The organism is Shewanella sp. AS16 (assembly GCF_021412365.1).
GTDB lineage: Bacteria > Pseudomonadota > Gammaproteobacteria > Enterobacterales > Shewanellaceae > Shewanella > Shewanella salipaludis.
The window spans coordinates 865,073-1,083,658 of sequence record NZ_JAKCLK010000001.1; the positions used below are offsets into that span (position 1 = coordinate 865,073).

The 218,586-nt window shown below is 55.5% G+C and carries 201 protein-coding genes, 1 other RNA gene, 1 pseudogene and 1 riboswitch (1 of these 204 running past the window's edge); of the genes and pseudogenes, 98 read left to right on the forward strand and 105 right to left on the reverse strand.

Features of this window, described 5'->3' with window-relative positions:
- Positions 1–595, reverse strand: the 5' portion of a protein-coding gene (gene tyrS, locus LZP73_RS03855) for a tyrosine--tRNA ligase (protein WP_234233127.1). Its footprint begins 602 nt before the window's first position; 595 of the gene's 1,197 nt are visible here — the first part of the coding sequence; its start codon is at positions 593–595; the stop codon falls past the left edge of the window.
- Between the two features lie 125 nt (positions 596–720).
- Between tyrS and LZP73_RS03860 the strand changes: the two genes are divergently transcribed.
- The 5 genes from LZP73_RS03860 to ettA all read left to right on the forward strand — a co-directional run bounded on the left by LZP73_RS03860 (position 721) and on the right by ettA (position 6,301).
- Positions 721–2,178 carry a peptidoglycan DD-metalloendopeptidase family protein gene (locus LZP73_RS03860; protein WP_234233128.1) on the forward strand — a complete coding sequence of 486 codons (1,458 nt, stop codon included), beginning with the start codon at positions 721–723 and terminating at the stop codon, positions 2,176–2,178.
- Positions 2,175–3,284, forward strand: a complete 1,110-nt coding sequence (locus LZP73_RS03865; protein ID WP_234233129.1) for an anhydro-N-acetylmuramic acid kinase — start codon at positions 2,175–2,177, stop codon at positions 3,282–3,284. The genes LZP73_RS03860 and LZP73_RS03865 overlap by 4 nt, the downstream gene beginning before the upstream one ends.
- Before the next feature lie 214 nt (positions 3,285–3,498).
- A complete protein-coding gene (locus LZP73_RS03870) occupies positions 3,499–3,879 on the forward strand; it encodes a DUF2750 domain-containing protein (protein ID WP_169563499.1) in 381 nt (126 codons plus the stop codon).
- Between the two features lie 62 nt (positions 3,880–3,941).
- Positions 3,942–4,382 carry a hypothetical protein gene (locus tag LZP73_RS03875; protein ID WP_234233337.1) on the forward strand — a complete coding sequence of 147 codons (441 nt, stop codon included), beginning with the start codon at positions 3,942–3,944 and terminating at the stop codon, positions 4,380–4,382.
- Positions 4,383–4,633: 251 nt separating this feature from the next.
- A complete protein-coding gene (gene ettA / locus LZP73_RS03880) occupies positions 4,634–6,301 on the forward strand; it encodes an energy-dependent translational throttle protein EttA (protein ID WP_169563500.1) in 1,668 nt (555 codons plus the stop codon).
- A gap of 63 nt (positions 6,302–6,364) precedes the next feature.
- Here the strand turns inward: ettA and LZP73_RS03885 are convergent, their stop codons facing one another.
- Complete coding sequence (locus LZP73_RS03885; RefSeq protein ID WP_234233130.1) at positions 6,365–7,246, reverse strand: LysR family transcriptional regulator; 882 nt, start codon at positions 7,244–7,246, stop codon at positions 6,365–6,367.
- A gap of 138 nt (positions 7,247–7,384) precedes the next feature.
- On the opposite strand from LZP73_RS03885, the gene LZP73_RS03890 reads away from it, so the two are divergent.
- From LZP73_RS03890 to LZP73_RS03910, 5 genes are all read left to right on the forward strand, one after another.
- On the forward strand, positions 7,385–8,308 hold the full coding sequence (locus LZP73_RS03890) for an MBL fold metallo-hydrolase (protein ID WP_234233131.1): 924 nt from the start codon (positions 7,385–7,387) through the stop codon (positions 8,306–8,308).
- A gap of 70 nt (positions 8,309–8,378) precedes the next feature.
- Positions 8,379–9,032, forward strand: coding sequence for a DsbA family protein (locus tag LZP73_RS03895; RefSeq protein ID WP_234233132.1), 654 nt, complete (start codon positions 8,379–8,381; stop codon positions 9,030–9,032).
- 642 nt (positions 9,033–9,674) lie between these two features.
- Positions 9,675–11,141: a methyl-accepting chemotaxis protein gene (locus LZP73_RS03900; protein ID WP_234233133.1), complete on the forward strand. Its 1,467-nt coding sequence runs from the start codon at positions 9,675–9,677 to the stop codon at positions 11,139–11,141.
- Between the two features lie 73 nt (positions 11,142–11,214).
- On the forward strand, positions 11,215–12,417 hold the full coding sequence (locus tag LZP73_RS03905) for a hypothetical protein (protein ID WP_234233134.1): 1,203 nt from the start codon (positions 11,215–11,217) through the stop codon (positions 12,415–12,417).
- Positions 12,418–12,431: 14 nt separating this feature from the next.
- Positions 12,432–12,842 carry a phosphate ABC transporter substrate-binding protein gene (locus LZP73_RS03910; protein WP_169563505.1) on the forward strand — a complete coding sequence of 137 codons (411 nt, stop codon included), beginning with the start codon at positions 12,432–12,434 and terminating at the stop codon, positions 12,840–12,842.
- Between the two features lie 93 nt (positions 12,843–12,935).
- Here LZP73_RS03910 and LZP73_RS03915 read toward each other — a convergent pair whose 3' ends face one another.
- On the reverse strand, positions 12,936–13,841 hold the full coding sequence (locus LZP73_RS03915; protein ID WP_234233135.1) for a DMT family transporter: 906 nt from the start codon (positions 13,839–13,841) through the stop codon (positions 12,936–12,938).
- Positions 13,842–14,003: 162 nt separating this feature from the next.
- On the opposite strand from LZP73_RS03915, the gene LZP73_RS03920 reads away from it, so the two are divergent.
- Positions 14,004–14,870 carry a helix-turn-helix domain-containing protein gene (locus LZP73_RS03920; protein ID WP_234233136.1) on the forward strand — a complete coding sequence of 289 codons (867 nt, stop codon included), beginning with the start codon at positions 14,004–14,006 and terminating at the stop codon, positions 14,868–14,870.
- A 148-nt stretch (positions 14,871–15,018) separates the two neighbouring features.
- Positions 15,019–15,357: a PBPRA1643 family SWIM/SEC-C metal-binding motif protein gene (locus LZP73_RS03925; RefSeq protein WP_234233137.1), complete on the forward strand. Its 339-nt coding sequence runs from the start codon at positions 15,019–15,021 to the stop codon at positions 15,355–15,357.
- Between the two features lie 13 nt (positions 15,358–15,370).
- On the opposite strand, the gene LZP73_RS03930 is transcribed toward LZP73_RS03925, so the two are convergent.
- Complete coding sequence (locus LZP73_RS03930) at positions 15,371–16,360, reverse strand: hypothetical protein (protein ID WP_234233138.1); 990 nt, start codon at positions 16,358–16,360, stop codon at positions 15,371–15,373.
- 127 nt (positions 16,361–16,487) lie between these two features.
- Positions 16,488–17,198 carry a pseudouridine synthase gene (locus LZP73_RS03935; protein ID WP_234233139.1) on the reverse strand — a complete coding sequence of 237 codons (711 nt, stop codon included), beginning with the start codon at positions 17,196–17,198 and terminating at the stop codon, positions 16,488–16,490.
- 224 nt (positions 17,199–17,422) lie between these two features.
- On the opposite strand from LZP73_RS03935, the gene LZP73_RS03940 reads away from it, so the two are divergent.
- Complete coding sequence (locus tag LZP73_RS03940; RefSeq protein WP_234233140.1) at positions 17,423–18,289, forward strand: TPR end-of-group domain-containing protein; 867 nt, start codon at positions 17,423–17,425, stop codon at positions 18,287–18,289.
- Between the two features lie 94 nt (positions 18,290–18,383).
- Here the strand turns inward: LZP73_RS03940 and LZP73_RS03945 are convergent, their stop codons facing one another.
- On the reverse strand, positions 18,384–19,007 hold the full coding sequence (locus LZP73_RS03945) for a helix-turn-helix transcriptional regulator (protein ID WP_234233141.1): 624 nt from the start codon (positions 19,005–19,007) through the stop codon (positions 18,384–18,386).
- A 128-nt stretch (positions 19,008–19,135) separates the two neighbouring features.
- Between LZP73_RS03945 and LZP73_RS03950 the strand changes: the two genes are divergently transcribed.
- A complete protein-coding gene (locus tag LZP73_RS03950) occupies positions 19,136–19,732 on the forward strand; it encodes an NADPH-dependent FMN reductase (RefSeq protein WP_234233142.1) in 597 nt (198 codons plus the stop codon).
- 38 nt (positions 19,733–19,770) lie between these two features.
- A complete protein-coding gene (locus LZP73_RS03955) occupies positions 19,771–20,187 on the forward strand; it encodes a VOC family protein (RefSeq protein WP_234233143.1) in 417 nt (138 codons plus the stop codon).
- 69 nt (positions 20,188–20,256) lie between these two features.
- Here LZP73_RS03955 and LZP73_RS03960 read toward each other — a convergent pair whose 3' ends face one another.
- The 16 genes from LZP73_RS03960 to LZP73_RS04035 form a co-directional block, all read right to left on the reverse strand.
- A complete protein-coding gene (locus tag LZP73_RS03960) occupies positions 20,257–21,276 on the reverse strand; it encodes a tetratricopeptide repeat protein (protein WP_234233144.1) in 1,020 nt (339 codons plus the stop codon).
- Positions 21,277–21,336: 60 nt separating this feature from the next.
- On the reverse strand, positions 21,337–22,305 hold the full coding sequence (locus LZP73_RS03965; protein ID WP_234233145.1) for a type II secretion system F family protein: 969 nt from the start codon (positions 22,303–22,305) through the stop codon (positions 21,337–21,339).
- Position 22,306: 1 nt separating this feature from the next.
- Complete coding sequence (locus tag LZP73_RS03970) at positions 22,307–23,284, reverse strand: type II secretion system F family protein (RefSeq protein WP_234233146.1); 978 nt, start codon at positions 23,282–23,284, stop codon at positions 22,307–22,309.
- Positions 23,285–23,295: 11 nt separating this feature from the next.
- Positions 23,296–24,624 carry a CpaF family protein gene (locus LZP73_RS03975; protein ID WP_234233147.1) on the reverse strand — a complete coding sequence of 443 codons (1,329 nt, stop codon included), beginning with the start codon at positions 24,622–24,624 and terminating at the stop codon, positions 23,296–23,298.
- A 3-nt stretch (positions 24,625–24,627) separates the two neighbouring features.
- Positions 24,628–25,872, reverse strand: a complete 1,245-nt coding sequence (locus LZP73_RS03980; protein ID WP_234233148.1) for an AAA family ATPase — start codon at positions 25,870–25,872, stop codon at positions 24,628–24,630.
- A gap of 71 nt (positions 25,873–25,943) precedes the next feature.
- Positions 25,944–26,387, reverse strand: a complete 444-nt coding sequence (locus tag LZP73_RS03985; RefSeq protein ID WP_234233149.1) for a TadE/TadG family type IV pilus assembly protein — start codon at positions 26,385–26,387, stop codon at positions 25,944–25,946.
- The gene (locus tag LZP73_RS03990) at positions 26,384–26,857 is read right to left on the reverse strand and encodes a TadE/TadG family type IV pilus assembly protein (RefSeq protein WP_234233150.1); all 474 of its coding nucleotides are present in this window, start codon (positions 26,855–26,857) and stop codon (positions 26,384–26,386) included. Before LZP73_RS03990 ends, LZP73_RS03985 begins: the two co-directional genes overlap by 4 nt.
- A gap of 9 nt (positions 26,858–26,866) precedes the next feature.
- The gene (locus tag LZP73_RS03995; protein WP_234233151.1) at positions 26,867–28,096 is read right to left on the reverse strand and encodes a pilus assembly protein TadG-related protein; all 1,230 of its coding nucleotides are present in this window, start codon (positions 28,094–28,096) and stop codon (positions 26,867–26,869) included.
- A gap of 66 nt (positions 28,097–28,162) precedes the next feature.
- Positions 28,163–28,450: a hypothetical protein gene (locus LZP73_RS04000; protein WP_234233152.1), complete on the reverse strand. Its 288-nt coding sequence runs from the start codon at positions 28,448–28,450 to the stop codon at positions 28,163–28,165.
- A 16-nt stretch (positions 28,451–28,466) separates the two neighbouring features.
- Entirely contained in the window at positions 28,467–29,897 is a 1,431-nt protein-coding gene (locus LZP73_RS04005; protein ID WP_442800714.1) for a type II and III secretion system protein family protein, read from the reverse strand.
- 72 nt (positions 29,898–29,969) lie between these two features.
- Positions 29,970–30,782 carry a Flp pilus assembly protein CpaB gene (gene cpaB / locus LZP73_RS04010; protein ID WP_234233154.1) on the reverse strand — a complete coding sequence of 271 codons (813 nt, stop codon included), beginning with the start codon at positions 30,780–30,782 and terminating at the stop codon, positions 29,970–29,972.
- 45 nt (positions 30,783–30,827) lie between these two features.
- The gene (locus tag LZP73_RS04015; protein WP_234233155.1) at positions 30,828–32,027 is read right to left on the reverse strand and encodes an AAA family ATPase; all 1,200 of its coding nucleotides are present in this window, start codon (positions 32,025–32,027) and stop codon (positions 30,828–30,830) included.
- 139 nt (positions 32,028–32,166) lie between these two features.
- Positions 32,167–32,742, reverse strand: coding sequence for an A24 family peptidase (locus LZP73_RS04020; protein WP_234233156.1), 576 nt, complete (start codon positions 32,740–32,742; stop codon positions 32,167–32,169).
- Between the two features lie 91 nt (positions 32,743–32,833).
- Positions 32,834–33,028, reverse strand: coding sequence for a Flp family type IVb pilin (locus LZP73_RS04025; RefSeq protein WP_169563523.1), 195 nt, complete (start codon positions 33,026–33,028; stop codon positions 32,834–32,836).
- A gap of 894 nt (positions 33,029–33,922) precedes the next feature.
- On the reverse strand, positions 33,923–34,324 hold the full coding sequence (locus LZP73_RS04030; protein ID WP_234233157.1) for a helix-turn-helix domain-containing protein: 402 nt from the start codon (positions 34,322–34,324) through the stop codon (positions 33,923–33,925).
- Between the two features lie 4 nt (positions 34,325–34,328).
- Positions 34,329–35,897, reverse strand: coding sequence for a L,D-transpeptidase family protein (locus LZP73_RS04035; protein WP_234233158.1), 1,569 nt, complete (start codon positions 35,895–35,897; stop codon positions 34,329–34,331).
- Between the two features lie 296 nt (positions 35,898–36,193).
- Between LZP73_RS04035 and LZP73_RS04040 the strand changes: the two genes are divergently transcribed.
- From LZP73_RS04040 to LZP73_RS04075, 8 genes are all read left to right on the forward strand, one after another.
- Positions 36,194–36,472 carry a hypothetical protein gene (locus LZP73_RS04040; protein ID WP_234233159.1) on the forward strand — a complete coding sequence of 93 codons (279 nt, stop codon included), beginning with the start codon at positions 36,194–36,196 and terminating at the stop codon, positions 36,470–36,472.
- Positions 36,473–36,566: 94 nt separating this feature from the next.
- The gene (locus LZP73_RS04045) at positions 36,567–38,696 is read left to right on the forward strand and encodes a sulfatase-like hydrolase/transferase (RefSeq protein ID WP_234233160.1); all 2,130 of its coding nucleotides are present in this window, start codon (positions 36,567–36,569) and stop codon (positions 38,694–38,696) included.
- A gap of 112 nt (positions 38,697–38,808) precedes the next feature.
- On the forward strand, positions 38,809–40,626 hold the full coding sequence (locus LZP73_RS04050) for a glycosyltransferase family 39 protein (RefSeq protein ID WP_234233161.1): 1,818 nt from the start codon (positions 38,809–38,811) through the stop codon (positions 40,624–40,626).
- 62 nt (positions 40,627–40,688) lie between these two features.
- Positions 40,689–41,792, forward strand: a complete 1,104-nt coding sequence (locus tag LZP73_RS04055) for a glycosyltransferase family 2 protein (protein ID WP_234233162.1) — start codon at positions 40,689–40,691, stop codon at positions 41,790–41,792.
- 21 nt (positions 41,793–41,813) lie between these two features.
- Positions 41,814–43,082, forward strand: a complete 1,269-nt coding sequence (locus tag LZP73_RS04060) for a glycosyltransferase family 4 protein (RefSeq protein WP_234233163.1) — start codon at positions 41,814–41,816, stop codon at positions 43,080–43,082.
- Positions 43,083–43,194: 112 nt separating this feature from the next.
- The gene (locus tag LZP73_RS04065) at positions 43,195–43,908 is read left to right on the forward strand and encodes a class I SAM-dependent methyltransferase (protein ID WP_234233164.1); all 714 of its coding nucleotides are present in this window, start codon (positions 43,195–43,197) and stop codon (positions 43,906–43,908) included.
- 13 nt (positions 43,909–43,921) lie between these two features.
- On the forward strand, positions 43,922–44,869 hold the full coding sequence (locus LZP73_RS04070; RefSeq protein WP_234233165.1) for a lysylphosphatidylglycerol synthase transmembrane domain-containing protein: 948 nt from the start codon (positions 43,922–43,924) through the stop codon (positions 44,867–44,869).
- A gap of 166 nt (positions 44,870–45,035) precedes the next feature.
- The gene (locus LZP73_RS04075) at positions 45,036–45,293 is read left to right on the forward strand and encodes a hypothetical protein (RefSeq protein ID WP_234233166.1); all 258 of its coding nucleotides are present in this window, start codon (positions 45,036–45,038) and stop codon (positions 45,291–45,293) included.
- Between the two features lie 199 nt (positions 45,294–45,492).
- Here the strand turns inward: LZP73_RS04075 and LZP73_RS04080 are convergent, their stop codons facing one another.
- The 3 genes from LZP73_RS04080 to LZP73_RS04090 all read right to left on the reverse strand — a co-directional run bounded on the left by LZP73_RS04080 (position 45,493) and on the right by LZP73_RS04090 (position 50,207).
- Positions 45,493–46,614 carry an ACP S-malonyltransferase gene (locus tag LZP73_RS04080; protein WP_234233167.1) on the reverse strand — a complete coding sequence of 374 codons (1,122 nt, stop codon included), beginning with the start codon at positions 46,612–46,614 and terminating at the stop codon, positions 45,493–45,495.
- A 1-nt stretch (position 46,615) separates the two neighbouring features.
- Positions 46,616–48,886, reverse strand: coding sequence for a thiamine pyrophosphate-dependent enzyme (locus LZP73_RS04085; protein WP_234233338.1), 2,271 nt, complete (start codon positions 48,884–48,886; stop codon positions 46,616–46,618).
- A 145-nt stretch (positions 48,887–49,031) separates the two neighbouring features.
- The gene (locus LZP73_RS04090; protein WP_169563535.1) at positions 49,032–50,207 is read right to left on the reverse strand and encodes an acyl-CoA dehydrogenase; all 1,176 of its coding nucleotides are present in this window, start codon (positions 50,205–50,207) and stop codon (positions 49,032–49,034) included.
- A 243-nt stretch (positions 50,208–50,450) separates the two neighbouring features.
- Here LZP73_RS04090 and LZP73_RS04095 point away from each other — a divergent pair, with 243 nt between their 5' ends.
- From LZP73_RS04095 to LZP73_RS04115, 5 genes are all read left to right on the forward strand, one after another.
- A complete protein-coding gene (locus LZP73_RS04095) occupies positions 50,451–51,287 on the forward strand; it encodes a LysR family transcriptional regulator (RefSeq protein ID WP_169563536.1) in 837 nt (278 codons plus the stop codon).
- Positions 51,288–51,402: 115 nt separating this feature from the next.
- Positions 51,403–52,275: a MipA/OmpV family protein gene (locus LZP73_RS04100; RefSeq protein WP_234233168.1), complete on the forward strand. Its 873-nt coding sequence runs from the start codon at positions 51,403–51,405 to the stop codon at positions 52,273–52,275.
- A 5-nt stretch (positions 52,276–52,280) separates the two neighbouring features.
- Positions 52,281–52,700: a DUF3019 domain-containing protein gene (locus LZP73_RS04105; RefSeq protein ID WP_234233169.1), complete on the forward strand. Its 420-nt coding sequence runs from the start codon at positions 52,281–52,283 to the stop codon at positions 52,698–52,700.
- A complete protein-coding gene (locus LZP73_RS04110; RefSeq protein ID WP_234233170.1) occupies positions 52,700–53,413 on the forward strand; it encodes a response regulator in 714 nt (237 codons plus the stop codon). The genes LZP73_RS04105 and LZP73_RS04110 overlap by 1 nt, the downstream gene beginning before the upstream one ends.
- A gap of 19 nt (positions 53,414–53,432) precedes the next feature.
- Positions 53,433–54,689: an ATP-binding protein gene (locus LZP73_RS04115; RefSeq protein WP_234233171.1), complete on the forward strand. Its 1,257-nt coding sequence runs from the start codon at positions 53,433–53,435 to the stop codon at positions 54,687–54,689.
- A 9-nt stretch (positions 54,690–54,698) separates the two neighbouring features.
- Here the strand turns inward: LZP73_RS04115 and LZP73_RS04120 are convergent, their stop codons facing one another.
- On the reverse strand, positions 54,699–55,004 hold the full coding sequence (locus LZP73_RS04120) for a DUF1289 domain-containing protein (protein ID WP_234233172.1): 306 nt from the start codon (positions 55,002–55,004) through the stop codon (positions 54,699–54,701).
- Positions 55,005–55,136: 132 nt separating this feature from the next.
- Here LZP73_RS04120 and LZP73_RS04125 point away from each other — a divergent pair, with 132 nt between their 5' ends.
- On the forward strand, positions 55,137–55,688 hold the full coding sequence (locus LZP73_RS04125) for a DUF4136 domain-containing protein (protein WP_234233173.1): 552 nt from the start codon (positions 55,137–55,139) through the stop codon (positions 55,686–55,688).
- A gap of 124 nt (positions 55,689–55,812) precedes the next feature.
- On the forward strand, positions 55,813–56,994 hold the full coding sequence (purT, locus tag LZP73_RS04130) for a formate-dependent phosphoribosylglycinamide formyltransferase (protein WP_234233339.1): 1,182 nt from the start codon (positions 55,813–55,815) through the stop codon (positions 56,992–56,994).
- Between the two features lie 34 nt (positions 56,995–57,028).
- On the opposite strand, the gene LZP73_RS04135 is transcribed toward purT, so the two are convergent.
- From LZP73_RS04135 to LZP73_RS04150, 4 genes are all read right to left on the reverse strand, one after another.
- Positions 57,029–58,000, reverse strand: a complete 972-nt coding sequence (locus LZP73_RS04135; RefSeq protein ID WP_234233340.1) for a D-2-hydroxyacid dehydrogenase — start codon at positions 57,998–58,000, stop codon at positions 57,029–57,031.
- 82 nt (positions 58,001–58,082) lie between these two features.
- The gene (gene djlA, locus LZP73_RS04140; protein ID WP_234233174.1) at positions 58,083–58,856 is read right to left on the reverse strand and encodes a co-chaperone DjlA; all 774 of its coding nucleotides are present in this window, start codon (positions 58,854–58,856) and stop codon (positions 58,083–58,085) included.
- Between the two features lie 68 nt (positions 58,857–58,924).
- A complete protein-coding gene (murU, locus tag LZP73_RS04145; RefSeq protein ID WP_234233175.1) occupies positions 58,925–59,626 on the reverse strand; it encodes an N-acetylmuramate alpha-1-phosphate uridylyltransferase MurU in 702 nt (233 codons plus the stop codon).
- Entirely contained in the window at positions 59,623–60,627 is a 1,005-nt protein-coding gene (locus LZP73_RS04150; protein WP_234233176.1) for an aminoglycoside phosphotransferase family protein, read from the reverse strand. The genes murU and LZP73_RS04150 overlap by 4 nt, the downstream gene beginning before the upstream one ends.
- 157 nt (positions 60,628–60,784) lie before the next feature.
- Here LZP73_RS04150 and lptD point away from each other — a divergent pair, with 157 nt between their 5' ends.
- The 7 genes from lptD to LZP73_RS04185 all read left to right on the forward strand — a co-directional run bounded on the left by lptD (position 60,785) and on the right by LZP73_RS04185 (position 69,689).
- Positions 60,785–63,073: an LPS assembly protein LptD gene (lptD, locus tag LZP73_RS04155; RefSeq protein ID WP_234233177.1), complete on the forward strand. Its 2,289-nt coding sequence runs from the start codon at positions 60,785–60,787 to the stop codon at positions 63,071–63,073.
- A gap of 124 nt (positions 63,074–63,197) precedes the next feature.
- Entirely contained in the window at positions 63,198–64,502 is a 1,305-nt protein-coding gene (gene surA, locus LZP73_RS04160) for a peptidylprolyl isomerase SurA (protein WP_234233178.1), read from the forward strand.
- A gap of 6 nt (positions 64,503–64,508) precedes the next feature.
- Positions 64,509–65,495: a 4-hydroxythreonine-4-phosphate dehydrogenase PdxA gene (gene pdxA, locus LZP73_RS04165; protein ID WP_234233179.1), complete on the forward strand. Its 987-nt coding sequence runs from the start codon at positions 64,509–64,511 to the stop codon at positions 65,493–65,495.
- 15 nt (positions 65,496–65,510) lie between these two features.
- Complete coding sequence (rsmA, locus tag LZP73_RS04170) at positions 65,511–66,320, forward strand: 16S rRNA (adenine(1518)-N(6)/adenine(1519)-N(6))-dimethyltransferase RsmA (protein ID WP_169563547.1); 810 nt, start codon at positions 65,511–65,513, stop codon at positions 66,318–66,320.
- A 20-nt stretch (positions 66,321–66,340) separates the two neighbouring features.
- Positions 66,341–66,721, forward strand: a complete 381-nt coding sequence (gene apaG, locus LZP73_RS04175) for a Co2+/Mg2+ efflux protein ApaG (protein WP_234233180.1) — start codon at positions 66,341–66,343, stop codon at positions 66,719–66,721.
- A 19-nt stretch (positions 66,722–66,740) separates the two neighbouring features.
- Complete coding sequence (locus tag LZP73_RS04180) at positions 66,741–67,565, forward strand: symmetrical bis(5'-nucleosyl)-tetraphosphatase (RefSeq protein ID WP_234233181.1); 825 nt, start codon at positions 66,741–66,743, stop codon at positions 67,563–67,565.
- A gap of 102 nt (positions 67,566–67,667) precedes the next feature.
- Positions 67,668–69,689, forward strand: a complete 2,022-nt coding sequence (locus LZP73_RS04185; protein ID WP_234233182.1) for a methyl-accepting chemotaxis protein — start codon at positions 67,668–67,670, stop codon at positions 69,687–69,689.
- 177 nt (positions 69,690–69,866) lie between these two features.
- Here the strand turns inward: LZP73_RS04185 and LZP73_RS04190 are convergent, their stop codons facing one another.
- The 5 genes from LZP73_RS04190 to rplU all read right to left on the reverse strand — a co-directional run bounded on the left by LZP73_RS04190 (position 69,867) and on the right by rplU (position 73,113).
- On the reverse strand, positions 69,867–70,274 hold the full coding sequence (locus LZP73_RS04190) for a DUF3718 domain-containing protein (protein WP_234233183.1): 408 nt from the start codon (positions 70,272–70,274) through the stop codon (positions 69,867–69,869).
- A 93-nt stretch (positions 70,275–70,367) separates the two neighbouring features.
- Positions 70,368–70,850, reverse strand: coding sequence for a type 3 dihydrofolate reductase (folA, locus tag LZP73_RS04195; RefSeq protein WP_234233184.1), 483 nt, complete (start codon positions 70,848–70,850; stop codon positions 70,368–70,370).
- 312 nt (positions 70,851–71,162) lie between these two features.
- The gene (gene cgtA, locus LZP73_RS04200) at positions 71,163–72,329 is read right to left on the reverse strand and encodes an Obg family GTPase CgtA (protein ID WP_234233185.1); all 1,167 of its coding nucleotides are present in this window, start codon (positions 72,327–72,329) and stop codon (positions 71,163–71,165) included.
- A 203-nt stretch (positions 72,330–72,532) separates the two neighbouring features.
- Positions 72,533–72,787: a 50S ribosomal protein L27 gene (gene rpmA, locus LZP73_RS04205; protein WP_007650346.1), complete on the reverse strand. Its 255-nt coding sequence runs from the start codon at positions 72,785–72,787 to the stop codon at positions 72,533–72,535.
- Positions 72,788–72,801: 14 nt separating this feature from the next.
- Complete coding sequence (gene rplU, locus LZP73_RS04210; protein WP_169563554.1) at positions 72,802–73,113, reverse strand: 50S ribosomal protein L21; 312 nt, start codon at positions 73,111–73,113, stop codon at positions 72,802–72,804.
- Positions 73,114–73,389: 276 nt separating this feature from the next.
- On the opposite strand from rplU, the gene ispB reads away from it, so the two are divergent.
- Entirely contained in the window at positions 73,390–74,361 is a 972-nt protein-coding gene (ispB, locus tag LZP73_RS04215) for an octaprenyl diphosphate synthase (protein WP_234233186.1), read from the forward strand.
- A gap of 149 nt (positions 74,362–74,510) precedes the next feature.
- On the opposite strand, the gene ung is transcribed toward ispB, so the two are convergent.
- The 3 genes from ung to LZP73_RS04230 form a co-directional block, all read right to left on the reverse strand.
- Positions 74,511–75,179: a uracil-DNA glycosylase gene (gene ung / locus LZP73_RS04220; protein WP_234233187.1), complete on the reverse strand. Its 669-nt coding sequence runs from the start codon at positions 75,177–75,179 to the stop codon at positions 74,511–74,513.
- Between the two features lie 216 nt (positions 75,180–75,395).
- On the reverse strand, positions 75,396–76,010 hold the full coding sequence (locus LZP73_RS04225; RefSeq protein WP_234233188.1) for a LysE family translocator: 615 nt from the start codon (positions 76,008–76,010) through the stop codon (positions 75,396–75,398).
- Between the two features lie 331 nt (positions 76,011–76,341).
- On the reverse strand, positions 76,342–78,873 hold the full coding sequence (locus LZP73_RS04230; protein ID WP_234233341.1) for a TonB-dependent receptor plug domain-containing protein: 2,532 nt from the start codon (positions 78,871–78,873) through the stop codon (positions 76,342–76,344).
- Here LZP73_RS04230 and LZP73_RS04235 point away from each other — a divergent pair.
- The 4 genes from LZP73_RS04235 (at position 78,758) to LZP73_RS04250 (ending at position 84,195) form a co-directional block, all read left to right on the forward strand.
- The gene (locus LZP73_RS04235; protein ID WP_234233353.1) at positions 78,758–79,000 is read left to right on the forward strand and encodes a hypothetical protein; all 243 of its coding nucleotides are present in this window, start codon (positions 78,758–78,760) and stop codon (positions 78,998–79,000) included. The two genes, LZP73_RS04230 and LZP73_RS04235, sit on opposite strands and share 116 nt — an antisense overlap.
- A gap of 290 nt (positions 79,001–79,290) precedes the next feature.
- Positions 79,291–80,751, forward strand: a complete 1,461-nt coding sequence (locus tag LZP73_RS04240; protein WP_234233189.1) for a sigma-54 interaction domain-containing protein — start codon at positions 79,291–79,293, stop codon at positions 80,749–80,751.
- A 155-nt stretch (positions 80,752–80,906) separates the two neighbouring features.
- On the forward strand, positions 80,907–82,331 hold the full coding sequence (gene ccoG, locus LZP73_RS04245) for a cytochrome c oxidase accessory protein CcoG (RefSeq protein ID WP_234233190.1): 1,425 nt from the start codon (positions 80,907–80,909) through the stop codon (positions 82,329–82,331).
- Positions 82,332–82,599: 268 nt separating this feature from the next.
- A complete protein-coding gene (locus LZP73_RS04250) occupies positions 82,600–84,195 on the forward strand; it encodes an AMP-binding protein (RefSeq protein WP_234233191.1) in 1,596 nt (531 codons plus the stop codon).
- A gap of 148 nt (positions 84,196–84,343) precedes the next feature.
- Here LZP73_RS04250 and LZP73_RS04255 read toward each other — a convergent pair whose 3' ends face one another.
- Both LZP73_RS04255 and LZP73_RS04260 read right to left on the reverse strand, forming a co-directional pair.
- Positions 84,344–85,495: a DUF3103 family protein gene (locus tag LZP73_RS04255; RefSeq protein ID WP_234233192.1), complete on the reverse strand. Its 1,152-nt coding sequence runs from the start codon at positions 85,493–85,495 to the stop codon at positions 84,344–84,346.
- 533 nt (positions 85,496–86,028) lie between these two features.
- Positions 86,029–87,774, reverse strand: a complete 1,746-nt coding sequence (locus tag LZP73_RS04260) for an ABC transporter transmembrane domain-containing protein (protein ID WP_234233342.1) — start codon at positions 87,772–87,774, stop codon at positions 86,029–86,031.
- Positions 87,775–88,102: 328 nt separating this feature from the next.
- Between LZP73_RS04260 and LZP73_RS04265 the strand changes: the two genes are divergently transcribed.
- Complete coding sequence (locus tag LZP73_RS04265; protein ID WP_234233193.1) at positions 88,103–88,435, forward strand: DUF2956 domain-containing protein; 333 nt, start codon at positions 88,103–88,105, stop codon at positions 88,433–88,435.
- Between the two features lie 180 nt (positions 88,436–88,615).
- Complete coding sequence (locus LZP73_RS04270; RefSeq protein WP_234233194.1) at positions 88,616–88,852, forward strand: hypothetical protein; 237 nt, start codon at positions 88,616–88,618, stop codon at positions 88,850–88,852.
- 125 nt (positions 88,853–88,977) lie between these two features.
- On the opposite strand, the gene LZP73_RS04275 is transcribed toward LZP73_RS04270, so the two are convergent.
- Complete coding sequence (locus tag LZP73_RS04275) at positions 88,978–89,280, reverse strand: winged helix-turn-helix domain-containing protein (RefSeq protein ID WP_234233195.1); 303 nt, start codon at positions 89,278–89,280, stop codon at positions 88,978–88,980.
- Between the two features lie 185 nt (positions 89,281–89,465).
- On the opposite strand from LZP73_RS04275, the gene LZP73_RS04280 reads away from it, so the two are divergent.
- Complete coding sequence (locus LZP73_RS04280) at positions 89,466–90,017, forward strand: DUF924 family protein (RefSeq protein ID WP_234233196.1); 552 nt, start codon at positions 89,466–89,468, stop codon at positions 90,015–90,017.
- An 18-nt stretch (positions 90,018–90,035) separates the two neighbouring features.
- On the opposite strand, the gene LZP73_RS04285 is transcribed toward LZP73_RS04280, so the two are convergent.
- Positions 90,036–90,467, reverse strand: coding sequence for a universal stress protein (locus tag LZP73_RS04285; protein ID WP_234233197.1), 432 nt, complete (start codon positions 90,465–90,467; stop codon positions 90,036–90,038).
- Positions 90,468–90,527: 60 nt separating this feature from the next.
- Positions 90,528–90,911, reverse strand: a complete 384-nt coding sequence (locus tag LZP73_RS04290; protein WP_234233343.1) for an STAS/SEC14 domain-containing protein — start codon at positions 90,909–90,911, stop codon at positions 90,528–90,530.
- A 170-nt stretch (positions 90,912–91,081) separates the two neighbouring features.
- On the opposite strand from LZP73_RS04290, the gene LZP73_RS04295 reads away from it, so the two are divergent.
- A complete protein-coding gene (locus tag LZP73_RS04295; RefSeq protein ID WP_234233198.1) occupies positions 91,082–92,506 on the forward strand; it encodes a coniferyl aldehyde dehydrogenase in 1,425 nt (474 codons plus the stop codon).
- Positions 92,503–93,132 (forward strand): TetR/AcrR family transcriptional regulator, encoded by a 630-nt coding sequence (locus tag LZP73_RS04300; RefSeq protein WP_234233199.1) that lies wholly within the window; start codon positions 92,503–92,505, stop codon positions 93,130–93,132. Before LZP73_RS04295 ends, LZP73_RS04300 begins: the two co-directional genes overlap by 4 nt.
- Positions 93,133–93,140: 8 nt before the next feature.
- On the opposite strand, the gene LZP73_RS04305 is transcribed toward LZP73_RS04300, so the two are convergent.
- The 9 genes and pseudogenes from LZP73_RS04305 to LZP73_RS04345 all read right to left on the reverse strand — a co-directional run.
- The gene (locus tag LZP73_RS04305; RefSeq protein ID WP_234233344.1) at positions 93,141–94,409 is read right to left on the reverse strand and encodes a sensor histidine kinase; all 1,269 of its coding nucleotides are present in this window, start codon (positions 94,407–94,409) and stop codon (positions 93,141–93,143) included.
- A gap of 74 nt (positions 94,410–94,483) precedes the next feature.
- Positions 94,484–95,884, reverse strand: coding sequence for a sigma-54-dependent transcriptional regulator (locus LZP73_RS04310; RefSeq protein WP_234233200.1), 1,401 nt, complete (start codon positions 95,882–95,884; stop codon positions 94,484–94,486).
- Positions 95,885–95,982: 98 nt separating this feature from the next.
- The gene (locus LZP73_RS04315) at positions 95,983–97,179 is read right to left on the reverse strand and encodes an FtsX-like permease family protein (protein WP_234233201.1); all 1,197 of its coding nucleotides are present in this window, start codon (positions 97,177–97,179) and stop codon (positions 95,983–95,985) included.
- Between the two features lie 10 nt (positions 97,180–97,189).
- The gene (locus LZP73_RS04320; RefSeq protein ID WP_234233202.1) at positions 97,190–98,500 is read right to left on the reverse strand and encodes an ABC transporter permease; all 1,311 of its coding nucleotides are present in this window, start codon (positions 98,498–98,500) and stop codon (positions 97,190–97,192) included.
- A gap of 10 nt (positions 98,501–98,510) precedes the next feature.
- Positions 98,511–99,281: an ABC transporter ATP-binding protein gene (locus tag LZP73_RS04325; protein WP_234233203.1), complete on the reverse strand. Its 771-nt coding sequence runs from the start codon at positions 99,279–99,281 to the stop codon at positions 98,511–98,513.
- A gap of 18 nt (positions 99,282–99,299) precedes the next feature.
- On the reverse strand, positions 99,300–99,590 hold the full coding sequence (locus LZP73_RS04330; RefSeq protein WP_234233204.1) for a hypothetical protein: 291 nt from the start codon (positions 99,588–99,590) through the stop codon (positions 99,300–99,302).
- On the reverse strand, positions 99,590–100,852 hold the full coding sequence (locus tag LZP73_RS04335) for an efflux RND transporter periplasmic adaptor subunit (protein WP_234233205.1): 1,263 nt from the start codon (positions 100,850–100,852) through the stop codon (positions 99,590–99,592). Before LZP73_RS04335 ends, LZP73_RS04330 begins: the two co-directional genes overlap by 1 nt.
- A 388-nt stretch (positions 100,853–101,240) precedes the next feature.
- Complete coding sequence (locus LZP73_RS04340; protein ID WP_234233206.1) at positions 101,241–101,624, reverse strand: MAPEG family protein; 384 nt, start codon at positions 101,622–101,624, stop codon at positions 101,241–101,243.
- A gap of 167 nt (positions 101,625–101,791) precedes the next feature.
- Positions 101,792–102,502 (reverse strand): annotated as a pseudogene (locus tag LZP73_RS04345) (cobalamin-binding protein); the annotation flags it as partial.
- 390 nt (positions 102,503–102,892) lie between these two features.
- Here LZP73_RS04345 and LZP73_RS04350 point away from each other — a divergent pair.
- The gene (locus LZP73_RS04350; RefSeq protein ID WP_234233207.1) at positions 102,893–104,950 is read left to right on the forward strand and encodes a M13 family metallopeptidase; all 2,058 of its coding nucleotides are present in this window, start codon (positions 102,893–102,895) and stop codon (positions 104,948–104,950) included.
- A 750-nt stretch (positions 104,951–105,700) separates the two neighbouring features.
- Here the strand turns inward: LZP73_RS04350 and LZP73_RS04355 are convergent.
- From LZP73_RS04355 to LZP73_RS04370, 3 genes are all read right to left on the reverse strand, one after another.
- Positions 105,701–106,255 (reverse strand): CbrC family protein, encoded by a 555-nt coding sequence (locus LZP73_RS04355; RefSeq protein WP_234233208.1) that lies wholly within the window; start codon positions 106,253–106,255, stop codon positions 105,701–105,703.
- A 128-nt stretch (positions 106,256–106,383) separates the two neighbouring features.
- Positions 106,384–107,001 carry a hypothetical protein gene (locus LZP73_RS04365; RefSeq protein ID WP_234233209.1) on the reverse strand — a complete coding sequence of 206 codons (618 nt, stop codon included), beginning with the start codon at positions 106,999–107,001 and terminating at the stop codon, positions 106,384–106,386.
- 595 nt (positions 107,002–107,596) lie between these two features.
- Positions 107,597–110,107 (reverse strand): TonB-dependent receptor plug domain-containing protein, encoded by a 2,511-nt coding sequence (locus tag LZP73_RS04370; protein WP_234233210.1) that lies wholly within the window; start codon positions 110,105–110,107, stop codon positions 107,597–107,599.
- Between the two features lie 486 nt (positions 110,108–110,593).
- Here LZP73_RS04370 and LZP73_RS04375 point away from each other — a divergent pair, with 486 nt between their 5' ends.
- On the forward strand, positions 110,594–112,015 hold the full coding sequence (locus tag LZP73_RS04375; protein ID WP_234233211.1) for an MFS transporter: 1,422 nt from the start codon (positions 110,594–110,596) through the stop codon (positions 112,013–112,015).
- Between the two features lie 89 nt (positions 112,016–112,104).
- On the opposite strand, the gene pyrC is transcribed toward LZP73_RS04375, so the two are convergent.
- The 9 genes from pyrC to LZP73_RS04420 form a co-directional block, all read right to left on the reverse strand.
- Entirely contained in the window at positions 112,105–113,142 is a 1,038-nt protein-coding gene (pyrC, locus tag LZP73_RS04380; protein ID WP_234233212.1) for a dihydroorotase, read from the reverse strand.
- A gap of 202 nt (positions 113,143–113,344) precedes the next feature.
- Positions 113,345–113,980: a cob(I)yrinic acid a,c-diamide adenosyltransferase gene (gene cobO / locus LZP73_RS04385; RefSeq protein ID WP_234233213.1), complete on the reverse strand. Its 636-nt coding sequence runs from the start codon at positions 113,978–113,980 to the stop codon at positions 113,345–113,347.
- Positions 113,977–115,581, reverse strand: a complete 1,605-nt coding sequence (locus LZP73_RS04390; protein WP_234233346.1) for a cobyric acid synthase — start codon at positions 115,579–115,581, stop codon at positions 113,977–113,979. The genes cobO and LZP73_RS04390 overlap by 4 nt, the downstream gene beginning before the upstream one ends.
- 110 nt (positions 115,582–115,691) lie before the next feature.
- Entirely contained in the window at positions 115,692–116,228 is a 537-nt protein-coding gene (gene cobU, locus LZP73_RS04395) for a bifunctional adenosylcobinamide kinase/adenosylcobinamide-phosphate guanylyltransferase (RefSeq protein WP_234233214.1), read from the reverse strand.
- Positions 116,225–117,013 (reverse strand): adenosylcobinamide-GDP ribazoletransferase, encoded by a 789-nt coding sequence (locus tag LZP73_RS04400; protein ID WP_234233215.1) that lies wholly within the window; start codon positions 117,011–117,013, stop codon positions 116,225–116,227. The genes cobU and LZP73_RS04400 overlap by 4 nt, the downstream gene beginning before the upstream one ends.
- Positions 117,014–117,097: 84 nt before the next feature.
- Positions 117,098–118,156, reverse strand: coding sequence for a nicotinate-nucleotide--dimethylbenzimidazole phosphoribosyltransferase (gene cobT, locus LZP73_RS04405; RefSeq protein ID WP_234233216.1), 1,059 nt, complete (start codon positions 118,154–118,156; stop codon positions 117,098–117,100).
- 63 nt (positions 118,157–118,219) lie between these two features.
- Complete coding sequence (locus LZP73_RS04410; RefSeq protein WP_234233217.1) at positions 118,220–119,383, reverse strand: FecCD family ABC transporter permease; 1,164 nt, start codon at positions 119,381–119,383, stop codon at positions 118,220–118,222.
- Positions 119,370–120,206: an ABC transporter ATP-binding protein gene (locus tag LZP73_RS04415; protein ID WP_234233218.1), complete on the reverse strand. Its 837-nt coding sequence runs from the start codon at positions 120,204–120,206 to the stop codon at positions 119,370–119,372. The genes LZP73_RS04410 and LZP73_RS04415 overlap by 14 nt, the downstream gene beginning before the upstream one ends.
- A gap of 119 nt (positions 120,207–120,325) precedes the next feature.
- A riboswitch (cobalamin riboswitch) is annotated at positions 120,326–120,508 on the reverse strand.
- A 57-nt stretch (positions 120,509–120,565) separates the two neighbouring features.
- Positions 120,566–121,261, reverse strand: a complete 696-nt coding sequence (locus tag LZP73_RS04420; RefSeq protein ID WP_234233219.1) for a histidine phosphatase family protein — start codon at positions 121,259–121,261, stop codon at positions 120,566–120,568.
- A gap of 262 nt (positions 121,262–121,523) precedes the next feature.
- On the opposite strand from LZP73_RS04420, the gene metH reads away from it, so the two are divergent.
- Positions 121,524–125,294: a methionine synthase gene (gene metH / locus LZP73_RS04425; RefSeq protein ID WP_234233220.1), complete on the forward strand. Its 3,771-nt coding sequence runs from the start codon at positions 121,524–121,526 to the stop codon at positions 125,292–125,294.
- Between the two features lie 693 nt (positions 125,295–125,987).
- Here the strand turns inward: metH and LZP73_RS04430 are convergent.
- On the reverse strand, positions 125,988–126,962 hold the full coding sequence (locus LZP73_RS04430) for a hypothetical protein (RefSeq protein WP_234233221.1): 975 nt from the start codon (positions 126,960–126,962) through the stop codon (positions 125,988–125,990).
- Between the two features lie 11 nt (positions 126,963–126,973).
- Positions 126,974–128,593: a DUF3696 domain-containing protein gene (locus tag LZP73_RS04435; protein WP_234233222.1), complete on the reverse strand. Its 1,620-nt coding sequence runs from the start codon at positions 128,591–128,593 to the stop codon at positions 126,974–126,976.
- A 1,160-nt stretch (positions 128,594–129,753) separates the two neighbouring features.
- On the opposite strand from LZP73_RS04435, the gene phbB reads away from it, so the two are divergent.
- The 3 genes from phbB to phaC all read left to right on the forward strand — a co-directional run bounded on the left by phbB (position 129,754) and on the right by phaC (position 132,955).
- On the forward strand, positions 129,754–130,488 hold the full coding sequence (gene phbB / locus LZP73_RS04440) for an acetoacetyl-CoA reductase (protein WP_234233223.1): 735 nt from the start codon (positions 129,754–129,756) through the stop codon (positions 130,486–130,488).
- A 54-nt stretch (positions 130,489–130,542) separates the two neighbouring features.
- Positions 130,543–130,911 (forward strand): phasin family protein, encoded by a 369-nt coding sequence (locus LZP73_RS04445; RefSeq protein ID WP_234233224.1) that lies wholly within the window; start codon positions 130,543–130,545, stop codon positions 130,909–130,911.
- A gap of 289 nt (positions 130,912–131,200) precedes the next feature.
- Positions 131,201–132,955 carry a class I poly(R)-hydroxyalkanoic acid synthase gene (gene phaC / locus LZP73_RS04450; protein WP_234233225.1) on the forward strand — a complete coding sequence of 585 codons (1,755 nt, stop codon included), beginning with the start codon at positions 131,201–131,203 and terminating at the stop codon, positions 132,953–132,955.
- Positions 132,956–133,046: 91 nt separating this feature from the next.
- On the opposite strand, the gene LZP73_RS04455 is transcribed toward phaC, so the two are convergent.
- Both LZP73_RS04455 and LZP73_RS04460 read right to left on the reverse strand, forming a co-directional pair.
- The gene (locus tag LZP73_RS04455) at positions 133,047–133,805 is read right to left on the reverse strand and encodes a class I SAM-dependent DNA methyltransferase (protein WP_234233347.1); all 759 of its coding nucleotides are present in this window, start codon (positions 133,803–133,805) and stop codon (positions 133,047–133,049) included.
- Between the two features lie 142 nt (positions 133,806–133,947).
- Positions 133,948–134,244, reverse strand: a complete 297-nt coding sequence (locus LZP73_RS04460) for an antibiotic biosynthesis monooxygenase family protein (RefSeq protein WP_234233226.1) — start codon at positions 134,242–134,244, stop codon at positions 133,948–133,950.
- 298 nt (positions 134,245–134,542) lie between these two features.
- On the opposite strand from LZP73_RS04460, the gene LZP73_RS04465 reads away from it, so the two are divergent.
- Positions 134,543–134,980 (forward strand): MarR family winged helix-turn-helix transcriptional regulator, encoded by a 438-nt coding sequence (locus LZP73_RS04465; RefSeq protein WP_234233227.1) that lies wholly within the window; start codon positions 134,543–134,545, stop codon positions 134,978–134,980.
- Positions 134,981–135,094: 114 nt separating this feature from the next.
- Complete coding sequence (locus LZP73_RS04470) at positions 135,095–135,343, forward strand: DUF2999 family protein (protein WP_234233228.1); 249 nt, start codon at positions 135,095–135,097, stop codon at positions 135,341–135,343.
- Positions 135,344–135,554: 211 nt separating this feature from the next.
- On the opposite strand, the gene LZP73_RS04475 is transcribed toward LZP73_RS04470, so the two are convergent.
- Positions 135,555–135,887: a hypothetical protein gene (locus LZP73_RS04475; RefSeq protein ID WP_234233229.1), complete on the reverse strand. Its 333-nt coding sequence runs from the start codon at positions 135,885–135,887 to the stop codon at positions 135,555–135,557.
- Between the two features lie 302 nt (positions 135,888–136,189).
- On the opposite strand from LZP73_RS04475, the gene LZP73_RS04480 reads away from it, so the two are divergent.
- Positions 136,190–138,121, forward strand: a complete 1,932-nt coding sequence (locus LZP73_RS04480) for a peptidase U32 family protein (protein WP_234233348.1) — start codon at positions 136,190–136,192, stop codon at positions 138,119–138,121.
- Positions 138,122–138,553: 432 nt separating this feature from the next.
- A complete protein-coding gene (locus LZP73_RS04485; protein ID WP_234233230.1) occupies positions 138,554–139,075 on the forward strand; it encodes a hypothetical protein in 522 nt (173 codons plus the stop codon).
- 298 nt (positions 139,076–139,373) lie between these two features.
- Here LZP73_RS04485 and LZP73_RS04490 read toward each other — a convergent pair whose 3' ends face one another.
- The 4 genes from LZP73_RS04490 to pbpG form a co-directional block, all read right to left on the reverse strand.
- Positions 139,374–139,886, reverse strand: coding sequence for a DUF1993 domain-containing protein (locus LZP73_RS04490; RefSeq protein WP_169563605.1), 513 nt, complete (start codon positions 139,884–139,886; stop codon positions 139,374–139,376).
- Positions 139,887–140,075: 189 nt separating this feature from the next.
- The gene (locus tag LZP73_RS04495) at positions 140,076–140,354 is read right to left on the reverse strand and encodes a hypothetical protein (protein ID WP_169563606.1); all 279 of its coding nucleotides are present in this window, start codon (positions 140,352–140,354) and stop codon (positions 140,076–140,078) included.
- A 33-nt stretch (positions 140,355–140,387) separates the two neighbouring features.
- Positions 140,388–141,050: a hypothetical protein gene (locus LZP73_RS04500; RefSeq protein ID WP_234233232.1), complete on the reverse strand. Its 663-nt coding sequence runs from the start codon at positions 141,048–141,050 to the stop codon at positions 140,388–140,390.
- Positions 141,051–141,224: 174 nt separating this feature from the next.
- A complete protein-coding gene (gene pbpG, locus LZP73_RS04505) occupies positions 141,225–142,187 on the reverse strand; it encodes a D-alanyl-D-alanine endopeptidase (protein ID WP_234233233.1) in 963 nt (320 codons plus the stop codon).
- A 164-nt stretch (positions 142,188–142,351) separates the two neighbouring features.
- On the opposite strand from pbpG, the gene LZP73_RS04510 reads away from it, so the two are divergent.
- The gene (locus LZP73_RS04510) at positions 142,352–142,990 is read left to right on the forward strand and encodes a pseudouridine synthase (protein WP_442800709.1); all 639 of its coding nucleotides are present in this window, start codon (positions 142,352–142,354) and stop codon (positions 142,988–142,990) included.
- Positions 142,991–142,997: 7 nt separating this feature from the next.
- On the opposite strand, the gene LZP73_RS04515 is transcribed toward LZP73_RS04510, so the two are convergent.
- Complete coding sequence (locus LZP73_RS04515; protein WP_234233234.1) at positions 142,998–143,885, reverse strand: hypothetical protein; 888 nt, start codon at positions 143,883–143,885, stop codon at positions 142,998–143,000.
- Positions 143,886–144,233: 348 nt separating this feature from the next.
- On the opposite strand from LZP73_RS04515, the gene LZP73_RS04520 reads away from it, so the two are divergent.
- The 5 genes from LZP73_RS04520 (at position 144,234) to LZP73_RS04540 (ending at position 149,520) form a co-directional block, all read left to right on the forward strand.
- Positions 144,234–145,649, forward strand: coding sequence for a pepsin-like aspartic protease (locus LZP73_RS04520; RefSeq protein WP_234233235.1), 1,416 nt, complete (start codon positions 144,234–144,236; stop codon positions 145,647–145,649).
- Positions 145,643–146,293, forward strand: coding sequence for a GNAT family N-acetyltransferase (locus LZP73_RS04525; protein WP_234233236.1), 651 nt, complete (start codon positions 145,643–145,645; stop codon positions 146,291–146,293). Before LZP73_RS04520 ends, LZP73_RS04525 begins: the two co-directional genes overlap by 7 nt.
- An 87-nt stretch (positions 146,294–146,380) precedes the next feature.
- Positions 146,381–147,229, forward strand: coding sequence for an SAM-dependent methyltransferase (locus LZP73_RS04530; RefSeq protein WP_234233237.1), 849 nt, complete (start codon positions 146,381–146,383; stop codon positions 147,227–147,229).
- Between the two features lie 107 nt (positions 147,230–147,336).
- Positions 147,337–147,603, forward strand: a complete 267-nt coding sequence (locus LZP73_RS04535) for a hypothetical protein (protein ID WP_234233238.1) — start codon at positions 147,337–147,339, stop codon at positions 147,601–147,603.
- A 57-nt stretch (positions 147,604–147,660) separates the two neighbouring features.
- Complete coding sequence (locus LZP73_RS04540; protein WP_234233239.1) at positions 147,661–149,520, forward strand: sensor domain-containing diguanylate cyclase; 1,860 nt, start codon at positions 147,661–147,663, stop codon at positions 149,518–149,520.
- Between the two features lie 135 nt (positions 149,521–149,655).
- On the opposite strand, the gene LZP73_RS04545 is transcribed toward LZP73_RS04540, so the two are convergent.
- Positions 149,656–150,192: an SRPBCC family protein gene (locus tag LZP73_RS04545; RefSeq protein WP_234233240.1), complete on the reverse strand. Its 537-nt coding sequence runs from the start codon at positions 150,190–150,192 to the stop codon at positions 149,656–149,658.
- Positions 150,193–150,452: 260 nt separating this feature from the next.
- On the opposite strand from LZP73_RS04545, the gene LZP73_RS04550 reads away from it, so the two are divergent.
- From LZP73_RS04550 to LZP73_RS04570, 5 genes are all read left to right on the forward strand, one after another.
- Positions 150,453–151,202: an SDR family NAD(P)-dependent oxidoreductase gene (locus LZP73_RS04550; RefSeq protein ID WP_234233241.1), complete on the forward strand. Its 750-nt coding sequence runs from the start codon at positions 150,453–150,455 to the stop codon at positions 151,200–151,202.
- Between the two features lie 153 nt (positions 151,203–151,355).
- Positions 151,356–152,213 carry a substrate-binding periplasmic protein gene (locus LZP73_RS04555; protein WP_234233242.1) on the forward strand — a complete coding sequence of 286 codons (858 nt, stop codon included), beginning with the start codon at positions 151,356–151,358 and terminating at the stop codon, positions 152,211–152,213.
- A 151-nt stretch (positions 152,214–152,364) separates the two neighbouring features.
- Complete coding sequence (locus tag LZP73_RS04560) at positions 152,365–153,234, forward strand: AraC family transcriptional regulator (RefSeq protein WP_234233243.1); 870 nt, start codon at positions 152,365–152,367, stop codon at positions 153,232–153,234.
- A 96-nt stretch (positions 153,235–153,330) separates the two neighbouring features.
- Positions 153,331–154,185 (forward strand): nuclear transport factor 2 family protein, encoded by an 855-nt coding sequence (locus LZP73_RS04565; RefSeq protein ID WP_234233244.1) that lies wholly within the window; start codon positions 153,331–153,333, stop codon positions 154,183–154,185.
- Positions 154,186–154,317: 132 nt separating this feature from the next.
- Positions 154,318–155,115, forward strand: a complete 798-nt coding sequence (locus LZP73_RS04570; RefSeq protein ID WP_234233245.1) for a DODA-type extradiol aromatic ring-opening family dioxygenase — start codon at positions 154,318–154,320, stop codon at positions 155,113–155,115.
- Positions 155,116–155,130: 15 nt separating this feature from the next.
- Here the strand turns inward: LZP73_RS04570 and LZP73_RS04575 are convergent, their stop codons facing one another.
- Positions 155,131–155,532 (reverse strand): ribosome recycling factor family protein, encoded by a 402-nt coding sequence (locus tag LZP73_RS04575; RefSeq protein ID WP_234233246.1) that lies wholly within the window; start codon positions 155,530–155,532, stop codon positions 155,131–155,133.
- A 267-nt stretch (positions 155,533–155,799) separates the two neighbouring features.
- Here LZP73_RS04575 and LZP73_RS04580 point away from each other — a divergent pair, with 267 nt between their 5' ends.
- On the forward strand, positions 155,800–156,045 hold the full coding sequence (locus LZP73_RS04580; RefSeq protein ID WP_234233247.1) for a DUF3297 family protein: 246 nt from the start codon (positions 155,800–155,802) through the stop codon (positions 156,043–156,045).
- 356 nt (positions 156,046–156,401) lie between these two features.
- Here LZP73_RS04580 and LZP73_RS04585 read toward each other — a convergent pair whose 3' ends face one another.
- Positions 156,402–157,283 (reverse strand): LysR substrate-binding domain-containing protein, encoded by an 882-nt coding sequence (locus tag LZP73_RS04585; protein WP_234233248.1) that lies wholly within the window; start codon positions 157,281–157,283, stop codon positions 156,402–156,404.
- 190 nt (positions 157,284–157,473) lie between these two features.
- Here LZP73_RS04585 and LZP73_RS04590 point away from each other — a divergent pair, with 190 nt between their 5' ends.
- The 4 genes from LZP73_RS04590 to LZP73_RS04605 all read left to right on the forward strand — a co-directional run bounded on the left by LZP73_RS04590 (position 157,474) and on the right by LZP73_RS04605 (position 162,894).
- On the forward strand, positions 157,474–158,670 hold the full coding sequence (locus tag LZP73_RS04590) for an MFS transporter (RefSeq protein ID WP_234233249.1): 1,197 nt from the start codon (positions 157,474–157,476) through the stop codon (positions 158,668–158,670).
- 266 nt (positions 158,671–158,936) lie between these two features.
- A complete protein-coding gene (locus LZP73_RS04595) occupies positions 158,937–159,548 on the forward strand; it encodes a DUF2726 domain-containing protein (RefSeq protein ID WP_234233250.1) in 612 nt (203 codons plus the stop codon).
- 267 nt (positions 159,549–159,815) lie between these two features.
- Complete coding sequence (locus LZP73_RS04600; protein WP_234233251.1) at positions 159,816–160,718, forward strand: nuclease-related domain-containing protein; 903 nt, start codon at positions 159,816–159,818, stop codon at positions 160,716–160,718.
- A 97-nt stretch (positions 160,719–160,815) separates the two neighbouring features.
- Complete coding sequence (locus LZP73_RS04605) at positions 160,816–162,894, forward strand: ATP-binding protein (protein WP_234233252.1); 2,079 nt, start codon at positions 160,816–160,818, stop codon at positions 162,892–162,894.
- Positions 162,895–163,361: 467 nt separating this feature from the next.
- On the opposite strand, the gene LZP73_RS04610 is transcribed toward LZP73_RS04605, so the two are convergent.
- Complete coding sequence (locus LZP73_RS04610; protein WP_234233253.1) at positions 163,362–163,985, reverse strand: hypothetical protein; 624 nt, start codon at positions 163,983–163,985, stop codon at positions 163,362–163,364.
- Between the two features lie 115 nt (positions 163,986–164,100).
- Here LZP73_RS04610 and LZP73_RS04615 point away from each other — a divergent pair, with 115 nt between their 5' ends.
- Positions 164,101–164,292, forward strand: coding sequence for a hypothetical protein (locus tag LZP73_RS04615; RefSeq protein WP_234233254.1), 192 nt, complete (start codon positions 164,101–164,103; stop codon positions 164,290–164,292).
- Between the two features lie 154 nt (positions 164,293–164,446).
- Here the strand turns inward: LZP73_RS04615 and gcvP are convergent, their stop codons facing one another.
- From gcvP to LZP73_RS04645, 6 genes are all read right to left on the reverse strand, one after another.
- The gene (gcvP, locus tag LZP73_RS04620) at positions 164,447–167,335 is read right to left on the reverse strand and encodes an aminomethyl-transferring glycine dehydrogenase (RefSeq protein ID WP_234233255.1); all 2,889 of its coding nucleotides are present in this window, start codon (positions 167,333–167,335) and stop codon (positions 164,447–164,449) included.
- Positions 167,336–167,462: 127 nt separating this feature from the next.
- Positions 167,463–167,852 carry a glycine cleavage system protein GcvH gene (gcvH, locus tag LZP73_RS04625; RefSeq protein WP_169564159.1) on the reverse strand — a complete coding sequence of 130 codons (390 nt, stop codon included), beginning with the start codon at positions 167,850–167,852 and terminating at the stop codon, positions 167,463–167,465.
- Between the two features lie 26 nt (positions 167,853–167,878).
- Positions 167,879–168,973, reverse strand: coding sequence for a glycine cleavage system aminomethyltransferase GcvT (gene gcvT, locus LZP73_RS04630; protein ID WP_234233256.1), 1,095 nt, complete (start codon positions 168,971–168,973; stop codon positions 167,879–167,881).
- Between the two features lie 256 nt (positions 168,974–169,229).
- Positions 169,230–170,447, reverse strand: a complete 1,218-nt coding sequence (locus tag LZP73_RS04635) for an FAD-dependent oxidoreductase (RefSeq protein WP_234233257.1) — start codon at positions 170,445–170,447, stop codon at positions 169,230–169,232.
- 54 nt (positions 170,448–170,501) lie between these two features.
- Entirely contained in the window at positions 170,502–171,725 is a 1,224-nt protein-coding gene (gene ubiH / locus LZP73_RS04640) for a 2-octaprenyl-6-methoxyphenyl hydroxylase (protein WP_234233258.1), read from the reverse strand.
- A gap of 56 nt (positions 171,726–171,781) precedes the next feature.
- Positions 171,782–172,357 carry a UPF0149 family protein gene (locus LZP73_RS04645; RefSeq protein ID WP_234233259.1) on the reverse strand — a complete coding sequence of 192 codons (576 nt, stop codon included), beginning with the start codon at positions 172,355–172,357 and terminating at the stop codon, positions 171,782–171,784.
- A 379-nt stretch (positions 172,358–172,736) separates the two neighbouring features.
- On the opposite strand from LZP73_RS04645, the gene LZP73_RS04650 reads away from it, so the two are divergent.
- The 3 genes from LZP73_RS04650 to LZP73_RS04660 all read left to right on the forward strand — a co-directional run bounded on the left by LZP73_RS04650 (position 172,737) and on the right by LZP73_RS04660 (position 174,010).
- Entirely contained in the window at positions 172,737–173,045 is a 309-nt protein-coding gene (locus LZP73_RS04650) for a cell division protein ZapA (protein ID WP_234233260.1), read from the forward strand.
- Between the two features lie 96 nt (positions 173,046–173,141).
- Positions 173,142–173,322: non-coding RNA, 6S RNA (gene ssrS / locus LZP73_RS04655), on the forward strand.
- A gap of 49 nt (positions 173,323–173,371) precedes the next feature.
- Entirely contained in the window at positions 173,372–174,010 is a 639-nt protein-coding gene (locus tag LZP73_RS04660) for a 5-formyltetrahydrofolate cyclo-ligase (RefSeq protein WP_234233350.1), read from the forward strand.
- 23 nt (positions 174,011–174,033) lie between these two features.
- Here LZP73_RS04660 and folM read toward each other — a convergent pair whose 3' ends face one another.
- Entirely contained in the window at positions 174,034–174,753 is a 720-nt protein-coding gene (folM, locus tag LZP73_RS04665) for a dihydromonapterin reductase (protein ID WP_234233261.1), read from the reverse strand.
- 179 nt (positions 174,754–174,932) lie between these two features.
- Positions 174,933–175,868 carry a malate dehydrogenase gene (mdh, locus tag LZP73_RS04670; RefSeq protein ID WP_234233262.1) on the reverse strand — a complete coding sequence of 312 codons (936 nt, stop codon included), beginning with the start codon at positions 175,866–175,868 and terminating at the stop codon, positions 174,933–174,935.
- A 305-nt stretch (positions 175,869–176,173) separates the two neighbouring features.
- Between mdh and argR the strand changes: the two genes are divergently transcribed.
- Positions 176,174–176,638 carry a transcriptional regulator ArgR gene (gene argR, locus LZP73_RS04675; RefSeq protein WP_169564150.1) on the forward strand — a complete coding sequence of 155 codons (465 nt, stop codon included), beginning with the start codon at positions 176,174–176,176 and terminating at the stop codon, positions 176,636–176,638.
- Positions 176,639–176,711: 73 nt separating this feature from the next.
- Here argR and LZP73_RS04680 read toward each other — a convergent pair whose 3' ends face one another.
- Entirely contained in the window at positions 176,712–177,347 is a 636-nt protein-coding gene (locus LZP73_RS04680; protein ID WP_234233263.1) for an NAD(P)-dependent oxidoreductase, read from the reverse strand.
- Positions 177,348–177,471: 124 nt separating this feature from the next.
- Between LZP73_RS04680 and LZP73_RS04685 the strand changes: the two genes are divergently transcribed.
- Complete coding sequence (locus LZP73_RS04685; protein WP_234233264.1) at positions 177,472–178,371, forward strand: LysR family transcriptional regulator; 900 nt, start codon at positions 177,472–177,474, stop codon at positions 178,369–178,371.
- Between the two features lie 27 nt (positions 178,372–178,398).
- On the opposite strand, the gene LZP73_RS04690 is transcribed toward LZP73_RS04685, so the two are convergent.
- The gene (locus tag LZP73_RS04690; RefSeq protein ID WP_234233265.1) at positions 178,399–179,334 is read right to left on the reverse strand and encodes a Dyp-type peroxidase; all 936 of its coding nucleotides are present in this window, start codon (positions 179,332–179,334) and stop codon (positions 178,399–178,401) included.
- A gap of 218 nt (positions 179,335–179,552) precedes the next feature.
- On the opposite strand from LZP73_RS04690, the gene LZP73_RS04695 reads away from it, so the two are divergent.
- Positions 179,553–179,972, forward strand: a complete 420-nt coding sequence (locus LZP73_RS04695; protein WP_234233266.1) for a hypothetical protein — start codon at positions 179,553–179,555, stop codon at positions 179,970–179,972.
- Here LZP73_RS04695 and LZP73_RS04700 read toward each other — a convergent pair.
- From LZP73_RS04700 to LZP73_RS04710, 3 genes are all read right to left on the reverse strand, one after another.
- A complete protein-coding gene (locus tag LZP73_RS04700; protein ID WP_234233267.1) occupies positions 179,948–180,550 on the reverse strand; it encodes a glutathione S-transferase in 603 nt (200 codons plus the stop codon). The two genes, LZP73_RS04695 and LZP73_RS04700, sit on opposite strands and share 25 nt — an antisense overlap.
- Positions 180,551–180,605: 55 nt before the next feature.
- Positions 180,606–181,355, reverse strand: coding sequence for a ferredoxin--NADP reductase (locus LZP73_RS04705; RefSeq protein WP_234233268.1), 750 nt, complete (start codon positions 181,353–181,355; stop codon positions 180,606–180,608).
- Between the two features lie 113 nt (positions 181,356–181,468).
- On the reverse strand, positions 181,469–182,149 hold the full coding sequence (locus LZP73_RS04710; protein WP_234233269.1) for a DUF5610 domain-containing protein: 681 nt from the start codon (positions 182,147–182,149) through the stop codon (positions 181,469–181,471).
- A gap of 139 nt (positions 182,150–182,288) precedes the next feature.
- On the opposite strand from LZP73_RS04710, the gene LZP73_RS04715 reads away from it, so the two are divergent.
- Together LZP73_RS04715 and LZP73_RS04720 are read left to right on the forward strand one after the other, a co-directional pair.
- Complete coding sequence (locus tag LZP73_RS04715) at positions 182,289–182,888, forward strand: histidine phosphatase family protein (protein ID WP_234233270.1); 600 nt, start codon at positions 182,289–182,291, stop codon at positions 182,886–182,888.
- A gap of 12 nt (positions 182,889–182,900) precedes the next feature.
- Complete coding sequence (locus LZP73_RS04720; protein WP_234233271.1) at positions 182,901–184,391, forward strand: FMN-binding glutamate synthase family protein; 1,491 nt, start codon at positions 182,901–182,903, stop codon at positions 184,389–184,391.
- Between the two features lie 90 nt (positions 184,392–184,481).
- Here the strand turns inward: LZP73_RS04720 and LZP73_RS04725 are convergent, their stop codons facing one another.
- Both LZP73_RS04725 and LZP73_RS04730 read right to left on the reverse strand, forming a co-directional pair.
- Positions 184,482–184,736 carry a hypothetical protein gene (locus LZP73_RS04725; protein WP_442800710.1) on the reverse strand — a complete coding sequence of 85 codons (255 nt, stop codon included), beginning with the start codon at positions 184,734–184,736 and terminating at the stop codon, positions 184,482–184,484.
- Positions 184,737–185,078: 342 nt separating this feature from the next.
- Positions 185,079–186,869 carry an ABCB family ABC transporter ATP-binding protein/permease gene (locus LZP73_RS04730; protein WP_234233272.1) on the reverse strand — a complete coding sequence of 597 codons (1,791 nt, stop codon included), beginning with the start codon at positions 186,867–186,869 and terminating at the stop codon, positions 185,079–185,081.
- Positions 186,870–187,240: 371 nt separating this feature from the next.
- Between LZP73_RS04730 and LZP73_RS04735 the strand changes: the two genes are divergently transcribed.
- Positions 187,241–187,411, forward strand: coding sequence for a hypothetical protein (locus LZP73_RS04735; RefSeq protein ID WP_169564140.1), 171 nt, complete (start codon positions 187,241–187,243; stop codon positions 187,409–187,411).
- Positions 187,412–187,491: 80 nt separating this feature from the next.
- Here LZP73_RS04735 and aroG read toward each other — a convergent pair whose 3' ends face one another.
- Entirely contained in the window at positions 187,492–188,547 is a 1,056-nt protein-coding gene (gene aroG / locus LZP73_RS04740; protein ID WP_234233273.1) for a 3-deoxy-7-phosphoheptulonate synthase AroG, read from the reverse strand.
- Between the two features lie 399 nt (positions 188,548–188,946).
- Here aroG and LZP73_RS04745 point away from each other — a divergent pair, with 399 nt between their 5' ends.
- The 3 genes from LZP73_RS04745 to LZP73_RS04755 all read left to right on the forward strand — a co-directional run bounded on the left by LZP73_RS04745 (position 188,947) and on the right by LZP73_RS04755 (position 192,159).
- Positions 188,947–189,678 (forward strand): substrate-binding periplasmic protein, encoded by a 732-nt coding sequence (locus LZP73_RS04745; RefSeq protein WP_234233274.1) that lies wholly within the window; start codon positions 188,947–188,949, stop codon positions 189,676–189,678.
- Between the two features lie 312 nt (positions 189,679–189,990).
- The gene (locus LZP73_RS04750; RefSeq protein ID WP_234233275.1) at positions 189,991–190,848 is read left to right on the forward strand and encodes a hypothetical protein; all 858 of its coding nucleotides are present in this window, start codon (positions 189,991–189,993) and stop codon (positions 190,846–190,848) included.
- A gap of 9 nt (positions 190,849–190,857) precedes the next feature.
- Positions 190,858–192,159: a DUF4785 domain-containing protein gene (locus LZP73_RS04755; RefSeq protein ID WP_234233276.1), complete on the forward strand. Its 1,302-nt coding sequence runs from the start codon at positions 190,858–190,860 to the stop codon at positions 192,157–192,159.
- A 55-nt stretch (positions 192,160–192,214) separates the two neighbouring features.
- On the opposite strand, the gene LZP73_RS04760 is transcribed toward LZP73_RS04755, so the two are convergent.
- The 4 genes from LZP73_RS04760 to LZP73_RS04775 form a co-directional block, all read right to left on the reverse strand.
- Positions 192,215–193,387 (reverse strand): tetratricopeptide repeat protein, encoded by a 1,173-nt coding sequence (locus LZP73_RS04760; protein WP_442800711.1) that lies wholly within the window; start codon positions 193,385–193,387, stop codon positions 192,215–192,217.
- Positions 193,388–193,486: 99 nt separating this feature from the next.
- Entirely contained in the window at positions 193,487–193,780 is a 294-nt protein-coding gene (locus LZP73_RS04765; protein ID WP_234233277.1) for a hypothetical protein, read from the reverse strand.
- Between the two features lie 486 nt (positions 193,781–194,266).
- Positions 194,267–195,517 carry an ammonium transporter gene (locus LZP73_RS04770; RefSeq protein ID WP_234233278.1) on the reverse strand — a complete coding sequence of 417 codons (1,251 nt, stop codon included), beginning with the start codon at positions 195,515–195,517 and terminating at the stop codon, positions 194,267–194,269.
- A gap of 9 nt (positions 195,518–195,526) precedes the next feature.
- Complete coding sequence (locus LZP73_RS04775; protein ID WP_169564134.1) at positions 195,527–195,865, reverse strand: P-II family nitrogen regulator; 339 nt, start codon at positions 195,863–195,865, stop codon at positions 195,527–195,529.
- A 339-nt stretch (positions 195,866–196,204) separates the two neighbouring features.
- On the opposite strand from LZP73_RS04775, the gene LZP73_RS04780 reads away from it, so the two are divergent.
- Positions 196,205–196,747 (forward strand): hydrolase, encoded by a 543-nt coding sequence (locus LZP73_RS04780; protein ID WP_234233279.1) that lies wholly within the window; start codon positions 196,205–196,207, stop codon positions 196,745–196,747.
- 160 nt (positions 196,748–196,907) lie between these two features.
- Here the strand turns inward: LZP73_RS04780 and LZP73_RS04785 are convergent, their stop codons facing one another.
- Together LZP73_RS04785 and LZP73_RS04790 are read right to left on the reverse strand one after the other, a co-directional pair.
- The gene (locus LZP73_RS04785) at positions 196,908–197,663 is read right to left on the reverse strand and encodes a putative porin (RefSeq protein ID WP_234233280.1); all 756 of its coding nucleotides are present in this window, start codon (positions 197,661–197,663) and stop codon (positions 196,908–196,910) included.
- Between the two features lie 414 nt (positions 197,664–198,077).
- Positions 198,078–198,455 (reverse strand): YacL family protein, encoded by a 378-nt coding sequence (locus LZP73_RS04790; RefSeq protein WP_234233281.1) that lies wholly within the window; start codon positions 198,453–198,455, stop codon positions 198,078–198,080.
- Positions 198,456–198,634: 179 nt separating this feature from the next.
- Between LZP73_RS04790 and LZP73_RS04795 the strand changes: the two genes are divergently transcribed.
- Complete coding sequence (locus LZP73_RS04795; protein ID WP_234233282.1) at positions 198,635–199,600, forward strand: zinc transporter ZntB; 966 nt, start codon at positions 198,635–198,637, stop codon at positions 199,598–199,600.
- A gap of 64 nt (positions 199,601–199,664) precedes the next feature.
- Here the strand turns inward: LZP73_RS04795 and fkpA are convergent, their stop codons facing one another.
- Positions 199,665–200,429, reverse strand: coding sequence for an FKBP-type peptidyl-prolyl cis-trans isomerase (gene fkpA / locus LZP73_RS04800; protein ID WP_234233283.1), 765 nt, complete (start codon positions 200,427–200,429; stop codon positions 199,665–199,667).
- A 438-nt stretch (positions 200,430–200,867) separates the two neighbouring features.
- Here fkpA and LZP73_RS04805 point away from each other — a divergent pair, with 438 nt between their 5' ends.
- On the forward strand, positions 200,868–201,485 hold the full coding sequence (locus tag LZP73_RS04805) for an aspartyl/asparaginyl beta-hydroxylase domain-containing protein (protein WP_234233284.1): 618 nt from the start codon (positions 200,868–200,870) through the stop codon (positions 201,483–201,485).
- Positions 201,486–201,500: 15 nt separating this feature from the next.
- Here LZP73_RS04805 and LZP73_RS04810 read toward each other — a convergent pair whose 3' ends face one another.
- The 3 genes from LZP73_RS04810 to LZP73_RS04820 all read right to left on the reverse strand — a co-directional run bounded on the left by LZP73_RS04810 (position 201,501) and on the right by LZP73_RS04820 (position 203,637).
- Positions 201,501–202,106, reverse strand: a complete 606-nt coding sequence (locus LZP73_RS04810; protein ID WP_234233285.1) for a hypothetical protein — start codon at positions 202,104–202,106, stop codon at positions 201,501–201,503.
- Positions 202,107–202,133: 27 nt separating this feature from the next.
- Positions 202,134–202,646 (reverse strand): hypothetical protein, encoded by a 513-nt coding sequence (locus tag LZP73_RS04815; protein ID WP_234233286.1) that lies wholly within the window; start codon positions 202,644–202,646, stop codon positions 202,134–202,136.
- Between the two features lie 73 nt (positions 202,647–202,719).
- Positions 202,720–203,637 carry a phytanoyl-CoA dioxygenase family protein gene (locus tag LZP73_RS04820; protein ID WP_234233287.1) on the reverse strand — a complete coding sequence of 306 codons (918 nt, stop codon included), beginning with the start codon at positions 203,635–203,637 and terminating at the stop codon, positions 202,720–202,722.
- Positions 203,638–203,766: 129 nt separating this feature from the next.
- Here LZP73_RS04820 and LZP73_RS04825 point away from each other — a divergent pair, with 129 nt between their 5' ends.
- A complete protein-coding gene (locus tag LZP73_RS04825; RefSeq protein WP_234233288.1) occupies positions 203,767–204,837 on the forward strand; it encodes a phytanoyl-CoA dioxygenase family protein in 1,071 nt (356 codons plus the stop codon).
- 110 nt (positions 204,838–204,947) lie between these two features.
- On the opposite strand, the gene LZP73_RS04830 is transcribed toward LZP73_RS04825, so the two are convergent.
- A complete protein-coding gene (locus LZP73_RS04830) occupies positions 204,948–205,694 on the reverse strand; it encodes a hypothetical protein (RefSeq protein WP_234233289.1) in 747 nt (248 codons plus the stop codon).
- A 105-nt stretch (positions 205,695–205,799) separates the two neighbouring features.
- Here LZP73_RS04830 and LZP73_RS04835 point away from each other — a divergent pair, with 105 nt between their 5' ends.
- From LZP73_RS04835 to LZP73_RS04870, 8 genes are all read left to right on the forward strand, one after another.
- A complete protein-coding gene (locus LZP73_RS04835) occupies positions 205,800–206,312 on the forward strand; it encodes a GNAT family N-acetyltransferase (protein ID WP_234233290.1) in 513 nt (170 codons plus the stop codon).
- Positions 206,313–206,522: 210 nt separating this feature from the next.
- The gene (locus LZP73_RS04840) at positions 206,523–206,819 is read left to right on the forward strand and encodes a DUF6916 family protein (RefSeq protein ID WP_234233291.1); all 297 of its coding nucleotides are present in this window, start codon (positions 206,523–206,525) and stop codon (positions 206,817–206,819) included.
- 56 nt (positions 206,820–206,875) lie between these two features.
- Positions 206,876–207,424 carry a phage tail protein gene (locus tag LZP73_RS04845; protein ID WP_234233292.1) on the forward strand — a complete coding sequence of 183 codons (549 nt, stop codon included), beginning with the start codon at positions 206,876–206,878 and terminating at the stop codon, positions 207,422–207,424.
- Positions 207,425–207,435: 11 nt separating this feature from the next.
- On the forward strand, positions 207,436–207,957 hold the full coding sequence (locus tag LZP73_RS04850) for a phage tail protein (protein WP_234233293.1): 522 nt from the start codon (positions 207,436–207,438) through the stop codon (positions 207,955–207,957).
- An 11-nt stretch (positions 207,958–207,968) separates the two neighbouring features.
- Entirely contained in the window at positions 207,969–208,505 is a 537-nt protein-coding gene (locus LZP73_RS04855) for a phage tail protein (protein ID WP_234233294.1), read from the forward strand.
- Between the two features lie 99 nt (positions 208,506–208,604).
- Positions 208,605–209,870 carry a S8 family peptidase gene (locus LZP73_RS04860; protein WP_234233295.1) on the forward strand — a complete coding sequence of 422 codons (1,266 nt, stop codon included), beginning with the start codon at positions 208,605–208,607 and terminating at the stop codon, positions 209,868–209,870.
- Positions 209,871–209,946: 76 nt separating this feature from the next.
- Positions 209,947–211,227, forward strand: a complete 1,281-nt coding sequence (locus LZP73_RS04865) for a TIGR03032 family protein (protein ID WP_234233296.1) — start codon at positions 209,947–209,949, stop codon at positions 211,225–211,227.
- Positions 211,224–218,586 (forward strand): Ig-like domain-containing protein (locus tag LZP73_RS04870; protein WP_234233297.1); only part of this gene is annotated, 7,363 nt, incomplete at its 3' end. The genes LZP73_RS04865 and LZP73_RS04870, both read left to right, overlap by 4 nt.

Consider the following 218,586-nt stretch of genomic DNA (forward strand, 5'->3'; position numbering starts at 1 on the left):
GGCCCATCAGCAGGTTGAACTTCTGATCCGTGCCGCCCAGCTCGACGTCGGCTTCGAGGGCAACAGAATCATAGCCCTGCAGCAGAGGATACATAAATTCGTGAATGGCGATCGACTGGCCGGAAGCATAACGCTTCTTGAAATCGTCCCTTTCCATCATACGGGCAACCGTCTGCTTCGACGCCAGGCGTATCATGCCGGCGGCGCCGAGCGGCTCCAGCCAGCTGGAATTGAATTCGATGCGGGTCTTGGCCGGATCCAGGATCTTATACACCTGTTCCTTGTAGGTCTCGGCATTGGCCAGCACTTGCTCACGGGTCAGGGGCGGACGCGTGCTGTTCTTGCCGCTCGGGTCGCCCACCATGCCGGTGAAATCACCTATGAGAAAGATGACCTCATGGCCCAGCTCCTGGAATGCTCTGAGTTTATTCAGAATAACCGTGTGTCCCAGGTGAATATCCGGTGCCGTGGGATCGGCACCCAACTTGATCCTTAAGGGGCGGCCTTCCTTGAGTTTTTCCAACAGATCCGCTTCGAGCAAGATCTCGTCGGTACCACGTTTAATTTCTGCTAATACTTGGTCTAAATCAGCCATCTGGGCAGCGACTCCTGGGCCATACGCATAAAATAATGGCGCTTATGTTACTTGTTAGCCAGTCTAAATGAAAGTGTGTACACTAAGGGGATAATAAAGAGCTCAGGAAATTGGTACAGTCGTCGATGGGAAAGGTCATTAGGGTATTCAAATTACTGCCGAAAAAGCATCAAATACTGCTCAGCATCCTCATGGTTATCCTGACCGTCACAGTATTGCTGCCCGCCGAAGATGCCGAAGCGTCCAAGCAAACCCGGGACCAGGCGATCGAGATCAATACCCGTTACCCAGTCCCCTTGGCATTTCGCACCCCGACACCGCCTTCGGCCACCGAGGCCAAGGCCGCGGCAGACACCTCGGCCCTGTCCCAGCCCTTGTTACAGTCCCAATCCCAATCTCAATTACAATCACAGTCACAGCCCGAAGCAGATTCGGCTCAGACTATCCCGGACACGGCAGAGGCAATCGAGCTTGCCAGGCATGCAGACGTTGAGCATTTTGAAGTCAAAGCGGGCGACACCCTGGCGGCGCTGTTCAATCGCGCCGGCCTGAGTGCCAGAGAAGTCTATGACATCACCCAGTTGCCACTGGCGAAGAAAAATCTGTTGAAAATCATGCCAGGGGAAGAAATTGTCATCGCCAAAGATGCCAAGGGTGAACTGACAGAGGTCAGTTACCGGGTCGATGCCATCACGACCTTGCTGATCAGCAAGCAAAACCAGCAATACCAGGAGCGCATGTCGGTCAAGAAGGTCGAGGTACGCACCCAGTTTGCCAGTGCCAATATCAAGAGTAACTTCTGGAATGCCGCCATAGATGCCGGCATGACCCCAAACCAGGTGATGCAACTGGCGACTGTCTTCGGCTGGGACATAGACTTTGCCTTGGATCTCAGGAAAGGCGACAACTTTGCCCTCCTCTATGAACAGGAATATGCCGACGGTGAGTTCTTGCGCAACGGCAACATACTGGCAGCCGAATTCATCAATCAGGGTGAGCGCTATACCGCGGTGCGCTACAGCGATGGCAATTATTATTCGGAAAGCGGCAACAGCATGCGCAAGGCCTTCCTGCGCTCACCGGTCGACTTCAAATACGTCAGCTCCAACTTCAACCCCAAGCGCCTGCACCCGGTAACGGGTCAGGTCAGGGCCCATAGAGGCGTGGACTATGTCGCCGCCATAGGCACGCCCATCAAGGCGGCCGGTCGCGGCAAGGTAATAGCGTCAAGCTACAATCAGTACAACGGCAACTATGTGTTCATCAAGCACAATGACACTTATACCACCAAATACCTGCACCTGAGCAAACGCCTGGTCAAGCGGGGTCAAACCGTCAAGCAGGGGCAGATCATCGGCAAGCTGGGCAAGACAGGCCGGGTCACGGGCGCCCACTTGCACTATGAATTTATCGTCAACGGGGTACACCGCAACCCCCGCACCATCAGCCTGCCCAAGGCCGAAGCCATAGATAAGCGCGAAAAACAGCAGTTTACCGCCCTCAGCCAACAACTCATGGCGACACTTCAACATGACAAGCAAGTACAAGTTGCCATGCAATCAGCCAGCGGACCCGAATCATGAAAACCGCCTATTACATTGGACTCATGTCAGGCACCAGCATGGATGGTGTCGATGCCGTACTGGTGGACTTCGCCGATACCCAGCCCAGGCTCATCGCCAGCCATAGCGAAATGATCCCGGCGCACTTGCTCAAGGGACTGCAGCGCCTATGCCAGCCAGGCAGCGATGAAATCAATCGCCTGGGCAGGCTGGACCGCAGTGTGGGGCAACTCTTCGGCACGACAGTCAATCGCCTCATAGAGATGAGCGGTGTCGCCAGGGAAGACATAATAGCCATAGGCAGCCATGGACAGACTGTCAGGCATATGCCCAATCTCGAAATGGGCTTCACCCTGCAGATAGGCGATCCCAACACTATTTCAGTCGAGACAGGCATAGACGTGATCGCCGACTTTCGCCGCAAGGATATCGCCCTCGGCGGTCAGGGCGCCCCCCTGGTGCCGGCCTTCCATCAGCAGATCTTCGCCGCCGCCGGCCGGCAGCGGGTGATACTCAACATAGGCGGCATAGCCAATGTGACTTACCTACCCGGCGACAGCGACCAGGTGCTGGGCTTCGACACAGGCCCAGGCAATACCCTGATCGACGGCTGGATCCAACAGGTCAAGAACGAACCCTTCGACTTCGATGGCCAATGGGCCGAGTCGGGCAAGACAGATGACGGCCTGCTGCAGCACCTCTTGTCTCATCCCTATTTCGCCCTGGATTATCCCAAGAGTACGGGACGGGAACTGTTCAACCAAGCCTGGCTGGAGCAACAGATGGCGCCCTATGCCAATCTGGACGAGGAAGACATACAGTCGACCCTGCTGGATTTGACTTGCCACAGCATAGCCAATGACATCAACAAGCTCTCCCCCCAGGGTGAACTCTTCGTCTGCGGCGGCGGCGCCCTCAACAAGACGCTGATGCAGAGGCTGACCGCCCTGCTGCCGGGTTACCAGGTGCAAACCACCTCTGTGCTGGGCATAGACGCCAAGTGGGTCGAGGCCATCGCCTTCGCCTGGCTCGCCATGCGCCATCATCTGGGGCTGCCGGCAAACTTGCCTGCGGTCACGGGCGCCTCGCGTCCGGCGGTGCTCGGCGGTCGCTTCAGCGCCAAGTAGCGGCCATTGACTGAGTCCGGGCCAGGCGACTGGCACCACCAACAGTGGCAAATGCGGACTTAGCCGGCTCTTCTCTTTTTCAATCCCACCGCAGATGATACCATGCCCACATCTGGCTTTTTTGCTGCGTCGCCCCCGGGCCACCCATCAAGCTCGCCGCAGCAGTTACAACCTATTTATCACAGACAATCCAAGCACGAGAGATACCTATACCATGAGCGACACTGCAAAAAAACTGGCCGAGATCACCGCCATGACTCCGGAAGCACGTTACGATTATATGGTCGAGCAAATCAAGGCAGACAAGACCCTCTGGACACTGCAAGATCAAGACGGCTGTGTCATGCTGACCACGGAAGAAGAAGACTGCATTCCCATGTGGCCAAACGAAGAGAGTGCCGCACTCTGGGCGGTCGACGAATGGAAAGACTGCCAACCTCTGGCGATCCCACTCAATGAATGGCAGGAAAGATGGGTTTCCGGCATGGAAGACGATGATCTGTTCGTCGCCGTATTCCCAGTGCAGGACGATCTCGGTGTGGTGATCCCGCCTTATGAGCTGGACCAAAGACTCACCCCAAAGACACGTCACTGAGCCGGGTCGTGAAGGAGGAAGCCGCCTTGAGCGAGAAAGCAGCCCTGAGCCAAGAAACAGACTTGAGCGAGGAAAAAGCCGCTGTCGCGAGCGAGTCGAGCCCCAAGGCGAAGCTCCCCAAGCGCCTAGTCGCGCTGATGCTGCTCTATGTGGCGGCCTCCGTCAGCGGCCTGCTGGCCAAGCAAGGCGTACTCTTGTGCGTGCTGACGCTGTTCATGGTAGTGGCTGTGCTGGGGCGACAGAAAACGGCGCTGTATCTGCTCAGGGGCTACACCTTGGTGCAGTTGCTCCTGCTGAGTCTGCTGCCGCTGGTCCTGTATGACCCGGACAACCTGGTGGCCGGCCCAACCACGGTCCACCTGGGCGAGTGGCAAGCCAAGCTGCCCGACTATGTGATCTTCATCGCCCTGCTGTTGTTGGCCCTGCTGCAAGTCTGGATAGCCTTCAACGCCGAGGTGAAGGCCTGGTTCAAACCCAGGATCAATCTCAACATCATGAGTTGAGCCGCTCAATGAGCCCGCAGACTTCCCTCTGCGGGCTTTTTACAAGAGCACAGACGGAACCTAAGCTCACAGTCCATACCTGGTAAGCCAAAAGGGTCTGCCCGCCGGCAATTCAGTCCCCAACAGAACGCACATACAGGCCACAAGTTCCCGGCTGCTTTCATCCCTGCTTCTTTCATTCCGGCATCTGGCAGCCGAGGCCGCTATTTAGTAAACTGCCAGGCATCATAGGTCACTTAAGATGAAGATAAATGGCTCAGTTTGTATACAGCATGCTGCGGGTGGGCAAGATAGTCCCGCCCAAGAAGCAGATCCTCAAAGATATTTCCTTAAGCTTTTTCCCCGGCGCCAAGATAGGTGTGCTGGGTCTCAACGGTTCGGGTAAGTCGACCCTGCTGCGCATCATGGCCGGCATAGACACGGAAATCGAGGGTGAAGCCCGCCCCATGCCTGGACTGAAGATAGGCTATCTGCCCCAGGAGCCCAGGCTCAATCCCAACCAGACGGTGCGCGAAGCCATAGAAGAGGCGGTGTTCGAGGCCAAGAATGCCCTGACCCGCCTGGACGAGGTCTACGCCGCCTATGCCGAGCCGGATGCGGATTTCGACGCCTTGGCCAAGGAGCAGGGTGAGCTGGAAGCCATCATCCAGTCCCAGGATGCCCACAACCTGGATCACATACTCGAGCGCGCCGCCAACGCCCTGCGCCTGCCGGACTGGGACGAGAAGATCGAAGTCCTGTCCGGTGGTGAACGCCGCCGGGTCGCCATCTGTCGCCTGCTGCTGGAAAAACCCGAGATGCTGCTGCTCGACGAGCCGACCAACCACTTGGATGCCGAATCCGTCGCCTGGCTGGAGCACTTCCTGCAGGAATACGCCGGCACTGTGGTGGCCATCACCCACGATCGCTACTTCCTCGACAACGCCGCCGGCTGGATCCTGGAACTGGACCGTGGCGAAGGCATTCCCTGGGAAGGCAACTACTCTTCCTGGCTGGAACAGAAAGACGCCCGTCTGCAGCAGGAATCTGCCACAGAGAGCGCCCGCCAGAAGACCATAGCCAAGGAATTGGAGTGGGTGCGTCAGGGAGCCAAGGGGCGTCAGTCCAAGGGCAAGGCCCGTCTGGCCCGCTTCGAGGAACTGAACACCAATGACTATCAGAAGCGCAACGAGACCAACGAGCTCTTCATTCCGCCAGGCCCGCGCCTCGGCGACAAGGTCATTGAAATCAACAATCTGACTAAGTCATACGGCGATCGCGTGTTGATCGACAACCTGTCCTTTACCGTGCCCAAGGGTGCCATAGTCGGCATCATAGGCGCCAACGGTGCCGGTAAGTCGACCCTGTTCCGCATGTTGTCCGGCGCCGAACAGCCCGACAGCGGCACCATAGACATAGGGGATACTGTGCAGCTGGCGTCGGTGGAACAGTTCCGCGATTCCATGAACGACAAGAATACCGTCTGGCAGGAGATCTCCGGCGGCCTGGATATAATGCGCATCAACAACACGGAAATCCCCAGCCGCGCCTATGTCGGCCGCTTCAACTTCCGCGGCGGCGATCAGCAGAAGATCATAGGCACACTGTCGGGCGGTGAGCGCAACCGGGTGCACCTGGCCAAGCTGCTGCAGGCCGGCGGCAACGTGTTGCTGCTCGACGAACCGACCAACGATCTGGACGTCGAAACCCTGCGCGCGCTGGAAGAAGCCCTGCTGGAATTCCCCGGCTGCGCCATGGTGATCTCGCATGACCGTTGGTTCCTCGACCGCATCGCGACCCATATCCTGGACTACCGCGATGAAGGCCAGGTCAACTTCTACGAGGGCAACTACACTGAGTACACAGCCTGGTTGAAGAATACCTATGGCGCCGATGTAGTCGAGCCCCATAAGCTGAAGTACAAGCGCATGAGCAAGTAAGGCGGCGAAGACAAGAACGGAGACCCTGGGTCTCCGTTTTTTTTTCTGCTGTGCACTCAAGCTTCACTGGGCGGCGAAATGTGCCACCAGGCTGTCCAGCATCAGCCTGAGCGCCGGCGGCAGGTGTTTGCGGGATTGATAGACACCATAGATACCCAAGGACTGGGGCCGATAATCGGGCAGCAGCAACTGCAATTGCCCCGAGTCCAAATAGGGCTGCGCCGCCAGCACAGGCTGCATGGCAACCCCCTCGCCGGCTAAGGCCGCTTCCAACACCACCATGGAATCGTTGGCGCTGAAATTACCCCGCACCGGCACCTTGAAGCTCCGCCCTTCACGCTCGAATTGCCACAGCGCATCGCCAAAATAGGAATAACTCAGGCAGTTATGCAAGGTTAAATCTTCCGGCGAGTTCAGACTGGGTCGCGATGCCAAATAGGCAGGCGCGGCGCAGATGACAGAATCACAGCGCCCCAAGCGTCTGGCGATCAGACCGGGATCCAATTCATTGGTGATCCGAATGGTGAGATCTATGCGCTCGGCGATCAGATCCACCGTCTGGCTGCTCACGTGCAAATTCACACTCGCCTCCGGATAGCTCGCCAGATACTGCCGCACCACGGGGGCGAGTATCTGATGCGCGACAAACTGGGAGCAGCCGATGCGCAGCAAGCCCCTTGGCATGGCCATGCCATGATCCACGGCCGGCACTTCGCTGGCCAGCTCCAGCAATCTATGGCAATGACTCAGTACCTGCTCGCCGGCCGGGGTCAGGCTTAGGCTGCGGGTCGAACGGTGCAACAAGCGCGACCCCGACCAGTCCTCCATTTCCGCTAAATAGCGGGTCACCATGGAGCGGGACATCGCCAGCGCGTTCGCTGCCGCGACCAGGCTGCCACGCTCTACTATGGTCACAAATACGTTCGCCGCCGTGAGTCTATCCATTATTCGCTCGATTCATGCAACAAAGATGGTCAAATACTAGCGTTTATCCGATGATTTTTGCAACCTATACTGAGCTCACTCCTGCAGCAGCGCCCAGCGACCGCCGGCAGATTATTATTCGAGACGATAAGCGAGCCCATGATGCACATATTACCCCTTAGCCTTTCCACCCGCCTTGCAACCTCAGTATTGGGCTCTGCCTTGCTGCTGACAGTTTTGAGTCCCGGGGTCGATGCCGCCCCGCTGCAAGTGACGCATTTCAATCCCGGCGCCGGCAGCATCTTTCCCGTGACGTCCAGTTTCATCAGCGGCGAACACGAACTGGTCCTGGTCGATGCCCAGTTCCAAGCTAACGATGCCCAGACCTTGGTGGATACCATCAAGGCCAGTGGCAAGCGCCTGACCAAGGTGTTCATCAGTCACGGCGACCCGGATTTTTACTTCGGCCTGGCCCTAATCAAGGCCAACTTCCCCAAAGCGGAAATCCTCGCCACCCCAAGCACCCGTGCCCATATCCAGTCCTCCATGGCGAGTAAACTGGCCTACTGGGGACCGATACTGAAAGACAATGCCCCCAAGGAGCTAGTCCTGCCCGAGGCGATCACCGGCGATAGCTTCAGCGTCGATGGTGAAACCGTCAAAATAGTTGGCTACCTGGGCCAAGATCCCGAGCATAGCTTCCTCTGGGTACCTTCGGCCAAGACCATCACAGGCGGGGTCGAAGTGTTCGACGGTATGCATATGTGGATGGCGGACACCCAAACAAAGGCTGCACGCCAGAACTGGTTGCAGCATCTGGATGCCATGTTGGCCTTGCAGCCAGAGACGGTGATCCCCGGCCATTACCTGCTGAATCCTGAGCAGGGCAAAGCCTCCCTGGATAAGGGTGCCATAACCGCCACCCGCGACTATGTACAGACATTCGAACAAGCGGCGAGCCAGGCAGACAACGCGGCCCAACTGATACATAAGATGCAGCTGAGCTACCCAGAATACCGCGGCGCCGGCCTGCTCGACATCAGTGCCAAGGTGATCATGGGCGAGATGGCCTGGCCACAATAAGCCGCCGGCTCAACTTATCTGAAGACCAAGGCCGGGTGGTTACCCGGCCCTATACCCAAGAGAATACTCCATGACACAGACAGCCAAACTCCACGCCATCATAGATCCCCTCTGCGGCTGGTGTTATGCCGCGGCGCCACTCTTGGCTGCGGCCGCAACGGCGGGCTTTACCATAACACTGCACGCCGGCGGTATGCTGACAGGCACCAGGCGCAGACAGATAGATGCCGCATGGCGCGACTATGTGATCCCCCAGGACTTACGCATCGCCGAGCTCAGCGGCCAGCCCTTCGGCGCCGCCTACTTCGACGGCCTGTTGCGCGACACCTCAATCCTGCTGGACTCGGCCCCGCCCAGCATCGCCATGCTGGCGGTAGCCGCCATGGGCGGCGACAGCCTGGCATTCTTGCACCGAGTGCAACTGGCCCACTATCGCGACGGACACAGCGCCAGCGACAAGGCCGGCTTAACGGCACTGGCACAGGCGCAGGGATTGGCAAGTGACAGCTTCTTGGCTCACTATGCCCTGAGTGCCGCCGGGCTGACATCACATCTGGAGGCTTCGCGGGCACTGCTCCGGCACCTGGGGGCCCAGGGATTTCCGACCATAGCCATGGAACAGGCGAACGGCGACCTACAGCAGCTGAACATCAACCGCTTCTACGGCCAGGCCGATGCCTGGGTCGCCTACCTGCAAAGCCGGTACGCCACTATGCACCCCTGAGGCACTCTTGAGATGCTCAAAGCAGCACTCGCCCAAGACCCAAAAACGAATACCTGCCGCTGAGGCAGGTATTAATCAATTAATCAATATTTAAGCACTGATGCAGCTGATTTAAAGCCGGAACGGCTTAACGCGCCGACAAACAGGTTAGCCATCTCAAACTTCGTCAAATTAATATCCAAAGTCAATTTAATGACACAATTTTTAATTATTAAAACCCATTTTAAACAGGATATTTTTCACTCAAGGCCAGTACATAAATAAGCCAAAACAACCCATTCCAGCTTATTTTATCGACATGAGAAATAAGAGTAATCCCTTGTAAAACAAAAATCTTGCCACAGGAAAAACCAATAAAACAGGACTGAACAGCATATAACCAATTCCTGGGATACACGGAACATTGGCTCTAACCGTATGACTTACTAATAAGAATATTTTCATGTTATTATTTGGCTACGATTTTATCGATTGATCATCCAGGGTTTGCCAATGAAGTTAAACAGCCTGAAAATAAGACATAGAATTGTCTTACTCACCTTTGTGGCCATAGTCTCATTCGTTGTTTCTTTAATAATCAACAATCAGAGTGTGCAACAAAATGCTGAGCGCTTAAATGGACTTCAAACTCAGCTCTACCCTGTGCTTAATTTAGCCACTGTCAATCAAGGTTTGCTCATTCAGCTGGAACAGCACATACAGACGGCTGTGACCACAGGGGAAGAAGACAGCTTGACCACGGCCAACAGCATGGTGGAGCAAATATTCAGCAACCTAAACCAAATCAAAACCTTGATGCCGACAGAAACGCCCGATGCGGCCAGGTTACAGGCTGAACTGACCTTGTACCATACCAACGCCAAGGCCTTGGTGACCGAATTTTTGAAGGACGATGTCGACTTCAACAACATCAAACGTCAGGCGGCCGATAATGCCAAGCGTTATGAAGACTTGGTAGCACAATTTAACGGCAAACAAGCCGCCTTTGACGAGCTATTCCAGAAGAGCATCCAAACGACCCTAGCCAGTTCGAACAGTGCCGTAAAATCTATGTTATCAATAGGTTTGTTGGCTTCTGTCATCTTGATAGTGGTGGGCTACCTGGTCAACCGCTCGATTATCGTCACCCTGGAGAATGTGACGGACTCGCTGCGAAATATCTCTGAAGGCGAAGGAGATCTGCGGGCACGCATAAGCTATGAAGGCAAGGATGAAATTGCCACCCTGGTCCATTGGTTCAATCAATTTGTCGCCAAGCTGCAGGTTTCGATCGCCGATACCCAGCAGACCAGCGACAGCCTGAGTTCAGTGTCCAGCAGTTTATTGGCCAGCAGCACCAACAGTGAACTGACGGTAAAACAACAAAATGCTGCCATAGAAGAGATCTCACACGCCATGCGGGAGATGTTCATCAGCGTAGGGCAGATAGCCGAATATGCCACCAATGCCGCATCCGAGGCCGACAACGCCAACCTGGAAGCACAGGAAGGCCAGCAAGTGGTCGCCAATGCCGTCAAGACCATAGAGCAACTCGCAGCTGAAGTGCAGACCACGGCCGTCATAGTCAATCAATTGGAAGCCTTTACCAGCAATGTGAATGACATTCTGGATACCATCAGGGGCATTGCCGATCAGACCAACCTGCTCGCCCTCAATGCCGCCATAGAAGCCGCCAGAGCCGGCGAGCAAGGACGGGGCTTCGCCGTGGTGGCCGATGAAGTCAGGACCCTGGCTTCACGCACCCAGGCATCGACCCAGGAAATTCAGCAGGTACTGCAGGAATTGCGCTCGACATCCAAGCAGGCCGTCGATGCCATGCAGCGTGGCATAGAAACGGCCGCCGAAGGGGTCAAATCGACCTCGCTGGCGGGAGATGCCTTAACCAGCATCACGGCCAAAGTCAGCGCCATCACGGTGGTCAACGATCAAATTGCCGCCGCCACAGAAGAGCAACACAATACCTCTGAGCAGATCCAGGACTATGTGGCCGACATAGAGAAGTACTCGCTAAACGTTAAAACAACGACAGATGAAATGGGTAATATCAGTGCCGACATTCAGAATATCAGTCGGCGTCTGCAATCTATTACGGGTCAATTTAAAGTTTAACGGGATAATTAACCAGCCCGACTGGATAAATATAAGAAGTCCTAATGGACAATATAATAACTGGAGTAACACTATGAAGTTTAACTTGAAAGCGCTGACTGCAGCGGTTTCGTGCGCTTTATTGCCGACGATGGCCATGGCGGCACAAACCACAGATGAGAAACTGGCACAGCTTGAACAGCAAATTAAAACCTTGCAGACTCAACAAACGGCCAGCTTAACCGAAAAATTTAATTTCAACGGTTTCATCAGTGGCGCCTATATAAGTTCAGACAATGATGCCGGCTATGATTATGCGGGCAGCAGTGCCAATTTCGACCAAGACAGTAAGTTTGGTTTGCAAGGTGCGTTTCAGGTCAACGACAGCACTCAAGCCGTCATGCAATTAATGATGCGTGGCGAAGACAATTGGGATCCTGAATTGGAATGGGCTTACCTCTCACACAGTTTCGCCAATGGCATCCAGGTCCGCGGCGGTAAATTACGTTTACCCCTGTTCATGTACTCAGATTATCTGGATGTAGGTTATGCCCAGCCTTGGGCCAGGCCACCGGAAGAAGTCTATAACGGTGTGCCGGTATCTGCCTACACAGGGTTGGATATCAGCTATGATCTCGAGCTTGCGGACTCGACCCTGACCTTCCAGGGTTTCGGCGGCTCTTCCAGGGTCAATGCCAATGCAGATCTGAAAAATAGCCTGGGCGGCAACCTGAACTGGACAGATGAAACCTGGACCCTGAGGGCGACCTATGCCCAGGGGACATTGGAAGGCAAGGTCACCACCCAGGTTAACCTGTCTCCCGATCCGAGCGTGCCTGTCTATGCCGACTACACCCTGATAGCCTTCGATGACGACAAGGCGACCTTCACGGGGGTCGGCGCCAGTTATGATAACGGCAACTACCTGGTGGTTGCCGAATGGACCCGCTCCGAAATCGATGGTCTCTACCCGGATACGGATTCTGGCTACCTGACCCTGGGCTACCGGATTAACGACTTCACCCCCTACGCCACCCTGGCCTATTTAGCCACCCAGGATGACGCGCAGCGCACAATAGTAGATCAGCAATCGGCCGTTTTAGCCGCCGCCTTCAACGCCGAGCGCACCTCATACAGCCTGGGGCTGCGTTGGGATGTCTTGGCCAATATCGCACTCAAGTTTGATGCCACCTATGCCCATAAGTTTGGTGACACTTCCGGTCGTTTGCCTGGCAATCTTGGCAGGAGTTTCGATGACACCTTAGTGTACACAGTCAAATTCGACGCAGTATTTTAATAGGGAGCGATGAAATGAAGAAGTTACTTGCTGTTTTAGCGCTCGGTTTGAGTTGTATAAGCTATGCCAATGCTGCGGTAGTCGTCATAGGCAATAATGCGGGTCCAGGCGATATGTCCAAGGCCGATGCCAAGAAATTATTCCTGGGCAAAGGGGCATTATCCAATGGGGCTGCGGCACTGGTATTTGAATTGGACGAAGGCAACCCGCTGCGCAGCCAATTTCATGAACTGGTCACAGGCAAATCGGATGCGCAATTAAAAGCCTTCTGGTCGAAACAAGTCTTTACCGGCAAAGGCAATCCACCGGCGACAGTTGCCAGCGCCGCCGCCATGAAAACGGCCGTCGCCTCGGCGCCCAATGCCATAGGTTATCTGGATGAAGCCGATGTCGATGCCAGCGTCAAGGTGATCTTGAAACCCTGACACTCGCACGCCATATTGAGCCTGTCTCAATATCTGTGTTGTATTTCTGCAGCCGGGGCCATCATAGCCCCGGCTCTTTTCATTCAGCTCAAGTCACCCCTCCAGCATAGCGCTCGGGCTCCTGCGGAACAGGGCCTGCTTCCTCTGAGTCAGCAAATTCCCCATCAGCACCAGCATGAGCCCAAGACTCGAGTACCAGGTCCAGCGGTAGCCCTCGAATAGGCTGGACACCAGCAAGGCGATCACCGGGGTTATCAGCAGCAGGTAGGCGGCATTGTTGGCGCCCATGCGATCGACCAGCATCAGGTAAACGGTGAAGCCTATGACGGATGCCGGGATGGCCAGATACAGGAGGCTGGCGACATACTGCGGCTGCCAGGCCAGCTCCAGGCTCAGGCCCTTGGCGGCTATGATGAGCAACAAGGCCAGACAACCATAGGCCATGGCATAACTTGTGGCCGTGAAGGGTTGGATGCTGTTGCGGCTGTTGCGCATGCTGATCATATTCCCCATGGAGAAAAACCAGGTACCCGCCAGTGAGAAGCCCAGCCCCAGCAACACCTGGCTCGACCAGTGGGTAACGGCCAAGTCGGCGCCGAACAGCAGACCTATGCCTGTCAGCCCGATGAACATGCCCGGCCAAAAGTTGGCACTGACGTCGATGCGATAAAACAGCTTGCCATGCACCGCATTGAAGATGGGGGCGCTCGCCATCACCACGGCCGTCAGGCCACTGGCTATGTAGTGGGTGGCGTTGTAGAAGGCCAGAAAATTGCAGCAAAACAGACATAGCCCCTGCAGGGCGAAGAAGGCCTGTTGCTGCAGGGTGGTTTTTTGCAACTTATTGAAGAGTTTGCCTATGATGAACATCAGCATGGCCGCTATGGCGAAACGGTACAGAATAGAGACTTCGGTCGGCACCTCGCCCTGCTGCCATTTTATCGCTATCCAGGAGAAACCCCACACCCCTATCATCAAGCCATACATGAGTGCTGTCATCTTTGTCGCCCGCCAAGCTGTTCGATTGCCTTATGTTGTCAGCGGATTATCAACCCTGGGGCAGGCTTTGTCTGTCACTATCTTGAGCCTGATAACACTATCTTGCGGTTTTATTTAACCCTCTGGATTGAGCGGCAAAAAGCCAGCAGATATGATGCTCTCATGAGCGCAAAACCCAAAATCGTCAGCTTCGAACAATCATCCAAAGTCTGCTTCCGCCACCAATCTCTGACGGAGGCCTTGTCCTGGGCCCATTACCAGAATGCCGACGATCGCCTCTATTACCAGAACGATCGCCAGCATACCCTGAGCATGTATCTCGCCGGCGGTTATCAGACCCATAGAACCGATGTTCGCGCCGACTATGGTGCGCCCGGACGCTTCTGCCTCATGCCACTCGGCAGCCAAAGCCATTGGCAGTTGGGCACGCCGCAGCAGTTTATGCACTTGTACTTCGACGATGCCCACCTCAAACAGCTGGCCATTCGGGTGTTCGACATGGATCCCCGCACAGTGCAGCTGCCCGAGCAGACCTTCATCAGCAACCCTGGGCTCGAGGCCCTGTATCGCCACAACATGGCGCCTCTGGATTGGTCGGCCGGCGAGAACAAGCTGCTGCTGACGCAGATCACAGATACCATACTGGTGACCATGTTGCAGAGCATGGGGCTAACCAAGCCGCTGGGACGGCTCAAGGGGGGGCTGTCACCCGTCATCGCCGGGCGGGTAAAGGATTTCATCCAGGCCAACTTTGCGCGGCAGCTCTACCTGCAGGAGCTCGCCGCCATCGCCCAGCTGAGCGAATACCACTTCTGCCGCATGTTCAAGACGAGTTTCGCCGTCACGCCGCAGGAATACCTGATGCAGATCAGAGTCGAGCGGGTCAAGCAGCGGTTGATACAAGGCGATGCAAGCTTGAGCGACATAGCCCTGAGCTGCGGCTTCTCCAACCAGAGTCATATGGGGCGCTACTTCAAGAAATGGGTCGGGATCACCCCGGGCGAGTTCCAAAAACTGCAGCGCCCATGAGGCCAAGGGCGGCTCTATGCACACCGACTCGCCACTTTTGTGGCTCTTTTGCCACTCTTTTGCCTAAGAATGGCGGCGGGGATGTATCGGCAGCGATTTTTATAGTATAAGCATCGTCAATTTCGTCTTCTCACTAGAGGCTCCCCGGATGTCTGATAAATTTTTCTTCAAAGGCCGTAAAACCCCCAAGCCAAAACACGAAAGTTTCGGCTATAACACCAAACGCGCCGCCAAACTCGGCACCCAAGCCTTTCCCCTGACCCTGACAGTGACCAGTGAGGCCCGCAGGCTCGAAGTCCAGGCGCTGCTCGACACCCATGGGCTGTTTGCCAAGCTGGAGCTCGATGCCAAGGGTCAGGAAGATCTGCTCGAGCTGGATGCCTGGTTGAACAAACCCAAGACCACCAGCTTCGAGAGGAAACCCAACCGTAACGAGGCCTGTCCCTGTGGCAGCGGCAACAAATACAAGAAGTGCTGCGGCCAGTAAGCCGGCCTGTGGCTCAGACCCGCTTCTTTTTCAAAATTTTCTTGGCTGCCTTGGTTAGGTTGCCGTCATCGCTGATGCTGAGAGCCTGGTTCGCCCAGGTCTTGGCCTGGCTCAACTCACCTTTGGTCAGCAGCAACTGCGCCATACGCAGTTGTGCCCAGCCCTGATACTTGTCCCATTGCACACTATCGCCACCTGTCATCAGGCGCTGCAGACTGATTATGCCCAGCTCTGTCTGGCTGCCCGACTTGGCGCAATATTTCCCCAATTGGTAGTACACATCTGCCAGCAGCCCGGTTTGTTCTTCCGTGGCGGCAGGGTAATCTTTGGCCCGGGAGAGGATGGCGATGGCCCGCTCGGGCTTGTCCTCGAACTGGCGAGCCTCTATCAGGGCGAGACTCAAATCCTGTGGAAACGCTTGCTTGGTCTCCAGCAACAAGGCATCGAATGCCTCTCGCTTGTCCTCTTTGGCATAGTATTGCAGCAGCGCCAAGGCCCCCTCGCGCGGGGCTGGGTCCCGCAAGGCTTGAGCGACGGCCAAGGCCTTGTCGGCATCGCCGCCGGCCATGCCAGGGGCATACAAATAGAAGGAGAATAAGGCATCGGCAATCTGCGGCGTTGCAGGCGCCAGTCGGTAGGCTTGCTCATAATTGTGGCGCGCCTGCTTGGCGTAGCCCAAGGCGGAAAAAATACTGGCATGTTGCGCCATGCCGGCATAGACGTCTCCGGCCATTTTCAGTACCTGCGGCTCCTCCGCCCTCTTCGACAGATATTGCTGCGTCAGTTGCTCGGCGTCATCCAGCTCATCTTGTTCCACCAGGGCCATCAGCTTAACGGCGTAGAGCTCAATACTCGCCTGGGCATCTATCTGGCTTACCAGCTCGGAATAGTGTTTCTTGCTGAAGAGGTTATTGGCTTCTTTCTGTGTGAGTCCGAAACCCGGAGCCGACAGCATGGCCAGGGAAAGTGTCAATGCCGGCAACATCAGGCGAATCCTTTGCATATTACGTCCTTTTTTGTGGGTACAGTAGGCCCGAGGCGAGCCTAATGTTTAATATTAGCTTTGGGGTTGGAGCACTAAGCCAGAGAAAAGTTCAATAAATTCAGTCTAGTTACCAGATGAAGGAACCCTATCTGTAGATGGCGCCGATTTCAGTTGCCGTCAGTTCACGACTCTCGCCGGGTGCCAGTCCGGGATCCAGGCTGATATCGCCGATGGACAGCCTATGCAGCGCCAGCACAGGATTGCGGAAGCGGCCGAACATGCGCTTTATCTGATGGTACTTGCCCTCACTCAGGGTCACCCGGGCAAGATGCTCACCGAGGATCTCCAGCTTGGCCGGCGCCGTGGTGATGTCTTCGAAGCCAAAATACATGCCCTCGGCGAAGGCCGCCACATAGTCGCAGGTCAAAGGTTTTTCCAGGGTAACAAGATAGACTTTGTCGACCTTATGCTCGGGAGATGTCAGCGCCGCCGACCAGCGGCCATCGTTGGTGATAAGCAGCAAGCCTGAGGAGTTAAGATCCAGCCGGCCGGCGATATGCATATGGGTTTTATCTATCCCGCAGAGCAGGTCCAGCGCCGTCTTGTGTTGCTCATCCCGGGTGGCGCTCACCACGCCGACGGGTTTATGCAGCATCAAATAGCTGGGCGTATTGGCCTGCAGCAGCCGGGAGTCGACACTGATCCGGGAGAACTCATCGACCAGCCTGTCCATCTGGGTGACTATGACAGAATCCACCTCGACCCTGCCCGCCAGCAACAGCAGGCGGACCTCTTTACGACTGATTTGCAGCTTGGTGCAGATGAAGCGGTCCAACCGCCCACGTTTGGATTGCATGCAGAATTTTTACTGGCTGTGATTTTAGCGGCCAGTTTACCAGCAGGGACCGCAATTCGATAGCCGGGCCCGCAGCCGAAACCTAAGCCAGTTGCCGCGTTAATCGGCTGAATAGGCAATCCGATGAGACTCATCCCGAGGTAATTTGTTAGGCTGGGAGGCCAGGCACACGCAAATGTGCACAGACGATGCAGGATCTTCACCGAAAATAGGAATGAATCACTATGACCCGCACTCTCATCTTGGCCTTAAGTCTCGCCCTGCTGGGGCTTTCCACCGTCGCTTGGGCGACGGACTCAGCCGCGGTTCAACCTCAGTCCCAGGGCGGCATCTTCGACAAACCACTCATGGAAAGGTATGTGCTCGATGAGCTCAAGTCACTGCGTCACGATCAACAAGATCTGGAGCGCAAATTGACGGTCGACATTACCGACAGGGAATTATCCGTCGCCGACAAATCCCTCAACTACGCCAATGTGACTGTGACTTACTTCTTCTACATCATAGCCGGCGTCGCCTCCCTGGTGGCTTTCATTGGCTGGCAATCCTTGCGGGAAATCAAGACCAACACGGCCAAGCTCGCCGCCAATCAGCTGCAAAACATAGCCGAACAATATGAAGAAAAATTTAAACTGCTGGAACAGGATCTGAAGCGCAAGAGCCGCATCATCACCGAAAACAACCGTGAAATTGAAATCATCAACGAAGTCCATACCCTGTGGTTGCATGCCCAGGGGGCACAAACCCCGGAACAGAAAATTGATGTCTACGATGAGATCTTGAGCATACGCCCGGGCGACTTGGAAGCACTCACCTACAAAGCCGATGCCGCCATGGAAATGCGGGAATTCAACTGGGCCCTGAGTCTATGCAACAGGGTACTGGAAGTGGACACCACCAATGCCCACGCCCTGTATCAAAGAGCCTGTGCGTTCGCCTGTCTCGGCCGGGAAGACAGAGCCATCTCAGATCTGGAGCGCGCCATCAACTACAGCGCTTCTTTCAGAGAAGTGGCCGCCGAGGAAGCCGATTTTGCCCCGCTGAAAGAAAATCCCAAATATGAGGCCCTGGTCAAGGCTCCCGAGTCCTAGTTGGGAATGAAGCAGGCGATACTTCTGCTCATGGCGCCGGGATCTAATCCGGCGCTGGGTGCCGAGCCGACATAGTATGCAGCCAGCCGTGCCGTCACTGGGCCAAGGGCACCAGTTTATAGGCACAGCGGCGGGCCCCTTCGATGATGTGCTCCTCCCGCGTCACACAGGCTAACCCCGCAAAGAGCGTCTGAAACAGCTGCAGTTCGGAGCGGCAGAAGTTCTGGCAACTGCTGGCGGCTGCGCAAATGGGGCAATGATTTTCCAGCAGCCAGTACACCCCTTGCTGCACCTCGACACAGGCCATGTAGCCTTCGTCGCTGCGCAATTTTGCCAAGACGCCGAGCTTAGCCTCTATGTCATCGACCCGCATCAATGCCTGTCCATAAGAGGTCAAGGATGCCTGCTCTCTATGGGCGATCAATTGCTCCAAACCCTGCTCACCGAAGACGGTTTTAACCGAGGTAATGAGTTGCACTGTGAGCTCATCATGACGGTCGACAAAATGACTGTTGCTGTTCTGGGTCAAGGCCCAATAGCGCGCCGGCCGGCCACGGCCTTCGGCCCTGTCTTCGAATGTCACATCGCCATCATCTTCCAGAGCCTGTAAATGCTGGCGCACCCCCATGGTGGTCAATGCCAGCTCCGCCGCCAGACTCTTGGCCGTCATAGGGCCCTGGAGCTTCAACAGCTGTATGATCTTATCTGTAGTCTTCATTCCTACCTCCGTCCCTCATTATTGCCGATCGACAGATTAAGTAAACTTTTTTATTTACTTTAGCTTTACTTTATTAAGTAAAGCCATTACCTTATAAATAAATTAATAAACAAAAAGGTTTACTTAAAATGAATCTACTCGTCGTCAGCAGCAGTCAAAGATTGCCATCGGAAAGTGCCAAAGTCGCAGAATATATAGTGAAAACCAGTCAGGGGTACGATGAGATATTCCACCTGGAGCTCTGCCGCTACCAGCTTCCTTTCTGGAATGGTGAGCCCTTGGCCAAGGGAGAGGATTGGGATGAGATAGAGCTAAGGCTATCCAAGGCCGATGCCTTAGTCCTGGTCACTCCCGAGTGGGGAGGCGTGGCATCGCCGCTGCTGAAGAATTTCTTGCTCATGTGTGACCGCCAGACAACGGCCCATAAGCCTGCTCTGCTGGTATCTGTGAGCAGCGGCATCAATGGCGCTTACCCTATCGCCGAATTGCGGATGAATTCTTTTAAAAACAATAAGCTCGTCGCCATCCCGGATCATCTCATCATCAGGGATGTCAACAACATGCTGGGTGAACTCTGCAGTGGTGAGCATGACATAAACCTCAGGTCCAGAGTGGCCTATAGCCTGCATATGCTAAAGCAATACAGTCAGGCGTTGAGCCAGATACGCATGGCCCATGCGGCTCAGGCCTATCCCATGGAACAAGAGTACGCTTACGGCATGTAAGCAACTGAAAAACCAATATAACAGCCAAGGAGTGCATCATGATACATCTGGAACATCTCAACCTGGTCGTTGCCGATATCCCTTCAACATTGAACTTCTATCGGGCCGCCCTGCCCCACTGGCGCATTCGCGGTGGCGATAAGGGCTCCTGGTATGGCAAGCCCCGCAACTGGGTCCACTTCGGTGATGATTACCAATACCTGACCTTCAACGACTCGGGTGAAGGCCAGAATCGGGAGCTCAGCGGTCATCAAGTCGGACTGGCACACTTCGCCTTCGTCACCAGCAATCTCGATGCGCTGATAGCCAGGCTCACCCAAGCGGGCTTTCCCATCGCCAAGGATGGGGTAGAAGATCCCTACCGCAAGAACGTGTATTTCGTCGATCCCTCGGGCTATGAGGTCGAGTTTGTCGAATACTTGAGTGACTTGCCTTCGCAGCGCAATAGCTACTGAGATCCAAACAGGCTGTCCGCCAGACATAGCGACAGCCTGTTTGCGCCGACCCGGAAGGAGTTGATGATGCTAATTTTTAGCTTGCTCAATTTCCTGGCGTTGCTCCGCCAAGGCATTTTTCAGGTTTTTCTGTGCCCGCTCGAAATAGCTCGGCGAGCTGTCTATCGCCTTCTGAAACAATTCTATCGCCTTGTCGTATTGACCTTCCAGCATCAGAAAATAGCCGAGATCATTCAAGGCATCGGCCGGACTCATGGTCTGCTCCAAGGTAGAGAGCGCCTTGGCATACCAACCTTTCCTGATATAAATCAGCCCCAAATTAGTTCTGGCTCGCTTAAACCCGGGATCCTCACTGATGGCGCGTTTGAGGTAGTGCTCGGCGGTGATGAACTCCCCGGTCAAATAATATGAATAGCCAAGATTGGTGGCTATCATTGCCGATTGCGGCTGAAAGTCGAGCACCAGCCTGAAATAGTCTCTCGCCACTTCATGCTTATTCTCCAGATCATCCAGGATCGCCAGCGCGTTATAGACCCTCAATGGCGAGTCTTGATCTAAAGGAAAGTGTGACTGGAGCTGAGTGCTGTTCTGCAGCGCCTCCAACCTATGCTGATCCAGGCCGACGGCCTTTTCCAGGTGCAGGCGTGCCTGATGATATTGCCTCTGCTCCATCTCTATCACCCCCAACTCGGCATGAGCCAGCATATGCTCAGGATTGAGCACCAGGGCTTCCTGGTAGGCCCTATAGGCTATGGGATCATTGCCCCTGACAGACTGAACATTGGCAATATGGTACAGAGTGTCGGCGTTGGACTCATTGAAATCCAATGCCTGTATATAGGAATATAAGGCCTTATCCAAATGACCGGCGCGCTCTTCTGCCACTGCCCTATCCAGGGCTTCCTGCTCTGTCATGGGTGGGGCATCCGGGCTCGCCGTCGGCACCGATTGACCACCGAAGAGATCCTGCCTTTGGGGCGGCTTAACGGCCCCGACTTCTGACTGTGTCGACGCACATCCCGCGATACTGAGCACACCGCAGAGCAGCAAGAATCTCATCAATGCCTGGCTCTTTATCTTATTTATCAATAGAGTCTCCATACCTACTCCAAGTACTATCCCCGAAATCCCGGTCCTTCGATGCATTGGCTAGAATGCCTGCCCCCATACCTTCATGACTTTCAACACCGCGGGTCCGACAGCGACGATGAAGAAGGAGGGCCAGATGCAAAACATCATGGGAAATATCATTTTCACCGCCAATTTTGCCGCCTGCTCTTCCGCCTGTTGCAGCCGCTTATTCCGGTACTCATCGGAGAATACCCGCAAGGTTTCCGCTATCCCTGTGCCTAATCTGATGCTCTGGGAAATGGCCGAATTAAGCCCCCTGATATCTTCCAAGCCGGTGCGGTCAGTAAACTCCTGCAATGCCACCTTGATGGTGAGCCCTGCCCTCACCTTGGCGCAAACCAACTCGAGTTCGCTCGCCAGATTGGGATGACTTATGGATAACTCCCTGGCGACACGTTGCAAGGCGGCCAACAGGCCCAGGCCAGCCTCACAACACACGACCAAGAGGTCGAGAGCATCCGGAAATCCCACTCTCAGGGAGCGCATCCGTCGTTTGGCGAGCATCTGCAACACGAGTGAAGGGGTTAAGAAAGCCCCGCCCAGGATGAGGCACACTATATAAGCACTCATTAACCCTGAGACTTCGGGAAACAACCCCAGGACAACCACAGACGCCACGGCGCCTATGAGCAATAACAACAGCCTGATGGCGCTGAAGACCGCCAGGGCCCCCTCGGAATGTAGCCCTGCGTGTATCAGTAAGCGACGGGTTTCGTCATTGGAAAGATTCAAGTAGGGCTGTTTGGCAAGTTTGCCTATGCCATGCTCCAGCGTCTTGCTGACATCTTGACTTTCCTGAACCTGTGATGGCGAATTTTTATTCAGCACCTGCATCCGCTTGCGGATCGGGGAATATACGCCACTGATAAGGTATGAGAGAGACACGGCCAGGGTCACTCCGGCAATGGCGGCGACGGCATAGATAGCCCATTCCACATGTTGGGGATCATCGAATGTGGCGCTGAAAAGTCCAATTAAGTAGTCCATATCACATATCTATCCTAATCAGTTTACTAATCCATAGACCACCGGCAGTCATACCTATGGCCCCCCACATCAATAACCTGTTGCCATCCTCTGTGCCCGTCAACTCGGCAACATAACCCGGGGTTTGCAGGTAAATAACGGCAAACAGCACGAAGGGTAGCAAAATCAATATCCAGGCAGATAAACGCCCTTCTGCGGACAGGGTCCTGACACGGCGCCTGAAGGTAAATCTCTGTCGTATCACCCTGGATAAGTTATCGATATTCTCGGCGAGGTTACCGCCGGTTTCTTTCTGCACCATGACGGCACTGGCGAAGGCCATCGCCGACACACTGGGGATCCGCTCGATGAAGGCTAAAATCGCGCGTTTGGTATCTTTGCTGTAGTTAATGTTGGCAAACATCAGGCTGAACTCTTTCGCCAGGGGGCCCTCCATTTCTTCGGTGACCAATTTCACCGCATCGGAGAAAGAATAACCTGCCTGTAATGCCCGCCTCAAGACATCGAGCGCGTCGGGGAAGCTGCCCTCGATGGTATCCATTCGCTTAGTCGTATCCCTGCTCAATTTGAAATGAAACAGCATGATGGTGATCCACACCACGAAAGCACTGAGAAGCGGTTCCCTGAAATAAAACCAGCTCGCAATCCCCAACACCGCAGCGCAAAAGAGTGCCAGAGCCAAGAACTGATGCCCCAACATCTTATAATCGGCCAGCTCGAGGCGATAACTCAGGTTCTCAATAAATTCAATGCCCTCCAAACCCCGGCCAACGGGGCCCAGCTTACTCAAACGGCTCTTTCGCAGCAGTGATGTTTCAAAATTGCCATCACCCGAATCTTGCGACAGTTTTTTCAGGCGCTTGCGCACCAAGGCCGCATTGGCTCTCTGGGGACTGTAGACAGGCAAAAAGAGTGCCTGGGATAGAAAGATAACGGCGACGAAAATGAGCCCGAGAAAGATAACCTCATTGGAAAACATCAGAATTTCTCCTAAAAATTCGCAAAGGGATCACCACAGTTAAACAAGTGATAAGGTAGATCTATACCGTGTTGTTTCAGCTTGGTATGGAAGCCAGGGATCACCCCAGTGGCAGCAAACTTGCCCTTAATATTACCGTTTTCATCTATCCCCTCACGGTTAAAGCGGAAGATTTCAGACATAGTAATAATATCGCCTTCCATACCATTGATTTCCTGAATGCTGGTGACCCGCCGACGACCATCCTCCTGGCGTTCCAACTGCACTACTATGTCTATTGCCGAGGCTATTTGCGTGCGAATATTACTGACGGGCATCTCAAATCCCGCCATGCACACCATGTACTCAAGGCGGCCTAAGGCGTCCCTGGGGCTATTGGCATGCAAGGTGGTGAGCGAGCCTTCATGGCCAGTATTCATCGCAGTCAACATGTCCAGCGCCTCGCCACCACGCACCTCACCTATCACTATCCTGTCGGGTCGCATCCGCAAACAGTTCTTCACCAGATCTCTCTGGGTCACTTCCCCGCGTCCCTCGATGTTCTGTGGGCGAGTCTCCAGTCTCACAACATGGGGTTGTTGTAATTGCAACTCGGCAGAATCCTCTATGGTCACTATGCGCTCATCGCTCGGGATATATCCGGATAACATGTTGAGCAAGGTGGTTTTACCGCTGCCTGTCCCGCCTGAGACCAGGACATTGAGTTTGCCCTTCACTGCGCCATGCAGCAGTTCAACCATGGATTCTGTAATTGAGCCATAATCGATCAATTCCTTGGCGGTGAGTTTATCGACGGCAAACCTGCGTATCGACAGAGAAGGTCCGTCCAGGGCCAATGGCGGTATGATGGCGTTGACCCGGGAACCATCTGCGAGTCTGGCATCCACCATGGGCGAGGATTCATCGATGCGACGCCCAACACTGGACACTATGCGATCTATGATATTGAGCAAATGGGCATTGCTGTGGAATTTAATGTTAACGGCTTCGAGTTTCCCCTTGCGTTCAACATAGACCCTGTCGAAGGAGTTGACCAAGATGTCCGATATTGTCGGATCTGCCAATAAGGTCTCCAGGGGCCCCAGGCCTAACACCTCATCGATAACAAGCTTTATCAATCTTTTACGTAGAGATAGGTTAATAGGTAAATGCAGATCATTGATAAGCTGTTCGCTGATGTCACTGATCTGCTGACGCGCCTGTTCTTTGGAGATAGTTTCAATCAAAGACAGGTCCATCACGCTTAGCAGTCGATCGTACAGCTGTATCTTGATCTCCTGCTCTTCGGCACTCAGAGGTTGATACTGTACTGCCGGAGCCATAGATGCTCGATTTTCCATAATTTACTTCCCTAAGATGCGCGCCCAAAACCCAGTTGTTTTTTTGCTGGAATCTTTTGCCGGTAAAAAACGCTCTGTGATGAGCTTCAGGTCCTGCAGCATGCGCTGGCGTTTAGCTACCTTGGTGATAGGTTTTCCCAGATCGGCACACTCGCTCGCGAGTTTGTAGTCATTGGCGATCACAAATATCGACTCGATACCCACGGCATTCTGTATATCTATGAGTTTTATCGCCGTATTGGACTTGTCATAGCGATTAACCACCAAATGAATTTTATCTTTCGCTATGCCCATGTTCGTCATCAATTGCTGCACCAGGGCCTTAGTCTCACGCACTATCATTAAATTCTGCTGCGTCACTATGAGAATATCGGCATTGCGGAGCAGTTCACCGTTCCAGTTTTCCGGCCCTCTGGACAGATCTACTATGACCTGGTTATAGTGTTGCCGGCATTTCCATAGCAAGTCGTAGATATTGCCTAGCTTGATATCCTCATAGGAATTGAGCATGGAGAAAGGGGCCGCCGCCAGCAGATGTAATTTCCCCCGGCTCGTCATGGCGCTTTTTAAGGCGACTTCATCCATATCCCCCAGTGCCTGCAAGGCGTCAGAAATGAAGTAGGTAGGTTCGAATCCCAAGATGTGTGCCAATGAACCATAGTGTAAATCTGTGTCCAACAAGGCCACGTCTTTGTCATCCCGATCTGCGGCAATGACGGCCAAGCTGGAAGCGATGAAACTGGCACCCGAGCCCCCTTTACCGTTGACCACCACCAACACTGAAGCCAATTCGGTTTTCTCGCTCAGCTGAAGCGCTATTTTCTTCAAGGCTTGGAATAGCTCGATATCCGGCGCATCCAATGGAATGAAATCACTCACACCATGTTGAAATGCCAGTCTTAACACGGATTGGGGAGTATCCTGGCCCAGGATGATAATATCGGCACCATAACTGGAAGCACACTTGAGGGCTTGCTGAGCAAGCTGGTCATCATGGGGGATGACCAGGAGGATCAAATTGAAGGGTTTGCCCGATGATTTACTCGTCTTAATACCACTTAAATCCGAGGTTTTTTCCCAATTCAAGTTGATACAGCGGGTCAGGTTGGCCTCGAGTTGAGGTAAAAACTCTTTCTGAGCATCTATGAGGAGCGCATTGATGGGGAAAGGCATGGCAAAAACAACATGCTCCTCTGACTGGGGCGCATCCTGGGTATCTGACATCAATAATTCCAGCGGCTTATCCATGGTCTACCCCTTCCTTGCACGTAAAAACCTTATGTTTACTATAGTATTCATTTCCTGCTTGATGATTTTATTTAGCTGCATGTCGTGGTCCCCCCGCGGAAGACACCCAGGCTCTCTCTGGGCAAGGTGGTAAAAAAGGTTGGAGAATTGAGTGTCCTATATAGACCCGGTACCAAAAACTGGTGTTGATAATTGCGTATCTCTGCCCGCACCAAATAAATATCTGACCCATCGGGTGCCGAGGCATCATTGCCATTCTTGTCTAAGTAGCGGATAACCAGGTTACTCGGGCCGAGATTGGGGACCAGCTCAGCGCCATTGAACAGTGCCAGATTGTCTATGTCTGTACTGGGATGGCACACGACGGCGAGTCTGGCCGCACGTCTGGAGGCTTCCTGCAACACACTGTAGGTGTAGAGTAGGCGTCCCACTTCGATGGCGCCGAACAGGAGCAGGAAAAACACCCCGGCGACGATGGAAAATTCAACCATGTAGATACCTTTATGCTGTTTCATAGTGCTGTCACCGCGTAACTGGTATTTAAGTTAAAACTCAGATCCAGGGCATCACCCAGCCCGAAGGTATTGAAGCTATCGCCAAACAACGGCTGCCAATTGTAGCTGACTGACACTACCAGCCGCCGGCTGCCCGCTGGGGACTCGAGGATAGTCACATCGGCCGTGGATAAACCATTCAGCAAGGGAGTCCCACCTGAAGCCATATTGCCGTACACCAGGAGGTTTTTGGTTTCGGTAATGCAGTTACCACACCCAGAATCCGTCAAGGGGTTAGGTAAATTGCCTGTCTGTCGGGTATCTGCGGTACCAGCCAGGTACCTGGCGGCATCCCGCACCATGAGGGTCAGGGTACTGTATTGATACATGGCCCGGCCAAATTCGGCGGTAGCGAATACGATGAGGAGTAATAGAGGCAGCAAGATAGTTAACTCAACCGCCGCGACTCCCTTTTGTCGCAAGAAATGCATCTCGGCCTCCTAAGAGTCTGGACTATCGGGATCTCGGTACAGGACAATGGTGTAGTTATTGCTGACGAAGTTGGGATCGATCGAGGCATTGCCGGTACCGGCACACTCCTCGACAAACTCGCCGACGATGAATGACTCCTGCCCGCCTTGATCCATATCCTGTACCAGGAAGAAACACCCGATACTGAGCACATCGATATCGTTGCGACCGTTGGCCAAGCCATCGCACAAGCCTATGACCACAGGCATTTCCCGCCTGCCGTTCACTTCTATGGTCGTATCTATGCAGCTGTCGATATCGTCATCGTTCAGATACTGCTCATGGCTATAGAAAGCCGCAGTCGGGTTGGCTATGTTGCCATCGGCATCGAGCGTGACTCGCTCGCCCTGACATATATTCCTGTCTCTGGGATGATCGACCGAGTTCAGGCCACCGCCCTGCCACTGACCGAAACGGGTATTGATCCCCTGAGAGACAGGGCCAACGTTGTTGCCCGGCTCGGTTGGCACTGTGTCACCGGCGCCGACACAGGCATCGGGCGAATATTCCCCCGCCAGGGATTCGCGCACTACGTTACCGCCAGTGCCCGACAGCGCCAGCAGCTGGAAATTCCCCGGGCCTATGGTGGAACTGTCCTGCGCCGAGCCGGACTTCATCGCATACAGCTTTTCGGTTTCAATGCCATAGGGCCCATTGGGATCATCCGGATCCTCACTGGCGGCACAGACGAGCAGGGGGACAATTTTATGGTTGCACATGATGTCCGTGCTGCGACCCGCGACGGCAGAAGCCCTGAGACGCTTATTGAAACTCATTATTTGCGCGAGGAAATTACCCTGGGCAATATTTTCCACCCTCACCCGCACATACTCGCTGCCTTCAGTCAGGGTAGGAATAAAGGGATCCGGTAACGCGGAAAACTCGACAGAGATATTGCTTGTGACTTGAGTGATGCTGTAATTCGGCGCGCTGAAACTGACATGGGTTTCCAGCGCATTGTTTTCGGCGTACGCCAGATTTTGTGCCAGCATGGCAACGGCTGCCTGACGCGCCTCGGCGAGCGTAGCGCCATCATCCAGGGCTTTTGCCGCATGCAAGGCCGACGCATCGACCGCATTCTGTATCCGCCCCTTGTTGAGCAGCATGTCACCGCCATCCAGGGCCAGGGCAGCAACGGCAATGATCGCAAACAGCCCTATGGTGAACATCACCAGGATGGCGCCAGCTTGTCGCTGCATACCCCCATCAATAGCTACTGCCGGCCTAGGTTGCATGGTATTCATATCCCCCTCCAAAGACGGATATCAATTCGAAGAAATAATCGACTTACCCATATCCTTGGCGGTGGCGGGAGCCACATTGCTTTCCCTATAGGTCACCATGACCCTGCGACCATAATTACCCTCCAGGCTGAGTACAATACCGTCGTTGCGCTCTGCCGCGCCGGGATCAAGGGTCTGCACTTGCCTGACCTGGTTGTAACTCTCATCCATGGGAAAGTCATAAAGCTGGGCACAAGCAGATAGCAACAACAGCCCAACCACTGACACACAACGACAGATCACAGTCATACTCTTAAAGAAAATAGCCATTTAACCAACCTCCACACTAGAGTGAATGCCCGTATTTTTGCTGGGTCCCACTGTCTTCCGCTGTTGTGCCAGCCTCGACAGGCTCGTATGGCATATCGCCCCGCGCCTGATGGCGCTCTTTATGCGATAACTTGCCTAACAAGTAAAACTCGACATCAGACGGAGCAACGAAACCATCCGTTGGCAGTGAAATATCTTTCTTGTTGAAAGGACGAACCAGACGAGGTGTCACCAAGATCACCAACTCACTCTGGCCACTACGGAAATTCTTGCTCGAGAACAATTGCCCCAATACGGGCACATCTCCCAAGCCGGGGATCTTATCGACATTCTCCCTCAGGGAGTCGCTTATCAAGCCACTGATGGCAATGGTCTGGCCATCGGCCAATTCGACCGTAGTCGCAGTGCTGCGTTTAACCAGAGAAGGGACAATCAGCACGGATGATGTCGAGTTGGCAGCAACAGAGACGGAATTGGCATTACTCAGCTCACTCACCACCACATTCAAGTTCAGGTTTATCTGCCCCGAATCCAATACCGTAGGCACAAATTTAACCCCTACACCGAAGTCCCGATATTGTATGGTGGTGCTGCCATTCTTATCAGGCACAGGGATAGGGAACTCACCACCGGATAGAAACTCTGCCGGTTGACCGCTGAGTGCCGTGACATTGGGTTCAGCCAATACCTTGGCCAGGCCATTCTGTTTCGCCACATCCAAGGCGAAATTCATCAAGAGATCCTTATTGATGTACTGAGCGAAGAAACCCTTGCTGGTCACCCCGCCTATGTTGGAATTAAAACCACCATCTCCGCCGACTATGCCTCCCGACAGATGCGAGCCCTGATTGAATATCAAGAATTTGGAATCGAACTGCCGGGCGACCTCACGTTGCACCTCTGCGACGACCACTTCAAGCATCACCTGATGACCACCTCCTATGGTCATCATGTTAAGCACATTGCTCTTGGATTTGCCTACTGTGGCGGCATCCACGTACCCCTGCGCCAGTTCCACAGCAGTATTCATTTTCTGTAAATTAGAGGCTTGTCCGCTGAGCAACAACTGGCCCTGAGAGGTCTGCACCCCCAGTTTTTCACTCGGCAAAAACTCATGTAGACGTGACTTAAGACCATTGAGGTCATGGGTGACCTCTATGTCTATCACGTTGTTCAGCACCTCATTTTCATCCCAAACCATCACATTGGTACTGCCCAACTGCTTACCCAAGAGATACAGCTCGTTGTTGGGCAAGAGTTTGATATCTGCTATGTCGGGATTGCCGACCGATACCCTGTGAACTTGCTTGGGTAGCTTGAGAACCCGGGATTTGAAGATAGGAATGAGCTTGATGTCATTCCGCCCCCCCATGGGCCCGCCCGCAAAGACAGTACCGTGAAATAGCATCGAGCATAAAGCCAGTAAACAACATCCCAGCTTCATCATATTGTGAGTTGAACGCGGCATGGTGCACTCCTTTTTAAACTCTCTTGTTGTCGCCCATAAACCCTGAAATGATCAGTTTTCCACTTTAACCTCTTGCTCCCGTACCCCTCTCAGCAAGTAGACCTTCTCTCTCCCCTTGGGCGCCGGAACATAGACCACTCTTTCCACGGGTTTAGGAGCTGTTACTTTTGCTGTAACCGGCTCCGGCTGCGGATTCATGTCGGCCAAACTCACCTCGGTTTCATCGTTGGGATTTCTCAGCGCGAGCTGCAAAGACCCACGCCCCTCGGCGACCATCAGGATTTCAGCCTGTTTCAGATTCAATTCCAAGGTGACGGCCCGTACCAGTACAGGCTTATTCTCATCATTCGAAGCACGCTGATCTATGGCGAGGATTTTGACATTCGACAGCACCACGTCGGTCTTAAAGCCGTCATTCTTATATAGGTTAATGACGTCGACACGATTACCAGGTAACAGAAAACCTGCTACCCCGACCACATCATTGACCCTAATGGTTACCGCACGCATTTGTGGTTTAATCAGGCTGGCCAGGGTACTGCCCTCACCTTTCTTGGTCAGCCTTTCTTCCCGCAATACTTCGCCCTGATACAGCTTCTGATTGACCACCTTGCCTTCGGCATCCTCAAGCTTTCTCACCGAACCCAGGGGCACCAGAGACTCGGGCACAGGTGTCACGGCGAGGTGTTTTCTTTCTATTATGGTGCCCATGGGAACCATAGTCGCCATGGTGATGACGTTACTCGTCTGTTCTGTGGTTGCGCTATTGCCGCTGTTTGACTTCAACCAGTTTTGTGCCAGATAAACGGCAAACACGCCAAAGACCAGCGACAAGAGAACAAATAAGATGGTTTTGTTGTTCATAATGAGCTCCTTTCGTTTAACGACTGAATGCAGCCATCAATAACGCTAAACAAAATATATTGACCATGCCGAATCGATCAGGGATTGAGTCACCACGGGTTCATATCTCATGAAATGAATTTGGTCTGACATAATTCCCAACAAATCCCTTGGATAACACGGGATCAGCGGCCGTTCATGACGCTTGTGATATTCAAGGAGTAAATATTGAAACACTTCTTCACTGCAACTCAGGCCCAAATCCTCACAAACCTGAAACCAAATCTGTCGATATAAATCTTGATCTAAGGCATCGAAATGAATTTTGTAGCCCAAGCGTCGCAGGAACGCCTCATCCACTAATTCCTTGGGATCAAGGTTAGTAGAGAAAAGCAAGATAAGCTCAAATGGAATTTCAAAATGTTCACCCGACTGCAGGCTTAAAAAATCCCTGCGCTCTTCCATAGGAATGATCCAGCGATTAAATAGCTGTTTGGCGCTGATACGCTGCCGTCCCAGGTCATCGAGTAATAAGATGCCATTGTTCGCTTTTAATTGCAGGGGGGCCATGTAAGTGCGGCTGTGAGTATCGAATTGCACCTCAAGCATTTCAGATGTCAATTCCCCCCCCGTTATCCGAAGCGGCCTATGGCACCGGATCCACCTGGGATCATGTCCTTTGGCCAAGTCCAGGGGGTTCAATTTTCTCGCATCTTTAACACTATGATGCAGCTCAGGATCGAATACCTGAATGATCTCGTTGCCTATTGCCAAAGCATAGGGGATCAGCACATCGTCGCCGATGGTGAGGTTGAGGTGCCGGCATAGATAACTCTTCCCGGTTCCCGGTGGGCCATAGATGAGCACCGGACGACTCGAATTCATCGCCGGACCTATCTTGTAGAGCAGCTCCTTGGGCAGTACCAGGGCCTTCAGCCCTTGAGCCAACATCTCATAGGTGATGGGGTTGGCCCTGCTCGATTGCAGCTTACAGACAGGAATATATTGCTTCAGCGGTATTGGGGCTAATCCCAGATACCCATTGCGGGCAAAGGCTTGTTTGGCATGGATTTCACCCGCAAGGCTCAAGGCGTAACGCATCTGGCCATCCGCTGTGGTTTGACGGTTTTCAACCCAACCAAGTTTCTTGGCGGTATCCAATAACGCTTGCAGTATCCCACCTGTGACGCCGATTTTGGCAACCATTTGCTCTTTGGTCAGCACACCCGAGGTGAATATATGTTTAGCCACCAGATCCAGTAACAAAGACTCGGACAGTCCGGTATCGGCCAGGGTTGTCGGCCGGGGCGCCAACTGAGTCGCATCCAGGGACGGCTGTGACTGAGGGTTTATTTGATAGAGAGGTGTTTTTTCTGAATTTGTTCCCGGGCTGGATTGCAACATATCATGCCCCCAAAGTACCAAAGTATTGATTCAATTCAACATAGAGACCTATCACCTGATTATCCAGGGAGCAGGCCCAAATCCAGCCTAGCGCGAGGGCCGGTGCATAAGGCACTTTCTGCCCAGCCGCTTCCCCGGGTTCGGGTCGAAAATAAGTTCGGCAATAGACACAATACCAATAACGCTTGAGTGTCTTGACCAGGCCGGAAAAACCCGTCTTCCACATGATCAACATCAGACTGGTAATAGCGCCGGCTGCCACGCCGTATGCCAGACTCCAGAGTAATAACTGGGGCCCCATCAGGGCGCCTATCCCCATCATGAGTTTCACGTCTCCCGCCCCCAGGATGCGTATTGCGAAAACAGGGAACAAGACCACAAATGCCAGCGCAAAACCCAAACTGGCCAACAAGACACCCTGCAGCTGGGCAAAGTAGCCATTGATGGCAAAACCACAGAAGATAGCCCACAGGCATAAGGCATTTGGAATTTTCTCTCTGGAAAGATCGAAGCCTATGGCCAGGATGAAGAATAGGCCCGAGAGCAATAGCTGTAGTGTTAATTGGGGATCACTCATGACAGTTTATATCCCTATTCCTGCTTCAGTCATCTGACTGAGATAACACCCAGACTGAGGACCAGTCCGGGTATTATGGGAGGCTATCTAACTAAGGTGCACAATTAGTGCTGACACCATTTACGGCAGAAGCTAAACATTCGATTTTTGCTGTTGCATTTTCACCCAAGAGATTAAATGCAGCGATCATTCCTCCGACAACCAGCCCCCCCGCAATCGCGTATTCCACTGCGGTCAAACCGCTTTCGTCTTCAACAAATTCTGTCAGTAAATTTTTAAGATTCATAACCGTTATCTCCTAACGACAAGATGCAGCACGTACCGAGATAACCGAGTAACACTCTTATTTGAATGACGCTCTTATAGGGCTCATTCATATGCTACTCAATACTCTTTTCCGTGTAGTCCAAATTAGTCAACATGCATAACATCATCTTCCATCGTTCCATCGACCTCACCTTCCATCGGCTAGCCTGCCAACCCAACAACACCTTAACTGCCCATTCGATATGAACGCTAAAGCTGTACTTAAAGGTAGCAAAGCCAATCAACTTACTTTGCATTGATTAAATTAGTGACCTGCCTGTTGGCAGGTGGAAAATGCCGGCCGGCGATACGATTTACAGCGCAACCCCTTATATTCAGGTGAAAATCTATATTGTTGTGGTCGATAAAGCCGCGAAACAGGGCATGTAATTCCAGCCGACTGCAAATGCGATCAGAGAATATATTATTGATATAGCATTAAAAAAAACATCAAAACTCAATCAAGCCAGCTCAAGCCTCTTCAAGTTAAAAATTTGTAAACAGAATCAAAATCAGGCCACTTAATTAATCAATAGCTCATGCTGAACAAAAGCATCCCAAGATTAATCCCTTGTTTCCTAATATTAATTCTCATTCAGAAACTATGGCCTGATGTTGGTTAACCAGAATGGGCTTGCAAGCCTATTCCCAAAAAGAAATAAGGAGACAAGGGAACAAGGGAGATAAAAAGGAGGCGAGCCGAGCTTAAATACGCCCAGGCCTTAGGTAAAATGGGATGACAGCGGCCTGGCCATAGAGCCAATAGAGCCAATAGGGCTTAAGCCTTAAGTGAACGGCATGAATTGGGTCGGATTAAGCTCCGACATCAAAATAAGCCGGCAAAAAAACCGTCGGCAGGCGCAACAACCCAGATTCAAGACAAGCCCAGGCGGCTTAAAATACGGTAGACGCTCGATATTTCATAGTCGATACCGAATGCAGATGAAATGTATGCTTTGATTTCGGGCCCACTGATCTTGTCTTTATCCATTTTCTTCAATCTTTTGGTCACATAAACAGACAACTGCGACTCTTGTTCCGGCGTCAGGAAGGGAGGCCGCCCCGAATGCTTCTTATCCTTTAGCCCTTTCAAACCATGGGACAGATAACTGCTGATCCATTTATTGACACTGGTGCGACTGACTTTTAAATAAGCGGCTATCTGATAGCGGGACTTGCCATCATGAAAATGCAGCAAGGCTAACAGTTTCAACCGCATTCGGGCGTTCTTCTCTTTGCGAATGAGTTGCGTGAGCTCCTTGGCCTGAACTTCCATAGCCTCATCCTTTATGATCTAAATGATAGATATCGGGGCGGAGCTGCAGCACTCCGGCATCATCGACCCAAGTCGTATGATAGGTGATATACACTGGCATAGGCTTGGGCAGGTTAAAGTCACTTGGATGAGGCTGGGCCGCCAAATTATCGATAGTGGCCGCATTCAATGCGGTATTTTTCCGCAGCAAATACTTTAACAGGGCCTGTGGTTGTTCGAGACGGATACAGCCATGGCTCAGGGCGCGGTTGCGCTTGCGAAATAACGACTTCACCGGCGTATCATGCAGATAAATGGCATTGGTATTGGGGATGGAAAATCTCAGCTTGCCGAGCGCATTTCTCGTGCCCGGCGCCTGAACCAGTTGGTATTCCGACAAATGCCCGGCTATCTGACTGGCCGACATATCGGCAAGCTGGAGCACCTGAGCCTCATAGGCTCTTGGCTTGCGCAACTCGAACCCCTGACTCGATAAATACCCTGGCTCCCGGCTATTTTTGGGTATCAGTTCACCATAGATGATGCTGGCCGGCGGGGTCCAGGTCGGATTGAGGGTAAAGCGGGTCAAATGCGTCGCAAACTGAGGGGTTGGGGTAGAAGACTTGCCCACTATCACCTTCATGCTCATCACCTCTACGGCGCTGTCGATGACATCCAACCTGAACGCCGGGAGATTGATCCACAGATAGTCCCCGGGCAAGGCGGGGAGTTCAAGCCAACGCCAGAGATTGGCTTGCATCTGTGAGATACGTGCCGCAGGAGGGGTATTCAATGCCTGCAGCGTGGCGCCGTCGAGCTCGCCATTTATCGCCAACCCATGTCTTAGCTGGAAATGTTTTATCGCCGAGGCCAGAGTTGGATCATAGACAGCCTCCCGATACGCATCCGCCTCTGCCGCGGCCAGATCTCCCAGCTGGCGTAACATCCACCTGAGCTTAGCAATCTGTGGCGATCTCTGTCCCAACTTGAACTCCAGCTGTTCCAGCGAAGGCCAAACATAGCGGGTCATGCCCCGATAGCGCCTGATCATTTGCCGCAGCCGGGTCACTTCCCCCCGCTGTGGCAACATTTGCCTGATGAAGGACGACAGCTGTCCCTGGTTGGCTTTGAGCCTCAGCGCCTGGGGCGTGAGTGACGCATCCAGACCGCGCTCCCTGGCGACGCTATTAAGCAGGGCCAGAAACAGTCGAGTGTAACTGGCATCCAATTCGGCCGTGGCAGCGGCGCCAAAACCTGGCCTGATTTCCGGTGACGGTGACGGTGACGATATCGAGCCCAGATCTTCGGCCCAAGACAAGAGCTCAGAGGTCAAGGCCTTGGGGCTATTGCCATCGAACCAGAGCAAGCTCTGCGCTGCGTGAGTTTCCTGTGCCGATGACACTGAGTTGACGGCCTGGTTTGCCGCCAACGCAGCGTCATGACCAAGAAGGCAAGCGAGAGCGAGCCCAAGAGCTAAACATCGCCGCCTCACGGCCTTGGCGTGACTGAGCGCCAACGGCGTGGGACGCAGCGCCTGCTGCTTGGAAGAAAGAGTGCCGGGTATGTCTGTCACTGAGCTGGTTTTTGTATCCATAATTCCCGTCTGCTCAAACAAATAACCGAATAAAACGGCGAGCCCAATAGCTCAAAAGACGCATAGCAACCCAAATTCAGGGGCGAGTCATGGGCAAGGCTCGTGTAGCAAGCTTGTATAAAGCTCTAGTACAAAACCAGGCTAACGACAACTCGGGCGAGCGGCTCTGCCCCTTGGCCACGGCGATATTTTTTAGTCCAGGGAAAATTCATGACTATACTTTTTAAGTGTTGCCATTCGATGGTTTAGCTTATCCACCACAGGATTGGCGTTAGACGAAGGGAGTTGTGCGTGACATGAAGCTAAGCAAAACACATTCAGCACAAATCATTCTGACACTCATCATCTTGCTCTTGTTTGCCGTCATACTCTTCCCCGCCTGGAGCGTTGCAAACGCCCGCTTCGCGGTGCAATCGGAACGGGAATCCGGGGCCACATTGGCGGAGCGTTATCTCATTCTGGGCGACTGGCCATCGGGTCAGGGGGAGGATGCATTGCGCCACTACGACGACTTCCAGGTGCATGACGACACCCAACCCCATGACCCCATGGCAACCGAGAATAATGGTGACTAAGAGTCATGGCAGCTAAAAATATGACCTGGACCCAAGGTATGGACCACAGAGGCACACAGAGTACAGGAAGAGCAGCAAGCGCAGGAATGAAGGGATGAGTCGGGGGACATCAAACATGCCGGAAACCCAGAGCCAAACAGCACAGATCTCACTGATGCGTACCTACCTGAGAACGCTGGCATTCATGCTGTTTCTACTAGTGATTCTGTTCAATTACAAACACTTGATACAATACTACTCCGCCTTTTCGCTCGCCAATGCCATGACACGCCTGGACTCGGAGCAACTGCTGAGCGAGGGGCTCATCCTGGATATCGGCTATTTCCTCGGGGTCGTCATAGTGCTGCATGCCTGTTGGGCCGCCGTCATCACCCTGTCCTGTCGCCCCTGGTTCAAGCTGAGCCGCAATGAGAGCATCAAGACCCAGATCTGGCTGGTCCTGCTCCTGCTGCACCTGATACTGGCATTGGCGGCAAACTCCTACTTTTACCCAACCTCCCTGTTAGGCATCTTCCGCGGCACCCCTCTGGCCAGCGCGCCGTTCATCGGCTTGCTGGCGAGTCTGCTGGCGGCCAATTTCCTCTATGGCCTCATCGGCAGCCTCTACGCCTCATTGGGCATAACCAGAGTGAACACACTGCTCGCATCCGTGCTGCTGCTCACGGCCCTGATCTCTATCAATAGCCCCATGAGTGGTAACAGCACCGCCAGTCAGAAGCCGAATATCTTCATCATAGGCATAGATGCCTTGCGTCCGGATCATCTGGCCTATCGGGGAGGTGATAGCAAACTGGCCCCCAATCTCAATGCCTTGCTCGCCAAGGCCACAGTGTATAACAAGGCATATACCCCCCAGGGGCGTACCTATGTCGCCTGGATGAGCATCTTGTCCGGCCAATATCCGACCACCAACGGCGCCAGATTCAACCTGGCACCGCCCGAGTTGGTAGAGCACAAGTTCCCGCTGTTGAGCGAATTATCGGCGCTTGGCTATCAGACCAGCTATGCCATGGATGAGCGGCGCTTCAATCAAATAGATGAAGACTATGGCTTCGATACCAGCATAGGCCCCAAAATCGGCGCCGCCGATGCCATCATCACCAGCCTCGCCGATCTGCCGCTGGTCAATCTGCTGAGCAACACCCCGGGATCCCGCTACCTATTCCCTTATCTGTTTATCAACAGGGCCTATGGCAAGGCCTATGATCCCGGGGTTTTCAACCATGAGGTTTTATCCGGGCTCGCCATGGACAGGCCCAATTTCCTGGCGATCCATTTCTGCCAACTGCATTGGCCCTTCACCTCGAAAGATTTTGTCGAACTCGAACCCGCCCGCTGGGATGGCAACTACAACCACTATATGTATCAACAAATGGTCAAGAAGGTCGACAGACAAGTGGCTGACTTCCTCCAGGGGCTGGCGCGGCTTGGGCTGCTGGACAATGCCCTAGTGTATCTGCTGTCGGATCATGGCGAGGGCTTCATGCTGCCGCAGGATAGACTCATGGCCGTTACCGCGGCGGACAAGGCGTCGGCGTCCCAGAGTCACGGGAAGCTCGAAGTTGCCGCCTGGGGTCATGGCACCAATCTCCTGGCTCAGGAGCAATCGGATGTGCTGTTGGCCCGGCTGAGATACCGCAACGGCCGGGTCGTGAGTGCTCCACAGCGAGTGGATGGCCTCTTCTCCCTGGTCGATCTGGCGCCCAGCATATTCAAGGAGCTCGGCCTGGGCGCAAAGTCCAAGGCGGCCAGGTTCGACGGCGAGCCGCTGCCCAGGCCATGGATGCCCAAGGACTTGGAGCGCAAAATCTATGTCGAGTCCTCTATTCCCGTGCGTTCAGTCAATGCCAGTTTCATAGATGAGAAGCGGGTTCTGTCGGAGACGGCTTCATACTATGAAGTCAGGGCTAATGGCAGGGCCGTGATGAAACCCGAGGATTACAAACTCAGCATAGCCCTGAAACAGAGGGCGGTTTACTACCGCCAGTGGCAACTGACCCTGCTCCCCAAGGAAGACAGGCTCATACTGGTCGATACCCAAGCCAAGCATTGGCAGAACCTGGCCGATTACCGGGGAGCGGCCCCCTGGCGCGAGATGCTGGCCGCCCTGTGTGCTCACTATGCCAAGGACCCAGGCTTTTCCGGGCCGAGGCAATGTGTCGACAAGTATCTGGCGAGCAACCTGGGCGGCGCGGCGCGGCAAGCACCCGGCTCTCCGCCTTAACGCCCAGAGCCTTAGCACCCAAGGTTTTAACACCCAGCGCCTTAATATAAGCGCCTTAACATGAGCGCCTTAACATGAGCGGCCACCCGACAGACACACCAGGAAGCCAGACATGGACACATTCGAAAGCGGCGCCAGGCTCCCGGCATGCGAGCCGACGGCAAGCAGTGCGCTCCGGGTCGAGCGCCGGGAGCATATTCAGATCAGGCTGTTGCTCGGCTTGCTCGGACTGGCCTTCGGCGCCCGCTTATTTGTCGCCTTTCGCTATGAAATAAACTGGGATGAGTTTTACTTCTTGTCGCTCATCTACCGATATCTGGATGGTGAGCTGTCCAGCGGCTTGCAGACATTTCATGTGCGACTCTTCACTTGGATACGCTGGTTAGGCGGCGATGAAATAGAGCAGATAATACTGCTCAGGCTATTGATGCTGGGGCTGCAACTGCTGACCTGCGGCTTCATCTACCGTATCTGTCGCCGCTACACAGGCCCTGCCGCCGCCCTGTTCGCCGTGCTGGCCTACGCCTCTGTGTCCTACAATATCAGGATGGGCGCGAGTTTCAGGGCAGATCCCCTGGTGACTTGCTGCCTGATGGCGAGCCTGGATTGGCTGCTCGCCAAAAAATCCGGGCTCCTGGCCTACCTGCTGGCCGGCGCCGCAACCGCACTGGCGCTGCTGCTGACGCTCAAGTCGGCCCTGTATCTGCCGACGCTCGGCATCATAATGCTGGTCCAAATACTGGCCTCGGCCAGGCCCAAAACCGCCTTTTTCAGGCTCCTGGCCTTTGGTCTGGCGGGCCTGGCCGTCTTCTGGCTGCTCTATCTTTATCACAGGACAGGCGTCAATGTCATAGACGCAGACAAAGATGTTTCCATGCTGGCCAACAGCTTCGACAAGACGGTCAAACACCCAGGTCTGCTCCCCAGAAAACGCTACCTCTTCCGGAGTTTCATCCTGGATATGGCCTATTGGTTGACCCTGCTCTACGGCGTCAGGCATGTCTTGGCCGCCATGGTTAACGGACCAAAGGCGGCCCGGCTCAGGGGCTGCATACTGCTGACCTTGCTCTTGCCATTGGCCTCGGTGCTGTTTTATCGCAATGCCTTCCCCTATTTTTATGCCTTCATCCTGGCACCGGCCAGCCTGCTATGCGCCATCGCCTGGGATAACCTGGGAAAACAAGCAGACAGGCGCGCGGCGCCAAATGTGCCAAATGTGCCAAATGTGCCAAATATAAGAGAAGCGAGAGAGGCAAATATCATTAAGGGCCTGGTGCTGCTCGGCCTAGGCATCAGCCTGGCAGGCAATGGCCTGGTGCTGCCGCAAACCCGGAATCTGGATAGCCAACGGCAACTCCTGACCCTGATCCACAGGGCATTTCCTGCTCCGACAGCCTATTTGGATCGCTGCGCCATGGTCGCCTCCTACCCCAACGCGGGATTCTTCATGAGCACCTGGGGAATGGACAAGTATCGCCGGCAAAACCGCCCCCTGCTGGCACAGGCCATAGAGGAGCGGAAGCCCAAATTTTTCATCGCCAACCTGGGCTCGCTCGATGTCGAGCACAAGACCAACCTGAAAAGCGTGGCGGCATACCGCCTTCTGGATCCGGATCAACGGGCGCTGAGTGACAATTACATACATCATTGGGGGGAGCTCTATGTCGCGGGTAAACGCTTTACCCTGGAGAACGGCGCCAGCGAGGTACGCTTTCCCATCATCATAGACGGCCGCTACACACTCGAGAGCGAAGCCAAGGTCTCGATAGACGATATTCAGCTGGCCCCTGGAGAGACCCTGTGGCTCGGGGCCGGCAGCCACACTATCCAAGGGGCAGCGGCCCCGGGACGCTATACGCTGAGATGGGGGGAGCACTTGTATCGCCCGAGCGAGCCGGCGCCGAACACAGATATTTTCACCGGGTTCTAAAGCCTGCAATCAATACGGATAGCTAATACGGATAGCTAATACGGACAGTCGAGGTATGGAAGATGAAACTGATAGTGCAAATTCCCTGCTACAACGAAGCCGCCAACCTCACCTCAGTCATCGAGGCGATCCCAAGGCGCATTCCCGGCATAGACAGCATAGAAACCCTGGTCATAGATGATGGCTCCACGGATGGCACCGCCGAGGTCGCCAGAAAGGCCGGGGTGCAGCACATCATAGTCAATACCGGCAATAAGGGGCTGGCACGCAGCTTCCATACCGGCATAGAGACCTGCCTGCACCTGGGGGCCGACATCATAGTCAACACAGACGGTGACAATCAATATTGCGGCGAAGACATAGCGCGCCTGGTGCAACCCGTCCTGGCCGGTCAGGCGGATATCGTCGTCGGCGACAGGGGCGGTTATCGCAATCCGCACTTTTCGTTTTTCAAACGCAGCCTGCAGGTGTTCGGCAGTTTCATCATCAGAAAAGCCCTGGCGCTGGACATAGCAGATGCCGTCAGCGGTTTCAGGGCGATTTCCCGCACCGCCGCCCAGCAGCTCAACATAGTCTCGGACTTCAGCTACACAATAGAGATGCTGGTGCAGGCGAGCGCCAAGCGCCTGAGCGTGCAATCTGTCCCGATACGCACCAACAGTAAGCTGCGTGCCTCGCGCTTATTTCGCAACATCCCCCAGTTCCTCTACCTCTCCAGCAGCACTTTGGTGCGCATCTATACCATGTACCGGCCGCTGCGAGTGTTTTTCAGCCTGGGGCTGCTGGCGGTCATCATAGGCGGCGTGCCTATCATGCGCTTCCTCTACTTCTATATTCAGGGCATGGGGGATGGCCATGTGCAATCCTTGATCCTCGGCGGCACCCTGTTGGTGCTGGGCTTCATCATACTGCTGATCGGCCTGGTGGCAGATCTCATCAACTTCAACCGCAAGCTGATGGAAAAAATGCTCTATCGCATGGAGAAACTGGAGCAAATGCTGGCCGACACCCGGGCGGACGGCTATGTTTTAATTAGCGGCAGCAATGAGATTAACAACAAGAGCAGCAAAGACTTAGACCTCCTTAAGCAGCAGGGGCCGCCGGAGTGCCGGGTCGCAGCCACGGGCACGAATACAGACACGCAGACGGAAGCCAATCTCAGATGATGGGCCGACCGGGGAGCAGAGATGACACAGGCACGAGCCGGCGGACATGGGGGACATAACAAGAGACGTGTCCTCTGCGTCACCTCCAACTACCCCAGATGGGAAGGCGACAGCACCACGCCCTTCGTACAGCACCTGGCCCAGGATCTCCTGGCCTTGGGCTGGGAGGTGGATGTACTGGCCCCCCACGCGCCGAGCGCGGCGAGCCGGGAACAACTCAATGGCATCTGTGTCGACCGCTTTCGCTATCTCTGGCCCGAACGCCTGGAGACAGTCTGTTATCAGGGAGGCGCCTTGCTGAATTTGCAAAAGAACAAGTTGAATTACCTCAAGTTACCCGCGTTGGTGTTTTTTCAATGGGCGGCAATAGTCAAACGCCTGCTGTCGGGTCACTATGATCTGCTGCACTCCCACTGGATACTGCCCCAGGGGTTCACAGGTGTCCTCGCCGCCAAACCCTTTAACCTGCCCCATGTGGTAACGGTACACGGCAGCGATGCCTTCGCACTCAAGGGCGAGCTGCTGAGCAAGTTTAAGGCCTTCTCTCTGATGGGCGCAGATGCTGTGACAGTCAACAGCTCGGCGACCCGGCAACAGGTGCTTGCCATCGCCCCCGAATTGACCGCACTCAGCCTGATCCCCATGGGGATAGCCCTCAACCAGCCCAACCCGGACAGGGTCGCCCAGTTGCGCCTGAAGTTCCGCGGCGCCCAGGGGCCGCTGTTGATCTATGTCGGGCGTCTGGTCGAGCAAAAGGGCATAGGCGACTTGCTCAGGGCCGTGGCGCTGCTGAGCCAAACGCTCACGGATTGTCGCTTGCTCATTCTGGGGGAAGGCCCCTGGCGTGATGCCTTGGTGAGCCTAGCGGACCGCCTGGGCATAAGCCAAAGAGTGAGCTTCATTGGCTGGGTTGAGCCCTCGGACGTCCCCAATTACCTCGCCGCCGCCGACATCTTCGTCGGCCCTTCGAGGCAGATGCCCGACGGCAGCACAGAAGCCCAGGGGCTGAGCTTCATCGAAGCCATGCAGGCCGGCACCCCCGTGATAGCCACGGATGTCGGCGGCATAGGGGATACGGTAAAACACGAGGAAACCGGGCTCCTGGTGCCCCAAGACGATCCCGGGGCCATCGCCGGCAGCGTGTTGCGCCTGCTGTCCGAGCCCCAGCTGGCAGACAAGTTAATCTTCCAGGCGAAACAAGCGACCAAGCATTACACCAGGGAGGCCACAGCGGTGCAATTTGCCCAGCTTTTCGACGCCATGCTCCACCACAAATCACATGGGAGTTAAGGCTTGGCGCAAGCCGAGGCTACAGGGGCAAGCAGAGCGCATCCGGTTTTGCATTGAGTCTTACGGCACCCGGTTGGCTTAACAACAAGGAGTTATGAAAAGGAGCAATGAAATGACAGAACGACTCGATCTCCGGCAACGTCAAGGGCTGCACGGTGCCGACTATGTCGCCCGCTATCGCCGGAAATCACCGCAGCGATTATGCCGTCTGGTTGATCTGATGACGGTCAGCAGGAGACAAGGGTTACAAGATGCGGATGTTGTCGATTTCGGCTGCGGTGATGCTGTAATTATCGATTACATCAGAGATAAGGTAAGCACTTATAAAGGAGTCGACTTCTCGGCAGAGTTTATCCAGGTAGCCAATCAAAGAAAGGCCGCGCTGAAGGCCTGCAATGTGGATTTCACCTGTGATTCCATAACCCATTTCGGCCGGCAACATAGGGATTGTTTCGACATTGGGTTTTCTTTCGACTTAAGTGAACATGTCTATGATGATGAATGGCAAGAGATTGTAAATTCAATGTATTCCTGCCTACGTCCAGGCGGGCGCCTGTATCTGCATACACCCAACGCCGATTTCTTATTGGAAATAATGAAAAAACACAATTTTCTACTGAAACAATTCCCGGAACACATAGCGGTAAGAAACGCCCTGGACAATTGTCACTTCCTGGCTGAGGCTGGGTTTGAGGATATCAACGCGCATGTCATTCCACACTATAATATTGCGCGCATAGTACACCCATTATCACTGCTGCCTTGGGTAGGAAAATACTTCCAGGCGCGCCTTTTTATTACGGCCAAGAAGCCAATGACGGTCTGACTGAGGAGGACAGTTGAACACCCTAGTGCGCTGCTGCGGCCTACTCCTGGTCCTGTTAACCAGTCTATTCTTTGTCAAATACGCACTGGACAACTGGTCTCTCATCGCCGGCAGCCTGATCTATGCCGATACCTTGCCCAGCGTCTTGGCCGGGCTCTTCTGCTATCTCAATGCCTTCCTGATAAGCGCCATTGCCTGGCACCTCTTGCTGCGTGCCGTCGGCGCCAGCCCCAGGTTGCCAGAGGTATTGACTGCGCTGCTGCTCTCCCAATTTGCCAAGTACCTGCCGGGCAATGTTGGCCAGCATATCAGCCGGGCGGTATTGGCCCACAAGATGGGCCTGACCAATGCCAGTATCGCGGTGACCATGGTGCTGGAGATCCTGCTGGTCATACTGGCAGCCGGCGGCACCGGCCTGCTCGCCCTCTGGCTGAATAACAGCCTCCTGCTCTCCAACCTGCCTCAGCTGGCGACGCCCGGCAAGATCGCCCTCCTTTGTCTGCTGGCGCTGGCGCTGCCGGCCGGCCTCTGGTTGGCCAAGTCTTTCGGCCTGAAGAGACTGGCCGCCAGGTTCGGGATAACGAGTGTCAGCCTGCCGAGGCCCCCCTGCCTACTGGCCTGCTATCTGCTCTACAGTGTCAACTTCCTGATCATGGGGCTGATCCTATATTTGCTGATGGCGGCATTCGGCGGTGGGCCGGAGACGGATTTCTGGTTGTTGACCGGGGTCTTCTCCCTCGCCTGGATTGCCGGCTTCATCACCCCGGGCGCACCCGCCGGCATAGGGCTGCGCGAGGCAGTGCTGGTCGCCACCCTGGATCCCCTCTATGGCTCGGCTATGGCCTTGTCGCTGGCCATGGCACTGCGCCTCATCACCACCTTGGGTGACGGCCTGGGTTTCCTCATCGGCATGGCGTTGCGGCAGTGGCTTAAACGCAACCCCAGGCGGGTCATCAACTAGCAAACGGGCATGCCATGACGGCAAAAAAATATCACCGAAATTGGCAGTCTTTCTCAATATCTTTATGAAGTTAGCGGTGCTAGATTGCTGGTGTAAATGGCACTGAATTCGAGCGGTTCGCATCATGGCCATTGGTTGTGGTATTCAAATAACAAAAGGAAAAATCATGAAAATTTTATCCAGCCTGCCCTTCAATGCCAAGATCCTTATCGCCTCGGCATTGGTGAGCTTTGCGTCATTCGCAGCAGAAGAAGAGACCCTGCCCATGGCAACGGATGCGGATATCGCCGAACTCACGGCAGCTTGTCAGCAGATGGCGGCCGAAGATCAGGTGGAGGACGCAGATCTGCCCCAATACCTGCTAGATTGTGTCAACGATCAGCTCACGGAAATGGGCTATCAGACACTCACTGAACTCAAGTAAGCACTCAAATAAGCACTCAAATAAGCACTCAAGTGAGCACTCAAGTGAGCACTGGCCCGGTAATCTGACTCAAGAAGCCTGATTCAACCAGCTTGGCTCAGATAAGCGAATAACCAAAACAAGAGAGGGGCATCGAATCTATGCCCCTCTTTCATTCAGGCAAGAGCCTAATCCATGGCCGGCAATGGCAGCAGCTCGGCTAAACCACAAGTTGCCGCTGTTCCTCGTTGCCCATGGCCAGCATCACGGGATCTTGTTGCTGGCGCGCCGTGAAATCCCCCTTGGCATGCCAGTCGAACCAACCTATGCCAATCAGACTCTGGGCCACAGGGCCACCCAAGGTATTGCCAGGCCCGAGTATGATGACCTTGTCCGGGGCAAACTCTTTCACCGCCACCTGCAACGCCAGGGTGAAATCATAGGGCTCCACCACCTGATGCCCCAAGGTGTAGGCCCGCAACTTGTCGACATCCGCCCCATAACTGGTCCAGATGCCACCGCTGCCGTCTATCAGTGGCAGCTGTGGCCGCTTGAAGAGTTCGGGCCCAAGGAGAGCCAAACCTTTGGCCGAGACCCCCTGCAACAGCGGCGAGTGAAAGGCGCCATGGTTGTAGAGCCGCAGCGGATAGCGTTCATCCAGCGGCGGCAACCGCGCCTCGGCCAGCTTGAGTCCGGCCTCGTTACCCGCCAGCACCCGATAGCCACCCAGATAGATGGAGGTGAAGATCTCGGCGCCATCCTCGGCGTTGATGTCCCTGATGCAGGCATCTATGAGTGCCGTCTTGGCCGGATCTTTCACCCAGTCGGCGTCCATTTCCGGATAGATGAGCTGGCCGCCGATCAAACCGTCCTGCATCATGGAGCCCATGGTGTTGATCAGGGTAATAGCCGCCTTGGGGTCGAGCGCACCGGCACAGGCCAGGGCGATATACCAGCCCATGGAGTTGCCCGAGACTGCGACTATCTCGTACTTGTCCCTGTCTATGTCCATGAAGTCGGCCATGGCGCAGGCATAGATGAGTGCCGAGGCATTTTCGCCTGGGGTATGCAGCTTGAAGGCATACTTGGCTGCGGCGTCCAGTTTCGCCACCCCGGGTTGCTTCTGGCTCGCCCTGTAGTCATCTATGGCGGCGATGAACTCTGTCTTGTCGCCATGAAAACGCTGCAAATACCCCAGTTCGTCTTTGTTGTAACAGCCCCGCCCAGGGGCGACCACCAGCACACGCTGACGGGCCTTGGCTTGGCTCGCCCCAGAGGCGTCCTGGACTTGAGCCTCGAGGGCCTTGTTATCGAGAGTCTTGTGATTGAGAGTTCCGTTCATGCTACGCCTCCCTCTGACGTTGTTGCGGTACAGTGTTGGCCAGCAGGGCCTGCGCCGCCGCCACTATGCTGTCTTTGCCCGGCAGTGGCAGGGTTGCCGCCCCGGCCAGCGGAATGAAACTGTCTTCGGCGGTAACCCTGGCCAGCGGCGGACACTCGGCCGCCAGGGCTTCATGCAGGCAGGTCACTATGGCTTCACTTATGGATGCCGTCCTGCGGCATTCGTCGACGATCAACACATGGCGACACGCTCTGGCGGCCGCTATGATGGCCTCCTGGTTGAGCGGTGCCAACCAGCGCAGGTCCAGCACCCGCGCCGCCACCCCTTGTTCGGCCAGCAGCTTAGCGGCCTGGCGGCTGAGATAATAGCCGTTGCCATAACTTATGATGCAGAGCTCTTCACCCGTGCCGTGTTGGCCAGGCGTACCCAGCGCCAAGGGGGTGGCCGCATGCTCGGGCACATAGTCGAAGCTCCATAGGGCATCGCCCGCCTCATGCAGATCCCGGGTCATGTAGAGGGCGATAGGCTCGAGGAAGATCACCACCCTCTGCTCCTCCCGCGCCAGCCTGACGGACTCGCGCAGCATGGCGACGGCATCGGCGCCATTGGAGGGACAGGCGATGATGAGCCCGGGAATATCCCGGAACACGGCGAAGGAATTGTCGTTGTGGAAGTGGCCACCGAAGCCCTTCTGATAGGCGAGCCCGGCGATGCGGATCACCATGGGGTTGCTGAATTGGCCGTTGGAGAAGAAAGGCAAGGTGGCGGCCTCGCCGCGGATCTGATCTTCGGCATTATGCACATAGGCCAGGAACTGGATCTCGGGGATCGGCAGTATGCCATTGTGGGCCATGCCGATCCCCAAACCGAGGATCGAGGTCTCGTCCAGCAGGGTATTGATCACCCTGTTGGGGCCGAACCGCTCCACCAGACGTGAGGTGACATTGTATACCCCGCCCTTCTTGCCCACGTCTTCACCGCAGACCAGCACATTGTCGAACCTGGCCATCAGCTCGGTCAGCGCCAGGTTGATCAGCTTGCCCATGTGTTGCGGCTTGCTCAGGGCCAGCTTATCCGTGCTCAGCAGCCGGCTCAGCTGTTCCTCGGTCAGACAGGCAACCTCGGGAACTTTCGCTCTGGGCGGGATCACTCCGGCAATCACCTGTGCGGCCGTGGTCAGCTTGGGACGGGTGACGGCCTGGCGGGAAATCGCCTCTATCCTGGCTTTCAGCGTCTGGTACATGTCGACTATCTGTTCCGCCGACAGCAGGCCCGCCTGGATGAGCTGCAAGGCGCTGATCAGCAGGGGATCCTGCGCCTCGTTGTCTCTGATTTGTTGTTTCTTCAGATAGGCCACCTCGGCATCGCTGCCGGCATGGCCCATGAGGCGCACAGTGCGTACATGCAAGAACACGGGTTTGCGGTGGGTACGGGCAAAATCGGCGGCCGCTTTACTCACCTTGTAGCAGTCGAGAATGTCCCGGCCATCACAGTAGAAGTACTTGAGTTCTGGCCTGTTGCCGAAATTGGCCCGGATCCAGCCTTTCGGGGTCGGCGTCGATATGCCTATGCCATTGTCTTCACAGATGAACACCAGGGGCAGAGGCACATTCTGGTACGCGGCCCAGCAGGCGGCGTTGATGGCGGTCTGGGCACTGGCGTGGTTGGCGGAGGCATCGCCGAAATTGCATAGCACCAGACCGTCGTAAGGCATGTTCGCCGCCAGGCCCAGGCGCTGCGTCAGTGGGATGCTCAGCGCGGCACCGACGGCCTTGGGCAGGTGCGAGGCTATGGTGGAGGTCTGGGGCGGGATCGCCAGCCGTTTGCTGCCAAGCACCTTATGGCGGCCACCCGAAATAGGATCCTCGCTGGAGGCGGCGAAGGACAACAACATGTCGTAGAGCTGGGTTTCACCTGCAAGCTGGCGTCCACGCTCTATCATGAAGGCGGCACTGCGGTAATGCAGAAAGGCCATGTCCGTCGGCCTGAAGGCCAGGCCATAGGCGGCGTTGCCCTCATGCCCCGAGCTGCCTATGGTGTAGAAACCCTGGTTGCGGCCGCGCATCTTGCGGGATTCGAGATCCAGCAAGCGACTCTTGAGCTGGGATTCGAACAGGCCGATGAAGTCGCTGTCCGTCAGTCCCAGCCGCCGGTGATCCCAGCCGTTGGCCAATTCCTGGCTCGACACCTGACTGCCTGGCCGGCGGCCAAAATCCTGCCCGAGCACACGTTCGATAAATTGCCTGTCTATCAGAGTCGCACTGTCTTCCATATTCTCGCCATCCGTCATAGGGCCATGGCTTGGCAAGCTCGCTTGACAAGCCATGGCAGCATAGCTGCGCCCCTCACCCATCCGGCTCGGGGCGTTTCACTCAAGGGACCGGACTCCCGGCCCGGCGCCGAACGCTCCGAGGCTATCAGCCGAAGGCCTGAATGCCCGTCTGTGCCCGGCCGAGGATCAAGGCATGCACATCATGGGTGCCTTCATAGGTGTTGACCGCTTCCAGGTTCATCACATGGCGGATGACATGGAACTCGTCGCTGATGCCGTTGCCACCATGCATATCCCTGGCGACACGGGCGATATCCAGCGCCTTGCCACAGGAGTTGCGTTTGATCAGCGAAATGGCTTCCACCGGCAGGGTCCCGGCGTCCATCAGGCGGCCGGCTTGCAGGCAGGCCAGCAGGCCGGTGGCGATTTCCGTCTGCATGTCGGCGAGCTTCTTCTGGATCAGCTGGGTCGCCGCCAAGGGACGGTTGAACTGGATCCTGTCCAGGCTGTATTGGCGCGCCGCATGCCAGCAAAACTCGGCGGCGCCCAGCGCGCCCCAGGCGATACCGTAACGGGCCTTATTCAGGCAACCGAATGGCCCCTTGAGCCCCTCGACATTGGGCAATATCGCCGATTCTGGCACTTCGACCCCGTCCATGACGATTTCGCCGGTGATCGATGCCCGCAGGGAAAACTTGCCTTCTATCTTGGGGGCACTCAGGCCCTTCATGCCCTTGTCGAGAATGAAGCCTCGAATGACTCCATCGAGCTTGGCCCAGACCACAAACACATCGGCGATGGGCGAGTTGGTGATCCACATCTTGCTGCCTGTGAGGCGGTAACCGCCGTCTATGCGCTCGGCGCGGGTCTTCATGCTGCCGGGATCCGAGCCCGCATCCGGCTCTGTCAGGCCGAAGCAGCCGACCCATTCACCCGTGGCCAGCTTGGGCAGGTAACGCATGCGTTGCGCTTCGCTGCCGTAGGCATGTATGGGGTGCATCACCAGGGAGGACTGGACACTCATGGCGGAACGATAGCCACTGTCGACCCTCTCTATCTCCCTTGCCACCAGGCCATAACTGACATAGTTGACGTTGGCACAACCATAGGCTTCCGGCAGCGTCGCCCCCAGCAGTCCCAGGGCCCCCAACTCGTTCATGATCTCACGGTCGAAATGCTCGTTGCGGTTGGCCATCAACACCCGGCTCATGAGTTTGTCCTGGGCATATTCGTGGACGCTGTCACGTATGAGGCGTTCTTCCTCGCTGAGCAGGGAGTCGAGTTGCAGTGGGTCTTGCCAGTCGAAATGCTGTCGGGCCATGGTTATCATCCTTATCTTGGCTGAAGTGTAACTGTCTAATATTGTGACTTAAACGGCCTGTTGCATGAATTGCGAACGCAAGCTGCCGATAAATCAACCATTGCTTATTGGCCTAGCATAGGCATAATTTTGACTTAGGAAAAATATTCTTTTTCTCTGGCATCTATAGATTTTACCTATAGTATTGCTGCCACCAGTCCTGGCACCATGTTGGCGCCAACGGTCCATTTGCAGGAGAGCCGGGTGAACCTCAGAGCCTTGAGTTATTTTGTCGCTGTGATAGAGAAAGGCAGCATAAGCCAGGCGGCGAAGCAGTGTTTCATCGCCCAGCCATCGATCTCGGCCGCCATAGCCCAGCTGGAGTCTGAGCTCAATGTGCAGTTATTCCATCGCCACGGCAAAGGGGTGAGTCCGACCGAAGCCGGCATGCGTCTCTATCCCCTGGCCCAGAAACTACTCAATGATTCGCGGGCAATTCAGGCCCTGTTTACCAAGGCCGAGGCCCAAGTTCCCTTCAAGCTGGGGTTGATCCGCTCCCTCGGGGTACAGCGCATGAGCATGCTGCTCAAGGACTTCACCAACGCCTGTCCGGCCATGGACCTCACCCTGGTGGAACCGGATCAGCAGGCCGACGCCCGCATAGTGACCACCTGTGATTTGACCTCGAACGAACACTTCTTCCCCATGTGGCATGACAAATATGTGTTGGCGATCCCGCCGTCCATGAGCCTGAGTCTGAAGGGCCAGATACGCTTGCAGGATCTGCAGCAGCAACCCTTCATTCACAGATCCCCCTGTGAGGCCCTGACGGCGTTGCAGCAGCTGCTGGATCTCGAAGGCATCAGGGTGCAGGTCAGGGCCAGGATCCAAACCATAGAATATGCCGTCGGCCTGGTGGCTGCGGGCCTGGGCATCGCCCTGGTGCCTGCACTGCCGGCGTTGCTGGAACAGCAGGAAATCGTTTTCCGACCACTGCAGGACATAGATCTGAAGCGTACCGTCGGCCTGGCCTTGCCCCAGGTGGCGGTGCTGAGCGAGCAACAGCTGGCATTACAGCATCTATGCGGGCAATACAATTGAAGTTGCGGTTAAAGCTGTAACACTTTGCATCAAGCGGCAAATTGCCGCTGCCCTGGATGGCATTCGATGCTACTCTCATGAACCCTTTGTCAAGCAAGTACTAAAAGCACCTGCCATGTCCAGAAATTGCCTCAGCATTAGCCTAGGTCTGTTGCTCTTTAGCCTGTCGGGGCTCGCACTGGCCGACTCTGGCTGCAACCAAGACGAGGAGTGCATCCCCGTCGGCCAATGGGAATTGGGCCTGGCGCTCGGCTGGGGCAAGAAAACCAATCCCTTGGCGGACTATGAGGATATTCCCCTCTATCTGTTGCCTTCGGTAGCCTACTATGGCGACAACTGGTTCTTCGACAATGGCAATCTGGGCTACACCCTGGCCGAAGATGAGCACTTCAGCGTCAATCTGACGACCAGCTATAGCCTGGACAGAGCCTACTTCTACCGCTGGGATCCCAGCAATATTTTCATCGCCAATGGCAACAATCAGACCGCCGCAATAGCGACCCAGGAAAGCTTAAGGGACCAGGGGCCTCAGCCCGCCATCGGGCCCCTGGAGGCCAGGCATTTCACCCTGCTTGGCGGCGCCGAAGCCTTCTTCTATACCCCCATGGGGACATTCAGACTCGCCCTGGGCCACGACCTATTCGATGTGCACCGGGGGACCGAGGCCCAAATCAAATGGGCCTATAAACTGGCGCTGCAGCGCTGGCGCTTCGACCTGGCACTGCTGCTGGAATGGAAGAGCCGGGAAGTCGTCGACTACTACTATGGCATCAGACCAGGTGAAAGCCGCTACTGGAACCAAGAATACCGGGCCGAGGCGGCATGGAACCGGGGAGCCGAGTTCAGCGGCCGCTATGTGCTGAACGAGCATTGGGAATTATTGCTTGCCACCCGCTACACCAAGATTGCCGCTGAAATAGTTGCCAGTCCCTTGTTGAATAAAGACTATAGCAGCAGCTACTTCATCGGCGCGGCCTATAGGTTCTGATTTTGGTGACTCGCAGCACTCATTACATTCGCTTTGGCATACTCTGTTGGCTGCTCGCCATGGCGCTGCATGGCGAAGCCTTGGCGGCTGATAAGCCCCGGCTTGCCCGCCTCAACCTGACCCCGGAGCAATGCATCACCCAGACCAAGGCGCAGAGTTGTGATGTGGAAATCACCCTCCAGTGGCAGTTGGCACACGAAGAACTCATCTGCATCATCTCGGACTATGGCGCCAGGCAGCACTGGTGCAACGACTCACCCGAGGTCGACAGGCTCACACTGCAGATTGAGACACGCAAAGACATACATTTTGTCATGATAAGCCAGGCAACCCATAAGACCCTGGCCAAGGCACAGCTGACCGTCAGTTCAGTCGCAGCGCCGCAGGTACGCAGGCGCTATCGCAACCCATGGAGTGTATTTTAATGACCCCTGCCCAAGCCCCCCATAGAGTGTTACTGGTCGAAGACGATACCCGCCTGGCCAATCTGATCCTGGACTACCTCAAACTCAACGGCATGCACGTCGAGATAGAACGCCGCGGCGATACCGTGTTGAGCAGGCTGATCACCTACCAACCCGATATCATACTGCTGGACATAATGTTGCCCGGCATGGACGGTCTCAGCCTATGCGAGAAACTGCCCGAATATTTTGCCGGTCCCATATTGCTGATGAGTGCCCTGGGCTCGAGCGAAGATCAAATCCGGGGGCTAGAGCTGGGGGCCGATGACTATGTCGTCAAACCCGTGGATCCCGCCCTGCTGGTGGCGCGCATCAACAATCTGCTGCGGCGCCAGCAACAGCAGGCACCTGCTTCATCCCACTGCCTGAGCTTCGGCAAGCTCAGCATAGATCCCCACACCCAGGCGATACACCTGGGCAACAGCGACATAGAGCTGACCAGTCACGAGTTTGAACTCCTGTGGTTGCTGGCCTCGCAGGCGGGCCAGGTGCTCAGCCGCCAATACATATATCACTACCTGCTCAACATTGATTTCGATGGCAAAGACAGGAAAATCGATGTGCGCATCTCCCGTCTGAGGAAAAAACTGGGGGATAGCCTGGACACCCCATTCCGCATAAAAACCGTCTGGGGCCAGGGCTACTTGTTCGCCCCCGGGGCCTGGAATAATTGAGCCAGAGGCAAGGGCCAGAATGAAACGTCTCTTCATCAGTCTCTATCTATTGTTAAGCCTGAGCTTGCTCGGCATAGGCTGGACCCTGGACAGCCTGTGGCAACAGCATGTCGATGACAACGGCGTCTTGGATGCGCCGCTGCTGGCGCTGGCACAAGTGCTGGCGCAGCTGCCTGTTGCCGAACGCCAAACCTATTTGCAGGCAATCGACACCCGCGGGGCCATGCCGCTGCAACTGCTCACCCCCGAGCAGCTGGCCCTGCCGCAGCAGCGCCGCCTGACTCGGGGCGAGCTGTTCACCACCACAACCCCTGAGGGACGTCAGCTGCAGTTTGTCGGGCTGGGCACCCAAGTGCTGGTGGCAGGGCCAATCGACATGGATCCCAGGGCCGAGTCACGCGGCCTGTTTACCCTGCTGTTTTATCTGGCGCTCGCCCTGGTCATCCTGCTCTGGGTCGCGCCGCTGTCGCGGGACTTGCGCATCTTGCGGCGGGCGACCGAGGCCTTCGGCGAAGCCAAGTGGGATACCCGCATCGCCTTGTCCAGCCGCTCCCAGGTGCGGCCGCTGGGCAATACCTTCAATGACATGGCCCGGCGCATCGGCACCCTGATAGACAACCAGCGGCACTTGTCCAATGCCGTGTCCCATGAGATCCGTACCCCACTGGCCAGGCTCAAGTTTGCCCTCGCCCTCTTGGCGCACGCCGGACATGCGGATAAACGCCGGCAATTGCTCGAGGGCATGGGCCAAGATGTCGCTGAAATGGAAAGCCTGCTGCAGGAACTGCTGACCTACGCCAGCCTGGAGACCCAACCCCAGACGCCTGGGAGCCAGCCCATAGAGCTGCTCGCCCTGGTACGCCAGACCATCGCCAGAGTTCAGGATCTCGGCATCCAGGCCATTTTGTTGCATGCCCGCCAGGAGCAGATCCGGCTGCAGTGTGAGCCGGCGCTGCTCGAACGTGCCTTGCAGAACTTGCTGACCAATGCCCAGCGATTCGCCAGGACGGCTATCCGGGTCGAAGTGGGTCTATCCCAGGGCATGATAACGCTGGCGGTGAGTAACGATGGCCCCCCCATCCCGGAGGAAGAACGGCAACGTCTGTTCGAACCTTTCTATCGCGGCACAGTGGCAGACGGTGAGCATAAGGGGCATGGGCTGGGACTGGCGATAGTCAAACGCATCATGACGCGGCACAGGGGGCGGGTGACACTGGATAGCGAGAGCGGCGAAACCCGCTTCAGCCTCATCTGGCCACAAAGCCAGGAACACTAGGCCCGAACCTCAATCCAGGCTGAAATCGCCGAAGTCGAGATCGGCTTCCGGGGCCGGGTCGAAATTCAATTCAGGATTGGCCTCGGCCCTTTGCTGTTGCAATTGCGCCTGCTGCGCCTTGAGCAGAGCCAGCTGACGCCGGCGTTTGCGCTGCTTGCACAGGCGGATCACATCGTATTTCTGCGCATCGGAAAAGGTCTGCCAATTGAACCTCTCATCCCGGCTGCGCATGCAGCCGAGGCAATAGCCTCTGCCATCGGACTGGCAGACGCCGATGCAGGGGCTGGGAATGGCGAAGAAGGCTAATTGTTCCATGGGTTAAAGCTATAAGAAAATGCGCTATTTTTCTACAGCCCAGGCTAAATAATGGGCATTTTTGCTAAAATTGCACACACTCAAGCAAAGTGCCTAAGCCCATTAAGCCCGGAGAACAACAAGGAGTCCAACATGCCCTTTCGCCGCTTAGTCCTTCACCGGCTGATGTTAGCCTGTTTGTCCCTGAGTCTGCTCTATGGCTGCAGCAGCCAGCCCAAGCAAGACTATGCCCTGAATTATGACTTCACCCGCCTGCACAGTTACGCCCTGTTGCCGAATATTGCCACGGACGATCCCCTGAGCAGTCAGCGCATCCAAGCCGACATAACCAAAGAGCTGAGGCGTAAAGGCTTTGCCGAGCTGGCTCAAGGGGGCGATTTCCTGGTCGGCTTCAGCGTCCGGACCCAAGACAAGCCCGCAGATTCCGGCCTGTCCCTCGGCCTGGGCACAGGCAGCTGGGGGCGCTCCGGCGGCGTAAGCGTCGGCACCAGTGTCGGGATCCCCCTCGGCAGCGAGACCGCCAAACGCCAGACAATACAGATAGATATCCTGGACTCAGCCAACCGCCGGCTCGTCTGGCGCGGCAGTGACAGCTTCGATTTCGATACCGGCGCCGCAGACAAGGCCATGGCATCGGCCAAGGCCGTCGCCCGGATCCTGGCCCGCTTCCCACCACGGCAATAGCCAATATCGAACAATCCAGGCCAAGCGCCTGTTCAGTGATATAAGATGAGGTAAACTAAGGCAAAATAATCGGCCAAAGGCCAGTATAAAAGGTACCCGAATGAAAGGCTTTCAATTGACAGATATGCAGCCGCTGGGCACACCCCATTGCCAGGGAGCTGTCCGTGCCATGTTGCTCGGTTGTGGTGAGCTGGGCAAAGAAGTCGCCATAGAGTTACAACGCCTGGGGGTGGAAGTCATAGGGGTCGACAGATACCCCAACGCCCCGGCGATGCAGCTTGCCCACAGGTTCCATGTTATCGACATGCTGGATGGGGCGGCGCTCAGGGCCGTTATCGCCCTGGAGCAACCTCACCTTGTGATCCCGGAAATCGAGGCCATAGCCACCCAGACCCTGGTCGAGCTGGAAGCCGATGGCCTGCATGTCGTGCCTACCGCCAGGGCGGCGCAGCTGACCATGGACAGGGAAGGCATCCGCAGGTTGGCGGCGCAGGACTTGGGCCTGCCCACCTCGGATTATCGCTTCTGCGACACCCGGGCCGAATTTGAGCAGGCCGTATCCCAAATAGGCCTGCCCTGTGTCGTCAAGCCGCTGATGAGTTCATCGGGCAAAGGCCAGAGCGTGATCCGCCGGCCAGACACTGTGGCCTCTGCCTGGGACCATGCCCAGCAGGGTGGCCGCGCCGGCGAAGGCCGGGTGATAGTCGAAGCCTTCATTCCCTTCGACTATGAGATCACCCTGCTGACGGTGAGCGCCATAGATGGGATTCACTTCTGCGCCCCCATAGGCCACAGACAAGAGGATGGCGACTATCGTGAGTCCTGGCAGCCACAGGCCATGTCCGAGATGGCGCTCGCCCGCGCCCGGGAGATAGCCCATAAGGTGGTCACTGCGCTCGGCGGCTATGGCCTGTTTGGGGTGGAGCTGTTCATCAGAGGCGATGAGGTGTACTTCTCCGAGGTCTCACCCAGGCCACACGACACTGGCATGGTGACCCTCATCAGCCAGGATCTGTCTGAGTTTGCCCTGCATGTGCGCGCCATCCTGGGCCTGCCGATCCACGGCATACGCCAACTGGGTGCCTGCGCCTCGGCGGTGATCTTGGCCGAAGGCCACTCGGACAACCTGAGTTACACAGGCCTGCCGCAGGCGCTGGCGCAGCCGGACACTCAGTTGCGCCTGTTCGGCAAACCCGCTATCGCCGGCCGCCGCCGTCTTGGGGTCGCCCTGGCACGGGCCGAAGACACGGACGCCGCCATCGACAAGGCATTGGCGGCCGCCGCCGAGATAAGGGTCAGCTTCTGATACGGCACCCCAGGGCCTGAGGGCGAGGGTGCCCTCAGTTCACCCTGTTGATCCCTTTGCCGGCCAGGAAGGCCTGAATGTTGGCCACGGCGATATCCAACAAGTTTTGCCTGGCCTCGCGCGTCGCCCAGGCGATATGGGGGCTGATGCTGATGTTGGCCGCGCTCAGCAGCGGGTTGTCCGCGGCAGGCGGCTCGGTCGACAGCACATCGACACCGGCGCGCAGCCGGCCGGCATTGAGGGCGGCGGCCAATGCCGCTTCGTCTATCAGGCCGCCCCTGGCCGTGTTGATAAGCAAGGCACCCGGCTTCATCAGCGCCAGGGTGCCGGCGTTGATCAGCTTGTCGGTTTCCCGGGTCAAGGGGCAATGCAGGGATAAGATATCCGCCTGGGCCAGCAGGCTTTCGAATGGGGCCCAGGCGATACCCTCGGGCAACGCCTGGCGCTTGCCGCTGGGCTCTCCCCCAAGACTGCGGCTATGCACCAGGACCCGCATCCCAAAGGCCAAGGCGATGCTCGCCACCCTTTGGCCTATGGCGCCATAACCTATCAGCCCCAGGGTCTTGCCTTTCAGCGATTGCAAGGGGGCCAGGGTGAAGCAGAAGTCTGCCGACCTGCTCCAGGCACCGGCCTTCACCGCGCTGTCATGCAATGCCAGGCTTTGGCTGTGGTGCAGTATATGGGCAAACACCATCTGCGCCACCGCATCCGGACCATAGCCAGGCACATTGGTCACACATATGCCCTGCTCGCTGGCGGCAGCCATATCCACCACATTGGTGCCGGTGGCCAATACCCCTATATAGCTGAGCTCGGGAAGCCTGGCCAAGGTTTCCCGCCCCAGGGGAGTCTTGTTGGTGAGCAAGATCTGCGCCCCCCTGGCTCGCGCCGGGATAGACTCGACCCGGGTCCTGTCGTGACTTATGACCTCCCCCAGGGACTGCAGCGCCCGATCATCCAAGTCCCCGGGATTCAAGGTAAAGCCGTCGAGTATCACTATCTTCATCTTGGCCACACTCATATTGCCCACCGTCATAAGTTAGCTTCAACAATCTCAGCCGGCTTAGCCGTTAGCCGAGTCTGCTGCCTCAGCGCATGCCACGCTCGGTTTTGACCCTGTCGTAGGCCGCCTGGATATCCTGGGCCTTGGCCTTGGCCAAGGCCATCATCTCGGCCGGCAAGCCCTTGGCAATTAACTTATCCGGGTGATGCTCATTCATCAACTTGCGATAGGCCCGCTTGACCTCTTGATCCGTTGCCGATGACGCCAAGCCGAGCAAGTGATAAGCATCCGTGATGGAGGTTCTGTTAGTGCCCGGGGCTTGGTGGAAACGATACTCGGCCTGCCAGCGTTTCAACATGGCATCCAGCTGTGCCCGGCCGAGCCCCAGCTCCTGGGCTATGACCAGCAAGATGCTGTGTTCCTTGGCATCCAGCTCGCCATCGGATAAGGCCGTCTGGATCTGGATCTCGATAAACATCTGGATAAGCTCCGGTCGCCCCAGGGTGAGGCGGCGCAGGGCGCTCAGGCTGGCGTGAATATCGAAATCGGCTTCCTTGCCTTGCCTGAACGCCTGCTGCGCATCCCGTCTGGCATCGCCGCTCAGCTGCATCTGGTCCATCAGCAGCGTCGCGATGCGGATATCCGTCTGGGTCACCTGGCCCGATGCCTTAGCCACATGGCCCATGACGGCAAAGGTGGTATTGAAGAACAGCGCCTGGCGACTGCCGCCATGCAGGCCCGCCGCCAACTGCTGACGCCTGTCGTACATATGTCCCAGCCAGAGACCGAGAATCGCACCGAAGATGCGGCCAAACATGAAGCCTATGATGAATCCGAAAACCTTGCCCCAAACGCGCATGCCTATTCCTATATTGCCTGTTTTGAGTATGAGTACTGGCTATGAGTACCGAAAATGAGCACAGGGTATCAGTAGTGAGTCCCCATATCTGGCCCCCATGGCCTGCCGCCGGACCGGCTCAAATGCGTCTCGAGAGCCCGCAGGCGCTCGACCGTGCCCACATCGCACCAGAAGCCGGAAAAATGCGCACCGCTCACCCTGTCCAGCGCCATCTGTTGCCGCAGCAAGGGCGCCAGGGCGACCGCGCCTTGGGGGATATCGGCAAATAACGCCGGATGATACAGTCCCATGCCCGAAAACGTCAGCCTGGCATCGCCCCTGTCCTCGACCCTGTTGTCACACAGGGCAAAGTCCCCCTGAGGGTTTTGCCCTGGATTGTCCACCAACCAGAGGTGGGCCAACTTGCCTTCGGCCAGGACTGGCATATCAGGCAGACTGTCGATGAAGACATCGCCGTTAATCACCAGAAAAGGCGCCTCGCCGAGCAAGGGCAAGGCCTGCTTGATGCCGCCGGCCGTCTCCAGCGGCGTTGGCTCGGCGCTGTAATGCAGCTGCACCCCCCAGCGGCTGCCATCTCCCAGGCTGGCGGGCAATGTATGTCCGAGCCAGGCGTGGTTGATGACTATGTCCTTAACCCCGATCGCGGCTAAACGTTCGATATGATAAACAATCAGGGGTTTTCCGGCCACAGGGATCAATGGCTTGGGTAAGGTATCCGTCAGGGGTCTGAGGCGCTCCCCCCGGCCTGCGGCCAAGATCATGGCCCTCATCCCCTGGCCTCCAGTGCCGGAATGACGCGGGCGGCGACCCAATGGGCGAGCGGCTGCAACTCGGGATAACGGCCGGCAATATCGACTATGTAACTCAGGGTCAGTGGAATATCCGCCATATAGGCAGGCTTATTGTCCCTGTGGTTGAGTCTGGCGAAGATGCCGGCGGCCTTGAGATGACGCTGCACCCCCATGAGATCGAACCAGCGGCGATACCTGTCCATATCCGTGTTGTGATCCAGCAGGCCTTCCGCGATACAGAGACGATAGTGGTACTCCATGAGTTCATCGACCAGGGCGTCCGGCCAACGCACGTAGCAGTCCCTGAGCAAGGACACGGCATCATAGGTCACTGGGCCCAGGACGGCATCCTGGAAGTCGATCACACTCAAGCCCTCCTGCTGCAGCATCAGGTTGCGACTATGAAAGTCCCTATGCATGCCGACTGTCGGCTGTTCGAGGGCACTGGCGACCAGGCACTTGAAGGCGGCATTGAGCAGCCTCTCAGTGTCACAGTCCAGTTGCAGCCCCAGGTGCGTGCCCAGCAACCAATGGGTAAAGATCTGCAGTTCGCGCTCGACAAAGGCCACATCATACTCGGGTAAGGGGCCGGCTGCCGTAGCCGTGACCCCGGCTATCCGAGGCAAGAGTGTCAGCGCCTGGCGATAATAATCACCGACATTGTCCAGGTTTAGCACGGCTAACAGCTGCACATCGCCCAAATCGGACAACAACATGAAACCCAGCTCCTCCGAGGCCGCAATCGTCTGCGGCACCCTCAGGCCGGCATCGGCATAGGCCCTGGCCAATTGCATGAAAGCTGCAATAGGCACCTGCGCCGGCGGGGAATCGACGGCGATAAAACTGCTTTGCTTGCCATGAACTCTGAAATAACGTCTGAAACTGGCATCGCCCGAGATCAACACCGGAGTGACATGGGTATCGAAATACTGGCTAAGCCAGTGAGTTAGGGAAATAAATCTCGGATCGGATAAGGTCATCTCATGGCTCTTCAGGAAAAATTGCTTTATTATAGCCGGCATAAAATTTGGAAACAGCTAAGAAATTATCACATTGACTCAGCTGAGTTAGTTACTCCTGGCTAACTTTCCCGGCCCTATACTTGTCAAGACTAAGAAATCATAATCATTGACCAAGATGCAGACTCGTTACCTTCTGGCCCTGAGCCTATTACCCGGATTCGCTTTGGCAGAAGCCGCCGACATCCAAAGCCAATCCCAATGCATCATTGCACTGCCGGCCAGCCGTGCGCTTGCTCCGCCGCCACAAGGCACCCCTGCGGAACAGATAAGGATCATCTCCGACAGCACCCGAGCCCAGATGGGCAAACAGGCTGTGTTCAGCGGCGATGTCAGCTTTACCCAGGGAGAGCGCAGCATAGCCGCCGATAGGGCCAGCCTGGATCAACGCACCGAGCGGCTCAAGGCCAACGGCAACCTGATGTTCCAGGACAGTCTGTTTACCGTGACGGCCGACTCCCTCGAGGCGCGGATGCGCAGCAACACGGCCACGCTGAAGGGGGCTCAGTACTGGCTCCATGGACAACAGGTCCATGGCGATGCCGAGCAGCTGGAGATCACCCAGCAGAACAACCTGATCCTGACCAATACCAACTTCACCACCTGCCCACCGGATAATGTCTCCTGGTTACTGGAAGCCGAGAAGATCAAGATAGACAGTGAAGAAGAGTGGGGCGAGATCTGGAATGCCAAGCTCAGGATTGCCGATGTGCCTGTGCTTTATATCCCCTATATGACTATCCCAGTGTCAGACAAGCGCAAATCCGGCTTCCTGTTTCCAGGCTTCAGTACCAGCACCACCAATGGGGTCGAGTTCGCTCTGCCCTACTATTGGAACATCGCTCCTGAATACGATTTGACCTTTACCCCCAACTATATGTCATCCAGGGGGCTATATCTCAAGACAGAGTTCAGGTATCTGGCGGGCGACGCGCAGGCAGGCCAAGTCAATCTGGAATATTTACCGGACGATAAGCTATTGGACACCAGCCCCAACAGGTATCTGTATCACTGGCAACACAAGGGGGCTCTGGATGAGAACTGGCGGGTACAGGCCAACTTTACCGATGTCTCGGACAACAATTACTTCAATGATTTGAAGTCGGACGTCAACCGGGCGACAGACAACCAGCTATCGCGCATCGGGGAGCTGAGTTACTTCGAACGTAACTGGGATCTCGGCATCAGGGTGCAGGACATCAAGGTGTTGGGCGAAGACGAAAAACCCTACCAGGTGATGCCGCAGGTCAACTTCAACTACAGAGCGCCGGACTTTTGGAAGTTTGTCGATTTTGACTTCAATACCGAAGTCGCCAATTTCGAACACAGCAGATCAGATCATGCCACGGCCACCCGCTTGCATCTGGCCCCCAGCCTGACCCTGCCACTCCATGGCCCGGCAGGCTCATTAACCAGTGAACTCAAGCTGTTACAGACCTATTACTGGCAACAAAACACCCAGGCCGACTCAGGGCTTGAAGAAACCGTCAGCCGCACCCTGCCGCAGGTACGAATCCACGGCCAGATCAACTTCGAACGCCCGGTACAGATGTTCGACCAAGACTATCGCCAGACCCTGGAGCCCCAGTTCCAGTACTTATACGTAGGCTATCAGGATCAGTCCAACATAGGGCTGTACGACACGGCCCAACTGCAGGAAGATTATTTCGGCCTCTTCCGTGACCGCCGCTTCTCCGGGCTCGACCGGATAGCCGACGCCAATCAGGTGACTCTGGGGCTTTCCACCCGTTTGTTCGACGAGCATAATCTGGAAGACATGAAACTCAGCCTGGGGCAAATATTCTATTTGCAAGACAGCAGGGTCAATATGTCTGACACGGCCAATGCCCAGGCGCCCTCTCGCTCAGTGCTGGCCGCCGAACTCGACACCCGCATCTACCAAGACTGGTTTTTCAGTGGTGCCATCCAATACGATACCCAACAGCAACTGACCAAGAAGAGCGAAGTCACCCTGGACTTCAGGCCTGGCGCCAACAAACTGGTCCAGTTCAGCTATCGTTACGTTCCGGATCTGCTCAACAGCAGCACCAATGCACAGGTGAATGTCTCCCAGGCGGGCCTGCGCGGGGCCTGGCCCATAAATGATTCACTCTATTTTGTCGGCAACTGGTACTATGACATGGACCAGGCCCGCAGTGTCGAAGTCTACTCGGGCTTTCAATACGAGGCTTGCTGCTGGGCGGTACGCCTGAGTTACCACTATAGGATAAAGACCAGTTTTGATGACGACTTTGCGCCAATCCAAGACAATCGCGCCGAGTTCGAAACCGGGGTCTTCTTAAACTTTGTCATCAAGGGGCTGGGCGGCTCAGGTCCTCTTGGGGTCTCCGACATGCTCAACGACGGTCTATTTAACTACCGTAAGCCGCTTTATCTGAGGAATTAGCAAAGATTTATGCTAGATTGCTGAACCTAGACGGCGGCAGAGAGTCCAATGGATTCAACCCCTGACAACTCGCTATTGAATAAGCTGTCGAAACAGACATTAGAACGTGCCAAGGATTTTGTGGATGAAGCCCAGTAAAAAACTGATTTTTGCGTTATTAGCCCTGGTGGTTAGCCAAGCATCATTGGCAGCCCCGGAGCAACTTGACCGTGTTGCCCTGCAGATCAATGAAGGCATAGTGTTGGAAAGTGAAATCACCAACCTGATTGCCACCGTCAAGGCCAATGCCCAGGCGGCGGGACAATCCCTGCCATCGGATACCGCCCTGCGCACTCAGGTGATCGACCGCTTGATCATGACCCGACTGCAACTGCAGATGGCGGATCGCATAGGTCTGCATATAGGCGATCTGCAGCTGGATCAAACCATAGCCAACATAGCCAAAGAGCAGAAGATGACTGTCGCTCAGATGCAACAGAAGATCGAAGCCGAAGGCCAGAGTTTCAGTCAGTACCGTGAACAACTGCGGGAAGAGGTCACCCTGGGTGAGATCCAGCGTATCCAGGTGCAGCGCCGAATTCAGGTGTCACCGCAGGAGATTGCCAGCCTGGTCAAGCTCATAGAGGAACAGGGGCTGAAGGACGTTGAGTTTCAGATAGGCCACATACTGATAGACGTGCCAAGCAACCCCAGCGGCGAGCAATTGGACGCCGCCAGCAAACGCGCCAACATAGTACTCAAGCGTCTCAAAGAGGGTGAAGACTTCCGTCGTACCGCCATCGCCTCTTCCTCCGGCCCCAAGGCGCTCGAAGGCGGCATCTGGGACTACATGAACATCAACGAGATGCCGACCCTGTTTGCCGAAGTGATACGTGGCAGCAAGAAGGGTGACATCATAGGCCCAATCAAGAGTGGCTCAGGTTTCCACATCATCAAGATCATGGATGCCAGGGGCCTGGAAACCAAGGAATTGGATGAAGTCAGGGCACGGCATATCCTGCTGAAGCCATCCCCCATATTGTCCGAAGATAGAGCCAAGGCCATGCTGGAGCAATTTGCGAAACAGCTGCGTGCCGATGACAGCAAATTCGCCGAGTTGGCCCATCAGTACTCTGAAGATCCCGGTTCGAGTGCCAAGGGCGGTGAACTGGGTTGGGCCGATCCCAACATCTATGTTCCCGAGTTTACCCAGGAGCTGAAAGGTTTGCAGCCGGGTGAGATAAGTGAGCCCTTCCGCACTACCCATGGCTGGCATATAGTGCAGCTCGAAGAGCGCCGCAAGACGGATGCCACGGCTCAATTCAACAGCAACAGGGCACATCAACTGATCTTCCGCCGCAAGTTCAACGAAGAACTGCAGAGCTGGCTGGACGAGATGCGCTCCGAAGCCTACATTGAAATTTTTGAGCCGATAAGCAAACGAGGTTAACCTTAATTGACGACTAAACGTATCGCCATTACCCCGGGTGAACCCGCAGGTATTGGTCCCGATTTAGTGATCCAACTGGCTCAGCAGGCCTGGCCTGCTGAGCTCGTCGTTTGCGCCGCCCCTGAGCTGTTGCAAGACAGGGCCAAAATGCTCGGACTGCCGCTCACGCTGCTGCCCTACCAAGCGGGCAGCATGCCTAAGCCACAGGAGGCCGGCACCCTCACCCTGCTGCCCTTTTCCCTGGCGGCACAAGTGCAATGCGGTGTATTGGATGAACAAAACAGCGCCTATGTGATAGATACCCTGCGCTGCGCCGGCGAAAAGAACATGAGCGGCGAGTTCGATGCCGTGGTCACAGGCCCTGTGCATAAGGGAATCATCAATCAGGCCGGCATTTCCTTCAGCGGCCACACGGAATTTTTTGCCCAGCAGGCCAATTGCCAGGACGTGGTGATGATGCTGTCCACCCCTGGACTACAGGTGGCGCTGGTCACGACCCATATCCCATTGGCCTATGTCGCCAAGGCCATTACCAGAGACAGGCTGCAACATATCATCAAGATCTTGCATCGGGATCTGGTGAACAAATTCGCCATAGCTTCGCCAAAAATTTATGTCTGTGGCCTCAATCCCCATGCGGGCGAAGACGGTCACTTGGGGCGCGAAGAGCTGGATGTGATCATCCCCGCCCTGAATGAACTCAGGGATGAATTGAATATGGACATAGTCGGGCCCTTGCCCGCCGATACCCTGTTCCAGCCCAAATATCTGGATGACGCCGACGTAGTGCTGGCCATGTACCATGATCAGGGCCTGCCTGTGCTAAAATCTCAGGGTTTTGGCAAGTCAGTCAACATCACCTTAGGGTTACCTTATATCCGCACCTCGGTCGATCACGGTACCGCTTTGGATCTCGCGGGCACAGGCAAGGCCGATATCGGCAGTTTCGTCTGTGCACTGAATAAAGCCATTGAGTTATCCTCAAAACACTAAACGATTACATTATTAATGAGCAGCAAAGTACATTTAGGCCATACGGCCAGAAAGCGTTTCGGACAGAATTTCTTAACCGACAGCAATGTGATAAATCGCATCGTCGGCGCCATAGCGCCGGACAATGAGCATGTCATGGTCGAGATAGGCCCGGGCCTGGGGGCATTGACCGAGCCGGTTGCCGCTGCCGTGGACAAGCTGACAGTGGTAGAACTCGATCGGGATCTGGTCGAGCGTCTGCACCAGCATCCGGTATTGAAGCATAAGTTGGAGGTTCACCAGGGTGACGCCCTGCAATTCGACTTCATGCAACTGGTGCAGCCTGGCAAGAAGATGAAAGTGTTTGGCAATCTGCCCTATAACATCTCTACCCCCTTGATGTTTCATCTGTTCGAATTTGCCGAACAAATTGAAACCATGCACTTCATGTTACAAAAAGAAGTCGTGCTGCGCCTGTCCGCGAGTCCGGGTTGCAAAGCCTATGGCCGCTTGACCGTGATGGCCCAGTACTTCTGTCAGATAGTGCCAGTACTGGAAGTGCCGCCGACCAGCTTTACCCCGGCGCCCAAGGTCGATTCGGCCGTGGTTCGCCTGCTCCCCTATGAGACCAAGCCCTGGCCCTGCAAAGACGTCAACGTCTTGCGCCACCTATGCACCACGGCATTCAATATGCGACGTAAGACTTTAAGAAATAACCTGAAACTGCTATTGTCCGATGAAGACTTTGCCCAGCTGGGGATAGATGCCAGCCTGAGACCAGAGCAAATCAGCGTGCCGCAGTATGTGGCCATGGCCAATCTGGTGATCGACAAGAAAGCCGGCTAACCCGGGTTATAGGAACCGCCATGACGACATTGGAAGACTCGATCAGAGTAGAAGTGACCACTGAATATATAGAACAGCAATCGTCGCCGGACGAAGACAAGTATCTATTCAGCTACACCATCACCATAATCAATCTCGGGGATAGCGCCGCTAAGCTCGAGACCCGTCATTGGCTCATCACGGATGCCAACGGTCATATCAGCGAGGTGCAGGGTGCAGGTGTCGTGGGCGAGACGCCCACCATAGCCCCCAATACCGCCTACCAATATACCAGTGGCACCGTGCTCGAGACCCCTGTGGGTATCATGCAGGGCAACTACGGCATGGTGAGCGAAAAGGGCGAAAGCTTCAAAGCCGTCATACCCCCATTCAGGCTGGCCGTACCCGGGCTGCTGCATTGATGCTCGGGTAAGAGGCGCAGTGGCACATTATTTTGTCGGCGACATTCAGGGCTGCTTCAAGGAACTCCAACGCCTGCTGGAGAAGGTCGACTTCAGCCCTTCCCGCGATGAACTTTGGTCCGTCGGTGACTTGGTGGCCCGCGGCCCTGATTCGCTGGCGACACTGAGATTTTTTGCAGCATTAGGCGATGCCGCCAAGGTGGTGCTCGGCAATCACGATCTGCATCTGCTGGCGGTTCATGGCAAGCTCAAACGCCCTAAGGCCAGTGACAAGCTGCAAGCCTTGCTCGAAGCCGCCGATCTCCCCGCACTCATCTATTGGTTGCGGCATCAACCCTTGTTCAGGGAGTTGGCTTCACACAAGGTCATAATGACCCATGCCGGGGTCCCCCCCCAATGGTCATTGTCGACACTGCGTGAAGAAACGGCCAGGGTCAGTAAATTGTTGGCCGCAGAGAATTATCTGAGTGACGTCATAGAACATATGTACTCTGATACCCCGGCCCTCTGGGATCCGCAGCTGACAGGCATGGCGCGGCTGCGTTATTGCATCAATGCCATGACCCGCATGCGCTATCTCTACCCAGACGGCAGCTTAAATTTCGATTGTAAACAGCCGCCCCAGAGTTGTGATATTCCGGAACTGCGTCCCTGGTATCAGGAAATGACGCCGCTGCGCCGGTCGCATACCCTGGTGTTTGGCCACTGGGCCGCCCTCATGGGGCGGGTAGAAGATCCCAAACTCAAGGCACTGGATACAGGTTGCTGCTGGGGCGAACACCTGACGCTGTGGCATTTGGAAGCGGACCAAAAAATTACCCAAAAGAAGTTAAAAAGGGGTTAAACTAACCCGCATTGTGGCCGATAACCTGCCTAGCATCTAGACAGTAATACCAGACAATTTAGCCTGTTATCGTTCGGGATAATTATAATAGCCGGAGTACCTATGAAAATTAATGTTGCCACCCGAGTCATTGGCGGATTTAGTGTAGTAACACTGCTACTGATCTTATTAGGTGGAGCCTCGCTATTCAACAATAGCAAGCTCAAGAGCAGCACCCTCATGCTGCAGGAACTCAGCCTGCCGGCTCTGGAGTCTACCGGTCATTTGTCTGAAACCATCAGCGAGCAGCAACGCCAGATCCTCATGGCTTATCACTCGAGCCGGTCATCGAAAATTCCCGCGATTCAAAAAGCCTTCGCCGAACATAGCAAGCAGTTCCAGGCAGAATTCAACGCCCTGTCGACTCTGGTGCAAGATCAAAATAACTTCACCACAGTCTTATCCCAGCTCAAGAGCAGTTACGGCGGTTTCGAACGTGACAGCCAAAGCATGATCAACGAGCGCGAAACCGCTCTCAGCCAACAAGAGGCATTGATCAAGCAAAGATCGACACTGGAAAATGCCGCCGATGAGGCATCCTCCATGCTGTTGGACATAATAGATCTGGAAACCAGTACCGACGAAGTGAAGCGGGGCCTTGCCGCCTCGGCGACCTCGGTCGACACCAGCCTCAGCAGCATAATCACGACCATTTTCGACCTGGTCGCCACAGATGAGCAGAGCAAATACGACATCATAATCAAAGAGCTGGATTACATCATAGGCGAAGCCAAGACTAAGCTGGCCTATATTAACCGCCACGGCCAAGGCCTGATTGGCGCCGACACCCTGACCTCGATCAACAAGGAAAGCGCCAAGGTCTTCAAGTTGCTCGAAGGCAACGACTCCATGGTCAGCCAAAAAGCCAGCCAGTTGAATCATGAAAAACTCGCCGCCACCAAGCTGGTCGCCATAGAAAATGACGCCAAAGATGTGAACAGCAAGATGGATAATCTGGCCACTAGTATCGAAAGTGTCACCAGCGAGAACAGCAACGCGGCAATCAACAACATAGACTCTGCCAGCATACAGACCATGGTGGTGGTTGCTATCGCCATCCTGGTCGCCATCATGGTCAGCATAGCCGTAGTACGCCCCCTGACCCGATCTCTGGGCCAGGTCAACAATGCGCTCAACATCCTGGCCTCCGGCGACTTGACCCATAAACTGGACGACAGCGGTCACGATGAATTTGCCGAGCTTGCCAGGAACTGTAATCGCTTGGTGGACAGCTTGCGCGGCCTGATAGTTGGCATACTGGATCGCTCCAACCAACTGGCGGCAGCGGCGGAGCAAACCTCGGCCATCACGGCACAAACGACCGTCGGCATTCAGGAGCAGAAGAGTCAGGTCGATCAGGTTGCCACAGCAACCACAGAATTGAGTTCCAGTGCCCAACAAGTGTCCATGAGTGCAGATCAGGCCTTGGAGCAAATAAAGCAGGCGGATCAGGAAACCCAGCACATGCGGGCTCTGGCAGAAGAGAATAAGCGCACTATCCTGGCATTGGCAGACGAAGTCGCCAAGGCCGGACAAGTGATCAATAAGGTTCACTCGGACAGTGCCTCTATCGGCTCCATCCTGGATGTGATCCGCGGCATCGCCGAGCAGACTAACCTGTTGGCACTCAATGCCGCCATCGAAGCCGCCCGTGCCGGTGAGCAAGGCAGAGGCTTTGCCGTGGTTGCCGATGAAGTTCGCAGCCTGGCCTCGAGAACTCAGGATTCAACCCGTGAAATCCAGCAGATGATCGAGATGCTGCAACAAGGGGCACAGCAGGCCGTATCCGTGATGGATCTGGGCCGCAGCCAGGCCAGTACCTGTGTCGAGAAAACCGAACAGGCGAACCTGGCACTGGAAACCATCAGCCAATCAGTGCATAAGGCCTATGACTCAGGTACTCATATCGCCCATGCCGCCCAGGAGCAAAATATCGTTAGCCAGCAGGTTTCCGAGAAACTTGAGCACATAGCCGCCATCTCGGAAGAAACCTCCATAGGTGCGGATCAAACGGCACAGTCCAGCCATCAGGTGGCGCAACTGGCCGAAGAGCTGCAAGCCTCGGTCCGCGAGTTCAGGGTTTGATGTGACCAAGGTTTGATATGACCAGTTTGATACGACATAGAGGAGCCTTGCTCCTCTATTTATTGCAAAGATAAAAGCATTGCTGATATCAAGGAATTGCAGATATAAAAATGCCGGACCCAGGTCCGGCATTTTTATATCTGTTACTTTTATATCTGTTACCAGGGGGCGCGATGCTTACTCTTCTTCGTCACCACCACCGCCACCCAAACGCTCATTGATGGCAGCGGTAATAGGGCTGGCGCCATGGCCGTTGGCATTGGCCCAGGCTTGGATCGTCATGCCATCGGCTTCGGCACCGCTCAGCTCGGTCGCGGTCAAACGCTTGGCGATAAACTCACCTACCTCATTTGAGCCGGCGGTCAATGAGGAGCGCAACAGACTCATACCATCACAGCTGACACCCGAATATATATTGCGTAACTTGACCCGGCTCTCTTTCAGTTTCTTACGTAAACGGTTTTTATCGTTCGACTTCACATAGTCACATATGTTGGCAACCAGCTGATCCTGATCGGCCACCGCAGGGGTAGGCACAGAGGACGCAGCAATCAGCGCAACCATAGCCACAGGCAAAAGACGCATCTGATACTCCTTTCTATTTTTATTTTACTTATCAAGCAGCCAAGAAACTTTTCAGCCCGGGCTGCAATTTAGGGTAAAAACTACGCGCCTAATTTAACATTTTTTTACTAATGTGATAAAGCGATATTGCAAACCGTCAGCATTCTTCCCCATTTCGCTGTCGACTAATGCCCATGCATTTGGATCCCAGGCGGGGAAATGCGTGTCCCCATCGACTTCGAGATCTATCTCAGTCAGGTACAGGACCTCGGCCTGATCCAGTAAGGCGGCATAGAGCTGGCCGCCGCCTATCACCACCAGTTCTTCACACTGCCCGGCTGCGGTTTTGGCTTCCTCGAACGAGGCTACCAGGGTAACCCCCTCAGGGGCATAATCGGCCTGGCGGCTGATAACTATGTTATGCCGTCCGGGAAGGGGCCTGCCGATGGATTCAAAGGTCTTTCTCCCCATGACCACGGGTTTACCCAGGGTCAGCTGTTTGAAGTGTCTGAGGTCCTCTGGGAGATGCCATGGCATCTGGTTATCCTTCCCTATGACTCGATTCTTTGCCATGGCGGCAATCATAGCGATACGCATGCGATGTCCTTGTATTCTTATTGGAGTGAAGCTGAACGCCTAAGTGGCTGCTACTTTAGCATCTCGGCCAGTATCTTCGAAACCTTTGAGCGCACGCACAGGCCAAGTGACGACAATAAGAATCGCGACTCTATGTCTTTAGCTGGGGGCTCTATGTCTTTAGCTGGAGAAAGTGGGGATAAGCAAGCAAACCTGGCCTGGGAAGCAGGCAGGTGAAATGGAGCTGGTCATAAAAACAATAAGGCAAGGCTGTACGCCTTGCCTTATCGATTCACTGCTGACTTGAAGGGCTAAGCCAGCGGGTATCCGTTGTTATCTTTGGTAGATAACTTCGACATCATAGTCATCATCATCGAAATCGTCATCGAAATCATCGTCATAATCTTCGTTGACCGAATCCGTGTTGGCCTGATGATAGTTATCCCACTTGAATTCGACTTCGGCGTCGGGATCTTGGATGACATCTTCGGCCGGCAGACTCTGGATATAGTCCAGCAGCTTAAGGCTCAATGCCTGAGTGCCTTCACGGTTATAGGCAGACATGGTATACACATCCCCGGTCCACTCCAGCTCGCTGACGATGCGCGCCATTTTTTCCTGCAGTTCTTCTTCGAGCAACAGATCTGTCTTGTTGAACACCAACCAGCGAGGCTTGGCCGCAAGCTTGGGAGAGTATTTCTCCAGCTCGCCAACTATTGCCCGTGCAGCGTCGACGGGATCGCTGCCATCAATAGGCTCTATGTCTATGATATGCAGCAGGATGCGACAACGCTCCAGATGCTTGAGGAAGCGGATCCCCAAACCGGCACCGTCGGCAGCCCCTTCGATAAGGCCGGGAATGTCGGCGATCACGAAGCTCTGCCCCGGACGCGGATTCACCACTCCAAGGTTAGGTACCAGGGTCGTGAACGGATAATCTGCGACTTTGGGTGTGGCGCGGGAGACGGCACGAATGAAGGTCGACTTACCGGCATTGGGCATGCCCAACAGGCCAACATCGGCCAGCAACAAGAGCTCGAGTTTCAGGCTGCGGACTTCACCCGGAGTTCCCAAGGTTTTCTGGCGCGGCGCCCTGTTGGTACTGCTCTTGAAGCGGGTATTGCCCAGCCCATGGAAACCGCCCTTGGCGACCAACAGCTTCTGTCCATGGGTGGTTAAATCCCCCAGCACTTCCTCGGTTTCGTGATCTACGGCACGGGTACCGACAGGCACTTTCAGCACCAAATCTTTACCGCTATGACCGGTACAATCGCGACCGCGGCCATTCTCACCACGTTCTGCCATATGGAAGCGTTCGAAGCGAAAATCGATCAGTGTGTTGTAGTTTTCATCGGCCTGCAGAAACACGCTGCCGCCATCACCACCGTCACCACCGTCAGGCCCGCCATCGGGTACATATTTTTCGCGTCTGAAACTCACGCAACCGCTTCCGCCGTCGCCCGCTTCAACCCTAATTACTGCCTCATCGACAAACTTCATACTTACTCCTGGCACCACCGAATGGAGGAATTATACCGCCTAACTTCGCAGGTCGCCAAAAAACTCTACATACCTTGTTCCAACCCGATATTAAGCAACCACTTACCTATCTTTGACAGCCAGGGATGCAACATGAGATCAGAACACAAAAACAGAAAGCCCCACCAAAGGCGGGGCTTTAACAGTACTGCTGAGTTCGAAAATTAAGCTTCGATGCTAATAAACTTGCGGTTATTAGGACCTTTAACTTCAAACTTAACTTTACCGTCGGTCAGGGCAAACAGAGTATGGTCACGACCAATACCTACGTTTACACCGGCGTGGAACTTAGTACCACGTTGACGAACGATGATGTTACCAGCTAGAACTGATTCGCCGCCAAAGCGCTTAACACCAAGACGTTTACTTTCTGAATCGCGGCCGTTACGAGTAGAACCGCCAGCTTTTTTATGTGCCATGAGTCAGACTCCTATTATGCGTTGATAGCAGTAATTTTAACTTCAGTGAACCACTGACGGTGGCCCATCTTCTTGTCGTGGTGCTTACGACGACGGAACTTAACGATAGTGACTTTATCGCCGCGACCGTGGCTGACAACTTCAGCAACGACTTTACCGCCGGCAACTAAAGGAGCACCAACGTGCACAGTTTCACCGTCAGCGATCAACAGAACTTGATCGAACTCAACAGTAGAACCTGTAGCAACTTCTAATTTTTCTAAACGAACTGTGTGGCCTTCGGCTACACGGTGTTGTTTACCACCACTTTGAAAAACAGCGTACATAGCTATTTTACTCCGATATTCCTAACACGCGGGCTCACTCTTGGGTGAGGCAGGGTGCTACAAAAATTTTATTGACAATGGGCGCGGAGTTTACGTGAAGAATCTACTTCTGGCAAGCCCTAATCGACAAAGAATAAAAAAAGCGCGGAATAGTGACGACAAAGCTGCCACAACTACTGTCTTATACGGATAATTTAGGTAAAATCCGGGGTATTATAACACATGAGCCTAAATAGGGGCCGGCTAATTCAACAGCCCTGATAACCAGAGACTATTATGGACTTAAATGCCATTCGTCAGCTGGCTGACACTGACATGCAAGCGGTCAATCAGCTGATCTACACACAACTCGAATCTGATGTTGCCCTGATCAATCAACTGGGATTTTACATCATCAATGGTGGTGGTAAGCGTCTTCGTCCTCTTCTGTCTGTGCTCGCGGCACGTGCGGTGAATTATGAGGGCGATGCCCATCTCAAACTCGCCACCATCATAGAATTCATCCATACCGCCTCGCTGCTGCACGATGATGTGGTCGATGAGTCGACTCTCAGACGCGGCAGGGAAACCGCCAACGCCTTGTTCGGCAACAGCGCCAGCGTACTGGTCGGCGACTTCCTCCATACCCGTTCATTCCAGATGATGACCGAACTCGACAGCATGAAAGTGCTCAAGGTATTGGCCGATACCACCAACTTATTGGCCGAAGGTGAAGTGTTGCAGTTGATGAATTGCAACGATCCCAATACCACAGAAGAAAATTATATGCGGGTCATCTACTGCAAAACGGCCAAGCTGTTCGAAGCTGCGACTCGCCTGGCGGCTGTGCTGGCCGGCAGCGATGAAGCCCTGGAGCTGGCGCTGGGGGAATATGGCAAGTATTTAGGCACCGCCTTCCAGCTCACAGACGACCTGCTCGACTATACCGCCAATGTGGACGAATTGGGCAAGAACATAGGCGATGACTTGGCCGAAGGTAAGCCGACACTGCCACTCATCTATGCCATGATGCATGGCTCCGAGGTAGAGAAGCAGCTTATCAAGCAAGCGATAGAGAGGGGTGATGGCAGCCATGCCGTTGCCGAAATCGTCGCCGCACTGCATAAATCCGGGGCCCTGGAATACACCCGGAGAAAGGCAATAGAAGAGTCCAACAAGGCGATAGCCGCCCTCGATATCCTGCCCGAGAGTGATTACAAGTTGGCACTGATCTCATTGGCCAAGTTGGCGGTTGAACGCACCCATTAAGCCTCCGAGACTCAATCTCAATAACTGAAGCCGTCGCCTGAGTGCGACGGCTTTTTTATGCCCTGCATCCCCATGGCGCCAACCTTTGGTCCCATCCCTGTACCTAGGGTTATGCCTAAGGTTGTACCTAGGATCGTGCCAGGGACCGGTTAAAGCTGCCAGTCTATGGCTCTCGAGCCCCTGGATGCCAACAGCTGATTCACCCGGGAAAAGTGCCGGCAACCGAAAAAACCACGATAGGCTGACAGGGGCGATGGGTGCGGACCGCTGAGCACAGTATGTTGGCTGGCGGTGATGACCTTGCCCTTCTTGATGGCATGGCTGCCCCAGAGGATGAAGATGATGGGTTGGGGTTGCTGGTTGAGCAATTCGAGTGCATGGCTAGTGAAGATTTCCCAGCCCGCCTTGGCATGGGAATGGGCCCTTCCCCGCTCGACAGTCAATACGGTATTGAGCAGCAGCACCCCTTGCCTGGCCCAGTGGGACAAGTCTCCATGGGAGGGGATCTCGAAGCCGTCGATATCGCTCGCCAGCTCCTTATAGATGTTGGCCAAGGATGGCGGCGGCTTGATCCCGGGTTGGACCGAGAAACACAGCCCATGGGCTTGCCCCGGACCATGATAGGGATCCTGGCCCAGGATCACCACCCGCACCTCTGCCAGCGGTGTCATCTCGAACGCATTAAAGACCTCGGCCTCGGGAGGGTAAATGTGTTTGCCTTGGCCGCGCTCGGCCGCGACATAGGCCATCAGCTCTTGAAAGTAGGTTTGTTGCTTCTCGGCATCGATAAAGGCCCGCCAACTGGCTACAGCTGCCATAGATAAAACTCCCTGAAAAAATGCCGCCTAGCTTAAGAGTCTCCAGCCCAAGGTGCAAGTGCCCTATAACTCATGTCGCCATCCAGCTAAAAAGCCAAAGACAGACAACAGATATAGACGAGTGGCGCTAAACGGCTGAAGTTTGGCGCCGACTTTCCCACATCCCCTTCACAGGTATCAGAGTCGCCTAGGCTCCCTCCTGAAAGCACTGCTGGCTTACAAGGTCCACAGCACCCTGGCAGCCAGCAGGATTAACACTATGCCGGAAATCTTGTCTATCAGTCCCGCCTTCTCCCTGAGCCTTGGCAGGACATTGGGGTGTGACATCAACAAGGCTATCAGGGTATACCAGAGGCCATCCACCAACAGCGGAGTCAAGACGATGAGGGACTGGCCGGTCAGATTATCCGCCGCCAGCACGAACTGACTGAATAAGGCGATAAAGAATAACATTATCTTGGGATTAAACAGGGAGATGGCCAAACCATCACGGGCGGCGGTCAGCACATCTGTCGCTTCCCCCGCCATGAGTTTGGCCTGCATGCCCCCCCGGGATCTCAGGGCTTGTACACCTATCCAGGCTAAATAGAGGGCTCCGATGATCGCTATGCCATTAAACAGGAGCGGGGCTTTTTTCAACATTACCGCCAGCCCCAACAGGGTCACGAGTGCGTAGACGCCAATGCCGATGGAATGAGCCCAAGCACAGACTATGCCCTTGCCGCGACCGCCCCCCAGGGTATGCCTCACTACCATGGCCAGACTGGGCCCGGGTGACATGGCCCCCAGACAACAGATGGCCAGCAGGCTCAACCACACGCTCACACTCATAGATGCCCCTCATTGTTCATGTTACAGCCATTAAAAAGGGCCCTCAGGCCCTGAATTTATATCGCCCCTGACTCGCGGCAGCTATTGCTCAATATACAACGTCTGCCCCACAGGATAATAGTGCCTATTGATTCTGCCACCAATGTTAACTGCAGCAATGAGGCATAGCGCCCACAGCCAAACAAGCATAGCCTCCAGCATAAACGCAAACACACTATCGAAAATTCCCAATAAAAAAGGCTGCTACTGCAGCCTTTTTGCTCACGTCAAATCGGTCTGAACCTGTCTGCTGAAAGGTGGGCAGCAGACGCTTGGTTCCCAGGCTTAACGCCTAGAAACGATAGCTCAGACGTCCATAGTAAAAACCGCCGTTATAGTCGAATGGACCACTTTCATAGTAGACACCACCCAACTCGCCCAAGGTGCCGTCTTTCAGTTTTTGCGCCTTTTGATCGAATAGGTTGTTCGCACCTACGGACAGGGTTAAGCCATCCGTCAGGGCGTAACTGACTTCCAGATCGACTGTGACTGCCGCATCTGCGACTTCTGAGCCCCAATCTGAGGTGTCGTCCGCATGGGTGGCGTAATATTCACCGAAATAGTTACCACGCAACGTCATACTCAGGTCATCCCAGGACTGAGCCCAGGTCAAGGTAGCGCGATGCGCCGGAATACCATCCTCCAAGCGACGAACCTTACCCGCATCAGTGGTTGCAAGATCATATTTATCGACACTGGTATCTGTCCAACCATAGGCCAGGCTGAATTTAGCGTGCCCAGACAAGAGTTCAGTGTCATAAGAGCCAACTATGTCAACACCTTGGGTTGTAGTATCGAAATCATTGGTATAGAAAGTGACTGCGGAAATGAGCTCGGGATGATCGACGCCCGCCGCCCTCAAGGCATCATAATCTTCAGCTTCTACCGAAATCTGGCTCGACTGAGCAATGCGTCCTTCCACCTTGATATGGTAGTAATCGACGGTCAGGAAGAAATCGCCATCCTCATACACCATACCCAAGGCATTGCTCACCGACTCTTCAGGCTTCAGTACTTTACCACCATAGAACGCCGAGAGAGGATTGGTTGGCGGTGCGATAAAGGTCTGAATTAAATCACCGTTTACAATGGATGTCTGAGTGTTGACGACGTTTTCCTGGCCCACGGTCGGCGCCCGGAACCCTGTGCTGTGGGAGGCTCGGAATGACAACTCATCTGTGGCAGAAAACTGAGCTGTGAGCTTGTAATTTAAGGTATCACCGAAGGTGGAGAAGTCTTCATAACGCAGTGCCGCCCCGAGCAGCCAACGCTCACCTATGTAGGCCTCGGTATCTGCATAGATGCCTATGTTATGGCGTGAGTTTTTACCCGCAGATTCCGGGCCGAAGCCTTTGAAACCGTGGGAGCCGATGTTGAACCCTTGATCCGCATAGGGCCCCGCTATCCATGAGGCTTCTTCACCTTGAGTAATCTCAAACGACTCTTCACGCCATTCGAAACCCGTGGCGAAACTGATATCTTCCGACAGGCCGACATTGATGAAACGCGAGAAATCCAGGTTCACCGTGGATTCTACTTGCTCATAGGCACCGGTTTCAAAATCGGTCGGGGTATCCAGACCCAAGGAAGGGTTCAGAGAATTTCTCAGGCTAAAGGTCGACTTATTATTACCTGTCCCGGCGCTGGCATCATAGTTCCATTCGCCAACCTCCCCCTTAACCCCGGCGAAAAATGACCTGTCTTCGACCGTACCGGCAAACTGAGGCGTATAACCGCCCGGACGAATTTGGTTCATAGCGAAACAGTTGGGATCTGCGACCATGTCGAGGTAAGGCTGACTCGTGAGCACATTGCCATCGGCATCAGGAATACCATCACCATTTGTATCCACTTTGGGAATAGGTACAACGCCACAGCTTGACTGATCACCATTGACCGCACCAACGAGCAGAGTCTCGCCTTCATCATTCGAATAAACGTTGCCGCGATTATGTGGGTTACGATAGTAGAAACCACCTACCACATCCCGCGATGAGTAGTTACCGAACGCATACAGATGGGCCTTGTCATTGATATCGAATCCGGAATTGATAAAGATGCTGTAGTCGTCGTTGATTTCAGGATTACCCCAAATCTGTGCAGGATCTTTAACCTCTGTGTTGCCCTGGGCAATCAGGTTTGCCGCATCGAAGCGCTGCACGCTGCGACTGGTGGCATCGGCATTCTTGTATTGGGCACTGATGTTAACGAAACCATCGTCGGTCAGGGGCAGGCCTATGTTGCCGTCGACTGTCGTAGTCGCGCCGTCGCCCTTGTAATATTCCCCCTGGCTAACAGTGATGGAGCCGCCTTCGGAATCATCCTTCAGCACGAAGTTCATCACCCCGGCGATGGCGTCCGAACCGTATTGCGCCGCGGCGCCGTCACGCAGCACTTCCACCTGCTTCAATGCAACACCCGGGATCACCGAGATATCCGGCCCCTGGGCACCGTCATTGATGCCGCCGCCCTGGAAGGCGATGACAGAGGCTCTGTGCCGACGTTTACCGTTGACCAAGACCAAGGTGCTGTCGGATGGCAAGCCACGCAGGTTCACCGGGCGCACCAAAGTTGCTGCATCGCTGATAGGTTGGGCGCGGGAGTTGAAAGAGGGGACCGAAGTAACCAACATATCGATCATATCGGTCGAACCATTTTTCTTGAGATCATCGCTGCTGATGATGTCGATAGGTACCGGTGAGTCGCCTATGGAACGCGGAGCGGCGCGCGAGCCGACTACGGCAATTTTTTCAACATTTTCAAGTTTTGTTTCTTCCTCTGCAGCAAAGGCTTGGGTACTGACCAGTGCTCCCGATAGCGCAATTGAAATGGCCAAACTTAATGAGCTAACCCCGAACTTTTTATTTTTCATCATCATTCATTCTCTCAACTGCTTGTTATCATTATTTTTCATGTTCGTATCTGTTGGCTGTTCCGGAATTCATCCTTAGACCAAAAAACACTAAACAGGAACACCTTGAAAACATTTTTATAACAATAAGTGAACAATTACCATAACAAATTGTCATCATATGCAGGGTAAATCCATCACCCCAGCATTTTCAAATAGTTACAAATTAAATTATTTACGAACACGCATTTGGTATCGGGCAATGCATGAGGGACGGCCGGGGCACTCATGCACCAGATTGTGATCCCGATCTGATGCGCGATATGTCGTGAGTTGATTTTTGCCGCTATACTGAGCCAAAGTCGACAAGTGCAACCAGCGCCCATTTCTATGTCCCAGCCTAAACAGACACCAGAGCCAGCCTCGGCGGCATACCCAAGTTTTCTGCCGGAAAATACCCTACTGCTCAACGCCGTCGGTGAAGGCATCTATGGCTTCGATCTGGCGGGCAATGCAGTCTTCATCAACCCGGCCGCCGAACGCATGACGGGTTGGAAGAATGCCGAGCTGCTGGGCAAGAATATCCACGAATGCCATCATCACAGTCATGCCGACGGCAGCCACTATCCCAGGGAAGACTGCCCCATCTTCAATACACTCAAAGATGGTATCGCCAGGGAAATAGATCAGGATGTCTTCTGGCGCAAAGATGGCAGCAGTTTTCCCGTGCATTACACGTCCACCCCTGTCTACAAGGACAACAAGCTGGTGGGAGTAGTGGCGATATTTCGTGATATCAGCATCCAGAAACAGACGGAAGCCTCCCTGAGACAGGCGCTGTCACAGGTGCAGGCCTTATCCGAACGTCTCACCAGTGAGAATCACTATCTGCAGGCCGAGCTGGCGGACAAGAGTGGTGACATGGGGATCTCAGGCAAGAGCCCGGCGATACAGGAGATGCTCAAACAGATCCAACTGGTCGCCAACACCGACAGCACAGTGCTTATTTGTGGCGAGAATGGGACGGGCAAGGAATTGGTCGCCCGTAACCTGCATAGATTGAGTCATAGGCGGGATAAGCCGATGATCAGCGTCAATTGCGCCGCCTTCTCCGCCGCATTGCTCGAGAGTGAGCTGTTCGGCCATGAGAAAGGGGCCTTCACCGGGGCGACCCACAGGCGCAAGGGCCGCTTCGAACTGGCGGACGGGGGCACACTGTTTCTCGACGAGGTGGCCGAGCTGAGCCTGCAAGCCCAGTCCAAGCTCTTGCGGGTGATCCAGGAGCAGACCTTCGAACGTGTCGGCGGCAGCGATACCCTGAAGGTGGACATACGCCTGGTGGCCGCCAGTCACCACAACTTGCTGAAAAGAGTCGAGCAAGGCCTGTTTCGCATGGATCTCTTCTATCGGCTCAACGTCTTTCCCATCAATGTGCCGCCGCTGCGGGAACGTCTCGGCGACATTCCCAACCTTGTGGCGGACATACTCCCTAAACTGAATCATAAGCTGGGCAAGAAAATTCGCGCGGTCAGCCAGAAGGGGCTGGCCAAATTGGCCTCATATACCTGGCCCGGTAATGTCCGGGAACTGCAGAACCTGCTCGAGCGAGAAGCCATACTGGCCCAGGGCGAACTCTTGCACATAGGAACCATGCCCAGCACCTCACCCCCCCAGACGGGCGCACTGCCAACCTTGGCCGAGGCCGAAGCGGCACTGATCCTGCGTACCCTGAAACAACTCAACTGGCGCATCGCCGGCGACAAGGGGGCCGCCAGGCTCTTGGGGGTGCCGCCCAGCACCCTGAGATCCCGGATGCAAAAACTGGGGATCCAAAGACAAGCACCAGAGTAAAAACACGATATATCGCCAATAAGCGATATATCGTGTATTACGTCTGACGGGTTGAATTTAAAATCACGTAAAATCAATATGATACAGAAATTCATTGTTGGCCCGCGATTTGCTCTGACTCCTGATAATTCGTATGCAATACTTCAGGAAACCTTATGTCGAATCACAACCCCTCCCCCAGCCAGGTGCAACATGCCACTCCCCGTGCCATTCAGCAAACAATTCCAATCGTCCAGCTCGAGCCCGGCGGCGGCAAGATCCACTTCAGGGAGCAGAAAGGCGATTTCCAGCGATTGCGCACCCGGCTCAACAGCCTGCTGGTGTGCCTATTCCTGTTCATTCCCTTCCTGAACTACCAGGGACACCAAGCCATTCTGTTCGACATAGTGCAGCAACAGTTTTTCTTCTTCGGTATCAGCCTCTGGCCCCAGGATTTCACCCTGTTGGCCTGGGTATTCATCATCGCCGCCTTCGGACTCTTCTTCGTCACCGTCTTCTGGGGGCGGGTCTGGTGCGGCTATCTCTGCCCACAGACGGCCTGGACCTTCATGTTCTCCTGGGTAGAAAACCGCATCGAGGGCAACAGCAACAACCGCAAGGCATTGGATAAGGCGCCCTGGAGCCTGACCAAGTTCAGAAAGCGCCTGGCTAAGCATGGCCTCTGGGGACTGATGGCCTTGTTGACCGGCTGTGGTTTCATAGGTTACTTCATTCCCGCTCGCGAACTCTATGTCGACATCTTCAGTTTCAGCGCCGGCTTCTGGGTCACCTCCTGGGTATGGTTCTTCGCCCTCTGCACCTATCTCAATGCGGGTTGGATGCGGGAGATGATGTGCCTGCACTGCTGCCCCTATGCCAGATTCCAGTCGGTGATGTTCGACGCCAATACCAAGACAGTGACCTATGATGCCGCCAGGGGGGAAGCCAGGGGACCGAGAAAACGCAAACAGGAGACCCAACTGGGCGATTGCGTCGACTGTAATCTGTGTGTCGACGTCTGCCCGACCGGCATAGACATACGCAACGGCCTGCAGTACGAGTGCATCAACTGTGGCGCCTGTGTCGACGCCTGCAACCAAACCATGGAGAAATTCGGCTATCCCCTCAACCTCATAGGCTACGCCAGCGAGAATCAACTCAAGGGCCAAAAGCATGTTATCTGGCGCTCACCGAGATTCCTTGGCTATGGCGCCGCCGTGTTGATCATGCTGGTCATCCTGGGGCTGGACATGCGCAGCCGCAGCGAGATCCAACTGAACGTGATCCGGGATCGCCAGAGCCTGTACAGGGAAACCCTGGACGAGATGATAGAAAACAGTTACCGGCTCAAGATACGCAACAAGACCCAGCAGGACAGGGAGTATCAGTTGCAAGTCGGCGGCAATCCTCAGTATCGGCTGTTGGCCGACGCCAGGCTGCTGATCCATGCAGGTGAACAGCTGGACTACCCCATCACGGTTCAGGCACCGAGTGCCGCCCTGGATACGAGTCGCCAAACCATAGACTTTATCGTCACAGACATGGACGCAAACGGCCAGGCCCAGACTGTTTCTCAATCCTCGAGCTTCTTCAGCCACTGAGGCGCCGACTTAGCCCGCCGGCTCCACACCCCAAGTGCATAGCGCAAGTTATGCACCAAGGTCGAGCCGGCTGACCATTGCCATTTCACAGACTGACCATTTGCATTTCACAGCTCACAGCCACTGCCCGCTGCCACTGCCGGCCCAGGTTGGCGGCCAACGGCTTTTTTTCACTCCGGCATTGCCTCCCAAGCCATTCCACACTAATCTAAACAACTGTTTTATTTTATAATAACAATAATAAGCTTCGCGGCCAGAGGTAACAGAAATGCCCTATGATATAGATACCAAGCTGACATTGAGCCAATATCCGTCCCTGATCGACCTCATAGAACAGAGCTGCGAGCGTTATCAAGATAAGCCCGCCTATATCTGCCAGGGTAAGTGCAGCAGTTTCACCGAGATAGAAACTCTGTCGCGTCATTTCGCCGCCTACCTGCAGCATAGGACAGAGCTGAAGCCGGGGGATAGAATCGCCATCCAGCTCCCCAACATCACCCAGTTTGTGATCGCCGCCTATGGTGCCATCCGCGCCGGATTGGTGTTGGTCAACACCAATCCCCTCTATACCGAGCGGGAGCTCATCCACCAATTCAATGACTCGGGTGCCAAGGCACTGGTGGTGCTGTCGGATCTGCTGCCGACCCTGGCCAAGGTGATCAACAGTACCCGGCTGAGCCTGGTGATCTCCACCCATCTGCAGGATCTTATCTCCCCCCAGGTACACCCCAAGACGGGACTGAAAAATGTCGAGTTTTGCCAGGTGCTCGCCGAGGGAGCCAAGCTGACCTATAGCCGCTGCCATGCCACCCAAGACAGCTTGGCGGCGCTGCAATACACGGGCGGCACCACAGGCCTGTCCAAGGGGGCCATGCTGAGCCACGGCAACCTGATTGCCAATGCACTGCAATGCAAATCGCGCCTGGGCGATACTCTGGTCGAAGGTGAAGGCATCTATGTTGCGCCCTTGCCGGTTTACCACATCTACGCCTTCCTGCTCAATCTGGTGTTGTTTTTCGAGCGCGGCGCCTGCTCCCTGTTGATCGCCAATCCAAGGGACATAGGGGCGCTGATAAAGACACTGGCCAAATACCCCTTCACCGGGTTTGCCGGACTCAACACCTTATTCGTCGCCCTATGTCATCAGCAGGAATTCAAGGCGCTGGACTTCAGTCACCTCAAGCTCACCATCTCAGGCGGCACCGCCTTGACCCAGACAGCGGCCAGCCTATGGCAACAAACCACGGGCTGCACCATTTCCGAAGGCTATGGCCTGTCCGAGACCTCCCCAGTGGTAACACTCAACGCCCCTGGCCAGGAACAACTGGGCACCATAGGCAAGCCTTTGCTGGAGACCCAGGTGAAACTGCTGGATGAAGAAGGCCATGAAGTCGCCCCAGGGCAGGCCGGCGAGTTAGCGGTGAAAGGCCCTCAGGTGATGCAGGGCTATTGGCAGCAGCCGGAAGAAACCGCGGCTGTGATGACTGAGGATGGTTTCTTCAAGACAGGGGATATTGCCATGGTCACGGCCGCCGGCCTGTACAAGATAGTCGACCGCAAGAAGGACATGATCATAGTCTCGGGCTTCAACGTCTACCCCAACGAGGTAGAGGAAGTCTTGAGCCGTCATGCCGGCGTGCTCGAATGCGCCGTGATTGGGGTCGAGGATGAAATCACGGGTGAAGCGGTGAAAGCCTTCATAGTGCCGGCGGACCCTGAGTTCGAAGCCGCCGCGACCGAGGCGCAATTACTCGCCCATTGCCGTGAAGAACTGGCGGCCTATAAGATCCCGAAAATTATCGCATTCGTGCCGCAACTGCCCAAGAGTACCGTCGGCAAGATACTCAGGCGGGCCTTGCGCTGAGGCCTATCGGCGCCATCAGCAGCACGGCGCCGCATTTCCCGCTCTCAAGCTTCCCCAAAACTCAGTAAAACTCAGCAAAAAAAAGCCGGCTCAGTGAGCCGGCCTTGTCATACTGTAACGGCCAGAGGCGCAGCGCGCCTCCGGCGGCTTAACGAGGTTGAATAATCAAAGGTTCGAAGGTCGCAGTGGCATTGGCACTGGCACCCTTACGCCCAATATATTGCTGGCCTTCCATCAAGGTGTAGTAGACATCGACATAGTCATCGTCGTTGGTAAACCAGGCATCGGGCATGGCGCTCAGGATGCCATTGGTGATCTGGGGTATGATGGCGAATTGCTGCACCTCGGGATCCGGGATCAGCTTCATGATGGCCGTCGCCGCCTCCAGCAACTTACTGGCCAGATCTTTGTAGTTGGTACCATCGTCATGCTCCATCAGTATCATGTCGGCGGCGCCCCAACGATAGCGATCCCAGTGGATCACCACCTGATTGGGGTAATAAGTGGATTCGGCGTAATCCAGATAAGGCATTTCTACCACATCCAGCATGGGCTCATCGCGGCTGGGATCGACCCCAGTGACTATGCCATAGACCTCGGCCTTACCCGATATCCAGGGCTCCATATCGTCCTGCAGGCTGATCTCCTTGATCAGCGTCGTCGAAATGGGATTGGTCTCCGCCAGCGTCGTCAGGCTAAGTGCCTTGGCCTGAGCCGTTCCATCGGCCAGATGGGCGGCGAAGGTTTGGCGCATCTGCTCCATACCCGCCTGAAAGGCTTTTCTCTCATCCAAACCTATGACGAACACAGGCTGATCAGGCAGATTATAGACATCCAGCTGATGAATATTGCCCTGTATATCGAAGGCCTCGATATAATCCCAATGGCTGTCATCGCCATCCGGAGCGTAGGCAAACAACGGACTCTCGCCCTGTTGCCAATCGGCAACCATGGACTCATCGGCCAGGCGCAGCTGTACCAGTGAGTCTTGCATCTCATCCAAGCCCTTGGCATGGCGAATATGCTGATCGGCCTGACGCAATGCATTACCGTTCATCGTACTACCGGACAGCAACTCATCAGCATTTATCACTAGATCATACTGGGTGATTTTTTCACGCAATATGGGAGCCAACTTGGCGTACTGAGCACTGATATTCAGGGCTATATCACGCTTGCTGTCGGCGAGATTGACCTGGGTATCTGTGAGACTAAAATCGGCGGCTTCCCTGTCCTTGGCTTGAACCGCCAGTGACGAAGCAGATAATAAAAATATCAGGGTAGATGTTATTTTTTTCATGTAAGTTCCTATAAATTATTGTAAATGAGGCATCCAAACCTCGGGTGATATACCAGCATATGTCGAAGAAGATGTAAACAGAATGCAACGCATTTTCATTGCTCAAGATCCACTGCAGCTATGCAGTTAAAACAACATCGACATGGGCACCCGAAAAAAAAACAAGCCTAAACAAAAACATCTGCAGCATCGAACCCCAAGGTTCAAACGCTGGCGGCTGCAATAGTTAAATACTCTTTACAATTAAATATTTACAGCATGAAAAACTGTTTGAGATGGAATTCAGATATAAGAAGCAGGACAGGATACGGCGTAAAAGCGGAAGCCGCATGCCAGGGGATAGGCTTATGCTGGGTGATGACGCTTCGGGCATGGCTTTTGTCTATGCCACTGCCTATGTCATCATCTATGTCATCATCTATGCCATTATCTATGCCGCGACAAACAGGGCGCGAGGCGCGGCTGGGTCAGGGTGCTTTCGAGCCAGGAGCACTGCGACCAAGATCATAGCCCACGCCCAAACAGCCATAAGCCTAAGCCGGGCTAAAGGGCGCCTCGGTCAACAGCTGCAGGCTGGCAAACTCGCGATAGAGATCATTGCTGCTCATCAACTGTTCATGGGTACCGCTGGCAACCAAGTGGCCCTTATCGAACACCAGGATGCGGTCGGCGTTGACGACTGTCGAGAGCCTATGGGCTATGATGAGGGTGGTCTTGTTCTGCATCAGGCTATCGAGCGCCTGCTTGACTTTCTGTTCGCTGATGGCATCCAGGGCACTGGTGGCCTCATCGAGCAGGAGTATGGGCCTGTCGGCCAGTATCGCTCTGGCGATGGCGATGCGCTGCTTCTGTCCGCCCGATAACCGCACGCCCCGTTCCCCCAAATAGGTTTGATAACCTTCGCTGAACTCGCTGATGAATTCATGGGCCCTGGCGGCGATACAGGCCTGGACTACCTCCTGCTCGCTGGCATCTATCCGGCCATAGCGCACATTCTCCAGCACACTGGTGGCGAAGATCACCGCCTCCTGAGGTACCAGGGCGAACTGCTGCCTGAGCACCTCAGGGGCGAGCTCGGCTATGTCTATGCCATCCAGGCTGATACTGCCCTGACTCGGCACATAGAAACGCTGCAATAACTGGAACAGGGTACTCTTACCGGCACCGCTCGGGCCCACCAGCGCCACCCGCTCGCCGGGACTGACCCGAAACTCAACCCCGGAGATCACCGTCTGCGTCTCTTGGCTCGGATAGGCAAAATACAAGTCCGTCAGCTTGAGCTCGCCGCGAACCGGTGCAGCCAATGCCTTGGGCCTGGCCGGAGCAGGAATATCGACCGGGGCTTCGAGCAGTTCGAGCAGCCGCTCGGTGGCCCCGGAGGCACGCTGAATATCGCCTATCACCTCCCCTATGGTCGCCACGGCCCCCGCCACCAGCACGGCATAAAACATGAAGGCCGTGAGTTCACCGCCTGTCATGCTGCCGGCCATCACATCCAAGGCACCGACCCAGGTCACCAGGGCCATGGCCCCTATGCTCAAGAACATCACACTGGAGATCAACACGGCACGATAGCCGATCCTCGCCTTGGCCGCCGACATCACCTCTTCGACCCTGACACCGAAGTGCCGCCTGTCCTCGGCTTCATGACCGTAGGACTGGACTGTATGTATCTCGTGCAGGCTTTCATCCACATAGGCGCCGAGATCTGCGACCCTGTCCTGGCTCTGGCGGGCGAGTCTGCGCACCTTGCGACCGAAGAAGCTCACAGGGCCAAGCACCAGAGGCACGGCCAGCAATACCAGCAGGGTCATCTTGACGCTGGTCACTCCCATCATCACCAAGCCCCCCAGGACAGTCACCCCGGAACGCAGCGCCATCGACAGGCTGGAGCCCACCACGGTTTGCAACAGGGTGGTATCTGCGGTGAAGCGGGAGATCACCTCACCCGTGCGCAAGTTGGCGTAGAAGGTCGGCGACAGGGTCAACAGATGGTTATAGACCTTGATGCGAATGTCGGCACTGATGCGCTCCCCCAGCCAACTCATCAGATAGAAACGGCAGAACACGGCGCCGGCGCTCACGGCGGTGATGCCCAACAGCAGGAAGATGCTCCGGGCCAAGCGCGCGCCGCTGTCACCACCGAAGCCCTCATCGACCAATAGCCGTACCCCCTGCCCCAGCGACAGCCAGGCCAGGGAACCGATAAATAGAAACACCACGGCGGCCAAGACTTTGAGTTTATAGGGTGCCAGAAAACCTGCTATCCAGGGCAGCACAGATTTATAGCCGGCATCTTTGCCCCGACCCGGGGTTGGGCCCGAGCCTGTGTCGGCAAGCCGGGCGGCAGGGTTGCGACCGGCGGCTTCGGCAGCCGCCCCACTCTGACTGGAGGTTAAATTTTGGCTCACCTTGGCAATCCTTTAGGTAACATACTGATGTAGCAGCGGGAAGATCACTATACCTTAAGTTTAACCGCCCAGGCGACCCTATATCAGGGCAAATCCGGGTCAGGGCTTCACCGGCAGGAGGCTTTTGCTTTATAGTACAAAGAGTAAGTACACAGATTGTAGCGACAGTCATCCCAGCCGCGAGTAATGTATCCAGATGAAGAGCAACATTTCCAGCGAGACCCAAGAACAGGCCTTGAAACTGGCCAGAGCCACCCAAAGCCAGGGGCAAACCAAGGAGCAGACCAAGCTGATTGCCCAGGGGATAGAGAAAGGCATAGCCGAGTACAAGAAATTGCATAAGGCCAAGGCCAGGGAGAGGGATAAACTGCGTAAACAGCAACTCAGGTCCAAGAGTCGCAGCGGCGATGGCTGCCGGGAGCAAGAGGCAGCACTGCCGCAACCCCAGGCCGGCGGCCGGTTACCCTGGGTCTTGCTTGGGCTCAGCTGGGTAGGCTTCATCGCCTTTGTGCTGTTCAGCCATGGCTAACAGCAGTCGGCATGGCCAGACCTGCAGCACAGAAACCGAGTCACTCTCGGTTGCTGCCGGCATATCTGTCTATGGGAACCCGGTTTTACCCTTGGTCTCTTTCATGTGAAAATAACGTCTTGATATGCAAGAGTACCGGGATTAGACGGGTTTAAGGATTGAAAATATTGAGAGCATGGAATGACTAAATTACCTTTGATATTGGCGGCGTTACTGCCGCTGTGTTTGACGTCCGCTTGTGCCGAGCTGGCGTGCAGTGCCCGAACCGACGTCGACCCCTATGATCCTCTCCTCGACAAACAACGCTGTGTTGAACAGGTTGAAAAAAACATGGCGGACAAGGAGCGTGCCAAGCGTGAAGCCGAGAATAAGCGCGTGAAAGCCGCCTTGGCCGATGCCATGAGTAAAAAGCCCTAGGCGAATGCGCAATTGGCTGGTGAGCAGTCGGCCGCTCAGGGCTTATGGGGTACAGGATAAAAAGGGCTAAAGGACGGATGCGTCCGGCCCAGGCATTGGGACCCGGCTCTTTATTCCCATCCCCATCAGTCCCTGGCCAACAGCTCGCGGATCTCGGCCAGATGGGTATCGACCCAGGCGCTGCTGATCGGCCCCCAGGTCAGCACCCGATAGTAACCGGCATTATGACGCTCGCCATCCTGAATAAACTCCACCAGCACACCTATATCGGCGAAGGCACTGATGGCATCCTGCAAGGTGCGTCTCGGCATGCCGGTTAACTTGGCCAAAGACAGCAAATTATGCCGCTCATCGTCCATCAGGTGCGCCAGATACAGTTTGCGCAAGAACGCCTTTTGCTGCTTGCTGGCAGGACCTTGTAACACCATAGGGACTCCCGTCCTGATAATCATGCCCTCAAGCTACTTGATATTCGCCAAATAGCGCAATAGCTTAGCGAAAAAAAGCCTGCCCTCCACCGGCACTCCCATGGCCGTCAGCCTCGGCCTTGATGCCGGCAATGCCTTAGGTTAGATTAGTGGCAGCCAATCCCATCCACCCGAGGAAGATGCACATGACAACCCACCCGGAGGCCAAACAAATACTGGAGTTTTGGTTCCAGGAAATTACCCCGGGTCATTGGTGGAAGAAGGATGCGGCTTTCGACCTCCTGGTGGCAAAACGTTTCGGCGCCCAGCTCGAGCGGGCAAAACGCGGCGAGCTTTATCCCTGGCGCAATACGGTTCAGGGACGGCTGGCAGAAATCATCCTGCTGGATCAATTTTCCCGCAATGTCTATCGCGACACCCCGGATGCCTTCGCCGCCGATGCCATGGCCCTGGTCCTGGCCCAGGAGGCAGTCGCCGCCGGCCTGGATAAAACCTTGCCCCCCAGGCAGCTCGCCTTTCTGTACATGCCCTACATGCATAGCGAGTCGGCCGTCATCCAGGCAGTCGCAGTGAGCCTGTTCAGCCAAGAGGCGGTGGCCGGCAACTTGGACTTCGCGCTGCGCCATAAGGCCATCATAGACAGATTCGGTCGCTATCCCCATAGGAATGCCATTTTGGGGCGGACTTCCAGCGCCGAGGAGCTGGCATTTCTGCAACAGCCAGGTTCGGGTTTCTGAGCCGTACCGGCCTGTAGGCTATTTCACCACCAGCACAGGGCATTGAGCCCTGTTGGCCACGGCCTCGGCGACATTGGTATGCAAGAAGTGGGCTATGCCGGTGCGCCCATGACTGGCGATCACCACCATGCCGACTTCATCGCTGTCGATTTCTTCCAATATCTGCTCGGTGGCGTTGCCACGGCGGATCACAGTTTCTACCTTGAGCTCTGTCTTCAACTGCGCCAATAGCTTATGCATCTTATCGGCGGCTTCATCTTCCATGCTCTTGGCCAGCTCATCCGGGGTGATAGCCAACAGCATATAGTTTTCATCACCTATGGGTTGCTCGACCACATGGAGTATCTTGAGCCCGACGTGATACAGGTTGGCCATTTCTATGGCATAACGCAGGGCATGAGATGCGGTTTCGGAGAAATCCGTCGGCCACAATATTTTCCCGCTACGCATAAGCAATCTCCTCAATCACATGCGCGGCGTACGCCTTGGAGATGGCCACGCCGCCGTTGCTCATTCCTTCAACCAGTCCAGGGCATCCGTCTCATCCTGAAAATACCTGACCTTGATCGGCGTAAACCAGTCGGCCATCCGACTCATCCAATGTTGCAGCTCCGTCTTGCCCAGTATGGCGATCTTCTCGAATTGATGACCGTGTTTCAGCCCGAGTTTCAAGTCGTCCCACATGGCCCTGGCCTCCCAACCGTCCATTTCTGTCACATCCAGGAAAGCATAAATATCCGGTGATTTAACCCCGGCGATGGCCGACTCCAACATGGGGACCATGTACTCATAATCTGCGTGGGTCAGCTTGCCGACGGCCTTGATGTTGACGAAGAAGTCTCCCTCGCCATGCCTTTCTATACCTAGTGAAATACCGTGTTTTAACATAGTGATAGCCTCGTCCTGAATCCATGCCATGAGTTAAGTTTAGGCCTGGGCAGGGTAAAGATCAGTGTTTAAGATCAAACAAAGCGCACAAAGTTTGTCTCATTTCGATTAGGGGAGTAATATCAAACCGACTAATCAGTCGGTTAATTTGCCGGCACCGCAATCAGGAGAAAACCATGAATATGGTCGCAGAGGGAATAAGGGAGCTGTCTTTGGAAGAGGTATTACGCCACCAGCGCGCCGGCTTCAACGCCGAACCGGCCCCAGGCTATGAGCAGCGACGCTCACGGCTCGAATGCCTCAAGAGCGCGCTGCTCGGACATCGGCAGCAACTGGTCGAGGCCCTGAGTCAGGATTATGGCCAGAGATCGGCCGATGACAGCCTGATCGCGGATATTCTGCCCTGCATCAACAATCTCAATTACACCCTGAAGCACCTCAAGCGCTGGATGCAGCCCTCGGCCAGGCATGCCGGCATACTGCTGGCGCCGGCCAGGGTGAAGGTTCACTACCAGCCCCTTGGCGTCGTCGGCATCATAGTGCCGTGGAACTTCCCCGTGATGCTCTCCCTAGGCCCGCTGACCACGGCGCTGGCCGCCGGCAACAGGGCCATGCTGAAACTGTCCGAGTTCACCCCGGCCACCAACAAGGTGCTCAAGGCCATGCTGGCCCAGGTATTCGATGAGTCTGTGGTGGCCGTCATCGAAGGCGAGGCCGAGGTCGCCGCCGCCTTCTCGGCCCTGCCCTTCGATCATCTGCTGTTCACCGGCTCCACCACCGTCGGTCGCCAGGTGATGCGCGCCGCCGCCGCCAATCTAACCCCTGTGACCCTGGAGTTAGGCGGCAAGTCGCCGGTGCTCATAGCGCCCGACATGCCACTGGCCGAAGCGGCCACGCGCCTCATCTATGGCAAGTGCCTCAATGCCGGGCAGATCTGTATCGCCCCCGACTATGTGCTCTGCCCCAGGGAGAGCGTGGGAGCCCTGGTGCAGGCCTACAAGGCCAGGTTCGCCGACCTCTATGGCAAGGTGACCGACAACCCTGACTATGGCTGCATCATCAACCAGCGCCAGTTCGAGCGCCTGCTGGCCCTGCTCGAGGATGCCGAGGCCAAGGGCGCCGACATCATCCCCGCCACAGACGAAGACATAGACATGGCGCAACGCAAGCTGGCGACTCGGCTGATCACCGGAGTGACTGAGGATATGCGCTTGATGCAGGAGGAGATCTTCGGTCCGCTGCTGCCCATCCTGGCCTATGACGCCCTCGACGAGGCCCTGGCCTATGTCAATGCCCATCCCCGCCCCCTGGCCTTATACCTGATGAGTTTCGACGCCCACACCCAGCAAAAGGTGCTGGAACAGACGCATTCCGGTGGCGTCTGCATCAATGAGACTGTATTCCATGTGGCGGCCGACGATGCCCCCTTCGGCGGTATAGGCCCTTCCGGCATGGGCCACTATCATGGCAGGGAAGGCTTCATGACCTTCAGCCACGCCAAGACAGTGCTCAGCCGCGGCAGGTTGAACACGGGTAAGCTGGTGCATCCGCCCTATGGCGGCTGGATCCAAAGGCTGCTGATGAAGGTCTTCCTGCGATGATGGCGACAAGCAAGCCACAGACAGACAAGCGCCGGGCGATTCTGGACAGTGCCCTCAGCCTCTTCGTCGAGCAGGGGTTTCATGCCAGCTCGACGGCTTCGATAGCCAGGAATGCCGGTGTCGCCACCGGCACCCTGTTTCACCATTTTCCCAGCAAGGATGCCCTGCTGGAATGCCTGTTTCTGGAGATAAAGCAGGAATTTGCCGACGCCATCCTGGCCGGCTATCGCAGCGGCACCGGGCCGAGTGGGATACCGCAGACAGAGGAGAGTCAGGGCATGAGTCTGCAACGAGCCGCCAACCTGTTATGGCAGAGCGCCATAGACTGGGGGTTGCAACACCCGCAGAAGCAGGCCTTCTTTCAGCAGTATGCCATGTCACCCGCCATCGCCGCGCCGGTGCGCGCACAGGCGATGAACCTCATACTCGGCTTCATAGGCCAGCTCATCTGTCAGGGGCAACGCCAGGGACTCATCGCCGATTATCCCCTGGCGCTGATGCTGGAAAACTGCCAGGGCCAGTACCTCGCCGCCAGCCGCTTCTTCCTGGATAACCCCCAACTGGGCAAGGATGAGAGCCACAGGCAGGCCAGCTTCGCACTGTTCTGGCGAGCCATTGCACTTTAGGCCTGACGTCAGGTCATGGGCAACCAGCAACTGACGCTCAGGCCACCGCCCTGACGGTTGCTCAGACCGATGCGGCCTTCGTGGGCTTCGATGATCTCCCGGCACAGCGCCAGTCCCAGGCCTGTGCCGGCCTGCTTGGTCGAATAGAAAGGCAGCAGCGCCTGCTCCAACACTTCGGCCGACATCCCAGGGCCCCTGTCATCGACATGGATACTCACCCCCTTGCTGCCACCCTGCTCGCCACTGACTATGCTCATGCTGATGTCCTCCGGCGCCGAGCCGGACTCATGGGCATTCTTGAGCAGGTTGAGCAACACTTGCTCCAGTTGAATAGGATCGCATAACCCGGGCGCCTCGGGCAGGGGCGCCGCCAGGCTGAAGGGATAATGCTGCGCCAGCTGGCCCGTGAGCTTGGACCAATCGATGGCTTCCAGCTTGGGCAGCGGCAATCTGGCAAACTTGGCATAATCTGAGATGAACTGGCTCAGGTGATGAGTTCTGTCGGCTATGGTGTCGAAGATCAGCCTGAGTTTGGGCTCGTCCAGGTCCTGGGTCAGCAGCTTGCCGGAATTGACCATGGAGGCGATGGGCGCCACAGAGTTGTTCAGCTCATGGCTGATGATGCGGATGACCTTCTTCCACACGGCCACCTCCTGGCGGTTCAACTCCCGGGTGAGCTGCTTGAGCAGGATAAGCTGGTGGCGCTGATTGTTGAGCAGAAAGCGCCCGCGGCTCAGGTGCCAGGTCTCGGGTTCATCCTCTCCCATCACGAACAGGCCGTCCTTGCCCTGAGCCACTGCGGCCACCAGCTCGGCAGGCATTGCGCTCAGCAGTTCATCCAGCATCAAACCATCGACCCTCTGGCCCTGGTAAAATAGATGCCGGGCGGCATCGTTGGCATAGAGCACCCGCTGGCGATCGTCCAGCAGCAACATCACGTTGGGGGAACTCTGGATCACCTTGTCCAGCAACAGCTCCCGCTGATATATGTATTGGCGCTCCTTCCTGAGTTTATCGGCCGCCTCGTTGAACAGCCGCGCCAGCCCCTGCAGCTGGGGATCGCCGCTGACGGGAATACTGACACTGAAATCATTGTCTTTGAAATTCAGCAGGCCTATCTCCAGCGCCGCCAGGCTCCTGGCCAGGTTGCGGGTCAGCACCAGGCCACAGCCCCAGGCCAGCGTCAGGGAGAGCAGGCCGGCCAGCCAGAAAAAACCCGTCCCCAGCCACAACTGCACCCCATAGGCGAGTCCGAACCCCAGGATGCAGGCTAACATGGAAAAAGCGATTAACTTGGTTCTCAGTGACACAGATACTTCCTTAATACATGGGCTTAATGCCTGACTCAGCCTCAGCTCCCTATGCCGAACTTTTCCATCCGCCGGTACAAGGCCTGGCGACTGAGTCCAAGCGACTTGGCCACCCTGGCGATCACCCCCTTATGCTCGGCCAAAGCCAGCTCTATGGCGTGCTTGCTGATGTCCTCGGCCGGATGCGCCGATGTCGGGACGGGCTGGGGCGCGGCCGCAGAACCAGCGGCCGCCTGGACTGGGGCATTGACGGCTGGCGGCGCGCCATTGGCGAGTGCCAGACCAAAGTCGGCGGCGGTTAACAGCCTGGCCTGTGCCAGCAACACGGCGCGTTTGCAGGCATTTTCCAGTTCACGCACGTTTCCCGGCCAGGGATGGGCCAACAGGGCCTGCTTGGCCTGCTTATCCAGAGTGAACTTGGGGCCGATGAAGTGCTGCACCAAGGGCAGAATATCGTCCTTGCGTTGATTGAGCGGTACCAGGGCCAGTTCGATCACATTGAGGCGATAGAAGAGATCCTCCCGAAAGCGGCCCTTGGCTATGTCGTCCGCCAGATCCGCATTGGTGGCGCTGAGCACCCGTACCTTGACCTTGCGGGTCTGATGGCTGCCCAGACGCTCGAATTCGCCGGTCTGCAACACCCGCAGCAACTTGACCTGACCGGACAGCGGCAGGTTACCTATCTCATCCAGGAACAGGGTGCCGCCGTCGGCAGCTTCGAAGCGCCCCAACCTCGCCTTGGTGGCGCCCGTGAAGGCCCCCGCCTCGGCACCGAACAACTCGGCTTCGAGCAACTCCATCGGCAACGCGCCGACATTGACCTTGATGAAGGGCTTGTCCCTGAGTGACGAGTTGGCGTGTATTATGTCGGCCAACTTGTCCTTGCCGGCGCCGTTGGGGCCGGTGATCAACACGGACACATCGGATTTTGCCAGCTGCAGCGCCAGATCGACACAGCGCTGCATGGCGCCGCTGGCAAACACCAGGCCGCAGAGATCCGCACCCACTATCGCCGCCATTCTCTGGGTCTCGACCCGCTCCAGGCGGTTGTTGGCGCTGGACAGCTTATACAGGGAAACCAAGTTATTGATGCTGTTGAGCAGCTTGGCATCATCCCAGGGTTTACCCATGTAATCGGCGGCGCCGGCCTTGACCAGCTCCACCGCGGTTTCCAACTGGGTCCAGGCCGTCATCAGTATGATGGGGATGTCGGGTTGCGCCTCACGCAGGGCATAGAAGAGGCTCTTGCCCTCCTCCCCCGAAGTGGTGTCTCGGGTGAAGTTCATGTCCTGGATCACCAGCGAGATGTCCTGTTGTGACAACAATGCCAAGGCGGCTTCCGGCGTATTGCGACACAAGGTCCGATAACCGTGGAGTTCCAGCATGAGTGCCAGCGCACTGCAAATGGCCGGATTATCATCGACGACGAGTAGGGTATCCATAGTCTTGAGTTCTGATTCTTATATGAAAATAGCCAATTTAATAACAACTTAACCTAAAGCAGGACAGATTTCTAATCCTATCCTGCTCGAGTGCCGGGTCAGACGCTGCGGGTGGCGAGCGCAGGTGAGATATCGGCGGCCTTCCTGGCGGGGAAAAATACCGCCATAGTGGTCACCAACAAGAGTCCCGCCAGGGTCAACAGCGGATAGATGAGCTCCAGCTTGGGCAGGCTGTAGAACTTCATCAGCTGCTGGCCCAGCAGCACCGCCAGCAGGGCCCCAAGGATGCCGCCGGCGAGGCAGATGAGGTAATTCTCCACCAGGAAATAACTCATGATGTCGCGCTTCTTCGCCCCCAAGGCCCTGCGGGTGCCTATCTGCTTGGTGCGGCGCTGGATATTGAACATCACCATGCCGGTCAGCCCCAGTGAGGTGATGAGCAGCAGCAGGACCACCATCATGGACAGCACAGCCACCATCAGCTCGTGGTCGCGATAGGAGCTGGCCTTAAGCTCGCCAATGGTTTCGAAGTGATTGATGACGCGATTGGGGTTTTCCTTCAGCAGCGCCGCCACAATCGCCTCCTTGAGCTCGGCATGATGTTGCGGCTTGGCACGCACCAGGTAGGAGAAACCCGCATAGTCTACGTTCTGAATGATGCTGTTTTCCAAGTCGGCACTGTCGACCCAGGCCCCCTGCAGTTTCTCGACCACACCTATGACAGTGATCTGGGAGTCCCCCTCATAGAGCACCTTGCCCAGCGCCGACTCATCCGGCCAGGAAGCCTTGGCCAGTGCCTGTGACACGATCGCCAACTTGCTGCTGCTATTCAAGTGTTCTGTGATTTCATCGGCATAGAAATTGCGCCCTTCCACCAGCTTAAGCCTCAAGGTGTTAAGGGTATGATCTGTGCCCAGGTACATGGCAAACTGAGGTGTCGACTTTGTCGTATCGGGATCCGGGCCGAGATTGAGGGTGCTGGACCAACCGCCGCCACTGAGGGGCAACATATTGGTCGAGGTGGCATCTATGACATTGGGCAACCCCTGCAGGATCCGCTGATCCAGTTTGTTCTGCTGGACTTTATCCATCGCCGGATCGAAGTTATATGTCCTGAAACTCAGGATCTCTTCCTCGGCTATCCCCGAAGGGCGCTGCATCAGCACCAGGCGCTCATGGATGATGAAGCTGGCGTTGGCCACTATGGCCACAGACAATATGATTTGAATAAGCAGCAACAGCGGACCGCTTTTGCTGCGCAGCAGGCTGCTCAAGATAGGTTTGATATGCAACATGGTCAGTCCCTTATTGGCTTTTCAGGTAAACGCTTGGCTTGGTGCGGCACACCACCCAGGCGGGATAGAGGCCGGCAATGACGGCGGTGCTGATGGCGATCATGGGCGTGATGAACCACATGCTGAGATCCAGCCGTGTCAGCCCCTCGGTCACCTCGAAACGCGCCGCCAACAGCTGCAGTGCACCCCAGGCCCAGATCAGACCCACGCCGCCCCCCAGGAAGCCGATGAAGCCGACTTCGACCATGTACTGGGCGAAAATCTGCCCGCGGCTGGCCCCTATGGCACGGCGCACCCCGACCTCGGGCGCCCGCTTGAGAAACTTGGTCAGCAACAGGCCGAGGATATTCACCAGACAGACGGTCAGAAACAGCGCACTCAGGCCGACCAAGATCTTGTTGTCTTCCGGCACCACATGGTTTAACTCCAGCCAGGCCGCAACGTCGCTGAGTTGCACTGATTCGCCGGGCAACTTGGTATCAGTGAAACGCCCGAGCAATTTCTGCTGCTCGACATAGCGGGTCAGCCAGGTCAGATAGGCAGAATGCTGCTCTGTGTCCGGCAGTTCAACCCAGTATTCCAACCAGACTTTCTCCGAGGTGAAGCGATCGCCATAGCTGTTCATGGGTTCAAATTTCCACCCAGAGGTGTTCCCCCAGACATCAAACTCTTCCAGCGGCGTCAACGAGAAGGGCACGAAGAGTTCCTCGGTATCATTGAAGGCGCCATTGGTTGGGTCGTAGTATTTGGGCTGCGGGTTCCACTCCTTGATGACCCCGACCACCTGATAAGGTTTGCGATTGAGGTACATGACCTTGCCGACACTGTTTTGCCCGGCAAACAACTCGCGATTCAATTTCTCGCCTATCACCACCTGGTAGGCAGGCTCGGTATCGACGACCTTATCCCAGGCTCCGCCGTAGAGAAAAGGCACGGAAAACAACTGGAAAAAATCGCTGTCGGTCACTCGAATGCCTTTCAATACAGGCACAAATTCCGGATCGTCGGTTTGCACCGCCATGCCGCTGCGGAACATGGCGGCCTGGTGTGACGGCAGCGTGTTGCTGCGCAGATTCATCGCATCCTGATAGGTCACCAGGGAATTATAACTTTCCCAGGAATCCGGCCCCTGACTCCAGAGCTGCACCGCATTGAGCTGGTTAGAGCGCTCTCCGGCCGGATTGAACGCCATCATCTTGTAGACATTGAGCGTGGTGATGGTGATGCCTATGCCGATGGAGATGGCCAGCACCATGAGGAGTGACAAGAAAGGCGTCTTCCTGATGCTGCGCCAGGCGAGATCCACATAATATAAGAACATAGCTATCTCCTCAGGCGCTGGCTTTGGCTTTGGCGGCAAAATCGGCAGCCAGGTCGGCAAGGGGGGTCAGCTCTTGATCCTGGCGCAGCCCCTGCTGCCGACCCAGACCGGAAGCGGCGAAATCACATACCTGGCCATCGACTATCTGGATATTGCGCTGGGCGCGGCGGGCCAGTTCAGGGTCATGGGTCACCATTATGATGGTGGTGCCTGCCTGGTTGATCTTCTCCAGCAGCTCCATCACCTGGCGCGCCATCAGGCTGTCGAGGTTACCCGTAGGTTCGTCGGCGAGCAGGAATCTGGGCTCCCCCGCCAGGGCGCGGGCAATGGCGACCCTCTGTTGCTGGCCACCGGACAGCTGGGTCGGCAGATGCTTCATCCTGGCACCCAGTCCCACCTGCTCCAGTGCCTGCTCGACCCTGCGCCTGCGCTCGGCGGCCTTGATGCCGCGATAGCGCAGCGGCACTTCGACGTTTTCGGCCAAGTTCAGATCCGGGATCAGATTGAAGCCCTGGAAGATGAAACCTATCTTCTCGTTGCGTACCGCGGCGCTCCTGTTATCGCTCAGGTTGGAGACATCGACACCATCGAGCAGGTATTCGCCGTGGGTGAAGCCTTCCAGCATGCCTGCTATGTTGAGGAAGGTGGTCTTGCCCGACCCAGAGGGACCTGTCACTGCGACAAATTCCCCTTCGTTGACCTCGAGATTAAAGTCGCGCAGTGCATGGGTCTCGACCAGATCCGTCTTGAATACTTTGCTGATATTTCTCATAGATAACATAGTAATTTTCCTTTTAATTTATTTAGGCGCGTTGCGTAGCAAACCGCAGATTACATCCCACACACTGGCCAGTAACTCCCGCAACAGCTCGGGGAATAACTGACTCACACAGATAACCTCGGGCCTGGCTGAGCCCTGAGTCCATTCCAACAGGTTCACACTCAGCAAGAACCAGGAGTTGAACTCGGACAGACCCACTTCTATTCCGGCCGCCAACATGAGCAGGACCACCAGGGTCAGCAGCTTATGCTTCACCGCCTTGGCCGTTAATGCCGCGGCGCTCAGGTACTGTTCAGCCGACTTGTACATCAGCGTACCCTCACCTGCTGCGCCTGACCGAAGCCCTCCAGGCTGGATATCACCCACACGTCCCCTTCCTGGCCGCCGCCGAGCACTTCGACATCGCTCATGCTGCGGGCACCCAACTTGATCTTGGTCCTGCTGGCGACATCGCCCTTGACCACATAGGCCAACTCGCCGCCACCACTGGTGACGAAGGCGCCGCGTTTCACCATCAAGACGTTCGGCCTATTCTCCAACAGAACCCGGGCCGACAGCCGCTGGTTCTGGCGTAGCTTGAGCCCAGAGTCCTGAGCGAAACGTACCCGCGCCGTCACCTCGCGGTTGCGCACTTCCGGCGAGATGGACGACAGCTGTCCCATCAGGGTCTCGCCGCCGAAACTCAGCTCCACATCCATGCCCAGCCCCAGCTCATCGGCATAGGATTCGGGCACCGCCAGTTCGGCCTCAAAGGCACTGAGATCCACCACGGTCAAAATGGGCTGACCGGCCGAGATGCGTGCCTTCTGCTCCGTCAGCCAGTTGCCTATGATGCCATCCACAGGGGCCTGGACATCGAGCGCCGCCACCTGCCGCTGCAGCTCGGTCACCACCAGCGCCTGACGCTCAACCTCGAGCGCCTTGTTTTTCAGCTCGAAGCTCAGGGTATCTTTCATCAGCGCCGCTTCCTGCTCGGCGTGCTTGAACATCAACTCGGCCTTATGCAGCTCGTCCTTGCCCTTCTCATAATCTATCTTGCTGATCAGACTGGCCTGGATCAGCTGTTCACCACGACGGCTCTCCCTGTCCGCCGCCTCCATGTCGACCCGCGCCATGTCCAGAGCCTTGTTGGCCTGCAGTTGCTCTCGTCTGGCATCCAGCTTGGCCCGCTCCAGGCTGCCCTGCAGGCCGGCGAGCACCGCCTGTTGTTGCCTCAGGTTGCTGGTCAGCTTGGGACTGGCGATGTTGGCCAACACGTCCCCCTTGGCCACCTTGTCACCCGGCTGACTCAGCAGGGTGACAGTGCCTTCCTCCGTGCTGTAGAGGATAGGCGCATTGGCGGCCACTATCTTGCCCGTGGTGGCTATGTCACGCACCAGGGTGCCGCGGGTCAGGGTCGCCACTTTCAGCTCGGTGCCATCGACTGACTTGCTGACATCGCCGCCATCCAGGCCGGCCCACACCAGGGCACTGACAAGCACGGTGGCGGTGGCGACCAGCAGTGGTAACTTGAGCCTGCGCCTCAAGCCGGGTTGTAACACCTTGTCCTGGCCACTGGTATCCTTGATCATCCTTTATTCTCCCGCATCATCATCGTCTAATCGAAACTGTCCGCACCCGCTGCCCGGGTGCACCATGGAAAGCTATAAAGCAGGGAGTGTGCCAATATTAAATTGTCATTATATTTCATATAGATATACTTTTATCTTGATGAGCCAAGGGGAATAAGTGTCCGCGGACACGGGGAAAGTGTCCGCTGTTCGGCCGGGGAAGAGTAAAAGTGTCCGCGGGCCGTATGGACACTTTCCAGGATGCTGAATCTCTGTACCTGCAACACGTACTGCTCAGTCAGAATGTGCCAATTGGGACCCTATGGCTGCCGAGCACCGCGCAGCGCATCAGCTGCCGCGGGCTTTGCACTGTGACGCCAGTGCCAGTTTTGGGGTGCCACTTAGGTTTTTAAAACACCTGCCAGAAGATGCCGAAGCTGGCGAGGGTGGCGATGAACCAGGACAGGGATCTCAGGCTGCCTTTATTGAGCAAATACAAGCAGTGGTACGCCAGGCGGGCGGCGATATGCACCAGCGCCAGGGTCGCGGCCGTGTCGTTGACCTTATCTGTGGCGATCACCGCCAAGACGGCCAAACCGAAGATCAGCAGGGATTCGAAGGCGTTCTGATGCGCCGCCAGCGCCCGGGCGCCGAAGCCGGTCAGGCTCGCCTCCTGGATCCTGGGATAAGCGTTATCATAGCCGCCGGCTTTGGCCATGGCCCAGGCCAGCGGGCCCTTGGCCAGGTAAGGCAATAGCATGGCGACAAACAGGGATATCAATAGGGTATTCATGGCAATTCCTTTTAAAAACGATTCCAGCGTTCAATTCCAGGCCCTTTGCATCGGGCTTTAGGCTCTGAGTATTAAATACCTGGCCTCGTCTGTACAGGCTCTTTATTTACAGACTTCTTATCTACAAGCTCTTTATTTACAGGCTTTTTATTTACAAGCTCCGGCTCCCTGGCCTTATCCAGCGCATCACACACCAAGCGTACCCCCTGCAGGGCCCTGGGCGCGGCCCTGTGCAGCAGATCTGCGTCGAGTTGATAGATATGCCCGCCCTTTACCGCCGGGATCTCCGGCCACTTGGACCAGTCCAGGCCATGCACATTACCCTCATCCCGGCTCTGGAGTATGACCTGCGGCATGGTCAACAAGACGTTTTCCAAACTGACCTGGGGATAGTCGCTGGCGGCCTGGTAGAACACATTCCGCCCATGGCAGACTTGGATGATCTGCTGGATCCAGCTGTTCTTCGCCACCGTCATCAGGGGGCTGGACCAGAGCTGGTAGAAGACAGATACCTCGGGCTTGGCCTGGTTCCGGGCCCGAATTTGCGTCAAAGAGGCCAGAAAATCCCCGGCCACTTGGTTCGCCTCTGCCTCATGGCCCACCAGTTTACCCAGGTCCTGCAGCTCATGGGCTATGGCCTCCAGCGTCTTGGGATTACTGTGATACAGCTTGAAGCCCAGGGCTTGCAACCGGGCTATGTCTTCGACCTTGTTGCCCGAGTCCCACACCAGCACCAGATCCGGATTGAGCTCTATCACCTTCTCTATCTGGATGCCGTAGTAACCGCCGATGCGGGGGATCTGCCTGGCCGCCTCGGGATAATCTGCATGATCTGTGGTGGCAACTATGGCGTCACCCGCCCCTATGGCGTAGAGCATCTCCACCCCATGGGGCGACAGAGCTATGATGCGCTTGGCCGGGTGCTCCTTGGCAACCGAGGGCTCGTTCCCCGCCTGGGCCAGAGCCAAAGGCCCATACAGGCCGAATAACAGCGCCATGGATATCAACATCCGGCTCATATGTTTCATGGTTTTTTCCCTCGTGAATGAACGGCCCTGACTAAGCAGCGATAAAGTAACATGAAAATGCCCTTTCATTGAGAGCTTGATTCGGCATCAAGGCTCAGGTTAGTCAGCAGATCCAGGCACAAAAATGTAACATTTAATGAAACTCGCTCTCGGAGCGATTGCAGTTTGCTAAACTGACCGCCGCTATGCCACGCTCTCCAGCCATTACCCCATAAATAACAAGAACAAGGACGGATTTAAATGATACTCAAGAGAAACCTGCTCGCCGGCGCCGTGCTGCTGGCCCTCGGCGCTTGTGGTACCCAAACCTCGACCACAGGCGCATCCACTGCAGCGACCGAGGCCAAAGCGTCGGGTGTCGACATGGCGGCACTCGATACTAAGGTGCGCCCCCAGGATGATTTCTATCAATTTGCCAACGGCGGCTGGCTGGATAATACCGAGATCCCGAAAATCTACTCCGGCTACACCATCTACCACCAGGTCTATGAAGATGCCGAAAAAAGTCTGCTGGAGATCATCAAGCATGCCGCCGCCAGCAAGGCCAAGCCGGGCACAGAAGCCCAGAAGGTCGGCGATACCTATGCCAGCTGGATGGACACAGCCAATATCGAAGCCAAGGGCCTGACGCCGCTAGAGGGCGAACTGCAAGCCATAGCCGCGCTCAAGGGGCAAGACGGCTTGGTTGAACTGTTCGCGCAGATGATCCGCGATCAACAGGAAGCGCCGCTGGGCATGTATGTGTCACCGGATCTGAAAGACTCTTCGCAATATGCAGTGTATTTCTACCAGAGCGGCCTGACCCTGCCGAACCGAGATTACTACCTGGATAAAGACAATCAGAACTTCGCCAACATTCGCGAGCAGCTCCCCGCCTTCATCCAAAAAATGCTGAGCTTTACCGATGCCGGCATGACACTCGAGCGCGCCAATGCCGTGTATCGCCTCGAGCATAAGATCGCCGAACACCAGTGGTCGCAGGTTGAGAACCGGGACGATGAGAAGACCTACAACCCCTACAAGCGCAGCGAGTTGCCGCAACTGGGTCAACACCTGCAGTGGCAGCCCCTGATGGCGGCATTGGGCTTGAATGAGGTCAACCGCGTCATCATAGGCCAGCCCAGCTATTTCAGCGCCCTGGATAAACTCATTGCCGAAACGCCCTTGACCGTGTGGCAAGACTACCTCAGCTTCCACTTGGTGCTGGGCTACGCCGGCGACCTGCCTGCGGCCATAGACAGCACAGCCTTCGAGTTTATGGGGCAGAAGCTGCAGGGCCAGAGCGAGCAGACGCCACGTTGGAAACGCGGTGTCGGCAAGGTCAATGGCGCACTGGGTGAGGCCGTCGGCAAACTCTATGTCGAGCAACGCTTCCCGGCCAAGGCCAAGGAAAAGATGACAGAGCTGGTCAACAACGTGCTGGCGGTATTCGACGACAGCATAGACAAGCTGGATTGGATGAGTGAAGCGACCCGCAAGGCCGCCAAGCTCAAGCGCTCCCAGTTCACCACCAAGATAGGCTATCCCGATGTCTGGCGCGACTATTCGGCACTGACCATAGTCCCTGGCGATCACTTGGGCAATATGCAGCGCGTGCATGCCTTCGACTATCAACGCCAACTCGACAAGCTGGGTAACCCCATAGACAAGAACGAGTGGTTCATGACGCCACAGACGGTCAATGCCTATTACGACCCGACCAAGAACGAGATAGTGTTCCCGGCGGCGCGCCTGCAACAACCTTTCTTCCAGCTCGATGCCGACGATGCCATCAACTATGGTGCCATAGGCGGGGTGATAGGCCATGAGATCAGCCATGGTTTCGACGACAGCGGCAGCAAATACGATGGCCAGGGCAACCTGCACGACTGGTGGACCAAGGCCGACAGAGCCGCCTTCGAGGCCCGCACCCGGCGCCTGGTCGAGCAATATAACCAGTTCTCCCCCATAGAAGGCATGACGGTCAACGGCGAACTCACCCTGGGTGAGAACATAGGGGATCTGTCCGGGGTCACCATGGCCTACCGCGCCTATATCCGCAGCCTCAAGGGCAAGGAAGCGCCGGTGATCAACGGCTTTACCGGGCCGCAGCGTTTCTTCATCGGCTATGCCATGTCGCGCAAGGGCAAGTACAAGCGCGAGACCACGGTCAGCCGCCTGGCCTCGGATCCCCATTCACCGCTGCAATACAGGGTCAATGGCGTCTACCGCAACCTGACCGAGTTCCAGCAAGCCTTCGACGTCAAACCCGGCGACGGCATGTACCTGGCACCCGAGGACAGAGTACAGCTCTGGTAAGGGCCAAAAATCGTCCCCTTCCCCCAAAAAAAATAGAAAGCAGACCTGACAGGCCTGCTTTTTTATTTGGTACAGGCTTAGCCAATAAATGGCATGCCTGTTCAGACCCTCACGTCGTTTGAGAAGAGCGTAAAGTCGTGGGCATCCCGCCCACACCCGGGCAAGGAGGACTGCTCGTCCTGTCCTCCTTGCATCCACCTTGACGCCCCGACGAAGCGGACAGCCCCTCGGGCTTATGACGCCAATTGGCTATCGCGTCAGACGCTCATCCCTGATTCGACTGACGTTGCTTCGGCATCCATGCCTCGCCACGCCATTGACGCCAATGCCCTTCGGCCGCTTCGATGGGGATGGGTGTCATCCGCAGCCAAGTTGGTGATATTGAGTTTGAAAAGAGTTTTGGATGTCTCTGACTTTCGCCTTGGTATCGTAACGACACATCTGGGGTGGCAGCGGCAATTTCAGGCCAACACGATACGAAACAGGGCTGTGTTATCGATCGTCCGGCCTGGGAAAGAAATCCGGCGGAGCCTTCAGTACCAGATTAAAGAGTCAACTTCTCGTTGGGCAATACTGGAATATATCAAGCGAGTTCATGCCGGAGGCATGCCAAAATTATGAGGGGCCCCTCCAGCACCCCGCTAAGGGGCACAAATACGTGAGCTAAAATTCCGAGCAAAGCGAGCCAGCCCACGTGTTTATATTCCAGCAAGCGCAGCGAGTGACTTAAACGGATTGTTAGCCTTCACGTTAATCAAAGTCTATGTACCCACCATGTTTGCCACAATGAATACATTTAAAAATGTAAGCCGTTGGTGACCCATCAGCATCTAGTGCCTGAAAAAACTTTTCCCATTGGTCATCTTTCAGGCCATAAGTTTTTGTAGCTTCTTGTTTCAAATATGCTTCTAACTCTAGATCGTATTCTTTGATTTCATTAAAACCTGCACAGCCCAGATAATCCGCACCATCATTGCAGTGAGTCCACCATTTCTCTTGCTGCCATCCGGTAAACCCAGGAGTACGGAATGTTATTTCTTCTTTTATCGAAGATGCTACATCGTCCCAGTCACCATATCCACCAATACCATCATAATCAGTAAAGTCTGCGTCAAAATTTTTATGAGCTCCACCGCTAGCAATGCACCACGGACATATAGAGTTTTCTAGCTCTTCTTCAGAATAAGGTAGTCCACCATATATGTATCCTCTTGCCTCTCCACAACATAAACATACTTCATCAGATTCTATTATCGAACCAGATTTAAGCGGATCAGAGTGATATTTAAACTTTGGAAGTTCCATGCTCCTCCTTGAAGGTTAACGCCCTGTTAAGGTGTGAGCAACGCAATACCGATGCCACCGCATAACACCTTAAACACTAAACGCAACGCATAAATGCCACGCGTTGCGAATCACTCTTAAACAGTTTGTTAGCCAAAATTTGACTCAATGTCCGCACTCTTAAGAACTGCATTTAAAAGACCAAAGTCATAATTTTTTAGACTGGGATTGTCCAATCGCAATCTGTCTATCATTTGCTGAAGATTACGTCCTTGATGATCATACCCTATGACCAAATTTACATACTCAACTTCATTATCAAACGGTGGTCTATACGAATATTTAGTGCGATCTTGCTTTATTTTTGCAAGCTTTCCATATGGAGCAGTATCCCAACAAACAACAAGCAAATTGATTGCATTCAGAAGTTGTTTTGTTGCAGGGTCAACTTTACGCGTTGTATTACCTGAATGTGATGAGTTACTACTTACACTCGATGAGTCTGACTTTAATGGATTAAATAATGGGACATCATCGCCACCTGTGAGAGCTAAAAATTTCTTAGCGGTTGGTTCTCCACAGTAAAAAGCGCCTACATCTTGAGTGTCTTTTTCCCCCTTATATTCGAAGCAATAGTAGCTATCTGTCAAAACACGGCCTGTACAGCTATGCTTTCGCTGATTATTAAGAAGTTTAACATGTGCAATAGCTGTTATATTGTACCGTCTTACCATTCTCTCTCTGGCTTCATCACCAAAACAATCCATATCAACCTTTTACAACTCAAAAATACATGAGGTCAAACCTAACACAAACTCAACTTGCTGCATATTCGGATATCATTTTGGCTAACATTTTAATAGTACGCATGTACATATGTACAATGACGCCAAGACTAACACAAGCCGCTGTTAGGTAAAACATTACATGTCGAACTCGCGCTAAACTCTCAGGCTAAACGCGGATGCGCGTTTGCACAAATAACGAGATCTCGTTATTTCAGAAGCAAGTGTTGGGTCAGGCATAATGCTTTCGAACCAATACACTCCACTCGAAGAGACAGATCTCCCCATCGAAGCGGCCGAAGGACGTTAACAGAAATACCGGCAAGCGAGGCAACAGTAGGCTGAGCATTCACAACTCACAACAGCGTTACAGATGCAGGGCCAGAGGCGCGGGTGCCAAAAAGCGTACTTGTGCCTGTAAACGCGCTTCCAATTTAACATTGGATTTCCCTACAAAACGACCATTCCCAGCTTATAGCCAAGTTGAACTTTGCCAATGGCCCAATAAAAAACCGCAGTCAGACTGCGGTTTTTTTTGAGACCGACACTTGGGTCACAGATGCTAATCTGGGTCAGATTAGAAGTTGTAGACCGCCCTGGCGTAGTAGGCGCCGCCGTTGATGCCAAAGGGCAAGGTTTCCCAGCCATAGGTGAAACCTGCCTGACTGTAGACGTTGCCTTCCTCACCCCACTTGTCCGGATAGACGTCGAAGATGTTGGTGCCGCCGATGGTCAATCTCAGCTCATCGGTCGCCTGATAGCTCACAGACAGGTCAGTCAGCCACTTGCCGCTCCAGGTCTTCTTGGGACCGAAGGCCTGACCGGACACTTCACCATAGTAAGTGTTGTTCAGCGCCACTTCCCAGTCGCTCAGCTGATAGATGGCCGACAGGTTGAGCTTCTCGCCCGGCTGGCCCTCTTCCAAACGCAGCTTCTGCACATCGCCGAACAGGGTCTCAGCCGGAATGATGGACGACTGGGAATGGATCGCCTTGACCTCGTTATCCACCAGACTCAGTGCCGCCGCCAGTTTGAGATCGGCGCCGTGATCCAGCGATATATCATAGGTGGCCACCAGATCCAGGCCGCGGGTGCGGGTGTCCACCGAGTTGGTGAAGAACTGCGCCGCCCCAAGGCGGTTGGCCGCCAGTGCCGCCGCCACCTCTGGGCCTATGTCGGCGGTCAGGGGATCTGAGATCACTATCCTGTCGTCTATGTCTATCTGGAAGATATCCAGAGACAGCTTCAGATCGTCTATGGGCTCGGCCACCATGCCTATGCTGTAGCTGAGCGAGGTTTCCACGTCCAGATCTTCGATGCCGAACTCGGCGGCCACAGGGCTGGAGTTGGCAACAGTGCCAGTCTCAACCAGCTCGCCATTGACCAGATTGGTCAGCACCTGGCTGTAGTTGATCTGCTGCACGCCAGGGGCCCGGAAGCCGGAAGATACTGTGCCCCGGATGGAGAAGCTGTCGTTGAACTCGTAACGGCCCGACAGCTTGCCGGAGACGTTGTCACCCGCCACCTGGTAGTGCTCGTAGCGCACCGCGGCGCCGACCAGGAGTTCGTCGGTCAGATTGGTCTCGGCATCGGCATACAGGGCATAGCTGCTCCTGTCCTTATCCACCGCCTGTTTGGGGCCGAATCCAGGAAAGCCCTGAATGCCCGCCATCACTGGGGTGCCCGTGTCGCTGTGCAGTATCGGGGTCGTGCCGTTGTTGCGGCCATAGCTGTAGGACCAGGGATCGCCCGCCACTATCTGGTAGGCATCCTGGCGCAGTTCCAGGCCGAAGGCCAGATACAGAGGCTCGAGGTTGGCGCCCCAGTCCACACTGCCGTTGATGTCGGCGTTGACCGTGGTCTGCTCGAAGATCAGTGTGCCGTCGTGGGCCGAGGTCGGTGTCTCGCCATAGATGCCGCTGTTGTCCGGCTTGGGCTCGTAGTACCAGCTGACGTTGGCCGAATTATTGGAGTTGAAGGAGAACTCGCTGCGGCCCCAGACGGCGCCCACGTCCCATTTCCAGTCTTCGTTCAGATCGCCGCGCAGGCCTGCCGCCGCCGAGGTATCGTCGACATTGGTGCTGAGTTGCGGCAGGAAGCCCTTGGGATAGAGCTCGGGAATAGTCCTGTCGCTGCCCGGGCCACGGAAGAAACCGGCCGACTCGCCGTCACGGCTGGAATAGCCGCCGAAGAAGTACAGCTCAGTGGTATCGCTGAGATCGTAGCCGCCGTTGACCCAGGCATAGAGGTTTTTGGACTCGGCATCCCCTATGTGCAGGCGCACCACGCTCTGATCGTTCTCATCCCACCACTTGCCGATGAGATTGCCGCCGGTCAGTTCCAGCGTCGCCGGCCCCGCCCTGTTGGTCTCGCCCCTGTCCCTGTACTCCAGGCTCAGGTTGATGAAGCCGGCATCGCCCAGGGCGAAGCCCTTGTTCGCCGCCAGCACCAGGTTTTCACCGTCGCCCTCGTAGGTCTGACCGGCTTCCACCCGCAGGCTGCCCGCCTCGCTCGAGTCCTTCAGCACTATGTTGATCACCCCGGCAATGGCATCCGAGCCATACTGGGCGGCGGCGCCGTCACGCAGTACCTCGACCCTTTTGACCGCACTCAAGGGGATGGCGTTGATATCGTAACCCGCCGAGCCCTTGCCCACGGTTTCCTGGGTATTGACCAGGGCTTGTTGATGGCGGCGCTTGCCGTTGACCAGCACCAACACCTGATCCGGCCCCAGCCCCCTCAGGGTGGCCGGACGTATGATGTCGCTGCCGTCGCTGACCGTGGTGCTGGAGAAGTTGAATGACGGGGCGGCAATCTGCAGCGCCCGGCCAAGTTCGGTGGCGCCGCTCTGTGCCAGCTGCTCCTCGCCTATGATATCCACCGGCGCCGGTGATTCTGTCGCCATCCGGCCACTAACCCTGGTACCTATGGTGGTGATGACCTCTATCTTCTTCTGCCCGGTCGCCTGGGGCGCATCGTCTGCGGCCAACACCTGAAAGGAAGCGCCCAGACACAGGGCGGCAATGCTGGCCGCCAGGGGAGAGAGACGCGCTATATTGTTCGTTTGATTTTCCGTGTTCTTGTTCAACTTAAATACTCCACTTCATTGATTTTAAGTTATATTTTTCTGTTTGCATCCGGTGCCTTGGCGGCATCTTGTTATCAAAAAGCAAACAGCTGCACCCACGCTAACATAGGTGTAACCCATGATTAACAAAATGCAAGGTGAAAAATTTTCACCTTGAGGCGGCCTGCAAAGCGGCAGGGGCATAGCGGGCAAACCAGGGAGAGATTTAGTCGGTTTTAAACAAAGAGTTAACTTTCAATCCTTGAAAGCCATTGGGAGCATTGAAGAAAGCAGCAGGAGTCAAACGTGATATGCCTGAGCCAATGACAGGCAAGGCGTTCGCCACACAGGGTGAGCCGCCTTATCCAGGCAGGATTGCCGCCGCAAAGCCGGATCATTTCCTTTCGCGGCGGCGTTTTGTTACTCTCGACGCCAAAATCCGAGCCCGGGTGCGCACCGTACCTGAGGTTTCTCCCCCACATCACTTGGTACAGGAGCATAAAAACAATGACATCCCCCCAGTCCACGCCCAAGGGCTTTCCCAAGGCGTTTTGGATAGCCAACTGCGTCGAATTGCTGGAGCGCGCCGCCTATTACGGCGTCTTCATAGTGATCACCCTGTATCTGTCACGGATCCTCGGATTCGATGACATAGAAGCCGCCTGGATCGCCGGCTCCTTCTCCGCCGGCCTGTATTTCCTGCCCACCTTCTCCGGCGCCTTGGCCGACAAGATAGGTTTCAGGCGTGCCCTGATGCTGGCATTCAGCCTGCTGACCCTGGGTTATGCAGGTCTGGCCCTGTTTCCGGCGCTGCTCGAAGGTCAGGGGCTGGTGCAATATGGCCGCGAGGTGGTATTCAAGGGGCTGCAGCAGGCGGATATCCGCTGGGCGATAGTGCCCATCATGGTGGTCATAATGATCGGCGGCTCCTTCATCAAGGCGGTGATCACTGGTACCGTCGCCCGGGAAACGACGGAATCCAACCGCGCCAAGGGCTTCTCCATCTTCTACATGATGGTCAACATAGGTGCCTTCTCCGGCAAGACGATAGTCAAGCCATTGCGGGAATCCATGGGGGACTTGGGTCTCATCAACCTCAACTATTTTGCCGCCGCCATGACCCTGCTGGCATTTTTCTGCATCCTGCTGTTCTACAAGAACGCCGAATCCAGCCAGAACGGCAAATCCGTCGGCGAGATCTGGCAGGCGCTGCTCAAGGTGCTGGGCAACACCCGCCTCATCACACTGATCCTCATCATCACAGGCTTCTGGATGGTGCAACACCAGCTCTACGCCACCATGCCAAAATACGTGCTGCGCATGGCCGGCGAAGGCGCTTCCCCTTCCTGGTATGCCAACGTCAACCCCCTGGTCGTGGTCGTCACTGTCGGTTTCGTCACTTCGCTGATGAAGGGCCGCAGCTCGCTGTTTTCCATGACTGTGGGCATGTTCATCATGCCTGTCTCGGCACTCGCCATGGCCTCGGGCAACCTGCTCGGCGGCGAAACGATAGATCTGGGCCTGGTGCAGATGCACCCGGTTGCCCTGATGATGATAGTCGGCATCATATTCCAGGGGATCGCCGAGTCCTTCATCTCGCCGCGCTTCCTGGAGTTCTTCTCCCTGCAGGCCCCCAAGGGTGAAGAAGGCCTGTATCTGGGTTTCTCCCATCTGCATTCCTTCATCAGTTCCCTGATAGGCTTCGGCCTGTCGGGCTACCTGCTGAGCGCCTACTGCCCGGATCCCAAGACCTTTGCCACCAAGGCCGAATGGCAGGCCGCAGCCAGCAACGCCCACTACATCTGGTACGTGTTCGCCGCCATAGCTTTGGTGTCGGCCATCTCACTGGTGATCTACGGCAAGGTGATCGCCCGCCTGGATGCCAGGCAGCAAGCCGGCGGAGCGACCGAGTTGGCCGCCGAAGTTTAAGCGGTAAAAACACAATGATATGAAAACAAAAAAGGAGCCAAGGCTCCTTTTTTGTTGCTTACAACTCAGCATACCAACAGCGGGCTATTTCACTCGCCAGATTTTACCTGCCAGGCGATGGTCTCACCGGCACGTATCGGCACCACACAGGTGCCGCCCAGAGGATAGGACTCGGGCACGGACCAGTCGGCCTTGACCAGGGTGATGCTGTCTGTGTTGCGCGGCAGGCCGTAGAAATCCGGGCCGTTGAAGCTGGCAAAGGCCTCCAGCTTGTCCAGGGCATCGACCGACTCGAAGGCTTCGGCATACAGTTCTATGGCGGCATGGGCCGTATAGGAACCGGCGCAGCCGCAGGCGGCTTCCTTCTTGTCCTTGTAATGGGGCGCCGAGTCGGTGCCGAGGAAGAACTTCTTGCTGCCTGAGGCGATGGCGCCCAACAGCGCCTGCTGATGGGTGTTGCGCTTGAGGATAGGCAGGCAGTAGAAGTGTGGCCTGATGCCACCGGCCAACATATGGTTGCGGTTATACAACAGGTGATGGGCCGTGATGGTCGCCGCCACCTTGTCCGATGCCTGGTTGACGAAGTCCACCGCATCCTTGGTGGTGATGTGTTCCAGCACCACTTTCAGCTCGGGAAAATCCGCCACTACCTGGCTGAGTATCTTGTCGATGAAGATCTGCTCGCGATCGAAAATGTCGATACTCGAGTCCGTCACCTCACCATGCACCAACAGCAGCAATCCGGCCTCCTGCATGGCGGCCAGCACGGGATAGATGTTCTTCACATCCGTCACGCCTGAATCCGAGTTGGTGGTGGCGCCGGCGGGATACAGTTTGGCGGCAACGACTTTCCCCGAGGCCTTGGCCTTGAAGATCTCCTCGGCCCTGGTGTTGTCCGTCAGGTACAGGACCATCAAGGGCTCGAACTGACCTTGGGGTTGTGCCTGCCGGATCCTGTCGTAATAACCCAGCGCCGCAGCCGTGTCCATCACGGGTGGCACCAGGTTCGGCATCACTATCGCGCGCCCCATGTAGCGGCTGATGTCTCTCACAGTGTCTTTAAGTTGACTGCCGTCACGCAGGTGTACGTGCCAGTCATCCGGGCGGGTAATAGTAATACTTGTCATTGCCGTCTCTTTTGCTTGCAGGGTTTGAGGGATCTTATTGCCCGGCGCAGGTGCAGTAAAGCACCAAATAGCCCTGGGGGCGAAATTTCAGCGAAAACGCCGAATAAGCCGCGCTTCTACGCCTGTTACATGGGGGTGAAGCGGATTAAGCCTTGCAGAACCTGAGCCATGGCTCAGGTTTGCGGTCGGACTTTGCCCTGAGTCAATAATCGAACCCGGGCTGGGCCTTGATGCCGGCTTCGAAGGCATGTTTGATCGGCTGCACCTCGCTGACCGTGTCGGCCAGTTCTATTATGTCCCTGTGGCAGGCGCGGCCCGTGACTACCACATGCTGCATCGGCGGGCGGTTTCTCAGGGCGGTCAATACCCGCGCCAGTTCCAGGTAGTGATAGCTGACCATATAGGTCAGCTCGTCGAGCAGCAGCAGATCCACGCTGGGATCCTTGAGCAAGCTTTCCGCCGCCGCCCAGGCCGCCTCGGCGGCCGCCGTGTCCTTGGCCTTGTCCTGGGTTTCCCAGGTGAAGCCCGTGCCCATCACATGGAACTCGACCCCGGCACCCTCGAGCAGGGTGCGCTCGCCGCATTCCCAGGTGCCCTTGATGAACTGCACCACGGCCGCCTTCTTGCCGTGGCCAACGGCGCGGGCGACGGTGCCGAAACCGGCCGTGCTCTTGCCCTTGCCGTTACCCGTGAGCACCAGCAAGATGCCCTTCTCCTCCTGGGCGGCGGCTATCTTGGCATCCACCCCGGCCTTCACCTTCTGTTGGCGGGCCTTGTGGCGCTCGGCCTTGCGTTCCTGTTGTTGCAGCTCCTGCTGCTGAGTCTGTTCATCCGTCATGCCTTGCTGTCCTCCCGTAGAATTTGCTGTAATTTGTCCATGTCCAGATGGGCCGCCAAGACGTCGGCGAGCCGGTCGAGCTGCTGTTCGCGGATAAGATTGATATCGACCGCCCCTGCCCCAGGATCCATTCCAGTCGATGCCAGCCCGGCCCATTGCAACAGCAGGCCACAGGCTGTGGGTGAATCGAACAGTCCATGCAGATAGGTGCCGAGGATCTGGCCGTCGTCACTGAGCAGGCCGTCGCTGAAACCCGAGCCTAAGCAAAAGCCCGAGTCCAAGCCTGAACCTGTGCCCAGGGCATGCTCGAGTGCCAGCCTGATGGGCGAAGCGGCATTCGCCGGCAAGTCCGAGCTGCCACAGTGGATCTCATAGCCCTGCACGGCCGCAGTTTGCCCAAGCAGTGACAGCTCACCCGTCACCCGCCGCAGCTGCTTGTCGGCTTCGAGTTCGGTCGTCAGCGGCAACAGCCGGAGGCCGGGGCTGAGTCCCGGGGCGCCTTCCACCCCTAGGGGATCTGCTATCCACTGGCCCAGCATCTGATAACCGCCGCAGACGCCCATGAGCTTGCCACCGTACCTCAGATGCCGCGCTATGTCCCCGTCCCAGCCCTGCTGTCGCAGGAAGGCCAGATCGGCGCGCACATTCTTGCTGCCGGGCAAGATGATGAGATCCGCCGCCGGCAGGCGCTTGTCACCGCACTGCGCCTGGCTCTGCAGCGACACATACTGAAAGTCTACCCCAGGATGCAGGCGCAAGGGGTCGAAGTCTGTGTGGTTGCTGATGTGCGGGTAAACCAGCACCAGCACCTTGAGTCCGACGCCAGCCTGACTTGCCTGAGACGAGAGCCCGGCTTGCGACTGAGTGGCTTGCGGCAGCGCATCCTCGGCGTCCAGATGCAGATCGTGCAGATAGGGCAGCACCCCGAGCACTGGCTTATGGGTATAGGCTTCGAGCCAGTCTATGCCGGGTTGCAGCAGGCCTGGGTCGCCGCGAAAACGATTGATGACGAAGCCCTTGACCCTGGCCTGCTCGCTGGCCGACAGCAGCGCCAGGGTGCCCACCAGATGGGCGAACACCCCACCCTTGTCTATGTCGGCGATGAGGATAACAGGGCAGTCGACCGCCTCGGCGAAGCCCATGTTGGCTATATCGCCCTCGCGCAGGTTGATCTCCGCCGGACTGCCCGCCCCTTCCACCAGCAGCAGGCGATAACCCAGCCGCAAACGGGAGAAGGAGTCGAGCACGGCCGCCATGGCCCGCGCCTTATAATCGCGACTGGCAGGGCCGAAGAACTGCCCCGCTTCCAGGGTCGTCAGCGCCTTGCCCTGGATGATCACCTGGGCGCCCGTGTCCGAGCTGGGCTTGAGCAGCACTGGGTTGAAGTCTGTGTGGGGCATGAGATAGCAGGCGGCCGCCTGCAGCGCCTGAGCCCTGCCTATCTCGCCGCCGTCCGAGGTCACAGCGCTGTTGAGCGCCATGTTCTGCGGCTTGAAGGGCGCCACGGAATCGAACCCCAGCCCTGGGTCTCTGGCGAACAGGCGGCAGAGGCCGGCCACCAGGGTGCTCTTGCCCGCATCCGAGGTGGTGCCCTGCACCATCAGCATGTTGGCCCCAGGCGCAGGCACCTCAGGTGCAGTAGCTCCAGACACAGCAGTCTCAGGTGCAGTTGCCCCGGTCACAGCAGCCTGGGTCATGGATACTTTGGCGTTCATGCCATGCCTCCCTTGAGTGGCAGCGGCAAGCCGGCCACCACCAGGGTGACGCTGTCGGCAACCTGGGCCATGGCCTGATTGAGCCAGCCTGCCTCATCGACGAATTGGCGGCTCAGCTCCCCCATGGGCACTATCCCTGAACCTACCTCGTTACTGATCAATATGATATCACCTGGAAGCCCGGGCAGGCATGCCAGCAGCCTGGCCTTATGCCCCGGCCAGTCGGCCGGGCATTGCAGCAGTTCATTGGTGAGATACAAGGTCAGGCAATCTACCAGTATCACCCTGTTCGCCGCCGCCAAGGCCGTCAGCGCATCGGCCAGGGCCAGCGGCACTTCGTGCAGCTGCCAGTCGAGGCCCCCCGCCTGCCGCTGGCGGCGATGACGGGCAATGCGCGCCGCCATCTCCCCGTCGCCGGCGGTGGCCGTCGCCAGATACAGGCACTCACGGCCCTCCCGAGCCAGGGCCTGCACCAGAGATTCGCCGTAGCGGCTCTTGCCGCTGCGGGCACCGCCCAACACCAGATGTATCATAGGGCATTCCCCATGGCCAGGAGCACCAGGTAACAACCCAGCTCGGCGAGCTGCTGGGCCGCCCCCAGAGTATCGCCGGTATAACCCCCTATCTGCCGCCGGAATAGGGCCACCAGCAAGCAGCGGATCAGCCACAGGGCGATAAGCAGGGCGAAGGCAACCACACCCTTGAGACACAGGAGCAGCAAAAGCCCGGTCGCCAGCAAGATCAGCAGCTCGTCGATGCCCTGTGTCTGGGCCAGGGGCCTGGACTTGCTGCTGTCATCGTCACGCACATAGGTCTCGGTGAAGATGATACTGGCCGCCAGCACCCGGCTGAGGCAATGGCCCAGCACCAGCGCCCACACAGCCACCATGGGGGCATACAGGGCCAGCTCGACCAGCAGCTGCCACTTGAGCAGCAGCGCCAACACCAACGCCAGAGCGCCATAGGTGCCCAGGCGCGAGTCTTTCATTATGCTGAGCTTGGCGGCGACACCCCAACCACCGCCGAAACCATCGGCGGTGTCGGCCAGGCCATCCTCATGAAAGCCGCCGGTGAGCAATACCCCGGCGATCATCGCCAACAGGACGGCCACCCCGGCCGGTAACCACAGCTGACTCAGCCAGAATACAGAGGCGCAGCACAGGCCTATGCACAGGCCCACCAGGCCGAAGTAACGGCTGGCCTGGTTGAGCTTGTCGCCATCCACCTCGACCCAGGAAGGCATGGGGATGCGGGTGAAAAATCCCAGGGCCACGAAGAAGAGATCGCTCTGCCTGTGCCAGTTATGCTTGCGTGACATGGAACATCCTTAACCTTGTTGATACTTATGCTACCCAGCAGGCTTGGCTGCCAGCCTGTCTACTGCCTGTTACTGACCCGTTAATCAGACGACCGAAGTCACCCCGGCCTCATCGAAGCTCGCCATCTGGTTGTAGAAATTCGCCGCCGCCTGCACCAGAGGCAGGGCCAGCGCGGCGCCGGTGCCCTCCCCCAGCCTCAGTCCCAGGCTCAACAGGGGTCTGGCCCCCAGCTCGGCGAGCAGCAGCTTATGACCGCGCTCCTCGGACTCGTGGGCGAAGATCATATAGTCCCTGGCATTGGCATTCAGCCGGACCGCCAGCAGGGCCGACACTGTGGCGATGAAACCGTCGACCAACACCAGCATCCCCAGCTCGGCCGCCGCCAGCATGGCGCCCGTCATCTGCACTATCTCGAAGCCGCCGAGGCAGGCGAGGACTCGCAGCGGATCCGGCTGCGCCTGGGCCTGCCCGGATGTCAGCGTATCCCCATGCAAGGCCAGCGCCCGGGTCAGCAGCGCCCTCTTGTTGGCCAGCGCGGCATCGTCTATGCCGGTGCCGCGGCCGACACAGTCCGTCAGCGGCAATCCGGTCAAGGCCGCCATGACAGCCGCCGCCGAGGAGGTATTGCCTATGCCCATCTCGCCCAGGGCGACGAGGTTGACCCCGGCCTCATGGTGGCGGGTCACCAGGGCGCGCGCCAATGTCAGCCCCTGGGTCACCTGGTCCTGGGTCATGGCGGCCTCCAGATGTATCGCGCCCGTGCCTGCCCCAAGACGCTGTGCTACCAGGCCAGGGGTTGGCGGCAGCGGCTCGAGGATGCCGCAGTCTATGACCTCCAGCTCATAGCCCAGCTGGCGGCAGAACACATTGATGGCGGCGCCGCCGCCGAGGAAGTTATGCACCATCTGGGTGGTGACAGCACTCGGGGCTATCGATACCCCATGGGCGGCGATGCCGTGATCTGCGGCAAACACCAGCATGGTCGGCCTGCGGATCGCCGGCGCCTCCTTGCCCAGCACCCTGGCCAGCTGCAACGCCAGCGGCTCAAGTTGCCCCAGGGCCCCAGGCGGTTTGGTCTTGTGGTCTATCCTGTGCTGGATCTCGGCGTCGCCGGCATGGCTGAGGGCGGGAATGTTGAACATGACTACTCACTCTAAGGTTAAGGCTGCTGTTAAGGGCTATCTTGGCTGGATGAGGGACCCGCCCTAGCCGTAGCGGCCGCGGCGACGCAGCACGAACAGGAAGAACACGCTGCCGATCGCCGCGGTAATGATGCCGACCGGCAGCTCCTGGTTGCCCAACAAGCATCTGGCCAGCACGTCTATCCACACCATGAACAGCCCGCCCACCAGGGCCGTCAGCAACATGGGCTGCCGGCCGGGAAACAGCAGTCTGACTATATGGGGGATCATCAGGCCGACGAAGCCTATGCCACCACAGCTGGCGACCAGGATGGCGGTGATCAGCGAGCATAGCAGCAAGATCCCCAGCCGCAGCTTGGGCACATTGACCCCCAGGGTATGGGCCGTCTCATCCCCGGCCTGCAGCGCCAGGATCTGGCGCTTGAGTGCCAGTATCACCACCAGGCTCAGGCTCACCACCAGCAGGGGCAGAGACAGCAGGGCCCAACTGGCCTTGGCGAAGCTGCCCAGGCTCCAGAAGAGCACAGAGGCCGTGGCCTGGGGACTGGCGAAATACAAGAGCAAACTGGTGAAGGCGCCGAACATGAAGGAGGTCGCCACCCCGGACAAGAGCATGCGCTCGACCTGGCTGCCGATGCCGAGCCCGGAGAGCAGCAGCACCAGGAGCACAGACAGGCTGGCACCGCAGAAGGCCCCCAGCGGCAGGAGCAGCCACATCAGCAGCGACAGCCCTGAGCCGGCAGACAGCCCTGAGCCGGCAAGGCCCGGGTCGACGCTGAACCCTGAGCCCGCCAACAGGCCGGTGCCTGTGAACAGGGTCAGCATGACCACGGCGCCGAACGAGGCCCCGGAGCTGATGCCGAACAGATAGGGATCCGCCAGCGGGTTGCGGGTCACCAGCTGCAGCACGGCGCCGGCGATCGACAACCCGGCCCCCGCCACGAAGGCCAGCACCGTCCGCGGCAACCTCAGCTCCAGCACTATCCGCTCCGTTATCGCACTCGGTTGGCCGATATCGAACAACTTATGTCCCAGCACCCGCACCACGTCCAGCATGCTGATGTTGGCGGCTCCGAAGCTGGTCGCCAGCAGCGGCGTCAGCAGTGCCAGCAAGGCCAGCGCCAACAGCAGCCAGCCCTGCAGCGACAAGGGGGTGAGCAGCAAGCCCAGAGACGCTTTCAAGCCCCCTTTCAATGCCCGGTCCTCAAATTTCTCAGTCGATTGCATCTTGGGTTCCCTGTGTCATAGCGGCGCTGTAACCGTAGAAGTAGCTGATCAGCGGCTTGCCATGCTGGGGATGGGGCTGCACCCGGCAACAGACGCCGAAGACCTCGGCGATGCGCTGCTCCGTCAGCACCAGATCCGGGGTGCCGCTGACGATGCAACGGCCCTTATCCAGCAACAGCAGGCTGTCGCACAGGGCGCTGGCGAGGTTGAGATCATGGATGGAGGCGATGACGCTGATCCCCAGGCTGCGCACCAGTTCGAGGATCTGAATTTGGTATCTGATGTCCAGGTGATTGGTGGGCTCGTCGAGGATCAGCAATTGGGGCCGCTGCACTATGGCACGGGCGATCAGCGCCCGCTGCTTCTCGCCGCCGGACAGGTGTTCGTACTGCTGGGCCGCCTTATGGCTCAGGCCCACCCTCGCCAGTGCCTGGGCTATGTCGGCCTTGTCCGCCCGGCTGGTGCCGTCGAACGGCCCCTTATGTGGGGTCAGCCCCATGGCCACCAACTGAGTGGTGCTCATGTCGAAATAGTGGGGGGTATCCTGCTGCACCACGGCCACCCTGCAGGCGAATGCCTTGGCGGCTATGCCGGCTATGTCCATGCCATGCAGGCAGATCTCGCCTGAGGTAGGCCGGATAAACTTGTACAGGCAACGCAACAGGCTGGACTTGCCGGCGCCATTTGGGCCTATGATGCCCAGCATCTGCCCCTGGGTCAGTCCCAGGCTGATGCCGGACAGAATGGCCTTGTCGCCGAGGCGCCAGCTCAGATCCGAGACAGACAGGGCCAGGGGCAGGGTCCCGGTTTCGGCGACTGTCATCGCCGGCGACCTGCGAGGGGCAGCGCCGCCATGGCAAGGGCCATGGATAAAAATAGTGTCATCTTAAGCTCCCCCGAGTCACCCGCTCGAGCACAGTGATGGAACCGGCGCAGCGCTGCGACGGCGTACAAACCCAGGCAGGTATCCTGACTCGTGTGGCAAGAAGGCCGACCTCCTTGCTCCACACTCACAGTTGCGGGCACAGTTCGGGCTGGCGGCAGAGGTTGCCGTTCCCCGATTCCCTGTCACGCCGGGTTGATGGCGGCGCTTGGCCAACCATCCCCGACACCTGGGTTCATTTACCCCGGCCAGGCCGGGGACGGATTATTATCCGGCTTTTACATCAATAGGCAAGACGCTTAGCTTCCGGGCCAGTGCAGCCGGTAGCTGCAGGCGGCCTCGCGCTCATCGTCATGGCTCCAGAACACCTCAAGGCGCACCAGGGCGGCGTAGGGCAAAGCCAGGCTATGGTAGAAACCGGCACTCGGCGCCACCCCCAACACCCGCGCCAGCAGATGGCGCATCACCCCGCCGTGGGTCAGCAGCAAGGCGGTCTCAGGCCCGGCCGGCGATTCAGCGGCGGCGGAAGAGGCACGGCGCAGCGCCGCCAGCACTGAGGCGAAGGCGGCATCCACCCTGGCCTCGAAGGCCGCCATGGACTCGCCGCCCGGCGGCGCTGCCGCCCAAGGGTCTTGCCAATAGGCGTCGAGCGCCCCTGCCTGGCTGAGATACAGCCGCTCCCAACTCTGCCCATCCCAGTCACCGAAATCCAGCTCGCGCAGGCCCGGGAGTTCCTTCGGCCGCCAGCCGTCGGCGGCCAGCTCGGCGGCGAAATCGGCACAGCGACGCAGTGGCGAGCTGTACAGGTGCGCCGCCCCCCAAGCCAGTGTCTCATGGCCAGGCGCCGGCACCTGGATCTGAGCCTGCACCTGGGCCAGAGCCGCCCGCATCTGCGCCCGCCCCTGCGCCGTCAGGGCCACATCCGTGCGGCCGCGCAGTATGGCACCGCCCTCGCATTCGCCATGCCTGAGTAAGAAAATCTGTGCCCGTTGCATAACACCCCGATAGCGTCAGTTTTCCGGCCGCAGTCTCTGGCCGGGAAAAGAAGTGCCGCGCCGGGGGCCGGGCTAACATTGACCTTGCCCTCGAGCGATTATGTCGCGTATTATGGACGTCTATACGTATGTATGTCCAAAAGTAATTAACGACGGCGACATTTTCCCGTCGAAATCCAGACACCATACGCTCGATTCGGTACTTTTAACTTAGCACTCTTAACTGAGCACTCTTAACCGAGCACTCTGCAGGTAACGACTTATGGCGACAGCGACTCCCATCACATTGCAACAGGCCCAGGCCCTGACTCAGGCGCTAAGAGCCCAACTGCAACAAGGCATACTGATCCTCGATGGCGCCATGGGCACCATGATCCAGGACCACAAGCTGCAAGAGGCGGATTACCGCGGCGAGCCCTTCAAGGACTGGCATTGCGACGTCAAGGGCAACAACGATCTGCTGGTGCTGAGCCAGCCAGGGCTCATCAAGCAGATCCACCTGGACTACCTCAATGCCGGCGCGCACATAATAGAGACCAACAGCTTCAACGCCACCACCATAGCCATGGCCGATTACGACATGCAGGCCCAGTCCAGGGACATCAACTTCGCCGCCGCCCGCCTCGCCCGCGAAGCCTGTGATGAGGTGACCGCCGCCAGCGGCATTCCCCGCTATGTGGCCGGGGTGCTTGGTCCCACCAACAGGACCTGCTCCATCAGCCCGGATGTGAATGACCCAGGCTACCGCAACGTCAGCTTCGATGAGTTGGTGACCGCTTACATGGAATCCACCCGGGCGCTGATTGAAGGCGGCGCCGACATCATAATGGTGGAAACCATCTTCGATACCCTCAACGCCAAGGCGGCGCTGTTCGCCATCGAATCCGTGTTCGACGAGCTGTTCGGCGTGCCTGCCGATGGCAGCCGGGAACGCCTGCCTGTGATGATCTCTGGCACCATCACGGATGCCTCGGGCCGCACCCTCACGGGCCAGACGACCGAGGCCTTCTACAACTCGCTGCGCCACATCAAGCCCCTGTGTATCGGCCTCAACTGCGCCCTTGGGCCCAAGGAGCTGCGCCCCTATGTGGAAGAGTTGGCGCGCATCGCCGAATGTTATGTCTCGGCCCACCCCAACGCCGGCCTGCCGAACGAGTTCGGCGGCTATGACGAAACCCCGGAGGAGATGGCCGACGTCATAGGCGAGTGGGCGGCCGAGGGCCTGCTCAACGTAGTCGGCGGCTGCTGCGGCAGCACCCCGAAACACATAAGTGCCATACGCAACGCAGTGAGCAAGCACTCACCCAGGGTGATCCCCGAGATCCCCGTCGCCTGCCGCTTGTCCGGGCTGGAACCCCTGACCATAGACGCCCAGTCGCTGTTCGTGAACGTGGGCGAGCGCACCAATGTCACAGGCTCGGCCAAGTTCCTCAAACTCATCAAGGAGGGGCTGTTCGAGAAGGCGCTGGACGTGGCTCGGGAGCAGGTGGAGAACGGCGCCCAGATCATCGACATCAACATGGACGAAGGCATGCTCGACGGCGCCCTGATCATGCACAAGTTCCTCAACCTCATCGCCTCCGAACCCGACATCAGCCGGGTGCCAGTGATGATCGACTCCTCCAAGTGGGAAGTGATAGAGGCCGGCCTCAAGTGCATCCAGGGCAAGGGCATAGTCAACTCCATCTCCCTCAAAGAAGGCGAAGCCAAGTTCATCGAGCAGGCGCGGCTGGTGAAGCGCTACGGCGCCGCCGCCATCGTCATGGCCTTCGACGAACAGGGTCAGGCCGATACCCGCGCCCGCAAACTGGAGATCTGTACCCGCGCCTACCGGGTGTTGGTGGATAAGGTCGGCTTCCCGCCGGAAGACATCATCTTCGATCCCAACATCTTCGCCATCGCCACCGGCATAGAGGAGCACGACAACTATGCGGTCGACTTCATCGAGGCCATCAGGGACATCAAGGCCAGCCTGCCCCATGCGATGATCTCCGGCGGCGTGTCCAACGTGTCCTTCTCGTTTCGCGGCAACAACCCGGTGCGCGAGGCCATCCACGCCGTGTTCCTGTACCACGCCATTCAGGCCGGCATGGACATGGGCATAGTCAACGCCGGCCAGCTGGCGATCTACGACGACATAGATCCCGAGCTCAAGCTTTTGGTCGAAAACGTGGTGTTGAACCTGCCCTGCACAGCCGTGGATGCCAACGGGGAGGCGTCGAGCAACACAGAGCAACTGCTGGAGGTCGCCGAGAAATACCGCGGCGACGGCGCCACGGCCGGCAAGAAGGAAGATCTCCAATGGCGCAGCCTGCCGGTGAGCGAGCGCCTGGCCCATGCCCTGGTGAAGGGCATCACGGAATTTATCGATCAGGATACCGAAGAGGCGAGACAGGCCGCCGCCCGGCCGTTGGATGTGATCGAAGGCGCGCTGATGGACGGCATGAATCTGGTCGGCGATCTGTTCGGCTCGGGCAAGATGTTCCTGCCCCAGGTGGTCAAGTCGGCGCGGGTGATGAAAAAGGCCGTGGCCTATCTCAACCCCTACATAGAGCTGGAGAAGGTCGCCGGCCAGTCCAACGGCAGGATATTGATGGTGACGGTCAAGGGCGACGTGCACGACATAGGCAAGAATATCGTCGGCGTGGTGCTGGCCTGCAACGGCTTTGAGGTGTTCGATCTCGGGGTGATGGTGTCGGTGGAGCGCATTCTCGAGGCCGTCAAGGAGCACGATATCGACATCATAGGCATGTCGGGGCTCATCACCCCCAGCCTGGATGAGATGGTGCATAACGTCAAGACCTTCGCCCGCGAAGGCCTGACCATTCCCGCCATCATAGGCGGCGCCACCTGCTCCAAGATCCACACTGCGGTGAAGATAGCGCCCCACTACCCCCATGGCGCCATCTATATCGCCGATGCCTCCCGCGCCGTGCCCATGGTGAGCAAGCTCGTCAGCAACCAGACCCGCCAGGCCACCATAGATGCCGAATACGCCGAGTACGACAACATGCGCGAGAAGCGGCTGTCGCAGACCAAGCGCAAGCATATAGTCTCCATCGCGGCGGCGCGGGACAACCGCTGCCAACACGACTGGGGCAACTATACCCCTGTGACCCCCAAGGTGCTGGGCAAGCAGGTATTCGACGACTATCCGTTGACCGATCTCGTCGAGCGCATCGACTGGACGCCGTTTTTCCGCGCCTGGGAGCTGCACGGCCACTATCCTGAAATTCTCGACGACAAGGTGGTCGGCGAGGAGGCGCGCAAGCTGTTCGCCGACGGCCAGGCCATGCTGGAGACCCTGATCCGGGAGAAATGGCTCACCGCCAAGGGGGTCATAGGCCTGTTCCCGGCCAATACCGTCGGCCACGACGACATAGAGCTGTACAGCGACGAGTCGCGCCAACAGGTGCTCATGACCACCCACCACCTGAGGATGCAGCTGGAGCGGGTCGGCAACCACAACTTCTGCCTGGCCGACTTCGTCGCCCCCAAAGACTCGGGCGTCGCCGACTACATGGGCGGCTTTGCTGTCACCGCCGGCCACGGCATAGACGAACATGTGGCGCGCTTCGAGGCCAATCACGACGACTACAACGCCATCATGCTCAAGTGCCTGGCCGACCGCCTGGCGGAGGCCTTCGCCGAGCGGATGCACGAGCGGGTGCGCAAGGAATTCTGGGGCTATGCCGCGGATGAACGGCTGGACAACGAGGCGCTGATCCGCGAGAAATACAAGGGCATAAGGCCGGCGCCCGGCTACCCAGCCTGCCCGGATCATACCGAGAAGGGCCTGCTGTGGGACTTGCTCAAGCCCGACGAGTGCATAGATCTCAAGATCACCGAGAGCTTCGCCATGTTCCCCACGGCCGCGGTCTCCGGCTGGTACTTCGCCCATCCCAAGTCGCGCTACTTCGGCGTCACCAACATAGGCAAAGATCAGGTCGAAGACTATGCGCAGCGCAAGGGCATGAGCCTGGAGGAAACGGAGAGGTGGTTGGCGCCCATATTGGACTACGATCCTGAATAAGAGGGACCCAGAATAGAGGATGATTCTGAGTAGTCAGGATCGACCCCTAGGCTCATCGCGGACAGGAATGTCAGGCTTCGCCTGACTGGGGGATTTTCCAAGCTGCGCTTGGATTAACCTCGTGGGCTTCCAGCCCACACCCGGGCAAGGAGGACTGCTCGTCCTATCCAATTACGTCCATGTAAAAGAGCCAGTTCGGCAATCCCTGCCTCTCGCTCATAAACTCAACCGCTAGCGGTTATTCGCCTTGCATCCACCATGACGCCCCGACGAAGTTGAAAGCCCCTTGGGCTTATTCAAAAATAACTAACGTTTCCGATGGGGCATCCAAGCCCCCCGAAAACTAGCCCCACATCCTGTGGGGCTTACGCTATTTTCTTCAACGCCCTGCGGCAACTTCGATGGGGGATGGTGTTTTCCCCGACTATATGGCGCAGCTTCGAAATGAAAGAATTATTTCTTCCACATCTTTCTGTTCCATGCCTAGGTAAAAAGTGAATCAACAACATCCCTGTTTAACAGCCTTCCCACTCTCCATTGCTCGAGTTCATCACGCTATGATGCAATACTCACCACAACGAAGTTGTATGCCGTCACTAATTTTATAGCTACCCGAACTATGTTCGTGAATGAAAAATTTAAAGGGATCCTACTCAGAGAAAATACTTGAATGCCCTCTAAGTTATCAAAAATCTAAGAGACCTTTACTATCAATTGATAATTTATAAAACTCCCACCATTTTTCGAACCACTCAAAACAAATGACTTAACTGAATTATAACGAGAATCAAGTTCTTTGAAGTCATTAAACACTAATGATTCGTTATAACAAAAATCACCAGGCAAATTTCCCATCAAAGACTTATACTTAGAACAAAAATCTACAAAATTCTTACCATCATAATAAGTAACTAAAAATGAAACTCTCAGACCCAATGCATCATAATGGGAAAGTGACTTATTTAGATGATCATGTATATATTTAGCTTTAACACTACCTAACTTCATACCCTCAATTATAGAGTATGGCGACGAACCTTCTTTAATTAAAAGATCTACTTCTCCAGCTTTATAACCTTTACTTGAAACCCCTCGACGGGTTTGATCAGCAACAACATAATCTTTAGCTAACATCAAATCTCTAACTTGATCGTTATATTCATCCTCACTCGCCCCTTTGAAAATATGTCTATCTGGTAAAGATTGAATGCACCATTCAACATCCTTATAAAGCTCAGACTCAACTATTTTCATTAGGCGTGTTGGTATGCACATCGAATTTGCATCTTTCAATGTTGATAAGAAAATGTTCTCCCTCTTGATTTCATCCCTATAAATAGAATACTTATCTATTTCGGAGGAAACGATTGACTTACAATTAGTGGTAAATGCATTCCTAGTTAAATTAAATACCAAATCACAAATATCTTGGTATTCAGCCGCATCGCTATAAATACAAGTCTCGTGCCGACTCAACATTTTCTCCCAAGATATAAAATCAAAAAGATCATTCTCCTTAGCTTTTAAAGAATACTCGCACATTAGTAAGTTATTTTTATCCAAAATAACCTTATTATTTCCAGATGAAAATTTTCCAAAAAGAAACGGAAACACTAAATCTTCATTTAAATCATCTAAAAAGCTTGGACATAAACAATAAGCAAACATAAAAACCTCTTCTACTTATTATTCATTCTGTTCATTTTTGACTGCTGAATAGAGATCATGTCATCCATTTCAACATCAAGAAAACCCTTAGGCCACTTAATGTCACCATTCTCATTTATAGTCACACGTTCCAGCTCTGATGAGTCATCAGCACCATTTCGTTGAACGTTATAAATAGCAACATCATCAGAGCTTAAAGGATGATTTGCCTCAGCAACTCTTCTCCTTAGCCTCCTAATAATAGACTCACTGTGCGTTTCTATAATAAAGTATTTGTGTTCATCTATTGATATATTAATAAGAGCATCGGCCAACCATGCTTGCATATTGGGATGCAAATGGATCTCTGGCTGCTCCATAATCACAATAGAACCACGAGGGGATAAGTATGCTTGAACCAAAATAGGAAGAACCTGCGAAATTCCAAAGCCAACATCAGTAATTTCTAGATCCACATTATTCTGAACAACAATAATTCTATGAATAATATTGTTAACATTTACTACTTTAATTAACAAATCAAACTTAGCCAAAAGTATGTTTATTTTGTCTAAAATATCCATCCTTTTCTTTAAAACCTCAGCCAACTCATTCCCATCAGATGTATTTATCTGAGTTCTCAAAATAGTTTTATCCAACAAGTAATATCGCTGAGGAAAAGCTCTCAAAGGGCTAACGTGAGAAACGCTGTCGCTATTAAATACTTGCAAAAACTCTTTTGAACTGGACTTTATGAGGGCACACACAAATTTTGAAAAAATATTTTTAGACAACGTTGAATGTCGTGAAAACCTGTATTCACCAACACCACCGAAACTCATTGAATTCAAGTTTAGACCAGATATTATATCTTTCCTTGAATTATTTAAAGCGCTATTATCAACTATTTCAGATGATAGTTTGTAAGTCCCATTCTCATCATATATCTTTATGAATAACAAATCATCACCAGTATAAAATGAAACCGAATGCAAACTTAATTTATTAACCTTATAACTTAACCTGAACTCATACTCCAGCTTGCATATATTTATATTTTTACAAAAAAGAGATTCAACTGCATTGGCGAAATCCATAGTTTTTGTAAACTTTGATTTATAAATGTAATCGTTCAAATATCGAGCGGTCAATCCATCTTTATCACCATCAGAAGGTTTACCATTATTCCTAATTCCTTTAATCCTCTCAATTACATATTTTGATAAATTGACAAATTCTCCCTGAAGTCCATTTTCAAAGTCTGCATCAACAAAATACTCGTCGACAAGTTCACCATCATTAATGAAAAACCTCTGAGTTGTGTATATGAATTCATCAAAATGATTTTGAGTCACATTCTCAATTGAATTATTAACAACATCACTTGAAGTGATTGAAATAGATAAAATGTTATCTTCGTTCATTTTCCTAATTACATTTTCAGCTTCACCAAACCCCACAAGAGAACCATTAATTCTAAGAGGGCTATCGGATAGCTCATTAGAATTAACTGACTGAGTTAACATCAAAAGAAGATTCAAAATAGAACTCTTACCAAAGCTATTTGCACCAAGTAAGATAGTCAATGGTTTTAACTCTAAAGAAAATGACTCAAACGCTTTATAATTTTTACACTTTATTTCTTTAAACACAAAATTTATTCCTTTAGGATTAGACGTTTAAATTAAAAAAATCAAACCACAGTAAAACAACAAAATGACGAGCTTTAGACTACTAAAGATCAAAAAATGCCAAGCCGATTTTATTAATAAATCCTTACATAACAATGACGAATAAAAAACCAAACGCCATCACTCTTTTAACCAAAATGCATAGGTAAACACTATTGCCAACTGAGCACAGCTACCCCATCGAAGTTGCCGTAGGGCACATAGCCAAATTGCGTGAGTCTTGCCATGGATGGCAAGCTAGCTTTCGCAGGTGCAGGGATGCAGCCTTCGGAAGCGGTAGCAAATTTGGCTGAGAGCCCAAGGGGCCTTCAACTTCGTCGGGGCGCCGGGGGATTTCCAAAAGGGGAACAGGCGCTTTTCCCCTTTTGGTCGGGTGTGGGTTGAAGACCCACGACTTTACACCTCCGACAGACGGTTAAATCCCGACGGGTTATTAGAGCAGGCTATCGAATCCCACAGGGTCTCGAGAGGCCTAGGCCCGCTGCGACTGGAAGCTGCAACCATGCAGCTTCACGTCTTTCAAACAGGCTACCGTTCCGCGTGGCGGGCCGTCAGCCCTTGGCTTCCGCTAAACGACTGACACGCTACCGCCCATAACTTTGCCTGCCACAGAGCAATGTGAAACACCATTTTTAGAGTTAACAACAAGAGTGACCAAATCCTAACCGCATCTTGGCGATAAGATATTGATCTGCTGCACTAAGGAGGAAGATGGAATGTGATGCGCTTCCATTCATAACAACGGCTCCTGGAGCACCGCGTTGACTGACACTTATGCCCCCACTCCTTGAGACAACTTAAGCATCGGCCTTATGCCTGATTAATCAAAGGCTAAATTATGCTTACTCTAAATCCAGTCCAGATTACCCCAGACGCACTACATACGGCAAGAAAACTCATAAAATACATTCAGCAAATCAGTAACATCCAGACCATTAAAATATTCAGCTTCAAAACCAACCCTTGCCCATGACTGAAAGGTAAAAGGACAGGAATGTCATTCGAGCGTCGTTTTTCTGTGACTTAAATTTCGTCTTAATGTCACCTCAATGTCACTCCTTTGTCACTTGGCAAGCCGAATAATGACGCATCAAGGATCCACAGGGAGCAGGGAGCAATTAATGACAGATGTAGCTTTGGTTACCGGCGGTACGGGGGGCATAGGCAGTGCCATCTGCCAGGCATTGAGCCGCGAGGGTTATCGGGTGGTTTCCACTTACAGCAACGAGACCAAGGCCAGGCAATGGCAGGATGAGCAGAGGCGACAGGGACACGACATCGCCATCTTTGGCAGCGACGTGCGCAACTATGACCAGTGCCTGCGCACTGTGCTGGATATCGAGGAGGTGCTGGGCCCCATTGCCGTGCTGGTCAATTGCGCCGGTATCACCCGCGACAAGAGCATCAAGAAGCTGACCCCTGAGATGTGGCAGCAGGTGATAGACGTCAACCTCACAGGGGTATTCAACTTCAGCTCCATAGTGGCCAAGTGCATGCTGGAGCGCAACTACGGCCGTATCATCAATATCTCTTCCATCAATGGCCGCAAGGGCCAGTTCGGCCAGGTCAACTACGCCGCCGCCAAGGCAGGGATCCACGGCCTGACCATGAGCCTGGCCCAGGAACTGGCGCCCCACGGCATCACAGTCAACACCCTGGCCCCCGGCTATGTCGCCACCGAGATGGTGATGCAGGTGCCGACCGAGATACTCGACAAGATAGTGGCCCAGATCCCGGTGGGACGCCTGGGGCAACCGGAGGAGATCGCCCGCGCCGTCAGCTTCCTGGCAAGCCCGGATGCAGGCTTTATCACAGGCAGCGAACTGGCCATCAACGGCGGCCAGCACATGTACTGAGCTCAAACAACTCAAGTGACCCAAGCAACCCAACCACGCAATAAGGAAATGACGATGGATTACAACCTTTTCAACAGCTTCAGCGAACAAGCCCAAAAGATGTTCAAGCCCGTCAGCGATATCAACCGCCTGATGGTGGACAATATCCAGATGGTCACAGATTTCCAGCTGACCACCCTCAAGACCTATGCCGATCTGCAGCTGCAACAGTTGAAAAGCGCCACAGAGATCCGCGATCCCGACAGCCTGCAACACTATGTCAAGGGTCAGATGGATTTCATGACCAAGGTGAACCAGCAGATGGTGGAAGACGGCAAGACACTGACCGACATGGGTCAGCGTTTCCGTGACCAGATGCAGCAGATCCTGGCTGAGGAAGGCACTGCCAAGTCTGCTCCCAAGGCCCAGGCCAAAGCCGTCTGACGCTAAGCTCTGAGCACTCGGCTCTGAGCACTCGGCTCTGAGCACTTAGCTCTGAACTCTCAGTTCTGAGCTCTCAGTGCTGAATAAGGAGGCAGCGACCCGACGAGACGCTGCCTTCATGCCAATGCCCATCCAATGCGGATGAGCAATCCGGGTGGGCAATGGCATGGAGCGACCCAGACGACAGACTTAGGCGACAGACTTAGACAATAGACGCAGTCGGGTCGCAGACTGACATAGGCGAGCGTTGGATAGCATTGGACCAGCGTTAAACAAAATCGGGTGATAAATGACAGCGCATAAAGACTGGGAGCAGGAATGCTTCGAGCTCGGCAAATCCTATTGGCAGGTGTTCGACAACCTCTGGCAGCAGGGCAACAGCTACTGGCAGGGCGATGGCGGCGAGCAGTGGGCCGAGGCAGTCAAGCAGGCCAACCAGGCCTGGCTTGGCAATCCCAGTGGGCTGTTTTCCCTCTACAACCAATGGCTGGAGAAGCAGCAACAGCTGTGGCAGCAGACCAGCCAGCGCCTGCTGGGTGGCCAATTCCACACTGTGGCCGAGCCCAGGACGGGCGATCAGCGCTTCAATCATCCCCAGTGGCAAAGCCACCCGCTGTTTGACTTCATCAAGCAGGCCTATCTCATCAACAGCGAATACCTGGACGCCCTCTTCGCCCAACTGCCCGAGCTGGATCCCAAGATGCGCCAGCAATTGCAGTTCAATACCCGCCAGTACATCAGCGCCCTGGCGCCGACCAACTTCCCCTGGTCCAACCCGGACGTGATAGAGCAGACCCTGGCCTCGGGGGGCAAGAACCTCAGCGAGGGCCTCAAGCGCCTGGCGGACGATCTGGAAAACAGCCCTTTGGGGCTCAACCTGCCGATGACAGATTTGAACGCCTTCAAGCTGGGGGAAAATATTGCCGCCACCCCAGGCCAGGTGGTGTTCCAAAACCGCCTGATGCAGCTCATCCAATACCAGCCCAGCACTGACACAGTCGCCAAACGGCCGCTGCTGCTGGTGCCGCCCTGGATCAACAAGTTTTACGTGCTGGATCTCAAGCCCCAGAACTCGCTGATAAAATACCTGGTCGATCAGGGCCATAGCTTATTTGTGATCTCCTGGGTCAACCCGGATGCCAGCCTGGCCGAGGTGAGCTTCGAAGATTATATGCAAGAAGGCCCGCTGGCGGCATTGGAGGCCATAGCCCTGGCCACGGGCGAGCAGCAGGTCAATACCCTGGGATATTGCATAGGTGGCACCCTGCTGGCCTGCACCCAGGCCTTGCTTGCCTCCAGGCGCAGCAAACGCATCGCCAGCACCACTTACCTGACCACACTGCTGGACTTTGCCGATCCCGGCGAAATAGGGGTGTTCATCAATGAGCAGTCGGTCGCGGCGCTGGAGCGGCAGATGCAACAAGTAGGCTTCTTCGATGGCCGCATGATGGCGCTCGGCTTCAACATGCTCAGGGAAAACGATCTCTTCTGGTCTTTCTTCATCAGCAACTACCTCAAGGGCGAGCTGCCGCCGGCCTTCGATCTCTTGTATTGGAACAGCGACAGCACCAATCTGCCGGCGGCCATGCACAGCTTCTACCTGCGACAGATGTACCTGGAGAACAAGCTGGTCAAGGATGAACTCAAGCTGGCCGGGCGCTATCTGCGCCTGGGCAAAATAGCCACACCTTCCTACTTCCTGGCGACGGAGAAGGACCATATTGCCAAGTGGCAGGCCTGCTTCCAGGGTGCCCGCGCCCACGGCGGCGACAAGACCTTCGTGCTCGCCGGCTCAGGTCATATCGCCGGGGTCATCAACCCGCCGGCGGCACAAAAATACGGCTACAGCACCTGTACCGATCTGGCGTTGGAACCGCTGGAGTGGCAACACAGGGCCGAGCGTCACAATGGTTCCTGGTGGGAACACTGGCAGAGCTGGCTTAAGCCCCTGCGCGGCGGCGAAGTCCCGGCGAGACAGCCCGGCGACGGTCAGTTGCCTGTGTTGGAAGCCGCCCCCGGCAGCTATGTGGGTCGCAGGCTCTAGCGCACAGTCCCGATCCTGCACAGTTCTAGCTCCCAAATCCACTTAGTCGGCGACAACTTAGCAGAAGATGGGGCCTGTATCAGGGCCCGGGCTAGATCTTGGTGCAGACAAACAAGGCATTGCCCGAGCGTTCGCCACCAAGCTCAGCGCCCCAGGGCACGATTCTTTGGTAATCGTGCTCGAAAATCTGCACCTCAAAGTAGGGCGCCAGCAGGGCCTGCAGCTCACTGAAACCGGTCGCCACCATGGCATGGGTGTCTTGCCACTGCTCAGTCACCTGATCCCGAGTCTTGGCTATGCTCAGGTTCAGCGACTGCTGCTCCCCCTCACCGCAATAATGCCAGCCGGATTCGAACACAAAGCGGCTGTCTTCAAACTCGGCGCTGTGCCTGACCGATGCCTTATTGTTGATCTTGTGCTTGTCGACAGAGTTGAAACAAAACAGCCCACCGGCATTCAAGGCCCGGTGCGCGCTGGCGATGCAGGCCTCAAGGGCTTGGATACCGGCCGAATAATGGATGGAATACAGGAAGCAGGTGATGAGATCCACGCTCTGCTCCAGACAGAAAGCCGCCATGTCCTGCAGGCTGAAGTGTGCCTCTGGGCAGCGGCGCCTGGCGATGTCCAGCATGGGCTGATTGATATCCAGCCCGCCGCTCAGGTAACCCAAGTCGATGAAATGCCTGACATGGGGGCCGGTGCCGCAGGCCAGATCCAGATGCTGGTTGCCGCCGTTGCCAAACAGCTGCGCCAGGCGATCTATGCCCTTGCTTTGCTGTTGGTAGTCTATGTCGCAACACATTAAATCATAGTAACAGGACAGATCCGTATAGAGGGCATTGGAAGACATGGGATGTAAGGGGCGCATGGGGCAAGTTAGGGTGGCGCATCATATATCAGATAACGCAAATCACGAAGCGACTCGTTGACACTGCCGCCGAGGGATGAGCCACGGCCCCTTTCCCTACCCTCGACTGTCTACCCTCTAGTCTCTAGTCTCTGATCACTTGGTACAGGGCGGGATCGCCGCTCAAGCCTTCGACCCCCTTGGTCCCCAGGCTTTGGCGCATTTTTTGGGCCGCCAGGTAAAAGGCGTTTTGGCTTTCCCAGACGGCAACATTGACCAGTTGGAAAGTCGCATCGGCCTGCAATGACTGATGCAGCCGGGTCGAGATATAACCAGGTTGTTGCGCCATAAAATCCCTATGGGCCTCCCAATATTGAATCGACTCCTGCAGCTTGCCTTCGGGCACCTTGAATGGATTGATCAGTATCACGGGTTCAGACATGTTTTTCTCCTGGGTTAAGGGGGCTCAAGCGCCCCTGAGCCTTGGGTCGTGCGGGCATGGGGCCACCAGCCAAATTAAGTACATCAGCCAAATCGAGCCCATACGCAAAAGTGATGGCACCACCGAGTCATTCAATGGCTTGCAACAGCCAGAGCTGAATGCCTAAGCTTGCCGTAGCTGCTAATCGCCTGCTGATATTCGAGCTGACATAGGCTAAACTATGACAACAAATTGTCATTATCGACAACATGTTGTCACAATTGACAATATGCTGTCAACTTGCAGATGAGAGAAATCCATGGAGCGTTCGCCCGAAGGCCAATTATTTACCGACATTATTCTGGAGGTTTTCAAGCTCAGTGGCCTGTTGGCCACTGCGGGAGACAGGCTCACCCGCGATCAACAGATGAGCAGTGCCCGCTGGAAGGTACTGGGCGCCCTGGCCCGCTCGCCAAGCCCTATGACGGTGTCACAAATTGCCCAGTCCATGGGGCAGAGTCGTCAGGGGGTGCAAAGAATCGCGAATGAGCTGCTTGAACTTGGGGTGTTGGTATTTGAGGAGAATCCACTGCACAAGAAAGCCAAACTCTTGGTGTTGACTGCCAAGGGCTTTGAGGTGCTGCAGCAGATTGAAGCTAAGCAGATCCCTTGGGCCAACGCCTGCGCCCAGGGAATGGATGTTACAGAAATGACGCAGGCCTTAGCCATGCTTAGAAAACTGGCGCAGGTTTGCTAGAATCGGCAACCTGCGAATACCGAGCATGCATCCGATGCAAGCAACTCACGCAAGTAACTCACGCAAGTAACTAACGCAAGCAACTAACGCAAGCAACTAACGCAAGGAAATATCGTGAATCCTATTATTGCCCTCTTGAAAGAACACAAGATCAGCGACCAGCAAGTCAAGGCCCTGTTCCAGAGCCTCACGGAAAATCCCCTGATGGCCATGGGCACCCTGGGGCAGCTCGGCATCGCGCCGGAAAAACTGCAGGGACTCATGATGCAGGTGATGCAAAACCCTGGCCTCATCAAGGACGCAGTCGCCGAACTGGGACTGGATTTTGCCAAGGTGGAAGCCGCCAAGGCACAGATGAAGTAAGGGTGTTTCGCCCCCACGCTTTTCGGCCTTGCGGCCGAGAAGTTGTGGGCTTCCCGCCCCTCAGATTTTAAAGAGGGTCGGGCAAGGAGGACTGCCCGGGTGTGGGTTGAAGACCCACGACTTTCATCCAAACGAAGTTTGGACAGAACAAATACAGGTAGGCATGCCGAATGCTCGAAAGCCGGCAGCGACTTAGCGATGCTCAGTAAATCTAGCCGCGACGCAGTAAGGCTATCCAGTCATCCGGGTTGGCGAGGATGAACTGGTAACTGCGGCCGTCCTTGAGGGTGATTTCAATGCCGTCCGAGGTCACTGGGAGTATGCCGCCGCCCTTGCCCCAACATTTTGTCACCTCGGCAATGGCAGCCAGTGCTATGCTGTAGGGCCCCAGGCCAAATTGCTTGTTGAATGCGCTGAAGTCCAGTGTCGTTGCCGTGAGCTGCAAGCTGCCGTCGGCCCTTGCCCCCCCCTGCTGCACAGATGCCAGTGTCGACTTGATGATATCGCCGCCCTTTCCGTTAGCGCCGGTTTGAGACATGTTCATGTTTACATTCCCTATAAAATCAATCATGTAAGAGTCAACCCTGCAAGAGTCAAGGCTGCCGGGCCCAGGCATTATTTATAACATTGAAACCTTTGCCCAGGCAAACCCGAGCCCAGGCGATGCAAGGTCATCCCAACACCACTGCCGACCAGTCCATACCCGAACATGGCCTCCGCCCCCCGGCGCCGGCGTATTATTGCCCCGGCCCGGGCGGTTAAGTCTTTTATGAATTATTGGCTCTGCTATACTCACAGCCCCGAAATACCCAGGCATTTCATAGGTGAGTGCAGAGCATGTCCACAATGTCCCAGATAGGCGTTGAAGTCTTTCATCCCGGCCAGGCGGCCACGAACGAATCCGATCCCCGGCAGCAGACTGCGCCGGTACAGCTGGCCGACAACCGGCTGGAGCTGCTGGCCCCGGCCAAGAATGCCGACTATGGCATAGAGGCCATACGCCACGGTGCCGATGCCGTCTATATAGGTGGCCCGGCCTTCGGTGCCCGCCATACCGCCGGCAACAGCGTCGAGGATATCGCCCGCCTGTGTGCATTCGCCCACCGCTACCATGCCCAGGTCTTTGTCACCTTCAACACCATCTTGCTCGATGACGAGCTGGAAGAGGCCAGGCAGCTGATCTGGACCGTCTATGAGGCCGGGGCCGACGCCATCATAGTGCAGGATCTTGGGCTGTTGGAGCTGGAGTTGCCGCCCATAGCGCTGCACGCCAGTACCCAGATGGACAACAGGGTGCCGGCCAAGGTGGCCTTCCTCGAGCATGTGGGTTTTTCCCAGGTGGTACTGGCGCGGGAGCTGAGCCTGAAACAGATCCGTGCCGTCGCCGCCGAGACCCAAATGCGGCTGGAATTCTTCGTCCACGGCGCCCTCTGTGTGGCCTACAGCGGCCAATGCTATATCAGCGAGGCCTATACAGATCGCAGCGCCAACCGCGGCGAGTGTTCCCAGCAATGCCGTATGCCGGGCAACCTCAAGACACGCCAGGGCGAGGTGATCGCCAGCAATGATCACATGCTGTCGCTCAAGGACAACAACCAGACGGACAACCTGGAGACGCTGATCGATGCCGGCATTCGCTCCTTCAAGATAGAGGGTCGCCTCAAAGATCTGAGCTACGTCAAGAACGTCACCGCCCACTATCGCCAACAGCTGGACGCCATCATGGCCCGCCGTCCCGAGTTCCAGAGTGCCTCCCACGGCCGCTGCAGTTACAACTTCACCCCGGATCCCGACAAGAGCTTCAACCGCGGCAAGACCGACTACTTCGTGCATGAGCGCAAGCCGGGGATCAGCGATTTCCGTACCCCCAAGTATCTGGGGCTGGACGTGGGCAAGGTCAGCAAGATAGGCAAGGATTACATAGTGGTGGACTCGGATGCCGAGTTTCATAACGGGGATGGCCTGGGCTATTTTGCCGCCAACTACCAGCAGGCGCGGCTGTCGGACGACAAGCTGTCGGGCTTCAGGGTTAACCGCGCCGAGGGCAAGACCCTGTACCTCACCCAAGTGCCAAAAGACTTGCAGTTGGGCGCGACTCTGTACCGCAACAAAGATCAGGCCTTCGAGGCGCTGCTGGCCAAGGAGTCGGCCGAGCGCTTGCTGATGCTGGATTTTCAGCTCGCAGATCGCGATGGCGGCCTGGCGCTCACGGCCGCCGACCGCTATGGCCACAGCGTGACAGTCCATGCCGACTTCGACAAGCAGCAGGCCAAAGATCTCGAGCGCAACCGCGACTCGCTGACGAAAAATCTCGGCAAGCTGGGCAACACTGACTATCAGCTGGGCGAGGTGACCCTCGGCGATGCGGCGGCGGTGTTTGTGCCGGCCTCGGTGCTCAACGGCCTGCGACGCGAGGCTGTCGAGGCGCTGGATAAGGCCCGCATCCAGGGCTATCTCAGGCCTACCCCATGGCAGCGGGACGACAGCGCCCGTTTCCCCCAGCGCAGCCTCACCTATCTTGGCAACGTCGCCAACCAGAAGGCCAAGGATTTCTACACCCGCCACGGGGTGGTGTCGATTCGCGATGCCTACGAGGTACGGCCGGTGAAGGGCGATGCGCCGCTGATGATCACCAAGCACTGCATTCGCTACAGCTACAATATGTGTCCCAAGGAAGTCCCTGGGATCAAGGCAGATCCACTGGAGATGGAACTGGGCGGCAAGCAGTTCAAGCTGGTATTCGACTGCCACAAGTGCGAGATGCTGCTGGTAGGCTAACCCTGCCCCATGTTTGGGCATGGGTATGGGCTCGGGCATGGGTCAGGGCCAGACCAGAGAAAGCCCGGGACGAGCGGTCGTCCCGGGCTTTTTGTTATCACTCACACTGGCCGCAATATATTCATTCCAGCGATGCAGATCTCAAAAACGCCTGAACTCAGAGCGCGCCTCTTCTATCTGAGCGCAGCTTGGTTAATTGCCTGTGACGTACGACGGTGACCTCATACTCAACGCATGGTTTAAGTATTTTATTATTGCCGGGATCCATGGACGCTTATTTGCGATCTGATTGACTAATAGCATTCCCGTTGATAATTTACCCTTCTTTAAGACCGAGTCACAATAACAGCTTTCCGAAGTAACACTCGTCATAAAGCAGAACCGGCCGATGCGGGTGTGATATGGATGCCAACAATTTAATGGATTAACGCAATGAAAAAACTTATCTTATGCACCCTTGTCTTAAGTATTTCCGCCTGTAAGAGCACAGATATAAGAACCATAGCCGACTCTGTCTCGGATATTGCCGGGATCGCCGACAATGGCGGCACAAGCGGCGGTTCCGTCCCAGGCTATCAACACCCGAGCCAACAATACTCGATCAGCTCGACGCCATTCTATATTACCGACAATACCAAGATGAATCCTGAACTCGGCGCCATACGTTCCATTACCCAGGAAAAGAATCCCAAGGGCATGACCATGGTGAGAGTGGTGGCTTACCATCAAGACAGCGGCGCGGCGATGGACAGCACAAGCTATTTATATGCGGTTGACGCTAACGGTTGGCTGAAAAAAGATGCGGTGGCATCTTTTCATCCGCAAGCCATCAATATTAACAGCGGTGTCTATTATCTGAAGGCCGAGGCCAAGGACGGCGGTGATTTTTATACCTCCGGCATGGTGACCTTGGCCAAAGGCGTCACCAACGTGGTGACCATAGAACTCCAATAAGCACTCGAGTTCGAGCAGATTTAATTGCCTCAACTCAATAAGTGGACCCAGGGTCCACTTTTTTTTTTGCCTGCCTACCCTGCCGCCGTTCTGAAATAACCGGACCCAAGCCCTTTCATCCATGCAGCACTCAGGCTGCAAAGGCGAATAGATAAAAATCCGGCTCCACTCCTTTGCCCAATTAACCGGCTCAATCAACCGGCTTCAATCAACCGGCTTTGGGCAGCACAAAGTCAGGTCTGGGCAGCTTGTCCAGAATGCCGTACAGGGTGCGTTTCATCAGGGCAAAACCTTGGATTCAGGATTGAAACGGCATGGCGCCGAGGTAATCCTTCTTGCCCAGGTCGACGCCGTTATGGCGCAGTATGGCGTAGGCCGTGGTGACGTGGAAGTAGAAGTTGGGGATCGCATTTTCTATGGCGAACTCATAGCCCATGAGGTACTTGCCTTCCCAGCGGGGTTGGGATACGTGGATAGCGGCGGCATTGGCAAAATCGGCCTCGCTGAAACCACTGAGATAGTCGAGCACGGAGGCGATGCGCGCCTGCAGCTCGTCCAAGCTGGTTTCATTGTCTTCATGCTTGGGCACTGAATCCAGCTTGCCGGTCAGGCGAGCCACGCCTATCTTGGCTATGTCGCAGGCGATCTGTACCTGACGAGTCAGGTTGAATTGATCCGGCGCCAGACGCGCGTTGAGCAAGACTTCCATATCCACCTTCTTGTGGTGGGCGAAGGCCCTGCCCTCTTCGAGAATATTGCTCAAATTTTTCAGCATCTTGCTAAATTGCACAACGGTGAGATCATAAAGCATGGCATAGCCCTCAGTGTGGAACGCGACAGAAACACGACCTTAAATTATTTGGCGACGCAGCCGATTATTGCAACCTGCACATGAAAGAATTGGGCTCACGCATTCAGGCGGCAACGCCAGCGGCCATGGAGTTGCCGCCTGAGAGTGTCGGCCAATTTACCGCTGAACAGACCGAGGCATACCGGACAATCAGGCAAACTTGCTCAGCAGCTTGAGCACTATGCCGCCGAAGCTTTCGGCATTGGCGACTATCTGGTTGACTTTGGTGTTTTCTGATGCGGATGACTTCACTATGTTCATCAGCTCATTGAGCTTCTGCACATCTGCGGGTTCGGGAAACAACTGTTGCACTTCCGCGTCCGTCATGCCCGTCAGGGAGGTTATTTGGGGGGCGAGTTTGGCATCTGCCTTGGCCGCGCTGTCCGCAATCGCCTTGTCTATATCCAGGTCATCCAAATTGACTGGCATCTTGTCGCCTCCTTATGCTTGCTTCGTTATGACTCAGAGTGAGTTACGTATTGCCTTGAGTTTTTCCAGGTATTGCGCCGCCGCATCGGCTTTCTGCTGGGCATTCTGGGTCTTGCTCAGCAAGTCGCTTATCGCTTCGTCTGTGTTGTCTATCAGCTTATCCACTTTGGCCTCAGGAACGCCCGCCATCGCCAGATAGCGGTCACGGTTTTCCGCCACTTCGGCCGCCGACAGCAGGAAGCTGCCGATGCTGTTGTTCAGCGCCTTGGCCTGGGTGTAATCGGCACGGATCTTGGCTTCGACGCTCCGCTCCAAAGCATCTATGGGGTCGATGAGCTCAGCCCGCTTCTGATTTATTCTGGCCACCAGCTTAGGCCCGAGTTTAACTATGAAGGCCAGGCGCTGATTGGGGTCATTTTCCTGCACCAGGGTATTCCAGGCGGCCGCGATCGCCGGGGTGGCAAAGAACTCGGCGGCAAAGGTCGGCACCCATTCCTTGTCGATGAAGCTGTCTATCTGTTGGCGCTTCTGCTCGAAGTATTTCTGCAGCAGGGTCAGGTGCGCCGCTTCGATGGCCACGAGGCGTTTGCCCAGCTCGGCCGACAGCGCCGGCGCCTCGGGGGGAATATTCACACAAGCCGTGACAGTGCACAGCAAGATGCCGGTAATGCCTGTCCTGAATTTTGGCAGCTTCATCTTCATTCCTTAAAAGTCGCGGCGCCTTTAAAAGTAGCAGTACTCTCCAGTATTTGCCGTTGCCAATTTGTCCTGACTGTCATTAATGTCTGTCCATTCAGCAGCCTTCCATTCAGCAGCCTGGGCATGAGTAACCATGACCAAGCTAACGCAACGCCAGGAATAAGACCAGCGTTAACTCTGCTCGGCCGCCGTTTGCCTTTGCTTGAGTTTCTGCTGTTTATACTCTTTTGCCGCTGTCGGAACCGGACTTACCTTACCCGTTTCCAGCCATTTCCTTAGCCGGTTGGCGTCCCCCAGATGGGTGTATTTACCGAACGCATCCAGCACCACCAGGGCCACCTGGCGCTCGGCCATCTCGGTGCGCATCACCAAACAGTGGCCCGCCTCATCGGTGAAGCCCGTCTTGGTCAGGGCTATGTCCCAGTTCTTCTTGGCAACCAGAGGGTTGGTGTTATAAAAATCCAGGCGGTATTTGGGCTTGCGAAAGGTGACGGTTTTTTTCTGGGTGGAACTCAGCTGGCCGAGCAAGGGATATTGCGCGCTGGCCTTGAGCAATAGAATGAGATCGCCGGCGCTGGAGACGTTATGAAACGACAGGCCGGTCGGCTCCACATAGTGGGTATGGCTCATGCCCAGGCGCTTGGCCTTGGCGTTCATCGCCGCAATGAAGGCAGCATAGCCACCTGGGTAGTGATGGGCCAGGGTAGCGGCCGCACGGTTTTCCGACGACATGAGTGCCAGCAGCAGGATATCCTTGCGGCTGAGTTCACTGCCTAACCTTATCCGGGAAAATACCCCCTGCACCTCCTGGGTTTGATCGATCTTTATCGCCAGTTTCTCATCCAGAGGCAAGTTGGCATCCAGGGTTACCATGGCGGTCATCAACTTGGTGACCGAGGCGATAGGCACCACCAAATCCGGATGACTCGAATACAAAACCTCATTGGTCTCAAGATCCACCAACATGGCACTGCCAGATGCCAGCTCAGGCACTGTCTTGGGCTTCGAGCTCGTCTCGGCTGTGCTGCTCTTCACAGCACCGGCTTTGGATGCGCCTGTCAGGGAGGCGGTGGCAGCGACGCAAAAACTGCTGCAGGCGAGTATCACACTGGTGAGTAACACAAATGTTTTCATTGAAGGCGTCTCTTCGTTGGAGGCGTCGCAATAGGGCACGATCGAATAGACCGCAGCATAGGACAGTTTGCTGCCAACGGCAATGTCGAACCTCCGGCTTCCGGGTTATACTGCGCCTTCCTTATCGTCCATCAACCACAGGGCCTGAACCACAGCAGCCTCCTATGCCGTCAAGAGTCATGTCATCACAGCCAAGCAAAAGCAGCAGCACTGCAACTGCATCCACAACACCGCCTGAACATAGGCATTTCAAGCTGTACAAGCCCTTCGGCTACCTGAGCCAATTCGTTCAGGAACCCAGGAAGCGGAAGAAGCTGGTCGGTGAACTGTTCGATTTCCCCAGCGAGATCATGGCGATAGGCCGGCTGGATCATGACTCTGAAGGGCTGTTACTGCTGACCACCAGCGGCATGGCAAGCCATAGGGTTCGCAGCGCCGAGGTGGAGAAGGAATATTATGTCCAGGTCGATGGCGACATGAATGACGCGGCATTGGCTCGGCTGACCAGCGGCGTGAGCATCACGGTCAAAGGCGAGCGCTTCGACACCTCGCCCTGCCTGGCCCGGCGCCTGCCTGCCGCACCCAGCTTGCCAGACAGGGGCCGTAAACTCAGGGACTCAAGACATGGCCCCACCTGCTGGCTGTCCATCACCCTCAAGGAAGGCAAGAATCGACAGATCCGCAAGATGACGGCGGCGGTCGGTTTTCCCACCCTCAGGCTGGTACGGGTGCGCATAGGAGACATTCACCTCGATGGGATGCAGGCCGGCGAAGTGCGGCCATTGCCCCGGCTCGGCGCCTGATTGCCCGTCAGTCCTCCAGCTTGGAGATATACAGGCGCTGCACATCGTTCTGCCACAGCTGGATGATCTTGCGGCTCTTGTCTTTATTCCAGAAGCATTTGCCGAACAGTATGATCCCGGCCCCTTCCAGATCCCGTCTGTCGGTTATGCCGAAGCGTTTGAGCAACTCGGGCTTGAAGGGCGCTATGGGGATGCCTATGTCCTTGGCATCCGCCGGATTGAGCCAGAGCAGATCTTTATCCGTATGGGAAATGGTGCCCCAATACATGTGCGGCTTGTGGCCGTCGGCCGGCTCGGCATCGGCGAAGTTGACGAACAGGTTCCGGGCGCGCCAACGGTACTTGCGCTCGCTGTCGGTATAGATCCAGAGATCCGAATCGGCCAAGTCGCTGCCCCGCAGCAGGCTGTGGAGCAAGGTCTGCAGTCCCTGGCTGGCAACCCTGGGCTCGCTCTGGGCATTGGCCTTGGCCGCAGCCTCCCCGGCGGCACCTTTAGCACTGACAGCAACAGCACCAGCGGCCGGCAGTTCAGTGGCTTTCTCGTCAGCCTGCCCATCGGCAGCGAGCGCCTTGGACGGCCGACGGGGCATGCGGCTGAAGTCGATCAGCAAGGCGTCGGCGTCGAGCAGCAGCTGCTGCACCTCGAGCGCATCCTGCTCCTCCTGGCTGCGCTGGGCCGAAGGGTGATATTCGCGGCAATCCAGGCTGTGATAGCGGGAGCCGAAACAGGCGGCCTTGCCGTCGCTCGATGCCTTGCGGTAATAGGCCTTGCCGCCGCAGGCGGGGCAAGACAACCAATGACGATAGGCCTCTATCTCGGCATCGCTGAGTTTCTGGAACCGAAACACGCTGTAGGTCACGGCCTCATCGTTGAAGCTGCAAAGGGCATCTAGCATAGGGACTCTCAATTAAAAAGCCGGTTAGAGAAACGCGCTAAATCCTGACGTTTCAGTCTGATAGCCGTTGTTTACCTGCCCAGCTTAAAACGTTACGCCAAGAATGCCAAACGGCTCGAGGAACTCATCCCGGACAAACGCGCTGCCCAGATTGGCGAAATGAGTGGCGCCCGGGCGCAAAAACATAACAATTGGTTAACTTTTGTGTTTGCTTCTGCTATAAAGTCCACTGTCTGTGGGCTTGCTCTTTTTCGCTTGTGGCCGCCGGCGATTGCTCGACACTGGCTTGGTTCAGATGATAATGGCCCTGCCCTGCCCAACAAAAACAACAATAACAACAAACTCAATATGCCGGATAAGCAAACTCTGATACTGCCGCTGACCAATGTCCATGCCAAAGGGGATTATACTGTCCGGCTGCGGCTGGGCAGCCGCCGGGATAGCGTCAACCTCATCCTGGATACCGGCAGCAGCACCCTGGTGGTGCGCGAGGGCCCCTATTGCCCGGATAAGGATGCCAGTCTCAGGGCCACATCGCTGGCACAGGAAATCAACTACGGCATCGGCGGCTGGGATGGTCCAGTGGTCCATACCCGGGTGCAGGCCGGCACGGACAACAGTTCACTGGTGCTGGAAAGTACCCCGCTGGCACTGGCCTGCGCCGGTCAGGAGCATACCTTCGGCGATGCCGACGGTATTCTGGGGTTGGCCTATCGGCATTTGAACAAGAGCTATGACCTCACGGCTTGCCTGCGCGCCAACGGCGTGGAACCGCCGCTCAGCTATCCCTGGCCCTTCGAGCCAAAGCCCCCAAAAGTGGCCTCATCCAGCCAGCTTGCAACAAAGACCAAGGTCCTTGCGGCAGAGCCTAAGGCCATGGCTCCCAAGCCGAATGCTGCCCAAGAGCAAATGAGTCTGGCGCAGCTGGACTGCAACGACTTATCCGCGTTCAAGCATTTCCTCTGGCAACAGCACGAGCAGGACATAGATCCCTACTTCAGCGCATTGGCCCAACAGGGCCTGTGCGCCAACAAGTTTGCCTTCTACAGCCGCCGCTCCAGCATACATGTGGCCCATGCCGGTGCCACCCAGGCAGAGCTTGAGGCAGATCCCTTAAATCAGGGCTATCTGGTGCTGGGTGGCGGCGAAGAACAGAGCCGCTTCTACCAGGGTGAGTTCCAAACCTTGGCGGTCGAGCACGACATCTATTACAACGTCAGCCTGGTTGCACTGCAGGTTGCCGACGGCCCGCGAATAACGGCCGCGCCGCTGCAACCCGAATATCGGGCCAACTACTTCAGCAACGCCATCATAGACACAGGCGCCTCGGGCATAGCCCTGACCGACGCCTTGTATCAGGCCATGAGCGAGGCATTGTGCCGTCACTCGGCCGACTTCGCCCAACTGCTCGCGCCCTTCAAAGCGCTGAGCGCCCAGGAAACAGGCATAGATGCCGCCAACCTCAGGCTGGCAGACTGGCCGGATATTCACTTTATCTTCGCCGCCGCGCCCACAGGACAGTCGGTACAGCCGCAAGCACAGGCCGGGGAGGTCATACTCAGCTGCCGACCTGAGACCTACTGGCAGCTCAACAGCCCTGCCCCCGGCCGGGCCTGCTTCAAGATCATTTCACAGCTGCCCAACTGGCCGAATCAGTCCATTCTCGGCCTGCCGCTGCTGAACAATTATTTCACCCTGTTCGATCGCAGCATTGCGCCGAACGGGGTCATCGGCTTTGCGCCGCTGAGGACAGAAGCATGCTAACCGGGCCAGAGACAGAAACAGCCGGGCAATCGTTGGATACCCATGTCTTCACCAGCGCCAGATTAGTGAACCGCCCTCTGGCCGAGCAAGATCTGCCGCTCTATTGCAGCCTCTATACCGACGCCAGAATCATGCGCCACATAGCGGCGCCGCTGAGCCAAGCGCGGGCCGAGCGCGCCTTTGGGACCAGCTTGAAACTCATGGCCGCACCGGCGCCGACGCTGCTGAACTGGGTCATCACAGACAAACAGACCGGCGAGGCCCTGGGGCTCCAGGGCTTCAGCTGGGCCAAAGTCTCTGCACACGAGGCCACAGCGCACAATAAGGCCACAGCACACAAGGCAGATGCCAGGACAAATGTCAGGCAAGATGCCGCCAGAGCCGAGCTGGGCATAATGCTGCTGCGCAGCGCCAACGGCAAGCTGATACCGGAGGAAGCCACGGCGGCGCTGATGCAACACGGTTTCGACCGGCTCGGGCTCGAGCGGATAGATGTCAATTACAACGGCACCAACCTGGCGACCGAACGTGTGGTGAAAAAACTCGGTTTCCAATTCGAGCCGGCTTCCCTCACGCCAAGCAGTGCTGAACGCCACTGTTATATGCTGGCGGAGAATTGGTTTAAACGTGAAAAAGTTACCTAAAGATTACAGTTAATCTTCACACCGATAACTGTTATCTTAACGGCCAAAACTAACAAGAATAAACACGGATTAAGGAACTCAGGGGCGATGCAAGTGCCAGATACCGAAGCAAGAACCGGAAGTTTAACCTGTGTTGGCACAGGCATGACACTGGGGGCACACATCTGCCCCCTGAGCAAGAGTTACATCAGCCAGGCCGATGTGGTGTTCTGCGGCGTGTCCAACGGCATAGTCGAGCTGTGGATCAAACAGATGCATCCTGATGTGCGCAGCCTGCAGGGCTTCTACCAGACAGGCAAGGACAGGCGGCTGACCTACGCAGAAATGGTCGACGCCATGTTGACCGAGGTCAGGGCCGGCAAGAAAGTGGTAGGTGCCTTCTACGGCCACCCTGGGGTGTTTGCCTACGCCCCCCACAAGGCGATAGAAATTGCCCGCGCCGAGGGCTTCGCCGCCAGCATGATCCCTGGGATCTCCGCCGAAGACTGTTTGTTTGCCGATCTTGGCATAGATCCCGGCCGCTTCGGCTGTCAGCATTATGAAGCCAGCCAGTTCATGTTCTATAAGCGCAGATTCGATCCCTCCGCCTACCTGGTGCTGTGGCAAATAGGCCTGGCCGGCGATCGCAGCATAGCCAGGTTCGCCACCGGCGGCGAACATCGCCAGCCACTGCTGGAACTGCTGGCCGAGGACTACCCAGCCGAGCATGAGGTGATATTGTACGAGACCCCTGTGTTGCCGACAGACGTTCCCAGGATGGAGCGGCTGCCGCTGTCCAAGTTGCGGGATGCAGAGATCTCCCAGCACACCACCCTGGTAGTCCCACCGGGCCGGGCGATGGAGCCCAACCATGAACTGCTGGCACGACTGGACGCCATAGACGCAGAGCTGGCGGCCAGGGCGTTGGAGAGCGGCGATGCAGAGGCAGAAGCCTGAGTCAGGCGTCAGTCGACAGCGCCGCATGTGAGCGCCGTACGTTAATTAAAAAGAAAACAGATAACCAACAACACCAACGACAACACCAACAAAAAGAAGGAAGCAACATGTCTAACATCATCCAACTGTTCGAACGTATGGGTCAGGACGCCGGGCTGCAGAATCACGACGCACAATTAACGGCAATCCAAGCAACCGAACTGACGGCCGAGCTCAAGCAGGCCTTGCTGGCAAATGATGCCGTCAGCCTGGAACGTCAGCTGAACATCAACCCTGACATCTTCTGTGCTATGGTACCGGCGGAAGACGAACAGCCGACAGAGGAAGCTCCAGCAGACGAGCAAGACACTATACGTATGGTGGCAAACGGCTAGTCTATGACCTCCCAGCACATAGGTTTAGAGCCGACAAGCGGCTTCAGTAGCGGTTGCATGAAATTGCAGCCACTGCTGTTGGGCTTGCTACTGGGTGCCCTGCTGGTCACGGGAGCTGTGTCTGCCTCTGAGCCGAACACGGCTCCTGAGCAGTCACAGACTGCTGAACCAAACAGGATCCCCGAGCAGCAAAGACTGGCACAGCAATTGGCTGCCGCGGATGCAATCCGCAGCAGCCAGCCTGTGCGTTTCAGCGAGCTGCTGAGCGAGCTCGAGGCCGAGCGCTCCAGCCTGTCCAACGAACAAAAACACTATTTGGATTACCTGCAAGGCTATAAACTATCCTTCGGTGGCCAAATGGAACAGGGGCTGGAAAAATATAGACAACTGATAGGCTCGGATGCCAGCCCATTGCTGCAATACCGCGCCAATATATCTATAGTCAACATATTAGCCATCACCAAGGAGTGGACTGAAGGACTTACCTACTTAACCAACACCATTGAGGCATTGCCAAACATCTCCGACGAAGCCATGCGCCAAAGTGGCTTGGCAGTATCAGCTGTTTTTTACAACCAGCTGGGACAATATGAGCTGGGATTCAACTACGCCAATCGACTGGAAAATACTGCTACCACAGGGCGAAATCTCTGTCTGGCTAAGCAACTGCTACTGGAAGCCAGGTTTAATCTGCATAACTTAGAGATTGATTCCCCTGAAATACAAGACGGCATAGAGGTTTGTGAGCAACAGGGTGAGGCAGTGCTGAGTAACCTTATTCGTTTATTCCAGGCAGAGACTTATCTTAAATCCGCAGATAGCCAGAGTGCCTTAACACTGTTGACGCCTCATTTAGCCGAAATAGAGGCGACCCATTACCCAAGACTGATTGCCGAGACCTATGCCCTGATGGCCAGGGCACATTGGGCATTAAAACAGCCCGAACTGGCGGAACAATATGCCCTCAAGGCATTGGAGCGAGGCAAGAGCCTGGATGCGACCAAACCCATAGTGCAAGTGTATGAGACCCTCTATCAGATAGCACTGCAGCGCAACGACTATCAAACAGCACTGGATTACCACATCAAGTTTGCCGAGGCCGACAAGGCATATTTGGATGAAACCAAGACCAAGTTCCTCGCCTATCAGCTGGCGCAGCACCAGTCCATCGAGCAGCAAAGCAAGATAAGCCTACTGGACAAACAGAATAATTTGCTGCGGCTGGAGCAGAAGCTGGCCAGCGCCGAAGCGGAAAATAACCGCCTGTTCATCGCCCTGCTCATACTCTGCGTGACGGCGCTGCTGGTGTTGATCTACAGGGCCGGCCGAACCCATAAACGTTTGAGAACCCTGGCAGAATACGATGCGCTGACGGGTGTCTATAATCGCGGCCACTGTACTCAGCTGGCGACCGCCAGCCTGGACTACTGCCGCAACAGCAGTCAGGAGATCAGCTGTATCCTGCTGGACTTGGATAACTTCAAGGCGATCAACGACAACTATGGTCACGCCTGCGGTGACTGGGTGTTGAAGAAGGTCGCCAGCGTTTGCATGGCGAGCACCCGCAAGAATGATATCTTCGCCCGTTTGGGCGGTGAGGAATTCTTCCTGCTGCTGCCCGGATGCGACCTGGAGAGGGCCATGGCGCTGGCCGAGCGCCTGCGCGCCGGCCTGGCGGCCATAGATACCGCCGACAGCGGCTTCAGCTTCGCTATCAGCGCCAGTCTCGGCGTCACAGGCTCGGCGCTGTCCGGCTTCGAGCTGGAGCAACTGATCGCCGATGCCGACACAGGCATGTATCACGCCAAGAAGTCCGGACGGGACAGGGTCAGCCTGTATTCCAGCGAGCTGCGCGAGCAGGAACAGCGCCAGCACCAGGCGGCTATGGCGTCACAGGACGAATTTACCGCGGCCTAGCCAGCGGAAAATGACCCGGAGCCTGTCTTGGCTGGCTTGACCAGCTTGACCTGGCTACTCAGGCCAAGCTATTCAGGCCAGGCTAGCCAAGCTCCGGCTATCCAGGCTCAGTGCTCTTTAGGCCAATACCACATGTTATTGCTTCTCCAGGATAACCTTCAACTGATTCAGCCCTTGCTGCAGATCTTTGCCTATCATGGTCTCAAGATCCACGAACAGCAGCATCAGGTTCATGGGGTAATCTATATGCCCCACGAAGCCCCAGCCAACCAAGGTTTCATCATCCTCGACCGCTTCCGTGGTCATGAAGGCCCTGTCCGTGGCGGCGAAGGGAGTGATGAACCTCAGCTCGTAGTCGATGCGCTTTCCTTCTGTTATGGCGATGATTTCCTGCTCACCGGACCCGACCTCTTCCTTGTCACTGGCCCAGGCCGACACGAAGCCGACCGTGCCGTCCGTGCCGCGATAGCTCTGCTTCATGTCCGGATCCATCTTAGCCCAGACACTATAGTTATCCTGGTTTTTCAGCAGTTTGACATAGTCAAACACCTGAGCAACCGGCTTGTTTATGCTGATATTGGTCGTCACTGCATAGTCTTGCTTAACAAACAGCGCGGCCACCAGCGGAATGGCGATGATGACCGCCAGGACGAACAGGATTTTTCTGAACATGGGTAGCTCCTAATGATGCGGGCTAGGCCCGGGAATGGATGGCGTGTCTATGCCTGGGTTCAGTGCTCGAACCTGCGACAAGTTTATGCAAAGAATTAACACTTTAACAAATCGCCTCTGGATCTTATGTCGCGATACCCCTGATCTGTGCCCTTCGCGGCTTTTTTTCGCCCCGGCGTTACCTTTTTGCCGAACAGCTTCTACAGTAATGAAGGAGAATAAACGAAGTAGCGACAACCTCTTAGCAGCAGGAGAATGCAATGAACAACAAGGTAGTTCTCATAACAGGCGCCCTCACGGGCATAGGTTACGCCACCGCCCTCGCCTTCGCCCGGGAAGGCGCCAATCTGGTCGTCAGTGGCCGTCGCGAAGAAGCAGGTTTGGCACTGGTCACTGAGCTGCGCGCCCTGGGCGCCCAGGCCGAATTCGTGCGGGCCGATGTGCGCTTCGAGTCACAGGTGCAGAACCTGGTGGAGCAGACAGTCGCTAAATTTGGCCGCCTGGATGTGGCGGTCAACAATGCCGGCACCGAGGGCCGGCCGACACTTGTGCCGGAAGAAACGCCGGAAAACTTCGAGGCGACCTTCGCCACCAATGTGCTTGGCATCCTCCTGTCCCTCAAGCATGAGATGCGGGTCATGCTGCCCCAGGGCTCGGGAGCCATCATCAACCTATCCTCCATCGCCGGACAGATAGGCGTTCCCGGCGCGTCTGTCTATGTCGCCAGCAAGCATGCCGTCGAGGGCCTGACCAAGTGCGCCGCACTGGAAGGCGCGGCTTCCGGGGTCAGAGTCAACGCCGTGGCCCCTGGCCCCATAGAAACCGAGATGTTCGACCGCTTCACCGGCGGCAATGAAGAGTTCAAGAAGGGTTTGATCTCGGCTGTGCCCGCCAGACGCATAGGCAGGGCCGATGAAATAGCCCAGACCATAGTCTTTCTCGCCAGCGACAAGGCCCAATACCTGACGGGCCAGTCGCTGGCGGTGGATGGCGGTTTCACCAGCCAATAACGGCAACAGACTTGGCGCGGCAGTTGCCGTTTATGCCGCCAAAAGCGCCTGAAAAGCGAACCTCAAGGGTTCGCTTTTTACTTTCAGCCACACCCGGTGCGCTTGCTGTTTTTTATGGTAGACTCGAGTGACACAAGTATTTAACACGACGCTATGCCTCTTAGACAGATACTCGACATCGCTTTTTTCTGTATCACTCTCTTGGCGTTCAACGCCTCACCGTTGCGAGCCGAACCTGTACCCCCTGGGCCCCTGGAAACTCATGCCCCTGAGACTTATAAGTTAAACATCGTCTTTCACGAATTCGCCCCCTTCAGCTTCGTCGATGACCAAGGCAAAGCCACGGGCGCCTTAGTCGAAATCGCCCAGAGGGTCTGCCAGGACTGGCCCGATAAATGCGAAATCAGCCTCAGGCCGAATCGCCGCGCCAAACAGCTGTTCTTTACCGGCGAGATGCAGGCGACCTTCCTGGGGTGGAGCCAGGAAAGGGCCAGCAGCATGTGGTTCTCGCTGCCCATGGTCGAGACTGAGTACGGCTTCTACTCACTGAAAAACAATCCCTTTATCCCAGAGCAAGCCACAACAAACACAGTCGTCGGGGTATTTTCCCCCTCCAATACCCACGGATCCCTGCAGAAAATAGAGCGGCAACGCCAACAACAGGGAATGGCAAGACTGAGGGTCGAACTCTATCCCCAGGCCAATGAAGCCCCGCTGCGCATGCTGCAAAAGGGCCGCTTCGACGCTTACTATGTCAACAAGGACGTCGGCGCCTATTATGCCAAGCGCCTGGGGCTGACGGCGCTGGATTACACCCCGGGCGAAACCCACGTCCGTTACTGCCTCGCCTTCGAGATGAATCACACCCCCTTCGAGTCGGTCAAAGCCTTCAACCGACTGTTCCAGCAGCTGCTCAGCCAAGGCCGGCTCGACGCCATCTACCATAAATGGCACATGACCCCGGCACATCTGGATCCCATAATGTACCCAGAATTGAATATGCCATTCTAGAAGGTGTGAGTCAGCCTGCCTTTGATACCAGGCACATACGCCGGCGCAGTGTTTTGCCACTATGGCAAAAGGTGCATTTGCCCGGCCAAGGGTTTCGGTGCCACAATCCGAACATCAGCTTTGAGTGATAGGTTAACCAATGCAGCCCCCTATGAATGTCCCCGAAGTGGAGTTTCGCCAAAGCCCGCTGCCACAGCCGGGCTTTGAAATTCTGTCCCTGGAGAGCCTGTACCAAAGGGCGCTGGCGGCGCCGCAGGACTTTGCCGGCCAACCCCACAGACTTCACTTTTACAATCTGCTGCTGATTACCGAGGGCCAGGGTGAACACTTTATCGATTTTCAGAAGTACCAGGTTCAACCCGGCAGTCTGGTGATAATCAACAGGGGGCAGATCCATGCCTTCGACACCCGCAGCCAACCCAAGGGCCACCTCATCCTCTTCACCCGGGAGTTTCTCGACACTGTCACCAAGGGCATAGAAGTGCGGCTGTTTGCCCCCAGCCAGTTTGTCTCCAACTACCGGCCCTGTTTCCAGGCATCCGCCGAGGTCCGCCAAGCGCTGGAAGGGCTGCTTGAGGTTATCCGCGCCGAGTTCACCCACCACAGGCCCAACACTGCCTATTTGCAACTGCTGTTCGCCGCCCTGCTGACCAAGGTCAACGAAGCCAGCCCCCAACTGCAACACAACAGCCTGTCAAAGGCCCATGCTCAGGCTTTCGAGCGCTTTATTGGCTTGATTAACAAACACCTGGACAGGATACATGACGCCCGCCAGTATGCGGCGCGGGTCGGCACCAGCTACAAGACGCTGAACGGCATCTGCAAGGCCGCCACAGGCAAAACCGCCAAGCAGTTGATTGACGAGCACAGGGTGCTGGAAGCCAAACGTCGTCTGCGGGTGGACAATCTCCAGGTGCAACAGCTGGCCTCGGCTCTGGGTTTCGATGAGGCCACCAACTTTGTGAAATACTTCAAGAAGCATACTTCCATGACGCCTAACCAGTTCAGAAAAGCATGCTGAGGTTCGACTTTTACCATTTTATTTCCCATCCTGACCTGCCCCCAGTGACGCTCCCGGGCCAAAATATGCCCATGTTCAACCAACCGAGCCACCAAGATGAAATCAATATCCATCAGCGTCCTGATTGCCACACTCCTGCTGGGCAACGGCGCCTTTGCCAACGAGGAGTCCACCATGTTGTTATCCAACAGTGAAAAAGCCGTCGCCCTGCTCAATGCCATAGAGACAGGCGATCAGCAGGCCCTGGGCTATGTTGATGCCGCCCACTATACCCAGCACAATCTGGCCGTTGCCGACGGTCTGGCCGGGTTCGGCGAACTGCTCCAGGCCCTGCCGGAAGGCAGCGCCAGGGTCAAGGTAGTGCGGGCCTTCGAGGATGGCGACTTCGTCTTCACCCACACAGACTACAACTTCTTCGGCCCCAAGGTCGGCTTTGACCTGTTCCGCTTCAATGATGGCAAGATAGTCGAGCACTGGGACAATCTCGCGCTGAAAGCCGAACAGCCCAACCCCAGCGGTCGTACCCAGTTGGATGGCAGCACGGCATTGACAGATCTGGCGCACACAGAGGCCAACAAGGCACTGGTGACCAATTTTGTCCAACATGTGCTGGTAAATGCCGAATACGACAAGTTGGGCCGATTCATCGACGGCGAGCAGTATCTGCAGCACAACAGCATGATTGCCGATGGACTCTCGGGCCTGGCCCAGGCCATAGATGCCATGAAGGCCCAGGGCATCAGCATGGTCTACCATAAAAACCACAGGGTATTGGGTCAGGGTAACTTTGTGCTCAGCATCAGTGAAGGCGCCTTTGCCGGCGAGCCCACCTCCTTCTACGATCTGTTCCGGGTGGAAAACGGCAAGATAGTCGAGCACTGGGATGTGCTGGAAACCCTGCTGCCTGAAGCCGAATGGAAAAACAGCAACGGCAAGTTCGGTAACCTGTAACAGGATCCCGGCAAGGGCGGTACTGCCGCCCCGTTTGCTTGCCGGGAACTTACATACAAAGGCAGCTTTTCATCAGGACAAGAGTCATCAGGTCCCTTTCAACAGGCAAATGGTCAATAAGCGAGGCATAGCATGAGTCACAACCAGAAAGCCCCCGTCATCTTTATCCCCCATGGCGGCGGCCCCTTGCCACTGCTCAATGAGCCTGGCCACGGGGAACTGATACATTTCCTTAAGGCGCTGCCCGCAAGTTTTCCGGCACCCGAGGCCATAATCATCATCAGTGCCCACTGGGAAGAAGAGGTCGTCAGCATCACCTCGGCCGCGGCCCCGGAACTCATTTATGACTATTATGGCTTTCCCGAGGAGAGCTACCGGATAAGCTACCCGGTCAAGGGGCATCCGCTACTGGCCGAACGCCTCAAGGCGCTGCTGGAGCACGCAGGCATAGCCGCCAGGCTGGATGCCAAGCGCGGCCTGGATCACGGCGTGTTCGTGCCGCTCAAACTCATGTACCCTGAGGCCCAGATCCCCTGTGTGCAACTGTCGCTGGTCAAGGGATTGTCTCCGGAGCAGCATATCGCCATCGGCAGGGCCATAGCCGAACTGCGCCAAGAGAATGTGTTGATCCTGGGGTCGGGCTTTTCCTTCCACAACCTGAGAGCCTTCGGTCGCGGCAGCGAACCCGACAGGGACAACCTCGCCTTCGAGGCCTGGCTTGTCGACACCTGCACCGATCCGGCGACAGATGCCAAGAGCAAGGCCAAGGCATTGAATGACTGGCAGCAGGCCCCCGGTGCCCGCCATTGCCACCCGCGGGAAGAGCATCTGCTGCCACTGCATGTCTGTTTCGGCGCCGGCGACAATGCCGCCAGCCTCATCTTCGACGGCACTGTGCTTGGCAAGAAGACGGCCGCATTGCGCTGGTGACGTCCCCGGGCCCGGCTAGCCCAGGTCGGTTTGGAACCTGGCCAGCCTGGCCTGGGTGATCGAGCATTGGGTGAGTTGCATCAACTCCCCAAGGGTCACATTGGGATTGCCTTGAATGAGGCGGGCGAGCTTGGCGTCCATGGATTCCAGCTTGTCGGCATGTTGCCCCAAGGCAGTGTCTAGCCTTGGGACCAGGTAACGCAACCCGGCATCATCTTCTGTTTTTATCTGCCCGGTGAATGACTGAATATCAATCGCCTCCCCCACCAAACACCAGTTCCTGGAACGGCGCACCCGCCTGAGCTCGCAGCCATACCGCTTGGCCAGCACCTGGGCCAGCCCGACCGCCTCCCTGCCGATGCGATGGATGAGGGATGGCAGCGCAATGCTGATGGCATCGCTTGGGGTTTTATTCATGGCCGGGTCCAGTCACAGATACCAAAGTTCACGCGTGGGGCCATTTTTTCAGCCTATCGCCAAATACACAAGCCGGGATGGCAGGATCGCCGTTGAATACAGCAATTGTCAAAAGCGCCGCAGTTGAGCCCCAAACCACAGTTGAGCCCCAAACCACAGTTGAGCCCAAACCACAGTTGTAAATAACCGCACTTGAGCATGAGACAGCTATTGCCTACAATGGCGCACGCTTATTTTCACTACTGACCACAAGAAAAGATTAAGACAATGACCGACACCAAATCACAACCCGCCTTACCGGATCGCCTTTCAGTCAATCCCCGCAGCCCACACCATGTGGCCGCCATTTTCGAGCACGACATAGGCATACTGCTCAACGGCAAAGAGCGTTTCGACGTCGAGGAATATTGCATCAGCGAAGGTTGGGTCAAGGTCCCGACAAAATCCCTGGACCGTCGCGGCCAACCCCTGCTGTTGACCATCAAAGGCACGGTTGAAGCCTTCTATCGTTAAGCTGTATCGGTAAGGGGCTGGCGCCCTCGAATATGAGATCTGGCGACCTATGCAGTGGTGGGCCAAATGCATCCCTGCATAAGGGCCAGTTCGGCAGCCCAGCTTCTCGCTCGTGAGCCGATGGCCTTCGCCCTCTTGCCTCTTCATAAACCAAAATCCCTTGCCAACAACGTCCCTGTTTAACAGCCAGTTCGGTATCCTACCTCTCGTTCGTCACGCTGCTTCGCAGCACTCACCCCAGCGGAGCTGAACCTTTTGCACGAATTGTCCTTGGGCTAATTCGAAGGGGATGCTTGTCGTCTGTGGCCTCGCTGTTTTTATCAACCCAAGGTGGCCATATATGTCCTTACCGTTTCTTACAACGTTAGCTTTGGCTGAATAAAATCAATAAAAGCCGAGATACGCTTAGCGACAGAAGAAGACTTATAGTAAACCGCGTTAACCTGCTCTCTTCCTGGCTTGCTGAATTTTTCGCTTTCCAACAGAGGAATTAAACGTCCTTCGGCAATATCTTTCTTCACCATAAATCCCGATAGGCAAGCAATGCCATTTCCAGCCAAAGCGAGTTGCCGAACCGTTTCCCCATTACTCGATGACATCATCGGTTCTAAATGAGAAAAACCTTTTAAAGGCCAGTCATTTAGTGTCTTAGGGCCAACAAACCCAATAGTGTCATGCAGGGCCAGTTCGCTGCTTTTATCGGGAATGCCTCGTTTCGATAAATATTCAGGAGCGGCCACAATATACAAGGGACTTCTGCCAAGCGGCCTGGCATGTAGGGTCGAATCACTTAGAGCGCCAATGCGAATAGCTAAATCGGCTTTCTTTTCCAGTAAATCAACAAAACCTTCATTGGAAGTCAACTCCAACTCAATATCAGGATAGGCTTGATGAAATGCCTGAACCAGTGGCACCAGTTGGTGAAAAACAAAGGGGCTGGCAGCATCGACACGTAGACGGCCTTTAGGCAGTTCACCACGCGAGATAATGTCTTCTTCTGCCTGCTGTAATTGCATCAAACTAACACGTACGGATTCCACAAACTGACGCCCTTCATCGGTCAATTCAATACGTCTTGTGGTTCGATTCAAGATGGTGACCCCAAGTTGGCTCTCCACCTTGCTCACGGCTCTTGATACTCGCGCTACCTGTATATCCAGACTCTCCGCAGCCGCTGAAAATCCGCCGGTATCTACTACGGCGAGCAAAATTGCTAAATCGCCAGATTTTGTTCGCATGCCACTCCCTCAATTTGCATCAAACCACATTCCGCTATTGTTGCATTTATAACAAATATCATTTGTAAAAACCTCTATTTTTAGCAACACCATTTCCACGCAAAATGCCCCATCAAAGCACGGCACGACAACTTAGTGAAATGCTCACTGAATGTTGTTCTTCAGAATCAGACAAGAGAGAGTAATTTATATGCCTTTAGCACTTATCGCGTTGACGCTCAGCGCATTTGCTATCGGAACGACAGAGTTTGTGATTGTAGGACTTATCCCAACTATGGCTTCCGACTTAAACGTATCACTTCCATCAGCAGGACTGCTTGTTAGCCTTTACGCGCTTGGCGTTGCCGTTGGCGCGCCGGTTTTGACCGCGCTGACAGCAAAATGGAACCGCAAACATGTGTTGCTCACCGTCATGTCACTGTTTGTCGTCGGTAATTTACTTGCATGGCAAGCACCCGGCTACAACACCCTGATTGTGGCTCGAATTTTGACCGGTTTGGCACATGGTGTGTTTTTCTCGATTGGTTCAACCATTGCCACTGGCTTGGTGCCAAAAGAGAAAGCAGCGAGCGCCATTGCGATTATGTTTACCGGCCTGACCGTCGCCCTTGTTACTGGGGTTCCACTGGGTACTTACATTGGTCAAACCTTTGGCTGGCAAGCAACCTTTTTGATTGTGGCGCTATTAGGTTTAATCGCCTTAATTGGCAGTGCTTTTTTAGTGCCAAGCAATCTGAAACAAGCACCAGCGGCCAAGCTATCATCACAACTTAACGTGCTGGCTCAGCCCAGGTTATTACTGGTTTATGCGATCACTGCACTCGGTTACGGTGGCACTTTTACTGCCTTCACTTTCCTTGCACCGATTTTGCAGCAAGAGTCTGGATTTAGTGCCAATGTGATCAGCTTAATCATGTTGGTTTACGGTGTGTCCGTTGCAGTTGGTAATATTTGGGGCGGCAAAATGGCCGATAAAATGGGCCCCATCAAAGCACTAACGATTATTTTCTCAGGACTCGCGGCTATCTTGGTGGTGTTCAATTTCACCGCTGTTAACCCTATCGCTGCGGTAGCCACCATCTTAGTTTGGGGGGCCTTCGCGTTCGGTAATGTTCCGGGTCTACAAGTGTACGTTGTAAAACTGGCTGAAAAATTTTCCCCTGATGCGGTGGATGTTGCTTCAGGTTTGAACATTGCCGCGTTTAATGTCGGCATTGCACTCGGTTCGTGGGGCGGCGGTTTGATTGTGTCAGAAGTGGGGTTAATGCATACCCCTTGGACCGGTGCGGTGATTGTGCTTGTAGCACTGGTACTGACTCGCTTTAGTGGTCACCTGGATAAGCGCGCCGAGAACCAGTGGACTGAGAAAAGTGTCTCAATAAAATAGACACGACTTTTATTAAGCATGAGAAAGACAGAACACATAGGGTCACCTTGGGTTTAATATTTTGATTTAATAAAGAATTTTCAACGTACCGAGGCAACTTATAAGGGCGGGTTATTGCAGTCTGCGGCGGCATTGGGTTTAGCCAACAACTTGGTAATTTGTTGGTTTTTATTCCTATACTTCACTGACCCTGACCCCTTGATTTTTTATGGCGACTAACGGACAGTTGCATACTTGGCCGCTATGGCTACACACATGGATGTACTATGAACACCACCCAGTTAGTCATGATCGCCGCCGCCTTTCTCTTCATCATTCTCGCGCCCTTGTTGATGCGATTGTTAGTGCGATTGCTCGGCTCAAGCACTGAGAGCGATTATCAATACCGCAAACAAAAAACGCTGTTTTCTGCTGCCGAACGCTCGTTTCTCGGGGTGCTGGACCGGGCAATAGGCGAGCAATACCGCGTACTGGGCAAAGTGCGCATCGCCGATGTCATCACCCCGGAAAAAGGCATGAGCCGCAAGCACTGGCAGAGCGCCTTCAACAAGATCAGCGCCAAACACTTCGACTACCTGCTGTGCGACAAACACACATTGGAGGCTATCGCCGCCATCGAACTGGACGACAGCAGCCATAAACGCACCAAGACCCAGTCCCGCGACCAACTCATAGCCCAAGCCTGCCAAAGCGCCTGCCTGCCCTTGATCCGCTTCGACGCCAAACGCAGCTACCAACTGGCCACGGTACGCACCACTATCTACGCCGCCCTCCCCTCCGGCCTACAGCCCGCTTTCGCCAACGAGACACAAGCAGCCCAAGCGGCACCAATCGCCCAAGAAACCAGCCCGCAGACACTGACAGTCGACAAGATCTGAGCAAGCAAAGACAGCTTGATACAAGTCATTATTTTTGGTGGAAAAATACCAAACAGCATATTGAATACCCCACTCGAATTGGGGTAATGTAGACTACTTAGGGAAAACAAGGCTGGCTCATACTCAATCAGCGAGCACGCCATTTAGGGAAGAAGAAGCCAGTCAAGAATATGCATCCAAAGCCCTTAAGAGTGGACTCTTCCAACACATACCTGGTGGGTTATATCACCGGACTCGCTGTAGACTCGCTTCACTTCAAGGACGTAAATGACTGATTTCAGCAGCAACCTTTTATCCTTAGGGAGCATCCTCTCCAGCATGTTCTTCACCTTAGGTGTGGTGTATGTGTTGCTCAAGTATCGTGATGCCACAGTGAAGTTGCCTGTCGATCGAGAACAACTCATCCGCATCCCGGCTTATGGTTTACAGCAACAAATCCAGGATCTGCAAATAGACTTGATCGCAGGCATGCTTATGGGGGTCATGATTGTGAGCCTTCCTTTTGCCCTTGACAGCATTCAAGCACACATTGCTGCCGGTAAATTCCCATGGTTGTTTTTCATAACGGGTTTAATGGGACTGACCTACTGCGCCATTAAAACAGGGAAAAACTTTTCCAGGCTCACCAAATTACGCCTGGGTCACACGGCAGAAATCGCCACCGCCAATGAACTCATTGGCTTGCAAGCCTTGGGCTACCAAGTCTTTCACGACATACAAGCCGACGGCTTCAACATAGATCATCTCGTCATAGGCAAAAACGGCGTATTCGCCATCGAAACCAAAGGCCGCCACAAGCGCCATAAAGACCTGCTCAAAAACAATCAGAATGGTGGCAAGGGTTATCAAGTTACCTTCAAAGATGGCCGCCTGCATTTCCCATCCTGGACAGAAACCAAACCCATAGAACAAGCCACGAGGCAGGCACTCTGGGTCAGCCAGTGGCTAACCAAAGCCACAGGGCAAGCAATCACCTCGACCCCAATACTTGTCTTCCCCGGCTGGTTCATCACAAGTCAGACTAAACCCCCCTTTCCGATTGTCAGTCACAAATATCTAGTCGGTACGATACCCTCGCTCAGGAACCAAACACTCAGCCAACAACAAGTCGACGCCATAGTGTATCAAGTGGCACAGAGATGCATGAGCAAGAGCGAAGCGGGGAAATGATAAGAGAAAAAAAATGGTTTCCCCTACTTAGCCGACTTTATAAATATGCTTGACCAAACTTTTTTTAAAATGTTAAAAATAATAGAGGGATTTTCTGTTGGGAACAATTAGAACTGAAGTAAGCGAAGGTATTTTAGTTGATCATCCTGATCATCGTGATTTCCTAATCCCATTTCTTAATGGGTTTTATGTAACATGGGGAAGGAAACGTAGAGATTACAATACTGAGGTATTTGTCTACTTCCTCTCTCCTGAGGATCATTTCAAGGAATCTTACGGAATAGAGAATGAAATACTATTAGTGTATGCGCCCTACAGTAGAATGGAGCCTAGAACTATTCAGGCCGTCGAACAAATTATGTCAACTTCTCCGGCAAAAGGTAGAGTTGAAACATTGAGCTACTTTCTTCTAACTGACTGTCCTGACGTAGATAGTTGGCTTGATGGTTACTTATCATCAAGACAAGAATCAAGAATTATCGTCCCTTTTTACAAGAATAATCTCATTCAAGCTAAAGAAAACTCGGATGACTGGTATATTAGAAACTGCCTAAATCGGCATTACTTTGGTCGCGATCTATTTAACTACTCTCTACCATTGATCGATGACGCTTACTTTTTTGGCCGACAATCAATCTTGATGGAGTATTTTGATTCAGTAAAGAGAAGAGAGAACAAAGCAGTTTTCGGGTTGCGAAAAACCGGAAAAACATCATTTCTCTATAAACTGAAAAGACTGTGCGAAAGTGAGGGAGAGGCTACTGTATTTTATTACGACTGCAAAGTACCTCACATAAGAAAGTCGAGATGGTTCGAATTTTTAGATGATATATCAAAAGATGTATCCACGCATTTCAACATTGAGTTCAGTGGCAATTACACAGAGAAGTCCGCATCACGAGATTTTGAAAAGCTTATAAATAATTTAAATTCAAATGGACACAAAATTTTAATCATACTGGACGAAATTGAATACATTTCATTCGTTTCACCTAAAGATCTACACTGGAAAGAAGATTATATAGAGTTTTGGCAGACTATGTGGTCATGTCAAAGTAGATATAAAACACTTTCTTTCATTTTGGCAGGCGTAAATCCAAGTGTCGTGGAGAAAGACTTAGTAGATGGTGTACAGAACCCCTTATTTGGAATTGTTTCGCACAAATATTTGACTGGTTTGAATCTTGATGAAGTTAAAACAATGCTTAAAAAGCTCGGAAAAAGAATGGGAATTAGATTCCACTCTGATACCTGTGAACAAATTTTTCAGTGGTATGGTGGGCACCCATTATTAACTAGGCAGGCATGCAGCTGTATAAATACATTCTTATCAGATGAAAAAGAAAAACCTATCGATGTCACAGTAGATGAATTCCTTAAAAATAAGGATGATATTGACAGAGAATTAGTATTCTATAGCGATCATGCCGTATCAGAAATACGTCAATTTTACCCTGATGAATATTATCTATTTGAACTTTTATCGGTAGGGCAGGAGTTAGAATTTAAAGAATTTTCAAGAGACTCCTCTGAAATAAAACACTTAATGGGTTATCAATTAATACGGGAAGGAAGTAATTCATATGAAATCAACATACCTGTTATTGCTAAACGAGTTGCTTATGAATCCAGACGAAATGACAGTCGTGATATGCTCTATCCAATACTTCAACCTGGAATGCGTGTGCCGTGGTTAGATAGAAGAATAACTGCAATATGCTCAGAATTCAGGCAGCTCGAGCGATTTATTAAAAAATCAAAACAACCGCTATTGTTTGGGCCAAACTCCTTTCCGGAAGCGGACCAACTAAAGTCAATTAAATTGGCTGACAATGAAAGTAATTTTTCATTTTTTATTAATTCATTAAATAGATCATTTGTAGAATCAATTGAAATATACGGGAATAGCATAGGTAATAAAAGCTACTATTGGAATGATGTTAAGGCTGAGTATTCCTATCTTTGGAGTGTTTTAGATAGAATCAAAGTATATCGAAATGAACGCGATCATTTACATTTAGACAGTAACAACTCTGAAAAGCTTACTCGTTATCTTTCTGAGGACTTTGAATCCCGAAGTTTTTCAACTATTAAGGAGCCTTACTTTGTCTTGCAGCAGAGAATACTTGATCGCCTGCTTTTAGTACTATTAAAAGAACTTGATCGATACAATTGATCCGTTTTGGCGTCATGCTGGATGCAAGGCTAAGTTTAAGAGTGACTGGACAGGCAAAACTCTCTCAAGAGCTAACAACAGCCAAAACCCGCCGCAGCCTCCAATCCCCCTTCGGAGTTGCCGCAGGGCGTTGAAGAAAATGACGTAACGCCGACAGGATGTCGGGGTAGCTTTCGGACTCTTTATTCAAGCAAGGGGGATGCCCCATCGGAAGCGTTAGTTATTTTCGAATAAGCCCAAGGGCAATGCTTGCAAAAGAGTCAACTCCGTTGGGGCGGCACGGGGAGATCCAAGAGGGGTGATTGCTGTTGATTCCCCTCTGAGTCGACTCTTGGTAACAGACCTGTGGGGTGGCGAGTATGGCGCAGCCATGAGCGCACGAGCGAGAGGCAGGGCTGCCGAACTGGCTCTTGTGTAGGGATGCATTTGCCCCACGACGTTAAATCCAAACGAAGTTTGGATATGAGTTACCACAAGACGCCTAATAACACAGCTATGACTCCCAGGATCATTATCCAGTACAGGGCGCCCAGGATGATCCAGCCCCAGTTCAGCCAGGTCAGGCGATCGTTGATGGGGTGCTCTACCGCTTCCAGGGCAAAGTTAATCGCCTTCTGTCCCTGATAGAGGGGATACAACATTGCCAAGGGAAGAAATAGGGAGACGATAATCAAGAAGTTCGAACTGTCGTCGGCTTTAATCAGCTGATTCAATATCCCGCTGGCGATCGCGACCAAGACGTAAGTCAATGCCAGCCCTTCCGATTTCCAGGAATATTCTCTTTCTGTCTCTCTGATATAGCCATTCACATAGTCATACAGCGAATGAATGAAGAAAATCGAGAAGATGCTGCGGGCTATGGGCCAAACCTCCAAGGCATAATGTTGCTTCAATGCCTGCCACTGCTTGTAGAACCAATAAAATTGGTACGCGCCAAAGGTTAAGGTAAACATGATGACCAGCTTCTTCAGTGACACATGAAACAATGGCACATGATGCTGTGGCACCGCCCCCTCTGCTGCGCTCTCCCCCGCTATTATCGCTTCAGCACTCTCAGGCACAGCTTTGTCTTGACCGACAATCTCTTCCATGGAAATTCCCTTCCTATTTTTAGCCAGCATTAAAAAAATGCTGCCCTAGTTTATTGATCCCAGCCAAGCCAACGCCTGACTCAGATTGGCGCCCATTCTAATCCACTACCACAAAATGGCTAAACAAATTAACAAGATATTAAGCCAAGGCAAGACAGTGCGCAAAGGCGGTACAGGCATACCTCTGCCGCAAGCGTCACAGGCTCAGGCACTGTTGCATCCAGTGACCGTTGGCGGCATGGATGCCGCCGTCGAGCCGACAGGGACGCTGCTTGTGAGATCAAGAGCCGGCGTGTCACAGGTGTAACAGTGCAAAAGCCCACGGCAGGTGATGGGTTGCACAGCGACAATGCAGCAAGCACTAACCAGATTAGCTATGCCAACTTGTCAGCATCGACCCATAAAAAAGCGAGCCCTAAGGCTCGCTTTTCAATGCTTCAAACGTCAGCTACGAATAATGCTTATTCGTAATCTTCCATAGGAGCACAACTGCACATCAAGTTGCGATCGCCATAGACGTCATCGATACGGTTGACGGTTGGCCAGAACTTGTTGGCACGCACTGCCGCCGACGGGAACACCGCCACTTCACGGCTGTAGGGACGCGAGTCGAACTCGGGATCCATTATGTCTGCCATGGTATGAGGCGCATTATGCAGCGGGTTGTTGTCCGCTGGCCATTCACCCGACTCGACTCTGGCGATCTCGCCGCGGATCGCCACCATGGCCGCGATGAACCTGTCCAGCTCGACCTTGGACTCGGACTCGGTCGGCTCGATCATCAGGGTACCTGCGACCGGGAAGCTCATGGTAGGAGCATGGTAGCCATAGTCGTTCAGACGCTTGGCGACATCCATTTCGGTCACGCCAGAGGCTTCCTTCAATGGACGCAGGTCTATGATGCACTCGTGAGCGACACGATCGTTGCGGCCGCGGAATAGCACAGGGTAATGCTCGGACAGCTTCTTCATCATATAGTTGGCATTCAGCAACGCCACCTGGGTCGACTGCTTCAGTCCATTCAAGCCCAGCAGCTTGATGTACATCCAGCTGATAGGCAGGATGCCGGCGCTGCCGAAAGGTGCCGCCGATATCGCGCCGTTGTTGTCGCTGTCGAGGCCTGGCTTGACGATCACGTGACCGGCAATGAAGGGGGTCAGATGGGCTTTGACGCCGATTGGGCCCATGCCTGGACCACCGCCGCCATGGGGAATGGCGAAGGTCTTATGCAGATTGAGGTGCGACACGTCGGCGCCTATGATGCCGGGTGAAGTCAGGCCAACCTGGGCGTTCATGTTGGCACCGTCCAGGTACACCTGACCACCGTATTGGTGAATGATGTCACAGATCTCGCGGATGGATTCTTCGTACACACCGTGGGTCGATGGGTAAGTGATCATGATGCACGACAGGTTGTCGGCCAGCTCGGCGGCCTTGGTCTTGAGATCTTCCAGATCCACGTTGCCTTGCTTGTCACAGGCGGTCACTACCACCTTCATGCCGGCCAGTTGGGCCGATGCAGGGTTGGTGCCGTGGGCAGACTGGGGAATGAGGCAGATGTCTCTGTGGGCTTCGCCACGGGACTCGTGATACTTCTTGATCGCCAGCAGACCCGCGTATTCGCCCTGTGAGCCTGAGTTAGGCTGCATGCAGACGGCATCGTAACCCGTGATTTCCACCAACCAGTTCGACAGTTCGCCGATCATCTGGGTGTAACCCTGAGCCTGATCCAGCGGGCAGAAAGGATGCATGTTGGCAAACTCGGGCCAGCTCACGGGGATCATTTCCACCGCGGCGTTGAGCTTCATGGTGCAAGAACCCAGGGAGATCATCGAGTGGTTCAGCGCCAGATCTTTGTTCTCCAGGCGCTTGATGTAGCGCATCATCTCGGTTTCGCTCTGATAGCGATTGAAGGTCGGGTGCGCCAGGATAGCATCCTGACGTACCAGGGCCGCCGGGATGGAACTGCTGTCGGCCGCAACCAGCTGGGCATCTATGGCCGCCACGTCCAGGCCATGACCCGCACCCAGGATAACGTCGAACAGTTGTGCCACATCGCTGCGCAGTGTGGTCTCATCCAGGCTCACACCCAGGATGCCGTCGGCATCGATACGCAGGTTCAGCTCGGCCGCCAGTGCGCGGGCGGCGATGGTTGCCACGTCGGCGCCTTTAATGGAGATAGTATCGAACCAGGTGTCGTTAACCAGCTGCAGGCCCTTGGCCTTGAGGCCGGCCGCCAGAATGTCTGTCAGACGGTTGATGCGCGAGGCTATGGTCTTCAGGCCTTGCGGACCATGGAATACCGCATAGAAGGAGGCCATGTTGGCCAGCAGAATTTGCGCGGTACAGATGTTGGAGTTGGCTTTCTCGCGGCGGATGTGCTGCTCGCGGGTCTGCATCGCCATCCGCAGGGCCTGGTTGCCACGGCTGTCCTTGGACACGCCTATGATGCGGCCCGGCATGGAACGCTTATGCTCGTCGCGGGCAACGAAGAAGGCCGCATGTGGACCACCGAAGCCCATGGGAACGCCGAAACGTTGGGTACTGCCGAAGACCACGTCTGCGCCCATGGCGCCGGGTGACTTGAGCAACACCAGTGACATGATGTCGGCCGCGACCGACACTATGACGTTCTTGGCGCGCAGCTCGGCGAACAGTTCGCTGAAGTCGGTGATTTGACCGAATTTGTTGGTGTACTGGAACAAGGCACCGAACAACTCATGGTTCACGGCATCGCTCGCAGGCCCTACGACAACCTCGAATCCGAAACACTCGGCACGGGTCTTGATCACGTCCAGCGTCTGGGGGAACACGTCGTCGGCAACGAAGAAGGCATTGGCCTTCTTGGCTTTGGAAACCCGCTTGGCCATGGCCATGGCTTCGGCGGCAGCCGTCGCTTCGTCGAGCAACGAGGCCGAGGCCAGCTCCAACCCAGTCAGATCCATGGACACTTGCTGGAAGTTCAGAATGGCTTCCAGACGACCCTGGGCTATCTCAGGCTGGTAAGGGGTATACGCCGTATACCAACCCGGATTCTCCAGCACGTTGCGCAGGATCACGTTCGGCACCTGGGTACCATAGTAGCCCATGCCTATGTAGCTCTTGAACACCTTGTTCTTATTCGCCAACTCACGGATATAAGCTATGCCTTCGGCTTCGTTGCACGAGGCATCCAGGCTGAGCTCCTGTTGCAGGCGAATCGCGCCGGGAACGATTTGATCCGTCAGATCCTCCAGCGATTCGGCACCAACGAAGTTGAGCATGTCCTGCTGTTGGCCACTGTCGGGTCCGATATGACGGCTGAGAAATAGGTCGTGCTGCTCTAACTGAGTGAGGGTTTGCTTGGTCATGATAAACCTTGTTCCAGATTTGCCGCTATTCGGCCAAGTGTAGGGCGGCCGATTAGCGGTCTAAGTTGTCGTAATACCTGATGTAAAACAAACGAAGCCCCGAGAGGGGCTTCGTTTTTATCGCGAATTAATCTTCGTCGATGACGGCTTGATAGCCTTCGGCATCGAGCAACGCCTCGACTTCGGTTTCGTCGGAAGGCATGACACGGAAGAACCAGCCGTCGCCGTAGGCGTCGCTGTTGACCAGCTCTGGCGAGTCTTCCAGCGCTTCGTTAACCGCCACGACTTCACCCGAGATAGGGGCGTAGATGTCGGATGCGGCCTTGACTGATTCGGCTACGGCGCAATCTTCACCGGCGCTGACGGTATCGCCCACTTCCGGCAATTCCACAAACACCATGTCACCCAGCAGTTCCTGGGCGTGCTCCGTGATACCTACTGTGTAGCTGCCGTCGTCTTCCAGGCGGATCCATTCGTGGGAAGAGGCGTATTTCAGTTCAGTCGGAATGTTGCTCATTGTTCTTGTTCCTTGTTCCGTTTTTTTTAGAATGCTTGTTTACCATTGCGTACAAAGTTGGGTGCCACGACTTTGACGGCGACACGCTTCTTACGCATTTCGACTTCGGCGGTCTCACCGATACCCATAGGGACACGCGCCATGGCAATAGAATAGCCCAATGTTGGCGAGAATGTACCACTGGTGATCTTGCCTTGCTGCTCGACGCCGTTGGCGTCGGTGAAAAATACCGGCATATCGTGACGCAATACACCCTTCTCTTCCATTACCAGGCCAACCAGTTGTTCGGTACCCGCGGCTTTCAGTGCGGTTAAGGCTTCACGGCCGATGAAGTCACGATCGCTCGGCTCCCAGGCTATGGTCCAGCCCATGTTGGCCGCCAGCGGGTTAACGCTTTCGTCCATGTCCAGGCCGTAGAGGTTCATGCCGGCTTCCAGACGCAGGGTATCGCGGGCGCCCAGACCACAGGGCTTAACCCCGACGTCCAACAGTGCCTGCCACAGATCTGCGGCTTCGGCTTCTGGCACTATGATTTCGTAACCTGTCTCACCCGTGTAGCCAGTGGTGGCGATGAACAGTGAACCGGCCTGGATGCCGAAGAAAGGTTTCATGCCTTCGATGGCGGCGTTTTGCTCGGCGCTGAAGACCTTGGCGGCCTTGGCCTTGGCATTGGGGCCCTGGACGGCGATCATCGCCAGCTCGGGACGTTCTGTGACTGTGACGTCGAAGTCGGCCGATTGCTTGGCAATCCAGGCCAGATCTTTTTCACGGGTGGCGGAGTTAACCACCACACGGTAATGGGTGTCGTTCAGGTAGTAGGTGATGAGATCGTCGATCACCCCGGCATCGTGATCCAACATGCCGCCGTACAATGCCTTACCCGGAACCTTAAGCTTGGCTACGTCGTTGGCCAGCAGCTTACGCAAGAATGCACAGGCGTCGGTGCCGGTCACATCAACCACTGTCATATGGGAAACGTCGAACATGCCGGCATCCTGGCGGACCGCATTATGCTCTTCGATCTGTGAACCATAGTTGAGGGGCATATCCCAACCATGGAAATCAACCATTTTGGCGTTAGATTCCAAATGCTTGTTAAATAGAACAGTTTTATTAGCCATTGTTATCCCTTTTTTGGGGCCTTTTACAGGTCTGTACCTGGCGTAGGGTATTGCATTACCAGGCTATGATACATAGATAAAATGCGGCCGAATTATACCTTGGCATGGCAGTTTGTATACAAGAGAATTTTCTAATCCGAACAGTTTAAGGATTAGCTTTTCTAATCCTCAAGTGTAATTTTTTTACAGCCGAAAGCCGATTTATGCCCAAATAACCGCCAAAGCCGCTGTTTTGGCCGATTTCACTTACATAAAGCTAACGATCCGTCTGGCAGAGTCGAGGCAAGCTCAGCTTATTACCCATGGCCTGCTGGATGAACACTGTTTTCAGCCCAGGGACATTATCCACCAGGTTCAGGCCCAGATCCCTGACGGCGCGTTTGAGCGGGTTGCCGCCGGCGAACAGCCGCTTGAAGCCCTCCATTGCCGCGACCATCTCCAGGGCATCGGCCTTGCGCCAGCGCTCCAGGGCACGCAGGTTGGCGTACTGACCTATGTCCTTGCCCTCCTGTGCCAGCTCGCTCACCACTTCGATTATGCTGGCCGCATCGAGGAAGCCCAGATTGACCCCCTGGCCTGCCAATGGATGTATGGTATGGGCGGCATCCCCCGCCAACAGCAATCTGTGGCGGGCAAAATGCCTGGCGTAACGCATCCGCAGCGGGAAGCTCTGCACCTCGCTCTCCAGCCGGCAGAGCCCCAATCTGCCATCGAAGGCGGCGGTCAGGCTGCGGGAGAACTGCTCCGGCTCCATGGCCAGCAGCTCGCCGGCCCTCTGGGGCGGCACAGACCAGACGATGGAGCAGAGGTTATCCCGATACAAAGGCAAGAAGGCCAGGGTCCCCTCTTCGAGGAAGACTTGCCGCGCCGTGGCGCCATGGGGCAGTTCTGTGCTTATGGTGGCGACCAGGGCGTGATGGCCATAGTCCCAGAAGGTCAGCGGGATCTTGCATTGCTCCCGCACCCAGGAATTGGCGCCATCGGCACCTATCACCAGCGCGGCGCTGAGATTGTCGCCGTTGGCGAGCGTCAGCCAGGCCTCGCGCTCACCGAAGGCGATGCGCTCCAGGCGCTGATTTTCCAGATAACTTATCCTGCCCTGCTCGGCCACACACTTGGCGAGGGCGAAGCTGATGGCATCGTTCTCTATGATGCTGCCCAGATGCTGCTCGCTGAGCTGCCTGGCATCGAAGCCTATCTTGCCCAGGCCGCCCTGATCCCACACCTGCATCTTGCGGTAAGGCGCCAGCCGGGCCGGGTCCAAATGCTGCCAGGCCCCCAGGTGTTCGAGCAGATTCTGGCTCGCCTTGTTGATGGCGCTCACCCTCAGTCGCGGCTCGCCCGTGACTTCCCGGGTCTGACCTGCATCTATGACCACCACCTTGAGATCGGCCTGCGCCAGCCCCAGGGCGGTCGCCAGGCCAACCATGCCGCCACCGACAATGGCAACATCATAGTTTTGGGTATTAAACATAAGCATATCCTTCACTAAGGCCATGAGTAGCGGCCAGATTAACGCCGTCCGGCATCAGCGCCATCCCATGGCTTTGCGGGCAACGGGGACCTTGAGCGGCGGGAACCAGGACAATAACCTGAGTCCCAGGCTGCGACCGGCCACCAGCGGCCAATGTTGATTGGAGAAACCGCGCACCAGAAATTCGATATTTGTGATCGTCTCCCGCCTGTCCGTCTCGCGCAGTGCCAGGTAAGAATGCAGGGTCGCGGCGGCGCCTATGTCCTGCCCTTGGGTCAGCGCCTCCTCTATCACCTCCAGCAGGCAGACCAGATCCCTCAGCCCCAGATTGAACCCCTGGCCGGCGATGGGATGCAGCGTCTGGGCGGCATTGCCGATGAAGACGCACCTGTGAAAGATGGGCCTTGGCATGTAGGACAGGCATAGGGGGTAGGAGTGGCGACTGCCGACATCGACGAAACGCCCGGCGCGGTAGCCGAAGGCCTGCTGCAGCGCCTGCAGAAACTCGGCCTTGGGGGCAGACTTGAGCATGGCGGCCTGCCCGGCTTCAAGCGCCCACACCAATGACAATCTGGCCTGGCCCTGGCTGTCGCCCATGGGCAGCAATGCCAGCGGACCGGTGGCGGTGAAGCGCTCATAGGCCCATGACTCATGGGGCTTATCTGTGATGATGTTGGCGACCAGGGCCGTCTGGCCGAAATCTATCTGGGTCAGAGCTTGCCCCAGGGACTGACGCACAGGGGAATGGATCCCATCGGCGGCGACCACCAAACGGGCGCGCAGCCGCTGTTGATTGTCCAGGGTGAGCAGATGGCCGTCGGCCTCTGGCGCTATGCCTGTCAGCCTGGCCGGGCAATGGAGCTGGACCCGGCTGTGGCGCAGGGCATCGAACAACACCCGCCCCACCCGCTCCAGTTCGACCACTTGCCCCAGGGCATCGAGGTGGAATTGGCTGGCATTGAGCTCTGTCATGCCCAGGTGGCCACGATCTGAGATATGGATGTTGGCTATCTTGGTGCCGAGTTCGGCCAGCAGTGGCCAGAGCCCTAGGCGGCGCAGTTCGAAGATGGAGCCCTGGGCGATGGCGATGGAACGGGCATCGAACCCTGGATGCGCCTCTCCCGGGGCCTGGGCCTCGATGAGGGCTATGCTCAGGGGACGTCCCTTGGCGGCCAATTGTGCCAGGCCCAGTGCCAGGGTGGCTCCTGTCATGGCTCCGCCAACTATGGCTATATCGACCTCAGCTACCTGGGTCTCAGTCTGGATACTTGCGCTCATGGGCTCTCTTCGAACTGGGTGTCAGCCGTTGACCTGATGAAATGCGGTACTGAAGCTCAGTGCAGTACAGTGGATCCTTCCGTGTCGTCCAGGGGCAATTCCGGACCGAACTCGGAATAACAGAGGATAGCCGCCATGCGCACAAACTCGGCCAGCTCAGTGTAGGCCCGCTCGGATTCCTGATCGTCCGAGACATCGAACTCGACCTGGGCTATCTCGGCCAGATCTTTGATCGCCTCACGCACATCCGCCGAAGCCTGGTTCAGCTTGGGCTGGATGATAGCCAAGCCGGTCAGGAAGCTTTGCACCCAGAGCGACAGGGCTTCGACTCTCATGGTCAGCGGCTCTTCCTCTTCCGGCAACAGCGGGGTAAAACCAAACTCGAAGTCCACCAGCCGAGTCACAGTGTCCTGATATAACTCGGCCACCAGCCGATGCAGTTCCTGCGGCAGGGGTTGACCGTCGTTCATCAACTCCAGCAATGGCTTGACCCAGGCTTCGGCTCTCTGCTCTACCCCGCCACAGATGAGCCCCACCAGGGCCCCATGAACTTCCACCGGATGTTGACCTATATCGGCTGCGGCCAGGGCGGCCAACAGACGTTCGATACATAACGAAGGAGGGATTGCCATTTTAGGATTCCAATCAATGCTTTTCTAGCTGCAATGCTAGCAGAGATGGCGGCTTCCACCAAGGCTCACAAGGAGATTATCGACAATTACGCCCAGGGATCCGAGTAAGCCGTGATGCAGCTCAAATACTGGCGAATAAGGCTGGCCGGCGCCGGCAATCTGGCTTAGGGTTAACGGCATACAGCTGATCCATTGGCAGGCCTGTGTTAACAGCAAGCGCAAGCTAGGTTGCAAGCTTGTACCCGCGGCCCCATGCAAATGCTCATACAAGCAGCAAACGCCGGGCTTAAGGCCCTCTGGCCCTCGTCGGCGCCTTGCACTTTTAATATTGGCCCTATATAGTCCGCCCATAGAGGCCAATAAAAGGATACTGCCGAGCATGAGTAACAGCGCTGTCGATATTACCCTGCTGGGGCGCACCTACTCTATCGCTTGCCCCAAGGGACAAGAGAATGCATTGAGGGTAGTGGCTCAAGGCGTCGAGCAACAGCTGAGTTCGGTGAAGGCAAAAACCAATAGCCTGAGCCGGGAAGAAATTGCTATCATGGCCGCATTAAATATCGGCTATGAATTGTACGAAGAAAAGCAAAAAAACCAACAGTATATGCGGCAGATGGACGAGAGGATCGGCTTGTTGCAATCCACACTCGAGCACGCACTGGTTGAGCGCAGCGTCCAGGAGGATTAGACTGTACTTGCAGAGTCAGTCGACCGGGTTGGACTCTTTGTGGCCTTGGCCAAGGTAATGAAAAAGTACCTGAAACTTTACTGAAAAACCGTTTTTTGCTCCCTGGGATATGCGCCAGCCGGTAATGTCCCTGTGCCGATAATTTATATCTAAGGGTGAATGTTTTACTGACATTGAGCATGCTCGGCTCGTACCGAGAAGCCTTAGGAAGTCATCATTTACCCGCCTTGAACCTACGGTTCAAGGGCTACACCGGCAGCGGTATCCTGGGGAGCATCCTAATTATGACCCGCGTGACAGCTAAGTCCGACCCGTCCACAGCGACCATGGCACAGCCTTTCGAGCTGACGCAATTCAGCCTCGCCCAAGATCGCAGCGCGATCCGCAACCAGATCCGCGAACGTCGGCGTCAATTATCCCCACAGCAACAAACCCAGGCCGCCGCAGCCGCCATGGCACAGATGCTCACTCAGCTGAGAGAACTGCAACCGACCAAGGTCGGCCTGTACCTGACCAACGACAGTGAGCTGGATACCCAGCCCCTATTCCAGGCATTGTGGCGACTCAATATCGACACCTACCTGCCCAGGCTGCACCCTTTCAACCGGGGACAATTGATTTTCATGCATTATCGCCAGGGCACCCGGATGCTCCCCAACCGCTATGGCATAGATGAACCTAAACTGGACATCAGAAACCTGTTGCCGACCGAGCAACTGGATCTGGTGATCACCCCCCTGGTGGCCTTCGATGAACAGGGCAACCGTATGGGGATGGGCGGTGGCTTTTACGATCGTACCCTGGCGCATTGGCAAGCGACAGGCAAGCCGCTGCCCATAGGTTATGCCCATGACTGTCAGGCGGTGCCCAGCTTGCCCTGTGAGCACTGGGACGTGCCTCTGGCCATGATAGTCACCCCAAGCAGAGTATTGCGCTTCGCCTCAGAGACCCGCCCCCAGGGTTAACCCCAGCATGGCTGCAGCCGGCATCATTTGAGGTGACGGCCGCCATCAACGGCGAAACTCCGTCCCGTGACATAGCGGCTGCCGAGCAGGTAATCGACCAGGTTGAGGATTTCGGCTTCGCCGGCTTCCCTTGGCAATATCGCCTTGGCCATCGCCTTTTGCCGATAGGCGGCATCGTCACCCTCGTTGAACAAGATCAATGCCGGCGCTATCGAATTGACCTTCACCTGAGGCGCCAACTTGGCGGCGAACGACAGGGTCATGTTATGCAATGCCGCCTTGCTGGCGGCATAGGCTATGTGTTTCTGACTGCCCTTCTCGGCAACATAATCTGTCAGGTGGATGATATCGGCGGCACCTATCCCGTCGGCCGCCGCGGCCTTGAGATTATCGGCCAATGCCAGATTGATCTGGTAAGGGGCACTGACATGCACCAGCATCATACGCGCCATGGTCTGCGCCGCGCTCACCCCGGAATCATCCGCCAGCCAATCGGAGGCGTTGTGAATTATGCCCCTGAGGCTGGGATGGCGTCCCTTGATGTGCGACAGCAGCCGCTGCAACTGCTGCTCATCGGCCAAGTCACAGGGGTAGAGTTCGGCTCCCTGCGTTTTGAGCCCCTCGAGGCTGGGATAATCGCGCCTGTAGGTGCCTATCACCCCATAACCTTGGGTGAGCAGATGGCTGGCCATGGCATGGCCGATGCGCTTCCCCACACCCGTGATAAGAATTATACCTTTCATCTTGCTCCTCAATGACCGGGCGTCATGCCTGTCACCATGATAATGTTAACTATATAAGCCCCATCAGGATAACGCCTCAGCACGGCCCCTCACATGCATGGCTTGAGCCAGGTTGCGACAGGCATTACCCCATAAAAAAAGCGAAGCCTGAGCTTCGCTTTTTTTATTCCGGACGGGGATTACTTGACGAATTCCACACCCAGTTTGATATCGGCTTTCAGCGTGTCCAGCATGGCATCACGGGCATTGGCTTCAAACTCGCTGACCTCGCCGTAAGGCAATACTTTCTCAACGCCATTCTTACCCAGCAACACAGGTTGGGCGAAGAAGTCGGCGTGCTCGCTGCCACCGTCGACATAGGCACATTCGACCACGTTGGCTTCGCCTTGCAGACCGCGTACCAGTGACAGACCGAAACGACATGCGGCTTGACCCATGGACAGAGTCGCGCTGCCGCCACCGGCTTTGGCTTCAACCACTTCGGTACCGGCATTCTGGATGCGAGTGGTCATGGTGGCAACTTCTTCGTCGCTGAAGCTCACGCCTTCGACCTGAGACAACAACGGCAGAATGGTCACGCCGCTGTGGCCACCTATGACATTCACCTTCACGTCGGCCACGTTCAGGCCTTTTAATTCGGCGATGAAGGTTTCTGAGCGGATCACGTCGAGGGTGGTCACACCGAACAGACGGTTCTTGTCATAGACGCCGGCTTTTTTCAGCACTTCGGCGGCAATTGCCACTGTGGTGTTAACCGGGTTGGTGATGACACCGATCAGCGCCTTGGGACAGGTCGCGGCCACTTTCTCGATCAGGTTGCGGACTATGCCGGCATTGATGTTAAACAGATCCGAACGATCCATGCCCGGCTTGCGGGCAACACCGGCAGAGATCAATACTACGTCGGCACCCACCAGGGCTGGCGTTGGGTCTTCACCGGCGAAACCTTTGACTTCAACGGCGGTCGGTATGTGGCTCAAATCCACCGCAACACCCGGAGTGACCGGGGCGATATCATAGAGAGACAGTTGTGAACCCGCAGGCAGTTGAGTTTTTAACAGTAGGGCGAGTGCCTGGCCGATACCACCGGCAGCACCAAGTACAGCAACTTTCATAATTATCTCCGTCGATTCTCGGATTAGGTGTGACATAGATCTATTTTAATGATGGCGCCACATTACTGCAAAGGCAGGATAATTTCAATTATCCCTTGGTCTTAAGGGGGAAAGTTTCCTGTACGCTGCCAGCCGGGTTTGAGACTGGCCCCGACGGCCCCGGGCGGTCCGCCAGGGGGAACAGGGCTAACGCCAACCCAGGCAATGCATTTTTATTCATGGGTTTCGAATATTCGTTGACTTGATGGTGAATATTATTCAAGATGAGGGAGTTTTTTTGAATAATAACGAATAAGAAATTACCCATGACCAAGAATCAAGATGACCTCGTCAGGATCTTTAAATCTATCCTGAAAGAAGAGCGCTTCGGCTCCCAGAGCGAAATAGTCACAGCGCTGCAGGCCGAAGGCTTCAGCAACATCAACCAGTCTAAAGTCTCACGCATGCTGAGCAAGTTCGGCGCCGTGCGCACCCGCAACGCCAAGCAGGAAATGGTCTATTGTCTGCCCGCCGAACTCGGGGTCCCCACCGCAGGCAGCCCCCTGAAGAACCTGGTGCTGGATGTGGATCACAACCAGGCCATGATAGTGGTACGCACCAGCCCCGGCGCCGCCCAACTCATCGCCCGCCTGCTGGACTCCATAGGCAAGCCGGAAGGCATACTGGGCACCATAGCCGGCGACGATACCATCTTCCTCTGTCCTTCGAGCATCCACGACATAGAAGACACGCTGGAAACCATCAAGTCGCTGTTTAACTACGCCGAATAATCCCCGGCTGCAATAGAAAAACGGCTCACTTCAGTGAGCCGTTTTTCTCTGTACAGGCTACGCCGGCCCCTGGCTAATAGGCGACGCTGATGCGCTGCCCCGGATATTGCGCCGCTTCGGCCTCATCCAGCATGGCCCTGGCATAGTCTGTGACTGAAATGCGACTCTTGCCGCTGGCATCGGTGAAGAAGCTATCGCCACCGATACGATAGTCGCCTTCACGCTCACCCGGATAGATCTCGGCCGCCGGGCTGACGAAGGTCCAATCGACCCCGCTGTCACTCTTCCTGAAGACCTCAAGCGCCTCCCCCTGGGCCAATGCCTCCGCCCTGTAGGCCTCGGGGAAGTCGGGCGAGGATACCAGCGTCACCCCGGGTGCCACTTCCAGGCTGCCGGCACCGCCAACCCACAGCAGGCGCCGGACTCCGGCATCGGGCAGCGCCTCAAGCAGCCGCGCCGCCGTTTGGGCGACTACGGCATGATCCTGCTGCGCCCGGCCACCGACAGACGCTATGACGGCATCGACACCGGCGAACACCTGCGGCGCCAGCGGCAGTCGATTCAGATCCAGGCTTCTCACCTCGACCCCATCCTGCTGCAGCTTGGCCGGATCCCGTACCAGTGCCACCACCTCATGGCCACGGCGCTTGGCCTCCTGCAATATATTGCCGCCAATCCAACCCGTTGCCCCTAAAATTGCCAGTTTCATTGTTTGCCTCACTCAGATGATTAACATTGCAGCCAGTTTACTTGCGGCAATTCACGTGATAAACATCGGCATATGAGCAACATTGTCTCAATTTGAGATACCAATAAGGGCACATCCGGGCAAAATGGAAAAGATAACGGCGATCCGCAGTTTCGTCGAAGTGGCCAACTGCGGCAGCTTCACCCGCGCGGCCGATAACCTGGCACTCAGTCGCTTGCAGGTCTCCCGTCATGTCAAAGAGATAGAGCATTGGCTCAGCCAGCGCTTGCTGCACCGCACCACCCGCAGCGTCAGCCTGACATTGCAGGGAGAAGAGGCGCTGCAATACTGTCAGCGTATCCTGGCCGAAGTCACGGCGATGGAGAGCCGTGCCCACAGCCATAATACCGAACTTGTGGGTACCATACGTATTGCGACGCCCATAGGCCTGGGCCAGCACAGCCTGTATGAGGTGGTCGATGCTTTCATCCAATTGCACCCCAAGGTCAAGATACAATTGCTGATGTCGGACAGTTTCGCACAACTGGTGGGGGAGCGGGTGGACGTGGCACTGAGGTTCACCGAGCAACCCGATGACAGCCTGATTGCCAGGCGCCTGATGGCGATAGACAATGTGCTCTGCGCCGCGCCGGCCTACCTCGCCAGGGCGCCTGACATAGCCACCCCGGAGGATCTGCTGGCACACAATTGCCTGCTGCACAGCAGCCAACCTGGCTGGCTGCTGCTGAAGGGCCAACAGCATAAACAGCTCAGGCTCAGCGGCAACCTGCAGGCCAACGACATGGGGGTACTGGTCGGCGCCGCGCTGCGCGGACGCGGCATCGTCTGTCTGCCGGCCGATCTCGCCAATCCCTATCTGGCCGACGGCCGACTGCTGGAAGTGCTGCCCGAATATACCGCCCCGGGCAAGAGCCTGTGGGCCGTGTATCTGTCACGCAGTTACCAACAGAGCCTGGTGCGGGCCTTCATCGACTTCACCGCCGGAAAATGGCAGCAGGACATAAGGAAATGGCGAGCGCCCTGAGGCGCAAAGCCGCCGGCAGGTTAACGGCTAGTCATCGTACTGCAGCATGAAATCCAATGAAGGGACGAAGAAGGACGAGCCGGTCAGGGCCCGGGTGAAGTGCAGCAGGTGATCATGATGACCCGCGTCATCCCCGAAGACCATGCTGTGGAGCATCTTCTCGAAATGCTCAGGGGTGCGGCAGACGGAGATAAACATCAGCCCCTGCTCCTTTACCGTGCCATAGGGCATGCTCTGGCGCAGGATTTCCATGGCGCTGCCATCCGCATGCTTGAGATTCACCCTCTTGGTATGGCTGGTGAGCGGCTTATCCGCCGAAGCATATTCGATATCGTCCAGCTTGGTGCGGCCAAACACATCTTCCTGCTGTTTCAGCGGCAGCCTATGCCACTTGGCCAGATTATGGGCAAATTTCTGCACATGCACATAACTGCCGCCCTGAAACTCGCTGTCCTCCTGCCCCACCAGCGCCACCTGCTGGCGGTGACGTCCTCTGGGATTCTCAGTGCCATCGACGAAGCCGGTCAGATCCCGGCTATCCATGAAGCGAAAGCCGCGCTCCTCTTCGATAAGCTCGACCAGATCTTCGAACATCTGACTGACTTCGTTCGCCACCAGATGCAGTATGTCGAACCTGTCGCAGCGCAGATGGACGAAGAGATCATACTCTATCGCCGGGGCATCGCGATTGCCCTCCTGCATGGCGGGGAAAGGCTTGAGCAGCGCCGGTCTGGCATCCGGATAGAGGGTATCCCAGTAGTTGGCGCCTATTGCCAGGAAGCCATTGAAGGCACTGTCAGTATATTGATCTGTCAGTTCGTAGATATATTGGGCCACATTGGCAACACAGGGACGCAATTGAGCTTCAACAGCCTCGTTGGCATTAAACATCAAATAGACGCTATGCAAATTCCCTTCGGCACACACACCCAACTGTTCACGCGGCATATCCTGAGTACCCATAGTTAACTGACCTTCCTATCCATCATTTTCGACCTCATTGGCTGCAACTTTAACTCAAAATAACATTTACTTGTGTATCTGCAGCCATAAGATGTTTTTTTGTGCAGCGAGACGCTAAGCGTCATCCCGGGTCGGTGTCCGCCGCGCGGGCAATTCATCCAGACTCGACTAAAATAAGACCAGTATTTAACGTCACCCGCATCACGCCAGAGGCAGACATGACCGGAATATTGCTCATCTTAGCCACGCTGTTCGTTGTACTCTTCCTGTTCAGGCATAGGCTGCCCTGGTATCGCGCCGCCCGTCATCCCAGAGGCGACTCGGAGGCCAGGCTGAAAATAAGCCCCTTTCACAGTGTCAGCCTGATGTCCGAAGATCTCTGTTGCCAGGCAACCCAAGATCTCAAAGGCAAAAGATTCCTGGCCAGGGAGGCCCCCCACTTACCGCTCGACGGCTGCGATCGCCGCGATTGTCACTGTCATTATGTCCATCATGATGACAGGCGCAACAGGGATAAAAACCGCCGCACGGCATCCAACGTCAGCCAGCAACTCTTCGGCGTCTTCGGTGAGCAGGAACGCCGCCACCGGCAGGGCCGGCGCAGCAGCGATCTTCAGCTCACATCCGGACGGGTCTGAGTGAACATGGCCTGGGTCTGCACCCGGGCCAACCAAGCCGCCAACGACGGCGCCTGGGTGCGCCATGGCAACTGAGGGTGGCGAAAGTCCAGGTATTCGAGCAGGCAAACCAGCAACAATTGACGGGCACTGAGCCTGGTTTCGGCCTCTATGCCCAGCAACTCCAACTGCATCACCCCACGCATGATGGCCTGTTCATAACGGCCGGTCCAGAAGGGGGACCTGACCCCTTCCTCCTCGCGCATCTGCTCCTGTCGCAGGCCGACGGCGCTGTCGAGTATTCCCTTGATCAGGGAAAACTGGCATTGCTGCGCCCAGTCGCCCGTCGCCGGGCCGAAGAGTCGCTGTTGTCCATATTCGGCGTCCAGATAACGGGCGATCACTTCGCTGTCGAACAGGCTGGTGCCGTCATCCAGGAGCAGGCAAGGGATCTGTGCCAGGGGATTGGCCGCCAGCAGCGCCGGACTGTTGTCGAAGGGATTCACAGGTACCGGCACTATGTTTTCAATCCCCAGGACGTGGATCACAGTCCTGACGAAACGGGCATAGGGTGAAGCAAGGGAATAGAATAATTGCATCAGATGTTCCTCGGCTGAAGCCGGCTCCCGCCGTTGGCACTCGACACAGAGCAGGCTACCAATATTTCTCAACCGTGATTTGTCCGGGTGCCCGGCGCAAGTTTTTCTGTAAGCCCCTATCCTTGAGGATACGCTGGGCATCTGTGACCATCTCGGGATTACCGCAGATCATCACCTGTGAATCCGCGGCCGAGAGTGTCAGACCTGCGACGGCTTCAATCCGGCCATCCTCCAGGCCGGTCGTGATACGGCAATCCAAGGCGCCATCCACTTGCTGACGGGTAACGCAGGGAATATGGATGAACTGCCCGGGATAACGCTGTTGCAATTGTCGGATCTTGTCAAGATAGGCCAGATCGTCGCTGTGGCGTACGCCATAGACCAGCACCACTTTCTCGAATCTCTGCCAGGGCTCGTCCGTGTCCATCATGGAGATGAAGGGGCCGACGGCTGTGCCCGTCGCCAAAAACCAGAGATGCTTGCCTTGTTTCTCGTCCCAGGGGATCTCGGCCAGGGTCATGAAACCCGCGGCCTGGGTGGAGACCTGGATCTCATCCCCCACCACCAGGGTATGCAACTTGGGGGACAAAGCCCCTTCCTCGACCGCCACGGCCAGGACTTCGACATAGGCTGTGCCCGGTGGATTCACCAGGGAATAGGCGCGGGCAATCCGCTTATCGTCCTGTATTTCGCTGAGTTTAATGAATTGTCCGGCGATGAAGGGGGCCACTTCGGCGGCGATCCGCAGCGAGAACAATTTATCGTTCCAGTCGACTCTCTCTATGATCTTACCTGTTGTCCACATAGATTCCCCGGCTAATACTCATTCGATTTCCTTAGCATAAGGCTTTATGACGACAACAAAAACCCCTAATAAGCAGGGGTTTGAATATAGCTACTCTATGCAGGTCGCGGCCGCTAAGCCTCAGGGGTAGCGGCTGCGGCGTCATCGCCCGGGCTGAGGCGCTCCCTGAATGCCTGCAAGCCTTGCTGCACCAGATCATAGGTCTGGTCCACACCGTCGGCAATGTCCCCCTGCAGCACTTTCAGGCCACCGAGAATATCCCTGGCATCACCGAAGCCCTGCTCTATGGCGCCCCCTATGACAGACATGAAACTCTCCAATTGCTCATCCTGGCTCATGTCGCCGTGTTGCTGCTGGTGCAGGGGGAAGAACTGAGTCGCAAAATTGACTATGCGCTCCGCTGTCGCCGCGGGAGTGTCATCCTCCGGCGCTTCGTAGCTCATGGACATGCCCGTGTCTGTCTGACCGGCGGCGAGTTCCTGGTTGATGGCTTCGATGGCGCTGCGATACAGAAGCGCCATGGAATTATCGCCCGAGCTCAGGCTGACCTCTTCCTGGGCGGAAAGAATGGCCTGATTCATCAGCTGCTGACTCGCTTGATAGGCGCTCTTCTTGTTGGCAATCGCCGACACTGTCTGGCCATGAGTGCCTACGTCCTGGGTCTTATCCCTGGCGGCGGCCGAGACAGTTTGACCATGGTTATCCGCCTTCACTGGCTGCTTTTTATCATCGCTGACCACAGCCGTGTTCGGCATAGTCTTTGGCTTACCCGGATTGTGCGGTTTAATGTCCATCTTTGTCACCTGTGCGGCTGGATTGGCGGTTTTCATGAACCTTAATTATCGGACAAAAAACCGGCATCTTTAGTTGAAAATCAGATAAAGATATCATTAACCGTCAATCAGGGATTATCTTATCCCTCAAATGGATTTAATGGGCCGCGCCTTTATCATGAGCATCTTCAGGAAAATCATCTTCATAGCCATGCTTGCCGGCGGTCTGCTGCCGAGCCTGGCCTGTCATGCCACAGACAAACTCATCATACTGGTGCGCCACGCCGAAAAGAGTGAGCCAACCCCCGCCGACACCCGAGCGAACGAGGCACAAATCCAAGCGCTGCGGCGGGATCCGCCACTCTCGGCCGCAGGATATGCCAGGGCGCAGGCATTGCCCGGGGCCCTGGCTCGGTACCCCCTGAGCCGGCTCATCGCCACCCAGTATCTCAGGACCCGGGAAACCCTGGCGCCCATTGCCGCCGAGCGTCAATTAGGGGTGGAGATCATCGCCGCCAACGCCCCGATAGCAGAGCATATAGCCCAGCTGGCACAGGCGGCCAAGGCCGCAGAGGGCAATGTCCTTATCGCCGGTCATTCCAATACCCTGCCACTGCTAGTCCAGGCCTTGGGCGGCCCCAGGATAGCCCCCATAGCCGAAACAGACTATGGCCAGCTGTTTATCCTCACCCTGGGTGAGGATCAGAAGGTAAAGTTGATCTCGGGCCATTATGGTGCCCAGGCGAATGACGCAAACTAACGGAGACTGAAGATGCCAACAAAAAACTGGTTCATGTGGGGACTGGATCTCTTTTCCGGCCTGTTTCTCATCGTCATAGGCTTAGGCGTGCTCGTCCTGGCCTATATGTATCTGGTCGACAGGCTGCAGACCAAGCAAGCGGTGAGACACAATTATCCCGTGATAGGCCGCTTCAGGTATTTCTTCGAAAAACAGGGCGAATTCTTCAGACAGTACTTCTTCGCCCAGGACAGGGAAGAGCTGCCATTCAACCGCGCCGAACGCAACTGGGTCTATCGTGCCGCCAAGAATGTCGACCGCACCATAGCCTTCGGTTCGACCCGGACATTGGAAACGCCCGGGACCCTGATGTTCATGAACACCGCCTTCCCCACCCTGGATACAGACTCTGTGCCCCCCAGCCCTGTCACCCTTGGGCCTGATTGCCGCACGCCTTACACCAGCACAGCCATTTGCCATATCTCGGCCATGAGTTTCGGCGCCTTGTCCAGGCCGGCGATCACCGCCCTGTCCCATGGGGCGGCCAAGGCAGGATGTTGGCTCAATACCGGGGAAGGCGGGCTGAGCGAGCACCATCTCAAGGGCAATTGCGATCTGGTCTTTCAAATAGGCACCGCCAAGTATGGGGTCAGGAATGAGCAGGGGCATCTGGACGATGACAAACTCAGGGCCATAGCCGCCCATGAGCAGGTCAAGATGTTTGAAATTAAGCTCAGTCAGGGTGCCAAGCCGGGTAAGGGCGGGATCTTGCCCGGCGTCAAGGTCACGGCGGAAATCGCCGGCATTCGCGGCATTCCCATAGGCCAGGACTCAATCAGCCCCAATGGCCACATAGAATTCAAGACGGTTGCCGATATCCTCGACATGGTGGCCAAAGTGCGCGAGCTGACGGGCAAGCCCACTGGGATCAAGGCCGTACTCGGGGATACCCACTGGCTCAATGACTTGTGTGATGAAATAGCCAAACGCGGTGAAGCCGCGGCACCGGATTTTTTCACCCTCGACAGTGCCGATGGCGGCACAGGCGCGGCGCCACAACCTTTGATGGATTATGTCGGCCTGCCCCTGAAGGAAAGCTTGCCACTGCTGGTCGACACCTTGAGCCAGCGGGGCCTGCGACCCAGGGTCAAGATTATCGCCTCGGGCAAACTCATAGTGCCGTCCAAGGTCGCCTGGGCATTGGCCGTGGGGGCAGATTTTGTCGCCTCAGCCCGCGGCAACATGTTTGCCCTGGGTTGTATTCAGGCGATGCAATGCAACAAGGACACCTGCCCCACAGGTGTCACCACCCACAATGTGAAGCTACAGCAGGGGCTGGATCCCAGGGATAAGTCGGTGCGGGTCGCCAGTTATAACCATTACCTGCATCATGATCTCGGCCTGATTGCCCACGCCTGCGGCGTCAACGATCCCAGGCAACTGCAGCGCTCTCATGTGCGGATAGTCACCGACAGCGGCCTATCGGTATCCCTGGATAAATTTTATGCCCACATGGAGAGGTAGCAGACGCAATGCTGTTGCTGGCATGTCATGTGTGGAATGCCATGTCTGAAATCTCATGTCGGCCATGAGACTCAGGCATGGTCCAGCAAGCTAACGCCCCAGGCCGATGCCGACGCGATTAAGCCCCGGCATGCTCCTGGCATTGGCCATGCCGAAGTCCTGTTTCGCCAGGGTCAGCCCGCGGGTCGTTACCCGCAAACCGGCACAGAGTTCCTCGTGCAGCGCCTGCAACTCGTCCCGGGTCAGCTCTCTCTTGCTTAACACAGCCGAGATCGCCAACCAGTCGGTCTCGACTCTATTGATCCTGCCCTCGATGTTCACCAACAGTGCAATATTATGCATCATCCCTTCTCCTTCTTGGTCTGGGTTACAACCTGGATCCCGGGTTGGCTCACAGATTTCGCAAGGGAGTCCAACGGGCTGAGGTTAGTCTGGATGAGCAAGTATGCGTTGTGGCGGCTGAACCAATACTGAATTTTGCTGCAGCTGCTAGGCTCTTCCCCTGGTTCCGGATTGTTGCATCGACCCAGCTATCCAAGCCAATAACCCTTACTTACTTCAACTAGTGACTTCAACTATTGGCTTCAGCTGCTGAACTCTTTCCCCTGATTCAGGATTAGCGCATCGCCCCTGCTATCCAAGCCAATAGCCCTTACTTACTTCAACTATTGGCTTCAGTTATTGGCTTCAGCTATTGGCCTGTTCCCCCTGGTTCTGGATATGCCAAAGCCTGGCATACAGGCCATCGGCCGCCAGCAGGGTCTGGTGTGTGCCCTGCTCGACTATCCGCCCCTTGCTCAGGACCAAGATCTTGTCGGCATCGACTATGGTCGACAGCCTATGGGCTATCATCAGGCTGGTATGCCCACGTGCGGCCGCTTTCAAGGCCGTCAATATGGCTTGTTCCGAACGGCTGTCGAGGGATGAGGTGGCCTCATCGAACACCAGGAGCGGCGACCCCTTGAGGATCGCCCTGGCGATCGCGACTCGCTGCTTCTCGCCACCCGAGAGTTTGAGCCCCCGCTCGCCAACCTGGGTATCCCAGCCCTGGGGCAAGGCTTGGATAAAATCCTGTAAATGTGCCAAGTCGATGGCCTGACGCACCTCCTCCTCGCCGGCATCCGGTCGGCCATAGAGGATGTTCTCATACAGGCTGTCGTTGAAGAGCACTGTATCTTGGGGGACTATGGCGATGGCGCGGCGCAATGCATCCTGGGTCAGTTCGCGTATGTCCTCGCCATCTATCTTGATCGCTCCCTGCTGCACCTCATAGAACCTGAACAGCAACTTGATCAGCGTCGACTTGCCGGCACCACTGTCACCGACCACGGCCACTTTCTGCCCTGGGTCGAGGCGAAAGCTCACCTGCTGCAGTATCGGCCGCTCATCATAGCTGAAACTCACGTTCTCGAATGCCAATGCCCCCCGGGTCAACTGCAGATCTTTGGCCGTCGGGCTGTCGACTATGCCTGGGTGCCTGGCCAACAGGGCGAACATACGCTCGATATTGGCCAAGGCGCCGCGGATCTCCCGGTAGACGAAGCCAAGAAAATTGAGCGGGATAAAGAGCTGCATCATGAAGGCGTTGATCAACACGAAATCCCCCAGGGTCATCACCCCATCGGCGACCCTGTAGGCCGCCAATGCCATCATGGCCGTCATGGCAGCAGCGATCACCAGCGCCTGACCGCCGTTGAGGGCGAACAGCGACAGGCGGTTCTTGCGCTTGGCGACTTCCCACTGCGCCAGCGCCTTGTCGTAGCGCGCGGCTTCATAGGCCTCGTTATTGAAATACTTTACGGTTTCATAATTCAGCAGGCTGTCTATGGCGCGGGAATTTGACAGTGAGTCGGCCTTGGCCGCATCCCTGACATAACTGGTACGCCACTCGGTAGCGATCACCGAATAGCCGACATAGATGAGCACGGAAACCAGGGTAATGGCCGCGAAGGCGATGCCATAATTGACAAAGAATATCCCTATGACCAAGGCAATTTCCAACAAGGTGGGGACTATGTTGAACACCATGAAACGCATCAGGAAACTGACACCGCTGGTGCCCCTTTCTATGTCCCTGGACAGGCCGCCCGTCTGCCGCTCCAGATGAAAGTCCAGATCCAGTCGGTGCAAGTGTTCGAATACCGCCAACCCGAGCCGCCGAATCGCCCTCTCGGTCACCCGGCCGAACAGGGTGTCGCGTATCTCTCCGGTGATCGCCGTCGTCAATCTCACTGCCCCATAGGCCAACACCAGGCCGATGGGCACGCTCAGGGCCTGGGCTGTGACGTCGCCGTCCAGGGTATCGACCAAGTGTTTCAGGATGAAAGGCAGACCTACGCTGGCCAGTTTTGCCAGAACCAGACACAAGAGCGCCAGTACTATGCGCCCCTTGTATTCCAGCAAATAAGGCCATAACAAACCCAGCACCTGCCAATTGAGGGACTCCTTCTGACCTTCAAAATATTGAGATGAGCGCATAAGCTTCCAATTCGAAAAGTGTAATTAAGGCCGCTGTTAGCCTGGATAAAGTTGCGAGACTGTCTCTCGCGGCAACCTGAGCAGAGGTAAAATAACGTCTGAGTGAAGCATGGATCTGCTACCCGCTTTGCACTCGTATTTCGCAACTGCTTCAATAAACGTCAAAAAAATGACAATTTACGAAAATTCAACTATTTTGACACAATTGCTATTCGACAGAGCAACAGAATTTGGTATTCTCTTGGGCGCGATGTTCCCTTACCGGGTGCAATATAGCCTTCTTAAGCGTTATCGAGAGAGGCCAAGGTCGATTCGGTCGCTAAGCGAATACTTAAAAATACCATTATGACATTCAGTTCAAAGGAAACCTTATGTTGGATTCTGTAAAAGTTCAGTACCCGCCATTACCGCTAATTCGCACTTGGGTATGGATGATGATTGAATCGGGCAATCCGGAACTTCAGGACAAGGGCCGTAACAACCTCATATCGGCCTTTGGCAGCTTGGCCGAAGCCAACAAGTATCTCGCCGAAAACAGCTAAAATTACGGCGCCCCCGGGCGCCATAAATTTACAGTTGAAGTCGGCTCGGCTGAGATCCCTGGCGGCACAGCCCAGGCTTTCTATGCACTGCGTCTGTCCAGGACACTCTGATCCAGTCCGGCCAGTAACAGCTCGCTGTCGCTCCAGCCTATGCAGGCGTCGGTCACACTCTGGCCATAGTTAAGCGCTTGGCCCTCGACCAAGTCCTGACGACCAGGCTGCAGATGGCTCTCCACCATGACACCGAAGATGGCCTTATTTCCTCCGGCTATCTGGCTGCCCACGTCGGCAGCAACCAGCATTTGCCGCTGATATTCCTTACTGCTGTTGGCATGGCTGAAGTCGATCATCACATTATCGCTCAGTCCGGCCTTCAGCAACTGCTGGCTGATAGCCTCGACGTGCGCCGCACTATAGTTAGGCTCGCGTCCACCGCGCAGTATGATGTGGCAATCTGGATTCCCCTTGGTCGACACTATCGCCGAGTGGCCCATCTTGGTGACGGATAAGAAATGGTGCGGCGCATTGGCGGCGCCTATGGCATCTATGGCCACCTTGATGGTGCCATCTGTGCCATTCTTGAAGCCGACAGGACAAGACAGACCCGATGCCAATTCCCTATGTACCTGCGACTCTGTGGTGCGGGCACCTATGGCGCCCCAACACATGAGGTCCGCCATGTACTGCGGCGTAATCATGTCGAGAAACTCCCCCGCCGTCGGCATGCCTATCTCGTTCAGTTCGAGCAGCAATTTGCGGGCGGTTCTCAAGCCATCGTTAAGCTTGAAACTGTTGTCCATGTAGGGATCGTTGATCAATCCCTTCCAACCCACAGTGGTGCGGGGTTTTTCAAAATAGACCCGCATGACGATTTCCAGCTGATCTCGGTAACGCTCTCTCAGGAGCACCAAGCGCCGGCCATATTCCAATGCCGCGACGGGATCGTGGATGGAACAGGGGCCAATCACGACCAACAGACGATCGTCACTCTTGGTCAGGATATTATGTATGCTGTTACGGGCGTTAAACACTGTGGCGGAGGCGTGTTCTGATGCCGGAAATCGCTCCAGGATCGCAATGGGAGGCAATAACTCTTTTACTTCATTAATTCGAACGTCATCATTTTGGTAATACATAAATTCCACCACTGGGTTAGCGCTTAAGGACCATCTCTCTTCTGCAATACTTCCTTCAATTTAGCCAGTATCGGGCGACAATGCAATCAAGTTGTAGATTATTTAAGATTTCAAGCATATGTATTTGTTTTTAAAAAACTATTCAAAATTAAATAACAGATTATCTACCACAACAGCCCCGAAGTTGTACTTCAGAAAACTCACCAAAAAACAAATATTCGACAGCAAGATGAAATAAACTCATAATCACTTGGGTTGGCACATTAGGCGCCATTGGGACCTAGCTCACAGGTTTTCAGTGGATGGCTGGTAAGGAAAGCAAAAACTCAACGCAGGATAGAGAAAATTACCCGACTCATGTTTGGATGCAAACGGCATAGTCACCCAGGACCCGGCTTCATGCGCTTGCTGACCTTAATCTTGGTGACCTTAACCTTGGTGACTCAGCTGGCTTGGGCCGTCCCCCCGGACCAGGGGCTCCGCTTTGCGACCAGCAATACCATAGAGCCCTATTTCTTTGCCGACAAACCCGGCGGCATACAGTACGACCTCTTGGCTGCGGCACTTAAACTCAAGCAACGCCATATAGAAAGCCTGGTCTTGGCACCGAATCGCCGCGCCTTGAGACTGGTTGAAACCCAGAAGGCCGATTGCCTGATCAATGCTCCCGATGGCCTGGAGCAGCTCCACTACACCCAAAGCCTCATCGAATACCAGAATAGTCTGTTCAGTCTGAGCGCAGATCATTTAGCCATACACAAGGTAGAAGACTTGCTGCATGTCCCCCTGGTTGGCTTTCAGAATGCCAGCCAATACTTGGGGGAAGACTTCGCCCTTATGGCCGCCAAAAACCCGGAATATCAGGAAGTCAGCAACCAACAACACCAGCTCAGCATGCTGTTTAAGCATCATGCCAAAGCCATAGTGCTGGAACGGCGGATCTTCGCCCATTATCGCCATCTCCTGGCCGGCAAGCTGAATACGGCTCAGTCGGTAACAGAAACCTCATTGTTCGCCCCGGCCCCCAGGCCGATAGCCTGCCGCAGTCAGGCTATCGCCACCCTCCTGGATGAAGGCATAAGCCTGTTGAAGTCGAGCGGCGCCTATGATGAAATCCTTAAAAACCAATAATATACAGAATAGAATACAGATTAAATCCACCTGACTCAGGCAAGGAAGTTAAAAAATCCCGCTCGGGTTTCAAACAGGCAATAAGCCGCAGCCCATTCAGAACTCCCTGTTAATCAGTAGATTAAACACGCTCCAGCACCGTTTTAAACAATTCCACTCTAACCCATTAATTAGTCAGTGCTTTTCATGTTGCGAGACGCAAATGTTAGCGTTAGGTTAACAAAACCGGTCAGACATCTGACCTGCATAACAACAAGACCTGATGCCTGCGGGCTATCAAATATAACGATAACTTTTACATGAGATAACACAATGACGATCTACAACAAGCTATTGCTGCTGGGTCTGTTCGCTGTCAGCCCCCTGAGCCAGGGCGCCACGGGTATCGCCTTTATCCATGGCACCGGCAAACAAACCAATGCCCTCGACGACTACTGGACAAGTGAATTTGTCGACTCTGTCCGCCAAGGCATAAGTTCCCCCGCCAACTACACCGTCATCAACTGTGACTTCGACCAATATATGTGGGAAGAAGCCGCCGCAGGTTGCCTGGTGAACCAGCTAACCACTTTCATCGATGCCAAAGGCATAGACTCGCTGATCATGCTGACCCACTCCAATGGCGGCAACATAGTCCGTTGGGTACTGTCTAACCCAACCTGGGACAGCCGCTACCCCAAGGTCATAGCCGCGACCTCAAGGGTGATAGCCCTGGCGCCTTCGAGTGCCGGCACCCCTTTGGCGGATGCAGTCAATCAGGGCAATAGCTTCGAAACCAGCCTGGGTTGGTTGCTTGGGTACAACAGTGATGCGGTCAAGCAACAACAAGTCAGCTCCATGAGCTATTACAACAGCACCTGGCTCAATGGCACAGCGAACCGGCCGGCGTTGTCCAAGCCGTTCGAAGTCGTAGTAGGTTCGGATGTGGACTCGGCAGTATGGGACAGTGACAGCTACTGCGCCGGTTACCAATACCAGGTCGCGTTGGAAACCACCCAAAACTGGCTGGATGACTGCTCAGATGGCTTCCTCGAATGCAGCTCCCAGAGTGCCGCCGGCACCGTCTGGTTTACCGACAAGCAACTGACCCAGGGCCAGGAGCCCCTCAGCCACCAACAGAGTCGCCGGGCCTGTTTCAATCTCGACAGCCTGATCCGCAACCACATCTAGGAGCATCCGATGCAACAACTTACTTCAGTGGTTGGCATACTCTGCCTGGCCACCTTACTCACTGCCTGTCAGGATGAGTCGACGCCAAAGGTACAGACAGCCGCAGCTCCCGCCAGCCCCCAAAACGTAAAAGCCGTGCCCCTGGCCGCGCCACAAACAACGGATATCTATCATGTCGAGGTAGAGGCGCCGACACTGCCGCCGCTCAATACCAGTACAGACTACATCAGCTTCATCACGCCGTTGAGCGGTGAGTTCACCGCAAGCCCGCCACAGACCAGGCAAACCCGTCTCAGCGATGAGTATTGGTTGAATGTCAGTGGCGCCGAATTGAGCGGTGGGATAGACCTGCCCATCAGCCAGGCTTCGAGCGTGATCCGCATAGCCCCACGGGGAGACACTAGCTCGGGGGGGCTCATCAAGGCAGACGCCATAGCACCCGAGACGATTTCCCTGAGTTTAGCCTCAGCGAAGACAGGCAAGCATGAAGCCCCTTCCTGGGTGAAATCCATGGCCGATGCGCAGGCCCTGGCAAGCGCCGGACTGAGCGATGATTCGAGTGCGCTCACCCTCAGGGCCGACGCCAAACCTGGTAAATATAGGCTCAGGGTGAAACAACCGCTGGCGGCGCAGGCGCGCTATCTGGTGAATGTCAAAGAGAAGCACTCACCCTACCAGCTCAAGCTCGGCGCCCCCATGAGCATAGAGGCCGAAGCCGGGCAGATAGGACTGGACATCAGCCTGAGTCAGGGACAGCAAGGACTCGCCCCCAGGGCCAGGCTGATACAGGCGGGTGGCGAGAGTCTGGAACTGGCGGTGCGGCAGCAAGGAGAAACCTGGCAGGCGGTGTTGACCGAGCCGCTGCCCGCGGCGAAGAACAATGCCGACTTGAGTGAGATCCAGGTCGATATCCAAACCGAGGTCGATGGCCGGCCCCTGCTCAGAAGTGTCAAGACGGCGTTCAAGGCCTATGTCAATTCGGCCAAACTCCTGCCCCAGGCCGACAGTCGCTGGCAGGGAGACTTGCCGACCGGGGTCGATTTCGGCCTGGAGTTGATTACCGAGGGGCGATTCGGCCTGAGCGCTGTCTTGACTGGCACCAACAGCCAGGGAAAGAGCGTCGCGATTCTTAAGTCCCAGGCAGCGGCCTGGATCACGCCCGACGCGCCCAGGCTGAGGCTCGAACTGGATCCTGAGCTTATCGCGGCATCCGGCCTGAGGGCACCATTTGAACTCAGAGAGTTGACCCTGACGGATCAGGGACAGATGGCCAGGCTCAGTTACCAGGATCACGGCTTAATCCTCGAATAACCCCCGGCCAGAAAGAACGGCTTAACCAATAAGGCTCCCAGTGGGAGCCTTATTCTCAATGGTATTTCATCGCCTCCAGCTTAAGCTGGTATCTGTGTTTATTGCCTGGATCTGAACTCAGCGCCAGGGCCTTCTCCATATTCTTGCGGGCCCGCACTTGGTCTCCGATAGCCCAATAGGCCTTGGACAACCCAAAATAAAACTCATGCCGATAACCCGCCTTCTCGACGGCACGGCGAAACCAGACCAGCGCCTCCTGATACTCTTGGGCCTCATAGGCTTGCTCGGCAATATCATAGTAATAATAGGGATTATTTATCCGTGCCAGCTCGAGCACCTTATGCACCTCGGCCCACTCCTCCAAACGGCCTTGAGAGCCCAGGATCATCGCCAGATTGTAGAGGGTAGTCATGTTGTGAGGTTCCAGCGCCAGCACATAACGGTACACCTGCTCGGCCCGGCGCTCATCATTGTTGCGTCTATAGATCACCGCCAGCGTATTGTAGGCCGGGATGAAGTCGGGTTGCTGCAATATGCCCGCCTTCACCAAGGCATAGGCGGTATCATAATCCCCCTGCACCATGGACTCTGCAGCCAAGTTATTGTAAAACATTGCGATTAATGTCTTTCTGCTGATGGTTTTCTTGTTATAGCCCCGCTCGGCCCGCTCGGGCAGGAAGTCCACCAAGATGGCACGCGCGATCACATGTACCGTGTCCTGATTGCTTGGCGGGAGCAGCCTCAGATTCACATGGCCATTGATAAGATAGAAGTCGCCCTGCTTATCCCATACGGGCTGCACATCTATGTCCTGCCACTCGACATTCAGCTTGAGGATGTCGGCCAGGGCCGTCGTCAGCACCACAAGCGACATGCAGTTGCCTTCGCGGCTGTTGAAGGTTTCAGAGGCGACCCGGGTGAAGTTATCCCGATAATTGAAGCCGCCATTGCTGGCGTTGAGGTATTGAGCCAACCATTCATTGGCCATCAAGCCATTGCCATGCATCAATTTTTGGCTATCGAATCCGCGTTTGACTTCCACCGTGGCCTCGGCCGGCAGGGCAAAAATATCTTCAACCGAAGGAACCCGAACCTCTTGCTTAAAGGCAACATCGTTAAACAGAATATGGGTATCCAGCTGCAAATGAGAGGGAGCCTTAGCCGCACAGCCCAAGGTGCCGAGCAGGCAGCAGCTCAACAACAGCTGAGTCACAAGACGTGTCATCATTTTCTCCGGCAAATTACGACTATAGCCAGAGCTTAAGCGAATGAAAGAATGCCTGCCCGCTAAAAAAGTTACAAAAAATTAACGCATGGGTCCTGCGGCTTAACTGCCGGGCCCGGGTGGGGTTATCTGGATATAGAACTGCTGCGGATTTTCTTGCCCGCGCTGCCGGTAAGGGCGGTAGAAACGCCCGGCACAATCATAATAGGCGTAGGGGTGGAAGAAGCTCACGCAGCCGAGCGGTAACGCCTGTAATATTTGCAGCTGTTGCTGAAATCTAAGGGCCTCTTGCCACTCCTGTTCCCGGATGACGGCATCACGCACCGCGAACACATCCAAGGCTTGATTTGCATCGTGCACCAGCACTTGTCCGGCGACGGCGGGCAGTGCCATCATCAACAAGCTTCCCAATAGATATGCCCGCCTCGCCGGCATAATACTGTCACAGAACATGGCCTTGCTCCTCAATATTCCGGTCCAAACCAGGTCTTGCCGAACAACATGAGCCGCTCTTGGGTAAGTCATCCAACAGCTGATACCAGCCGGCACAATTGGCATAGAACACATGGCCCTCTGGGTTGCTCCAGCTCCCCCGGGAGCTTGGCGCGCGCTATCTGCAATTCGCCCGGCGGGGCGAGCGAAAGCCCCTGTATCATGACCCTATATCAGAGTGGCTCATCCCTTGGGTTTCTTCCTATCTTGGCGCGTCAGCGCTCGACTTGCAACCGAGACGCCGGCGCCTCTCCCCAGCCTTCTGCGCCGCCAACAACCTCAGTCCTCTGCCCCGCCAACAAAAAGTGGAGCCCTGGGGCTCCACTTTAACTCGACGAACATGACAGGCTAAGCTGATGACACTAACACCCAGCAATCAGCAATCAGCAATCAGCCGGCATTCTTGACGGTCACAAATTCGGGATAGGCATCTATGCCGCAATCCGATGCATCCATGCCATTGTATTCTTCCTCTTCCGAGACCCGGATCCCCATGGTCAGTTTAAGCGCAAACCATACCGCCAGCGAGGCGGCAAACACCCAGAAAAAGATGACTAAGGCGCCAAACAGCTGCCCTGTCACACTGGCATCCGGGTTGGATAGAGGCACTAACATCAGTCCCAGGAATCCGGCGACGCCGTGCACCGAAATGGCACCTACGGGATCGTCTATCTTGATGCGATCCAAGGCTATGATGGCGAAGATCACCAGGCCACCGGCCACCAAACCTATGATGCCGGCCAGCATCAGGGAAGGTGACAAGGGATCTGCGGTTATCGCCACCAAGCCTGCCAAGGCGCCATTGAGTATCATGGTCAGATCCGCCTTGCCCCAAATCATCTTACACACGACCAGGGCAGAGACGGCACCGAAGGCGGCGGCCGAATTGGTATTGAGGAAAATTTTCGCCACCGAACTGGCATTGGCGGCATCGGACACCATCAGCTGGGAACCACCGTTGAAGCCAAACCAGCCCATCCACAGAATGAACATGCCCAAGGTCGCCATCGGCAGGTTGGAACCCGGGATGGGATTCACCTGACCATCCGGACCATATTTTCCCTTACGGGCTCCTAGCAACAAGACACCGGCAATCGCGGCGGCGGCGCCGGCCATATGCACTATGCCACTGCCGGCGAAATCGACAAACCCGGCTTTCGACACGAAGCCCCCACCCCAGGTCCAATAGCCTTCAACCGGATAGATGAAGGCCGTCATCACCACCGAGAAGGCCAGAAATGCCCACAGCTTCATCCGCTCGGCGACAGCCCCGGAAACGATGGACATGGCCGTCGCCACAAACACCACCTGGAAAAAGAAGTCAGATTCCAGGGCATGACTCGCATCGGCCGCCTGAGAACCTATCAAGGCCCCCAGGGAGGGCAACCAGCCTCCCTCGGCATTGTCGACATACATGATGTTATAACCGACGATCAGGTAGGTGATACAGGCAATGGCGTACAGGCAGACGTTTTTGGTCAATATTTCCGTGGTGTTTTTCGAACGCACCAGCCCGGCTTCCAACATGGCAAACCCTGCCGCCATCCACATCACCAGCGCCCCCGACATCAGGAAATAAAAGGTATCCAGTGCAAATCTCAATTCTGCGACTGTGAGCCCGAGTTTAGTTAATTCTTCCATGCATCCCCCTTATAATGCTTCTGTGTCGAGTTCGCCGGTACGAATACGTATGGCTTGCTCCAGGTCGGTTACAAAAATTTTACCGTCGCCTATCTTGCCCGTATGGGCAGCGGCTGTGATGGCTTCTATGAGCAGATCCAAATTTTCGGCCTTGGTCGCTATCTCCAACTTCACCTTGGGCAGGAAGTCGACTTGATACTCGGCACCACGATACAACTCAGTGTGCCCCTTCTGCCGACCGAAGCCCTTCACTTCGGTCACTGTCATCCCCTCAATGCCTATTGCGGCGATAGCTTCACGGACATCATCCAATTTAAATGGCTTGATGATAGCGCTGACGAGTTTCATCCCGACCTCCAAAATCTGTTTGTTATCTATTTGTAGCCAAATCAATTCAAGCATCGAGCCAAAAATATACCGGACTGTTTTTTATGGGTTTTAGCCGTGAAGCACTCATTGCTGGCGCATAACAACGCACTAAAAAGGTGCATTTATGCACGACATGCCCCCTGACGGTGCGCCGAGTCATTCGCATGAATTGGCCTATCTCTTGGGTTTGGCTTTAATTCAAATAGCGGCAAGACGACCGACACCGGCTGGTCTAATGGCTGCTGCCCATGTCATCATGTCTGTGAGTCTTTTTAAGCGGCGAAGCGGCGGGTGTCTGTCGATGTCTCAGGAGGAAGTATGTTAAAACCCGAAGAAGTGGTACTCATGATAGTCGATGTGCAGGGCAAACTGGCCCAATGCATGGACCAGACGGAGCGACTGCATCAGCAATTGAGCCGCCTGATCCTCGGGGCCCAACTGTTTGACATTCCGGTGATTTGGTTGGAACAACTGCCGGCTAAACTCGGCCCAACCAGCCCGGAGTTGCAGACCTTGCTCAGCCGGAGCAGCACTCCCTTGCACAAGCAACATTTCAGTGGTTGGCAGTGCCATGAGGCGAGAGCGGCGCTGACAGGGCTTGGACGGAAACAAGTGTTACTGGCGGGCATAGAGACCCATGTCTGCGTCTATCAGACCTGCCGCGATCTGCTCGACCATGGTTATGACGTGCATCTGCTCGCCGATGCAGTTTCATCCAGGGAGTTGGAATATAAGCAATTGGGGATCCGGATGATGACCCAGAGAGGCGCGCTGCTGACCAATGTCGAATCCCTGTTATTCGAACTGCAGACCGAGGCTCAAGGCGACAGATTCAAGGAATTGCTTAAGTTGATCAAATGAGGGCATGCTTGATACTGAAATATCGGGCCAGCTCCGACAGCAGCTGCGGAATACAGATATGGATATGGATAAAAAAATGGCGAAGCATGATGCTTCGCCATTCTTTATTCGGCAAATGTTATCGCCGGCATAAGCCAGCGGCTCACTCAGCGCTTATCATTTAAAACCGGCCGGTTAATCCCAGACCTATATCGACACCGTCGACATCTGAATCAAGCACTTTAGCCAAGCCAAAATTGGCAGAGAAACTGTCGGATAAACGCCACCAGTAAGCGGTGGAAACGCTGAAGTTGTCATCGTCGCCATTATCGCTATAACCAAGGCCAACAGACCAAGCCTTATTGATATACCAATCGGCCTTCACATTGAAGGCATCATCAGAATCGACATGCGTCCAATTCGCCGATAAGTCTACACCTGAGGTAGATTTCAACGCGATAAAGCTACGCAGCTTTAAACCGTAAGATTCTTCGATGTTGTTATCGCCATCGTTGAAGAATGCCGACACGGACGAGGCATTGTTGAAGTAGTAACCTACTTCGGCTCCGTAGGTATTAGCGTCATGGCTGCCAACGTCAATTCTTGAATAGTTGGCAGAAACAAACCATTTAGAGTCAAAAACATAGGTTCCATCTATGCCAAAGATATCAGCATCCAGTGCGTCATAGTTACTGTAATTGGCTCCCAGGTTGCTTTCTTGCGCCAGGAAACCATTCAGGGCATATGGACCCTTGGTTTGATCTACGGATTTGAAATAATAGCGGTAGTTGGCATTCCAGATACCATCACCGAATTCTTCTGAGTTGCCATTATAGTTAAGACCGGCTTCATGCTGATAGCTGTTATCTTGGACGGCCATGGCAGTTGTGCTTGCAAGACTCAGTAAAATTGCCAGTGCGGCGGTAGTTTGTTTCATCAATTTATTCCCTTAATTGTTATACCGGGAGCAAAGTTGAATGGCGTGATAATAGTGAGGTAATTTAATCCATTAAAAAACTAAGCATCTTGGTTTAAAATACAACAATGCCATTGCTCTCCTAGCGGCGCGTACAATAATACAAAATGTCATCGAATGGAAATAAAAATGAAATAAATAGCAAACCTTGCAAATACAAAACAATATAGTAAATATATGGCAACATTTTATTAAACTTTGATATTGAATTTAGATTATACCGTTTAACTCTCGAGGATGAGGTGAAGCGATACTGAAATTGGTTTTCCAAGTATTATGCTCGCTGTTTATCGCCGGCACAGAAATACCAGCTGAGCCCAACATGTCGGCTCAGGCCGGAAATCATTAAATACAGCTTGGCATCCAAGCCTTGGCTCATTCGCCATGACGATTGAGAAACTTATGCCAGCTCAACAGCGCCTGTTCGAAATCTTCCAGGCCACAGTAAGATTCGGATTCGGCGTCGTACAAGGACATGGATTCATCGAGATCATGCTCTTCATCGAACCCCAGCACATTGGCGTAAACCCTGGCCTGCTCCCTGTCCAATTCCAGGGTCAAATCGGCCCCCACCAGGCGCCAATTATTCAGCTTGCCGCTGCGCAGTTGCGCCATGGCTCCACAAATTTGCTCATAACTTTGGCTGTTATTGGCCAATTCTTCGGAGAACCATTGACCCAAGGCCTCATGATCCATGCTAAACCTGGCGATGGCGGTGCCATCCAAACTATTACGCCGAAACTCGTATTCCATCTTTCACTCATACTCATGATCACATCCGATAAGCCAATTTTAACCCATTGCCGACTAACTTGCCCGGGATGCTGCGGCTAAATGGCCAAACTTCAAGAACCCAGGTTTGAAATACTTCTTTTCCCCACAAAAATCAGTTAGTTTGAATTTTATTCGTGCACTCGACCAAGGATCACTCCATGCAGGATGAATTTGTATATGGCTTAGTCTTGTCCGGTGAACGGGCCGGAGCCCGGCTTAACAGTGATGAGGCCAGGCTCTGGGATCCCGCCGATGGCCTGTTGTGGCTGCATTTACAATACCGACATCAGAAGGCTAAGGAGTGGATAACCCATGCCGGGCTATCCAAGGTCGATAGCGACGCCCTCCTGGCCCAAGACACACGCCCCAGAGTCGTCGGCAGCGAACAGGGATTATTATTGTCCCTGCGCGGCGTCAATCTCAATCCGGGCGCAGATCCGCAGGACATGGTGGCGGTGCGCATCTATGCCGACAGCAGCAGGATAATCAGCACCTGCGGCAGGGAATTGCAGTCGGTTAAAGACGTTGCCGAGCTGATAATGTCGGGACAAGGCCCCAGGAGCAGCGGTGAGTTTATCCTTGCCGTCTGCGAACGCCTTACCGATCGCAAGGTGGAATTTATCGACAAGCTCGAAGATCGGCTCGCCGAGCTGGAGGAAAAGGTGGTCACCAACGATGTCCAGGGGCTGAGAGCCGACATCGCCGAGTTGCGCCGTCAAACAGTCGCGGTGCGCCGTTATCTGGCCCCCCAGCGCGAGGCCTATTCGCGCATGCTCAGCGAAGCCACGACTCTGTTCAATGACAACGACAGACTCAAGCTCAGGGAGGTCAACGACAAACTGATCCGCACCATAGAAGATCTCGATGCCATCCGCGACAGGGCCAATGTCACCCAGGAAGAATTGCTCAGTCAGCAGTCGGAGCAAGTCAATAAACGCCTGTATGTGCTTGCGCTGATCTCGGCGATCTTCCTGCCGCTGGGTTTTTTAACCGGCCTGCTCGGGGTCAACATAGGGGGGATCCCGGGGGCCGAACAGCCCTGGGCCTTCGCGATATTCTGCAGCATGCTGTTAGTCCTGGTGGGCTTGCAGATGTGGCTCTTCTACCGGCATAAGTGGTTGTAAGAAATGAGAAGCCAATAAAAAAGGACGCGAGAGCGTCCTTTTTCGGTTCGACTTAAACTTAGACTTACTTAGTCTCAACAGCCTCAGGCGCTTTTGCCTTCTCGACCGATACCAGCTCCACCTCGAAGATCAGGGTAGAGTTGGCCGGGATGGTACCTGTGTCGCGATCACCATAGGCCAGCTCGGCCGGGATCACGAACTTGTACTTGGCACCGACAGGCATCAGCTGCACACCCTCGGTCCAACCCGGGATAACCCGGTTCAGCGGGAACTTAGCGGTTTCGCCACGCTTATATGAGCTGTCGAATTCTGTGCCATCGAGCAAGGTGCCGCGATAATGCACTTCGACCGTGTCTTCTGCCGCAGGCTTCTCGCCTGTGCCGGCAGTCAGCACTTCATACTGCAGGCCGGACTCGGTCGTCACTACGCCCTCTTTAGCCTTGTTCTCTTCGAGGAATTTCTTGCTTTCCTCCAGATTCTTGGCGGCCAGCGCTGCGGCTTGTGCCTGGCGCTTCTCGTTCAGCTTCTTGTCCAGATTCTGCAATACAGTTTGCATTTCTTCTTCAGTCAGTTTCATCTCACCGTTGAGGCCATGGGTAAAGCCTGTGATGAGCAAGTCGCGATCGACTGGCATGCCCAGTTCTTCCTGCTCCTTGATGTGACCCGACATGTAAGTTCCTATCGATGCGCCAACGCTATAGGCTTCTTTCTGTGCATCGGTAGTCAATTCGACACTGGCAGGGCTTGCAGTAGTTTTTTGTTCTTGATTACAAGCAGATAGGCCAACTACAGCCAATGCTACTAGAGATAATTTATAAATCGATTTCATTAAAGCTTCCTCAGCATCTTCAAGCGGTCACAATAACCTAAGTTGTTATAAGTGCAATCACTTTATACTAGTTAAATCCGTAATACCAATGACATTCTTCATGCCTATCTCGACTAAAGCCATCACTCACAACTTATTACAGACAGGCATTTTCGCCGCAAGTTCATGGATAAAAAATGTTTGCCTATTATTTACTCGCCTCTATCCTGTCACTGTCCATTCTCAGCAGAACGCCATCAAAGGCGGATGCTACGGATCAGGGCACCGGCAGAGCCAATGCGCCAGTTGCGCCAAGAGGGTAAGCCAATGCATTGTAAAATAAAAATCATGCGTTGCTTCGAGCGACACTAGCATACTCTTGATGACAAACTGTCGATGGAGCAACCGGAGTCCCCGGCTCACATCCACAAGGGTATAGCTGAAAAACATGGAGTCTCTATGGAAAGCCATTATTCAAACACAAAGGACAATCTCTTGTTTGCCAAGTTACCCTGGCGTTTCGAGCCAGGCGCACTGCAGCTGGAACTGGAGCGATTCCAGGCCGACAACTGGCTCCCCCATGTCAATCGGGCCAACTATGGCGGCAGTTGGGCGGTGTTGCCCCTGCGCTGCCTCGCCGAACACGCCCAGGCTCATCCCATACTGCAAGGCTTTGCCATAGAAACCGGCGACGCCTGGTGTAACCTGCCGGCATTGACCCAGGCGCCGGCCATGCTCGGCATCATAGAGCGACTGCGATGTCCCGTCGGCGCCGTGCGTCTGATGCGTTTGCAGGCCGGTGCCCATATCAAGCCCCACAGAGACAAGGGCCTGAGCCTGGAATATGGTGAAGCCAGATTACACCTGCCAATCACCACAGATCCCAAGGTAGAGTTCGTTGTCGGCGGGCGGCGCGTCCCCATGCCGGCTGGCGAGCTCTGGTACATCAACGCCGACGCCGAGCATAGCGTGAATAACAAGAGCCCAGGGGACAGGGTCAACCTGGTGATAGATTGCAAGGTCAATGACTGGCTGAGGGAGCTTATCCGGGGGGCTGAGGTCAAATGGCCCTGTTAGCGCCCAGGCCGGCGTTTAGGGCTTGTCCCCATGCAGGCTTAAGCGGGCAAGCAAGGTTGCAATGAGCCGGCGGATTTGCCCGTTCGTTTGCCTGTGTTCGGCGTTAATCTTGCCGATCTTGTGCCTCTGCTGCTGCAACTCTTGCTGCAACCCCTGAACTACTTGCGCCTGGCGATTCTGCGAGTCCAGACCGGCTTTCATCGGCGCTAAGTTCAGCAACAAGTCGGCCAGTTCGAGCTCGGCCCGGCTCTTTGCCCCATCTATCCGTATCACCTGCATTTCAAGCTCGCGCAAGCGCGCTATGAAGTCGGTTATCTCGGCGCCGACGGCGGGAAAAGCGGCGCCGAATTGCTGCAGCCGCGTTATGACGCCGTCCCGTGCCGTCGTATGGGCGCAGCCAAGGTGCGCCCGTTTCGAGGCGGAACAAATGCCCGGACGTAGAAAATGGCTTTCCTCACCCAGAGTGCGCCTTCGCGGACAGCCCTCCCCCGCATCCCAAAGCACCCTCTCATGGCTCAGATCGCAATCCAGGATCTTGGTTTGCGCCAGGTTTGCCTGCAGCTCCGCCAGGGCCGCGGTGAAGTCGCCGGTGAAACCCGCCTCTCCGCTACGCTTTCCCATCAGAGATTTCCCATCAGAGATTTCCCATCATAGTTTGCCCAGTTGCGCCCGGCGATAAGCTTCATCGCGAAACCAACGCAGCATCTTGGGAAAACCTTGGGGGTGCCCTGGCTGCTCGCACATGAACCAGGAGTAGAGCAGCGGATAACCGAAACCGCGATTGCCGGCAAAGGCCTCTATTAGGTTGGTGGAAGCTCCGCGATAGCCATGGGGATGGAACAACACCTCGGGGGCCAGACCCAGGTGCATCGCCGCCGCCCATGACCAGGCGATGGCCGCCATCTCCTCTCCGCCCTGGTGACCCGCGTCTTTCATATCGCCGCACAGGTCGCCGCGGGCCGTCTCCGGCGAAACGGCAATATGACCCGCCTCATGCAAGAGATCCCCCGGATACAGCAGCTTGGCCATGTCTATGAGCAGGCCACCTGCCACTATCCTGATCCCAGGCAAGAAGCTCGCCTCGTGGATGTCACCCAGTTTATAGGGCAAGCCAATGTCATCGAAGAAAGCCAGGATAGCCTGCACTGTTTTTGGGCTCATGGCTGTATTTGGGCTCATGGCTGTGTTTTGACTCATGGCTGTGTCTTGGTTCATCTCTCTGTCCGCACAAGTGCTATGCCCGCAGATCCGCAGGCACAGGATAGTCAGGATGCTCGACCGGGAAGGTCGCCCACACCGCGGGCAGCGGCGGTTGCCAGAGTGCTTCGAGGCGGGCCTTGAGCTCGGCACTGTCCACCTTGCCGACGGGATAACGTTCGAGCCAGGACTCGGGGACACAGGCCGAGTCGGCTCGCTCCAACACCAGCGCCATCCACTGCCGGCGCAGTTCGGCCCACTCCCGGCTCTGGGCGCCGCTTTCAAGAATGCCCTCCAGGGGACGCATCTCTATATAAAGGGTACGGCGACAACCTGGACTGCGTTTCGGCTGGGAGCCATGGAGTATCATCATGTCCTGCACCAGTATATCTCCCGCCCTGGCGGGTTGCTCTACCACCCCAGGGATAGCCCAGCCATGTTCGGCCGACAGTCCCTGGATATCGTGCAGCCTATGCTGGGTGCCTGGCACATAACGCAGACAACCATCGCCGGCCGGGGCATCGTCGAGATAGACACCGATATTCAGGTAAGGGTAACGGCGCGAATGCTGCGCGCCCTGATGCCAGTTGATCACTGGATGGGGATGCTGATACTTATAGAGAATATCCATCTGCATGGGCACGGCTTGCTCACCGCATAGCCTATGGGCGATAGCCAACATGGCGGGGCAGGCGAGCAAGTCCAGCGAAGCCTCCCAAGCCTGGGTAAAGACATCGTCGTAACGCATCAGCCTGGGGCCGACCGGATCTTCGACGACGCAGGCATGAGCGAGCGATTTCCCGGCGTGAAAGCGGGCCAAGGCATCTTGCTCCAATGTGGCGGCTATGGCTTGCCATTGCGCGAGTTGCTCCGACGGCAACCCAGCCCTCAGCAACAGGTATCCCTTATCCTCGAAGTCTTGCCGCTGAAACTCGGAAAGCGTAAATATCGTCATCCCTGCCACCCCAAATAGAATACATGAAGATAAATATTTAGCAGAACTTGCCGGGAACACAAAAGCTTCTATCCTGAATTTTGAAAATAAAAACAAGCTGCTAACCCGGCACCAAGGAGAGGGCTTACCATGGCCGATGTGACAGTTACCAGGAAAAGCGCACCATCAAGCCACGCCGCCAAGCTATCGACCGAGGCTCCCATGCCGGCCGGCTACGAGGACAAGGGAGAGCTGGGGCTGTATCAGCTGAAGCGGATATTTACCAAGATACAGTTGAGCAAAGCCGGACAGCTGGATACCAAGCTAACCCAAGCCGAATGGTCGCTGGATCTCATGCTGTACGACGAACTGAATCTGGGGCTCGAGCCCGCGCTGCAGGCCCTGTACCGCTATCCCTCCTTCACGGAGTTTGAACACTGGGTGTTGGCCCAGAATGACGGCGTCCTTGCCCCTGAGTCAGTCAGCGCCCTCAACGCCAGAGTCAGTGCCTTCTATGCCGCGACCGCCTCAGCCGCCACCTCAGCCCACGACCCTGGCATTCTGTCGGCGTCTGACTGGCAACACTGGCAGGAGCAAGGTTTCCTGGTGATCCCGGATGTGCTCGACGAGACACTCTGCCGCCGGGCAAGAAAACTTGTCTATGACGAACTCGGCATGGACGCAAGCCGCCCCGAGACCTGGTATCAGCCGAGTAACAAGCTGCAGAAAATCATGGTGCAACTCTTCAATCATCCTGTCTTGAGCGAGATCCGCCATGTCCCCAAGATCAGGGCCATTTTTGAGGCCCTGTGGCAAACGGATGCCCTGTGGATGAGCACCGACAGGGTCGGTTTTAACCCGCCTGAGCGCCCCGACTGGCAGTTCCCCGGGCCGGGAATGCATTGGGATCTGAACTTTCATCAGCCGGTGGAATTTGGCACCCAGGCCCTCATCTATCTCTCAGATACGGCAGAGAACCAGGGCGCCTTCTGCTGTGTTCCCGGCTTCCACAAGAAAATTGACGCTTGGCTGGCGAGCTTACCCCAAGGCGCAGATCCCCAGGACCAGGATTGGCAAGGGTGGAATGTGCAGCCCATAGCCGCCAGGGCCGGCAGCCTCATCATCTGGCATCAGGCCCTGCCCCATGGCAGCAGCCCCAACAGGGCAAAGAGCCCGCGGATAGTGCAGTACCTCAACATGCGGCCGCTGTCGCGGCGTTAAAGATAAAATCAAACCCGTTATCTTAAGTAAAAGACCAGGAGCCACTGACTTTGAATAACAGGCAATAAGCCACTGGCTATGAGTACGGGCGCCCTTGGCAGAGCCTGTGGCTAACAGGCGTAACCCAATTGGCGTGCAAGCGCCAATATCTCAGGATGTTGCCCTATGGCATGGGGGGCAACTTGCCCCTGGGGTTCGCCGTTGAAGCGATCGACCGGCTGAAAAGTGTCCCGTTCCAGGCCAAATGCCAATCCGGAAAAATCGGCAATCCGCGCCACAGTGGCAGGGGTAAAGAGGCTGTCATAGGGCACTGTCAGCCAATGCTGTTCCGGCCAGTCTTGCCTGTATCTTGCCGCCTGCAGGTTCACCTCGGCCCAATAATAAAGGCATTTTTCAAATGGGGTTAAGCCTGGCCAGCGCTCGGCATAATGAGGCAACTGCGCCCCGGGTGCCTCGGGATGGAAAAATTGCTTCTCCTGTATATGGGGCAGAATGGGGGGAACGAAAACATTCAGTTTCAACAGGGAGCTGGCATTGTCTATGGGGTTGCGATGGATATAAATCAGTTTCACTGCGCCACCCAATTCTTGCCTGAACCAATCCAGGTGACGCCAGCAGGGGAAGCCACACTCCATATAATGCCCCCCTTTTTGCAACTGTCCCTCGATCTGCGCCAGATGGGCCAGTAACGGTTCCCGATTGTGTGCCAGTGGCATGGACGGGCTGTTCGTCATGGGAGCGTAAGCCAGATGCAGCGGTTCATGGGTCACTGTGCCTTCGGGATTGGACGCTTGCAGGTGCCTGGCCAACCATTGAGTACCGCAGCGTCCGGGGGAAAGTACGAAAGTTGCTGTCATGTTTCTCCTGATGTGGCAAAGTTTTGGTCTATAGTAAGAAAGCTACAATAAATCACAGAGATTACATAATCTTAATACCATTATGTGTTTAACAAGGAACCAGCAATGCGTAAGTTGAACCTACCCGATGGCTTGCATATTCGCCCCTCAAGACCCAGCGACAGACCGTTTCTCGAGCAACTGCACCATGCCACCCGAGAAGACCTGCAGCTGATACAAGGTGAAAAAGAACTGATCGAATCCGTCATAGAGATGCAATTTAAGGCCCAGAACCAAGGTTATGGCGATCAATTCCCCAATGCCATGTACTTCATCATAGAAAAACACCATGAAGCCATAGGCAAGGCAACCCTGGATTTTGGCCATAATGAAATACGCTTACTCGACATCGCCTTCTTACCCCAGGCCCGTCGACATGGGTTCGGCAAAGCCATTATTCAGTCATTCCAAATGGCGGCGACCCAAGCTTGCGCCCCCTTATCCCTCACAGTATTGAAAGACAATCTTGCCGCTCAAAGACTCTATTTATCCCTGGGCTTCAGGGTCGATTCATTTCAGGAACCCTATTATTTTATGGCCTGGTATCCCCCGACCCAAAGGGTCATGTCGGCCGGCTAGTCTCTATGATGACGCCAGCCGACGGACGAGGCCTGCGCCCCTCACGCCTAGGGTGTCGCGGTTCCCAAAAAAGAATAACAACATTAAACAAACAATTTTAACCTTTTGGATACCGGTTTGAAATTTAAGGCTATACTGCTTGAGTTGCTGTAGATATAACCACCTCCTCGGGTGGTACACATTGGACCGACAGAGTACAAGGAAGATGCAGTGGAAAAATTCAACTTTGACGTTTTGACCCCCTTATTGGATCAGCAAGTTGCCGTATTTGCCCCAGATTCAGACACTAAGCTTACCGATCTCACCATCACCCAGGTGAGCAGGGGAGCCCCCCACGGAGATGAATTCGATGCTTTCTCGGTCGAATTTAAAGGCGATAAAAACCAGCATTGCCCCCAGGGCAACTATCTCCTGAAACACCCGGGTTTCGGTGAGATGACGCTGTTTATGTCGCCCCATGCCATAGACTCATACCAGGTTTGTATTTCACGCAGGAAGAATGACTGAAAAGCAAACACGTTTTGCTGTTTAGCCTTGCCAGATAAATATAAAGAGGAACTCTTATGTCAGAACCTTTCTTGGGAGAAATTCGCCCTGTGGCCTATAATTTCGCTCCGCTGAATTGGGCCACCTGTGACGGGCAGCTATTGCCCATATCCGAAAATCAGGCGTTATTTGCACTCTTGGGGAATAGCTATGGTGGTGATGCCAGAACCACTTATGGACTCCCTAATTTGAAGGGGCGTACCCCCATACATACAGGCACCTATCAGTACGAAACCACCCTGGATTATGAGCGGGGCAATTTTGGCGGCCAGGACTATGTCACTCTGACCACATCACAAATGCCGGCGCACAGGCATGTGTTTAACGCCACGGCGCAGGAGGGAGATACCCCGGTGATCTATTCTCCCACCCAGACAAACAACATGCTGGCCGTAAGCGCTTCGGCCAGTGGCATAGCTTATTATACATCGGACTCAGCGAGCGTAGCTTTGGCCCCGGATACGGTATCTAGCAGCGGCCAAGGGCAAAGCCATTACAATGTGCAGCCGAGTCTCGGCCTGCTATTCACCATCGCCATGAAAGGCATCTTCCCGCCACGCAATTAGGAGACTCGATTATGGCACAACCCTATCAAGGCGATATCAGGATGTTCGCCGGCATTTATGCTCCACTCAACTATGCCTTCTGCAACGGCACCCTGATGACGGTTGCAGACAATGAAGCCCTGTTTTCCCTGCTCGGCACAGCCTACGGCGGTGATGGCCGCACCAGTTTCGCCCTGCCTGAGATGCGTGGCCGCATCCCGGTTCATCGCGGCCAGGCCCAGGGGAATCCCCTTGACTGGACCCAGGGACAACGCCAGGGCATGGGTTCTGTCGCCCTGACCCAGGCTCAGCTCCCCCCGCACAACCATGACTTCAACGTCAGCAACAGCGATGCCAACCTCACCTCGCCGGCGAACAACAGCATAGGCATGGAAAATCACTATGTGAGTGTCGCTGGAGTGACGGCCTCGGGGAACTTACCTTCGGCTGCCCTGGAAAACAGTGGCCAGAGTCAGGCTCACGGCAACATGATGCCTTATGGCGCGATTAACTTCATCATTGCCCTCAAGGGCATATATCCACCAAGAAATTAACGGAGATCATCATGTCACAGGCATTTATAGGAGAGATCCGGATTTACCCTTATGCTTATAGCCCGAGAAACTGGACCCATTGCGACGGCCAACTCTTGTCTATCAGCCAGAATCAGGCGCTGTTCGCGATAATGGGCACCACCTATGGCGGCGACGGTCGCACTACCCTGGCAACGCCCAACTTACAGGGACGCGCCCCCTTGCATGCGGGCATTGGACCCGGCTTGCCACCCCATGTGCTGGGGGAACGTGGCGGACAGGCGACGGTTGAGCTGGATGAGAGTGAAATGGCATCCCACAATCATGACATCAAGGGTGCCAAAGGATCTGGCTCAACCAACGTCGCCTCATCGACCACCTATCTTGGGCAGCAAAAACCCACAGCACTTGTCTACAAAAAAGACTATCAAAGCGGGCAAAGCCTGAGTGCACTCAACTCAGGCACCATAGCCAGCAGCGGCGCGAGTCTGCCCCACGAGAATCGCCAACCCTTTTTGGCCATCCCTTTTTGTCTCTGTCTGGACGGTATGTTCCCCTCGAGAAATTAGGGCAGCAGCGGACAGCGCCGGAACCCTTCCGGCGCTGTCCGCGACTTGCTTGTTGACCTTGGTAAAACAGGATAAATTCTCTCTGTCAAGATGTTATGCATGACTCACAATGAACCCAAACACTCACACATGATTAATTTCTCTCACCGCCTCAAAATACTCAAGCCTCCCCTCAAGCGCTGGCTATGCCTTTGCCTGTGTCTGAGTCTGGGTATAGTGAGTTTCCCTCCCCAGGCCGCCGACCTCAGCTTCCTGAATCTGGGAGACAGAGTCAGGCTGACGACCTCGGATGAACAGAGTCAGGTGGAGTATCTGGGCCACTCCCTGAGAATCGCGGCACGTCTCATAGTCAAGAAATCCAAGTCACTGCCAGTCAGCCAGTTGCAAAATCTGGACGAGCGCATAGTCAAGCTACAGCAACTCTACAATGCCGACGATTACGATTATGTGCTGCTAAGGCTCAGCAGCCTGGCCGCCATGGAAAGCATAAAGGCCAAACTCGACACCTTGCCGGGCATCTTATTGATACAACCTGATATATTGCAATTACAGCATAAATCGACCCAGACGGGAGTGGACCATGCTGGCGCTACAAGCGACGCCTTGGCCGCTTACAGGTTGTTTAACCAGGGCAAGAGGATCACGGGAAAAGGCGTCAATGTTGCCGTCATAGATGACGGTTTTTCCCTGTCCCACCCGGCACTGGCCGGCACCCGGCTGGTGTTCAGCTATGATACCGTGACCCAGACGACGAACGTGGAACCTACCCTGGCATCGGATACCCACGGAACCAAGGTGGCCGGCATTCTCTTTGCCAGCAGCGAGCGACTCACAGGGCTGGTGCCAGAGGCCAATTTCATCGCCATCCGCCAACCCGATACCTGGACATCCGCCACCCTGTTGGCCTTCCAGCTGGCTAAGCTGACCCAAGCGGATGTCATCAACTGCAGCTGGCATACAGACTGGTTGCTGGAACCGATAAAAGATGTGGTTGACGACTTGGCGGCAACGGGACGTCACCACAAGGGAACGGCTGTGGTATTTGCCGCCGGCAACCAAGGCAGAGAAGTCGCAGTCAACGACACAGAGGCGGGTATCTTGTCCGCCATAGTGATAGGCGCAGTCACCCCGGCAGGCAAACTCGCCGGCTTCAGCAACAGAGGTACCAGCCTGGATGGCTACGCCCTGGGCACCCCAATACTGACGACAGCCCCCAAGGAGGAGTATCAGATGTTTGCCGGCACCTCGCTGGCGGCCGCCATAACCAGCGGTCAGATAGCGGCCATGATAGCCAAAGAACCCGATATCGAACTGACAGAAATAATCCATAAATTATCTGAGGTTAAATTGCCCGCACCCAGATAGTCGTATAAGATTCAGCTGATGGAATATTAATCAACCGCTGAACCTGCCCAATAAGAACCCATGGAATAAGGGAAATATGTCGCAAGCAACCCAAGCCAGAAACGACGGCATTTATGATGAGATGGACTACAGTGCCGAATATTCCGACAACCTGCCGGCTATTCTGAAGCAGCTGAATATTTCCCTCGCCTTTACCTCTTACCAGGCCGGTCGTCTCATGTTGGTCAGAAGCGATGGCGAAACCCTGGATATTAATTATAAGAGCTTCCCGCGGCCCATGGGACTCACAGTGACCCAGGATTCGCTCACCCTAGGCACCTTCACCCAGGTGATCAAATTCCAGCGCGAAGACTTGTTACTGGCACAAGTAAAACAGCCACTGCCATCCATAGAAGAAGATATTACCGCGCCGCGCATCAAGCCAAAAGAGCCGGAGCAGCCGGCCTCCGGCAGCGACGCCGATGCCGGGCTCAAGGCCGAGGCATCCGAACCGGATGTGGAGCTCACCCAGGAACAACTCGAGCGCCGCAAACAATGGCAAGCGTACCAGGAGGCCTTATTCGCGCCGCTCGATGAGAGAGCCGATGCCTGCTTCATCAGTCGCAGTGCCCACTTTACCGGCATGATCAATATTCATGATATCGACTGGGGAGACGAGGGGTTGTGGGCGGTCAATTCGAGTTTTTCCTGCCTCTGCACCCTGTCGCCCGATGCCAGCTTCATCCCGCGTTGGAAGCCCCACTTCATCAGTGAGCTGGGTCCAGAGGATCGCTGTCACCTCAACGGCATGGCTCTGAAAGACGGCAAGCCAGCCTATGTCACTACCTTCTCCCAATACAATGAACCCGCCAAGTGGCGCCACAGCGACGAGTTCAACGGCACCCTGATGGAGGTCGCCGGCAATCGCATCCTGCTCGAGGGCCTGGCCATGCCCCATTCGCCGCGCTGGCATGAGGGCAAGGTCTATTTCTGTAATTCCGGCTATGGCGAGCTCTGCAGTTACGATCCGGCATCGGGCAGGCATGAGACTATTGCCAAACTGCCGGGTTTCACCCGCGGCATGGACTTCTATGGCCCGCTGCTGTTTGTCGGTCTGTCCAAGGTGCGCGATGGCGCAGTCAACAAGCCCTCCCCCCTGAAGGAAATGTACCAAGAGACCTTTTCCGGCATCTGGATCATCAACCTGGAAGACTCGAGCCAGGTCGCCCACATCAGCTTTACCGGCAATGTAGATCAAATTTACGACATAGCCGTATTAACCGATTGCAGTTTTCCCGAATTGATAGAACCCCAACACCCACGCATGCGTAACCATTTTTGCTTTCCGGCACTGGCGGAATCGAGGGACAGATCATGAGTCAGACCAACAAGAAGTCCAAAGGCGCAACCGGCCTGCAAATGCTCCTGCCGGCCCTGCTGCTGGCCCAACCGGCCATGGCCTCGGTACGTTCGGCCAGTGTCTCCCGCAGCCGCAGCGGACGACAACATGCCGTGATAACTGGCACCATGGCAACACCCGAGCAGGCAGCAGCACCCAAGACCAGCCCCTTCGCGGCATTCGGGGGCATGGAAAGCCAGCGCCAAGCCCTGCCGAGCGGCCCAGCCGACGCCATGGCATTTTTGCGCCGCCAAGGTTTGCTGCTCCAGGGCGATACCAGACACGCTGCAGCCCTGTCCGGCCAGTATCTGGACGATCCCCTGGGCAGAAAAACCTTCGCTGTCAGCCCCGATGGCTTGAACACCAACAAAACGAAATTCGACGTCTCCAGTCTTACCAGTTTTTTTAAGGTTGTTACGACTTGTGCGGTTGGTGCACAACAGACTCGGCTCTTTGTTTTTATACAAACAGTTACGCATAACACTGCTACCTGTCACGATAATGGCACTTTTCAGGCAACAACGGATATACGTGTTGCCAACGGCCAATGTGTCGTTGCCTTGAGAGAGTGCTTATACGGCGTCGCAAACAGCGCCCCGACCAATATCTCACTCACCAGCACCAGCGTTAACCAGAGCCTCGGCGTCAATGCGACAGTAGGCACCCTAAGCACCACAGACGCAGACAGTGGCGATAGCCATACTTATTCACTGGTCGCCGGCACTGGCGATACAGACAACGCCAGTTTTAACATCAGCGGCAGCACGCTTAGGGCCAATGACGCCTCGGCGCTGGCCGCGGGCTCTTATTCGGTGCGCATCAATACCAACGACGGTACGGCCGATTACGCCAAGGCACTGACCATTACCGTGGTGGATAATCTTTGGCCCACTTATCAAAATGGTACACCCAGCCTATCCGGCACGACCCAGACTCAGACCACATTGACCACCAGGCTCAACGAAACCGGCGTCACCTATTGGGTGGTACTGGCAAGTGGGGCAGACGCACCTTTTGCCAGCCACATAAGAAACGGAACCGATCGTTACGGCCTTCCGGCGCCTTTTAGCGGCAATTATAATGTCACCTCGGCCGGGGTCGATTTTAGCGATACCATAACAGGGTTGAGCCCGGGCACATCATACGACATCTGGGTAATGTCGGAAGATAATATTCCCAACCTGGGCACCACAAACCAGCTGGTTCTGACCACAGCAGCAGTGGATGCAGACGGCAGCTTGACGGCAGGCGGCGGCGTTTCCGAACCCGTGGCCCTGAATACCACAGTAGATACAGTAGGCGAAGCCGTTAACCTGTTCGACTTTACCCTGACCGACGGGAGCGGCGGGGACACATTGCCCATGACCGTCAGTCAAGTCGTGGTGAATGTGAGCGGTACTTCAACCGATAGCGAACGCGGCCAGGTGACCTGGAGACTGAACGGCAATGACGCATCCAACGTGGCCGGCGTTTATGACGCGGGGGCAGATACCATTACCTTTTCCGGTTTAAGCATTTCGGTGGCAGACGGCGGCAGTGAAACCTATACGATCAACGCCTATTACAATGACAATACCAACCTGACCGAAAACCACACCTTTATCTTGAGTGTAGATGGAGATACAGATCTGACCCTGGGTGCAGGCGGCACTCAGATGAGTACCACATCGCCGATAACCAACAGTACCGGCTCGACTATTGGTGTGACAGCTACCGCCCTGGCATTTACCACCCAGCCGGCAGGCTCTGTATCCGGCAGTAACCTGACCACCCAGCCGGTGGTGACGGCCCAGGACGCATTCGGCAATACCGATCTTGACTTTACCGAGACTATTACCCTGACCGAGGCCAGTGCAGGGACTCTGACTGGCACCAATGCCCTCGCGGCCGTCAGTGGGGTGGCGACTTTCACAGATCTGGTATACGGCGCAACGGCGGATCAGCAATCCTTCACCCTGACCGCCAATGATCAGGATGGCGTCGGCTCGGATCTGTCGACTGTGGATGCCAATGCGGTCACCTCGGACGTGGTGGCCACCAAGCTGTTGTTCACCACTCAGCCGTCCCCGCTGACAGTCACCAGCGGCATCCAAACCAGCTTCAGCACAGTACCTGTGGTGAAAGCGGTGGATGCCGATAACTTGGTTGATACAGGATACAGCACAGGGATTGCGCTGTCTGAAGTGAACGGCGCCGGCAGTGCCATCATGACGGGCACAGGAGACACAGACGCTAACGGGGCAACTGTCACCCTGATACCTTCCTCAGGCGTCGCAGCTTACACAGGCCTCTCGGTCACCTACACAGCATCGGGCAGCAGCGATGAGAGCTTCAATCTGCAGGCCAGTTCCGGCGGACTCAGTACGGCCAATACCAGTCAGCTGACTGCCGAGGTCATGGGGATCACAGATGCCACCTACAATGCAAGCACAGGGGTTTTGCTGGTTACCGGCACACATTTCACCGCCAATGGCGGCGGTGCCGACATCGACGCATCAAAACTGACCTTGACGGGCGAAAGCGGCGCAACCTATACCCTCACGGATACCTCAGATGTCGAGATAGACAGTGCCACCCAGTTCACCATCACCCTCAGTGCCAACGACAAACCCCATGTCGACGGTCTGCTCAATAAAGACGGCACTCAGTCCGACGGCGGTACCAACTACAATCTGGCGGCAGCCGATGACTATCTGACGGCGGTCACCGCAGGCGACACCTCGGACGCCACCAATGGCATTACCGTCAGTAACGTCGCCGCGCCAACCGTCACTTCGGCAGGTTACGACGCATCAACAGGCGTGCTGACGGTCACTGGCACCAATCTGGTGCATGCAACCGGTGCCGGCAATGACATAGATGCTTCCCTGCTGACCCTGACGGGCGAAGGCGGCAGCACTTATACCCTGACGGACACGGCCGATGTCGAAATAGGTTCGGTCACGTCATTCACCCTCACCCTGAGCGCCACAGATAAGGCCGCCATTAACCTCATTCTCAACAAGGACGGCAACAGCTCGACCGGCGCCACCAATTACAACCTGGCGGCCGCCGACGACTGGCAGCCGGGCGCTGCGGCCAGCAGCAACATAGCCGACCTCACGAACAATGACATCACAGTCAGCAACGTCGCAGTACCCACCATCGACTCGGCGACCTATGATGCCAACACGGGCGCCCTGGTGGTCACAGGCACAGACTTTACCAAGCTTGCGGGGGCGGGCAACGACATAGTCGCCAACAAGTTCAGCTTCACGGGTGAAGGCGGCGCCACTCATACCCTGACAGATACGGCCAACGTCGAGATAACTTCAGGCACGGCATTTACCCTGATGCTGAGCGCCAGCGACAAGGCCGCCATCAATCAGCTGGCCAATAAAAACGGCACAGACTCGACCGGTGGCACAGGCTATAATCTGGCCGCCGCCGAAGATTGGGCCGCAGGTGCCGACTCTGGCGTCACAGTGGCCGACTTAACCGGCAATGGCGTCACAGTCGCCAATGTGGCGACCCCAACTATTACCGGTGCCGGCTACAATGCCGCCACCGGGGTGCTGACTGTCTCCGGCAGCAACTTCAGCCAGGCAAGTGGTGCCACTAACGACATAGTCGCCAACAAGTTCACCCTCACGGGTGAAGGCGGCGCCACTTACAGCCTCACAGATACTGCCAACGTCGACATCAACTCGGCGACCGGTTTCAGTCTGGCCCTGAGCGCCACCGACATGGCGGCGGTCAACCAAATCATCAACAAGAATGGCGACACATCCACCGGCGGCACCAGCTATAATCTGGCCGCCGCCGAAGATTGGGCTGCAGGCGCGGACAGCACTGTGACTGTGGCCGATCTCACGGGCAACGGCATCACAGCCAACAGCGTCGCCGCGCCCACAGTCACAGGCGCCAGCTATGATTACGCCAACAACCTATTGACAGTCACAGGCACTGGCCTGCTGAAACGCAGCGGTGCAGGCAACGATATCGACGTGTCCATGCTGACCCTCACGGGAGAAGGCGGCGCCACTTATACCCTGGCAAGCTCAAGTGATGTGGAAATCACCTCGGGCACTGGTTTCACCGTCACCCTGTCAGGCGCCGACATCTATCGGGTCGAGGCCCTGCTGAACCAGAACGGCGCCAGCGCGGCAAGCGGCACCAACTATAATCTGGCGGCGTTTGAAGACTGGAACACAGGTGCAGATAGCGCAGTGACCATTGCCGATCTCACAGACAACGGCATCACAGTCAGCAATTACACAACGCCGACGGTCACCTCGGCGACCTACGATTGGAATAGCGGCCAGCTGGTCATCACAGGCACAGAGTTGGTTAGCCTGGCGGGTGCAGGTAATGACATAGACGCCTCGCTGCTGAGTATCAGCGGCCAGGACGGCAGCTATAGCCTGACAGATTCCAGCGATGTCGAGCTTGTCAGCGCAACCTCGGCGACAGTGACGCTCAGCGCCACCGACAAGCTCAATGTCCATGGTCTGCTGAACAAGAACGGTACTGCCTCCAGCGGTCCCAACCCCAACATAGTGACCTACAACCTGGCGGCAATGGATAACTGGGTGGCAGGCTCGCCTCTGGCTGTCGACATTGCCGATCTGACGGGCAATGGCATCACCACAAGCAATGTCTGTACCCCGAGCATCACAGGCAGCAGCTATGATGCAGATACCGGCGTGGTGACAGTCACAGGCAGCTGCCTGTTCAAGAAACCCGGCGCCAACAACGACATAGATCTGTCCACTTTCACCTTCACGGGTGGTGTGGCCAACGCCACTTATACCTTAACCACCACCAATGACGTGGAGATAAGCTCAGACACCGGCTTCAGCTTTACCCTGAGCGCTACCGACAAGACCAATGTCGATGCCCTGCTGGATCAACTGGGCAGCAGCTCCAGCGGCGGCTCCACTTATAACATTGCCGCCGCCGAAGACTGGCTGACCGCGGCCGATGCGGCGGCGACTATCGCCGATGCCGGCAATGGCGTGAATGTCACGGTCAACCCCCAAATCACCTCTGCCGGCTATAACCCGGCCACAGGTGTACTTGTGGTCACAGGCAGTAACCTGCAAGCCAATGCTGGCGGTGCCGACATAGACGCTTCCATGCTGACCCTGACCGGGGAAGCGGGCGGCAGCTATACACTCACAGACACAAGCGATGTCGAGCGGGACTCTCTTAGCCAATTTACCCTGATCTTAAGCGCCACCGACAAGGCCGCAGTCAACGCCCTGCTCAACAACACGGGCACCCAGTCCGACGATGCTACCCCCTATAACCTGGCCGCCGCAGACGACTGGAATACCAATATCACCGCCGGCGACACCTCGGACGCGTTGGCAACAGTGACAGTCAGCAACACGGCGCCGATACTGACCCAACTCGATGGCGATGCCGTCAGTTACAGCATAGGCGGCGCGGATGTGCTGCTCGACAATGGCAGCGACGCCACCCTGGACGATTTAAGCTCCCAACGTTTCGATGGCGGCTCTGTCACGGTCAGCATCACAGCCAACGCCCAGACGGCCGAGGACTTGCTGAAGATAGGCAACGGCGCCATCAGCACCTCGGGCAGCGATGTCATGCACTCGGACAGCGGCGGCACTATTATAGGAAGCTTCAGCGGCGGCAGTTCGGGGACAGACTTGGTGATAAGCCTCAACTCGGATGCCACTCTGGCACGGGTAAGAGATCTGTTATCGGCCCTGAAGTACGCCAACAGCGACACTGTCACAACCAACACCCTGAGTCGCAGCGTGCGCATCCTTATCAACGATGGCGACGGCGCCAATGCCGCCAACCAAGATGTCACTGTGGCCCTGGTGCGGGCGCCCATTATCGACCTCGACGGCGACGACAGCAGTGGTGCCGGCAATGGCAGCTACAGCGGCGTCTTTACCGAACAGGCCGGCGCGGTGGCGGCGGCAGACACAGACAACAGCATCAGCGATGACGGCGCGAGCTATAAAGCACTGCAGGTCACCCTGAGCAATAGGCCGGATGCTGCCTCGGAAAGCCTGAGCTCCAGCTATGGCACAGGCGCTCAAAACGTCAACGCTGAGGCCGTCACTATAGGGGCTTACAACAGTGCCACCGGCGTGCTGGATATCGTCATAGACGATACCTCCACCAGTGCCGCGACCATGCAGCTGTTGATCGCCTCCATTCGCTACGACAACAGCGCAGAGGAACCGGATAGCACATCCAGAATCATAAGCTTCGCCGCGACAGATACGGATGACAACCTGGGCCCAGTGGCCAGCTCAACCCTGAGCGTCACCAGAGTCAACGATGCGCCCACAGGCAGCGTCACTATCTCAGGCAGCGCCATTGAAGATCAGACCCTCACCGCCGCCAATAGCTTGGCGGACAATGACGGCCTGGGTGCGATAAGCTATCAGTGGCAACGCAACGGCGGCAACATAGCCGGCGCCACAGGCGGCAGCTACTTGCTGACCGACAGCGATGTCGGCACTGTTATCAGCGTCGTCGCCAGCTACACAGACGGCCAGGGCACGGCGGAGAGCGTGACCTCCTCGTCCACAGCGGCTGTCGCCAACGTCAACGATGCGCCCACGGGCAGCGTCACCATCTCGGGCCAGCCCATCAGAGCCCAAACCCTGACCGCCGCCAATACCTTGGCCGACGCCGACGGCCTGGGCGCCATCGGCTATCAGTGGCAGCGTAACGGCAGCAACATCAGCGGCGCCACAGCAGCCACCTATGTCCTGGTCACTGCCGATATCGGCACCGCCATCAGCGTCGTTGCCAGCTACACGGATGGTCATGGCACGGCGGAGAGCGTCACCTCGGGCAGCACGGCCCTGGTTGAGAACAACAACACGGCGCCGATACTCAGCGCTGGGGCGCTGAGCCTGGCAGAGGACGACAGCGCCAGCGCCGTCATCACAGTGACGGATGAAACCCCGGCCCAGGTGGCCCTGAGCATCACCACGCCACCCGCCCATGGCAGCGCCGAGCTCAACGGGAGTTTGCTGACCTATGTGCCGACGGCCAACTACAACGGCAGCGACAGCCTAACGCTCGTTGGCGACGATGGTGAATTCCTGTCGGCCCCCCTGACCATAGCCATCACAGTCACCCCGGTGAATGATGCGCCCGTGGCCAACGACGACAGCTTCACCCTGCCGGCCACCAACGACAACAGCTATAGCCTGGCGGTGCTGGCCAACGACAGTGATGTCGACACCGGGGATACCCTGAGCATCAGCAGCGCCAAGGCCGAGATAGGCAGCGTGACCATTGCCGGGCAGCAGCTGCTCTATAGCGCGCCGGCCAACCTGCACAGCGCCGTCACCCTGGGCT

What these genes read in the sequence shown, in the direction of transcription:
- LZP73_RS04695 (WP_234233266.1), top strand. Translation starts at nt 179,553, where the DNA reads ATGACCGGAATATTGCTCATCTTAGCCACGCTGTTCGTTGTACTCTTC.
- pbpG (WP_234233233.1), bottom strand. Translation starts at nt 142,187, where the DNA reads ATGAAAACATTTGTGTTACTCACCAGTGTGATACTCGCCTGCAGCAGT.
- LZP73_RS04465 (WP_234233227.1), top strand. Translation starts at nt 134,543, where the DNA reads ATGGAGCGTTCGCCCGAAGGCCAATTATTTACCGACATTATTCTGGAG.
- LZP73_RS04390 (WP_234233346.1), bottom strand. Translation starts at nt 115,581, where the DNA reads ATGGTGCAGGGCACCACCTCGGATGCGGGCAAGAGCACCCTGGTGGCC.
- LZP73_RS04090 (WP_169563535.1), bottom strand. Translation starts at nt 50,207, where the DNA reads ATGGCCCGACAGCATTTCGACTGGCAAGACCCACTGCAACTCGACTCC.
- LZP73_RS04660 (WP_234233350.1), top strand. Translation starts at nt 173,372, where the DNA reads ATGGCACAGCCTTTCGAGCTGACGCAATTCAGCCTCGCCCAAGATCGC.
- LZP73_RS04650 (WP_234233260.1), top strand. Translation starts at nt 172,737, where the DNA reads ATGAGTAACAGCGCTGTCGATATTACCCTGCTGGGGCGCACCTACTCT.
- LZP73_RS04025 (WP_169563523.1), bottom strand. Translation starts at nt 33,028, where the DNA reads ATGAATCTTAAAAATTTACTGACAGAATTTGTTGAAGACGAAAGCGGT.
- cpaB (WP_234233154.1), bottom strand. Translation starts at nt 30,782, where the DNA reads ATGAACAACAAAACCATCTTATTTGTTCTCTTGTCGCTGGTCTTTGGC.
- LZP73_RS03995 (WP_234233151.1), bottom strand. Translation starts at nt 28,096, where the DNA reads ATGCAGCGACAAGCTGGCGCCATCCTGGTGATGTTCACCATAGGGCTG.
- LZP73_RS04150 (WP_234233176.1), bottom strand. Translation starts at nt 60,627, where the DNA reads ATGACCTTATCCGATCCGAGATTTATTTCCCTAACTCACTGGCTTAGC.
- LZP73_RS04705 (WP_234233268.1), bottom strand. Translation starts at nt 181,355, where the DNA reads ATGTGGACAACAGGTAAGATCATAGAGAGAGTCGACTGGAACGATAAA.
- LZP73_RS04065 (WP_234233164.1), top strand. Translation starts at nt 43,195, where the DNA reads ATGACAGAACGACTCGATCTCCGGCAACGTCAAGGGCTGCACGGTGCC.
- LZP73_RS04725 (WP_442800710.1), bottom strand. Translation starts at nt 184,736, where the DNA reads ATGATGCATAATATTGCACTGTTGGTGAACATCGAGGGCAGGATCAAT.
- surA (WP_234233178.1), top strand. Translation starts at nt 63,198, where the DNA reads ATGAAGCCCAGTAAAAAACTGATTTTTGCGTTATTAGCCCTGGTGGTT.
- LZP73_RS04715 (WP_234233270.1), top strand. Translation starts at nt 182,289, where the DNA reads ATGGGCCGCGCCTTTATCATGAGCATCTTCAGGAAAATCATCTTCATA.
- LZP73_RS04785 (WP_234233280.1), bottom strand. Translation starts at nt 197,663, where the DNA reads ATGAAACAAACTACCGCCGCACTGGCAATTTTACTGAGTCTTGCAAGC.
- LZP73_RS04430 (WP_234233221.1), bottom strand. Translation starts at nt 126,962, where the DNA reads ATGTTTGCTTATTGTTTATGTCCAAGCTTTTTAGATGATTTAAATGAA.
- LZP73_RS04190 (WP_234233183.1), bottom strand. Translation starts at nt 70,274, where the DNA reads ATGCGTCTTTTGCCTGTGGCTATGGTTGCGCTGATTGCTGCGTCCTCT.
- LZP73_RS04005 (WP_442800714.1), bottom strand. Translation starts at nt 29,897, where the DNA reads ATGATGAAGCTGGGATGTTGTTTACTGGCTTTATGCTCGATGCTATTT.
- LZP73_RS03910 (WP_169563505.1), top strand. Translation starts at nt 12,432, where the DNA reads ATGAAGAAGTTACTTGCTGTTTTAGCGCTCGGTTTGAGTTGTATAAGC.
- LZP73_RS04845 (WP_234233292.1), top strand. Translation starts at nt 206,876, where the DNA reads ATGTCAGAACCTTTCTTGGGAGAAATTCGCCCTGTGGCCTATAATTTC.
- LZP73_RS04300 (WP_234233199.1), top strand. Translation starts at nt 92,503, where the DNA reads ATGATGGCGACAAGCAAGCCACAGACAGACAAGCGCCGGGCGATTCTG.
- LZP73_RS03975 (WP_234233147.1), bottom strand. Translation starts at nt 24,624, where the DNA reads ATGGAAAATCGAGCATCTATGGCTCCGGCAGTACAGTATCAACCTCTG.
- metH (WP_234233220.1), top strand. Translation starts at nt 121,524, where the DNA reads ATGGCGACAGCGACTCCCATCACATTGCAACAGGCCCAGGCCCTGACT.
- rplU (WP_169563554.1), bottom strand. Translation starts at nt 73,113, where the DNA reads ATGTACGCTGTTTTTCAAAGTGGTGGTAAACAACACCGTGTAGCCGAA.
- folM (WP_234233261.1), bottom strand. Translation starts at nt 174,753, where the DNA reads ATGAAAGGTATAATTCTTATCACGGGTGTGGGGAAGCGCATCGGCCAT.
- LZP73_RS04555 (WP_234233242.1), top strand. Translation starts at nt 151,356, where the DNA reads ATGCCTCTTAGACAGATACTCGACATCGCTTTTTTCTGTATCACTCTC.
- LZP73_RS03990 (WP_234233150.1), bottom strand. Translation starts at nt 26,857, where the DNA reads ATGCATTTCTTGCGACAAAAGGGAGTCGCGGCGGTTGAGTTAACTATC.
- LZP73_RS03890 (WP_234233131.1), top strand. Translation starts at nt 7,385, where the DNA reads ATGATGCACATATTACCCCTTAGCCTTTCCACCCGCCTTGCAACCTCA.
- mdh (WP_234233262.1), bottom strand. Translation starts at nt 175,868, where the DNA reads ATGAAAGTTGCTGTACTTGGTGCTGCCGGTGGTATCGGCCAGGCACTC.
- LZP73_RS04855 (WP_234233294.1), top strand. Translation starts at nt 207,969, where the DNA reads ATGTCACAGGCATTTATAGGAGAGATCCGGATTTACCCTTATGCTTAT.
- LZP73_RS04320 (WP_234233202.1), bottom strand. Translation starts at nt 98,500, where the DNA reads ATGTTCTTATATTATGTGGATCTCGCCTGGCGCAGCATCAGGAAGACG.
- LZP73_RS04125 (WP_234233173.1), top strand. Translation starts at nt 55,137, where the DNA reads ATGCCCTTTCGCCGCTTAGTCCTTCACCGGCTGATGTTAGCCTGTTTG.
- LZP73_RS04770 (WP_234233278.1), bottom strand. Translation starts at nt 195,517, where the DNA reads ATGGAAGAATTAACTAAACTCGGGCTCACAGTCGCAGAATTGAGATTT.
- LZP73_RS04410 (WP_234233217.1), bottom strand. Translation starts at nt 119,383, where the DNA reads ATGCAATCGACTGAGAAATTTGAGGACCGGGCATTGAAAGGGGGCTTG.
- LZP73_RS04545 (WP_234233240.1), bottom strand. Translation starts at nt 150,192, where the DNA reads ATGTTCAGAAAAATCCTGTTCGTCCTGGCGGTCATCATCGCCATTCCG.
- cobU (WP_234233214.1), bottom strand. Translation starts at nt 116,228, where the DNA reads ATGATACATCTGGTGTTGGGCGGTGCCCGCAGCGGCAAGAGCCGCTAC.
- LZP73_RS04805 (WP_234233284.1), top strand. Translation starts at nt 200,868, where the DNA reads ATGGAAAGCCATTATTCAAACACAAAGGACAATCTCTTGTTTGCCAAG.
- LZP73_RS04495 (WP_169563606.1), bottom strand. Translation starts at nt 140,354, where the DNA reads ATGCCAGTCAATTTGGATGACCTGGATATAGACAAGGCGATTGCGGAC.
- LZP73_RS04860 (WP_234233295.1), top strand. Translation starts at nt 208,605, where the DNA reads ATGACTCACAATGAACCCAAACACTCACACATGATTAATTTCTCTCAC.
- LZP73_RS03925 (WP_234233137.1), top strand. Translation starts at nt 15,019, where the DNA reads ATGTCTGATAAATTTTTCTTCAAAGGCCGTAAAACCCCCAAGCCAAAA.
- LZP73_RS03985 (WP_234233149.1), bottom strand. Translation starts at nt 26,387, where the DNA reads ATGAAACAGCATAAAGGTATCTACATGGTTGAATTTTCCATCGTCGCC.
- LZP73_RS04780 (WP_234233279.1), top strand. Translation starts at nt 196,205, where the DNA reads ATGTTAAAACCCGAAGAAGTGGTACTCATGATAGTCGATGTGCAGGGC.
- LZP73_RS04850 (WP_234233293.1), top strand. Translation starts at nt 207,436, where the DNA reads ATGGCACAACCCTATCAAGGCGATATCAGGATGTTCGCCGGCATTTAT.
- murU (WP_234233175.1), bottom strand. Translation starts at nt 59,626, where the DNA reads ATGAGGGCCATGATCTTGGCCGCAGGCCGGGGGGAGCGCCTCAGACCC.
- LZP73_RS04610 (WP_234233253.1), bottom strand. Translation starts at nt 163,985, where the DNA reads ATGGAAGAGATTGTCGGTCAAGACAAAGCTGTGCCTGAGAGTGCTGAA.
- LZP73_RS04375 (WP_234233211.1), top strand. Translation starts at nt 110,594, where the DNA reads ATGACATCCCCCCAGTCCACGCCCAAGGGCTTTCCCAAGGCGTTTTGG.
- LZP73_RS04735 (WP_169564140.1), top strand. Translation starts at nt 187,241, where the DNA reads ATGTTGGATTCTGTAAAAGTTCAGTACCCGCCATTACCGCTAATTCGC.
- LZP73_RS04365 (WP_234233209.1), bottom strand. Translation starts at nt 107,001, where the DNA reads ATGGATTGTTTTGGTGATGAAGCCAGAGAGAGAATGGTAAGACGGTAC.
- LZP73_RS04835 (WP_234233290.1), top strand. Translation starts at nt 205,800, where the DNA reads ATGCGTAAGTTGAACCTACCCGATGGCTTGCATATTCGCCCCTCAAGA.
- LZP73_RS04075 (WP_234233166.1), top strand. Translation starts at nt 45,036, where the DNA reads ATGAAAATTTTATCCAGCCTGCCCTTCAATGCCAAGATCCTTATCGCC.
- LZP73_RS04525 (WP_234233236.1), top strand. Translation starts at nt 145,643, where the DNA reads ATGCTAACCGGGCCAGAGACAGAAACAGCCGGGCAATCGTTGGATACC.
- LZP73_RS04295 (WP_234233198.1), top strand. Translation starts at nt 91,082, where the DNA reads ATGAATATGGTCGCAGAGGGAATAAGGGAGCTGTCTTTGGAAGAGGTA.
- gcvP (WP_234233255.1), bottom strand. Translation starts at nt 167,335, where the DNA reads ATGACCAAGCAAACCCTCACTCAGTTAGAGCAGCACGACCTATTTCTC.
- phbB (WP_234233223.1), top strand. Translation starts at nt 129,754, where the DNA reads ATGACAGATGTAGCTTTGGTTACCGGCGGTACGGGGGGCATAGGCAGT.
- LZP73_RS04565 (WP_234233244.1), top strand. Translation starts at nt 153,331, where the DNA reads ATGAAATCAATATCCATCAGCGTCCTGATTGCCACACTCCTGCTGGGC.
- lptD (WP_234233177.1), top strand. Translation starts at nt 60,785, where the DNA reads ATGCAGACTCGTTACCTTCTGGCCCTGAGCCTATTACCCGGATTCGCT.
- LZP73_RS04685 (WP_234233264.1), top strand. Translation starts at nt 177,472, where the DNA reads ATGGAAAAGATAACGGCGATCCGCAGTTTCGTCGAAGTGGCCAACTGC.
- LZP73_RS04710 (WP_234233269.1), bottom strand. Translation starts at nt 182,149, where the DNA reads ATGGACATTAAACCGCACAATCCGGGTAAGCCAAAGACTATGCCGAAC.
- LZP73_RS04520 (WP_234233235.1), top strand. Translation starts at nt 144,234, where the DNA reads ATGCCGGATAAGCAAACTCTGATACTGCCGCTGACCAATGTCCATGCC.
- gcvT (WP_234233256.1), bottom strand. Translation starts at nt 168,973, where the DNA reads ATGGCTAATAAAACTGTTCTATTTAACAAGCATTTGGAATCTAACGCC.
- LZP73_RS03970 (WP_234233146.1), bottom strand. Translation starts at nt 23,284, where the DNA reads ATGTTTTCCAATGAGGTTATCTTTCTCGGGCTCATTTTCGTCGCCGTT.
- LZP73_RS04225 (WP_234233188.1), bottom strand. Translation starts at nt 76,010, where the DNA reads ATGAGTGTGAGCGTGTGGTTGAGCCTGCTGGCCATCTGTTGTCTGGGG.
- LZP73_RS04820 (WP_234233287.1), bottom strand. Translation starts at nt 203,637, where the DNA reads ATGACGATATTTACGCTTTCCGAGTTTCAGCGGCAAGACTTCGAGGAT.
- LZP73_RS04110 (WP_234233170.1), top strand. Translation starts at nt 52,700, where the DNA reads ATGACCCCTGCCCAAGCCCCCCATAGAGTGTTACTGGTCGAAGACGAT.
- LZP73_RS04690 (WP_234233265.1), bottom strand. Translation starts at nt 179,334, where the DNA reads ATGGGTACTCAGGATATGCCGCGTGAACAGTTGGGTGTGTGTGCCGAA.
- LZP73_RS04315 (WP_234233201.1), bottom strand. Translation starts at nt 97,179, where the DNA reads ATGTTGCATATCAAACCTATCTTGAGCAGCCTGCTGCGCAGCAAAAGC.
- LZP73_RS04480 (WP_234233348.1), top strand. Translation starts at nt 136,190, where the DNA reads ATGTCCCAGATAGGCGTTGAAGTCTTTCATCCCGGCCAGGCGGCCACG.
- ispB (WP_234233186.1), top strand. Translation starts at nt 73,390, where the DNA reads ATGGACTTAAATGCCATTCGTCAGCTGGCTGACACTGACATGCAAGCG.
- LZP73_RS04240 (WP_234233189.1), top strand. Translation starts at nt 79,291, where the DNA reads ATGTCCCAGCCTAAACAGACACCAGAGCCAGCCTCGGCGGCATACCCA.
- LZP73_RS03930 (WP_234233138.1), bottom strand. Translation starts at nt 16,360, where the DNA reads ATGCAAAGGATTCGCCTGATGTTGCCGGCATTGACACTTTCCCTGGCC.
- LZP73_RS04730 (WP_234233272.1), bottom strand. Translation starts at nt 186,869, where the DNA reads ATGCGCTCATCTCAATATTTTGAAGGTCAGAAGGAGTCCCTCAATTGG.
- rsmA (WP_169563547.1), top strand. Translation starts at nt 65,511, where the DNA reads ATGAGCAGCAAAGTACATTTAGGCCATACGGCCAGAAAGCGTTTCGGA.
- LZP73_RS04235 (WP_234233353.1), top strand. Translation starts at nt 78,758, where the DNA reads ATGGAACGCGGAGCGGCGCGCGAGCCGACTACGGCAATTTTTTCAACA.
- LZP73_RS04285 (WP_234233197.1), bottom strand. Translation starts at nt 90,467, where the DNA reads ATGCGTAGCGGGAAAATATTGTGGCCGACGGATTTCTCCGAAACCGCA.
- LZP73_RS03895 (WP_234233132.1), top strand. Translation starts at nt 8,379, where the DNA reads ATGACACAGACAGCCAAACTCCACGCCATCATAGATCCCCTCTGCGGC.
- purT (WP_234233339.1), top strand. Translation starts at nt 55,813, where the DNA reads ATGCAGCCGCTGGGCACACCCCATTGCCAGGGAGCTGTCCGTGCCATG.
- LZP73_RS04045 (WP_234233160.1), top strand. Translation starts at nt 36,567, where the DNA reads ATGAGTCGGGGGACATCAAACATGCCGGAAACCCAGAGCCAAACAGCA.
- LZP73_RS04510 (WP_442800709.1), top strand. Translation starts at nt 142,352, where the DNA reads ATGCCGTCAAGAGTCATGTCATCACAGCCAAGCAAAAGCAGCAGCACT.
- LZP73_RS04765 (WP_234233277.1), bottom strand. Translation starts at nt 193,780, where the DNA reads ATGATGGCACTGCCCGCCGTCGCCGGACAAGTGCTGGTGCACGATGCA.
- LZP73_RS03950 (WP_234233142.1), top strand. Translation starts at nt 19,136, where the DNA reads ATGAATCTACTCGTCGTCAGCAGCAGTCAAAGATTGCCATCGGAAAGT.
- LZP73_RS04085 (WP_234233338.1), bottom strand. Translation starts at nt 48,886, where the DNA reads ATGGAAGACAGTGCGACTCTGATAGACAGGCAATTTATCGAACGTGTG.
- cobO (WP_234233213.1), bottom strand. Translation starts at nt 113,980, where the DNA reads ATGACGGATGAACAGACTCAGCAGCAGGAGCTGCAACAACAGGAACGC.
- LZP73_RS03935 (WP_234233139.1), bottom strand. Translation starts at nt 17,198, where the DNA reads ATGCAATCCAAACGTGGGCGGTTGGACCGCTTCATCTGCACCAAGCTG.
- LZP73_RS03920 (WP_234233136.1), top strand. Translation starts at nt 14,004, where the DNA reads ATGAGCGCAAAACCCAAAATCGTCAGCTTCGAACAATCATCCAAAGTC.
- LZP73_RS04330 (WP_234233204.1), bottom strand. Translation starts at nt 99,590, where the DNA reads ATGTACAAGTCGGCTGAACAGTACCTGAGCGCCGCGGCATTAACGGCC.
- LZP73_RS04500 (WP_234233232.1), bottom strand. Translation starts at nt 141,050, where the DNA reads ATGAAGCTGCCAAAATTCAGGACAGGCATTACCGGCATCTTGCTGTGC.
- LZP73_RS04550 (WP_234233241.1), top strand. Translation starts at nt 150,453, where the DNA reads ATGAACAACAAGGTAGTTCTCATAACAGGCGCCCTCACGGGCATAGGT.
- phaC (WP_234233225.1), top strand. Translation starts at nt 131,201, where the DNA reads ATGACAGCGCATAAAGACTGGGAGCAGGAATGCTTCGAGCTCGGCAAA.
- LZP73_RS04810 (WP_234233285.1), bottom strand. Translation starts at nt 202,106, where the DNA reads ATGGGAAAGCGTAGCGGAGAGGCGGGTTTCACCGGCGACTTCACCGCG.
- LZP73_RS03905 (WP_234233134.1), top strand. Translation starts at nt 11,215, where the DNA reads ATGAAGTTTAACTTGAAAGCGCTGACTGCAGCGGTTTCGTGCGCTTTA.
- LZP73_RS04275 (WP_234233195.1), bottom strand. Translation starts at nt 89,280, where the DNA reads ATGGTGTTACAAGGTCCTGCCAGCAAGCAGCAAAAGGCGTTCTTGCGC.
- LZP73_RS04595 (WP_234233250.1), top strand. Translation starts at nt 158,937, where the DNA reads ATGAACACCACCCAGTTAGTCATGATCGCCGCCGCCTTTCTCTTCATC.
- LZP73_RS04645 (WP_234233259.1), bottom strand. Translation starts at nt 172,357, where the DNA reads ATGGCAATCCCTCCTTCGTTATGTATCGAACGTCTGTTGGCCGCCCTG.
- apaG (WP_234233180.1), top strand. Translation starts at nt 66,341, where the DNA reads ATGACGACATTGGAAGACTCGATCAGAGTAGAAGTGACCACTGAATAT.
- ccoG (WP_234233190.1), top strand. Translation starts at nt 80,907, where the DNA reads ATGTCGAATCACAACCCCTCCCCCAGCCAGGTGCAACATGCCACTCCC.
- fkpA (WP_234233283.1), bottom strand. Translation starts at nt 200,429, where the DNA reads ATGAAATCGATTTATAAATTATCTCTAGTAGCATTGGCTGTAGTTGGC.
- LZP73_RS04575 (WP_234233246.1), bottom strand. Translation starts at nt 155,532, where the DNA reads ATGAATAAAACCCCAAGCGATGCCATCAGCATTGCGCTGCCATCCCTC.
- LZP73_RS04000 (WP_234233152.1), bottom strand. Translation starts at nt 28,450, where the DNA reads ATGGCTATTTTCTTTAAGAGTATGACTGTGATCTGTCGTTGTGTGTCA.
- LZP73_RS04680 (WP_234233263.1), bottom strand. Translation starts at nt 177,347, where the DNA reads ATGAAACTGGCAATTTTAGGGGCAACGGGTTGGATTGGCGGCAATATA.
- LZP73_RS04815 (WP_234233286.1), bottom strand. Translation starts at nt 202,646, where the DNA reads ATGAGCCCAAAAACAGTGCAGGCTATCCTGGCTTTCTTCGATGACATT.
- LZP73_RS04460 (WP_234233226.1), bottom strand. Translation starts at nt 134,244, where the DNA reads ATGTCTGAACCCGTGATACTGATCAATCCATTCAAGGTGCCCGAAGGC.
- ettA (WP_169563500.1), top strand. Translation starts at nt 4,634, where the DNA reads ATGGCTCAGTTTGTATACAGCATGCTGCGGGTGGGCAAGATAGTCCCG.
- LZP73_RS04445 (WP_234233224.1), top strand. Translation starts at nt 130,543, where the DNA reads ATGGATTACAACCTTTTCAACAGCTTCAGCGAACAAGCCCAAAAGATG.
- LZP73_RS04580 (WP_234233247.1), top strand. Translation starts at nt 155,800, where the DNA reads ATGACCGACACCAAATCACAACCCGCCTTACCGGATCGCCTTTCAGTC.
- LZP73_RS04830 (WP_234233289.1), bottom strand. Translation starts at nt 205,694, where the DNA reads ATGACAGCAACTTTCGTACTTTCCCCCGGACGCTGCGGTACTCAATGG.
- ubiH (WP_234233258.1), bottom strand. Translation starts at nt 171,725, where the DNA reads ATGAGCGCAAGTATCCAGACTGAGACCCAGGTAGCTGAGGTCGATATA.
- LZP73_RS03915 (WP_234233135.1), bottom strand. Translation starts at nt 13,841, where the DNA reads ATGACAGCACTCATGTATGGCTTGATGATAGGGGTGTGGGGTTTCTCC.
- LZP73_RS04030 (WP_234233157.1), bottom strand. Translation starts at nt 34,324, where the DNA reads ATGGAAGTTCAGGCCAAGGAGCTCACGCAACTCATTCGCAAAGAGAAG.
- gcvH (WP_169564159.1), bottom strand. Translation starts at nt 167,852, where the DNA reads ATGAGCAACATTCCGACTGAACTGAAATACGCCTCTTCCCACGAATGG.
- LZP73_RS04265 (WP_234233193.1), top strand. Translation starts at nt 88,103, where the DNA reads ATGAAGAGCAACATTTCCAGCGAGACCCAAGAACAGGCCTTGAAACTG.
- LZP73_RS03945 (WP_234233141.1), bottom strand. Translation starts at nt 19,007, where the DNA reads ATGAAGACTACAGATAAGATCATACAGCTGTTGAAGCTCCAGGGCCCT.
- LZP73_RS04750 (WP_234233275.1), top strand. Translation starts at nt 189,991, where the DNA reads ATGACGATCTACAACAAGCTATTGCTGCTGGGTCTGTTCGCTGTCAGC.
- LZP73_RS04020 (WP_234233156.1), bottom strand. Translation starts at nt 32,742, where the DNA reads ATGAGTGATCCCCAATTAACACTACAGCTATTGCTCTCGGGCCTATTC.
- LZP73_RS04700 (WP_234233267.1), bottom strand. Translation starts at nt 180,550, where the DNA reads ATGCAATTATTCTATTCCCTTGCTTCACCCTATGCCCGTTTCGTCAGG.
- folA (WP_234233184.1), bottom strand. Translation starts at nt 70,850, where the DNA reads ATGCGTATCGCTATGATTGCCGCCATGGCAAAGAATCGAGTCATAGGG.
- LZP73_RS04115 (WP_234233171.1), top strand. Translation starts at nt 53,433, where the DNA reads ATGAAACGTCTCTTCATCAGTCTCTATCTATTGTTAAGCCTGAGCTTG.
- LZP73_RS04120 (WP_234233172.1), bottom strand. Translation starts at nt 55,004, where the DNA reads ATGGAACAATTAGCCTTCTTCGCCATTCCCAGCCCCTGCATCGGCGTC.
- cobT (WP_234233216.1), bottom strand. Translation starts at nt 118,156, where the DNA reads ATGTTCAACATTCCCGCCCTCAGCCATGCCGGCGACGCCGAGATCCAG.
- LZP73_RS04585 (WP_234233248.1), bottom strand. Translation starts at nt 157,283, where the DNA reads ATGCGAACAAAATCTGGCGATTTAGCAATTTTGCTCGCCGTAGTAGAT.
- LZP73_RS04515 (WP_234233234.1), bottom strand. Translation starts at nt 143,885, where the DNA reads ATGCTAGATGCCCTTTGCAGCTTCAACGATGAGGCCGTGACCTACAGC.
- LZP73_RS04755 (WP_234233276.1), top strand. Translation starts at nt 190,858, where the DNA reads ATGCAACAACTTACTTCAGTGGTTGGCATACTCTGCCTGGCCACCTTA.
- LZP73_RS04325 (WP_234233203.1), bottom strand. Translation starts at nt 99,281, where the DNA reads ATGTTATCTATGAGAAATATCAGCAAAGTATTCAAGACGGATCTGGTC.
- LZP73_RS04305 (WP_234233344.1), bottom strand. Translation starts at nt 94,409, where the DNA reads ATGTTAGCCTGCATCCTGGGGTTCGGACTCGCCTATGGGGTGCAGTTG.
- LZP73_RS03980 (WP_234233148.1), bottom strand. Translation starts at nt 25,872, where the DNA reads ATGGATAAGCCGCTGGAATTATTGATGTCAGATACCCAGGATGCGCCC.
- rpmA (WP_007650346.1), bottom strand. Translation starts at nt 72,787, where the DNA reads ATGGCACATAAAAAAGCTGGCGGTTCTACTCGTAACGGCCGCGATTCA.
- LZP73_RS04335 (WP_234233205.1), bottom strand. Translation starts at nt 100,852, where the DNA reads ATGATCAAGGATACCAGTGGCCAGGACAAGGTGTTACAACCCGGCTTG.
- LZP73_RS03940 (WP_234233140.1), top strand. Translation starts at nt 17,423, where the DNA reads ATGACCCGCACTCTCATCTTGGCCTTAAGTCTCGCCCTGCTGGGGCTT.
- LZP73_RS04280 (WP_234233196.1), top strand. Translation starts at nt 89,466, where the DNA reads ATGACAACCCACCCGGAGGCCAAACAAATACTGGAGTTTTGGTTCCAG.
- LZP73_RS04250 (WP_234233191.1), top strand. Translation starts at nt 82,600, where the DNA reads ATGCCCTATGATATAGATACCAAGCTGACATTGAGCCAATATCCGTCC.
- LZP73_RS04600 (WP_234233251.1), top strand. Translation starts at nt 159,816, where the DNA reads ATGACTGATTTCAGCAGCAACCTTTTATCCTTAGGGAGCATCCTCTCC.
- cgtA (WP_234233185.1), bottom strand. Translation starts at nt 72,329, where the DNA reads ATGAAGTTTGTCGATGAGGCAGTAATTAGGGTTGAAGCGGGCGACGGC.
- LZP73_RS04570 (WP_234233245.1), top strand. Translation starts at nt 154,318, where the DNA reads ATGAGTCACAACCAGAAAGCCCCCGTCATCTTTATCCCCCATGGCGGC.
- LZP73_RS04050 (WP_234233161.1), top strand. Translation starts at nt 38,809, where the DNA reads ATGGACACATTCGAAAGCGGCGCCAGGCTCCCGGCATGCGAGCCGACG.
- LZP73_RS03965 (WP_234233145.1), bottom strand. Translation starts at nt 22,305, where the DNA reads ATGGACTACTTAATTGGACTTTTCAGCGCCACATTCGATGATCCCCAA.
- LZP73_RS04400 (WP_234233215.1), bottom strand. Translation starts at nt 117,013, where the DNA reads ATGTCACGCAAGCATAACTGGCACAGGCAGAGCGATCTCTTCTTCGTG.
- LZP73_RS04255 (WP_234233192.1), bottom strand. Translation starts at nt 85,495, where the DNA reads ATGAAAAAAATAACATCTACCCTGATATTTTTATTATCTGCTTCGTCA.
- LZP73_RS03955 (WP_234233143.1), top strand. Translation starts at nt 19,771, where the DNA reads ATGATACATCTGGAACATCTCAACCTGGTCGTTGCCGATATCCCTTCA.
- LZP73_RS04795 (WP_234233282.1), top strand. Translation starts at nt 198,635, where the DNA reads ATGCAGGATGAATTTGTATATGGCTTAGTCTTGTCCGGTGAACGGGCC.
- LZP73_RS04775 (WP_169564134.1), bottom strand. Translation starts at nt 195,865, where the DNA reads ATGAAACTCGTCAGCGCTATCATCAAGCCATTTAAATTGGATGATGTC.
- LZP73_RS04790 (WP_234233281.1), bottom strand. Translation starts at nt 198,455, where the DNA reads ATGGAATACGAGTTTCGGCGTAATAGTTTGGATGGCACCGCCATCGCC.
- LZP73_RS04530 (WP_234233237.1), top strand. Translation starts at nt 146,381, where the DNA reads ATGCAAGTGCCAGATACCGAAGCAAGAACCGGAAGTTTAACCTGTGTT.
- LZP73_RS04270 (WP_234233194.1), top strand. Translation starts at nt 88,616, where the DNA reads ATGACTAAATTACCTTTGATATTGGCGGCGTTACTGCCGCTGTGTTTG.
- LZP73_RS04760 (WP_442800711.1), bottom strand. Translation starts at nt 193,387, where the DNA reads ATGATGACACGTCTTGTGACTCAGCTGTTGTTGAGCTGCTGCCTGCTC.
- LZP73_RS04350 (WP_234233207.1), top strand. Translation starts at nt 102,893, where the DNA reads ATGATACTCAAGAGAAACCTGCTCGCCGGCGCCGTGCTGCTGGCCCTC.
- LZP73_RS04355 (WP_234233208.1), bottom strand. Translation starts at nt 106,255, where the DNA reads ATGGAACTTCCAAAGTTTAAATATCACTCTGATCCGCTTAAATCTGGT.
- aroG (WP_234233273.1), bottom strand. Translation starts at nt 188,547, where the DNA reads ATGTATTACCAAAATGATGACGTTCGAATTAATGAAGTAAAAGAGTTA.
- LZP73_RS03865 (WP_234233129.1), top strand. Translation starts at nt 2,175, where the DNA reads ATGAAAACCGCCTATTACATTGGACTCATGTCAGGCACCAGCATGGAT.
- LZP73_RS04865 (WP_234233296.1), top strand. Translation starts at nt 209,947, where the DNA reads ATGTCGCAAGCAACCCAAGCCAGAAACGACGGCATTTATGATGAGATG.
- LZP73_RS04055 (WP_234233162.1), top strand. Translation starts at nt 40,689, where the DNA reads ATGAAACTGATAGTGCAAATTCCCTGCTACAACGAAGCCGCCAACCTC.
- LZP73_RS04310 (WP_234233200.1), bottom strand. Translation starts at nt 95,884, where the DNA reads ATGGATACCCTACTCGTCGTCGATGATAATCCGGCCATTTGCAGTGCG.
- LZP73_RS04720 (WP_234233271.1), top strand. Translation starts at nt 182,901, where the DNA reads ATGCCAACAAAAAACTGGTTCATGTGGGGACTGGATCTCTTTTCCGGC.
- LZP73_RS04745 (WP_234233274.1), top strand. Translation starts at nt 188,947, where the DNA reads ATGCGCTTGCTGACCTTAATCTTGGTGACCTTAACCTTGGTGACTCAG.
- LZP73_RS04540 (WP_234233239.1), top strand. Translation starts at nt 147,661, where the DNA reads ATGAAATTGCAGCCACTGCTGTTGGGCTTGCTACTGGGTGCCCTGCTG.
- LZP73_RS04615 (WP_234233254.1), top strand. Translation starts at nt 164,101, where the DNA reads ATGGCTAAACAAATTAACAAGATATTAAGCCAAGGCAAGACAGTGCGC.
- LZP73_RS04485 (WP_234233230.1), top strand. Translation starts at nt 138,554, where the DNA reads ATGAAAAAACTTATCTTATGCACCCTTGTCTTAAGTATTTCCGCCTGT.
- LZP73_RS04490 (WP_169563605.1), bottom strand. Translation starts at nt 139,886, where the DNA reads ATGCTTTATGATCTCACCGTTGTGCAATTTAGCAAGATGCTGAAAAAT.
- LZP73_RS04080 (WP_234233167.1), bottom strand. Translation starts at nt 46,614, where the DNA reads ATGAACGGAACTCTCAATCACAAGACTCTCGATAACAAGGCCCTCGAG.
- LZP73_RS03860 (WP_234233128.1), top strand. Translation starts at nt 721, where the DNA reads ATGGGAAAGGTCATTAGGGTATTCAAATTACTGCCGAAAAAGCATCAA.
- LZP73_RS04560 (WP_234233243.1), top strand. Translation starts at nt 152,365, where the DNA reads ATGAATGTCCCCGAAGTGGAGTTTCGCCAAAGCCCGCTGCCACAGCCG.
- LZP73_RS04535 (WP_234233238.1), top strand. Translation starts at nt 147,337, where the DNA reads ATGTCTAACATCATCCAACTGTTCGAACGTATGGGTCAGGACGCCGGG.
- LZP73_RS04135 (WP_234233340.1), bottom strand. Translation starts at nt 58,000, where the DNA reads ATGAAGATAGTGATACTCGACGGCTTTACCTTGAATCCCGGGGACTTG.
- LZP73_RS04475 (WP_234233229.1), bottom strand. Translation starts at nt 135,887, where the DNA reads ATGAACATGTCTCAAACCGGCGCTAACGGAAAGGGCGGCGATATCATC.
- LZP73_RS04340 (WP_234233206.1), bottom strand. Translation starts at nt 101,624, where the DNA reads ATGAATACCCTATTGATATCCCTGTTTGTCGCCATGCTATTGCCTTAC.
- argR (WP_169564150.1), top strand. Translation starts at nt 176,174, where the DNA reads ATGACCAAGAATCAAGATGACCTCGTCAGGATCTTTAAATCTATCCTG.
- LZP73_RS04040 (WP_234233159.1), top strand. Translation starts at nt 36,194, where the DNA reads ATGAAGCTAAGCAAAACACATTCAGCACAAATCATTCTGACACTCATC.
- LZP73_RS04635 (WP_234233257.1), bottom strand. Translation starts at nt 170,447, where the DNA reads ATGTTTAATACCCAAAACTATGATGTTGCCATTGTCGGTGGCGGCATG.
- LZP73_RS04455 (WP_234233347.1), bottom strand. Translation starts at nt 133,805, where the DNA reads ATGTCTTCCAATGCCCTCTATACGGATCTGTCCTGTTACTATGATTTA.
- LZP73_RS03885 (WP_234233130.1), bottom strand. Translation starts at nt 7,246, where the DNA reads ATGGATAGACTCACGGCGGCGAACGTATTTGTGACCATAGTAGAGCGT.
- LZP73_RS04590 (WP_234233249.1), top strand. Translation starts at nt 157,474, where the DNA reads ATGCCTTTAGCACTTATCGCGTTGACGCTCAGCGCATTTGCTATCGGA.
- LZP73_RS04060 (WP_234233163.1), top strand. Translation starts at nt 41,814, where the DNA reads ATGACACAGGCACGAGCCGGCGGACATGGGGGACATAACAAGAGACGT.
- LZP73_RS04185 (WP_234233182.1), top strand. Translation starts at nt 67,668, where the DNA reads ATGAAAATTAATGTTGCCACCCGAGTCATTGGCGGATTTAGTGTAGTA.
- djlA (WP_234233174.1), bottom strand. Translation starts at nt 58,856, where the DNA reads ATGCGCGTTTGGGGCAAGGTTTTCGGATTCATCATAGGCTTCATGTTT.
- LZP73_RS04035 (WP_234233158.1), bottom strand. Translation starts at nt 35,897, where the DNA reads ATGGATACAAAAACCAGCTCAGTGACAGACATACCCGGCACTCTTTCT.
- LZP73_RS04100 (WP_234233168.1), top strand. Translation starts at nt 51,403, where the DNA reads ATGTCCAGAAATTGCCTCAGCATTAGCCTAGGTCTGTTGCTCTTTAGC.
- pyrC (WP_234233212.1), bottom strand. Translation starts at nt 113,142, where the DNA reads ATGACAAGTATTACTATTACCCGCCCGGATGACTGGCACGTACACCTG.
- LZP73_RS04420 (WP_234233219.1), bottom strand. Translation starts at nt 121,261, where the DNA reads ATGCAACGGGCACAGATTTTCTTACTCAGGCATGGCGAATGCGAGGGC.
- LZP73_RS04825 (WP_234233288.1), top strand. Translation starts at nt 203,767, where the DNA reads ATGGCCGATGTGACAGTTACCAGGAAAAGCGCACCATCAAGCCACGCC.
- LZP73_RS04415 (WP_234233218.1), bottom strand. Translation starts at nt 120,206, where the DNA reads ATGACAGTCGCCGAAACCGGGACCCTGCCCCTGGCCCTGTCTGTCTCG.
- LZP73_RS03870 (WP_169563499.1), top strand. Translation starts at nt 3,499, where the DNA reads ATGAGCGACACTGCAAAAAAACTGGCCGAGATCACCGCCATGACTCCG.
- ung (WP_234233187.1), bottom strand. Translation starts at nt 75,179, where the DNA reads ATGGCAGCTGTAGCCAGTTGGCGGGCCTTTATCGATGCCGAGAAGCAA.